Annotated in this window: 188 protein-coding genes, 2 pseudogenes and 1 riboswitch; of the genes and pseudogenes, 81 read left to right on the top strand and 109 right to left on the bottom strand. The window is 72.2% G+C overall.

Features of this window, described 5'->3' with window-relative positions:
- Positions 1-61: 61 nt before the first annotated feature.
- From H488_RS34755 to H488_RS34785, 7 genes are all read right to left on the bottom strand, one after another.
- Positions 62-1,171 (bottom strand): oxidoreductase, encoded by a 1,110-nt coding sequence (locus H488_RS34755; protein ID WP_017834872.1) that lies wholly within the window; start codon positions 1,169-1,171, stop codon positions 62-64.
- 59 nt (positions 1,172-1,230) lie between these two features.
- Positions 1,231-1,551, bottom strand: coding sequence for a hypothetical protein (locus H488_RS34760; RefSeq protein ID WP_017834873.1), 321 nt, complete (start codon positions 1,549-1,551; stop codon positions 1,231-1,233).
- Between the two features lie 62 nt (positions 1,552-1,613).
- The gene (locus H488_RS34765) at positions 1,614-2,366 is read right to left on the bottom strand and encodes an SDR family NAD(P)-dependent oxidoreductase (protein WP_017834874.1); all 753 of its coding nucleotides are present in this window, start codon (positions 2,364-2,366) and stop codon (positions 1,614-1,616) included.
- A 20-nt stretch (positions 2,367-2,386) separates the two neighbouring features.
- Positions 2,387-3,166 (bottom strand): SDR family NAD(P)-dependent oxidoreductase, encoded by a 780-nt coding sequence (locus H488_RS34770; RefSeq protein WP_017834875.1) that lies wholly within the window; start codon positions 3,164-3,166, stop codon positions 2,387-2,389.
- Positions 3,163-4,503, bottom strand: coding sequence for an MFS transporter (locus tag H488_RS34775; protein WP_017834876.1), 1,341 nt, complete (start codon positions 4,501-4,503; stop codon positions 3,163-3,165). Before H488_RS34775 ends, H488_RS34770 begins: the two co-directional genes overlap by 4 nt.
- A gap of 26 nt (positions 4,504-4,529) precedes the next feature.
- Positions 4,530-5,417: a polysaccharide deacetylase family protein gene (locus H488_RS34780; RefSeq protein WP_017834877.1), complete on the bottom strand. Its 888-nt coding sequence runs from the start codon at positions 5,415-5,417 to the stop codon at positions 4,530-4,532.
- Between the two features lie 28 nt (positions 5,418-5,445).
- Positions 5,446-6,414, bottom strand: a complete 969-nt coding sequence (locus tag H488_RS34785) for an asparaginase (protein ID WP_017834878.1) — start codon at positions 6,412-6,414, stop codon at positions 5,446-5,448.
- Positions 6,415-6,599: 185 nt separating this feature from the next.
- Between H488_RS34785 and H488_RS34790 the strand changes: the two genes are divergently transcribed.
- Positions 6,600-7,601, top strand: a complete 1,002-nt coding sequence (locus H488_RS34790; protein WP_017834879.1) for a LacI family DNA-binding transcriptional regulator — start codon at positions 6,600-6,602, stop codon at positions 7,599-7,601.
- Positions 7,602-7,995: 394 nt separating this feature from the next.
- Here the strand turns inward: H488_RS34790 and H488_RS34795 are convergent, their stop codons facing one another.
- Together H488_RS34795 and H488_RS34800 are read right to left on the bottom strand one after the other, a co-directional pair.
- Positions 7,996-9,345, bottom strand: coding sequence for a permease prefix domain 1-containing protein (locus tag H488_RS34795; RefSeq protein ID WP_031283781.1), 1,350 nt, complete (start codon positions 9,343-9,345; stop codon positions 7,996-7,998).
- A 45-nt stretch (positions 9,346-9,390) separates the two neighbouring features.
- Complete coding sequence (locus H488_RS34800; protein ID WP_017834881.1) at positions 9,391-9,735, bottom strand: PadR family transcriptional regulator; 345 nt, start codon at positions 9,733-9,735, stop codon at positions 9,391-9,393.
- A 171-nt stretch (positions 9,736-9,906) separates the two neighbouring features.
- Here H488_RS34800 and H488_RS36280 point away from each other — a divergent pair, with 171 nt between their 5' ends.
- Together H488_RS36280 and H488_RS34810 are read left to right on the top strand one after the other, a co-directional pair.
- Complete coding sequence (locus tag H488_RS36280) at positions 9,907-10,470, top strand: GIY-YIG nuclease family protein (protein ID WP_017834882.1); 564 nt, start codon at positions 9,907-9,909, stop codon at positions 10,468-10,470.
- Positions 10,471-10,541: 71 nt separating this feature from the next.
- Positions 10,542-11,363 (top strand): hypothetical protein, encoded by an 822-nt coding sequence (locus tag H488_RS34810; RefSeq protein WP_017834883.1) that lies wholly within the window; start codon positions 10,542-10,544, stop codon positions 11,361-11,363.
- Between the two features lie 69 nt (positions 11,364-11,432).
- Here H488_RS34810 and H488_RS34815 read toward each other — a convergent pair whose 3' ends face one another.
- The gene (locus H488_RS34815; RefSeq protein ID WP_017834884.1) at positions 11,433-13,241 is read right to left on the bottom strand and encodes a flavin-containing monooxygenase; all 1,809 of its coding nucleotides are present in this window, start codon (positions 13,239-13,241) and stop codon (positions 11,433-11,435) included.
- A 233-nt stretch (positions 13,242-13,474) separates the two neighbouring features.
- Between H488_RS34815 and H488_RS34820 the strand changes: the two genes are divergently transcribed.
- Positions 13,475-14,506, top strand: a complete 1,032-nt coding sequence (locus H488_RS34820; protein ID WP_190274529.1) for a GAF domain-containing protein — start codon at positions 13,475-13,477, stop codon at positions 14,504-14,506.
- Positions 14,507-14,686: 180 nt separating this feature from the next.
- On the opposite strand, the gene H488_RS34825 is transcribed toward H488_RS34820, so the two are convergent.
- The 3 genes from H488_RS34825 to H488_RS34835 all read right to left on the bottom strand — a co-directional run bounded on the left by H488_RS34825 (position 14,687) and on the right by H488_RS34835 (position 16,729).
- Positions 14,687-15,097 carry a VOC family protein gene (locus H488_RS34825; RefSeq protein WP_017834886.1) on the bottom strand — a complete coding sequence of 137 codons (411 nt, stop codon included), beginning with the start codon at positions 15,095-15,097 and terminating at the stop codon, positions 14,687-14,689.
- Positions 15,098-15,230: 133 nt separating this feature from the next.
- Positions 15,231-15,869: an HD domain-containing protein gene (locus H488_RS34830; protein WP_017834887.1), complete on the bottom strand. Its 639-nt coding sequence runs from the start codon at positions 15,867-15,869 to the stop codon at positions 15,231-15,233.
- Between the two features lie 206 nt (positions 15,870-16,075).
- On the bottom strand, positions 16,076-16,729 hold the full coding sequence (locus H488_RS34835) for a maleylpyruvate isomerase family mycothiol-dependent enzyme (RefSeq protein ID WP_017834888.1): 654 nt from the start codon (positions 16,727-16,729) through the stop codon (positions 16,076-16,078).
- Between the two features lie 115 nt (positions 16,730-16,844).
- Between H488_RS34835 and H488_RS34840 the strand changes: the two genes are divergently transcribed.
- Together H488_RS34840 and H488_RS34845 are read left to right on the top strand one after the other, a co-directional pair.
- Positions 16,845-17,984: a metallophosphoesterase family protein gene (locus tag H488_RS34840; protein ID WP_017834889.1), complete on the top strand. Its 1,140-nt coding sequence runs from the start codon at positions 16,845-16,847 to the stop codon at positions 17,982-17,984.
- Positions 17,981-20,617: an AAA family ATPase gene (locus H488_RS34845; RefSeq protein ID WP_017834890.1), complete on the top strand. Its 2,637-nt coding sequence runs from the start codon at positions 17,981-17,983 to the stop codon at positions 20,615-20,617. The genes H488_RS34840 and H488_RS34845 overlap by 4 nt, the downstream gene beginning before the upstream one ends.
- 12 nt (positions 20,618-20,629) lie before the next feature.
- On the opposite strand, the gene H488_RS38440 is transcribed toward H488_RS34845, so the two are convergent.
- Both H488_RS38440 and H488_RS38445 read right to left on the bottom strand, forming a co-directional pair.
- On the bottom strand, positions 20,630-20,980 hold the full coding sequence (locus H488_RS38440; RefSeq protein WP_017834891.1) for a dihydrofolate reductase family protein: 351 nt from the start codon (positions 20,978-20,980) through the stop codon (positions 20,630-20,632).
- Between the two features lie 9 nt (positions 20,981-20,989).
- A complete protein-coding gene (locus tag H488_RS38445) occupies positions 20,990-21,199 on the bottom strand; it encodes a dihydrofolate reductase family protein (RefSeq protein ID WP_017834892.1) in 210 nt (69 codons plus the stop codon).
- Between the two features lie 293 nt (positions 21,200-21,492).
- On the opposite strand from H488_RS38445, the gene H488_RS34855 reads away from it, so the two are divergent.
- Both H488_RS34855 and H488_RS34860 read left to right on the top strand, forming a co-directional pair.
- Entirely contained in the window at positions 21,493-22,398 is a 906-nt protein-coding gene (locus tag H488_RS34855; RefSeq protein WP_017834893.1) for a CPBP family intramembrane glutamic endopeptidase, read from the top strand.
- Between the two features lie 139 nt (positions 22,399-22,537).
- Positions 22,538-23,086, top strand: a complete 549-nt coding sequence (locus H488_RS34860; protein WP_017834894.1) for a hypothetical protein — start codon at positions 22,538-22,540, stop codon at positions 23,084-23,086.
- Here H488_RS34860 and H488_RS38140 read toward each other — a convergent pair.
- The 3 genes and pseudogenes from H488_RS38140 to H488_RS34870 all read right to left on the bottom strand — a co-directional run bounded on the left by H488_RS38140 (position 23,081) and on the right by H488_RS34870 (position 25,145).
- Entirely contained in the window at positions 23,081-23,644 is a 564-nt protein-coding gene (locus H488_RS38140) for a hypothetical protein (RefSeq protein ID WP_237740478.1), read from the bottom strand. The two genes, H488_RS34860 and H488_RS38140, sit on opposite strands and share 6 nt — an antisense overlap.
- 124 nt (positions 23,645-23,768) lie before the next feature.
- Positions 23,769-24,299, bottom strand: a pseudogene (locus H488_RS38630) (MFS transporter); the annotation flags it as partial.
- A gap of 174 nt (positions 24,300-24,473) precedes the next feature.
- On the bottom strand, positions 24,474-25,145 hold the full coding sequence (locus tag H488_RS34870) for a DNA alkylation repair protein (RefSeq protein WP_017834897.1): 672 nt from the start codon (positions 25,143-25,145) through the stop codon (positions 24,474-24,476).
- A gap of 268 nt (positions 25,146-25,413) precedes the next feature.
- On the opposite strand from H488_RS34870, the gene H488_RS34875 reads away from it, so the two are divergent.
- The 5 genes from H488_RS34875 to H488_RS37705 all read left to right on the top strand — a co-directional run bounded on the left by H488_RS34875 (position 25,414) and on the right by H488_RS37705 (position 29,091).
- Entirely contained in the window at positions 25,414-26,763 is a 1,350-nt protein-coding gene (locus tag H488_RS34875) for an alkaline phosphatase PhoX (protein WP_031283787.1), read from the top strand.
- Positions 26,764-27,041: 278 nt separating this feature from the next.
- Complete coding sequence (locus H488_RS37545) at positions 27,042-27,770, top strand: CPBP family glutamic-type intramembrane protease (RefSeq protein WP_017834899.1); 729 nt, start codon at positions 27,042-27,044, stop codon at positions 27,768-27,770.
- A gap of 6 nt (positions 27,771-27,776) precedes the next feature.
- Positions 27,777-27,923, top strand: a complete 147-nt coding sequence (locus H488_RS37550; protein ID WP_017834900.1) for a hypothetical protein — start codon at positions 27,777-27,779, stop codon at positions 27,921-27,923.
- Positions 27,924-27,987: 64 nt separating this feature from the next.
- Complete coding sequence (locus H488_RS37700) at positions 27,988-28,578, top strand: NAD(P)-binding domain-containing protein (protein WP_017834901.1); 591 nt, start codon at positions 27,988-27,990, stop codon at positions 28,576-28,578.
- 6 nt (positions 28,579-28,584) lie between these two features.
- Complete coding sequence (locus H488_RS37705) at positions 28,585-29,091, top strand: hypothetical protein (RefSeq protein WP_150110415.1); 507 nt, start codon at positions 28,585-28,587, stop codon at positions 29,089-29,091.
- Positions 29,092-29,684: 593 nt separating this feature from the next.
- Here the strand turns inward: H488_RS37705 and brxL are convergent.
- The 12 genes from brxL to H488_RS34945 all read right to left on the bottom strand — a co-directional run bounded on the left by brxL (position 29,685) and on the right by H488_RS34945 (position 48,474).
- Positions 29,685-31,886 (bottom strand): BREX system Lon protease-like protein BrxL, encoded by a 2,202-nt coding sequence (brxL, locus tag H488_RS34890; protein ID WP_017834904.1) that lies wholly within the window; start codon positions 31,884-31,886, stop codon positions 29,685-29,687.
- Positions 31,887-31,893: 7 nt separating this feature from the next.
- A complete protein-coding gene (gene pglZ, locus H488_RS34895) occupies positions 31,894-34,386 on the bottom strand; it encodes a BREX-1 system phosphatase PglZ type A (protein WP_017834905.1) in 2,493 nt (830 codons plus the stop codon).
- Positions 34,379-37,795: a BREX-1 system adenine-specific DNA-methyltransferase PglX gene (gene pglX, locus H488_RS34900; RefSeq protein ID WP_017834906.1), complete on the bottom strand. Its 3,417-nt coding sequence runs from the start codon at positions 37,793-37,795 to the stop codon at positions 34,379-34,381. The genes pglZ and pglX overlap by 8 nt, the downstream gene beginning before the upstream one ends.
- Positions 37,795-41,367, bottom strand: coding sequence for a BREX system P-loop protein BrxC (brxC, locus tag H488_RS34905; protein WP_017834907.1), 3,573 nt, complete (start codon positions 41,365-41,367; stop codon positions 37,795-37,797). Before brxC ends, pglX begins: the two co-directional genes overlap by 1 nt.
- 4 nt (positions 41,368-41,371) lie before the next feature.
- Entirely contained in the window at positions 41,372-41,983 is a 612-nt protein-coding gene (locus H488_RS34910; protein WP_031283789.1) for a DUF1788 domain-containing protein, read from the bottom strand.
- The gene (locus H488_RS34915) at positions 41,983-42,591 is read right to left on the bottom strand and encodes a DUF1819 family protein (protein ID WP_017834909.1); all 609 of its coding nucleotides are present in this window, start codon (positions 42,589-42,591) and stop codon (positions 41,983-41,985) included. The genes H488_RS34910 and H488_RS34915 overlap by 1 nt, the downstream gene beginning before the upstream one ends.
- Positions 42,592-42,672: 81 nt before the next feature.
- Positions 42,673-42,882 (bottom strand): helix-turn-helix domain-containing protein, encoded by a 210-nt coding sequence (locus H488_RS34920; protein WP_017834910.1) that lies wholly within the window; start codon positions 42,880-42,882, stop codon positions 42,673-42,675.
- A gap of 268 nt (positions 42,883-43,150) precedes the next feature.
- Positions 43,151-43,336: a hypothetical protein gene (locus H488_RS34925; protein ID WP_017834911.1), complete on the bottom strand. Its 186-nt coding sequence runs from the start codon at positions 43,334-43,336 to the stop codon at positions 43,151-43,153.
- 165 nt (positions 43,337-43,501) lie between these two features.
- Entirely contained in the window at positions 43,502-44,656 is a 1,155-nt protein-coding gene (locus H488_RS34930; RefSeq protein WP_017834912.1) for a 5-methylcytosine restriction system specificity protein McrC, read from the bottom strand.
- A complete protein-coding gene (locus tag H488_RS34935) occupies positions 44,653-46,422 on the bottom strand; it encodes an AAA family ATPase (RefSeq protein ID WP_150110416.1) in 1,770 nt (589 codons plus the stop codon). Before H488_RS34935 ends, H488_RS34930 begins: the two co-directional genes overlap by 4 nt.
- 5 nt (positions 46,423-46,427) lie before the next feature.
- Positions 46,428-47,339, bottom strand: a complete 912-nt coding sequence (locus H488_RS34940) for a restriction endonuclease (RefSeq protein ID WP_017834914.1) — start codon at positions 47,337-47,339, stop codon at positions 46,428-46,430.
- Positions 47,340-47,781: 442 nt separating this feature from the next.
- Positions 47,782-48,474: an EcsC family protein gene (locus H488_RS34945; RefSeq protein WP_017834916.1), complete on the bottom strand. Its 693-nt coding sequence runs from the start codon at positions 48,472-48,474 to the stop codon at positions 47,782-47,784.
- 685 nt (positions 48,475-49,159) lie between these two features.
- Positions 49,160-49,344: riboswitch (cyclic di-AMP (ydaO/yuaA leader) on the top strand.
- Between the two features lie 5 nt (positions 49,345-49,349).
- On the opposite strand from H488_RS34945, the gene H488_RS34950 reads away from it, so the two are divergent.
- On the top strand, positions 49,350-49,850 hold the full coding sequence (locus tag H488_RS34950) for an NlpC/P60 family protein (RefSeq protein ID WP_017834917.1): 501 nt from the start codon (positions 49,350-49,352) through the stop codon (positions 49,848-49,850).
- A gap of 75 nt (positions 49,851-49,925) precedes the next feature.
- On the opposite strand, the gene H488_RS34955 is transcribed toward H488_RS34950, so the two are convergent.
- On the bottom strand, positions 49,926-51,722 hold the full coding sequence (locus tag H488_RS34955; protein ID WP_031283801.1) for an ATP-binding protein: 1,797 nt from the start codon (positions 51,720-51,722) through the stop codon (positions 49,926-49,928).
- Between the two features lie 228 nt (positions 51,723-51,950).
- Here H488_RS34955 and H488_RS34960 point away from each other — a divergent pair, with 228 nt between their 5' ends.
- The gene (locus tag H488_RS34960; protein ID WP_017834919.1) at positions 51,951-53,150 is read left to right on the top strand and encodes a pyridoxal phosphate-dependent aminotransferase; all 1,200 of its coding nucleotides are present in this window, start codon (positions 51,951-51,953) and stop codon (positions 53,148-53,150) included.
- Positions 53,147-54,106 carry a 2-hydroxyacid dehydrogenase gene (locus H488_RS34965; protein WP_017834920.1) on the top strand — a complete coding sequence of 320 codons (960 nt, stop codon included), beginning with the start codon at positions 53,147-53,149 and terminating at the stop codon, positions 54,104-54,106. Before H488_RS34960 ends, H488_RS34965 begins: the two co-directional genes overlap by 4 nt.
- 93 nt (positions 54,107-54,199) lie before the next feature.
- Here the strand turns inward: H488_RS34965 and H488_RS34970 are convergent, their stop codons facing one another.
- Entirely contained in the window at positions 54,200-54,982 is a 783-nt protein-coding gene (locus tag H488_RS34970) for an SDR family oxidoreductase (RefSeq protein ID WP_017834921.1), read from the bottom strand.
- Positions 54,983-55,116: 134 nt separating this feature from the next.
- Here H488_RS34970 and H488_RS34975 point away from each other — a divergent pair, with 134 nt between their 5' ends.
- The 3 genes from H488_RS34975 to H488_RS34985 all read left to right on the top strand — a co-directional run bounded on the left by H488_RS34975 (position 55,117) and on the right by H488_RS34985 (position 57,658).
- Positions 55,117-56,067, top strand: a complete 951-nt coding sequence (locus H488_RS34975) for a helix-turn-helix domain-containing protein (RefSeq protein WP_017834922.1) — start codon at positions 55,117-55,119, stop codon at positions 56,065-56,067.
- A 237-nt stretch (positions 56,068-56,304) separates the two neighbouring features.
- On the top strand, positions 56,305-56,529 hold the full coding sequence (locus tag H488_RS34980; protein ID WP_017834924.1) for a hypothetical protein: 225 nt from the start codon (positions 56,305-56,307) through the stop codon (positions 56,527-56,529).
- Between the two features lie 223 nt (positions 56,530-56,752).
- Positions 56,753-57,658, top strand: a complete 906-nt coding sequence (locus H488_RS34985) for an endonuclease/exonuclease/phosphatase family protein (protein ID WP_017834925.1) — start codon at positions 56,753-56,755, stop codon at positions 57,656-57,658.
- Positions 57,659-57,684: 26 nt separating this feature from the next.
- On the opposite strand, the gene H488_RS34990 is transcribed toward H488_RS34985, so the two are convergent.
- On the bottom strand, positions 57,685-57,954 hold the full coding sequence (locus tag H488_RS34990) for a hypothetical protein (RefSeq protein WP_144835689.1): 270 nt from the start codon (positions 57,952-57,954) through the stop codon (positions 57,685-57,687).
- A 161-nt stretch (positions 57,955-58,115) separates the two neighbouring features.
- On the opposite strand from H488_RS34990, the gene H488_RS34995 reads away from it, so the two are divergent.
- A complete protein-coding gene (locus H488_RS34995) occupies positions 58,116-59,525 on the top strand; it encodes a plasmid pRiA4b ORF-3 family protein (protein WP_017834927.1) in 1,410 nt (469 codons plus the stop codon).
- Between the two features lie 23 nt (positions 59,526-59,548).
- On the opposite strand, the gene H488_RS35000 is transcribed toward H488_RS34995, so the two are convergent.
- Positions 59,549-60,304 carry a nuclease-related domain-containing protein gene (locus H488_RS35000; RefSeq protein ID WP_017834928.1) on the bottom strand — a complete coding sequence of 252 codons (756 nt, stop codon included), beginning with the start codon at positions 60,302-60,304 and terminating at the stop codon, positions 59,549-59,551.
- A gap of 586 nt (positions 60,305-60,890) precedes the next feature.
- Here H488_RS35000 and H488_RS35005 point away from each other — a divergent pair.
- From H488_RS35005 to H488_RS35020, 4 genes are all read left to right on the top strand, one after another.
- On the top strand, positions 60,891-61,373 hold the full coding sequence (locus H488_RS35005; RefSeq protein ID WP_144835686.1) for a hypothetical protein: 483 nt from the start codon (positions 60,891-60,893) through the stop codon (positions 61,371-61,373).
- 288 nt (positions 61,374-61,661) lie between these two features.
- Entirely contained in the window at positions 61,662-62,846 is a 1,185-nt protein-coding gene (locus H488_RS38150; protein ID WP_051063841.1) for a thermonuclease family protein, read from the top strand.
- 313 nt (positions 62,847-63,159) lie between these two features.
- Positions 63,160-63,588 (top strand): DUF1801 domain-containing protein, encoded by a 429-nt coding sequence (locus H488_RS35015; RefSeq protein WP_017834932.1) that lies wholly within the window; start codon positions 63,160-63,162, stop codon positions 63,586-63,588.
- A gap of 155 nt (positions 63,589-63,743) precedes the next feature.
- Complete coding sequence (locus H488_RS35020) at positions 63,744-64,070, top strand: GYD domain-containing protein (protein WP_017834933.1); 327 nt, start codon at positions 63,744-63,746, stop codon at positions 64,068-64,070.
- A 47-nt stretch (positions 64,071-64,117) separates the two neighbouring features.
- Here H488_RS35020 and H488_RS35025 read toward each other — a convergent pair whose 3' ends face one another.
- Positions 64,118-65,068, bottom strand: a complete 951-nt coding sequence (locus H488_RS35025) for an intradiol ring-cleavage dioxygenase (RefSeq protein ID WP_017834934.1) — start codon at positions 65,066-65,068, stop codon at positions 64,118-64,120.
- A gap of 292 nt (positions 65,069-65,360) precedes the next feature.
- On the opposite strand from H488_RS35025, the gene H488_RS35030 reads away from it, so the two are divergent.
- Positions 65,361-65,864 carry an SRPBCC family protein gene (locus tag H488_RS35030; protein ID WP_017834935.1) on the top strand — a complete coding sequence of 168 codons (504 nt, stop codon included), beginning with the start codon at positions 65,361-65,363 and terminating at the stop codon, positions 65,862-65,864.
- A 31-nt stretch (positions 65,865-65,895) separates the two neighbouring features.
- On the opposite strand, the gene H488_RS35035 is transcribed toward H488_RS35030, so the two are convergent.
- Both H488_RS35035 and H488_RS35040 read right to left on the bottom strand, forming a co-directional pair.
- A complete protein-coding gene (locus H488_RS35035) occupies positions 65,896-66,924 on the bottom strand; it encodes an FAD-dependent monooxygenase (protein ID WP_017834936.1) in 1,029 nt (342 codons plus the stop codon).
- A 69-nt stretch (positions 66,925-66,993) separates the two neighbouring features.
- Positions 66,994-67,371 (bottom strand): TIR domain-containing protein, encoded by a 378-nt coding sequence (locus H488_RS35040; RefSeq protein WP_017834937.1) that lies wholly within the window; start codon positions 67,369-67,371, stop codon positions 66,994-66,996.
- Positions 67,372-67,588: 217 nt separating this feature from the next.
- On the opposite strand from H488_RS35040, the gene H488_RS35045 reads away from it, so the two are divergent.
- The 3 genes from H488_RS35045 (at position 67,589) to H488_RS35055 (ending at position 70,706) form a co-directional block, all read left to right on the top strand.
- Entirely contained in the window at positions 67,589-69,073 is a 1,485-nt protein-coding gene (locus tag H488_RS35045; RefSeq protein ID WP_017834938.1) for a selenium-binding protein SBP56-related protein, read from the top strand.
- 77 nt (positions 69,074-69,150) lie between these two features.
- Complete coding sequence (locus H488_RS35050) at positions 69,151-70,011, top strand: phosphotransferase family protein (protein WP_017834939.1); 861 nt, start codon at positions 69,151-69,153, stop codon at positions 70,009-70,011.
- 104 nt (positions 70,012-70,115) lie between these two features.
- Positions 70,116-70,706, top strand: a complete 591-nt coding sequence (locus H488_RS35055) for a dihydrofolate reductase family protein (RefSeq protein ID WP_017834940.1) — start codon at positions 70,116-70,118, stop codon at positions 70,704-70,706.
- Positions 70,707-70,741: 35 nt separating this feature from the next.
- Here the strand turns inward: H488_RS35055 and H488_RS35060 are convergent, their stop codons facing one another.
- Entirely contained in the window at positions 70,742-71,614 is an 873-nt protein-coding gene (locus H488_RS35060) for an NAD(P)H-binding protein (RefSeq protein ID WP_017834941.1), read from the bottom strand.
- A 191-nt stretch (positions 71,615-71,805) separates the two neighbouring features.
- On the opposite strand from H488_RS35060, the gene H488_RS35065 reads away from it, so the two are divergent.
- Positions 71,806-72,396 carry a GNAT family N-acetyltransferase gene (locus H488_RS35065; RefSeq protein WP_017834942.1) on the top strand — a complete coding sequence of 197 codons (591 nt, stop codon included), beginning with the start codon at positions 71,806-71,808 and terminating at the stop codon, positions 72,394-72,396.
- Between the two features lie 35 nt (positions 72,397-72,431).
- Here H488_RS35065 and H488_RS35070 read toward each other — a convergent pair whose 3' ends face one another.
- Positions 72,432-73,418: a GlxA family transcriptional regulator gene (locus H488_RS35070; protein ID WP_035923709.1), complete on the bottom strand. Its 987-nt coding sequence runs from the start codon at positions 73,416-73,418 to the stop codon at positions 72,432-72,434.
- A gap of 102 nt (positions 73,419-73,520) precedes the next feature.
- On the opposite strand from H488_RS35070, the gene H488_RS35075 reads away from it, so the two are divergent.
- On the top strand, positions 73,521-74,135 hold the full coding sequence (locus tag H488_RS35075; RefSeq protein ID WP_017834944.1) for a hypothetical protein: 615 nt from the start codon (positions 73,521-73,523) through the stop codon (positions 74,133-74,135).
- Complete coding sequence (locus H488_RS35080; protein ID WP_081615864.1) at positions 74,132-74,911, top strand: alpha/beta fold hydrolase; 780 nt, start codon at positions 74,132-74,134, stop codon at positions 74,909-74,911. Before H488_RS35075 ends, H488_RS35080 begins: the two co-directional genes overlap by 4 nt.
- Positions 74,912-75,006: 95 nt before the next feature.
- Here the strand turns inward: H488_RS35080 and H488_RS35085 are convergent, their stop codons facing one another.
- The gene (locus H488_RS35085; protein ID WP_017834946.1) at positions 75,007-75,378 is read right to left on the bottom strand and encodes a VOC family protein; all 372 of its coding nucleotides are present in this window, start codon (positions 75,376-75,378) and stop codon (positions 75,007-75,009) included.
- A 76-nt stretch (positions 75,379-75,454) separates the two neighbouring features.
- The gene (locus tag H488_RS35090) at positions 75,455-76,042 is read right to left on the bottom strand and encodes a dihydrofolate reductase family protein (RefSeq protein WP_017834947.1); all 588 of its coding nucleotides are present in this window, start codon (positions 76,040-76,042) and stop codon (positions 75,455-75,457) included.
- A gap of 85 nt (positions 76,043-76,127) precedes the next feature.
- Here H488_RS35090 and H488_RS35095 point away from each other — a divergent pair, with 85 nt between their 5' ends.
- The 7 genes from H488_RS35095 (at position 76,128) to H488_RS35115 (ending at position 82,593) form a co-directional block, all read left to right on the top strand.
- Positions 76,128-76,979, top strand: coding sequence for a helix-turn-helix domain-containing protein (locus H488_RS35095; RefSeq protein WP_158279183.1), 852 nt, complete (start codon positions 76,128-76,130; stop codon positions 76,977-76,979).
- A gap of 78 nt (positions 76,980-77,057) precedes the next feature.
- Positions 77,058-77,678, top strand: a complete 621-nt coding sequence (locus H488_RS35100; protein ID WP_017834949.1) for a TetR/AcrR family transcriptional regulator — start codon at positions 77,058-77,060, stop codon at positions 77,676-77,678.
- A gap of 10 nt (positions 77,679-77,688) precedes the next feature.
- On the top strand, positions 77,689-78,480 hold the full coding sequence (locus H488_RS0119270) for a VC0807 family protein (RefSeq protein WP_150110419.1): 792 nt from the start codon (positions 77,689-77,691) through the stop codon (positions 78,478-78,480).
- Between the two features lie 148 nt (positions 78,481-78,628).
- Positions 78,629-79,465: a hypothetical protein gene (locus H488_RS37560; RefSeq protein WP_017834951.1), complete on the top strand. Its 837-nt coding sequence runs from the start codon at positions 78,629-78,631 to the stop codon at positions 79,463-79,465.
- A 290-nt stretch (positions 79,466-79,755) separates the two neighbouring features.
- A complete protein-coding gene (locus H488_RS37565; RefSeq protein WP_017834952.1) occupies positions 79,756-79,920 on the top strand; it encodes a hypothetical protein in 165 nt (54 codons plus the stop codon).
- Positions 79,921-80,132: 212 nt separating this feature from the next.
- A complete protein-coding gene (locus H488_RS35110; RefSeq protein ID WP_017834953.1) occupies positions 80,133-81,482 on the top strand; it encodes a hypothetical protein in 1,350 nt (449 codons plus the stop codon).
- Positions 81,483-81,567: 85 nt separating this feature from the next.
- Complete coding sequence (locus H488_RS35115) at positions 81,568-82,593, top strand: LacI family DNA-binding transcriptional regulator (protein ID WP_017834954.1); 1,026 nt, start codon at positions 81,568-81,570, stop codon at positions 82,591-82,593.
- Here H488_RS35115 and H488_RS35120 read toward each other — a convergent pair.
- The 13 genes from H488_RS35120 to H488_RS35180 form a co-directional block, all read right to left on the bottom strand.
- The gene (locus H488_RS35120) at positions 82,559-83,917 is read right to left on the bottom strand and encodes a glycoside hydrolase family 32 protein (RefSeq protein WP_017834955.1); all 1,359 of its coding nucleotides are present in this window, start codon (positions 83,915-83,917) and stop codon (positions 82,559-82,561) included. The two genes, H488_RS35115 and H488_RS35120, sit on opposite strands and share 35 nt — an antisense overlap.
- Positions 83,914-84,801: a carbohydrate ABC transporter permease gene (locus H488_RS35125; protein WP_017834956.1), complete on the bottom strand. Its 888-nt coding sequence runs from the start codon at positions 84,799-84,801 to the stop codon at positions 83,914-83,916. The genes H488_RS35120 and H488_RS35125 overlap by 4 nt, the downstream gene beginning before the upstream one ends.
- A gap of 28 nt (positions 84,802-84,829) precedes the next feature.
- Positions 84,830-85,780: a carbohydrate ABC transporter permease gene (locus H488_RS35130; RefSeq protein ID WP_017834957.1), complete on the bottom strand. Its 951-nt coding sequence runs from the start codon at positions 85,778-85,780 to the stop codon at positions 84,830-84,832.
- A complete protein-coding gene (locus tag H488_RS35135) occupies positions 85,777-87,183 on the bottom strand; it encodes an extracellular solute-binding protein (protein ID WP_031283819.1) in 1,407 nt (468 codons plus the stop codon). The genes H488_RS35130 and H488_RS35135 overlap by 4 nt, the downstream gene beginning before the upstream one ends.
- A 145-nt stretch (positions 87,184-87,328) precedes the next feature.
- Positions 87,329-87,946 carry a maleylpyruvate isomerase family mycothiol-dependent enzyme gene (locus H488_RS35140; protein ID WP_017834959.1) on the bottom strand — a complete coding sequence of 206 codons (618 nt, stop codon included), beginning with the start codon at positions 87,944-87,946 and terminating at the stop codon, positions 87,329-87,331.
- Positions 87,947-87,993: 47 nt separating this feature from the next.
- Entirely contained in the window at positions 87,994-88,182 is a 189-nt protein-coding gene (locus tag H488_RS35145) for a hypothetical protein (RefSeq protein ID WP_017834960.1), read from the bottom strand.
- Positions 88,183-88,282: 100 nt separating this feature from the next.
- Positions 88,283-89,521 (bottom strand): sensor histidine kinase, encoded by a 1,239-nt coding sequence (locus tag H488_RS35150; RefSeq protein WP_017834961.1) that lies wholly within the window; start codon positions 89,519-89,521, stop codon positions 88,283-88,285.
- Positions 89,514-90,215 carry a response regulator transcription factor gene (locus H488_RS35155; RefSeq protein WP_017834962.1) on the bottom strand — a complete coding sequence of 234 codons (702 nt, stop codon included), beginning with the start codon at positions 90,213-90,215 and terminating at the stop codon, positions 89,514-89,516. The genes H488_RS35150 and H488_RS35155 overlap by 8 nt, the downstream gene beginning before the upstream one ends.
- 19 nt (positions 90,216-90,234) lie before the next feature.
- The gene (locus H488_RS35160; RefSeq protein WP_017834963.1) at positions 90,235-90,615 is read right to left on the bottom strand and encodes a hypothetical protein; all 381 of its coding nucleotides are present in this window, start codon (positions 90,613-90,615) and stop codon (positions 90,235-90,237) included.
- The gene (locus H488_RS35165) at positions 90,615-92,120 is read right to left on the bottom strand and encodes an Ig-like domain-containing protein (RefSeq protein WP_017834964.1); all 1,506 of its coding nucleotides are present in this window, start codon (positions 92,118-92,120) and stop codon (positions 90,615-90,617) included. Before H488_RS35165 ends, H488_RS35160 begins: the two co-directional genes overlap by 1 nt.
- A gap of 172 nt (positions 92,121-92,292) precedes the next feature.
- On the bottom strand, positions 92,293-92,925 hold the full coding sequence (locus H488_RS35170) for a signal peptidase I (RefSeq protein WP_237740480.1): 633 nt from the start codon (positions 92,923-92,925) through the stop codon (positions 92,293-92,295).
- Between the two features lie 88 nt (positions 92,926-93,013).
- Positions 93,014-93,574, bottom strand: a complete 561-nt coding sequence (locus H488_RS35175; protein ID WP_017834966.1) for a TasA family protein — start codon at positions 93,572-93,574, stop codon at positions 93,014-93,016.
- A gap of 215 nt (positions 93,575-93,789) precedes the next feature.
- Positions 93,790-94,485, bottom strand: coding sequence for a dienelactone hydrolase family protein (locus H488_RS35180; RefSeq protein WP_017834967.1), 696 nt, complete (start codon positions 94,483-94,485; stop codon positions 93,790-93,792).
- A 163-nt stretch (positions 94,486-94,648) separates the two neighbouring features.
- Between H488_RS35180 and H488_RS35185 the strand changes: the two genes are divergently transcribed.
- On the top strand, positions 94,649-95,680 hold the full coding sequence (locus tag H488_RS35185; protein ID WP_081994238.1) for a hypothetical protein: 1,032 nt from the start codon (positions 94,649-94,651) through the stop codon (positions 95,678-95,680).
- Between the two features lie 158 nt (positions 95,681-95,838).
- Positions 95,839-98,100 carry an esterase-like activity of phytase family protein gene (locus H488_RS35190; protein WP_031283824.1) on the top strand — a complete coding sequence of 754 codons (2,262 nt, stop codon included), beginning with the start codon at positions 95,839-95,841 and terminating at the stop codon, positions 98,098-98,100.
- 85 nt (positions 98,101-98,185) lie between these two features.
- Here the strand turns inward: H488_RS35190 and H488_RS35195 are convergent, their stop codons facing one another.
- Entirely contained in the window at positions 98,186-98,887 is a 702-nt protein-coding gene (locus tag H488_RS35195; protein WP_017834968.1) for a Pr6Pr family membrane protein, read from the bottom strand.
- A gap of 92 nt (positions 98,888-98,979) precedes the next feature.
- On the opposite strand from H488_RS35195, the gene H488_RS35200 reads away from it, so the two are divergent.
- On the top strand, positions 98,980-99,825 hold the full coding sequence (locus H488_RS35200) for a GmrSD restriction endonuclease domain-containing protein (protein ID WP_017834969.1): 846 nt from the start codon (positions 98,980-98,982) through the stop codon (positions 99,823-99,825).
- 34 nt (positions 99,826-99,859) lie between these two features.
- Here the strand turns inward: H488_RS35200 and H488_RS35205 are convergent, their stop codons facing one another.
- On the bottom strand, positions 99,860-101,122 hold the full coding sequence (locus H488_RS35205) for an AI-2E family transporter (RefSeq protein WP_441295107.1): 1,263 nt from the start codon (positions 101,120-101,122) through the stop codon (positions 99,860-99,862).
- 238 nt (positions 101,123-101,360) lie between these two features.
- Between H488_RS35205 and H488_RS35210 the strand changes: the two genes are divergently transcribed.
- Positions 101,361-104,135 carry a cation-translocating P-type ATPase gene (locus H488_RS35210; protein WP_031283825.1) on the top strand — a complete coding sequence of 925 codons (2,775 nt, stop codon included), beginning with the start codon at positions 101,361-101,363 and terminating at the stop codon, positions 104,133-104,135.
- 154 nt (positions 104,136-104,289) lie between these two features.
- On the opposite strand, the gene H488_RS35215 is transcribed toward H488_RS35210, so the two are convergent.
- On the bottom strand, positions 104,290-105,495 hold the full coding sequence (locus tag H488_RS35215; RefSeq protein ID WP_017834972.1) for an MFS transporter: 1,206 nt from the start codon (positions 105,493-105,495) through the stop codon (positions 104,290-104,292).
- 413 nt (positions 105,496-105,908) lie between these two features.
- Between H488_RS35215 and H488_RS35220 the strand changes: the two genes are divergently transcribed.
- From H488_RS35220 to H488_RS35240, 5 genes are read left to right on the top strand one after another with little or no spacing between them, the layout of a single operon-like run.
- Positions 105,909-106,868, top strand: a complete 960-nt coding sequence (locus H488_RS35220) for a cyclase family protein (RefSeq protein ID WP_190274533.1) — start codon at positions 105,909-105,911, stop codon at positions 106,866-106,868.
- Positions 106,869-106,920: 52 nt separating this feature from the next.
- Complete coding sequence (locus H488_RS35225) at positions 106,921-108,045, top strand: FAD-dependent monooxygenase (protein WP_017834974.1); 1,125 nt, start codon at positions 106,921-106,923, stop codon at positions 108,043-108,045.
- Positions 108,042-109,088 (top strand): amidohydrolase family protein, encoded by a 1,047-nt coding sequence (locus H488_RS35230; RefSeq protein ID WP_017834975.1) that lies wholly within the window; start codon positions 108,042-108,044, stop codon positions 109,086-109,088. The genes H488_RS35225 and H488_RS35230 overlap by 4 nt, the downstream gene beginning before the upstream one ends.
- 10 nt (positions 109,089-109,098) lie before the next feature.
- Entirely contained in the window at positions 109,099-110,112 is a 1,014-nt protein-coding gene (locus tag H488_RS35235; RefSeq protein WP_017834976.1) for a fumarylacetoacetate hydrolase family protein, read from the top strand.
- A 28-nt stretch (positions 110,113-110,140) separates the two neighbouring features.
- On the top strand, positions 110,141-111,091 hold the full coding sequence (locus H488_RS35240; RefSeq protein WP_017834977.1) for a LysR family transcriptional regulator: 951 nt from the start codon (positions 110,141-110,143) through the stop codon (positions 111,089-111,091).
- Between the two features lie 57 nt (positions 111,092-111,148).
- Here the strand turns inward: H488_RS35240 and H488_RS35245 are convergent, their stop codons facing one another.
- Positions 111,149-111,958: an SDR family NAD(P)-dependent oxidoreductase gene (locus H488_RS35245; protein WP_017834978.1), complete on the bottom strand. Its 810-nt coding sequence runs from the start codon at positions 111,956-111,958 to the stop codon at positions 111,149-111,151.
- 264 nt (positions 111,959-112,222) lie between these two features.
- On the opposite strand from H488_RS35245, the gene H488_RS35250 reads away from it, so the two are divergent.
- Positions 112,223-113,242 carry a VOC family protein gene (locus tag H488_RS35250; RefSeq protein ID WP_031283831.1) on the top strand — a complete coding sequence of 340 codons (1,020 nt, stop codon included), beginning with the start codon at positions 112,223-112,225 and terminating at the stop codon, positions 113,240-113,242.
- A 3-nt stretch (positions 113,243-113,245) separates the two neighbouring features.
- On the top strand, positions 113,246-114,196 hold the full coding sequence (locus H488_RS35255) for a fumarylacetoacetate hydrolase family protein (protein WP_017834980.1): 951 nt from the start codon (positions 113,246-113,248) through the stop codon (positions 114,194-114,196).
- A gap of 19 nt (positions 114,197-114,215) precedes the next feature.
- On the opposite strand, the gene H488_RS35260 is transcribed toward H488_RS35255, so the two are convergent.
- The gene (locus tag H488_RS35260) at positions 114,216-115,103 is read right to left on the bottom strand and encodes a LysR family transcriptional regulator ArgP (RefSeq protein WP_017834981.1); all 888 of its coding nucleotides are present in this window, start codon (positions 115,101-115,103) and stop codon (positions 114,216-114,218) included.
- Positions 115,104-115,173: 70 nt separating this feature from the next.
- On the opposite strand from H488_RS35260, the gene H488_RS35265 reads away from it, so the two are divergent.
- Complete coding sequence (locus H488_RS35265; protein WP_031283834.1) at positions 115,174-115,770, top strand: LysE/ArgO family amino acid transporter; 597 nt, start codon at positions 115,174-115,176, stop codon at positions 115,768-115,770.
- 10 nt (positions 115,771-115,780) lie between these two features.
- On the opposite strand, the gene H488_RS35270 is transcribed toward H488_RS35265, so the two are convergent.
- Entirely contained in the window at positions 115,781-116,161 is a 381-nt protein-coding gene (locus H488_RS35270; protein WP_017834983.1) for a hypothetical protein, read from the bottom strand.
- 190 nt (positions 116,162-116,351) lie between these two features.
- Here H488_RS35270 and H488_RS35275 point away from each other — a divergent pair, with 190 nt between their 5' ends.
- The 3 genes from H488_RS35275 to H488_RS35285 all read left to right on the top strand — a co-directional run bounded on the left by H488_RS35275 (position 116,352) and on the right by H488_RS35285 (position 118,955).
- The gene (locus H488_RS35275; protein WP_017834984.1) at positions 116,352-116,849 is read left to right on the top strand and encodes a DedA family protein; all 498 of its coding nucleotides are present in this window, start codon (positions 116,352-116,354) and stop codon (positions 116,847-116,849) included.
- A gap of 148 nt (positions 116,850-116,997) precedes the next feature.
- Positions 116,998-118,509, top strand: coding sequence for an amidase (locus tag H488_RS35280; RefSeq protein ID WP_017834985.1), 1,512 nt, complete (start codon positions 116,998-117,000; stop codon positions 118,507-118,509).
- Between the two features lie 128 nt (positions 118,510-118,637).
- Positions 118,638-118,955, top strand: a complete 318-nt coding sequence (locus tag H488_RS35285; RefSeq protein WP_146202072.1) for a hypothetical protein — start codon at positions 118,638-118,640, stop codon at positions 118,953-118,955.
- 16 nt (positions 118,956-118,971) lie between these two features.
- Here the strand turns inward: H488_RS35285 and H488_RS37570 are convergent, their stop codons facing one another.
- The 5 genes from H488_RS37570 to H488_RS35305 all read right to left on the bottom strand — a co-directional run bounded on the left by H488_RS37570 (position 118,972) and on the right by H488_RS35305 (position 122,426).
- Positions 118,972-119,112 carry a hypothetical protein gene (locus H488_RS37570; protein WP_017834987.1) on the bottom strand — a complete coding sequence of 47 codons (141 nt, stop codon included), beginning with the start codon at positions 119,110-119,112 and terminating at the stop codon, positions 118,972-118,974.
- Between the two features lie 70 nt (positions 119,113-119,182).
- Positions 119,183-119,758, bottom strand: coding sequence for an NADPH-dependent FMN reductase (locus H488_RS35290; RefSeq protein WP_017834988.1), 576 nt, complete (start codon positions 119,756-119,758; stop codon positions 119,183-119,185).
- A gap of 25 nt (positions 119,759-119,783) precedes the next feature.
- Positions 119,784-120,881 (bottom strand): FAD-dependent oxidoreductase, encoded by a 1,098-nt coding sequence (locus H488_RS35295; protein WP_017834989.1) that lies wholly within the window; start codon positions 120,879-120,881, stop codon positions 119,784-119,786.
- Positions 120,882-120,939: 58 nt separating this feature from the next.
- Entirely contained in the window at positions 120,940-121,851 is a 912-nt protein-coding gene (locus H488_RS35300) for an alpha/beta hydrolase (RefSeq protein WP_017834990.1), read from the bottom strand.
- A gap of 26 nt (positions 121,852-121,877) precedes the next feature.
- Positions 121,878-122,426, bottom strand: a complete 549-nt coding sequence (locus H488_RS35305) for a CueP family metal-binding protein (protein ID WP_017834991.1) — start codon at positions 122,424-122,426, stop codon at positions 121,878-121,880.
- Positions 122,427-122,573: 147 nt separating this feature from the next.
- Here H488_RS35305 and H488_RS35310 point away from each other — a divergent pair, with 147 nt between their 5' ends.
- Entirely contained in the window at positions 122,574-123,458 is an 885-nt protein-coding gene (locus tag H488_RS35310) for a hypothetical protein (protein WP_017834992.1), read from the top strand.
- 22 nt (positions 123,459-123,480) lie between these two features.
- On the opposite strand, the gene H488_RS35315 is transcribed toward H488_RS35310, so the two are convergent.
- From H488_RS35315 to H488_RS35325, 3 genes are all read right to left on the bottom strand, one after another.
- Positions 123,481-123,843 carry a YciI family protein gene (locus H488_RS35315; RefSeq protein ID WP_017834993.1) on the bottom strand — a complete coding sequence of 121 codons (363 nt, stop codon included), beginning with the start codon at positions 123,841-123,843 and terminating at the stop codon, positions 123,481-123,483.
- Positions 123,844-123,878: 35 nt separating this feature from the next.
- Positions 123,879-124,223 (bottom strand): nuclear transport factor 2 family protein, encoded by a 345-nt coding sequence (locus H488_RS35320; RefSeq protein WP_017834994.1) that lies wholly within the window; start codon positions 124,221-124,223, stop codon positions 123,879-123,881.
- Between the two features lie 63 nt (positions 124,224-124,286).
- Positions 124,287-125,423, bottom strand: a complete 1,137-nt coding sequence (locus tag H488_RS35325; RefSeq protein ID WP_017834995.1) for a Gfo/Idh/MocA family protein — start codon at positions 125,421-125,423, stop codon at positions 124,287-124,289.
- A 163-nt stretch (positions 125,424-125,586) separates the two neighbouring features.
- On the opposite strand from H488_RS35325, the gene H488_RS35330 reads away from it, so the two are divergent.
- The gene (locus tag H488_RS35330; protein WP_017834996.1) at positions 125,587-126,225 is read left to right on the top strand and encodes a hypothetical protein; all 639 of its coding nucleotides are present in this window, start codon (positions 125,587-125,589) and stop codon (positions 126,223-126,225) included.
- 79 nt (positions 126,226-126,304) lie between these two features.
- Entirely contained in the window at positions 126,305-126,463 is a 159-nt protein-coding gene (locus H488_RS37575) for a hypothetical protein (protein WP_017834997.1), read from the top strand.
- Positions 126,464-126,513: 50 nt separating this feature from the next.
- On the opposite strand, the gene H488_RS35335 is transcribed toward H488_RS37575, so the two are convergent.
- The 4 genes from H488_RS35335 to sigK all read right to left on the bottom strand — a co-directional run bounded on the left by H488_RS35335 (position 126,514) and on the right by sigK (position 129,879).
- Positions 126,514-127,467: a hypothetical protein gene (locus tag H488_RS35335; protein WP_017834998.1), complete on the bottom strand. Its 954-nt coding sequence runs from the start codon at positions 127,465-127,467 to the stop codon at positions 126,514-126,516.
- Positions 127,468-127,555: 88 nt separating this feature from the next.
- Entirely contained in the window at positions 127,556-128,425 is an 870-nt protein-coding gene (locus H488_RS35340) for a hypothetical protein (RefSeq protein WP_017834999.1), read from the bottom strand.
- A gap of 129 nt (positions 128,426-128,554) precedes the next feature.
- Positions 128,555-129,325 (bottom strand): anti-sigma factor, encoded by a 771-nt coding sequence (locus H488_RS35345; RefSeq protein ID WP_017835000.1) that lies wholly within the window; start codon positions 129,323-129,325, stop codon positions 128,555-128,557.
- A complete protein-coding gene (gene sigK, locus H488_RS35350) occupies positions 129,322-129,879 on the bottom strand; it encodes an ECF RNA polymerase sigma factor SigK (RefSeq protein WP_017835001.1) in 558 nt (185 codons plus the stop codon). Before sigK ends, H488_RS35345 begins: the two co-directional genes overlap by 4 nt.
- A gap of 344 nt (positions 129,880-130,223) precedes the next feature.
- Here sigK and H488_RS35355 point away from each other — a divergent pair, with 344 nt between their 5' ends.
- The 3 genes from H488_RS35355 (at position 130,224) to H488_RS35365 (ending at position 132,701) form a co-directional block, all read left to right on the top strand.
- Positions 130,224-130,994 (top strand): hypothetical protein, encoded by a 771-nt coding sequence (locus tag H488_RS35355; RefSeq protein ID WP_017835002.1) that lies wholly within the window; start codon positions 130,224-130,226, stop codon positions 130,992-130,994.
- A gap of 21 nt (positions 130,995-131,015) precedes the next feature.
- Positions 131,016-131,732: a class F sortase gene (locus H488_RS35360; protein WP_017835003.1), complete on the top strand. Its 717-nt coding sequence runs from the start codon at positions 131,016-131,018 to the stop codon at positions 131,730-131,732.
- A gap of 132 nt (positions 131,733-131,864) precedes the next feature.
- The gene (locus H488_RS35365; protein WP_017835004.1) at positions 131,865-132,701 is read left to right on the top strand and encodes an alpha/beta fold hydrolase; all 837 of its coding nucleotides are present in this window, start codon (positions 131,865-131,867) and stop codon (positions 132,699-132,701) included.
- Positions 132,702-132,814: 113 nt separating this feature from the next.
- On the opposite strand, the gene H488_RS38155 is transcribed toward H488_RS35365, so the two are convergent.
- The 6 genes from H488_RS38155 to H488_RS35395 form a co-directional block, all read right to left on the bottom strand.
- Complete coding sequence (locus H488_RS38155; protein ID WP_017835005.1) at positions 132,815-133,177, bottom strand: antitoxin; 363 nt, start codon at positions 133,175-133,177, stop codon at positions 132,815-132,817.
- Positions 133,178-133,238: 61 nt separating this feature from the next.
- A complete protein-coding gene (locus H488_RS35375; protein WP_051063843.1) occupies positions 133,239-134,654 on the bottom strand; it encodes an FAD-binding oxidoreductase in 1,416 nt (471 codons plus the stop codon).
- A gap of 183 nt (positions 134,655-134,837) precedes the next feature.
- Entirely contained in the window at positions 134,838-136,385 is a 1,548-nt protein-coding gene (locus H488_RS35380) for a gluconokinase (RefSeq protein ID WP_017835007.1), read from the bottom strand.
- Positions 136,385-137,407, bottom strand: a complete 1,023-nt coding sequence (locus H488_RS35385; RefSeq protein ID WP_017835008.1) for a zinc-binding dehydrogenase — start codon at positions 137,405-137,407, stop codon at positions 136,385-136,387. Before H488_RS35385 ends, H488_RS35380 begins: the two co-directional genes overlap by 1 nt.
- Positions 137,408-137,488: 81 nt before the next feature.
- A complete protein-coding gene (locus H488_RS35390; protein ID WP_017835009.1) occupies positions 137,489-138,256 on the bottom strand; it encodes a glucose 1-dehydrogenase in 768 nt (255 codons plus the stop codon).
- An 8-nt stretch (positions 138,257-138,264) separates the two neighbouring features.
- The gene (locus H488_RS35395) at positions 138,265-139,644 is read right to left on the bottom strand and encodes a GntP family permease (protein WP_017835010.1); all 1,380 of its coding nucleotides are present in this window, start codon (positions 139,642-139,644) and stop codon (positions 138,265-138,267) included.
- A 124-nt stretch (positions 139,645-139,768) separates the two neighbouring features.
- Here H488_RS35395 and H488_RS35400 point away from each other — a divergent pair, with 124 nt between their 5' ends.
- The 4 genes from H488_RS35400 (at position 139,769) to H488_RS35415 (ending at position 142,187) form a co-directional block, all read left to right on the top strand.
- Positions 139,769-140,497: a FadR/GntR family transcriptional regulator gene (locus tag H488_RS35400; RefSeq protein WP_051063850.1), complete on the top strand. Its 729-nt coding sequence runs from the start codon at positions 139,769-139,771 to the stop codon at positions 140,495-140,497.
- 51 nt (positions 140,498-140,548) lie between these two features.
- Positions 140,549-141,310 carry a YoaK family protein gene (locus H488_RS35405; RefSeq protein WP_017835012.1) on the top strand — a complete coding sequence of 254 codons (762 nt, stop codon included), beginning with the start codon at positions 140,549-140,551 and terminating at the stop codon, positions 141,308-141,310.
- A gap of 29 nt (positions 141,311-141,339) precedes the next feature.
- Positions 141,340-141,849, top strand: coding sequence for a nucleoside deaminase (locus H488_RS35410; protein ID WP_017835013.1), 510 nt, complete (start codon positions 141,340-141,342; stop codon positions 141,847-141,849).
- A gap of 146 nt (positions 141,850-141,995) precedes the next feature.
- Positions 141,996-142,187 (top strand): antitoxin, encoded by a 192-nt coding sequence (locus H488_RS35415; RefSeq protein WP_306413708.1) that lies wholly within the window; start codon positions 141,996-141,998, stop codon positions 142,185-142,187.
- 56 nt (positions 142,188-142,243) lie between these two features.
- Here the strand turns inward: H488_RS35415 and H488_RS35420 are convergent.
- The 7 genes and pseudogenes from H488_RS35420 to H488_RS37580 all read right to left on the bottom strand — a co-directional run bounded on the left by H488_RS35420 (position 142,244) and on the right by H488_RS37580 (position 148,216).
- Positions 142,244-144,723: pseudogene (locus H488_RS35420) on the bottom strand (ABC transporter).
- A 95-nt stretch (positions 144,724-144,818) separates the two neighbouring features.
- The gene (locus tag H488_RS35425; RefSeq protein WP_017835015.1) at positions 144,819-145,649 is read right to left on the bottom strand and encodes an FAD:protein FMN transferase; all 831 of its coding nucleotides are present in this window, start codon (positions 145,647-145,649) and stop codon (positions 144,819-144,821) included.
- Positions 145,646-145,864, bottom strand: a complete 219-nt coding sequence (locus H488_RS35430) for a hypothetical protein (RefSeq protein ID WP_017835016.1) — start codon at positions 145,862-145,864, stop codon at positions 145,646-145,648. The genes H488_RS35425 and H488_RS35430 overlap by 4 nt, the downstream gene beginning before the upstream one ends.
- A gap of 88 nt (positions 145,865-145,952) precedes the next feature.
- The gene (locus H488_RS35435) at positions 145,953-146,366 is read right to left on the bottom strand and encodes a hypothetical protein (RefSeq protein WP_150110423.1); all 414 of its coding nucleotides are present in this window, start codon (positions 146,364-146,366) and stop codon (positions 145,953-145,955) included.
- 237 nt (positions 146,367-146,603) lie between these two features.
- The gene (locus H488_RS35440) at positions 146,604-146,966 is read right to left on the bottom strand and encodes a hypothetical protein (protein WP_017835018.1); all 363 of its coding nucleotides are present in this window, start codon (positions 146,964-146,966) and stop codon (positions 146,604-146,606) included.
- A 256-nt stretch (positions 146,967-147,222) separates the two neighbouring features.
- Positions 147,223-147,903, bottom strand: a complete 681-nt coding sequence (locus H488_RS35445; RefSeq protein WP_017835019.1) for a YqjF family protein — start codon at positions 147,901-147,903, stop codon at positions 147,223-147,225.
- A 49-nt stretch (positions 147,904-147,952) separates the two neighbouring features.
- Entirely contained in the window at positions 147,953-148,216 is a 264-nt protein-coding gene (locus tag H488_RS37580; RefSeq protein WP_017835020.1) for a hypothetical protein, read from the bottom strand.
- A gap of 196 nt (positions 148,217-148,412) precedes the next feature.
- Between H488_RS37580 and H488_RS37305 the strand changes: the two genes are divergently transcribed.
- Positions 148,413-149,297, top strand: a complete 885-nt coding sequence (locus H488_RS37305; protein ID WP_190274531.1) for a serine hydrolase — start codon at positions 148,413-148,415, stop codon at positions 149,295-149,297.
- Between the two features lie 17 nt (positions 149,298-149,314).
- Here H488_RS37305 and H488_RS35460 read toward each other — a convergent pair whose 3' ends face one another.
- Entirely contained in the window at positions 149,315-151,003 is a 1,689-nt protein-coding gene (locus H488_RS35460) for an ABC-F family ATP-binding cassette domain-containing protein (protein ID WP_017835022.1), read from the bottom strand.
- 231 nt (positions 151,004-151,234) lie between these two features.
- Between H488_RS35460 and H488_RS36305 the strand changes: the two genes are divergently transcribed.
- On the top strand, positions 151,235-152,194 hold the full coding sequence (locus tag H488_RS36305) for an AraC family transcriptional regulator (protein ID WP_017835023.1): 960 nt from the start codon (positions 151,235-151,237) through the stop codon (positions 152,192-152,194).
- Positions 152,195-152,199: 5 nt separating this feature from the next.
- Positions 152,200-153,174 (top strand): helix-turn-helix transcriptional regulator, encoded by a 975-nt coding sequence (locus H488_RS36310; protein WP_017835024.1) that lies wholly within the window; start codon positions 152,200-152,202, stop codon positions 153,172-153,174.
- On the opposite strand, the gene H488_RS35470 is transcribed toward H488_RS36310, so the two are convergent.
- Both H488_RS35470 and H488_RS35475 read right to left on the bottom strand, forming a co-directional pair.
- Entirely contained in the window at positions 153,171-153,866 is a 696-nt protein-coding gene (locus H488_RS35470) for an SCO1664 family protein (RefSeq protein WP_017835025.1), read from the bottom strand. The genes H488_RS36310 and H488_RS35470 overlap by 4 nt on opposite strands.
- A gap of 10 nt (positions 153,867-153,876) precedes the next feature.
- Complete coding sequence (locus tag H488_RS35475) at positions 153,877-154,521, bottom strand: MSMEG_4193 family putative phosphomutase (protein WP_017835026.1); 645 nt, start codon at positions 154,519-154,521, stop codon at positions 153,877-153,879.
- Positions 154,522-154,651: 130 nt separating this feature from the next.
- On the opposite strand from H488_RS35475, the gene H488_RS35480 reads away from it, so the two are divergent.
- Entirely contained in the window at positions 154,652-156,064 is a 1,413-nt protein-coding gene (locus H488_RS35480) for a sigma 54-interacting transcriptional regulator (RefSeq protein WP_017835027.1), read from the top strand.
- A 70-nt stretch (positions 156,065-156,134) separates the two neighbouring features.
- Entirely contained in the window at positions 156,135-158,123 is a 1,989-nt protein-coding gene (locus H488_RS35485) for a vWA domain-containing protein (RefSeq protein WP_031283846.1), read from the top strand.
- A gap of 21 nt (positions 158,124-158,144) precedes the next feature.
- On the opposite strand, the gene H488_RS35490 is transcribed toward H488_RS35485, so the two are convergent.
- Positions 158,145-159,254, bottom strand: a complete 1,110-nt coding sequence (locus H488_RS35490; protein ID WP_017835029.1) for a DUF808 domain-containing protein — start codon at positions 159,252-159,254, stop codon at positions 158,145-158,147.
- A 284-nt stretch (positions 159,255-159,538) separates the two neighbouring features.
- Between H488_RS35490 and H488_RS35495 the strand changes: the two genes are divergently transcribed.
- Complete coding sequence (locus H488_RS35495; RefSeq protein WP_017835030.1) at positions 159,539-160,258, top strand: alpha/beta hydrolase; 720 nt, start codon at positions 159,539-159,541, stop codon at positions 160,256-160,258.
- A 118-nt stretch (positions 160,259-160,376) separates the two neighbouring features.
- On the opposite strand, the gene H488_RS35500 is transcribed toward H488_RS35495, so the two are convergent.
- A complete protein-coding gene (locus H488_RS35500) occupies positions 160,377-161,123 on the bottom strand; it encodes a gamma-glutamyl-gamma-aminobutyrate hydrolase family protein (RefSeq protein ID WP_017835031.1) in 747 nt (248 codons plus the stop codon).
- Positions 161,124-161,616: 493 nt separating this feature from the next.
- The gene (locus tag H488_RS35505; RefSeq protein WP_017835032.1) at positions 161,617-162,654 is read right to left on the bottom strand and encodes a zinc-binding dehydrogenase; all 1,038 of its coding nucleotides are present in this window, start codon (positions 162,652-162,654) and stop codon (positions 161,617-161,619) included.
- Positions 162,655-162,913: 259 nt separating this feature from the next.
- On the opposite strand from H488_RS35505, the gene H488_RS35510 reads away from it, so the two are divergent.
- Positions 162,914-163,366, top strand: coding sequence for a hypothetical protein (locus H488_RS35510; protein WP_017835033.1), 453 nt, complete (start codon positions 162,914-162,916; stop codon positions 163,364-163,366).
- A gap of 149 nt (positions 163,367-163,515) precedes the next feature.
- Here H488_RS35510 and H488_RS35515 read toward each other — a convergent pair whose 3' ends face one another.
- The 3 genes from H488_RS35515 to H488_RS35525 form a co-directional block, all read right to left on the bottom strand.
- Complete coding sequence (locus H488_RS35515) at positions 163,516-164,229, bottom strand: sulfite exporter TauE/SafE family protein (RefSeq protein WP_031283851.1); 714 nt, start codon at positions 164,227-164,229, stop codon at positions 163,516-163,518.
- Positions 164,230-164,421: 192 nt separating this feature from the next.
- Positions 164,422-165,726: an Nramp family divalent metal transporter gene (locus tag H488_RS35520; protein WP_031283852.1), complete on the bottom strand. Its 1,305-nt coding sequence runs from the start codon at positions 165,724-165,726 to the stop codon at positions 164,422-164,424.
- A gap of 38 nt (positions 165,727-165,764) precedes the next feature.
- Positions 165,765-166,733 (bottom strand): dihydrodipicolinate synthase family protein, encoded by a 969-nt coding sequence (locus tag H488_RS35525; protein WP_017835036.1) that lies wholly within the window; start codon positions 166,731-166,733, stop codon positions 165,765-165,767.
- 188 nt (positions 166,734-166,921) lie between these two features.
- On the opposite strand from H488_RS35525, the gene H488_RS35530 reads away from it, so the two are divergent.
- Together H488_RS35530 and H488_RS35535 are read left to right on the top strand one after the other, a co-directional pair.
- A complete protein-coding gene (locus H488_RS35530; protein WP_017835037.1) occupies positions 166,922-167,956 on the top strand; it encodes a LacI family DNA-binding transcriptional regulator in 1,035 nt (344 codons plus the stop codon).
- A 66-nt stretch (positions 167,957-168,022) separates the two neighbouring features.
- The gene (locus tag H488_RS35535) at positions 168,023-168,229 is read left to right on the top strand and encodes a tautomerase family protein (RefSeq protein WP_017835038.1); all 207 of its coding nucleotides are present in this window, start codon (positions 168,023-168,025) and stop codon (positions 168,227-168,229) included.
- A gap of 178 nt (positions 168,230-168,407) precedes the next feature.
- On the opposite strand, the gene H488_RS37720 is transcribed toward H488_RS35535, so the two are convergent.
- From H488_RS37720 to dnaB, 3 genes are all read right to left on the bottom strand, one after another.
- The gene (locus tag H488_RS37720; RefSeq protein WP_017835039.1) at positions 168,408-169,355 is read right to left on the bottom strand and encodes a helix-turn-helix transcriptional regulator; all 948 of its coding nucleotides are present in this window, start codon (positions 169,353-169,355) and stop codon (positions 168,408-168,410) included.
- Between the two features lie 185 nt (positions 169,356-169,540).
- Positions 169,541-170,281, bottom strand: a complete 741-nt coding sequence (locus H488_RS35540) for an alpha/beta fold hydrolase (protein ID WP_017835040.1) — start codon at positions 170,279-170,281, stop codon at positions 169,541-169,543.
- Positions 170,282-170,453: 172 nt separating this feature from the next.
- Positions 170,454-173,054: a replicative DNA helicase gene (gene dnaB / locus H488_RS35545; protein WP_031283857.1), complete on the bottom strand. Its 2,601-nt coding sequence runs from the start codon at positions 173,052-173,054 to the stop codon at positions 170,454-170,456.
- 150 nt (positions 173,055-173,204) lie between these two features.
- Between dnaB and H488_RS35550 the strand changes: the two genes are divergently transcribed.
- Positions 173,205-174,635: an amidase family protein gene (locus tag H488_RS35550; RefSeq protein ID WP_017835042.1), complete on the top strand. Its 1,431-nt coding sequence runs from the start codon at positions 173,205-173,207 to the stop codon at positions 174,633-174,635.
- Between the two features lie 166 nt (positions 174,636-174,801).
- A complete protein-coding gene (locus H488_RS35555; RefSeq protein WP_017835043.1) occupies positions 174,802-175,776 on the top strand; it encodes an ABC transporter substrate-binding protein in 975 nt (324 codons plus the stop codon).
- On the opposite strand, the gene H488_RS35560 is transcribed toward H488_RS35555, so the two are convergent.
- Positions 175,773-176,888: a patatin-like phospholipase family protein gene (locus tag H488_RS35560; RefSeq protein ID WP_017835044.1), complete on the bottom strand. Its 1,116-nt coding sequence runs from the start codon at positions 176,886-176,888 to the stop codon at positions 175,773-175,775. The genes H488_RS35555 and H488_RS35560 overlap by 4 nt on opposite strands.
- Positions 176,889-177,363: 475 nt before the next feature.
- Positions 177,364-177,672, bottom strand: a complete 309-nt coding sequence (locus H488_RS35565; protein WP_017835045.1) for a hypothetical protein — start codon at positions 177,670-177,672, stop codon at positions 177,364-177,366.
- A gap of 98 nt (positions 177,673-177,770) precedes the next feature.
- Here H488_RS35565 and H488_RS35570 point away from each other — a divergent pair, with 98 nt between their 5' ends.
- On the top strand, positions 177,771-178,388 hold the full coding sequence (locus H488_RS35570) for a class I SAM-dependent methyltransferase (RefSeq protein ID WP_017835046.1): 618 nt from the start codon (positions 177,771-177,773) through the stop codon (positions 178,386-178,388).
- A gap of 105 nt (positions 178,389-178,493) precedes the next feature.
- Here H488_RS35570 and rplI read toward each other — a convergent pair whose 3' ends face one another.
- From rplI to H488_RS36320, 5 genes are all read right to left on the bottom strand, one after another.
- Positions 178,494-178,943, bottom strand: a complete 450-nt coding sequence (gene rplI / locus H488_RS35575; protein WP_017835047.1) for a 50S ribosomal protein L9 — start codon at positions 178,941-178,943, stop codon at positions 178,494-178,496.
- A gap of 19 nt (positions 178,944-178,962) precedes the next feature.
- Positions 178,963-179,199, bottom strand: a complete 237-nt coding sequence (rpsR, locus tag H488_RS35580; RefSeq protein WP_017835048.1) for a 30S ribosomal protein S18 — start codon at positions 179,197-179,199, stop codon at positions 178,963-178,965.
- A gap of 78 nt (positions 179,200-179,277) precedes the next feature.
- Complete coding sequence (locus H488_RS35585) at positions 179,278-179,928, bottom strand: single-stranded DNA-binding protein (protein WP_017835049.1); 651 nt, start codon at positions 179,926-179,928, stop codon at positions 179,278-179,280.
- Positions 179,929-180,039: 111 nt separating this feature from the next.
- The gene (rpsF, locus tag H488_RS35590) at positions 180,040-180,345 is read right to left on the bottom strand and encodes a 30S ribosomal protein S6 (RefSeq protein WP_017835050.1); all 306 of its coding nucleotides are present in this window, start codon (positions 180,343-180,345) and stop codon (positions 180,040-180,042) included.
- Positions 180,346-180,531: 186 nt separating this feature from the next.
- Positions 180,532-180,969, bottom strand: coding sequence for a TM2 domain-containing protein (locus H488_RS36320; RefSeq protein WP_017835051.1), 438 nt, complete (start codon positions 180,967-180,969; stop codon positions 180,532-180,534).
- A gap of 250 nt (positions 180,970-181,219) precedes the next feature.
- On the opposite strand from H488_RS36320, the gene H488_RS35595 reads away from it, so the two are divergent.
- Genes H488_RS35595 through H488_RS38380 form a run of 3 tightly spaced genes read left to right on the top strand, consistent with a single transcriptional unit; the run spans position 181,220 to position 184,936 of the window.
- Positions 181,220-182,293 (top strand): iron ABC transporter substrate-binding protein, encoded by a 1,074-nt coding sequence (locus H488_RS35595; RefSeq protein ID WP_017835052.1) that lies wholly within the window; start codon positions 181,220-181,222, stop codon positions 182,291-182,293.
- 50 nt (positions 182,294-182,343) lie between these two features.
- Complete coding sequence (locus H488_RS35600) at positions 182,344-183,882, top strand: ABC transporter permease (RefSeq protein WP_017835053.1); 1,539 nt, start codon at positions 182,344-182,346, stop codon at positions 183,880-183,882.
- Positions 183,875-184,936 carry an ABC transporter ATP-binding protein gene (locus H488_RS38380; protein ID WP_017835054.1) on the top strand — a complete coding sequence of 354 codons (1,062 nt, stop codon included), beginning with the start codon at positions 183,875-183,877 and terminating at the stop codon, positions 184,934-184,936. Before H488_RS35600 ends, H488_RS38380 begins: the two co-directional genes overlap by 8 nt.
- 105 nt (positions 184,937-185,041) lie before the next feature.
- Here the strand turns inward: H488_RS38380 and H488_RS35610 are convergent, their stop codons facing one another.
- The 5 genes from H488_RS35610 to H488_RS35630 all read right to left on the bottom strand — a co-directional run bounded on the left by H488_RS35610 (position 185,042) and on the right by H488_RS35630 (position 191,191).
- A complete protein-coding gene (locus H488_RS35610) occupies positions 185,042-186,163 on the bottom strand; it encodes a hypothetical protein (protein ID WP_017835055.1) in 1,122 nt (373 codons plus the stop codon).
- Positions 186,164-186,278: 115 nt separating this feature from the next.
- Positions 186,279-187,295, bottom strand: a complete 1,017-nt coding sequence (locus H488_RS35615; RefSeq protein ID WP_017835056.1) for an ABC transporter permease subunit — start codon at positions 187,293-187,295, stop codon at positions 186,279-186,281.
- Positions 187,292-188,257 (bottom strand): ABC transporter ATP-binding protein, encoded by a 966-nt coding sequence (locus tag H488_RS35620; protein WP_017835057.1) that lies wholly within the window; start codon positions 188,255-188,257, stop codon positions 187,292-187,294. Before H488_RS35620 ends, H488_RS35615 begins: the two co-directional genes overlap by 4 nt.
- 140 nt (positions 188,258-188,397) lie before the next feature.
- Positions 188,398-189,633: a glycosyltransferase 87 family protein gene (locus H488_RS35625; RefSeq protein ID WP_017835058.1), complete on the bottom strand. Its 1,236-nt coding sequence runs from the start codon at positions 189,631-189,633 to the stop codon at positions 188,398-188,400.
- 145 nt (positions 189,634-189,778) lie between these two features.
- Positions 189,779-191,191 carry a CCA tRNA nucleotidyltransferase gene (locus tag H488_RS35630; RefSeq protein ID WP_043739739.1) on the bottom strand — a complete coding sequence of 471 codons (1,413 nt, stop codon included), beginning with the start codon at positions 191,189-191,191 and terminating at the stop codon, positions 189,779-189,781.
- Between the two features lie 124 nt (positions 191,192-191,315).
- Between H488_RS35630 and H488_RS35635 the strand changes: the two genes are divergently transcribed.
- The 3 genes from H488_RS35635 to H488_RS35645 all read left to right on the top strand — a co-directional run.
- On the top strand, positions 191,316-191,816 hold the full coding sequence (locus tag H488_RS35635; protein WP_017835060.1) for an NUDIX domain-containing protein: 501 nt from the start codon (positions 191,316-191,318) through the stop codon (positions 191,814-191,816).
- Positions 191,817-191,898: 82 nt separating this feature from the next.
- Positions 191,899-193,521 carry a murein biosynthesis integral membrane protein MurJ gene (gene murJ / locus H488_RS35640; RefSeq protein WP_017835061.1) on the top strand — a complete coding sequence of 541 codons (1,623 nt, stop codon included), beginning with the start codon at positions 191,899-191,901 and terminating at the stop codon, positions 193,519-193,521.
- A 216-nt stretch (positions 193,522-193,737) separates the two neighbouring features.
- A partial coding sequence (locus H488_RS35645) for a hypothetical protein (RefSeq protein ID WP_150110427.1) occupies positions 193,738-195,194 on the top strand: 1,457 nt, incomplete at its 3' end.

Genomic DNA, 195,194 nt, shown 5'->3' on the forward strand with positions numbered 1-195,194 from the left:
ACCCGAGACAGGCGATCCGACAGAAAGAGCGCCTGTTGAGCCACCGTTCCGCCCACCCTGTTCAGCCTTGGGACCCCCTCGACCTCCATAAAACCGATTCGAAAACCAGGGGCGCGAGCAGGCTGCCGTCGAGCTCGGCGAGCGGCCGGCCGCTGCGCACCCGCTGCGGCCAGTCCCGGTTGGCCAGCGCCGCCTTGCCCAGGGCGACCACGTCGGCCGTGCCGTCCGCCAGCATGGACACGGCCGTCTCCGGGTCGTCCAGGTGCCCGTTGGCGATCACCGGCAGACCCGAGTGCTGCTTGGCCAGCGCCGCGAGCGAGGGCCCCTCGTCGCCGAACGCCGGGGCGGTCGCCCGGTACTCGGTGGTGTGGACGAAGTCGATCCCGGTGGCGGCCAGGGTCGAGAAGATCACCTCGGCCTCGTCGGGCCCGCCGCTCCACCGGTGGTCGTGGTCGCTGACCTTGGCCTGGGAGATGCGGATCCCCACCGCCAGGTCCGGCCCCACGGCGTCGCGCACGGCCCGGCAGACCTCGGCGGCGAACCGCACCCGGTTCTCCGGCGAACCGCCGTACTCGTCGGTCCGGAGGTTGAGGTAGTCGGTGAGGAACTGGTCGAGCAGGTACCCGTTGGCGCCGTGGATCTCGACGCCGTCGAACCCGGCGTCGCGGGCGCGCAGCGCGGCGTCCACGAACGCCTGCCGGACCTCCGCCATCTGCTCCGCCGTGATCTCCGCGGGCACGGGGTACGGGCCCTCACCGCGGTAGAAGCCCAGCTGCTCGCCCTTGGGGGCCACCGCGGAGGGTCCGATCGTGGAGTCGACGAACCGGTTGCCCTGGGCCTGGGAGCCCGCGTGCATGAGCTGGGCGAAGATCTTCGCGCCGGCGGCGTGGACGGCGCCGACCACCTCGGCCCACGCCCGGGCCTGGTCGTCGGTGGCGATCCCGGGCTGGTACAGGTAGCCCTGCCCGTGGGCGGCGTCGGGGTAGATCCCCTCGGTGATCAGCAGCCCGAAGCCGCCGCGGGCGAAGGCCTCGTAGTAGGAGACCATGCGCTCGGTGGCGTGGCCCTCCTCCGTGGCGCTGATCCGGGTCATCGGAGCCAGCGCCACGCGGTTCTCCAGTGCGGCGGGACCGATCTGCAGGGGGGACCAGAGGGGGTCGAGATCCGGCATGTGCGTCTCCTTCGACAGTCGTACAGGGGTTGTTCGGTCGGCGGGTGCCTCTGACAGCCTCACACGGTGTCGGCGCTGAGGAGAAGCGCCCGCACGAGCCGCCCCGCGTCCAGGGGCGGGGCGCTGTGGGTCCCGGCGGCGAGGATCCGCTCGAACTCCGCGCCGCCGTCGTCCGGCAGCAGGCGCCGGTCGACCAGGTGCTGGTCGACCAGGGCGTCCGCCAGCGTCTCGACGTCGGAGAAGACCTGCTGCGCGCCCGTGCGGGAGCCCAGCACCCACCGGTCGCCGAGCACGGTGATCGTCGCGCGGCGCCTCACGCTGCGCCGCAGCTCCGCGAGGACGGCCTGCTTCATCCCGTTGAGGTTGATGTAGGCGGTCACCTTCGAGACCGCACGCCCTCCGGGGCATCCTGCGCACATCGTGACATCTCCTCCCGGGCCGGCTACGGCATCACGTCGCCGCTGTTGGGGCCCAGCGTCTGGCCGGTGTAGAGGTCGCCGCCGGGCGAGGAGGCCAGCAGCAGCGCGGTGGGCGCCACCTCGTGGGCCTGGCCGAAGCGGCCGATGGGCAGCTCGGCCTGCTTGGCGGCCTTCCACTCCTCGGACAGTCCCTCGATCAGCGGTGTCACGACCGGACCGGGCGCGATCGAGTTGACGAGGATGTGGTGCTCGGCGAGCTCCAGCGCCATGGCCTTCGTCATGCCGATCACCCCGGCCTTGGCCGCCACGTAGTGCGTCAGCCCGGTGCCGCCCTTGATGCCCAGCTGGGAGGCGATGTTGATGATCCGCCCGCCGCCGCGCTCCACCATGTGCGGCGCGGCCCAGCGCGCGGCCAGGAAGACGCCCTTGAGGTCCACGGCCAGGACCTTGTCGAACGTCGCCTCGGTCATCTCCAGCAGCGGCGTCTCGTCGAGGATGCCGGCGGCGCTGACGAGGACGTCGATCCCGCCGAGCTCCTCGACGACCCGTGCCATCGCCTGCTGCACCGCCTCGCCGTCGGTGACGTCCACGGCGATCGCCGTGGTGCGCCCGCCGAAGCTGCCGCTCTCCTCCGCGACGGCCGCCGCGTGCTGCTCGTCGCGGTCCAGCACGGCCACGTCCGCGCCCTCCCGGGCGAAGAGCAGGGCGATCGCCGCGCCGATGCCGCTGCCGCCGCCGGTGACGACGGCGACCTTTCCGGTCAGTTGCTGTTCCATGTCAGCCTTTCTTGGTGGGCTCAGCTCGGCCAGCGGACGGTGAGCCCGCCGTCGACGATCAGCTGCTGGCCCGTGACGTAGGCCGAGTCGTCGCCGGTGAGGAAGCGGATGGTGCGCGCGGCCTCGTCGACGTTGCCCACGCGGCCCCACGGGATGATCGAGCCCGCGGCGTCGAGGCCCTCGCGGCCCAGCGAGTTCACCGGGTCCAGGGACTGGGGGCTCTCGATCAGCCCCGGGATGACGGCGTTGACCCGGATCTTCCGGGGGGCGAGCTCCACGGCCAGCGAGCGGCACAGGCCGATGAGCCCGGACTTCGCTGCCGCGTAGTGGCTGTGCTCCTCCCACCCGTAGACGCCGCCGGCGATCGACGACGTCGCCACCATCGCCCCGCCGCGGGTCATCCGCGTGCTGCAGGAGCGGAAGACGCGCATCACCCCGGAGAGGTCGACGGCCATCATGTCGTCCCACGCCTGGTCGGTCATGTCCGCGAGCGCGGCACGGCGCAGGATGCCGACCGCGGCCACCGAGATGTCCAGCCGGCCGAACTCGTCGAGCGCGGCCTGGGCGAGCTTCTCGGTGTCCTCGAAGCTGCGCACGTCCATGGGGACGGCCGTGCAGCGCCCGCCCGCGGCCTCCACGGCGCGGACGGTGTCCGTCGCGTCGTGGGGGTCCGAGGGGAGGTAGCCGATGACGCTGTGCGCCCCGGCCCGGGCGTAGGCCACCGCCAGCGCCCGGCCGATCCCGCTGCCGCCGCCGGAGATGACGGCGACCTTTCCCTCGAGTCCGTCGTCGCGGTTCATGCGATCACCGTGGTCTTCAGGTGGGCGTCCTTCAGGGTGCGGGTCCCGGCCATGCACAGCGCCGAGAGGATCAGCCCGCCGGAGCCGGTGATGATCGCCGCCGTGGCCGTGTCCACCCCTGCGGTCAGCAGGATGGTGAGCAGCCCGGAACCGGCGATGCCGCCGAGCGGCGCCATCACGTGGGCCACGTTCGCCCCCATGCCGCGCACCTGGGGCGGGAAGGACTCGCCCATGTAGAACAGCAGCGCCGCGTACGGGCCGGTGAGGAAGAACAGCGTCATGGCGTACAGCGGGATGATGTAGCCGGAGGTGCCCGGGCCCAGCAGCATCGCCAGGCTGACGATGCCGCCGGCGATCCAGCCGAGGACCACGGTCGGCTTGCGGCCGATCTTGTCGCCCAGCCAGCCGTGGAACACGTAGCCCACGAAGCCCACCGCGTTGGAGAGCACCAGGATGATGAGGGCGTTGTCGAAGGAGACGCCCTTGGCCTCGACCAGGATGGTGGTGCCCAGGACGGAGAACACCTGGATGCCGAACCAGTTGAAGAACCACGCCAGGGACAGGCAGGTCGTGTGCCGGCGCAGCTCCGGGGTGAAGACGTCCTTCACACCGGTGGCGTGGTGGGCCGCCTCCTCGAGGCCGTGCTCGTCGGCCAGCGCGTGGGCACCGGTGGTGTCGCCGGCGGCCCGGCGCCGCCGGACCTCCTTCATCGCGGCGAAGGTCGGGGACTCCGGCAGGCGCAGGGCCAGGCCGACGACGATCAGGGACAGCACCGCGGCGACCACGAAGCTCCAGCGCCAGCCGATGAGCGGGAGCGTCAGGGCCGACAGCCCCGCGGAGACCAGCGCGCCGACCGGCCAGCCGCCCTGGACGAGCGAGTACATGAGGCCGCGGCTCTTGGCCTCCTTGTAGATCTCGTTGAGGTAGACCGCGTTGACGACCTCCTCGGACATGGAGAAGCCGGAGAAGGAGCGGATGATGACCAGGCTCGCGGCGCCGATGGCGGCGCCGGTGAGACCGGACGCCACCGCGCCGCCGAGCATGAGCACGATGAGCGCCTTCTTGCGGCCCATCTTGTCGATGATCGTGCCCACGGCCAGGGCCACGAGGAACACGCCGATCGTGGCGTAGGTGTTGATCGCGGTGGACTCGGCCACCGACCAGCCGAAGTCCTCGGCGATCACGGGGAGCAGCGTGCCGAAGAGGGTGAAGTCGTAGACGGAGGCCACCCAGGCGATGAAGCAGACGACCGAGACCTGCTTGACCACCTTCGGGGTGATGGGCACGTTCCAGGGCTCGACGCCGGAGGGCGTCGGGTTCGAGCGCAGAGCGGACATGGCGGTGTTCCTTCGTGCCGGTGGGATCAGGCGGAGGTGCGGGGACTGCGGGCGGCGAAGTCGCGGGCGACGTCCTCCATGAACGCGAACTCCACGCCGTCGTGCCCCTGGATGTGGTCGAAGAGGCGCTCGAGCATCAGCAGGTTCTGCGGGCGGCCGCAGACGTCGGGGTGGATCGTGAGGGGGAAGACCGCGTAGTCCATCTCCCGGTAGACCCAGTCGAACTGGTCCTTCCACAGCTGCTCGATGTCCCGCGGGGACACGAAGCCGTGGCTGTTCGGGCTGGACTTGATGAACATCATCGGCGGGAGGTCGTCCAGGTACCACGAGGCGGGGATCTCGATGAGGTCGGTCTCCTCGCCGCGCACCAGGGGCTTCATCCACTCCTTGGCCGAGGCCGCGTCGTAGTCGATCTTGGTCCAGGTGTCCCCGACGCGCACGTAGTACGGGGTGTGGTCGTCGTGCATGAGCGAGTGGTCGTAGAGGAAGCCGCGATCGAGCAGGATCTCGTTGGTCACCCCGGAGAACTCCCACCAGGGCGCCACGTAGCCGACGGGCTTCTTCCCGGAGCGCCGCTCGATGAGGTCGGTGCAGTAGTCGAGGATCTCGGTCTCCTGCTCGCGGGTCATCGCGATGGGGTTCTCGTGGCTGTAGCCGTGGACGCCGATCTCGTGACCGGCGGCGACGACCGCGTCGAACTCCTTCGGGAACGTCTCCACGGAGTGGCCGGGCCAGAACCAGGTGACGGGCATCTCGCGGCGCTGGGCGAGCTGGAGCAGCCGCGGCACGCCGACCTCGCCGGCGAAGAGGCCGCGGGAGATGTCGCCCGGGGAGTCCTCGCCGCCGTAGGAGCCGAGCCAGCCGCCGACGGCGTCGACGTCGATGCCGACGGACACGTAGATCTTCTTGGACATGATGTCTCCTCTGGTGGTGGGTGGTGTTCTAGAGGTGGGCGGTGAAGGCCCCGGGGAACTCGGCGGCCGAGGTCCCCAGGGAGAGCAGGAGGGCGGCGAGGATGCGCGCCTGGAGCGGGTTGAGGTCCCCGGAGGGGACGGCGCCGGCCGCCACGAGGTCGGTGCCCCCGCCGTTGCCGTAGAGCGGGACGACGGGTCCCCACGGGGCACGGGTGCTGAGTACCACGGCGCAGCCGGCCCCGGCCGCACGGGCCACCGACTCCGCGAAGCCGGGACCGGCGTTGCCGACGCCCGATCCGGCGAGGACCACGGCCTGCGCGCCGGAGCGCACGGCGAAGTCGAAGAGGTCCGGGGTGGCGCCGGTGTGGGCCGTGATGATCTCGACCCTGGTGCTGTCGAAGGCCGCCGGCGGCAGCGGCAGCGGATCCCGGCGGACCGGCCTGGCCGTGACGACGAGCCCGGACCCGGCCATGTGCGCCACCTCGGCGCCGCCCTGGAAGGGGCTGCTCGCGGTGGTGTGCGCCTTCCGGGCGCCGCGGGCGGAGCGGACCGTCCCGTCGAAGGAGATCAGCACGCCGCTGCCCCGCAGCTCGGGCGAGGCGGCGGCCAGCACCGCCTCCTCGACGTTGCGGGGCCCGTCCGGGGCCGGGCTGTCGGCCGGCTGCTGGGCGCCGGTGAGCACCACGCTCTTCGGGGAGCCGTGCACCAGGTCCAGCAGGAACGCCGTCTCCTCCAGGGTGTCGGTCCCGTGGGTGACCACCACGCCGTCGTTGGCCGGATCGGCCAGCGCGTCCCGGGCCGCCTCGGCGATCGCCCGCAGCTCTCCCAGGGTGAGCCGGTAGCTGCCCGTGGTGAGGACGTCCCGGGCGGAGACGGTGAGCTCGCCGTACTGGTTGCGGGACAGGTCGGCCGCCGTGTCCGTGGCCACGGAGCCCGTGGACCCGCCGCCCCGGGACGCGATGGTGCCCCCAGTGCCGAGCAGCTGGATGTGTGTCACGTGCCGCCTCCCTTCCGTGGGGTCGTCCCGCTCCGCGGGAGCGTCAACGGTCTATGCAAACGAATGCCGCAATCGATTGCGTACGATGTTGGGATCGACCATAGAGCGCCTCTAGAGTGATGCGCAACACATTCACGAGAATTTAACGTCCGTTACTGTGTGGAAACAGCCGCGAGGAGGTGGACATGGGCGCACGACCGGCGGTCACGCTGAAGGCCCTGGCGGCCGAGCTGGGCCTCAATCCCTCCACGGTCTCCCGGGTGCTCAACGACCCCAAGGGCCTCGGCTCCAAGTGGGCCTCGCCGGACACCACGGAGCGGATCTTCGCGCTCGCGGAGGAGCGCGGCTACCGCAAGAACCCCTACGCCGCGTCGCTGCGCACGGCCAAGTCGCACATGATCGGGGTCGTCGTGCCCCGCCTGCAGGACTACGTCCTGGCCACGATGTACGAGGGCATCGACGAGGCCGCCTCCGAGCACGGCTACTTCACCGTGGTCTCCAACTCCCTGGACGACGCCGCGGCCCACCGCGCCAAGGCGGAGAAGCTGCTGGACCGCCGTGCCGACGGCCTGATCTTCGGCGACGCCCTGTTCGAGGACCCCTTCCTGGACGAGCTCGCCGAGCGCGGCGTGGCCTTCACGCTGGTGAGCCGGCGGTCCCCGGGGCACCGGTCCGTGACCTGCGACGACTACGCCGGGGGACGGATGGTCGCGGAGCACCTCGTCGCGTCCGGCCGGAGGACCTTCGGGCTCATCGCGGGCAATCCGCGGGCCTCGACCTCGATCGACCGCTGCGCCGGCTTCCTGGACGCGCTCGCCGGGCACGGCCTCGGGGTGGACCCGGCACGGGTGGTCCCCGGCGGCTTCGACGCCCCGGCCGGCAGCGCGGCCGCCGCCCGGATCCTGGCCGTCGGGCCGCTGCCCGAGGCGGTGTTCGCGGTCAACGACTTCGCGGCGATCGGTGCGCTCGGCGTGTTCGCCCGGGAGGGGGTCACGGTCCCGGAGGACATGGCCCTCGTCGGGTTCAACGACACGCCGCTGGCTGGCAGCGTGGGGCTCACCACCGTGCGCTCCCCCATGCACAGCATCGGCCGGCAGGGCTTCGAGATGCTGATGGACGTTCTCGACGGCCGGGACGTGGAGAGCGTCCGGCTCCCCCCGGAGCTCGTCGTGCGCACGAGCGCTTGAGCACCGGTCGCTCCCACCGCAGGACCGGAGGACCAGCAGGCCGTCAGCTGCGGGGTTGGGCTCCGGGGCAAGTCGGCGCAACTGTGGACAGAATGCGAATCGATCAGGTAGTAGGCCGGTGTTAGTGTTGATGCATCACGCAGGTGATCAGCCGGGGGGCTGAGCCGCCGCGTGAGGATCGCGTCGGGACGACCGGCCGCAAGGCCGCCGGCACGACGACGATCATGATGCCGCCGTCCTGGTGGCAGCGGGCCTCGGACCATCTGGTCAGTCGTCGGGGGGCGACTCCCCTGCCACCGGGACGCGCAGGCCCCTTTCCGCCCGCAGCAGCCGCCCCGCGGTGCGAACCCGGAGCCCGCTGGTCAGGCAGCCCGCTGGTCAGGCAGCCCGCCGGTCAGGCGAAGGCGAAGACCAGCGGGAAGACCACCACCACGACCGCGGCCCACACGCCGTAGACCGGAAGGTAGCGCGTCTGCCAGCGCTCGAGCTCCACGAACGGCCGGCGTCCCCGCAGGCACCCGGCGCTCAGCCAGGCGGCCCGCACCAGGTGCACCAGCAGCAGCAGGTTCAGCCCGAGCGCGGCGATCTTGTTGGGGCTGGAGCCGAACTCGGCGATCCGGGTCAGCATCGCGGTCAGCATCACCGCGTCCACCGCCAGGGCTGCGACGACGAGCACCAGCTGCAGGCCGTCGAAGAGGCCGGGCGGCTCGAGCGGGTCCCGGGCGGAGATCGAGTAGAGCAGCAGCGCCAGGACCAGCACGAGGATCGCGTCCATCAGGATCAGCAGCCCGCGGTCGACGTCGACGAGCCCGCCGGCCGCCGTGAGCACCACCAGGAGGGACAGCAGCATCAGGATCGTCAGGGGCGTGAACACCCGGGTGAGGACCGGGGCGATGTTCTCGACGACGTTCTGCTTGGCCTCGACCAGCCACGCGGCAACCACGAGGGCACCGGGCACCGCGAACGGCAGGATCCAGTCCTCCAGCACCGGCTCCAGGTCGATCCCGAGGACCTGCAGGGCCCCGAACGTGAGCCCCACCAGCACCGCCCCGCCCAGGGCCAGGAGCGTGTAGTAGATCACGAGCTCGCCGGTGAAGCGGACGAAGTCCATCCGCCGGCTGTCGGAGCGCCACCTCCCGCCCGTGTAGGCGATCCCGGCCAGCAGCCACAGGACCACCGGGGCGTGCAGGGCGGCGAGCAGCTCGGTGGACCCGCCGGGGACGAACGGATAGACGTTGAGCACCACCGCCAGCAGCGCGAACGGGAGGAGCAGCGCCGCCACCACGCGCGCGGTGAGCCGGCGCTTCCACGCGAAGTACCCGGCGAGGAAGGGCAGCACGAGCAGGCCGAGGTTGCGCGCCAGCACTGCCTCGTCGCCGAGCCAGGCGGTGCCGGCCTTGACCGCCAGCCCGGCCCCGACCGCGAGCGCCAGGACGACGCCCAGCTCCCGCCACGGCGGCGCGCCGGCGTCCTCGGCGTCCTCCGGGAGGAGCACGAGCTGCTTCCACAGCCGCTCGGAGTGCTCGCGGGCGAACTCGTGCGAGACGGCGTCGAGGTTGCCCATGCGCTTGATCGCGACGAGGAAGGCCTCGTCGTCGTCGAGCCCGGTGGCCCTCAGGTCCGCGACCTGTTCGCGCAGGTGGTCCTCGAGCTCGTCCACGTCGGCCGGGGAGATCGCCTGGCGGCGCTGGACCCAGCCGCGCCACCGCCCGATCTGGGCCTCCTGCTCCGCGTGCAGCTCCATCACGCCCACCGCTCGGTCGTGGCGGGCGGCTGCTTTTTCGANCCGCTATCCCCGAAAACAGGTTCGAAAATGCCACACCTGCCGCAGCGCGTCGGCGACGACCGTCCACTGCTCCTGCCGGTCGGCGAGCGCGGCCCGGCCCGAGGCCGTGATCGCGTAGTGCTTGCGCCGGCGCCCGGCCTCGGACGTGCCCCACGAGGAGGACACGTGGCCGAGGCGCTCGAGCCGGTGCAGCAGCGGGTAGAGCATGCCGTCGGTCCACTGCATGGAGCCGCCGGAGAGCTCGCTGACGCGCTTGAGGATCGCGTAGCCGTACAGGTCGCCGTCCGCCAGGATCCCCAGCACGAGCGGGGTGGCCGAGGCGGCGACCAGGTCCTTGTCGATGCGCACTGCGCCTCCTGATACCTAGGTGTGCTATGCATTGAACCCTAGCAGCGCTAGGTATGGCAAGCGTGGCGCCGGAAACAACGGCGCGAGTCGGGCGGGGTGGGCACCGCCGCGTCCTGCGCCTACAGTCGAAGCAGAGTTGCAGAAGAGAACGCCCCGAGGAGGTGGTGATCCGTGAGCACGCAGCCCGGCCTCGCCGCGCTCCCACTGAGCACGCCGCTGGAGGCGGAGGTCCGCCCCTCCCGCGGCGTCTACGCCTGGTGGCTGGACACCGACCGCTCCCCCACCCCGGAGGCGGCCGGGCTGCACCTGCCCGCGGTGCCGCGGCTCCGCCACTCGTCGGGGACGGCCGAGCTGCTCTACGTGGGCCGCGCCCGGCGCGACCTCCACCGGCGGATCAGCGGCCAGCACCTGCGGCGCACCCGCTCCTCCGCGCTGCGGCGCACGCTGCTCGCCGTCCTCCTGCCCGGGGACCCGTCCTGGCGGGACGGCGCCGCCGTGGACGGGCGGGGCCGCGTGGGCCTCGACGAGGCGCACGAGCAGCGGCTCACGGCGTGGATGCAGGAGCACCTGCTCCTCGGCTGGGCGGAGTGCGGGACGAAGGACGACGTCGACGCCCTCGAGCAGCACTGGGTCGCCGCGCACCAGCCGGCGCTCAACACCGAGGGCACCGGGCACGGCCCGGAGCTGACCGAGCTCAAGCGGGTCTTCCGCGAGGGCCTGTCCCAGCGGTCCTGAGCCTCCGGGGCCGCTGGGGCCGCGGCGGTAGAATGGGTGCCCAGCACGCACGTGGTCGTTCGGGGGCCGTCATGAACAGCACCGGGAGCAGCAGCGGAGCCGCCGTCTGGGTGGTGGTCGTGGTCGCCGTGGTGGTCGCCGTCGGCCTGTTCCGGTTCGTGCTCCTCGGCGGGGTGGCCCTCCTCGGCGTGGTCCTGGTCGGCCTGCTGATCTGGCTCAGCGCCGGTTTCATCGCGAGCCGGACCCGCGCCGCCGGGCAGGACGCGCGCGAGGACGACGACGCCGGGCCGCCGCTGACCGCCCCGCAGACCGGGCGGACGTCCCTGGAGGAGGCCCGGGCGGCCGGGGCGTCCAACATGCGCACGGCCTGGATCTCGTGGCACCTGCGCTCCCTGCCCCCGCCGGAGGACTCCCGGGATCCGCGGCTCCTCACGGGCACCCTGTCCGTGGTGCCGCAGGCGGACTGGGACGTGGACCGGCTCCGCTCGCACGGCCGCGCGCTGTGGTCCCTGCGCCGCGGCGCCCGGCGGCACGACCTGCTCGACCAGCTGGACGCCCGGCTGGACCGGGTGGTCGCCATGATCTCCGACCTGACGGACGCCGAGTTCGACACCGCCCTCGGCCAGGTCAACGACCAGTACCTGTACCACCCGGACCGGCAGGTCCGCACCGCCTACCTGGAGGGCGGCGCCCTGGGTGTGGACCTGATCATGGACGCCGTGACCGCCGCCCGGGCCCAGGCTCGCGAGGACGCCGCCACGAGGGCCGCCGCGGAGGCCCTGGCCCAGCAGCGCACCGCCGCGCTCCGCGCCCTGCGGGAGACCCACCACCCCACCGCGGGCCGGGACGCCCGCGCCGCCTGGGATGAACAGGCCCGGAAGCTCGAGGAGTGACCCGCCCGCGGACGGGGCGCCGGAACGGTCGATCCGTTCCGGCGCCCCGTCAACGCGCCTGGGCCGGCATCACCGGGGGTGGTGGGACTCCTCGAGCTCGAACACCGGGGTGGGCAGGCCCTCCATCCGGGCCTTGAGCTGCAGGGCGAGGTACTTGGAGTAGTGCCTGCTCTGGTGCAGGTTCCCGCCGTGAATCCAGAGGTTCTCCACGTTGGTGGGCTTCCACATGTTCCGCAGCTCGCCCTCCCAGGGCCCGGGGTCCCGGGTGGTGTCGGAGCCGTAGCCCCAGCACTTGCCCACCCGGTCGGCGACCTCCGGGGAGATCAGGTCCGCGAGCCACTCGTTCATGGACCCGTAGCCGGTGGCGTGGACGACGAGGTCGGCCGGCAGCTCGGTCCCGTCGTCGAGCACCACCGCGTCCTCCGTGAGCCGGTCGACCTGGCCGGTGGCCAGCTGGACCCGCCCGTCGATGATCAGCTGCGAGGCGCCCACGTCGATGTAGTACCCGGAGCCGCGGCGCAGGTACTTCAGGAACAGCCCGGAGCCGTCCTCCCCGAAGTCGAGGTCGAAGCCGGCCGCTTCGAGCGCGTCGTAGAACTCGCGGTCCCGCTCGGCCATCGCCTCGAACGCGGGCCGCTGGACGTCCGGCAGGACCCGGTACGGCCAGGACGCGAACAGCATGTCCGCCTTCTCCGTGGTGATGCCGGCCTCCAGCGCGTCCTCGGAGTAGAGCGGCTTCAGGACGAGGTCCATGAGCGACTCGCTGCGGGAGATGTGGGTGGAGGAGCGCTGGACCATGGTGACCTCGGCCCCGTGCTCCCAGAGGTCCGCGCAGATGTCGTGGGCGGAGTTGTTGGAGCCGATGACCACGGCCCGCTTGCCCGCCCAGTCGTCGCCGCCGGCGTGGGCGGAGGAGTGGTGCTGCGCGCCCCGGAAGACGTCGGCGCCCGGGAAGTCAGGGATTCTCGGGTACCCGGAGACGCCCAGCGCGAAGACCAGCTGGGTGGGGTGCAGCACGACCTCCTCGCCGTCGCGGTCCACGACGACGGTCCAGGTCCCGGTCTGCTCGTCCCACTCGGCCGACCGGCACTCGGTCCTCGCCCAGTAGTTCAGCTCCATGATGTCGGCGTAGTGCATCAGCCAGTCGGCGACCTTGTCCTTGGCAGGGAACACCGGCCAGTCGTCCGGGAACGGCAGGTAGGGCATGTGGTCGTACCAGACCGGGTCGTGCAGGTGCAGGGACTTGTAGCGGTTGCGCCAGGCGTCCCCGGCCTTCTCGTGCTTGTCCACCACGATCGTGGGGATGCCGAGACGCTGCAGCCGCGCGGCCAGGCCGATCCCGCCCTGCCCGCCGCCGACGACGAGGCAGTACGGCTGCTCCGTCCGGCCGAGGGCCTCCTCCCGCGCCCGGCGCCGCTCCAGCCAGGTGGTGCGCTCGCGGGTGATCTCGTGGACCACCCCGCGGTCCCGGCGCGGCCCCTTCTGCTCCTCGAAGCCGCGCAGGTCCTGCAGGGTGGTCAGCAGGGTCCACGCCTTCCCGTCGCGCAGCCGCAGGTAGCCCCACCCGGATCCGGCGGAGGTCTCGAAGCGCACCCAGCACTCCGTCACCCCGTCCGCCTCGGTGGGCTCGCCCTCGACCTCCCATCCGGAGGGCCGGACGTGCGGCAGGGTCTGCGCGAGCATCCGGCAGATCTGCTCGCGGCCCTCCAGCGTCTTCAGGTTCCAGGTGAACGCCAGGAAGTCGCGCCAGAAGCTCTCCTCCGCGAACAGATCCGCAGCCGCGTCCGCGTTGCCGGCCGCGAGGGCGTCCTCCAGGGCGGCCAGCCAGGAGCGGGCGGTGTCCGTGCCGGCTCCCACGCCGGTGTCGATCGTGGTCATGGTTCCTCCTCGGTGTACGCCGGACGCCCAGTGGCATAGGGTCCGGTGTGATGCGTGTCACCACTGTGGGGCCGAGGGGGTTTCCCCGGCGTTGCATCAGGACGGACGCCGTGACGGACCCGGTGACGTCGGGACGGGCGCAGAGGACGGAGGAGCGCGCTGTGGACAGCTGCGGATCGGCGAGGACACCGGAACGGGTGCGTTCGGCGTGGGAGCGGTGCGCCGCCCGGGGCATGTCTCGCGACCTGGACGGCCCGCGGGAGGTGCTCCCGGACCGCGAGGTCGAGCAGCTGCGCGCGCTCTCCCCGCTGGGGGCGCACGTCGACGTCGTCGCCGACCTCCTGGGCGTCGTCCGTGATGCCGCCGAGGCCCGGGTCGCCGTCCTCACGGGCCCCGACGGCACCGTGCTGTGGCGGCGCGGGGGACGCTCGCCGCTGGGACGCGCCGACGGGCTCGGCTTCGTCGAGGGCGCCGGCTGGGACGAGCACGGCGTGGGCACCAACGCGATCGCCCAGGCACTGCGCAGCGGGACCGCGGAGGAGCTGCGGGGCACGGAGCACTTCGCCCGGTCCCACAGCGCCTGGGACTGCACGTCCGCCCCGGTGCGCCACCCGGGCAGCGGGGAGGTGCTCGGCGTCATCGACCTGTCCGGGCCGCGGGGCACCGCCACCCCGGACACCAGGGCCCTGGTCCGCTCGGCCGCGCGCGTCGTCGAGACGCTGCTCGCCGCCCGGACGGACTCACGACACCCCGCCGGCACGACCGGCACGCCGTCCCTGGAGCTGCGCCTGCTCGCCGAGCCGGCTGCGGCCCGGGTGGGCGGCGGGGACTGGTTCCCCCTGCCGACGCGCTCGGCGGAGATCCTCGCGCTGCTGAGCCTGCGCGAGCGCGGGTGGAGCGCCGAGGAGATGGCCTACGAGCTCTACGGCGAGCACGGCACCCCCGGCACGGTCCGCACGGAGATCCACCGGGTCCGCCGCCGGCTCGGGGCGGTGATCACCACCGGCCCCTACCGCTTCGCCGATCCGGCCGCCGTCACCAGCGACGTCTCACAGCTGAGGACCGCTCTCGAACAGGGCGAGGTGACCCGGGCCCTGAACATCTACCGGCAGCCGCTGCTGCGCTCCTCGGACCTGCTCACCATCGAGGAGTGGCGCTCCGAGCTGGACCGGGAGACCGCCGAGGCCGTGCGGCGCAGCGGCGACGCCCGGATCGAGACCCGCTGGTCCCACACCGAGATGGGGCACGCCTACCGGCGCGGATGAGCCGGGGCGGGGGCACGACGGCGCCGGGCGGACCGGCCGGATGCCGGCGCTCCCCCGCACCGTTCACGACCCCGGTGAACGTCGGTGAATCCTGTGAATCTGGTGAATCTTGCTCCGGGCGGTGCTCCGACCTGAGACCTCCGGCCGCGGTGCGTCCGGGCTCGTCGTCCGGATCGGGTCTCACTCCCGGGTCGTCACGATCGGGTCCGCCCACACGATGTTCCACCGGTGGCCGTCCGGGTCCGCGAATACCCGGTGGCTCGTGTAACTGTCGTCCTCGCGGTGCCCCGCGGTGGCGCCGGCGGCGACCGCCCGCTCGACCAGGGCGTCGACCTCCTCGGGGATGTCGACGAGCAGGGCGAAGCTGCCGCTCACCGTCCGGTGGGGATCCGCGAGCTCCTGGTCCTCGCCGACGGCCTGCTGCATGAACCGCCGCTCGACGAGCGTGACCCCGAAGTCCTCCCCGAGGTCCAGGATCAGGCTGTGCCCCTCGGCCATGCCGGGGGCCGTCCGCCAGCCCAGGGCCTGGTAGAAGGACCGCGAGCGCTCCAGGTCGGCGACGGGGATGTGGGGGAAGAACTTGTACGCCACGGGAACTCCTGGAGCTTCGGCGGGCCGGGACTCCATGCTCCTCCCGGCTCGGGGACGGCACAACGGTGTGACCGCCCCGTTGCGGGCTCGCAGCCCTCGGGGTCTCCGCCGGGCTGCGGAGACCCCGCGGTGCTCACTCGGGCCAGGCGTTCTCCTGGATGATGCGCACGAAGTCCTCCCGGTGGAAGTCGGGGTCGAAGTGGGCGAGCACGTCGTCGTTCATGGTGCCGAAGGTGGTCCCGGGCCGGTCGGCCATGCCGTCGTAGAACGCGCGGAGGATCTTGTTCTTGAAGTCCGGCCGGGGGTGCGCGGCGACGACCTCCGCGCGGTGCTCCTCGGAGATCTGGTCCAGGTCCAGGCCCAGCACGTCGGTCTCGACGCCGAGGGTGACCACGGCGACCTCGGGCTCCAGGTGCAGCGGGATCTCCGGGGTGGTGTGCAGGGCGATCGCCAGCCACACGTTGCGCGCCTCCTCGGCGGAGCGGCCGTGGTCGCGCAGGAACGCCTGTGCCGCCGCGGCGCCGTCGATCTCGAAGCGCTGGTCCTGGGTGCGGTACTCGTCGGTGAGCCCGAGGTCGTGGAACATCGCGCCCACGTAGGCGAGCTCCGGGTCCACCTCGAGTCCGCGCGCGGCGGACTTGAGCATGCCGAAGAGGAAGACCCGGCGGGAGTGGTTGAACAGGCTCTCGTCGGCGGCCCGCCGGACCAGCTCGGTGGTCTCGCGGACGAGGGCGGAGTCCGGAACGGTGATGCCGGCGATGGTCTCGGCCAAGGTGTCTCCTCTGCTCGGGTGCGTGGTGTCGTGCGGGACCGGCGCGCGGCCGGTCCTCTCCTCACTCTCTCCCACCGGTGGCGGAATGCCCAGCGTCCGGACGGACGACCGTCCCACAGATCCGGACATTCCGGACGGCTCCACCCCGCGCCCCATGGGCACCGCCGGTGTCCCGCGCTCGGAGAAACGCGCTCGGAGAAACGCGCTCAGGCGAGCGAGCAGCGGGACCGCAGGATCGAGATGCCCTCACCGGTCAGGTCGTCGCAGTACGCCGCGCGGCCGGCCAGCGCCATGACGATCGCCAGGGTGGGCCCGCTGACCAGGGGCCCGGCGCCGGACTCGAACGGACCGTCGGTCGCCACCAGGTGGAGGCCCTGGGCGGCGCTGCGGCTGGGCACCGCGAAGTCCTTGCCCACGTAGAACCGCGCCACCGAGGTCACGGTCCCGACCGGCGGCGTGCGCGGCAGCCCCAGCGGGCGGCGGACGTCCTGGCCGTGGACCACGACCTCCCCCAGCCACGCCGCGGTGTCCTTGGAGGGCGCCTTCGTGCTCGCGCCCACAGCGCGGAACCGCTGGAGCGTCTCGGCCGGGGTGGCGCCCCGGTGCTCCTCGAGGCGGCGCTGGTTGTGCAGGTCGAAGTCGAAGCGGGCGCCCAGCACGCTCCGGAGCCAGCGGAGCCGGCCGATGCTCGCGGCCGCGGTCAGGTGCGCGACGACGTCCTCCACGGTCCACCGCCCGCACAGGGACGGCGCCGCCCACTGCGTCTCGTCCAGGCCGGCCAGGTCCTCGGCCAGGCGCGCGCGCTCGGCGTGGACGGCCGCCCACAGGTCGTTCCGGTTGCTCGGCTCCATGAGCCCCATCGAAGCACACGCCGGCGGTCCGGGGTGCCGGGGCCTTCGGTGTCCGCCGATCCCGATAGCGTGGCACTGGACCCACCCCCTGGGAGAGCACCCCCCGACCGCACGAGGAGCCTCGATGACGAGCATCCGATTCCTCCACACGAGCGACTGGCAGCTCGGCATGACCCGGCACTACCTCGAGGGCGAGGCCCAGTCCCGGTACACGGGCGACCGGGTCGAGACGATCCGCCGCATCGGGGAGCTGGCCCGCGCCCGGGGATGCGCGTTCGTGGTGGTGGCCGGCGACGTCTTCGAGCACGCCAACCTCAGCCGCCGGGACGTCGGGCGCGCCCTGGACGCCATGGGCTCGGTGGGGCTGCCGGTGTACCTGCTGCCCGGCAACCACGACCCGCTCGGGCCGGGGTCGATCTACGCCCAGGACGCGTTCGTCGGCGCGAAACCGGACAACGTCGTCCTCCTGGACGAGGTGGGCCCCTGGCCGGTCGCCCAGGGCGTCGAGCTCGTGGCCGCGCCCTGGCGCAGCAAGCGGCCCGACGCGGACCCGGTCGCCCCGGCCCTGGAAGGGTTGGAACCGGACGGGACGCTGCGCGTCGTCGTCGGCCACGGGATGCTCGACGAGCTGGACCCGGACCGCACCTCCCAGGTGACCGTGCGCCGCGCGCCCCTGGACGAGGCCCTGGCCCGCGGGGCGGTCCACTACGTGGCGCTGGGCGACCGGCACATCCGCTGGCCCGAGGACGACCGCGGCGCCATCCACTACTCCGGCACCCACGAGTCCACGGGCTTCCGCGAGCACGGCCGCGGCCACGTGCTCGAGGTGGCGCTGGACGGGAGCACCGTGGACGTCACCTCCCACGAGGTGGGCCAGTGGGAGCACCGCGTCCTCGCCCGGCAGCTCGACGGCGCCGACGACGTCGGGACGCTGCGGGCCGAGCTCGCCGCCCTCACCCCGAAGGAGCGGATCATCCTCAAGACCGTCTTCACCGGCACCCTGAACCTCTCCGAGTCCGCGGAGCTGGACGGTCTGCTCGAGCAGCAGGCGGAGATCTTCGCGAGCCTCAACGCGTGGGAGCGGCACACCGACCTGGTGGTGATCCCGGACGAGCACGAGTTCGAGGACCTGGACGTCGGCGGGTACGCCGCCGACGCCGTGACCGAGCTGCGCGAACTGGCCGCCTCGGAGTCCGAGGACGCGCCCGCCGCCGGGGACGCGCTCCGGCTCCTGTACCGCCTCGTGGGAGGAGCGACCCGATGAAGCTGCACCGTCTCAAGCTGGAGAACTTCCGCGGCGTGACCGCCCGCGAGGTCGACTTCCCCGACGCCGGGGTCGTCGTGCTGACCGGCCGCAACGAGATCGGCAAGACCTCGATGATCGACGCCCTGGACGCGCTGATCGAACTCCCGGACAGCAGCCGGCACAAGAAGATCGCCGAGGCCAAGCCCGCCGGCCGGGACGTGCCCGTCCTGGTGGAGGCGGAGTTCTCGATCGGGACCACCCGCGTGGTCTACACCAAGCAGTGGCTGAAGCGGCCGTCCACGACCCTGGAGTACATCTCGGGCCCCCGGAGCGGCCACAAGCTCACGAGCCGCGAGGCCCATGACGCCGCCGAGCAGCTGTGGGGCGGGGCCGACACCGCGCTGTGGAAGGCCCTGCGCTTCATGCAGGCCGGCGGGCTGACCCAGAACGCCCTCACCGACAGCGCGGCGCTGCGCCGGGCCCTGGAGTGCCACGCAGGCCAGGCCCAGGGCGACGACCGCGAGGTCGCCTCCCTCCTGGAGCGCGTGAGCGCGGAGTGCGACAGGTACTGGACCTCGACGCGGAAGAAGAACGCCAAGTACCTCCAGGCCGAGACCGACTGCCGTGCGGCCGGGACCGCGGCCGCGGAGGCCGCCGAGGAGCTGCGGGGCATCGCGGTGGTCGAGGAGGAGCTCGCCGAGCTCACGGAGGAGATCGCCGCCACCGGCCGGAAGCTCGGGACGGCCCGGGCGGAGAAGGCGGAGCTGGACCGTGCCGCCGGGGAGATCGAGGCCGTCCAGCGGCAGCGGCAGGAGGCCCAGCGCCGGAAGGACGCCGCCCAGGGCGAGCTCGACCGCGCCCGGGAGCGCTCGGCCCGTCGCGCGGAGTTCGTGGCCGCGCTGACCGCCGACGAGGAGCGCAGCGCGGCGCTGGCCGAGGACCTGCGGTCCTGCGAGCAGGAGCTCGCGCCGGTGCGCGAGCACACCGGGGAGGCCGAGGAGCGCCGGACCGCGGCCCAGGCCGCCGTGCAGGAGGCCCGGGCGGCCCACCGCTCCGCCCGGGAGGACCGGAAGCACTTGGACGACGTCGAGCGCCACCGCCGCGTGCTCGAGATCCTGGACTCGCTCGAGGCGGTCCGGGCGCAGCTGGCCGAGCTGCGGTCCCGTCCCGGCACGGAGATCGACGAGGGCGTCCTGGACGAGCTGGAGCGGGCCGAGCGGGCGGCGGAGAAGGCCGAGGCGGAGCTGGCGGCCGGCAGCGCCCGGGTGGAGCTGACCGCCCTGGGCCGCGCCCGCCCGATCACCCGCGGCGACAGCACCGAGGAGATCGCCCCCGAGGAGCCGTGGTCCGTCCCGGTGACGGACGAGGTCGAGATCGAGATCCCCGGCGAGTGGCGGCTGCGGGTCTTCCCGGAGCAGGGCATCGCGGCCCGCCGGGACGCCGCCCGCACGGCCCGCGAGAGGTTCACCGCGCTGCTGGCGCGGCACGGGGTCGACTCGGTCGCCGAGGCCCGCACCCAGTGGCGCGCCGCCCAGGAGTTGGCGCAGCAGGTGCGCGAGGCCGTGGCCCAGCGCGACCGCCTGCTCGACGGCGAGGACGAGAGCCGCCTGCGCGACGACCGGGACAGTCTCGCCGCCTCGATCGAGCAGTACGGCGACCGGCGGGACGACGACGCCCCGCTGCCGGAGACCGCCGGCGCCGCCCAGGAGACGGTCGAGTCCGCCGAGGCCGCCCTCAACGACGCCGAGGACGCCGCGCTCCATGCCGAGGCCGCCGCCGAGGCGGCCCGGTCCGCCCTCCAGTCCGCCCAGACGACGCTGCACTCCCTCCAGGGCGCCGCGCTCGAGCAGGAGCGCGCCCTCGCCGGCTCCCGGGCCCGGCTCGAGGACGCCCGCCGCGAGGTCCCGGACGAGGACCTCGACCGTGCCGTCACCGCGGCGGCCGAGGCGCTGGCCGCGGTCCAGGCGGAGATCGACGGGCACGAGGCGGCCCTCGCCGGTCTCGACGCGGACCGGGTGCTCGCCGACCAGCAGCACGTCGCGGACGAGATCACGGGGCTCGAGACGCTGCTGGGCGAGCGGCGGGGCCGCCACCAGTCCCTGGCGGGCCGGCTCGAGGGCATGGGCCGGGACCGGGTGCAGCTGGCCCACGACCAGGCCGAGACGCGGCTCGAGGCCGCCCGGCGCCACCTCGCCGGGATCGAGCGGCGGGCCGAGGCCGCCCTGCTCCTGGAGCGGACGCTGCTGGAGCACCGCGAGCGCGCCCACGCCCAGTACGTCCAACCGTTCCGCACCGAGGTGGAGCACCTCGGCAGGTCGGTCTACGGCCCGGACTTCGAGGTGCAGGTGAGCGGGTCCCTGGAGGTGGAGCAGCGCAAGCTCGACGGCGACTGGCTGCCCTTCTCCGCCCTCTCCACCGGGGCCAAGGAGCAGCTGGTGATCCTCATCCGGCTCGCCACCGCGCTGCTCGTGGACCCGGAGGACGGGGTGCCGGTGCTGTTCGACGACGCCCTGGGCCACTCCGACCCCCAGCGGCTCCGCCGGCTGGCCTCGGCCATCACCACCGCCGGGGAGCGGACCCAGGTGATCGTGCTGACCTCGAACCCCGAGCGCTTCGTGAACCTGCGGGAGGCCCACCGCATCGAGATCTGAGCCCCTGCGGGTTCAGGAGGCCGGTCCTCCGCCCGAGGGCGCCATCGGGGCCACCACGCGGTAGGTCGCGCAGACGAACGCGCGGTTGCGGGCCACGTCCGTCAGCTCCAGGTCGAACCGGCGGGGGAACAGGTGGCGGCCCGCCCCGAGCGTGACCGGCGCGATGGAGACCATGAGCTGGTCCAGCAGTCCGGCCTCGGCAAACTGGGCGGCCAGGTCGCCGCCGCCGACGACCCAAATGTCCTTCCCACCGGCGGCCTCCGCGAGGGCGGCGTGGATCGGTGCCACCTCCCCCTGGGCGAAGCGGAGGCCGGCCCCGGCGATCCCCGGCAGCTCGGTGTGGGTGACCACCCAGGTGGGCATGTCGTAGGGCTAGTCCTCGCCGGAGGCCTGCAGGTGCGCGCGGACCCATTCGAAGGTCGTGCGGCCCATCACGACGGCCCCGGTCCCGGCGATGAACTCGTCGTAGCGGAACGGGCCCTCGGGATCGGAGTCCTGCCGGAACAGCCACTCCAGGGAGTCCTGCTCGTCGGCGAGGTAGCCGTCCAGGGTGGTGGCGGTGTAGAAGACGGTGCGGGTCATCCGAGGCCTCCTATGCGTCGTGGCAACCACTCGATCGGATCTCCGGGCTCGGAAGCGATCCCGGTCCGGCTGCGGACGGACCGCGCGTGGCCGTGCCTTCCCCATCATCGTCGGCTGGCGGCGACACACAAGTGCTCCCCGGCCGCTCCCCCTTGCTCCCGTCCTTTCCCGCGCGCACTGTGAGAGTCACGCACCAGGGCGCGCCACGACGACGATCAGCACCGCCCGCGCACGCGGCGGTGGGATCTCCCGTCCCCGGGTGCGGACGGCATGCACCGGTCGGGAGGAACACCATGACCATGTCCGTCCCGGACCCCGAGGACACCGGCCACCGCCCCCGGAGCCCTTCGCCGGCCCGGCGCCGGCCCGTCACGGTGTTCCTCGTCCTGGCCCTGAGCCTGGGCTGGGCGGCCCTGACGGTTCCCGCGCTCACAGGGGTCCCGATGGAGCCGTTCCTGCTGTTCGTGAACTTCGTCGCGCTGCTGGGCTCGGCCCTGCTGGTGACTCGTCTGGCGGACGGGCCGGGCGCGGTCCGCCGGCTGCTGGGGCGGGCCTTCGCCTGGCGCTTCGGCGCAGCCCGCTGGGCCGTGGTCCTGTTGGGCATGCCGGTGCTCACCCTGGCCCTGGCCGCGGCCACCGGTTCCCTGCGCGCCCCGCCGGCCGGCTGGGCGGCCGAAGCGGGGTGGTACCTGTTCGCCACCCTGGTCTACGGGGCGCTGGTGCTGAACCTGTGGGAGGAGACCGCCTGGGGCGGGTTCCTCCAGTCCCGGCTGACCGCCCGGCACGGACTGCTGGTCGCCGCGCTGCTCACCGGCCTGCCGTTCGCCGCGATCCACCTGCCGCTGTACCTGGCCGAGGGGTGGAGCGCGGAGACCGCCGGAAACCTCGCGCTGCTCTTCCTGCTCGTTCCCGTCTACCGGTACCTGCTGGGCATGCACCTGTTGGACACGGGCGGCAGCGTGCTGGCCATCGGCATCCAGCACACCTCCTGGAACGCCGCCGGAAGCCTCGGAGCGGTCGACGGCGAGTGGCAGGTGCTGGTGGCGGTCGCGCTGCTCACGCTCCTGGTGGCGCTGGAGCGCCGCGTCCGAGGCCGGGGCACGAGGCCCCTCGGCCGGGACGCCGAACGCCGCGCGGCCGCCGAGTGGACAGCACCGCGCAGCCGCGGCCAGGGAGCCTCGGTCGACGGCCCGGGGTGACCGGACCGGACGTCCACCCTCGGCACCGGCGGCGACCGACGCGAGATCCGGCGGAGGACCACGCGCACCGCCCCGTCAGAAATACCCGCTGAGTGACGTGGCCCACATAGAATCGAGGCCACTGAGGCAAGGGGCTGGCATGAGCATCGAGGACGAACGGCGCACCCGCGCTGCCGCCCGGGCACTGCATGAGCCGCAGCCGCGCCGCCGCACCCCGCACGGCCGCGGTGCACGCGAGGCCGGCCTGGAGCGGGCCCTGGACGAGGTGCGGAAGGTCGGGGTCGAGGCGAGCGAGCTGCTGCGCAGAGAGGGCCTGAAACCGGCCAAGCTCGTGCACGTCCCCCACGGCGCCCGGAGCTATCGCCTGGTCGGCCACGCGTTCTCCCGGGTCGCGTGCGGCTACGGGTGGCACGTCGTCCGCGGCCTCGTCGTCGGCACGGACGGCCGGCTGTGGACCCGCACGCCGCTGCACGACCCCACGCCGCAGAAGGACCTGGACGCCTGGCGCCTGGACGTGGAGCCTCCCGGCGGGCGGGGCGAGCTGCCCCACCCCGTGCAGTACGACGGGATCTCCCTGCACACCGTGCGCCGGATCTCGGAGCACGAGTACCTGAAGGTGGATCTCATCGACCACCTCACGGACGGCTACGCACGGCTGCTCGTCCTCCACCACCGCCGGAGGTCATGAACGGCGCGGGTGGTTCCGCAGGAGGCCGAGGAGCACGAACACGGCCAGCACCATGACCAGCCCGGCGTAACCGACGGCCGTGGGCACCAGACCGACCTCACCGGCGACGGCACCGGCCGCCACCGCCGGGATGCTGTGGGAGAGATAGCTGACCACGTAGATCGCCGAGAGCAGCCCCGCCCGCTCGTGCGGTGCCGCCTGGGGCAGGAGCGTGCGCAGCACCCCGAGGAAGCCGGTGCCGAAGCCAACGCCGGCCACCACGGTCGCGGCGAAGTACAGCCCCACGGACCCGACGACGAGTGCGGCGATCGTGGCGGCCATGCCCACCACCAGGACGCTCATGCCCACGGCGAGCACCCGCTCCGGCGCCGTCCGGCCAAACAGGAGGATCGCGATCCCGCCGGTGCCCGTCAGCGCCGCGACCACGAGACCGGTGAGGACCACGGAGTCCGCCCCGGTCAGCGAGCGGACCAGGTTGGGCCCCAGGGAGATGATCAGACCGCCCAGGGACCAGCACGCGGCCGTGGCGGGCAGCACCCACACCGCCGAGCGGCGCACCTGGGGCGGGAAAGGAGACGCGCGGACGCAGCGAGGCCAGCGCCCCGGGGGCACGTTCCACGGTCTCGGGGCCGAGCGCCGTGCCCACGAGTTGCAGCACCAGCAGCCCCAGCAGCACGAGGAAGATGAGGTCGATCATTCCCGGGGCGGCCGCGACGATGAGGCTCGAGGCCACCGCGCCACCAGCCAGGCCCAGGACCGGCCCCGCCCCGGTGATCACGGTCCCCAGCCCCCGGCGCTCCTCCGGTTCGAGCTCGATCACATAGGCGCCCAGCGCCCCGGTCGCCGTGCCCGTCGCCACGCCCTGGACCAGCCGCGCCACCACCAGGGTCGCCTCGCTGTCCGCCAGCACGAACACGGCCATCGCGGCGATCTCCAGGACCAGGGCGACCAGCAGCACCGGTCGGCGCCCGAGGTGGTCGGACAGCGCCCCCACCGTGAGCAGCGCGGCGAGCAGGGACACCACGTACGCGGCGAAGATGACGGTCAGCACGACCGGCGGGAAGCCCCACAGGTCCTGGTACAGCGGATACAGCGGACTGGGCGCGCTGGAGGCGGCCATGACCACCACCAGCACGGACGCCTGCACCCAGAACGCCGCCTTCGCGGACAGCACGGGACGACGGCGGGGCGCGGCTCCGGAGCGGAGGAACATGCAGGGCCTTTCACGGCGGGACTGGTGAGCGCAGCATGACCGCGCTCACCTCACGCTAGCCCCACCGCGGGGCCGGTGTTGCGCCTCGTCGTCGTCGGGATGCCGTCCAGGCACCGCCCCGTGCGGCCCCGGACGACCGCCGGAGACCACGGCACGCCCTCGAGCGCGGTACTGCTACGGATTGTCCTGCCGGCGCACCATCTCGGCGATCCAGGCGGGCGCGAACGGCGAGGTGCAGTTCGGTGGCGTCGGGTAGTCCTTGAGCACCTCCAGGCGCTCCCCGATCTCGAGGGCACGGGCCCGGTGCTCGGGGTGTTCAATCCCGATCTGCGCCAGACAGGTGTTCATCGCCCACTGCAGGCGCTCCGGGGCGGCTCTCATCTGCGCCTCGATGACGTCGAGCAGACCGGCGAGGTCGAGGCCCTCGGGCTTCTTCACCACGCGGTCGGAGGTCAGCGCCCAGCCGGCGCTCGCAACCGCGGGATCCGGATCGGCCATCCACGCCAATCGCAGGTCCTCGGCGTGCGGGCTCTTCTTCACCACGTAGTTCACGAACCAGTCGTGCACCTTGGGGACGCGCGTCTCGCGCACCATGGCGGCCAGCTCGTTGCGTTCGAACGCCTTCGGGCGGCAGATCAACAGAGCCAGCAGTCTCGCCGCGGTGTCCTCGGTCTCCCAGAGCTGACGCGCGAGGTCCTGCTGCGTCTTCAGCCGCTTCGCGACCGCCCGCAGCTTGGTCAGGTTCACCCCGTGGTCGTCGCCGTGCCGCTCGTTCACGGCGCACACCCGGGGGTCCTCGAGCGCGGCCAGCTCGGCCAGCACGTCGTCCACCGTTGTCTCGGCCACCTCGGCCTCCTGCCCGTCTCGGATGCGATCCAGCCTACGAGGAGAGCGAGGCCGGCGAGCGGACCCGACGTCGTCAGCCGCCTGCGGCGTGGCTCGGAGTCTGCGGGCAGGGAACCCGGCGGACCCCGACCATCTCCGTTCTCGATCGTGAACAAGGCCGCCATGTGCTCGACGCGGGGCATTCACGGCGTGCTGGTCCGCTGTTCGACTTCCCCTGCTGGAGTCGGTCTCCGGAAGCAGCCGACCGACCCGTGAGGACAGCACCGAGATGACGACAGCACAGACCCAGGCCATGACCCCCGTAGGACGCCGCGGACTCCTCAAGGCCGGCGGGGCGATGAGCGCCGCCGCCGCCCTGTCCGCGCTGATGGGCAACACCGCGCACGCCGCCCAGGGGCGTGCGCGCGGTGACGACACGATGCAGGCGCCGGACAACGGCGGCTACGGGCCGTTGCGGCCGGCACCGGGCGGCGAGCTGCTGCTGCCGGCCGGCTTCTCCTACGTGGCCTTCGGCCACACCGGCACGCCCATGAGCGACGGCACGCCGACGCCCGGCAAGCACGACGGCATGGCCGCCTTCGAGGGCGAGAACGGCACGATCCGCCTGGTGCGCAACCACGAGCAGGCCGAGGGACCGGCCTTCGGCGCCCGCAGCTACAACCCGAACGCCGCCGGCGGCACCACCAACATGGTCTTCGACCCCGCCACCATGGCGCTGGTCAGCACCTACCCGTCCCTGACCGGCACCATCCGCAACTGCGCCGGCGGCCCCACCCCGGCGGGGACGTGGCTGACCTGCGAGGAGACCTTCACCGGCCTGGACGTGGCGCACCCGCACGGCTACGTGTTCGAGGTCCCCGCGGACGCGACCGCGCCGGTTGACCCGGTGCCGCTGAAGGCGATGGGCCGGTTCACCCACGAGGCCGTTGCGATCGACCCCAAGACCGGCATCGTCTACGAGACGGAGGACCGCGGCACCTCGGGGTTCTACCGGTTCCTCCCGAACGACCGCGACCGGCTGGCCGCCGGCGGGCGGCTGCAGTTGCTGGCCGTGAAGGACCAGCCGCAGTACGACACCCGCTACAGCCAGCGCGTCGGCAAGCCGCTGCCGGTCGAGTGGGTCGACATCGCGGACCCGGACCCGGACAGCACCGACACCCTGGCCGTGTTCAAGCAGGGCCACCAGCAGGGCGGCGCGGTCTTCGCCCGGCTCGAGGGCGCCTGGTACGGCGACGGCTCGATCTACATCAACTCCACCAGCGGCGGCGACGCCGGACTCGGCCAGGTGTGGGAGTACCGCCCCCGCGGCAACTCCGGCGGCCAGCTCGTGCTGGTCTACGAGTCGACCGACCCGGAGGTGCTGCAGGCCCCGGACAACCTCTGCGTGTCCCCGAACACCGGCGGCCTGGTGCTGTGCGAGGACGGCGGCGGCAAGGACCTGCTGCGCGGGGTCACCACCGAGGGCCGGATCTTCGACGTGGCGGAGCTGAACTCCCCCAACACCAGTGAACTGGCCGGCGCCACGTTCAGCCCGGACGGCCGGATCCTGTTCTTCAACGTGCAGAGCCCCGGCATCACCTACGCCGTCACCGGCCCGTGGGAGAACGGCGCGCTGTAGCGCAGCCGCCGCGCCGCGGCACCCGAGGCGACCGCGAGGCGCCGCCCGGAGAGCTCCGGGCGGCGCCTCGCTGTTGAGAGCGCCCGGCCGGGCCGTCAGCCGGGCCCGGCGCTCCGGACGGAGGCGGCTCACGAGCCGCGCACGGCCGCCGGTGACACACAACCGCTTCCCTGCGTCCGCCCTTGCCTCCGTCCTCCCTGGCGCGCACTGTGAGAGACACGCGCGAGGGCGCGCCACCACAGGCCAGACCCTGGAAGCAGGCCGGAGGAGAGCACTCCATGGCCCATCGACCCGATCCGTCCCGCCCGTCCCGGGGCGGCTCTCCGGCCCGGCGCCGGCCCGTGACGGTGTTCCTCCTCCTGGCCCTGGGCCTGGGCTGGGCGGCGCTGACGGTCCCTCTGCTCGCCGGCCTCCCGATGGAGCCGTTCCTGCTGGTCATGACCTACGTCGCCCTGCTGGGCTCGGCCTTGCTGGTCACTCGCCTGGCCGACGGGCCGGGCGGCATCCGGCGGCTGCTGGGGCGGGCCTTCGCCTGGCGCTTCGGCGTGGGACGCTGGGCCGTGGTCCTGCTCGGCATGCCGGTGCTCACCCTGGCCCTGGCGGCGGCGACCGGTTCCCTGCGCGCCCCGCCGGCCGGCTGGGCGGCCGAGGCGGGGTGGTACCTGTTCACCACCCTCGTCTACGGGGCACTGGTGCTCAACCTGTGGGAGGAGACCGCCTGGGGCGGCTTCCTCCAGTCCCGGCTCACCGCCCGGCACGGCCTGGCGCTCGCGGCGGTGCTCACCGCGCTGCCCTTCGCAGCGGTCCACCTGCCGCTCTACCTGGCCGAGGGCTGGAGCGGGGAGACCGCCCGGAACTTCGCGCTGCTCGTCCTGCTCCCGCCCGTCTACCGGTACCTGCGGGGCCTGCACCTGCTCGACACCGGCGGCAACGTGCTGGCCATCGGCATCCAGCACGCCGCCTGGAACGCCGCGGGCAACCTCGGGGTGGTGGAGGGCGAGTGGTAGGCCATCGTGGCGGTGGTCCTGCTCACGATCCTGCTGGCGCTGGAGCGGCGCCTCCGGGGCCGGGGCACCCGGCCCCTGGGCCGGGACGCCGAGCGGCGGGCAGCCGCCGCCTGGACGGCCCCGGGCAGGCCCGGCCCGGCGGCGGCCTCGTGACGGCCGACGACGAGCACCATCCGAACCGGTTCTGGGCGCCGCGCGGCGGCGGGGCAACGTCGGGGTGGTCACCGCGTTCACCTTCCGGCTCCATCCCGTCGACACGATCGTGGGCAGGCCCATGCTGTGGCCGGTCGAGCAGGCCGCGGAGCTGCTGCGCTGGTACCGCGCCTTCCTGCCCTCCGCACCGGAGGCCCTCATCGGGTTCTTCGCCTTCCACATCGTCCCGCCCGCCCCGCCGTTCCCCGAGGAGCTGCGCCTGCAGCGGATGTGCGGGGTGGTGTGGTGCTGGACGGGCCCGGCGGGCCTGGCCACCGCCGCCGAGCTGCATGCCCGGGACGTGCTGGCCACCGTGCTCGAGCGCGGCCCGCAACCCGGCGCCGCCCTGACGGGACGCTACGACACCCTGCGGTTCAACACCTTCCGGCGCCACTCCGCGCTGCCCGGGACGCCTTTCCCGCGCAAGTACGGCCGGCTCCCCGCCCGGGACCAGTACATCGCCTATCTGCAGCGCTACGCCGCCGACCGCGACCTGGCAGTGGAGACCGGTGTGGAGGACTCCCGGATCCGCCCCGACAGCGGCTGGTGCGTCAGCACCTCGGCCGGCGAGCGGCACGCCGAGCACGTGGTCGTCGCCACCGGCGCCCTCAAATGACCGAAGCTGCCGGCCTGGGCCACCGAGGAGGCCTTCGACGGCGAGGTCCTGCACTCCTCGGCCTACCGCAATCCCGCGCCCTTCGTGGGGCGCACGGTGCTGGTCGCCGGCGCCGGCACCAGCGGGATGGAGATCGCCCACCAGCTCGCCGCCGGCGGTGCCCGGCGGGTGCTGCTGGCCGTGCGCACCCCGCTCAACATCCTCCTGTGGGAACTCAACGGCCTGCCGGGCGACCTGCCGGTCCCGCTGCTCCTGCACCTCCCGGACGCGCTCGTGGATCGGCTGCTCTTCGCCCTCCAGCGCAGGACGGGCGGGGATCTCAGCGCCTATGGGCTGCCCCGCCCCGTCGAGGGCGCCATGGCCTCGATCAGGAGCCGCGGCGTGACGCCGGCGAGCGTCGACGCGGAGGTCTTCGAGGACATTTCCGGCGGGGCAATCGGGTGCGTCTCCGCGGTGGTCGGGCTCGACGGCGACAGCGTGGTCCTGGCCGGCGCGAGCCCGCCGACGCGGTGATCGCCGCCACGGGGTACCGGACCGGCCTGGAGGACCTGGTCGGCGGCCTCGGGGTGCTGGACGAGCGCGGCCTGCCGCGGGACGGCACCGGCCGTGAGGTGGTCCCGGGCCTGCGGTTCGTGGGCTACGTGTTCCACCGGGTACGTCGGGACGATCGCGAAGCGGGTGGCGCGGGAGATCGCGACGGGACAGCGCTGCGCCCCGAGCGGCCCGTCACGGTCGCATTCGCCCCGCGCCTGATGCATCCCGGTGGGCGAGGGGCCCGGGCCTCGCTAACGGGTGCTGAGGCGGCGATCGGAGCGCGGTCGGCCCGAGGCTGACGGCCCTGCCACACCCCCGCCTGACGTCTGATGGTGCTTCACAGCGCAAGGGGTCACTGAGAGCAGCGTTGGTGTATTGATGTCCCATTTCAGTAATTTACGATCACATACACTGCAACCATGCGCGTCTTTGACAACTCGTTCGACTACAAGACCGACAAACCCGCGAAGACCAGACCCGTCCCGTTTAGGGACAGCCCGAGGCAGGTGGGAGCCGGTTGGGGTGAGCATCGGACACGGGCTGCTGCGCGCCGCCGTTGATGCGCACTTGCGTCACTGTGCTACCTCCAGGTCGGACGCTAGGGGGATCTTCACGAAGTGGACGGTGAACGCCGATCCGATAAGGCGGAATTCCTGGCGGTTGCGGCCGAAGTCGAATGGGTTGTCGCTCGGCTTCTGCCAGATGTCGAGGCCCTTGCCGAGGTCGATGCGCCAGCCATGGTTGGTCTCGATGCGGCGGTCGTGAATCGTGTCATCGAGCCGCACGGCGAGGCGGATGCCGACCGCGTCGGACGCGTCCTTTATCGACTTGAGCATTAGTAGTTGACGCTGCTTGAACTCAACGTTGGGTTCTTCTGTGGTGACGAGCACGACGTCGATCTCCTCGGCGTCGTCCTTGGCAGCGGCTAGAAGGCTGAGCAGGTCCGCGAGATTGCGTCCCTGATGGGGCATCCGGATGTAGGGGTCTGTGATCATGGTCTTGGATGCGCCGCGAAGGTAAGGCAGGAGGAGGGATTCGTAGGAGACTCCCCTCTGGCCGGCGGTGAAGTCCCGATGCCCCTCGGTCAACGGTGAGGGTGCGGGCTCCGCGGGCACGTCCGGAGCAGCCGTCGAGGAAGCGGTCGATGGCGCGGCGGCCGGTGCCGGATGGGGTGCCGTAGGCGCGCCTTCACCTGATTCACCGTCGCCGTCGGGCATTGCGTCCCAGTCTCGCCGGTACAGTTGCGGGTACTGGTTCTCTTCGAGAGTCGCCACTTCGTGCCACACGCCCGCCCGGTCGGAGTACCGGAAATTGACGGGGGTGTCGCGCATCGTGGCATCGATCCGCAGGATCGAGTCCTTGACACGCTTGCGGCCCTCGATCGCGAACACCAGCAGTGCGCGGACCTCTTCCTGGCTGGCCTCGCCCGTCGGGTGCACGAGCTTCATCAGCCCGGAGAAGGTCTTGCGGATGCCGTCCTGGTCGCGCGTCGAGATCGAGTTGTCGACCGTGAAAAAGTTATTGTATTTGTCCGAGAAGTCATCAGACCGCTTCGCACGTAGAATCTCGGCGAGGTAGTCAACAACGAAGCCAAACCCCGTAGAGAACATCTCCGAGCGGATCGGCGCGACTTCCCAGCCAGGGATGTAGTGGTGGATGCGGTCGAGCCAAGCCGGGTCGCGGTAGGCGTCGGGCAGCTCGTCGAACAGGTCGCTGTTCTTGAGCATGTAGGGCACGGTGTGCGTCGTGTTGCCGATGAAGGCCATCGAGGCCTCGGCTCCGTAGATGCTCGTCCCTCGCGAGAACGACTTGTTGGCGAGGTAGTTCTTCATGACGTTGACCAGGTTCTGGTCGGTGCGCCGATTGGCGGCGAACTCGTCGAACGCAACGCAGTCCCAGTAGCCGACCAGGCCGATGCGGCCGCTCGCATTGTTGACGAACAGCTTCGCGACGGTGACCTCGCCGCCGGAGATGAGGATGCCGTTGGGGGAGAACTCACTGAACGTGTGCGACTTGCCAGTGCCCTTGGGACCAAGTTCGACGACGTTGTAGTTGCGCTCGACGAACGGGATCAGGCGGGTCAGGGCGATGAGCTTGCCGCGCTCGTTGAACTGCTCGGGGTTGAGGCCGATCGACTGCATGAGCAGGTCGATCCATTCCTCGGTCGTGAACGCCTCGCGCGCCTCGTAGTAGTGGTCAATATCGACGCCGGCGACCTGGATGGGCTTGAGGCTGCCGAGGATCCAGGGCACGACGCGCTGGTCGTCGGAGTGGAAGTACTCGATGTCGCAGATGCACCAGACACCGCCAACGAGGAGCTTGGGGTTCTGCTTGACCGTGACGTCGTCGATGATGACGCCCTTGACTTGGAGGTTCTCGAACTCCGCCTCGTGGACGTCGTTCTTCTCGTTGAGCGTGACCGTGACCTTGTCGATCACGCGGTGGCGGCCCTTGCGGCGGATCTCCGACTTCACAAGCATGTGTTCGTTGCGGTTGACGTAGTGGGTCGCAAGGATCTGGCGAACGCTGTCGATCCCGGCCTGGATCGTCGCCTCGTCGTCCGACGCGGCGTACTGGCCCAGTAGGTATTCCAGGACGTACGACGGCACCACGGCGTTGCCGCGGACTGCCTTGACAAGGTCCTTACGCACGACGGCACCGGCGAAGTGCTCGTTGATCTTGTCGTCGAGCGCGGATTTCGCCGGGGCGGCGTCGGTCGCCTCAGCAGCGGCGAGGACGTCGATCTCGCCGAGAGCATCCTCGAGGTTCGTCATGGCTCTCCTAGAAGTCGAAGTCCGTCGTGAACGACCGCTTGATCGTGTAGTTCCCCTTCGAGAACGACTTCCACTGTGTCGTGTTCGGAATCGGCTCTTCGAGCCGCAGCTCGACGGGCCGATTGTTGTACTGGTCGGCGTCCTGGGTCAGGTAGAGCACGGCCTTCTGGTACCGATCGCGCTGGTCATCGGATGCACTGTCGAAGGTGAGGACGGGCTGGTCGGAGATCAGCGTGTCGCCGACGTAGAGGCCGAGCCGGACCTGGCGCGGTTGAATCTTGTCCGTGACGGCCTCGCGCTGGAGGAGTTTGACCGCGAGCTGTCCTGTGGTGATCTTGTCGGTCTCGGGCATGAGGTCGACGTTGACCGCACGGACGTCACTCTTGCGCTTTTTGTTGACCGCGATCACCGGGACGACGATCTCCTGGAGTGAGGCACCGCCGTGGACGTAGCGGGTGCCGGCGCCGGGTTGCGGGATGCGGTGGATCGACTTGGGGATCTGGATGTCGAGGTCTCCCGCGAGTCCAGCTTGGGCCGAGGTGAATGTCATGAAGGACGGGGACGGCTTCAGCGACCGGCCGATCACGTAGCGACGATTGGTTTTGGTGACCGCGTCACCCTGGGGAGTCTCCGAGACGTAGTAAGCCTGCTCCAGAGGGATGTCCTGGTAGAGGAACCCGTGGTCGGCGGTGATCAGGATGTTCGTCGCGTTCGCGTTGGTCCATTTCTTCACGAGGAGCAGCAGCTCGCGGAGGGTCTCCTCGGCGGCCTCGAAGACGGTCCGCTCCGTCGGGGCCTTGTCGCCCGCGGCGTCGATGCGGTCGTGGTAGACATAGAAGACCTGGTGCTTCGTATACAGCTCGCGAAGCTCGCTCCCCGGCATGGCCAGGACCTCGGCTGCCGTGATGGCGTGCCCCTTGACCGCTTGCAGGACCTTGTCGCGGTTCGCGGTTCCGTTCGTCGGCTTCCCGTCCGCGAGCACCGGCAGGCCCTCGGGGTCGAGTTCCAGGCTCGACTGCGGGAGCAGCGACGCCATACCGAGCTGGGTGTAACTCGGCAGCGAGCCGAGCACGGCCGAGAGTGAGGCGTCGAACCGGTTCTCGCTGCGGATCATCGACGCGAGTTCCTCGGCGATCTCGTAGCGCATGCCGTCGGAGATGATCACGACCACCTTGGTGCGTCCGTCCTTGACTATGGGAGCGACGTGACGGTTGAAGAACTTCGCCTGCGGCGCGAGCGCAGCGGACTTCCACTCGCTCATGGGCTCAAGAGCCTGCTGCCAGCGCCCGCCGAAGTCGTAGAGGTACTTGTTGGCGTACTGCTTATCGACCTCAGCCTTGAGCACTTCGAGCGGCTTCTGGAAGTCGGCGGTCTGAAGGGCGTAGGTGAACCAGCGGTAGTGCTGGTCGATGCGGAACCAGTCGGTCTGGTACTTCTCCAGCCCGATAGCGGCTGAGGCGATGGCATGCGGCAGCGCGGCGATCGCCGCGAGCAGCTCGGAGGCGCTCTGAATGGCCTCATAAAGCTTGGCGTACTTGGCGCTCCACAAGCTGTGCTGGCGCTGATGAGCGATGTCGGCGACCTCGCGGGGTACTACCGACTGAGTAGCGACGGCAGAGGCGAGGTCGACGATCACCTTGCGATCGATCTCCTCGAAGATCGTGATCGTGGCCAGCTCCCGATAGTCGCGATGCTCGAACTTCGCATTCACGTCAAGCGCGTCGGCTGCGCGAGATGCCAGCGTCGTCATCACATCCTGGGTGCGGACGTCGTAGCGCAGAGCGTTGAAGTCGCTGCGGATGTTGCGGAACTCGTCCGGGGTGGTCGAGGCGAAATCTTCGATGGCGCGGCTGAACATCCAGAGGACGAAGTCGTCAATCGTTGGCGTCGCGCTCGAGTACCTGTAAATACTCGCGAGCCCGTCCCAGAAGAACTGGTCGAGGCCGAAGGTGACGAGATCGTCGAACTTGGCGCTCTTCCCGGCGGCGTTCTCGACCAGGAGTTCGCGCACGATATCGGTCAGCTTGTTGCCCGATGCTTTGACGAGCACCTGACACATCTTGGCGCGGAGGCGGGCCGCGTCGTCTCCGTCGTTCACGAGCTTCTCCAGGGCTTGTTTACGACTGATTGCGGTAAAGAACTTCTGGTGCTGCTCGATCACCGGCAGCAGGGCCGGGTCGTTGAGTCCAAGCTCCTGCTGGAGCATGGAGGTCTTGTCCGCCGTGAATACGCCGCACGCGAGTTCGAGATCGAGCAACCAGTTCGCGGTTCCGCGGGGGATGACGCCGGAGCGGTAGACGAGGTACTTGCTAATGTGGTCAGCAAGGAGGGTGTTCTTCACTCCGAACTCGTTGTCATGGACACAGATGACCTTGACCTTGCCAAAATTCAGCGCATCCAGGTCGGCGGCGTACTCGCCGGCGGGGTCGTGCCAGAACACAACCCGCTGGGAGGCGAGTCGGCTCTGGAGGGCATCCTGGACGGAAGTCAGATCAGTCACTCGCCGCCTCCAGACCGGGGATCTTCTTAAGTGCGGCGCCGAACTTCGGGTAGTTGGCCTTCACACCGTCGTCAAGGTCGATCACGACGTTCTCGGACGCCTTCGGGAAGAGCGTGTCGTGCTCGTATTCGTTCAGCTCCACGATCACCTTGCGGAGCCGATCCGCTTCCTTTGCGTTCCCAGCGCGCACGGCCTGCTGAAGGGCCGACTCCAGCTTGGTCACGTACTCACGCAGGTAGGTCAGCACCGTCGAGACTGTCGAGGGCGTGTAACGGTGCATGTAGATCAAGGCGTTGAAGGAGCCCTTAGGGCTGGAGAAGAGCCAGTAGATCGGACGCTTCTTGTACCGCTGCACGTGGTCCTTGTAGAAAGACTTCACGAAGTAGTCGCGCAGGTTCTTCACGCCGAGCGCCTTGGTGACGAACCGCAGGTTCTCCTCGAAGTGCTGCTCTCCGAACGCGGCACGCAGGAACTGGCGAAACCGCTCGACGATGTCGTCCTCGAACCAATCACCGTGCACGATCGGGATAACGTTGTCGGCATCCGGTGTGAACGTCGGGTTCGGAATCTTCGCGAAGTAGTTCTGCAACGTCGCACCCTGGTCAGCGAGGATCAGCCCCGGCTCATCGAGGCCGTATCTCCCGAACATGCACCCGACAGCGAACGAAATGAGCTGCTCAACTAGCGATTGATCCTGGACCCCCGGCGCCTGCAAGTCGCTCACCGGACGGCCAATGGGCAGGTCCCCTGCCTGGAGATCAAACGCTTTGGCAAAGTGCTGGTTAATCTGGCTCTCTATGGTAATCAACGCCGCCTGTTTGGTATTGCGGGCCGAAACTTCTGCCTGCACAAGATCGCTAATTCTGTGTGAGCCCACATCAAACGGCCAGGTATACCGCCATGACGTCTCCGACAAATCCCACTGGTCACGAGCAATCTCGACGGCACGGTGAGCAAGAGCCTCGGCTCCCTCCGGATCGGGATCGTCAGGCAGCGGCAGAGCTCCCAGCGAGCCAGGTGGAAGGTTGAAGGTCGGGTTGATCGCGTTCAGAATGAACACTGCGCTTGTCGAGTTCATCAGGGCAAGCAGGTACATATCCCTGCGCGAGTGGCAAAGCCCAGCGGACGCATCAAAGAGGTAACCGTCCTCCACGAAACGGAAGGATGAAACGCCTGAAGTGACGACGTTCCAGACGAGACCTGATTGAAAGATCTGATCCAAATTGAAGTTGTGCGCTCGAATGCGGCCCGACTCGTGTTTCGTTGTTTGCAGGCCATAACCGTCATTCGCCCAGTCGACCACCGACGAGACGTTGCCGTACCAGCGAGTTGCCGTGCCGCTGGTCGCGTATGGGAACCATCGACGGCCTGAGCTTGCGGCCTCGCGCCGCGACATTTTACGCCCGATTCGCCCCTGGCTCACCTCCCACCACTGGCGCACCCAACGCGCATTGTCACCAGTCGCCATTCCAACCCGAGGCGATGCAACTTCCTTAACGAGCTGCCCCCGCGAGAACGTTGCCCGGACTGACTCCGGAAGCCAGTAGGCGATTGGCCGTCCTGGAAGTGCGGCGAACTGCGCACCTGACGCTTCGAATCGGTGCCTCCTGGCAAGTAGTGCGTCTCGCTTCTCAGACTCGGAGCGACCGTCAATCAATCGGAAGAAAACTCCAGCCGTACTATTCGATGATGTGTTCATCAGAACGAACGCAGTTGTGGAAACGACGTCTCCACCAACCGAGTCGAAGGCGTTAGCTCCAAGGTGGGCCAACCCGACGATTTGCGTGCGGGACAGTAGCAGGTTGCGGAGCTTCTCGAAGGAGGCAATAAACATCCAGGATTGCATGGTGATCATAGCTACAAATCCATTGCGAACTGCGAGGTTTGCAGATCGCACAATGAAGGCCGAGAAAAGGTCGGCCTTCCCTTCTGCAAATTGACGGTTGACGAATCCCTGAAGCAGGGGCCCCATGTTCCCACTACCCATGTACGGCGGGTTAGCGACGGCGACCGAGTACCTCGGCAGCAGGAACTCCGCCTGGCGGATCGCCCGCTGGGCCCAGTTGAGCGCGTCGGCGCGGAGGATGTCACCTTCGTCGTCGAGCGTCGCGAGGTGGCCGGCGAGCCGGGCTGTCAGGGCGGGGTCGGGCTGAATGAGGGAGCCGAAGGTGTCGGCCTCGGCGAACTGGTTCCAGAACGCCTCTTCCGCGTGACGGTCGCCGTCCTTGGTCACGAGGTAGCTCAGCTCGTCGGCACTGAAGGAGATCGGGTCGAGCACGCAGATGTTCGGCTCGACCGGATTCTTCAGGAAGAGTTTGCGCTTGGCCGCGGCCTTCATCGTCAGGGCAAACGCGGCCAAGGCACCGGCGCGCGGGTCTATCTCGGTGCCATAGAGATTGTTCGTGAGAATCAGTCCGGGGATCTGCGACGGCGTGTAGCCCTCCTCCTCGTAGATCGCGTAGAGGAGGTCAAAGGCGTACGTGAGCATGTGCCCCGAGCCGCACGCCGGGTCGATCACCGTGAGTTCCTCGGGTTTGGTGACCTTGAGGAAGTCGATTTCTTCGTCGACCGGGGCGATGTAGTAATCCATCCGGTCGACGAGGCGAGACTGGGGGTGGTTTAGCATCCACAGGCGGCCCAGGGAGTTCTCGACAAGGTAGCGGACGATCCAGTGTGGGGTGAAGAGCTGTGTGGCGGCGGGGATCTCGTTGGTGCCGGCCTTTTTGTTCTTCTTGAACCCGGCGAAGACCTCGGCCTTCCGCTCGGAGATGTAGAACTGGTAGAGCCAGCCGATGACCTCGACGTCCTGGCACACGTCCTTGGTGAGTACCTTGACGGAGCGGCTCAGGACGGAGTCCTCGGCGAGCAGATTGGCGGGGATGAGCAGCTCGGTGTAGTCGCCTTCGCGCTCGAACATGAAGGGCATAGCCCTGTTCCAGTAGCGGCAGTAGTCCGCGAGGAGGAGCGCGTACGCCTCGGCTTGGGCGTTGACGCCGGGTCGTGGCTGACGTGTGCCGTTGAGGAGCCCGGTGATGGTTGCGGAGTTCGTTCCCTCGACCACCTCCACGTCGACCTGACCGCGCTTGGCTGCGGCGAGCACCTCGGGCTGGCCGACCTGGTCGGCCGCGGGCGAGACCACACCGATGCCGGTGTAGCCGTTGGCGTCCATGAAACGCAGGGCGATGATGCGGTTGAACCACGTGTAGGCCACCTTGTTGGCGACGTGTACCTTGCCTTTGTCGCCGCCGCCAGCCCCGCCGATGGCCCGCTCCAGGGCGGTCACCGTCCTAGGCCGCTCGACACGTTCCGGTGAGCCTTGGGCGAGCACGGCAGTGATCCGCGCGCCGACCTCGCGGATGAGTTCCGTGCGTGCCGACGTGGCGAAGGACTTAAGCGGTGCGGTGTCCATCAGAGCGTGATTCGCTTTCCGTCGTTGAGGGTCGCGACGAGCGCGGTGCGGAGGGCGGTGAGGTAGTTATCGATGTCGGCCTCCGACTCGAGGACGCCGGAGACGCCGGGGACGCTGATCGTCTTGACCGACACGATCGGCTTGGGCGCCGGCACGTCGTCGCCAGCGTCCTGCTGAAATTCGACGAGACGGCTCAGCAGCGCCGGATAGTCATCCTGCTCGAAGGTCGCTCCCACCTGGAGAATGAGGGCGATCTGTGTCTCGCCGACGAGGCGCGCGAGGATCTGGTCGATGTGCCTGATCACGCTCTCCTGCGTTGCTGAGGTGGCGTTGGCGTAGTAGGCGCTGCCGAGGATCTCGGACTTGCGTCCCGTGATCGCTTCGGCCACGTCCGCACGCTTGGCGGAGACGACGTTGTCAATCTGACCGTGCAGAGTGTCGGCGGCCGCCTTGAGCTGGTTCATCTTGTTGCCACGGAAGGCGTTGGCATCGGAGAGCAGCGCATTGACCGAGTCGGCGCTGCCCACCGGGAGGTAGCCGAGGTTCCCGGTGTTGGCGTTCAAGAAGACCTGCGCCTCGTCGAAGATCTTGGCCTGCTGGCCGTTGAGGAAGGACTTGATCGGGTCAATCAGGTCTTCCTTGGCTTCGAGCAGCTCGTCGGCCTTGTCGAAGTCGCTGAGATACCAGTCGACGGACTTGTCGACGACCTGCTCGAGCAGGGCGACAGCGGACGAGAGCTGGCTGACGAACGGGTACCGGCTCGTGCTCACGAGAGTGTTGAGTTCGTCGCGCCTGAACGCGAGCTTGTCCTTGCCGAGCCGGGCCAGTTCGGTGGGGTCGCTCGGCACGGAACCCTCGTCGAAGAAGTCGATGCAGAACTTCTTGAACGCGGCGACCTTCGTCTGGTCGTAGGCCTTCTGCGGTGCCACGACTGTGTGCTGGTGCTTGCCTGTGTTGCGGATGAGGGCTGCTGCCTCCGTCCGAACGACCGGGTTGGAGTCAACGGAGAGCGCGACCTTGCCGTTGCCAACGAGCCAACCCAGCACGACCTCGATAGAGCCGAGGTCCCAGCCGTACGGCTTGGACCCGAAGCGGTCGACGATCTTCTTGATCGTCACCTGCTCGCCCAGGCCGTTCTGGGTGATGATCCAGGACTCCATCTCGGTGCCCGGCGAGGTGAGAGCGCTCAGGTTTCCGATGCTGAACAGCGCCTGGTCGTTCTGGACCGCACCGGCGACCTGCTGCTCGGGGTAGACCTTGCCGCCGAGAAGGCCGAGGTTCGTGTAGGTCCGGCTGACGAGTTCCTGGAATCCGTCCGACACCCGAGTCACGGCATCCTGGGAACTGGAGGGGATCTCCGCGGCGTTGATGATTAGCTGCGCCTTGCCGACGGCTTGACGGAGGCGCTCGATGAGATCCTTCTCGCGGTCGGCGTTGAGTACCTGCTTGGACTGGAGGATCGCCTGCATCGAGGGCGTGGCACCGGAGTTGGTGCGCTGCTTGGTGTACTTCTCGGTTTTCAGCAGCAGACGCAGGTCCGCCAGCAGCCGCTTGTCGCGACCGAGGAACACCCGCAGTTCGTCCCTGCCCATGCTCTGTGCTGCGATCTCGGAGTCGCTGTAGCTCGTCTCCGGTGTGATGAAGTGGATGGTCAACTCGCGCTGGTTGCCCTGGACGATGTCATCGAGCTTGTAGCCGAACGGGAAGTCCTGTCCGTTCTTCGCGTACCCGAGCTTGTTCTTCTTGAGGATGTCGGATGACAGGTACCGGAAGAGCTTGCTGGACACCTCGGAGGAGTCGATGTCGACCGCCTTGATCTCCTTCTCGATCTCCTGTTCCTCGTTGGTGAGGTACTCGTAGACGTTGCCGTTGCGCTGGACGTACGACTGCGTCTCCAGCAAGTTCAGAGCCTCCCGCACCTGCTTGCCCAATCCGGTGAGATCGAGACCGAAGCGGTCGTACACGAGCACGGTCAGGTTGTGGGGTGTGGCCCTGAAAGTGTCGACGTACTTGACCAGGAAAAGCGCCTTCAGAAGCCGGTTGGCGAGGATCGTCACGTCAGAGGTCGGGTCAGGCAGGTGCTTCTCGGCCTGGAGGATCGCGCTCTGGGCGGACGACTTCAGTGCGGCACTGATTCCGGCGAACATCTGATCGAAAGTGGCGAGGTAACCCACCTGCTCGCCGCCGATGCGTTTGGCGACTTCCTGAACCACGCCGAGCATGGAGCGCTCGCCGACCGAGCTGTTCTTGCCCTCGAACATGTTGTGGTCGGACAGGCCCTCGATCGCGGCCTGGAACATCGGGATCTGGTAGGTGACGAGCGGATAGGTGTTGACGAAGCGGGCTTCATCCAGGTAATTGCGGTAGGTCTTCGCGCCGTTGACGAAGTTGAAGATCGTCGGGAAGTTCGCGGCTTCCTTGGAATGGATCGCCTGCAACGCGGTCGCGCCGGCGTCGTTCTTCTCCAGCAGACGCTTGCTGATGACCTCTTCGACGTCCTGGCTGGTGAGCTTCACCTTGGCGCTGAATCGGGCCTGGATCTTGGAGAAGTCGTTGCCCTGCTGCTTGGTGCGGTCGCCGATGACCTTGTCCATGTCCTCCTGCGATGTGACGAACACCCACGAGTGGCCCTTGCACTTGGTGTTGAGGGACTCGGCGATCGTCTGGAGGTTGAGCATGAGCTTGACGTCGTCGGCGATGAACTGCCCGACCTCATCGACGAAGAAGTTTAGTCGGAATCCGGGCTCCTGCTTGTCGATCCATGCCTTGACCGACGTAGCGAAGTCCTCGATCGAGACGGCATAGGACTTCTGGTACTGGGCGATGATCCCGGGGTTAGCCTCGCCGTTGACTTCGGCGAACGCCTTGTCGATGTTGTGGCCTTCCAGAGCGGTCTGCTCGCGCCCCTNGGCGATGATCCCGGGGTTAGCCTCGCCGTTGACTTCGGCGAACGCCTTGTCGATGTTGTGGCCTTCCAGAGCGGTCTGCTCGCGCCCCTGGGACCAGTCGATCCCGGCGCGCTTGGCGAAGGCAGCCTTGAAGGCGTCGTACTGGCCGCGCTTGTCGAGATCCTCCTCAAAGCGGGCGACGGCGCCGTCGTTGCCGAAGTAGCCGCGGCTTTCGTCGAAGACCTTGACGAACACCCTGAGCAGGGCGTCGGTCTGGTCCTTGGCGATGAGGGTCGCCTTCTGGTCGATGTTGAACAGCAGGCTCTTGGCCGGGATGGCGGAGGCCTTCGTGAGCGAGGCGATGAGCATCGCGTCGTCGGTCTTGCCAAGGAAGCCCTCGCTCACCTTCTCCCGCGGGAACGCCTGGCCTTCGACGTCGCCGAGAAGGTGCGCGAGCATCTTGAGCAGGTGGGACTTACCGGAGCCGAAGAAACCGGAGATCCACACGCCGTTGGCGTTCGTGTAGTTGGTGTACTCCTCCAGCAGCGGCGCGACGCCCTTCGCGGCGTCGTTGGTGAAGACGTACTCCTCGACCTCGATGCCCAGGTGGTCGACATCATCGGCCTTGACGACGCCCTCGATCGAGCGGGTGACGTCTTTGAGGAAGATCTCGTTGAGTTTCATCGGGTCATGCTTCCTGGTCGAGGATGCGCTTGGCGCGGTAGAAGGAGTCGTCTTTGAGCTGGCCGAACAGGACCAGTGCTGAGCCCTGCGTGGCCGACACCTCGTACCGTCCGGGGAAGAACATCAGCATCGGCCGCTCGGAGACGACCGCCTGCAGGTTGTTGAGCACCGTGTGCGAGCGCACGAACGGGAACACCTCGCCGATACCGGTCAGGAAGAGAATCTGGAACGACTCGGCTGCAATGCGCTCCTTGATCACCGGAGCCAGGTGCATCTGCGGGTCGAGCATGTTTTGGAGCATCTTGAGGAAGTCGGGCTTGTCCATCGTCGGTTCAGCCACGAGCACGCGCTCCCACACGTTGCGCTTCTTCAGCAGCTCGACGCACAGGTCGTAGAGGTTGATCTCAAAGACCTTGATGCCCAGCTCGGTGTTGAGCTTCGTCTTGATGCGCTTCTTGGCCTGGGTGACGTCTAGCGCCCATGCCGGGTCGTAGTCGTAGATGAAGTGGGCGACCTCGTTGCCGAGGCCCTCCATCTTCAGAAAGCGCTCGCTGCTGAGCACCTTGAACAGGTGCTCTTCTTGCTGAGCCAATGTGGGGTTGGAGTGCAGGGGCATCAGGCCGCCCTCGTCGGGAAGAAACGGATGTCGCTCGGCGTGCGCTGGGTGAGGAACTCGGCGACGCGGGGGGAGAGAAGCACGGGCTCGATGATGCCTTTCGCCGTCAGCACTCCTGCCTCGACCATCATCTTGAAAAGCACCTGCCGGAGCTTCTTGTACGAGAGGTCCGTGACCTCGCTCAGCTCGTCGTGCCACATGGCCTTGGCGCGGTAGAAGGAGTCGTAGTCCCCGTAAGAGACGGTGCCCGCCAAGGTAAGGAAGCGCTCACGGAGCACCTCCTCGGCGAACTCCCCGATGAGGTCGTAGCGGCGGCATGCCGCGGCCCACATGATGTGGCCGCGCTCAGAGGCGGTGACCTCGGCGAGGATCTCAACCTCACGGTCGGAGAGCGCCGACAGGCGCTTGACGGTCTCTCGAACAAGCCGGACCCCTGTGCGGTAGGTCCGCGCCTGCAGGAGGTTCTCTTCGACCGCAAGGTCGCGCACCTTCACCCAATCACGATGCTCGACGTAGACCGGTGCCAAGACTGCGGCCTCGCGCTCCAGGAGGCCGCCGGCTGTGAACGACAACGCATAGCGCCGCACTGCGTCCGAGTTGCTGCTCACGGGACACCCCCTCTGGAAAATGGCAAGTTGATCAGAATACGTCGGTCATCCGACACTTCGGCCGACGAGCGGCGCAGCCGATCACGTGTCGGCCTCGTCGTGGTGCTCGTGCGACTCCGGTGCGGCCCCGCCACTACGGACCCATTCGTCGATCTCGCTGACCTGGAACTTCCAGAGTCGGCCGACGCGGTGGGCGGGCATCTTCTTGTCGGCGATCCAGTCGTAGACGGTGTCTTTCGTGATGCCCAAGTGGGCGGCGATCTCCTCAGCAGACAGCCAGGGTTCAGCCACGTCGATAGACCTCCGGGATCGAGTGCGCAAGACACGCACCAATTCATCCTATCAACGCCAATACCCCTCTGATACCTGCGACACACTGTCTGACCCGGTGAGGATCGGTCACTCTTCCCGCCCCTGCGGAGCACAGGCGGTGGCTAGCAGCACCGAGGCGATCCCCATGCTGGCGAACAGTCTCATCGGCCCGTTCCGAGCATCCGCTCCAGCGGGAACGCCAGCACGGCGAAGCCAGGGTGAGGAAGAAGACGAACGGCTTCCGGTCTCACCGGTCGGCTAGCTGGCCCATAACCGGGATCGCGCCGAGGAACACGCCATGCGCCAGGAGACCGGCCACCAGAAAGTGCTGGGCGTCCATTCCGTGGACGGCCACTGCGTAAGACGGCGCGAAGATGAACCAGGTGTAGAAGACCACCACGCCGCACATCGAGAGGGCCGATGTGTGCAGCACCGCCCGTTTCTCGCTCCACAGGGTGCCCCACCCCGACGGGTAATGACGCACAGGAGAATCGCTGAGACAACAACGTCAACCCGTGCGAAGGCGGGAGAGATCGCGTCGGATTCACGAGCGCCAACAACCGGGCCCTTCGTCGCCGGCCGACCCGGTGACGGGCGCTCAGGCCGTAACAACTGACAAGAGCCCGGCATGGATGGACTCTGGAGCAGCGGCCAGATCAACCGTGACCACTCGGAACTGGTGGCCGTGCATACGCGTCGTCACGTCGAGCTCGGGAGCCTGCTCCGTCGCCGGGTACAGCAATACCCCCTCGGTGCGCATGTCTTCCGCGACCTCGCCCTCCTGGCTCCGGACGTACGTGTACAGCTGGTAGAGGTGCTCCGAGCGGAGCCCTCCGCCGCGGTGCCCGAACTGCTTCGAGAAGGCGGTGGTGAACTTGGTGTCGAGCACAATCCGCCGCCGATGCCGTCGGTGCTCGACGACCACGTCCACCTCCATCACGGGCAGAAGCACGTCCATGGCACCCGCTGACGACGACGGCCAGCGGAGTTGCTGCTTGCCCACGGACCATCCCTGCGGCCGCAGGTGCACGGCGTAGAACCGGCGGACCGCCTCCTCGAACAGTCTGCGGAGGCTGTGTTCCGAGTAGTCCAGCCCGCGGAGCACCGCTCGGCCCGTGGAGTGGCTGGGCAGGGCCAGCTCGAGCAGGAGCTGGGCGGCGGCGACCATCCTGCGGTCGTCGCTGTCGAAGTGGCTGTAGGTCTGCCTCCTCGGCGTCAAGGGATCCGGGCGCTCCGCGGTGACGCCGAGGCGTTGCATGTCGGCCGCCACAGAGCGGCAGTCGTGGGCCAGGGTCGACGTGCGTGACGGGTCGACCGACCGCACAGCTCTCGTGTCACCCAGCCACCGCGCCGCCGTCAGGAGCGCAGCGCAGACATAGCGGTTGCGCGGGGTGTCCACCGTGAGCTCCTCGAAGTCGCAGGCGACCTGCCCGCGCTCCAGCAGCATGCCGCGGGCGGTGGTGATCTGATCGACCCGGTCCCGCACGTGCGCGAGGACCTCGTGCCTGGCCACGTACCCGGGGGTCATCCCGCGTCGCAGGCGGCTGCGGACCTCGGCGAGCAGGATGCGCGCGGCCAGGTCCGCCAGCGCTGTGGGATTGCCCTCCGCCTGGACCCGCTCGGACGCGGAGAGGTGCTGGTAGAGCTCCGAGGCGTACAGGTAGAGCAACCAAAGGTTCCGGATGGGGATCCGGGTAGATCCTTCGCCGACGACGACGCCCACGCTGCCGTCGTCGGGCTCCTGCACCGTCATGCCCGGGCGGCGAACAGCCGGTCCGCCGCGGCCTCCGCGCGGTCCGGAGCGTCGAACCAGTACTCGTGAAGCAGTGGACGGATGGAGGTCTCCACCTGCTCGTGGAACCAGGCGCCGGCGTCGTCGACGACGTCCACCGGGGTCACAAAGCTGTGCCCGATGACGAAGTTCTTGCCCAGCGAGGGATCCGCTCGGATCTCCTCGTTGAGGCAGTCGATGCCAGCCTTAACCGCGCGCACGAAAGCTTCCGCATCTCCACGGGACGTCCTGATCCGGGAGGCCGTCCACCGCATCCACGCCTCGTTGAGCTGGGGTTCCAGGGTGACGAACGAGAACCGGCGGCGCAGTGCCAGATCGACCAGCGCCAGCGACCGGTCGGCGATGTTCATCGTGCCGACCACGTGCAGGTTCGGCGGCAGCCAGACGCCGCCCTCGTCGTCGTCCTTCTGGACGTACGTGAGGTGCATGGCGTGCTCTTCGGACCGCTTGGACGCTTCGACCAGCGTCAGCATCTCGCCGAGGGAGCGCGCCGGGTTGCCACGGTTGATCTCCTCGATCACCATCACGTGGCTGAGCTCCAGGTTCTTCCGCGCTTGGTCGGCCAACTTCAGGAACGGCCCGTCGGTCAGCACCAGGCCGGCCGCCCCGCCGTCGTCGGTCGCCTGCGGGCGGTATCCCCGGATGAAGTCCTCGTAGGAGGTGTTGGGATGGAATTGCACGACCCGGACGGTGTCCGCGCGACGTGCGCCGGCGAGGATCCACCCCAGCCGCTGAGCCAGCCACGTCTTGCCGGTTCCGGGCGCTCCTTGAAGGATGACGTTCTTCTTGTGCCGCAACGTGTGGAGCACAGACTCGATCTCCGCGCGCGGCAGGAAGCACCCGTCGGCGAGGAGATGGTCCACGCCGTAGCCGGCATCGTCCAGCGCGACGCCATTCTCCTCCCCGGCCCCCGCGGGAGCTGCTGCGTAGCGCTCGGGGAAGAGATGTTCACGAGTGGTCACGGTGCCCTTCGTCCCTTCGGCGTCGGCGGACATGTCCGCGATGCTGTGATGCCGCGCGGTGGGGGTGGCCAGGTACTCGTGCACCTGCCGGAGCAAGGTCACGTATGCCACGGCTGCCCCGGCGTCCTCGGGCCGTGGCAACTGGATGCCAAGCATGTCCCGGGCGAGTTTCACGTGGCTCCGCTGCAGCGGGAAGAACGTGCGGGGCCGCGCATAGAACAGGCCCGTGGCGATCCTCCAGCCGAGATCGAACTTCTCGAACAGCGCTTCAAGGGCAGCCGTGAACTCGGCTTCACAGGAGGGGTCGTCGAAGTGGTCCGCCCATGCGCAACCGGTGACGAACACCCGCCAGAGCCGATCGACCTCGTCCGTCCGCGTTTTCGCGTAGTGGAACCACCAGGCCTGCTTCAGGCGGGTCATCGTCGCGCCGGCAAAGTTCGTGGGCACGGGAAGGTCCAGTCCGAGCTGCTCGGCTACGAGCTCCGCGAGCCGGGTACGACGCCCGTCCCTGTCATCCTGGCTGTACAGCCACATGAACGTGAACGGGCACATGTCCTCGACAGGTCCCTCTGTGTCGTTCAGGAACACGTCGGGATAGACCTTCGAGCCGATGTCGGCCCGCACCGCGTCGAACGCCCGGGCAAGTGGCACCCGGTCGTCACGGAAGTCCAGCAGCCGGGTGGCCACGGCTTCGTAGAACGGAACCCAGGGGAAGGGATCGTCTGGCGAGATCTCCGCGTGGTCAGCAGTCTCCGTCGTGGCCACGTCCGTCACCGCCCCTCGGACTCGCGGTCCACGACGTAGACCTCCCGCAGTGGCATCCGGGAACGCCACTTCTGCGGCAGGTCCTTGTAGTGGCGCAGCGTCGTCTCCACGACGTCCTGGCCGGTGAGCAGTCGGAGGTCCTGACGCACGCGCTCCAGGTCCACGGCGTCCTTGCTGTAGCTGCCCATGGTGACGAAGAGTCCCAGTTCCCCGACGGAAAGCGTGCCGATGAGACGCTGGACGTCCGGACGGCTCTGCACGGCAGCCGTGTGCTTGCACTGCACCTTGAGCAGCGGAGGCTCGAGACCCAGCGGGTCCTTGTGCGCGACGACGTCGACGCCACCGTCCGCCACGTAGGGAGTCACCCGCGCCTGATAGCCGAGCGCGCGCAGCAGATCGGCGGTGAAGTACTCGAACTCCTCGTGCGTCAGCTCCTCCAGCAGGGTCTTGCGCACGAAGTCCTCGGTGTACTGGTGGAGCTTCCCGGCGCTGGGTTCGTCGGCGGCCCACTCGTCGAGGTGCTCCGGCTCCTCGTCGACGACGACGGGACGTGAGGCATCCTCGACCGTCCCAGACGGCTGGTCGAGGTAGGCCAGGAAGGCAGCCACGTTGTTCTTTACGCGGAAGAGCGTCAGCGCGGACCCGATCTCGTACAGGGCCTTCTGCGGGAAGATGCCCCGGGGGACGCCCGTGCGGATCCATTCCACCCGGCGGCGGTGGTAGTGCTCCTCCACCTCGGGGTGGAACTCGTACTCACCCACCACGCGGCCGAAGTTCAGGGTGCCGTCCGGCTTGTACGGAGCGATGACCAGGTCGCCGATCTGCATTTCGAAGGTGAAGCGCAGCAGGATGCCGGCCCACACGGGAATGGCCCCCGGCTTGGCCTCCGGATAGGCGCGCTCCACGGCCGCCTTCATCCGAGTTCGATCGTTGCCAATTGCCCTCAGGTCGCGGATCTCATCCCACCCGACACTGACGAATCCCTCGTCAACCAGCTCGTTTCTGAGTGCGTCGTTGTGGATGCCCCATATCGCAGTCGTCGGCATACGTTCCCCCTTCTCCTAGTCACTTGTAGAGACGCTTGGCTGTTGCAGTTGGAAATTGCCCATCCTTAGCGTATGTCCGGACGCGTTGGCGAACTGGAGTCTCAGTTCCTCGGTGCTACTTCAGGACTCGGATGCTCCAGAAACTCGCCGCCGCGCCGGCCAGCGGGTGCATCCCGCGGAGCGGACCACTTCTGGGCGCGGCCATGATGATCAGGACCCGCGTCATGGAGACCTGTGCCCATGGCCGGAACGACCGCGATGTGCCCGGGAATCTCACACTGATCGGGCGACCCATCTGCATGTCCCGAGGTCGCTATCGGCAGCCCGCGCTGTCGTCCGGGAAGTTGAACTTCGCCCAGGTGCCGACTGCCCGAGTGCTGGCAAAATTGACGCCCCCGCCGACTATGCCGCCTGCAACAGGCGCGAGCTTGGTGAGGTTCACGACGCCCTTGGATCCCGCCTTCGTGACCAGGCGAAACCCGACCTTTTTGTTGATTTCGATCAGCACCTGACCAGGCACCTTCTTGATCACACCGATGGCCGTTTTCGTGCCGATCTCGACTCCTGCGGCGGCCAGCACCTCGGTCGCCGAGGAGCCGATCAGCGAGATGAGGACGACGGAACGCACCTCCTCGGACCGAAGGTCGTACCCGCGCAGGTACGCGATCGCTCCCGCCAGACGCGCCTGGGCTAGCCAAAGCGCGGTGAAGTCTGCAGGCAGGGCGACAGGCAAGGTGATCAGTCCGCCCAGGCCCGACAGGAATCCGGAGCTGGAGGTGAGCCGCACGTGGGTTGCGATGAGGCGCTGGATGGCCTTTTCGACGTCACCATGCCTGGCCAGGTGCTGCTCCGCGATTTGGACCGAACTCTTCCACGGACCTTTGCCGTCGACGCCGACGTTGAGCACCGTCTCCGCGACATGCATTGCCCGGGCGCTGAGTTTCTCGGGTGCCGTCGCATCAGCGGGTTCCGTGGCTTCGGGCGCGGCGTCGGCGTCGGCGTCCACATGATTTCGCATAAGTGAAGGCTATCCGCTCGCAGCGGCCACCGAGCGCACATACCTTCTTCGGCGACGCTGAGGCGCCTCCGGCAAGCTCACGTCGGTGGAGTACGAGACCATCCCAAACCAGAGCGTCGACCTGGCGGCCAGATCAAACGAGTCAACGACAACTTCGACCGCCCCAACGGTGCGCTGTTGACCCTCAGGGGTGCAACGCGCCCCCCGCACGTACCTGGAAAGAAAGCCAACTCTCACCGGGCAATCACCACGAACGCAGTCATTTCTTTTTGCTAATTCGTGTCTGGACCCTAAGCCGTACTAGAAAAGCGTCTATACCGCCCCGGAGGGAAAGGGCCGCTCACGTCGACGACCAATGGTTTTGTGGAGCTTTCCCGGCAAACTGTCACGCCATAACGCGGGTGCCGCCACCGGACATGCCGCCTCAGAGCATGGGCGTGCCCACCCACCGGTACGACCTCGGTAGAGCCCCAAGTCAAGTCCACTTATGTCTCGAGTTGAGCCTCCGTAGCGGTCTCCACCGGCGCCCCTCAGCGAGCAACTTCATCTGGACGAGGAGGCGCACTGCTCGGCCGACACAGAAGCCGAGACACGCCCGTGATCAAAGCGAGACTTTTCCGTTATCTTTCGATTAGTGTTCTCTCCGTGCCGGTCGCCTCACCGATCGACATCCCCGTGCACATCGCCGAATTCTGCCGGTGCCCGGGCCCCCATGTATATCGCTCGGCAGAAGCGGGGGAACCATGAACGGTCCCTCCCCCGGGACCTAGGGGTTAAGTCGTCAGGGCCCCCATCCTGACGACCGGGTGTCTCCCACCCGCATCCGACAGCTCACCTCGCAGGCAAGAGGGAGGACATCACTCATGCCCGTTTTCCGCTCCCGCACGCCCCGCCACCGCGCCCAGAGCACGTTCCGTCTCGGACGCACCGCGATCCTGGCGGTCGCCGGCGGCGCCCTGGCGCTCAGCAGCGTGGCCCCGGCCCAGGCCGCCCCCGTCGCAGCCCCCCAGCAGCTCGTCAGCATCCAGTCCCAGTCCGGCAAGGCCGCGACCATCGCCGCGGCGGCCAAGAACCAGCTCGGCGTGGGCCAGGACTGCACCGCCCTGGTCACCAAGTCCCTGCGCGCCGCCGGGATCAACCACCACGGGTGGCCGGCCTCCTACCTGAAGCTCGGCACCCGGGTCTCCGCCGCCCAGGCCCAGCCCGGCGACCTGGTCTACTACGCCAACGGCGGCATGGGCTTCGCCCACATCGCCGTGTACATCGGCGGCGGCAAGGCCGTCCACGGCGGCTGGAACGGCAACCAGACGGTCATCCAGACCGTCAACGTCGGCTCCGGTCCCGTCTACATCCGAGTGCGCTGACACTCCACGCAGGATGCGGGTGTGCGGTTCCCGTCCCGACGGGAACCGCACACCCGAGTCTCGTTACGGGGCGCCTCAGGACACCGAGAGGCGTCGGACTCCTTCAGCCGTGACCCTGTACCGGCGCTTGCGACTGGTGGGAGGAGCCGTAGCCTCGAGCATGCCACGGCCGATGAGCTCGTTGATCCGGCTCAGCGTCCGGCTGTAGGTCCATCCCAGGTGGGCGGCCACCGGTCGCGTGGCATCCAGGCCCTCCGCACCCACAGCACGCAACACGGACTCCAAGTCTTCGTCCAGGACGATCGTCCCGCCGGGTCGAGGCGCCGACCTTTCGGGTGGGCTCGATGGGTCGACATCGGGCCCTGCCACTCGGGAAGACAGCGCGACGTCCGGAAAGAGCTGATACCGGGCATAACGTCTCCCGCCAGAACGCTCGGCCAGCCCCCGGTCCACGAGGTCAGTGAGTGCCGCGGTGGCTTCCCGGCTGTCGAGTCCCCAACTTCGCAATCGCTCGTTGGACACCTCGGTGCCGTGGTGGAGCATCGCCAGGGCCATGTGCTGGGCATCGGTGAGGCCGGTGACGCACAGGGAGGCGATCCATTCCACGGTGTCGGTGTCGAGAAGGGCATGCCGGGGAACGGTGACCTTGACGTGACTCAGCGTGGCCTCGAACTCGGGCGGGGTCATGCCTGCAGCGCGCAGCGTCGCCATGATCCGGGGAATGCCCGACCCCCTGTTCTCGCAGACCACCTCGCGCCGGCCCGGGAGTTCGACGTCGGAGAGCAGACGAGCAAGCAGACCGTTGCGCGAGGACGTGATCTCATCCGCGCCGAGCCCCCCGACCTCGACGCCGCCGTAAAGCGAACCCGGGTTCTTGACGACGAGCCGATCTGCATAGAGCTCGATCTGCACTTGGGTCCCCCTGGCCAAGGGCCCGTAGTCCCGGTGCATCAGGGCGTTGACCACGAGCTCGCGCACGGCTTCGAGCGGGTACTCGTATCGGTCCGACCGTCCAGCCCCCTGGATGACGGCGCCACGCAGCATATTGCGCTCCACCGCGGCCACTGCGTCCTGCACCATGACCGGCAGCGGACCGTCGACGGTCTGGTTGTCGAGAAACCGTCGTCCGTCCTGGGTGCTTTCGCCCATGGTGGTTCCCGGCAGCGCCACGAAGGTGACGTTGAGCTGCGGGAAGAACTGCTGCGGGTAGATGCCCAGGCACAGCAGGCCCGCCAGTGACGGAACGAGGTTCTCACCGTCCCGCACCAGTACGCCCAGGCGGGTGAGAGCGACGTCGTCGGACACTCCGGCGAAGGCCCGAGGGGAGCGCTCCCGCACGCGGGTGAGCAGCGCGGAGACCGCTTGGGGGTCGAGGTCAGCGAGCGCGGCCTCCCTGACCGGCTGCTGATCATCGGTGGGTTGGCCCTGGTTGGCGAGAAGCTGAGTGACCTCGTACTGGGTCAGTTTCCGATCACCGTCGCCCACGCGGAGGTAAGAACCTCCGTAGACACCCCGGGCCGTCACGTAGCACGGCTTCTCGCCGGAGTTCATCTCCGGGACGTCGATCCGGACGATGCGGGCTCCTTCGAACGGCTCGATGGCGATCTCGCACCGCACCGCGGGTGTCATGGAGTCCGCCGCCATGCCTGCCGCAGCATCCCGGATGGCATCGGCGTCGAACGACGCCACCGGCGTGAAGTCCTCGTCCTCACTCAGTCCGAGGAGAACGATGCCTCCCTCCCCGTTACTGAAGGCACTCAGGGTCTCCTTAAGGGATTTCGGCATTCCTCCCGCCGCCGCTTTGACCTCCACTTGCGTGGGCTCGGCTCCGCGACGACGGAGATCGGCGACGACCGCGTGTGTTTCGCTCACGGAACTCCCCCACTCGTTCTCTCATTCACTTGTCACTCACTCATTGTGCCTGAATGAGGAGTGAATGACAGAGTGAGCACTTGAATGAACCTTCAGGTCGCTCGGCGCTCGTTGCCTCCATGTAGGACATCATCCTGAAGCCGCTCTTCCCAGGCTGATATATGAGTCGTATGCTCGACCCGGATCCGCCAGCGGACCGATCGCCAACTCGACGAGGAGTGGGACAGCATGCGCCAACTCGCGCACCGGCTCGAACGGCTGGGCACCGAAACCGCCTTCAGCGTCGCCCAGGCCGCGGCCGCCTGGAAGGCGGGAGGGAACCGCGTGTACCCCTTCCACCTCGGCGACATCAACATCCCGACGGCCCCGCACATCATCGAGGCGATGGACCGGGCCATCGCCGACGGCCACACGGGCTACTGCCCCGGTCCCGGCATCCCGCAGCTGCGCGAGGCCCTCGCCGAGGACATCGGCTCGCGCCGCGGCATCGGCCTCAGCCCCGAGAACATCGTCGTGATGACGGGCGGCAAGCCCGTCATCACGAAGTTCCTGCAGGCGGTCATGAACCCCGGCGACGAGGTGCTCTACCCGAATCCCGGCTTCCCCATCTACGAATCGCAGATCGAGTACCTCGGGGGCACGTCGGTGCCGTACCGCTACCTCCCCACGGAGGACGGCTTCGCGATCGACCTCGACCAGGTGCGCGCCTCGATCACCCCGAGCACGGTCGCCATCATCTACAACGACCTGCAGAACCCCATCTCGGCCGAGTCGACGGCGGCCGAGCGCGAGGCCGTCGCGCAAATCGCCCAGGAGCACGATCTCTGGGTGCTCTCCGACGAGGCCTACTTCGAGACGCGCTACGAAGGGGCCTCGAGCTCGATCGCGTCGCTCCCCGGCATGGCCGAGCGCACCGTCATCCTCTACACGTTCAGCAAGAAGTTCTCCATGACCGGCTCACGCCTCGGCTGCGCCGTCACGCCGCCAGAGATCGCCACGGTGCTCGGCACGCTCAACACCAACGACGAGTCCTGCACCACGCACTACGTGCAGTGGGCCGGCATCGAAGCGCTCCGCGGCCCCCAGGAACCCGTGCAGGAGACACTCGACATTCTGCGCGAGCGCCGGGATGCCGCATGCGAACTCGTGAACGCCATCCCCGGCATGCACGTGGCCGTACCGCAGTCGACGTTCTACCTGTTCCCCGACGTCACCCAGACCATGGAGAGCATGGGCTACACGGCGGTCGGTGACTTCGCCACGGCGGCCCTGCAGCAGACCGGCGTCTCCTTCTGCACGCGGGAGCACTTCGGCCGGCGCCAGCCCGGCGAGGACCGGCAGTACATCCGGCTCGCCTACTCGGGCATCGACGTCCCCGACATCCGCGAGGGCCTTGGCCGCCTGCGCGAGTGGATCGAGACGGCATGAGCCGGGTCGTCGTCACGGGACGGGTGCCCGACGCCGCGGTCGAAAAGCTCCGCGCCGCCCACGAGGTCGAGATGTGGCCGGATCCGGAGCCGATCGGCCGCGAGGAGCTCCTGCGCCGGGTGGCCGGGGCGGATGCCGTCGTGAGTCTGCTCACTGAGCGCATCGACGCCGAGCTGCTCGACGCCGCCGGCCCGCAGCTACAAGTGGTCGCGAACGTCGCCGTCGGCTACGACAACATCGACGTGCCCGCCTGCAGCGAACGCGACGTCGTGGCGACCAACACCCCCGGCGTGCTCACGGACGCCACCGCCGACATCGCCTTCGGTCTGATCCTCATCGCGACCCGTCGGCTCGGCGAGGGGGAACGGCTCATCCGCTCCGGCCAGGACTGGAAGTGGGGCATGTTCTTCCTGCTCGGCAGCAGCCTGCAGGGCAAGACCCTCGGCGTCGTCGGCATGGGCGCCATCGGTCAGGCGACCGCGCGGCGGGCCAAGGCCTTCGGCATGGAGATCGTCTACCAGTCGCGCAGCGAGATCGATCCCGGGATCGCCGCCGAGCTGGGCGCCCGGCGGGTCGATCTCGACGAGCTGCTGAGCGTCTCCGACGTCGTGTCGCTGCACTGTCCTTATGGGCCCGCCACGCACCATCTGATTGGCGCCGAGCAGCTGGCGGCGATGAAGAACTCGGCGTACCTCGTCAACACCGCGCGCGGACCGATCGTCGACGAAGCGGCGCTCGCGGCCGCCCTCCGCGAGGGCCGGATCGCGGGCGCCGGACTGGATGTCTACGAGCACGAGCCCCAGGTGCATCCCGAGCTGCTGGAGCTCGACAACGTGGTGCTGGTACCGCATCTGGGCTCCGCCACGGTGGAGACACGCACCGCCATGGCGGTGCTCGCCGCCGACAACGTGCTCGCCGTGCTCGGCGGGCAACGGCCGCCGACACCGATCGGGTAGCAGCAGGGCGGCCGGTTCCACCTCGAGCGGCGTGGGATTCCGGTGCCACGTCCCCGGCAGGACGGCTACGGCGGTGACGCAGGCGGCCGTCCCTCACAAGGCGTTGCTGAGCCAGTCCTCGAACCGGGTCGGGGCGGTCGTGAAGTCTCCTCGGGGCAACAAGCCGCCGTTGCCGAGGGCGGTCAACGGCACCGGCACCCGGAGCACCTTCCGACGTCCTCCACGGTGCTGCTCGATCGCACGGGCGAGGTCCGCCATGTCGCGGACCTCGGGCCCGGCGATGACGGCGTCGTCGGAGGTTGCGGAGCCGCTGGGCTCCAGGGCACGGTCGGCGACGAACGCGGCGGCATCGTCGGCGGCCAGCGGCTGGGAGCGCATCCCGGGCACCGCGGAGAGCGGGCCGATGCGCATCTGCGACAGCAGGGTCTCGGCCAGTTCGTACCACTGCGCCGAGGCCACGAATGTGACCGGGACGGGCCCGGCACGGTAGGTCTGCTCCTGGGCGGCCTTGCCCGCGTAGTAGCCCATCCACCGGTGCACCTCGGGCTCCCGGGCGTTGAGGATCGTGACGCACACGATCCGGGACACCCCTGCCTGCTGTGCCGCCGCCACCACGTTGCGTGCGGTGGTGGTGAAGAAGTCGACGGCGCGCTTGCGGGACAGTGTCGCCAGGTGGAGGCAGTCCACCACGGTGGAGACCCCCTCGAACGCGGCGTCCAGGCCTTCGCCGGAACAGACGTCGATGCCTTGCCCGCGGGAGACCTCGTCGACGTCGACCCCGCGCTCGCGCAGCTGTGCCACCACCCGTGCGCCCAGCTGCCCGGTCGCTCCCAGGACCGCCACCTTCCTGCGCTCGCCCTCGCCCGTGCTCTCCATGGCCCACCGTCCTCTTCCCGCCGTCCGTGCCTCGGTGCTGCTGGCCTCGATTCTCCTCGCGTGCCCTCCCCGCCGCGACTGTCAGTTTTCGGACTTCCGTCGACTTCCTGCCGCACTGCTGGGAGCATGGACCCATGATCAGCAACGTGGCCGTCATCGTGTTCGACGAGGTCTCCCCCTTCGAGCTCGGGGTGGCCTGCGAGGCCTGGGCGATCGACCGCTCGGGTGACGGCCTGCCCGTCATGGACTTCGCCGTGTGCAGCCCTGATGGGCAGCCGGTCCGCACGATCGCCGGCTTCGACGTGGCGGTCCAGCACGGGCTCGACCGGGTGGCGGCGGCGGATCTCGTGGTCCTCCCCGCCATGTCCCGGGACATCCCGGTCCCGGAGGAGGTGGTCCACGCGCTGCGCGCGGCCCACGACCGTGGCGCCCGGCTCCTGTCCATCTGCTCGGGCGCCTTCGTCCTGGGTGTCACCGGCCTGCTCGACGGCCGCCGCTGCACCACCCACTGGATGCACACCGCGGAGCTGGCCGAACGGTTCCCCGCCGCGCAAGTGGTGCCCGAGGTCCTCTACGTGGAGGACGGCAGCATCCTCACCAGCGCCGGCACCGCGGCGGGCCTCGACGCCTGCCTCCACCTGTGGCGCCAGGAGTTCGGCTCGGCGGCCGCCAACACCGTGGCACGGCGCATGGTGGTGCCGCCGCAGCGCCAGGGCGGGCAGGCCCAGTTCATCAAGGACCCGGTCCCCGAGCGCCGGGCCGAGACGCTGGACCCGCTGCTCACCTGGATCGTGGGACACCTCGACGAGCCGCTCGACGTCGACGCCCTGGCCCGGCGCGCCGCCATGTCACCGCGCACCTTCGCCCGCCGCTTCCGCGACGAGACGGGCACCACCCCGCATGCCTGGATCACCGCGCGGCGTCTGCACCGGGCCGAGCAGCTCCTCGAGGAGACCGATCTGCCCGTCGAGCGCATCGCCGCGGACGTGGGCTTCGGCAACGCGGCCACACTGCGCCACCACTTCACCCGGATCCGCCGGCTCAGCCCGCAGCAGTACCGCCGTCGCTTCGCGACCACCGCCTGAGCACCGCTTTTTTGAGCACCTCGGCCGCGAGATCGCGGCCGACGAGCTCCGTCATGGCCGCGATCGCGAGCAAGCGTTCCGCTCATCCGGGACTCCGCGGCAGAGCGTCGACAGACTTGGCAGAAAACGACCGGAGGTAGTCATTTCTGCCACTCGTGCGAGAGACTCCGGCCGACGAGGCTTGTCAGCGTGAGGGTGAGCCGGATCGGCCGGCACACCGCAGGCAAGGAGCTCATCATGATCTCGTTCGTGTTCCTGGTGCTGGCCGCAGCCGCTGTGCTGTCGGTGTACACAGTGATCGGCCGCCTGGCCGCACCCCCGGAGGAGAGGGTGCCGTGGCGCCACCTCGGCTGGGACGGCTGGATTCACACGCTGCGGCGCAGCCTGGCCTTCCTGGGCGACCCGGTCGCCACGCAGGATGATCCGCACTCGGCGACGCCGTCGGGCATCGGAGCCCGATGAGCGGTCAGCCCGGCCGCGCCGCTCATCAACCCGCCGTGCTTTTGGTCTGAACCAATCCATTGACGGACAAATTGGTCTAGTCCAAGATGAACGAGTGGCATAGATCACTTGTCCGGAGCCCGAAAAGGACCCTCGTGATGCTCACACCGGGAAGCCCCGGCATGCCGCCGCCCTGTCCATCGCCCCCTGAGATGGCGCCGCCCCACCACGAGGAGAACTCACCATGTTGAAGAAACTGCTGACCACGGGTTCCGTTGCAGCCCTGATCACCGGCAGCACCCTGCTCGGCGCCGGACCGGCCCTCGCCGCCCCCTCGAAGGCCGGCGAGAAGAGCACCGAGGTGACCGTGATGTCCTTCAACATCCACTACGGCGCGGACGGTGACAACCAGTTCGACCTCGAGCGCACAGCGTCGGTGATCGAGGATTCCGGCGCCGAGATCATCGGCCTGCAGGAGGTGGACAACCACTGGGGCTCACGCAGTGAGTTCCTGGACGAGGCGGAGTGGCTCGCCGAGCGGCTCGACATGCACGTCGTATACGGCGCCAATCTGGACGAACCACCGCTGCCCGGCGATGTGGACAACCGCCAGTACGGCAACGCCATCCTCAGCGAATACCCGATCATCTCCTCGGAGAACCACCTCCTGACGAACATCGACTACGAGGAGCGGCCCACCGAGCAGCGAGGTCTGCTCGAAGCCGTGGTGAACGTCCGCGGCAATCACGTCGCCTTCTACAGCACGCACCTGGACTTCCAGCGCGAGGAACAGCGCGCACTGCAGGTCGAGGAGATTCTCGACATCACCGGTGCCAGCGAGCGACCGGCGGTCATCGTGGGAGACCTCAATGCCGAACCGGACGCCCCGGAACTGCAGCCCCTGTTCTCGGTGTTCACCGACACCTTCGCCGCCCTCGGACAGGGCGACGACTACACCTTCGGCCCCGACCTCGAAGGCCTCCCCGGCAGCGGCTCCGTGGAGAACCCCAGCCTGCGCATCGACTACATCCTGACCGCGCGGGGAGCCACCGCCACCTCGGCGGAGGTCATCCGGACCACGGCGTCCGACCACCTGCCCATCGTGGCCGAACTGTCGATCACGAAGACTCCCAACGGCAAGGTCAAGTAGCGGCAACGCACCACATCCCCGGAGCCTCAGGGGGTCCAGCCGAGGACCGCTTCCCCGAAGGTCATGACGCCGAACCACGTCGCGACGGCCACCACGGGGACCAGCAGCACCAGGTAGGACCGGCGCTGCACCAGCCGCACCCCGATGTAGGTGAGGAGCAACCACCACACGCCCAGGAGCACGATCGCCCACAGCGGAGCCATCAGCCCGCTGGCCATGTAGAAGAATCCGACCACCAGCTGGGCCAGGGCCGCGATCACCACGGCCACCACGAACAACAGCGTCGTCGTTCTCATATAGGAACTGTGCGCTCACATGGCGGAACCCGCAAGGGTCCACCCGGCTGCCCGCGGCGGTCCAAGGACCGCCGCGCCTGGTCGCCGGTCCTCGCAAGGGTCCCGGACGTCCGGGCCGTGGACACCTGACGTGAGGGCATCCAGGTTGAGAGGATGACCCCATGGCAGCACGCGCGGGAACCGGCCGGCAGACGCGGGATCTGATCCGCCTCAAGATCGTTCTGATGGACACCGACCCCGAGATCTGGCGGCTTCTCGAGCTGGACGCAGATCTCACGCTGGACCGGGTGCACGAGGCCCTGCAGGTCGCCATGGGCTGGCGGGACAGCCACCTGCACCTGTTCGAGGACACGGACCCCGACGAGCGCCTGCACCCGGTGGAGGGCGAGGTCCGGGACCCCCGGCGCTGGATGACCCACGAGGACCTGGAGGAGCTGGACGGCCTGCCCGAGACCGAGTGGACCCTCGGCCAGGTGCTGACCGAAGAGAGCAGTCCGTTGTACTACGAGTACGACTTCGGTGACCGCTGGATCCACCGCCTCGAGCTCGTCGAGCAGCTCACAGTCCCCGCGACGGAACCGGCTGCGCACGTGGATCGCGGCGAACGGCGAGCGCCCCCGGAGGACTGCGGCAGCACTCCCGGCTACGCCGAGCTGCTGGACGCCCTCGCCGATCCCCGCCACGAGCGTCACCGAGAGCTGACGGAGTGGCTCGCCGACACCGTCGGTCCGTGGCAGCCGTTCGATCCTGACCGGTTCGACGTCGACGCCGTCAACCACGAGCTGGCCCTCCGCTTTCCCGCCCCCGACGACGACGGACGCTCCGCCCCGCCCCCGGACACACCTCCCCTCGTCGCCGAGCTGGTGGAGCGGGTTCCGCCCGGTCTGCGCCCGGAATTTCGCACCTATCTGCAGTCGGCTGAGCCGGAGACTTCCGTGCTGGTCGACGCGGCCATAGCGGAGCGGATGGTGGCCCCGTACCGCTGGCTGATCCGCAGGGTCGGTGCCGATGGCTTGGATCTGACTGCTGCCGGGTGGTTGCCGCCGGCCGTGGTGGCCGAAGCCATGGACGAGTTCGGCTGGGATGAGCGCTGGATCGGGAAAGGCAATCGGGAGGAGTGGACCCAGCCGGTCAGGCAGCTGCGGGAGCAGGCCCACAGGCTCGGTCTGGTGCGCAAGCACAAGGGTCGATTGGTCCTGCCCGTGGCAGTCCGGAGGCTCGGGGACGACCCCGTGGGTCTGTGGTTCTTCGTGGCCCGGTCCATGGCCCACCGGCACCGGCACGACGTCAAGCGCGATGCCACGCTTCTGCTGGCCCTCGAGCTCGCGACAGGTCGCGCCGAGTCCCAAGACGAGGTGCTGCGGCGGATCGGCTTCGGCCTGGAGGTCCTCGGGTGGCAGGCCGCCGACGGATGGGGACTGACCCCCGACATGGTGCGCGACCAGGTCCGGGGCGGCTGGGACGTGTTCACCCAGCTGGGTGCGATCGGCAGACTGTCCGCGCTGGACGCACCGGACGCACCCGTACTTCCGGAAGGGCGCTCCTTCGCCCGCGCCGTGCTGCGCTCCTGACTGCGACTCCTCCGCCGCGCGGCTCAGAGTGCGTTGAGCACCGCCCGGAGCGGCTCACCCACGAAGAAAAAGAGCAGTACGGCGGCGGGACCGCCGAACCGCCACAGCTCGCGCCGCCGTCGCGCGCTCCGCACGGTATGCCGGAGCTCCGCGAAGCGCTCCTGCAGCGCAACCGGGTCCTCGGGCGGCGCAGGACTGTTGTGCCAGGTGCTGGGGACCACCGCGGCAGCCGAGATCCGGGCGACCTCCTGGTCCGTCAGCACGGGGCGCCGGCGCCGCAACCAGCGCAGCAGCTGCCGGTTCGTGACGACCTCGACCCCCGCGGGCCGGCGCCTGATCGTCAGGTTTTTCGGCTCGATCAGCACCAGCACCGGGGTGACCGGGACCGGCTCGCCCACCGCGGCGCTCAACCGCCTGCCGGCCCGCGCCGCCTCGTGGCGTGAGTGCGAGAGGTAGTGCTGTTTGTGCCCGTCGATCATGACGGCGCGGTCCGCGACCCACACTGTCCTGCCTGCATGGTTCTTGGTGTTCAGCGTGAACACCCCGGCGGGACCGATCAGCACGTGGTCGATGTCCGAGGCCCCGGCACCGACCGGCACGGCGTGCAGCACCGTCCATTCCGGGCCCAGACGACCCAAGATCTGCCCGACGGCGATCTCTCCCAGCGCCCCCCGGTACCAGGAGCGGCTCTCGGCGCTCAGCGGACTGGCGCCCGCGAGCCGGCCCCACCACGTGCGGGGCGGCTGGCCCTCCTGCAGCCGCAGCGTCGCGGCAATCACCTCCTGACCCGCGCCTCGAACGGCCAGGCTCGGTACCGGTACCGGTGCCGGTACCGGTACCGGTGCACTGTTCCCCGCGGGCGGCCCGAGCAGCCGGAAGGCGGCGAACCCCGTGGAGCGGATGGGTGGCGGGGATGCAGAGTCGGCGGAGGGCGGCATGGTCGTCAGCTTTCGGACAGGGCGTGAAGGTTTTCCTGCATCACACGTCTTTGCATTAGTACACATCAAGTGGCAGCGCCTTCGTTCCGTTGTGTGACGCCATCAGCGCCTGGTCACCCGGCCCTCACACCGGGCCCGTGTCAACGGCCGGCGATGCTTCCTGGTGGAGTTCAGGTGATCTCTCCGTTCAGTGCGAGCTGTGATTCCCGCCGGCACAGACCCCGCCTGGGCAGTGTCCAGGACAGCACCTCGGCGCGGGCCAACATGTTGCGAACGGTCACGGTGATCGCGGGGGTGGATTTTCGCACCAACACCAGTGACGGCCGCCCCTTCGGAGTGACGACGACGTACTGTCAGGGATACGCAGGAGCGTGCCCTGACTTCGTGAAGAACGCTCTGAACATCTGGGGGGTTGATGGACGTGACCGTGACCGGCGGAACCTTCCTGCACGAGCTGTCCATGGTCGAACGCGCCCAACCGCACAGCCTCATCACCGGCGTCACGCTGGCCCAGGAGACCGCCGACGTGCAGTGCGTGACGGGGCCGCCGGTGTCCGTGCCGCTGACAGCCGGGCGGAGGCGCATCGCACAGCTGCTGAGCAAGGTTGCCGGACCCATCACCCCGCCGGCCGCACAGGATCCCGACACCTACCCGGACACCCCGGACCCCCAGCAGCTGTGGAGCGAGCTCCTGGACGACCTGGGTGCTTACCTCCCTGACCTTTCCCACGCCGACCCCGATCTGCGGCTGGTCTCCGTGCACCGGGACGGGGCAACCGCGCGGATCCAGGTCGCCAACAGCACTCGGCAGTTCACCCATGGAGTGCCCCTGGACAGCGGGGAGCCGCCGGCCGCGGTGACGGTCGACATCGCCGCCGCGTTCGCCGCGGCACCGGAACCCCTGCGCTAAGACCGGGCCTCGTTGCCGGTGTCGGCTCTGCTCCCTGCCGGTGACTGCTGGGTCCAGCGGCCTGGCGGCATGGTCTGCCTGGCGCTCCCGGCGCTCACCGGCACCTTGGCAGCCCTCGAAACACTCGCGTCGGAGCACGCCACCGGCCAGGTCGTGCCGGAGACCATCCGAGATGCAGAGAGCCGCGCCTGAGCCCGCGGCCGCAGAACTGGGGACACCAGCTTCCCGGGTGATTGCAGATGCATCCATAGGCTGGAGGGGAACTGACGCTTTCCTGACAGGACTTCCGTGGCCCCCTCCTCTCCCACCTTGCTCCGACTGGGCGCCTCCGCGCTCGTCCTCGCGCTCCTGACCGGCTGCGGCGGGTCGGCGGCCTCCAGCGACACGACGTCGTCGTCGAACGCCGCCTCCCCCGAGACCTCCGCCGCCCCGGAACTGCGCGGCGAGCGCGCCGTGGTGGAGCGGGTGATCGACGGCGACACCGTCGACGTCCGGCGGGACGGTGAGGTGGTGCGCGTGCGGCTGCTCAACATCGACACCCCGGAGACCAAGGACCCGAACGAGGTCGTCGAGTGCCTCGGCCCGGAGGCGACCGCGCTGCTGGAGGAGCTCCTGCCGCCGGGCACCGTGGTGGGCCTGGAGTACGACCAGGAGCGCACCGACCGCTACGACCGCACCCTGGCCGGGGTCTTCCTGGAGGACGGCACGCTGGTCAACGCCGAGATCGCCCGCCAGGGCCTGGGCACGCCGCTCTACATCGCGCCCAACGGCCGGTTCCTGCCGCCGGTCGAGGAGGCCTTCGCCGAGGCGGAGCAGCAGCAGGCCGGCCTGCTCGACCCCACCCACGGCTGCACGATCCCGGCGCAGGTGCAGCAGGCGACGAGCGCGCTCGCCGACGCCGCACCGGCGGATCTGGCCGATGCGGCCGGGGAGATCGCGGCCGCCGTCGCGTTCCTGGCGGCGCTCGACGCGGTCGACGGCGACGCGCACCCGCACGTCCGCCATCTGGCCGGGCTGCCATCGCTCACGAGCGGGATCTCGGGCGTCCGCCAGGACGTCGCGGCCCTCCAGGAGCGCGCCGCCGAGCAGCGCCGCGCGGCGGAGGCCAAGGCTGCGGAGCGCAGAGCGGCCGAGGACCAGCGCCGACAGGCGGAGGCGGACGCGGCCCGTCAGGCGGAGTCCGCCCGGCAGGCCGAGCTCGACCGCCAGGCGGAAGCGGCACGGCAGGCAGCGGCCGACGCCGCACGCCGGGCGGTCGCACCCGCGCCGGCGCCCGCGCCGAATCCGGCCCCCGTTCCCGCCCCCGCGCCGAGGCCCGCGCCGGCTCCCGCCCCTGTGCCGGCGCCGAAGCCCGCCCCGAACCCGGGCGCCAACATCGTCAACCAGGCCCCTCCCGGCTACTACGCGGACATTCCCGGCTACACGGGACCTCGTTGCTACGCGCCCGGCGGGAAGTTCTTCAAGCCCTGCTGATCCCGGCGACAGGATCTGGTCACGGAAGTGGTGCCGGCTCCAAGATGAAAAATCCCCCAGGAACGCCGCATGCGCCAGGAAGTCGCCGCCGGAGAACACCGAACGGTTCAAGAACCCCAAGACGAAGATGAAGACCACGACCCGCAGGATCAGGCTGGTCCAGGACGGACCGGACGCCGCGCCTGAGCCGTCGGTGACCGGCCCGCGTCGTCGTCACCCATGATCCGAGCGGAGTCCGCGCTGCCGTGTCGGACCGGCTGAGGACCCTGGGGCCTGAGACGATCGACGTCCCAGCGACCCCGAGGAGCCCACCGTGGAGAAGACAGGTCAGCCGGTCGAGGAGTACCTCACCGGGGTCACGCCGGCGAAGCGGCGGGCGGACGCCGAGCGCCTCCTCCCCCTGTTCACCCGGGCCACCGGGCAGCCGGCGGAGATGTGGGGCACCATCGTGGGCTTCGGCCAGTACCACTACAAGTACGCGAGCGGGCACGAGGGCGACGCCCCCGCGGCGGGCTTCGCCGCCCGGAAGGCGGCGACGACGGTCTACGTGTACGACGGCGTCGACGCCCACCGGGAGAACCTGGCGCGCCTGGGCCCGCACACCACCGGAGTGGGCTGCATCTACCTCAGGGATCTCGGCGCGGTGGACCTGGACGTCCTCGAGCAGATCGTCGCCGCCTCGTACGCCAAGCTCGGCGACGGCTTGTGGACGGACCGCGCTCGGGACGGCGCCCCGGACTGAGCGGACGCCGCCGCCTCCGACACGGAGGCGACATGAGTCACGGGCCGGCGACGATCCGGGCGATCCCCTGGAGTGCGCCCGTGCGGGGGCCTACGGTCAGCACACGCCTGATCGGAACCGGCCGGACGGACACCACCACACGAGGGGACGAGACGATGCCGCTCTACCTGTCCAAGTTCAGTTACACCCCGGAGACCTGGGCGCGGTTGATCGCCCACCCGGAGGACCGTCGCCAGGCCGCCCAGGACTACATCGAATCCGTCGGCGGCAAGCTGCACGGCTTCTGGTACGCGTTCGGCGAGCACGACGGCTACAACCTGTGGGAGGCGCCCGACAACGTGTCCATGGCCGCGGTCGTCCTGGCCATCAGCGGTGGTGGCGCCCTGAGCTCCCGGGAGACCACGGTGCTCATGAGCGTCGAGGACACGCTGGAGGCCCTGCGCCGGGCCGAGCAGATCACGTACCGGCCTCCCGGGACCTGATCCCGTCTGCCAGGGGAACCCCAGAAGCAGACCGACCGCTGGATCACTCAGCGAGACGGGGGCGGCCCGCCCGGTCCTCCGGCCATGCCGCCGCCGGTGGGCGTGGTGGTCGTGTCCACCCCGGCGGTCAGGGTGACGGTGTAGCCCTGCGCGACGCTGCCGGTGACGGCACCCAACTGGCTGGCCCCGCTGTCGTCGCCGAAGACGTTGTCGCTCGCCAGGGTGAGCTGGGCCAGGTTGCTGACGGAGGACTCGTAGCCGGTGGTGGCGTAGACGGCGTCGCAGGCGTTCTTCGGCAGGGCGACCTGCGAGGTGGCGATCGCGGTGGTGGAGTCGGTGAGGGACGCCTGGTCCGGGTAGACCTCGAAGTGGATGTGCGGCCACCGGCCCGTGTAGCAGGCCGGGAAGATGCTGGTGAAGCGCACCTTCCCGTCGTCGTCGGCGATCTGCACCCCGCGCAGGTAGTTCTCCTCCGTGACGCCCTCGCTGTACATGGAGTAGCGGCCCTCCCGGTCGCAGTGCCAGACGTAGACGGCCACTCCCGCGAACGGCACCCCGCCGTCGGCGAGATCGGCGATGGTCAGCTCCAGCGTCATGGGCACGCCCTCGGCGGTCCCGCCGGCGTCCCCGAAGCTGGAGCGCAGGTCGCTGCGCACGATCCCGCTCTGCTCGAGCACGTCGGGACCGTTGGAGCCGTCCCCAGGGTAGGGCCCGGCGGTCTCGTCCGGGATCTCGTCCACCGCCAGGGCCGTGGCCGAGGGCGAAGGAGACGTGGAGGCCGACGACGACGCGCTCGCGCCGCTGCCGCCCGCTCCGGCCCCGCAGGCCGCGAGTCCGAAGGCCGAGGCGCCGAGACCGAAGACCGTCAGCACCTTCCGCCGGTTCATCAGGGTGCCGATGTCGAAGCCCAGCCCCTGGTCGACCACCTCCTCCTCGGGGCGCGGCAGCCGGCGGCCCTCGTAGCTGAGCGCCGTCTCGTGCGGGGTGCTGCGGTCCATGGATCCTCCATCGGTACGGGTCGTTGTCGGCCTCCACGCTAGGAACGGGTGCTGTGCCGCGGCTGAGCCGGGACACAGCACCGCGTGTGCGAATTCATGGGTTCGCGCGGGCGCCCGGTCGGCGGGACGCCCACCGGCCGCAGTCCGCCGGCGACACGCAGCCGCGGCGAGCAACGATCCGGTCTCACCCGGACGGACCCGGCGCACCGGGGTCCTACCGTGGGAGCACCCGGCCCGCCGCTCCTCCGGGGTGCCTGGGCCCCACCACGCGGACACCGCACGGAGGACCACCATGCAGACTCTGGGCCGCGCCGAGGACTCCATCCACGTGGAGGCACCGCCGCGGACGGTCTACGACCTCGTCGCCGACGTCACCCGCACCCCCGAGTACAGTCCCGAGGTCGACGAGGTCGTCTGGCTCAACGACGGCGGACCCCGCGTCGGCGCACGCTTCCGGGCCCGCAACAGGGTGCCGCCCGACTCCCGGTTCCCGTGGCACAACACGCCGATCGTCATGGCCGCCGAGCCCGGCCGGGAGTTCGCCTTCGCCCGCACCGAGCGCTTCGCCGGCACCCTCGTGTGGCGCTACCGGTTCGAGCCGGAGGGCACCGGCACCCGGGTGACGGAGTCCTACGAGATCGCCCGCCCGGTCGGCCGCATCGGCTGGTTCATCATCGGCACCCTGGGCCGGGACCGGGACCGGATGACCACGATGCGCCAGGGTCTGCGGGAGAGCCTGCAGCGGCTCAAGCGCGTGGCCGAGGCCGACGCCGCGTCGTCGTCCTCCGCACCGTGACGGACGGGGTCGGGACCAGCGCCTGACCCGGTCAGCTCAGGCGGGCCGCCGCGGCGACCACGGCGTTGCGCACGGCCAGCCCGTGCCGCGCCGTGCCCACGCGGTTCGCCAGACGGGCCAGACGCACCGTGCGGACGGTAGGCCGGCGGCGTACGGCGTCGTACCGGTGCAGGGCGCCGGGCACGTCGGAGGCCGCGCTCAGCGCCTCGACGAGCGCCGTGGCGTCGAGGAGGGCCTCGCAGGCGCCCCGGCCGAGATTGGGGGCCATGCCGTGGGCGGCGTCGCCGAGGAGCACGGTGTGCCCCCGGACATAGGACGGCAGCGGGGGCACGTCGAGCAGCGTGCGCCGGTCGATCGGGGTGTTCCCGAGGGCGGCCAGGACGCGCCGCACGTCCGGGTGCCAGTCGCCGTAGAGGCGTTGGAGGGCCTGGGCGTCGTCGCGCTCGGACGCGGCGGCGGCGAGCACGTCGGCGCGGACGCTCGCGAACCAGTTGGTGCGCTCGGCGTCGTGCGGGGTGATCCCGAAGAGCCGCGCCGGCCCCCAGGTCTCCGTGGCGCCGTCCGCCGGCCCCGGGACGGTGCCCCGAAGGGCGACCGTCCCCAGCGGCCGCGGGGCGACGCCGAAGAGCGCGGCGCGGACGGGGCTGTGCACGCCGTCCGCGGCGACGACGACGTCGGCCGCGGGCAGGGCACCGCGATCCGTCACTGGGGCGTTCCACGCGATGACGTCCGGGGGCAGGCCCTGGGCCAGCGCCGCCAGGAGCGCCGGCCGGGGGACCAGCCGGGCCGTGCGCCCGGGGCCGAGATGGGCGATCTCGGTGCCGTCCGGCCGGAGGAGCCGCGCACCCCGCTGCTCCACGGACGCGGCCCGGACCTGCTCGCCCACCCCCAGCCGGTCCAGGGCCCGCATCGCCTCGGGCCACATGCCCAGCGCCGTGCCGGTGCCCGGCAGGCCCGAAGACCGCTCGAGCACCCGGACGGACCAGCCCGCGCCGAGCAGGCCGCGGGCCGTGGCCAGGCCGGCGATGCCCGCACCGATGACGACGGCCGATCCGCGCACGGCTCCTCCTGTGGTCGGCGGTCCCGGCCCCGGGACGCGCCCAGGGCGGTCGGGCTGCAGGCGGCCGGGCTACAGGCGGTCCAGGAAGTTCCCGATGTTCTCCCACGTCCAGGTCTCGCAGCGCGCCGGGCCCATCTCGGCCGGCTTCTTCCGCGCCTCCGGCTCCACCCACAGGCCCAGCAGCGGCTTGTCCTCAGCCACCGCGCACCGGATCTGCCACCGCGCCGCGTCCGAGTCCGGTGTGCCGCCGCCGATCAGCGCGATCACGCCGTCGCTGCGGCGGATCCGGTCCCGCACGTCCTGCTTCCACGCGTCCGCGCTCGCCCCGTTCCCGGGCGGCTCCACGAACCGCGCCTGGTCCCCGGCCCGGTCCCACTGCGCGGTGAAAAGGTTCCGGAACAGCTCGTCCTGCTCCGCGAACGCCAGAAATACAGTCTTCGGCGCCATTGCCGTCAACTCCCTGCCACATCGAAAGTTTGTCCTAGTGCAAGGCACCATATGCGGTCGGCGCCGTCCGGCGGGCGGGGCCGAGCAACATCCCTTCATGAAGACCTCTGATGTCCCGATGTGCAGTGCGCGGCCCGAACGCCCTCCGTGCGCTCTGGTCTGCTCGCGGGCGGGATGGGAAAATGGTGCTGCACAGGTCCAGCACTGGGGAGTTCCGATGAGACACCACGGCCACGACCACCACCACACCGGGCCCGGCGGCGGCCACGACGAGGGGACCGATGCCGCCGCGTCCTCGCCGACCGACCCCACGTTCTACCGCTCCCCGGCCGAGGCCATCGCCGCCCCGCGGGAGAAGCTGGCGTACGTGGTCGCCTTCGACCGCGCCGCAGAGCGCCCCGACGCCCTGACCGTCGTCGACCTCGACCCGGACTCGTCCTCCTACGGCACGGTGGTCGGGTGGGAGGACATGCCCACCACCGGGGACGAGCTGCACCACTTCGGCTGGAACGCCTGCAGCAGCGCCTTCATGCACGAAGGGCACGACATGACCGGTCTGTCCCGCCGGTACCTGCTGATGCCTGGGCTGCGGTCCTCCAACGTGCACGTCGCCGACACCCACCCCGACCCCCGCGCCCCGCAGGTGATCAAGACCATCACGGCGCAGGAGCTGGCCGAGAAGGCCGGATACTCCCGCCCGCACACCCTGCACTGCGGCCCGGACGGGGTCTACCTCTCCTGCCTGGGGGCGGCGTCCGGGGACGGCGGGCCGGGCGGGATCGCCGTGCTCGACCACGACACCTTCGACGTGGTCGGGCGGTGGGAGACCGACCGCGGCCCCCAGCACCTGGCCTACGACGCCTGGTGGCACCTGATGCACAACACGCTGGTCACCAGCGAGTGGGGCACCCCGGCGATGGTGGAGAACGGCGTGGTCGCCGAGCAACTGCTGAACCAGGAGTACGGCCACGCCCTGCACTTCTGGGACCTGGCCGCCGGCAAGCACCTGCAGCGCGTGGAGCTGGGGCCCGAGCACCAGATGGCCCTCGAGCTGCGTCCGGCCCACGATCCGGAGGCGACCTGGGGGCTGGTGGACACGGCCATCTCCACACAGGATCTCTCGGCCTCGATCTTCCACTGGCACCGCACCGGCACCGGGGAGTGGACGGCGGAGAAGGTCGTCTCCATCCCGGCTGAACCCCTCGACGCGGACAGGTTGCCGGAGTTGCTGCGCCCGTTCGGGGCGGTGCCTCCGCTGGTCACCGACATCTCCCTGTCCGTGGACGACCGCTGGCTCTACGTCTCCTGCTGGGGCACCGGGGAGCTCAAGCAGTACGACGTCTCCGATCCGGCCCACCCGCGCGAGACCGGATCGGTCCGTCTGGGCGGGATCGGGGACCGCGCCGCCCACCCCTCCGCCCCGGGCACGTGGCTCGGCGGGGGCCCGCAGATGGTGGAGACCAGTCGCGACGGCAGGCGGGTCTACGTGACCAACTCCCTCTACGGGGCCTGGGACGACCAGTTCTACCCCCACGGGATCGGGGCCTGGATGGCCAAGATCGACGCCGACACCGACACCGGCGGCCTGTCGGTCGACGAGGACTTCTTCCTCTCCCAGGAGGACTTCCGCGGACTGCGCGTCCACCAGATCCGGCTGCAGGGTGGGGACGCGTCCTCCGACTCCTACTGCTACCGCACCTGACCCGCGCGCTCGGCACCGCCACCGCCGCACGCAAGGAGCCCGCGCCGGACGGATCCGGAGCAGGACGGAGGAACGGCATGGACGAGCTGGAGCGGATCGCGGCGGCGTTCCCCGGGCTGACGTGGTCGAGTGCGCGGCGGATCACCGAGGGCTGGGACCACGTCGTCGTCGTCCTGGACGAGGCCCTGGTGCTCCGCTTCCCGCAGGAGGCGCCCTACGCGCAGGCGCTCGGCCGGGAGATCGCGGTGCTGGACCACCTCGCCCCGCGGCTGCCGGTGCGGATCCCGCGCTACGACCGCGTGGCGCCGGACGGCTCGTTCGCCGGGTACCCGCTCCTGCCCGGCCGCACGCTCCAGCCGGAGGTGCTGGCCTCCCTGGACGGGACGGCGCGCGACGCGCTCGTGGACCAGCTGGCCGGCTTCCTCTCGGCCCTGCACACCGCACCCGTCCCCGGCACGCCGCTGGAGCAGGTGCCGGCGTCCTTCCTGGCCGAGGACCAGGACGACGTCCGCAGCGCGGCCGCCGTGCACCTGCCCGCCGTGCTGACCCCGGCAGAGCTGGACGAGGTGGAGCGGATCCTGACCGACGTCGACGCGCTCCTCGCCGCCGACCTCCCCGAGGTGGTCGTCCACAACGACGTCTACAGCCGGCACCTGCTCTGGGACGACGACGACGCCCGGCTCGGCGTGATCGACTTCAGCGACATGTGTGTCGGTGACCCGGCCGTGGACTTCGCGGAGCTGCACGAGTACGGCGAGGACTTCGTCCGCGCGGTGCACGAGCGCTACACCGGGCCGAGGGACCCCGGGCTCCTCGACCGCGCCTGGACGTACCAGCGCTGGATCGGGGTGTACATGCTCACCGACCACTTCGACGTCGGCAAGACCACGTGGGAGGTCGCCCGGGAGACCTTCGACCGCGTCCGGCGCGGGCGGTGAAGCGGACCCCGGAGCGGACCCTCGGCGGCGGCCGCGCGGCACCGCGCCCGTCGTCGTCCGGGAATGCCGTGACGTCGCCCGGTGCACCGGCCGAGAATGGCAGCATGCGACGACTGACCTACTTCATCGGCGTCTCGATCGACGGCCGGATCGCCGGCCCGCACGACGAGACCGACTTCTTCCCGCTCTCCGACGCCTACGGCGCCTGGCTGGGCGAGGAGTACCCCGAGACCCTCCCGACCCACGTCCGCACCCACCTCGGCATTGACCACGCGCCACACCGGCACTTCGACACCGTGGTCATGGGCCGGCGCACCTACGAACCGGCCCTGGCGATCGGTGTGGTCAGTCCCTACGCGCACCTGCGCCAGTACGTCGTGTCGACCACGCAGCAGGAGCTCACCCCGGAGGTGACGGTCGTGCGCGAGGACCCGGCCGGGCTCGTGCGCTCGCTCAAGGCCGAGGACTCGCCGTTCGACGTCTGTCTCGTCGGCGGTGCGTCGCTGGCCGCGGCGGTGCTCCCGGAGATCGACCGGGTGGTCGTCAAGCTCTACCCGGTGCTCGCCGGGGCCGGGCGGCCGGCCTTCGACGCCGGGGAGTTCTCGCCCGCCCGGTTCGACCTGACGGACGTCAGCACGTTCGAGGGCGGCCACGTGGTCCTGACCTGGGACCGCCGCCCGGTCGCCTCGTCCTGACCCGTCGGGCACCGCTCCGGGGTCGGCGGGCCGGCTCAGGCCGCGAGCGCGGGCCGGAGGACGGCGTGGGCCCAGGCGCCCAGTGCAGTGGGCGTCGTGGTGAGCGGCTCCCGCGGGTTCTCCGGGGTGAATCCCCGCTGCCCCCGGGACATCCCCAGCACCCCCTCGACCTGCGCGTCGGTGAGGCCGGCCGAGCGCAGGATCCCGGCGACCTCGGCCTCGGCCACCTGGACGGCGGTCAGCGGGCGCCCGAGCGCCTCCCCCACGATCCGGGCGGCCTCGGCGAAGGAGAGGTCTTCGGGCCCGTGCACGCCCTGCGTGTGCCGGCCGGTCCAGTCGGTGGCCAGCAGCCGGACGGCGGCGACGTCCCCGATGTCCCGCGGGTCCACCCAGGGCATCCGGTGATCGACCGGCAGGGTGGTGCTCAGCACCCCGGACCGCACCGACTCGAGATCCAGCAGCAGGTTGGTGAAGAAGTATCCGCAGCGCAGATGGGTGACGTGCGCGCCCGTGGCGTCGAGCAGCTCCTCGGTGCGGGCCAGCCCGTCGATCTCCCCGAACCCGTGCCGGGCCTCGGCGCCGACGCTGCTCTGGAAGACCACCCGCGGCACGGCGTTCCCGGCCACCGCAGCGGCGGCGACCTCGCCCATCCGGGCGTAGCCGGCGACGGGGTCGTCGTCGTCCGTCGGCGGGTTCACCCAGTACAGGGCGTCGGCCCCGGCGGTGGCCCGGGTCACGGCGGCGAGATCGCCCTGGTCCCCCTCGACCACCTCGCACCGGGCCCGCAGGTCCGGGTCCAGGCGGGACGCGCGGCGCACGAGCACGGTGGGCCGCAGCCCGGCCTGCACGAGCAGCCGCACGACGCGGGAGCCCACGTGCCCCGTGGGCGTGGTGACGACGATCCTCATGACGGGTCCCCTCTGCCTCGAGCAGTCCGGTGCTCCCACCACGCTACGACTCCGGCTGCCCCGGCGCACCGGGTTCCGCCGCCGTCCGCACCCGCCGGAGGGTGGCCCGCCCGTAGGGTGGTCCGGACGGCGGGTTCTCCCTCGGTGAAGAGCACGGCCGGCGCCACTCCGCCCAGCAGCGAGGAACGATCATGACTTCCACCGCGTTCACGATCCGACCGGCGACGAGCGAGCGGTTCGACGACGTCGCCACCGTCCTGGGCCCCCGCAACCCCGACTCCGCGGTCTGCTGGTGCCTCACCTACCGGCTCCCCTCCAAGGAGAACCGCGCGCTGACCGGCCGGGAACGGGCGCAGAGGGTCCAGGAGCTGTGCGCCCGGCCGATCCCGCCGGGCGTCCTCGCCTACGACGGCGGGACGGTGGTCGGCTGGTGCGGCGTGGCCCCGCGGGCCGAGCTGCACTCCTTCGCCCACAGCAGGCGCATCCCGCACGTCGACGACCTCCCGGTCTGGGCCGTGTGGTGCTTCCGGGTGCGCGGCGGCCAGCGGGGCCGGGGTGTGGCCCAGGCCCTGCTCGAGGGCGCCGTGGAGCACGCCCGCGGCCACGGCGCGCCGGCCGTCGAGGGCTACCCGGTGGACAACGGGGACCGGAAGGTCGACACCACGATGGCCTATGTCGGCACCCGCGCCATGTTCGAGCGCGCCGGCTTCACCCAGGCCGCCGACACCACCTCGGTCCTCAACGGCTTCCCGCGCGTGCTCATGCGGCTGCCGCTGCGGTGAGCGGCGCCTGAGCGTGGCCCGCACCGGGCACGCGGTCAGGACGCGGGCGCGGCCCGGGGCGGGCGGCTGAAGCGGGCCCGGTAGTCGGTGGGCGAGATCGCGTACCGGCCTACGAAGCTCTGTCGCAGGGCCTCGGCGGAGCCGAACCCGCACCGCTGGGCGATCGCGGCCGCCGGCAACGAGCTGGACTCCAGCAGCCGGGCGGCGGCGTCGGTCCTGGCCTCCCGCACGAACCGGGCCGGCGGCAGGCCCAGGTGCGCGTCGAAGAGGCGGGTGAGGTGGCGGGGGCTGACCCCGACGTGGTCGGCGACGGCCGCGGTGGACAGGTCCGCGTCCAGGTGGGTGGTGATGAACCCGATCGCCTGCTGCACCACGTCGTTGCCTCCTCCGGAGACGCCGGTGAACAGGCTCATCTGGGCCTGGTTGCCCGGCCGCTGCAGGTAGGTCACGAGGTTGCGGGCCACCTGGCGGGCCAGCGGCACGCCGTGGTCGTCCTCGATGAAGGACAGGGTCAGGTCCAGCGCGCTGGTGACCCCGGCCGCGGTGGCGATCCGCCCGTCACGGATGTAGATCGGGTCCGGGTCGACCTCGACCTGCGGATAGCGGCGCGCGAGGTCGGCGGCGAAGCGCCAGTGCGTGGTGGCGCGCCGCCCGTCGAGCAGCCCCGCGGCGGCCAGGACGCTGGCGCCGGTGCACACGGAGGCCACCCGCCGGCTCGTGGCCGCGAGGCGCCGCACGTGCCGCAGGAGGGGCTCGGCGTCGGCGGCGCGGTGGTGGCCGAGGCCGCCCGTCACGATCATCGTGTCGACCGGTCCGAGCACGTGCTCGAGGGCGCCGTCCGCCTGCAGGGTCAGACCGGTCTCGCAGCGGATCGGGACCCCGCGCAGGCTCAGCACCTGCACCCGGTAGGGGTCGCGCGGCCGGCCGATCATGTTGGCCAGGGCCAGGGGCGTGGTGATGCAGGCGATGTCGAGCAGCTCCGCCCCGTCGTAGGCGATCACCGCCGTGGCACGATCAGCCATCAGGTTCCCCTGTCACCCGGTGTGGGACGAGTATCCCAGGATTCCGGACGCAGCGGAGGACGGGCCCGAAGAGTGACGTCCGGCCGCTCCTACCCTCGTGGCATGAACCACCGGCCTCCGTCCGCAACCCTCTCCGCTCCGGCGCCGACATCGTCGGCGCCCCGACCCGTCCGGGCGATCGCACGGCGGTGGCCCGCGATCCTCGGCCTGGCGTTCGCCGCGTTCAACCTCGCCACCGACGACCCGCGCAGCGTCACAGCCGTGCTCCTGGTGCTGGTGCTGGCGACGACGGGGTACGTGGTGATCGCCGTGCTCGTCCGTCCCCGCTGGTCCTGGCCGGTGCTCGCCGTCCTGGTCGTCCTCGTGGTCACCGCCCGGCTCGCCGGGGCGGGGCCGGTCGTCGAACTGGCCGCCATGACCGCGGTCGTGCTGGGCGCCGTCGTCGTCGGCGCGGTCCGGGGCACCTTCTCGCGGCCCGGGGCCTATCGCTGGCAGCCGTTCGCCGCCGTGGGGTTCATGGCGCTCGGACTCGGTGCGCTCTGGCTCTCCCCGGAGGCCGGGCGCGTGCTGGTCGCTGCCGGCCTGATCGGCCACGCCGCGTGGGACCTGGTGCACTGGCACCGCCACGAGGTGGTCTCGCGGTCGCTGGCCGAGTGGTGCGGTGCCCTCGATCTCGCCCTCGGGGTCGGCGTCCTCGCTCTCGCCCTCGCCGGATGAGCCCGGTGGCTGTCTTCGCCCTGGTCCACGCCGCGGCGGTGGACGCCTGGTACTGGCACCTGCTGAGCGCCGAGCTCCGGGCCCGTGGTCATGACGTGGTCGCGGCCGATCTGCCGGTCGACGACGACGCCGCCGGGCTGTCCGAGTACACGGCGACCGTGGTCGAGGCGCTGGGCACCCGCCGGGACGCCGTGGTGGTCGGGCACTCGTTCGGCGGGTTCACGGCGCCGCTCGTGGCGGAACGGGTCTCGGCCGCTCTGCTGGTCATGCTCCAGGCGCAGATCCCGGCTCCCGGCGAGGCCCCCGGGGACTGGTGGGGGAACACCGGCCACGCCCAGGCCTGGCAGCGGCAGGACGCGCTCGACGGGCGGGACCCCGCCGCGCCGGTGGATCCGCTGGACCTCATGCTCCACGACACACCGGCCGGGCTCGCCCAGGAGCTCCTCCGCCACCAGCGCGAGCAGTCGGCCACCCCGTTCGAGGCGCCCTGGCCGATGGCCTCCTGGCCGGCGGTTCCCACCCGGGTGCTGCTGAGCCGCGGCGACCGGTTCCTGCCGCTGGAGTTCATGCGTCGCGTCACCCGGGACCGTCTGCGCCTCGAACCGGACGTGATGCCCGGCGACCACTGCCCGATGCTCGGGCACCCCGCGGAACTGGCCGACCGGCTGGTCGCCTACCACCGGTCCCTCGGGGCCACGACACCCGGTGCGCGCACGTCACACCGCGGACCGCCGCCTCCCCGCAGGAGTCCCGATGACGACACTCATCACCCCTGACCTCGTCCTGATGGAGCACCGGGACCGTCTCGCCGCGGCCGAGCGCGCCCGGCGGACCCGTCCCGGTCCGGACCGGGACGGGGCGGCAGCGGCCGTCAGCGGCCCCGACGCTCGTGGAACTGCAGCCGGTGCCCGTCCGGCGCGTCGACGGTGGCGTAGGTCCCCCACGGCTCGCTGACCGGATCGGACACCGTGGCACCTCTGGAGCGCAGCTCCGCCACGGTCGCCGCGACGTCGTCGGCGGTGAAGGTCAGGTGGGCGCCCTCGCCGGGGTCCTTGCCGGAGGCCGAGGCCGCCGACAGGACGATCGACGTCTGCGCGCCGTGGGGCCGGACCTCGATCCAGCGAGCGCCCCCGCCCATGTCGGCGTCCGTCACGAGGTCGAACCTCAGGGTGTCCCGGTAGAACGCCAGGGCCTCGTCCTGGTCGCCGACGTACAGCACCGCCGCCGCCACGTTCGTGATCATGAGTTCCTCCTGTGTCAGCTCTTCCTCATGGACAGGTGAGGTCGACCGGCCTCACGGCCCCATCATGGCGGGCCGCTCACGCCCGTGTGCCGTAGACGAGCGCGACGGTCCCGAGGTCCGTCCTGGCGACCGATCTCAGCACGAGCCGGCGCGGGACCGGCAGCTCGCCGAACAGCCGCTTGCCGGATCCAAGCAGCAGTGGGTGGACGAACAGCCGGATCTCGTCGACCAGGTCCTCCGCGAGCAGCTCCCGGCAGAGCACGCCGCTGCCCAGCACTGCGATGTCCCCGTCCTCGCCCGCTCTCAGCCCCCGCACGGCGTCGACGACGTCCGTCGAGAGGATCCGTGTCCCCGGCCACGCGGCCTCGGTCAGGGTCCGGGAGGCCACGTACTTGGGGGTGGCGTTCAGATGCGCGGCCACGGGGTCGTCGGCCGGCTGGTGGGGCCAGAACGCGGCCATCTTCTCGTAGGTCCGGCGCCCGAAAAGGTAGCTCGAGGTCCTCGCGAACCCCGCGGATGCGGTGACCTGGTGGACGCTCCCGGCGTAGGGGGCGCCCCAGCCGCCGTGCACGAACCCGCCCTCCGGGTCCTCCCCGGGTGACCCCAGCCCTTGCATGACTCCGTCGACCGTCAGAAACTCGATCATGACCAGCGCGCCCATCATGGGGTCCTCTCCTCGTCCTCCTCCGACGGTAGGACTCCGGGGCCGAGGGTGTCTTGAAGAAAGCGGCACGGCACAGAGGGCAGACGTGAGCGGGTCCGCGCCGACGGTCCTCCGGCACGCCGTGCCGCCTCGGCTGCGGGGGCTGGTGGCGGGGATCGTGGGCCATGACGAACTCGCTCCGCCGGGAGGGCGGTCCCGGGTGCAGCCGGCCGGCAGCTTCCTGGTGCTGGAGATCTCCTTCACCTCACCGCTGCACGTCCGGGCGCTTCCCGCGGGAGCGGAGACGGCCCACGGTGCTTTCCTCGCCGGGCTGATGCCCGGTCCGGTGCGCACGGTCTTCTTCGACCGGCACGCGTCCGTGCAGATCTATCTGACCCCACCGGGCGCCTGCCGGCTGCTGGGCATGCCGGGCCGGGAGACCGCCGGGCACGTCCTGCCCTTGGCGGACCTGGTGCCGCGGTGGGGCCACGACCTGCCCGACCGGCTCGCCGAGGCGCCGGGCTGGCCCCAGCGCTTCGCGATCGTGGTCGGGGAACTGGTGCGGCTCGCCGGGGCAGGGGCACCGGCCGATGCCCTGGTGGAGTGGACGTGGTCGGAGCTGCAGCGGACGGGCGGACAGGCGCGGATCGCGGAGCTGGCACGGCGCTCGGGCTGGAGCGTGCGGCACGTGCGCGCGCGCTTCGACGAGGTGACCGGCGTCCCGCCCAAGGTCGCAGCACAGGTCATCCGGTTCGAGCGTCTGCACGCGGAGCTGGGGAGCCGGAGTCTCGGGGCGCTCGCCGTCCGGCACGGCCTCTCGGACCAGAGCCACCTCACCCGGGAGGTGCGGCGCTTCGCGGGCGAGTCGCCCCTTGCCCTCGCGCGGGCACGGCGGCCCACCGCGTTCACCCTGCTCGGGACACGCCCTCTTCCCTCCCCGTCCTCGCAGACGGTGTGACGAGTCCTGCCTCGACCGCGGAGCGTCACACTCGGCCCTCCCCTTCCCCGGATTGACCGCGCGGCCTATATTTTGACCATGCGGTCAAACGAGGCGTCGGGTGACTCCCCGACCTTCACGGAGACGGCCCGCCGGGCCCAGATCCTGGCGTGCGCGATCGAGGCCATCGCCGAGTCCGGGTACGGACGGGCCTCCCTGGCCGAGATCGCCCGCCGCGCCGGCGTGAGCAAGGGCGTGGTCTCCTACTACTTCACGTCCAAGGACGAGCTGCTGGCCCAGGTGGTGGTCGACGTCTACCGCCGCGCCGGGGCCGCCATCGCGGCCCGGACCGACGCCGAGACCGACCCCTCGGCGGTGCTGACCGCCTACGTGGAGGCGAACCTCGCCTTCCTGGGCCGGCATCCGACGGACATCCGGGCGGTCACCGAGATCGTGATGAACCTGCGCGCCCCGGACGGCGCCCCCCGGTTCGCCCCGTCCGGGGCCGACCCGGTGCTGGCCCACCTGGAGCGCCTGCTGCGCGACGGGCAGGAGACCGGGGTCTTCCGGGACTTCGACGCCCACGCCCTGGCGATCCTCGTCCGCGGGGCGATCGACACCGCCTCCGGGCGGCTGGTCACCGACCCGGACTTCGACCTGGGCACCTACACCCGCGAGCTCGTCTCCGTGGTCGGGCTCGCGACCCGGAAGAGACCCTGAGGAGAGCGCTGTGAGCGTCCCGGACCCCACCCCGCGGCCGACCGTTCCACCTGCCGGGGCGCCGCCCGACCGGCACCCGGCGCCGGCCGGCGGGGCGCCGGCCGGGACGCCGGCGCGCTGCCGGCGCCATCCGCTGGTGGGACTGCTGGGCGCGGGCCTGGTCCTGCCCTTCGCCCTGTACTACGGACTGCGGCTGGCCGGGGCGGAGCCCTGGGTGGCGCTGGTGCTCGGCGGGCTCGCCCCGCTGCTGCGCGTGCTGGGTGCCGCGGCCCGCACCCGCCGGCTGGACCGGCTCGGGGCCTTCACCCTGTCCGTGCTGGCCCTCAACACCGCCGTGGGGCTGATCACGGCCGACGCCCGGCTGCTGATGGCCCTGGGCGGCTGGCTCACCGCGCTGCTGGGCGCGTGGCTGCTGACGAGCCTCGCCGGCGGCCGGTCCGCGCTCTTCGACGCCACCGTGGCCCTGATGCCCGCCGAGGCCGCCGCCCGCTGGAGGCACGACTGGGAGCACGACCCCGTGTTCCGCCGGATCTTCCGGACGATGACAGCGGGGTGGGGAGCCGCCTTCCTGATCGCGACCGGCGCCCGAGCGGTCATGGCCTACACCCTGCCCGTCGACGCGGTCCCGGCCGCCGCCGCGGCGCTGCTGCTGGTGCTGCTGGTCGCCGTCGTCCAGGGCGGCAAGGCGTACGGGCGGCGGCACCTGGGCCCGCCCACCGCGCCGGCCACGGCGGCCGGGTCGCCCCCGGTGCCCGGCGGCCCGGGCGCCCGGAGCGGACCGGACGGTGACCTGGGCCTTTGACGCCACGTTGCGCTCCCAGGGGACCGCGAGGTGTGAGAGTTCCCACTCGGCCTGTGCTTTCCCGGGTGGGTCCGGATAATGGGGAAGGCTGGCCCGAGCATCGTCGCGGGGATCAGCACCCCCTTCCCCGCAACCGAAGCAGGACAGCATGACTCTGGAAAAACCACGCACCGAGGCTCCCGCGGCCGAGGACCATCCGCAGGCACCGGCCGAGGAGCAGCCCGAGAAGAAGAGCCCGGCCCTGAACATCCCGGGCCTGCTCGCCGGCGCCGCCACCGCGGCGACCATGTCCGTGATCGGCGGCCACCTCAGCGTCGTCGGCACCGTCCTCGGCGCCGCGCTGACCAGCATCGTCTCCGGCATCGCCATCGTGCTCTACTCGGCCTCGCTCGAGAAGAGCCGCCGGGGCCTGAAGAAGGTGAAGAGCACCGTGGCCCAGCGCGTGCTCGCCCGCCCCGGCCTGGACGCCTCCGAGTCGGACGGCAGCACCGCCGTGGCCGCCGGCAGCCGCTGGACCGCCCTGCGCCCGCGCCTGAAGCCCATCCTGGTCTCCACCGGTGCCGTCCTCGGCCTCGCGGTCGCGGCGATCTTCGGCATCCAGGCGCTCACCGGCACCGAGCTCTCCGGGGGCACGGGCACGATCCAGCGCACCGTGACCGGCAGCGAGTCGGTCTCCGTGCGCAGCGACGTCGCCCCCGCCCCGGCCGAGGACCCGGCCGCCGGCACCGGCGAGGTGGCCCCCGCCGAGGGGACCGTCCCCGACGCGGAGGTCACCGTGGCCCCGGGCGGAGTCGTCCCGGGCGAGGTCGCCCCCGCGGACGAGGCGGTGACCGAGGACGACACCACGACCGGCGGCACCCTCCCGGACACGAGCGGCCAGGAGGCGGAGAGCGGGCAGACCGACACCGTCCAGCCGGGTGCCGGTGCGGCCGCCGAGCAGGCCGTGCCGGGCGCCGACGCCGGGGCAGTGCCCGCGGCGCCGTAGCCGGCAGCACACCGGAAGGACCGGGGCGGGGACGTGGACACCACGTCCCCGCCCCTTCCCGTGCCGGCTCCTGTTCCTGGACCCAGGCCGCGCCATCTTTCGTCATGTTCGCCTGTTGCCCCTGACCAGGCCCGATGTTGGCGCGGCCCCCACGAGGTCTGGACTTAAGTCGACTGACATATGTCCCGAAAGGCACCTAACTTGGCCTCATCCCGGCTGCGGTCGCAGGCGGGAGGCGATCGACGAAGGGGATGACAGTGGCAGGGGTTCGAGAGGTTCGCGGAAATCAGGTGGCGCAGTGGCTGACGGTCGCGGCCGTCATGCTGTTCGTCGCCAACGGCGCCGTCCTGGCCCTGGGGTCCCAGGCCTACGGGTGGGCCACGCTGCTGTTCGCGGCGGCCGCGTACTTCGCGGTGTCCACCGGGATCGTGGGACGCCCCCTGCGACAGCACTGACCCGCCGGCACCGAGGTGCCGGTCCTGACCCGCCGACGGAGCGTCGGTCCGGCACACCGGTCGTGCCGGGCCGTCGCTCCGTCGTCGTCCCGGCGGCGGTTCCGGGGCGCGAATGCCGCTGCCCAGGAGTGGCGCAGTCCGAGGCCCGGAGGGACACGGTCCGGCTGGTATCGTCCCTGAGGTCCACCCATGTGCACCCAGCGAGGACCACCATGTCGCGCTCCCCTGCCCCGCGGACGATCTCCGCCGACGCAGAACCTGCTTCCGCCCCGACGACCACGCCGACGACCACGACCCCCGCCCCGGACCGCTCGACCGCGGCACCCGGTGCCCGGAGCCGGCCCTCCGCGGTCGACACCGGCTGGATGCTCGGCCTGTTCGGCACCGCCATCGGCGCGGGCATCCTCTTCCTCCCGATCAACGCGGGGGCCGGCGGCCTGTGGCCGCTGCTCGTGGTGACCGTCCTCATCGGGCCGATGACCTACCTGTCCCACCGGGCCCTCGCACGCTTCGTCTGCGCCTCGCCGCGGAAGGGCGAGGACATCACGGTCGTGGCCCGCGACTACTTCGGGGAGGGCGCCGGGCGGGTGATCACCGTCCTGTACTTCCTCGCGATCTACCCCATCGTCCTGATCTACGGGGTGGGCATCACCAACACGGTCGAGAGCCTGCTGGTCAACCAGCTGGGTGTGCCGCCGGTGCCCCGCGTGCTGCTCTCCGGGGTGCTGATCGCCCTGATGATGCTGGTCATGGTCGCCGGTCAGCGCCTCATGCTCGCCGTGACCCGGTGGCTGGTCTACCCGCTGATCCTCGCCCTGCTGGGGGTGACGGTCTATCTCGTCCCCACCTGGCAGGTGGGCGACCTCGCCGTGGTGCCGTCCGCCGGCGAGCTCACGCTGTCGGTGTGGCTGATCATCCCGGTGCTGGTGTTCGCGTTCAACCACTCCCCCGCGATCTCGCAGTTCTCCCTGGCGATGCAGCGCGAGCACGGGACGGACGCGCCCGCGGCGGCGTCCCGCGTGCTGCGCCGCACCACGGTCCTGCTGGTGCTGTTCACCATGGGCTTCGTCTGGTCCTGCGTCCTGTCCCTGGGCGCCACCGGGCTGCAGGAGGCCCGGGAGGCCAACCTCCCGGTGCTCTCCCACCTGGCCAACGTGCAGGACAACCCCTGGATCGGCTACCTCGGCCCCGCCGTGGCGATCGTGGCGATCGTCTCCTCGTTCTTCGGCCACTACCTGGGCGCCAGCGAGGGCGCTGCGGGGATCGTGCGCAGCATGCTGCCCGCACGGATCCGGCAGCCGCAGGACCGGACGCTGCGCCGGGGGATCGCGGTCTTCATCTTCCTCACCACGTGGGCGGCCGCGGTGCTCAACCCGAGCATCCTGTCCCTCATCGAGTCCCTGGCCGGGCCCGTCATCGCCGTGATCCTGTACCTGATGCCGATGTACGCCGTGCGCCGGATCCCGGCGCTGGCGCCCTACCGGGGGCAGCTCTCCAACGTGTTCGTGACCGTCGCCGGGCTCGTGGCCATCAGCGGCATCCTCTTCACCCTCGTCCGCTGAGCCCCCGGCCCCGGGCGGGACGTCCCCGATAGACTGGGGGCCGCACACCGACCCGGTTCGAGACCGGTGCTACCGCCGGAGGAACATGGCCCGCAACCCCACTGCCGCCGATGTCGCGCGCGAGGCCGGGGTCTCCCGGAGCGCGGTCTCGATGGTCCTCAACAACAACGCCGACGGCAACGTCTCGCCCACCGCCCAGCAGCGGATCCGGGAGGCCGTGCAGCGGCTCGGATACGTGCCGAACGCGGTGGCGGTCGCCCTGCAGAGCCAGCGCACCAACACCATCGGCGTGATCACCGACGAGATCGTGACCAGTCCCTTCGCCGGCCGGATCATCAGCGGCGCAGGTTCCGTCGCCCGCCCGGCGGGCTACGTGCTGACCGTGGCCGACACGGAAGGGGTGCCGGGGCGCGACCTCGAGCTCGCCGAGGCCCTGATCCACCGGCACGTCGACGGGCTGGTCTACGCCACGGGCGGCCTCGTGGAGCTGGACCCGCCCGAGCCGCTGCTGCACCGCCCCGCCGTGCTCGCCAACTGCTACGACCCGCAGGAGCGGCTCGCCGCGGTGATCCCGGACGAGGTGACCGGGATGCGCCGTGCCACCGAGCACGTGCTCGGCCTGGGGCACCGCCGGATCGCCCTGCTGACCGGCACGTCCGACTCGCCGGCCACGCCGCTGCGCCGGCAGGGCTTCGAAGCGGCCTGCGCGGAGTTCGGCCGCGAGGGCCTGCGGCTCACGGTCGAGCCGACCGGCTGGGAGATCCAGGACGGCTACCGGGCGGCGCAGCGGCTGCTCGCCCTGCCCGAGCCGCCGACGGCGGTCCTCGCGTCCAACGACCGCACCGCCACGGGCGTGCTGCTCTGCGCGGCGGCGTCCGGCCTGCGGATCCCGGAGGACCTCTCCCTCGTGGGGGTCGACGACCAGCAGAGCGTGGCCGATCAGCTCGTCCCCGCGCTGACGACCGTCGCCCTGCCGCATTTGCGGATCGGGGCGCGCGCCGTGGAGCTGCTCCTGGAGCAGCTCCACGGCCTCGAGGTCCCGCCCGCGGTGGAGCGCATCGACTGCCCGCTGATCGTCAGGGCGTCGACGGGCCCAGCGCCCACCCGGTGACCGCGCCCGGCTCGACCGCCGCGCACCAGGTCTCGCCGTCCTGCGGATAGGCCCGGAGGGTGTGGGAGGGCCCGTCCTGCGCGTAGACCTCCACCAGGGAGCCGTCGACCACGACCGTCCCCGCGCGCCCCGACCAGACCTCGCGCTCGCCGGCGGGACCGCGCAGCAGCAGGCGCACGGCGGCGTCCGGGCCCGTGGCGCGGAGCTCGGCGGCGTCCGGCAGCTCGACCGTCCCGTCCGCGGACGCCGGCTCGAGGGGCTCGCGCCGGTGCCCCGCGCACTCGGCTGCGGGGGCCGCGACGAGGACGTCGCCGTCCAGGCGGAGCTCGCGCGGCCAGGTGAGCAGACCGGCCCACCCCTCCTCGTCGCTGACCTCCTCCGGCCGCGTCTCCCACGACCAGCCCCACAGGAGGGTGCGGTCCTCCAGGGCCAGCACCTGGGGCGCGTAGAAGGCCGGCCCCGTGTCCACGGCGCCACAGGCCTCGGGGGTGAAGCGGGGGGCGGCTCCCCGGGCCCGGGCCCCGTCGTCGTCGTTGTCGTTGTCGTTATCGGGGTCCGCGTCCATGTGCCCGACGATGTAGCGCACGTCCTGCAGCCGGCCCGACCCGTCCTCCTGGCGCATCCACCGGGAGACGATCAGCACCCAGCGGGACACCTCGCCCTCGACCACCTCGAAGATCTGGGGGCACTCCCAGATCGAGGCGTCGAGGTCAGCGCTGAGCACGGGGTGGTCCGAGGTCAGCCACACGCCCAGGTAGGTCCAGTGCGCCAGGTCGGCGGCGTCGTAGAGCAGGATCGCCGCCCGGCCGTCGGCCAGCCCCGCGCCCTGGAGGGCGTACCGCCGCCCCGCCCAGCGGAAGAGGAACGGGTCGCGCACCGCGACGACGTCGGGGTCCGCGGGCATCTCCGCCGCCGTGACGCCCTCCTGCCGCCAGGACCGCAGGTCCTCCGAGCCGGTGGCCAGCGTCACGCGGGACCGGTCGTCGCCGGCCTCGACACCGCTGTAGACCGCCACCGGGCGCCCCTCGTCGACGGTGAGCACCCCGGACCAGCAGCCGAACGCGTCGGGGCCGTGCTGCTGCGGGCGCAGGGCCACCGGCTCCTCCTGCCACGTCACCAGGTCCGGTGAGGACAGGTGCCCCCACTGGATGGCGTCGTGGCGCGCGGAGCCGGGGTTGTACTGGAAGAACACGTGCCAGGTGCCGTCGACCCGGCACAGCCCGTTGGGGTCGTTGAGCCAGCCCCGGGCCGGCCGGGGGTGGGTGCGGGGGAAGGCCCGGCCGGTGGGCAGGACGGCGGAGGCGGTGCTGGGAGAGAGGGTCATTTGCTGCTTCCTGCGGTGAGGCCCTCGCGCAGATAGCGCTGCCCGAAGACGAAGACGATGAGTGCGGGGATCATGGAGATCACGACGCCGGCCAGGACCACGGAGATGGAGCCCGTGCCCAGGTTCCCCTGCAGGGACACGAGGCCCAGGGGGAGGGTGAAGTTCTGCTCCGAGATGGTCAGGATGAGTGGCCGGAAGAACTCGTTCCAGTGGTAGTTGAACGCCAGGATGCCCACGATGGCCATGCCCGGCAGGGACAGCGGCGCGTAGATGGAGAAGAAGGTCCGCCAGGGGCTCGCCCCGTCCAGGGCGGCGGCCTCCGCGAAGTCGTTGGGCAGCCCCATGAAGTACTGGCGCATCAGGAACGTGCCGAACGCGGTGGGGATGGCCGGGATGATCAGCGCCAGGAGGGTGTCGGCCAGGCCCATGCCGCGGACCAGCATGAACACGGGCACGATCGTCACCTGGACCGGGACCATCATGGTGGCCAGGACCACGCCGAACATCAGCCCGGAGCCCCGGAAGCGCATGCGGGCGAAGACGTACCCGGCCATGGCCGCCGTCAGCATCTGCCCGGCGGCGATGAGGGCGGTGACCAGCGCGCTGTTGAGGACGAGCCGCACCAGGTCGATCTGCCGGGCGACCTCGGCGTAGGCCGTGGTGTCCGGGTCGGTCGGGAAGAACTTGGGCGGGAGGTCGAAGGCCTCGCTGGGGCTTCGCAGCGACGTCGACAGGGTCCACATGACGGGTCCCAGGACCGCGACGGCGGCGACCAGCAGGAAGAGGAAGCCGGCGACGCGTCCCGGGGTGGGCAGCCCCCGGCGCCGACGACGGCGGGGCGCGGAGCCGGCCGTCCGGGACGGGGTGTGAGCGGGTGCAGACATGAGGTGGTCCTTCGTCGGTCGGGAGAGCTCACTGGTAGTGGACGTAGCGCCGGGAGAGGCGGAACTGCGCCAGGGTGACGAGCATGATGAGCACCATGAGCACCAGGCCGATGGCGGACGCCTTGCCGAACTCCAGCTGCTGGAACGCCGTCTGGTAGACGACCATCACGGCGGAGCGGGTCGAGTCCCCGGGGCCGCCGCGGGTGAGCACGTAGGGCTGGTCGAAGACCTGCAGCGCCGTGATGATCGCCGTCACGGACGCGACCAGGAGGGTCGGGCTGACGAGGGGCAGGGTCACGTTGCGGAACTTGGACCAGCCCTTGGCGCCGTCGAGGTCGGCCGCCTCGTAGAGCTCCTTGGGGATGGATGCGATCCCGCCGAGCAGGATCAGGAACGTGAAGCCGAAGTTCTGCCACACGTAAACGAGCACCACCACGAGCGAGGCCCCGGTCGTGGTGGTCAGCCAGGGCACCGCGGGCAGGCCGACATTGGTGAGGAGCCAGTTCACGACGCCGAACTGCTCGTTGAACATGTAGCGCATGAAGATCGAGACGCTGGCCGCGGAGAGGATGAGCGGGAAGAAGAACGTGGAGCGGAAGAACAGCCGCAACCAGCTCGGCATCTTCCCCTGCACCAGCACCGCGAGGGTCATCGCGAGGGACAGCTGCAGAGCCACCGCGACCACCACGAACACGATCGTGTTGAGGAAGGAGACCCGCACGGTCCGATCCGTGACGAGCTCGGTGAAGTTGCGCAGCCCCACGAACTCGGGCGCGGAGATGATGTCCCACTGGAAGAAGGCCAGCACCACGGAGGCCAGGATGGGCAGCACCGTGAAGACGCCCATCCCGATGACGGTGGGGGCCAGGAAGACGACGGTCATCCACCTCTCGGCCCGGGAGCGGGTCCGCCGCGGCTGCGGCGCCGGTGCGGAGACCGTGGTCCGGGCGACGTCCGGTGCCGGTGCGATGGTGGTCATGAGTCCTCCCCGAGGATGAGAGCGAGTTCGGTGTCGAGCCGGTCGAGGGCCGAGGTCATCTGGCCGGCGCCGCCGCCCATGGCGACCGCCACGTTCTTCATGAGCGCGGACTCGACGGCGGCCTGCTGCGGCGGGGCGGGGATGGGACCGGTGCTGGGGAAGCGGTCCAGCGTGTCGTAGAAGACCTGCCAGTGCTCGGGACCGGTCCCGCGGTAGAAGTCCGCGGTGACCATGGAGCGCCGGCTCGGCGTGGTGTTCGGGTGGGGGGTGGCCAGCTGCATCGACTCCTTGCGGGCCGTGAACTTGATCCACTCCCACGCCTGGTCCTTGCGCTCCGAGGTCTTCATCAGCGCGTAGCCGGCGCCGCCGAACTGGTGCCGCTGCGTGCGCCAGCGCGGGAAGAACTGCACGTCGAAGGCCTCCGGCCCCATCCCGGCCTCGTTCAGCCCCTGCGCCCAGTAGCCGCCGGCCGGGGTGGCGCCCACGCGGTTGGAGGCGAACAGGCCGATCAGGGCGTTGCCGCCGCCCTCCTCGGGGCGCACGCCGAGGCCCTCCTGCACGAGCTCCCGCAGGTAGTCGAACGTCTCCGTGACCCGCTCGTCCCGGACGTTGGAGCCCGTCCACAGGTAGCCGCCGCTGCGGTCGGCACCCGCCGGGTGGTCCCCGTAGAAGCCGTTCCACAGCCATCCGCCGCCCGGCGCCTTCTCCTCGGTGAGGAAGCTGGTGCCGTTGGCGTAGAGCCAGGGGACCACGCCGCCGAACAGGCGGTTGGTCCAGTAGTAGGGGCGGAAGGAGCCCTCGTTGGAGCGCTGCATGGCGCGCATGAGCCCCGTGAAGTCGTCCTTGGTCCAGTCGTCGGCGGGCCGCTCCGCCCCGGCCCGGCGCAGCGCCGCCGTGTTGAGGTACATGTTGGCCGCGTTGAACTCCAGCGGCAGCTGGTACAGGTTCCCCTTGTACATGAAGGCCTCCACGAGGCTGGGGTGCACGTCGCGGAAGTACTCCCCCATCGTGGCGGCGTCCCGCTGGACGAAGCTGTCCAGGGGCACCGCGAGCCGGTCGGCGAACAGCTGGGTGCCCTCCGTGGCCACGTACACCAGGTCCGGCGCCTGGCCGGCCGCGACCATGGTGAGGATCTTGGAGAAGAAGTCCCCCCAGTCGGCGCTCTGGACGGCCTGGATCCGCACCGGGATGTCCGGGTGCTCGGCCCGGAACTCGTCCACCAGCTGCTGGCGCTTCGCGGCGTCCTGGGACGTGCCCTGGATCGCCACCGTCAGGACGTCCTCCCCGCGACCGGGGATGTCGGAGGCGGTCAGGCGCGGCCACGCCCCGACGGTGGCCCCGGCCAGGGCGACGCCCCCGACCCCCAGTAGCGCGCGACGGGTCATGCTGCTCGCTGCAGTCATCCGCGTGTCCTCACTCTGCTGAACTAACACGTGTCAGGTTCCTGACACGTGTTAGGAGACTAGAGATATCCGGGGCGAGGTGTCAAGGATCACAGTGCGGGGCCGTCACAAGACCGCATCGGGGCCCGTCCGGAACGGCGAGCACTCAGGAGACGAGTGCCGCCGCTCCGGGGCCGGTGAGCTCCTCCGGGCCGACCGGGCGCCCGGACACCGCCAGCAGCAGCGCGAGGACGCCGCCGCGCACCTCCGGGCCGGTCCCGGCGTCGAGGTCGGCGTCGGTGGCCACGAGCCGCAGGCCCGCCGCCCGCTCCTTCCCGCCGCCGAGCTTCGTGCTGGTCCGCAGCTGGTGGCGCAGGGCCTCGGCGACCGGCCCGGCCGGACGGTCCCGGGTGAGCGAGAGCGGGCGCCGGATGTCCTCCCCGTGCACGAACGCCTCCACCAGCCGGGTGGCCGGCGCCGCCGGCGCGCTCGTGGTGCGGCCGCTCACTGCGCGGAACGCGGCCAGGGTGTCCCGCGGGTCGGCACGACGCTCCCGCGCGACGCCGCAGGCGTTGCAGCGGTCGAAGTCGAAGCGGGCGGCCGCGAGGCGGCGGAGGAAGCCCAGGCGCGTGGTCCGCGCGTCGTCGACGAGGTGGGCCAGGACGTCGTGGACGTCCCAGCCGGGGCACAGCGAGGGGGTCGCCCACCGCTGCGCCGGGAGGTCCTCCAGATCCCGGATCAGCGCCCGGCGCTCGGCGTGGACCACGGGCCAGATCTCGGTCATGGGGACTCCTCGGTGCTCGGGCGCCCGGCGTGCTCGGGGCGGTGGGGTCAGGGGCGGACCCGCACCCGGGCCAGTTCGCGGGTCAGGCGCAGGTCCCACCCGGTGCCGAGGACGACGACGAGCAGTGCCGCGGTGAGGGGCTCCGGCTGCTGCAGCACCACCGCCAGGGCGACCAGTGCCGCGGTGAGCACGGCGGTCGCGGTGCGCGTCATGGTCCGGGTGGTCGTCTGCGTCATCGGTTCTCCCTGGGTGGTCTGGGGCGTGCTCCGGGGCCGAGCCTGGCACGGCAGGCTGTGCCGGAGCTGTCACCGCGACCGGCGGTGCCTGGGCGTCGGCTCAGGTCGACGGTGCCGCCGGCAGCCGCAGCAGGAACGTGGTGGTCGGGGCGGACTCGAGGGTGAGGCTGCCGCCGAGGGACTCGGCGAGCTCGGCGGCGACCGTCAGTCCGATGCCCTCGCCCCCCTCCCCGGTGCTGACGTGGCGGTCGAAGATGCCCTGGTCCGCGGGTCGGTCCCCCTCGTCCTGGACCGTGATCGCCCAGTGCGTGCGGGCATCCCTGGCCCGTACGCGCACGACTCCGCGGCCGTGCCGCAGGGCGTTGTGGATGAGCACGTCCAGGATCTGCTGCAGCAGCCCGGGATGCGTGCGGACGCGGGCGGGACGCGGTGCCATCGCCGTGACGGTGCGGCCCGCCGCACCGGCCTGCCGGTCCCAGCGCTCGGCGGTCTCGGCGGTGAGCAGCGCCAGGTCCACGGGCACCGGTCGCTCCAGACGGCGGCCGCGGGAGTGCTCCAGCAGCTCGGTCACGGTCCCGCTGAGCCGGTCCAGCTCTCCCAGCGCCCGGTCGAGCTGCTCGGACACCGCGGGGGCGGTCTCGGGCCAGTAGGTGAGGTCCTCGAGCTCCAGGCGCAGGGCGGTGAGCGGGGTCCGCAGCTGGTGGGAGGCGTTGGCCGCGAACTGCCGCTCGCGGTGCAGGAGGGCCTCGAGCTGCCGGGAGCTGGTCTGCAGCGCCACCCCGATGGCCCGGGCCTCGGGCAGCGTGGAGTCCATCGGCGGCAGGCTGAAGGTCCCGTCCCCCAGCCGGCGGGCGGCGTCGGCCAGCTGCTGGAAGGGCCGCGCCAGCCCGCGGGCCAGCACCACCGCGGCGAGGACGGCCAGGACCACGACCCCCAGGCCGATGAGCACGATCGGCATCACGGCATCGGTGATCCGCTCGCTCACCGCCGCACCGGAGCGGGTCAGCTCCAGGGCGCTGCCGTCCGGCAGCCGCCGGGTCGCCACCACGTCCGCGGCGTGGCCCTCGGCCTCGCCCGCCGACGCCAGCACCCGGCCGTCCGCAGCCCGGTGGACCAGGACCTCTCCGTCGTGCACGAGGGCGTCAAGGTCCTCGTCGACGGGTCCACCGCCGCGCGAGCGCTCCGTGAGCACGGCTGCGATCAGGTCCGCGGAACGCTCGGTCTGCTGGACCACGGTGGTCTGCGCCTGCTCGGCCACCATGTAGGCCCGCGGGCCGCCGTACAGGACGATCACGGCGATCGCCAGACCGACGAGCGCCGTGACCAGCCGGTCACGCATCCGGCGGGCCGTCCTCGAGCCGGAAGCCGATCCCGCGCACGGTGACGATCTGGGCCGGCGCCCCGGAGTCGGCCAGCTTGTGCCGCAGCCTGGCCACGGTGACGTCGAGGGTCTTGGTGGAGCCGAACCAGTTCTCGTCCCACACCCGGTCCATGAGGTGCTCCCGCGTGACCACGTCCCCGCGGACACCGTCCAGTTCGGCCAGCACGTCGAACTCCTTGGCGGTGACCGGCAGGACCGCGTCCGCCACGAAGGCCTGCCGGGACCGCGGGTCCACCCGCAGCCCCGGGGCGGTCTGCGGCTGCGGCACGGGAGCGGTGGACGGGCCGATCTGCCGGCGCAGCAGCGCCCGGACGCGGGCCAGCAGCTCGGCCAGGCTGAAGGGCTTGGCCATGTAGTCGTCGGCGCCCACGTCGAGGCCGACCACCCGGTCGATCTCCGAGCCGCGCGCGGTGAGGATGAGCACGGCCCCGGTGTAGCCGTCCTCGCGGGCCTGCCGGCACACGTCCAGTCCGTCCCCGTCCGGCAGCCCGAGGTCGAGGACCACCAGCGGGAACCGCCCGGTGGCGGCGCTCGCGAGGGCGGCCTGGCCGGTGCTCACCCGCTCCACGGCGTACTGCTCCCGCTCGAGGGCGCGGGTCAGGGGGAGGGCGATGCCGTCGTCGTCCTCCACCAGGAGGATGCTGGGGACCATTGCAAAAGCATATCCATTCTCATGGGACTGCCCGGTGTCCCGCGTCATGTTTCGGCCGCAGGCCCACCAGGACGACGACGGCGCCCGCCATCGCCGCTGTTCCCGTCACCGTGAGGCCGGTCCGTGCGCCCGCGTGACCGAGCCCGGGCAGGCCGAGCGCCGCCAGCAGGCCCTCCCCGAAGAGCACGAGCGCCGCCACGAGCACCAGGGTGAAGCGGGCCGCGAAGCAGCCGCGGAGCCGGAGGCGCACGGCGCCCACGACGCCCAGTGCGGCGCCGGCGAGGAGCAGCACGCTCAGATAGGCGGCCTCGTCCCGGATGAGCACGGCCTGGACGACGAGGACTGCGGCGAGCAGCACCGCGGCCACGGCGGTGGCCCGGCGGGCGCGCGGACGGCGCATCAGAAGTCCCCGTCCGCGGCGCCGGTCTCGTTGACCGCTGCCGACGACACGGCCTTGCCGGCGAGGTCCTTGACGGCGGTGCTGGGCGTCCAGGCCATCGTCGGCGTGCTGTTCGTGCTCGGCGTGCCGCCGCCCGTCCTCTGGCCCAGTGTCACGGTGATCACCGTGCGCGGACGGCCGTCGACGACGACCGCCCCCGCCGTCATGGTGGCGTCGAACCGGGCGCTCGTCGAGACAGAGAGGTAGTCGGCGCCCAGGTTCACGGAGCCCACGGAATCGGTCCGGGCGGAGCCGGCCACGGTGATGCTGCTGTCGGAGAACCAGCCGCTCTGCATGTTCAGCGCGGTCGCCAGTGCGCTGCCGTCCCACCCGGTGCTGATCGTGTTCAGGTCCACGAGGTGGCTGTAGGTGTAGGTGATCGTGTCCCCGGCGTCCATCGTGCCGGCCCTGCCCCCGTTGGCGGCCTGGACGTCCACGCCGCGGACCACGGTGTTGAGCACGTGCCGTTCGGGAACGGACGCCGAGGCGGTCTCCCGCCCCTTGCTGTCCACCAGGACCGCGCGGAGGTCGTAGGCGCCGTCTGCCACACCGGTCGTGGTCCAGGCGCAGCTGTACGGCGCGGTGGTGTCGGTGCACACCGTGCTCCAGGTGGTCGTGCCGGCGGGGGCGTACTGGAAGCGGACCGCCTGCACCCCCGCGGTGGAGGCAGCGGTCGCGCTCAGCGTGGTGCCGCCGGACAAGTAGGTCTTCGGGGCGGCCAGGGTGACGGTGCTGACCGGGTTCTCGACCTCCCGGTTCGCGACCACCGCGGAGGTGGTGGCGTTGCCGGCGCGGTCGGTCGCGACCGCCCGGAGGTCGTAGCGGCCGTCGGACAGCTGCCGGGTGTCGTAGCGGCAGGAGTAGGGGGCGGCGGTCGCGGTGCACAGGTCCCGGTAGGTGCTCGAGCCGCTCGGGGCGTACTGGAGGACCACCTTCTGCACACCGGTGCCGGGGTCGGCCGCGGTGGCCTCGAAGGTCCGGGTGCCGCCGAGGAGCGTGCCGGGATCGATCATCGTCACGACGGGCCCGGTGTTGTCCACCACGGTGGTCGCCACGGCGGAGACCGCCGAGTACCCGGCCCGGTCGGTCGCCACGGAGCGCAGCGCGTAGGAGCCGTCCACGACACCGGGGGTGCTCCACGTGCAGCGGTAGGGGGCCGAGGCGGTGGTGCACACCGTGCGCCACTCGCCTCCGGAGGCCGAGCGGTACTGGACCGCGACGGTGTCGATCCCCGTCTCGGCGTCTGCGGCGGACGCGGTGAGGACGACCGAGCCCGCCAGGATTGCGCCCGGAGGGGTGAGGGACGTGGTGGGCGGGGTCCAGTCCGCGGCGGCCCGGACGGTGCCCTGCGGGTTGGCCGAGCGGCTCGTGAAGGACGCGGAGGAGAACTCGGCGGTGCTGCTGAGGCCCAGGAGCAGACCGAGCAGGACGACGAGAACGGCGGTCGCGGCGGTTCGTGCGTTCATGGCGATCAGTGGCTCCCGGGGCGTGAGTCGAGGTCGGTGTGGGCGAGGACCGGGTGGTCGGTTCCCACGCTAGAGAGCCGGTGGCAACAGCCGGGGAACAGAGGCCGCTCGCAGTTCCACAGTTCGGCAACACCTCCGCGGCACGGCATACGGCATGCCGTGCCGCCGCGGGTCAGACCGCGGCGGCGGTCCTCCGGCCCGGGACAGGGCGTCTCGGCGGGCCGTCGAGGCGCTTCCGCGCCGTGGCGGCAGACAGCTGGAGGGTCTCGGTTCGGGGCCGGGGCCGGCGCAGGACCTGCACGACCTCGATCGCGCAGCGGAGGGCGATGAGCCCGGCCGGCACGCCGATGACGAGCTGCCGGACCTGCGGGTCGGACAGGGCGATGAACACCCAGCCGAGGTGGGGGACGGCGTGGTCCAGACGGGCCTGGTTGGGCCCGGGCAGCTGGAAGGTCCACGGGTCGGCGTCGGCGTTGGCGTCGCCCTGGGTCCGGAACACTGGCCCGCTCTCGGACTCCTCGACGGTGAGGATGCGGTGGGTGACCAGTTCGGTGAGCCCGGAGTCCGGCGGGGGCAGGTAGGTGATGACGTCGCCGACGGCCAGGTCCGCCACCGGCACCGCGCTCTCGATGGCCAAGGTGCCCTTCTCGAAGGTCCCGGACATCGACGCGCCGGTGATGACGTAGCGCTCGTAGCCCAGCGCACCGGGCACGAGCATGGCCAGGGCCAGGGCCAGCACCACGAGTGCCGCCAGGTTCAGCAGCACCCGGGAGGCGGTCCGGGCCGCGATCCGCACAGCACGCACGGTGTCCTCCTGCTGCGGGCGCACGCCCGCGGTCGTGTCGAACGAAGACGGCGGGGCCCGCCCGTCAGGGCCGGCCCCGCCGGACGGGTCACTGGTCGGTGGTGGTGCCCGCGGCCTGCACCGCATCCCAGCTGTAGGTGGCCGTGGCGGTCTTGCCCTGCTCGGTGTTGTCGGCCTCCGAGTCGAGGGTGACGCTGAAGACGAACGTCTTCGCCTGACCCGGAGCCCAGTCGCCCAGCGCCAGCGGGCCGGCGGCGGTGAGCTCGCCGAAGGTACCGGTCCACACCGGCGCGGTGGAGCCGGACTCGGTGATCGTGAGCCGGAGGTTGGACTTCGTGGTGAAGCCGTTGGTCGCGGTCTCCGTGAGCTTGAAGCCGGCGCCGAGAGAGCCGGAGTTCTTGATGGTGACCGAGCCGTTGAGGGTGTCGCCGGGCTTCATGTTGTCGAGATCGAACACCGCACTGTTGGCCTTGGAGTTCGTCTGGGTCAGCGAGCCGGTGCTGAAGGCGTTGGACGAGTTCACCGAGTTGGAGGTGAAGTCCGCCCCGGAGCCCACGGCGAGCGCGGCGGCGGCGGCGAGGCCGGCGAGGGGGACGAGGACGCGGTAGCGGCGGGGGCGGGAGACGGCGGCGACGGCGGTGGCGGTCATGGGAGGAGCCCTTCGTTCGGTGGTGCGCTGCGGTGGGTTGTTGACTCCAAAACTACGGAGCGCCGTTCCACCGCCCGGCCACGTATTTGCCTCCGCAAAGCCCCAGTTCCACCACGTCCGGCACCTGGCACGTCCATTTTCTACAGCCGGGTAACACACAGGGGCGCAGAACGTCCCCTTGGGCGGGCAGCTCCGGGGACAACCGTCGTCGTCGACTACCGGACGTGCTCGCGCAGGAAGGCGACCGCGCGCTCCCAGGCCGCGGCCGCGGCGTCGGGGCGGTGGTTCGTCCGGTTCCGGTCGTTGTGGAAGGCGTGCGGGGCGTCGTAGTAGTGGAACTCGACCACGGGTGCGGAGGACTCGCGGCGGAGCTGCTCCTCGAGGGCCTGCGCCTTCTCGACCGGGTAGGACGAGTCCTCGCGGCCGTAGTGGCCCTGCACCGCCGCGCGCACCCCGTGGCAGGCGTCCGGCACGCCCTGGCCGACGCCGTAGAACGGCACCGCGGCGCCGATCCGCCCGCCCTGGTCGGCGGCGAGTGCCAGGACGAACCCGCCGCCCATGCAGAAGCCGATCGCCCCCGCCGTGGAGCTGGTGACGGCCTCGTGGCCGAGCAGGAAGTCGACGGAGCCGGCGAGCAGCCGCACGCCCTCCTCCTCGGGCAGTCGGGACATCATCTCGGCGGCCTCCTCGCCGTCGTGGGTGATGGACCCGCCGTAGAGGTCGGGGGCCAGGGCCACGAAGCCCTCGGCGGCGAGCCGGTCCGCGACGTCCCGGATGTGGTCGGTGAGCCCCCACCACTCCTGGATCACGAGCACGCCGGGGCCGCGGCCGGCGGCCGGCAGCGCCAGGTAGCCGTGGGCCCGGCCCCCGGCCGAGGGGAAGGTGACGTTCTGGTGCGGGGTGGTCTCCACTGCGGTGCTCCTTCGGGTCGGGGCTGCGTCGGGCCAGTGTAGGCAGGAGTGTGGACAGGCGATTGCCCGTCACGGGCCGGTGCGGGATCCCCCGCCGTGTTTGCTTTCGTACACTTCAGTGTGGGCCGCGTGACGGCCTGATCCAGCACAGAAGCCAGGAACCATGCACCAGCCCGGTGGCGCCACGCCGCAGCGGGGAGCGTCGCCCCGGACCCGCGACGAGCACGCCGCCGCCGCGCGCCTCCCGCGGTCCCCGAGCGGACGGACGCCGCAGTGGGTGCTCGAGGAGGCGCTGGAGCAGCAGCGCGAGGCCTTGCTGGGCCCGGGCGCGCGCCGGCGCCGGGACCGGCGCGCCGCCCGGGCGGCCAGGGCATCCGCCCGCCGCTGGGCGAGGGCGCCGCGCAGGCGCAGCCCGGCGTGGCGGGGGACCCCGGCCGTGGGCGTCGTGGTGCTGCTGATGCTCTGGTTCACGCCCGGGCTCTTCCAGGACTACGCGCTGCCGGTCATCCGCCCCTACCTGCCGAACGCGTCGGCGCCCCCGCCCGGGGTCGGGGCCGCACCGGCGCCGCTGGGGGCGCCCCCGGCGGTCGAGGACGTCGGCGGCCACCGCTTCATGGACTCCCCGGACCCCGCCCAGCCGATGGTCGCCTACGACCCGTGCCGTCCGGTGCACTACGTCGTGCGCCCGGACGGCGCCCCGCCGGGCGGCCGGCAGCTCGTCGAGGAGGCGGTCGCCGAGATCTCCGCGGCCACCGGTCTGCGGTTCGTCCCCGTGGGGACGACGACGGAGGCGCCCGCCGAGCAGCGCGCGCCCTATCAGCCGGACCGGTACGGCCGGCAGTGGGCGCCCGTGCTCATCGCGTGGTCCGACGAGGCCGAGGTGCCGGGGCTGGCCGGCAACGTGGTGGGCCTCGGCGGCAGCACGGCCCGGCAGGCGCCCGGAGGGCCGTTCGCCTACGTCACCGGTCAGGTCGCCCTCGACGCCCCCGGTCTGGCGCCGGTGCTGGAGCACCCGGACGGGGCGGCCCACGTCCGCGCGACCATCATCCACGAGCTGGCGCACGTGGTGGGGCTCGCCCACGTCGACGACCCCACCCAGATGATGCACCCGGCGGGCGGGGCCACGGTGCTCTCGGCCGGGGACCGGGCCGGCCTGGCGAAGCTGGGCGCCGCGCCGTGCGTGCCGCGGCTCTGACCCGGACCGCGCCGGCATACCGCCCGGATCCGGAGCGGAGCCGCAGGTCGGAGCACGGTGGGCGGACGCCCGGTGGGTGAACGACCGGCGCGGCGTCGTTCGCCGACATGTTCCCCGGACGCCACCGTCCGGCCACGCCCCGGTCCTACGCTCGGCGCATGCGCAGAGTCCCAGCAGCAGCCGCCGCACTGGCCGCGGCCGTCCTCCTCACCTCCACGCCGGGGGCGCTCGCCCACAGCGGCGATCCGGGCCGCGGGCCCGCCGGCGCGCCCGTGCTCGAGCAGCGCGCCACCCTCTCCGCCGACCACCTCGCCGAGGGCCCTCCCTCCGGGGCGGCGGCCACGCCGGCGAACGGCCGCACCGGCCCCTTCGGCGGCCAGGTGATCCCGGGTTTCTCCGCCATGGTCGACAACGGCGACGGCACGTTCTGGGCCATGCCGGACAACGGATTCGGCAACCAGGAGAACTCCGCCGACTTCCTGCTGCGGCTCTACCGCATCGCCCCGCAGTGGGAGACCGCCGAGGGCGGGAGCGGCGAGATCGAGGTCCAGGACCACGTGTCGCTGCGGGACCCGCACCACCGGATCCCCTTCCCCGTGGTGCACGAGGACACCGAGGAGCGGCTGCTGACCGGCAACGACTTCGACGTCGAGTCCGTGGTCCGCCAGCCGGACGGCACCTTCTGGATCGGCGAGGAGTTCGGGCCCTTCCTGCTGCACGTGGACGCCGAGGGCGTGGTGCTCGAGGAGCCCGTGCCGCTGGCCGACGTCCGCGACGGCGGGACGGGCACGCTCGAGTCGCCGCAGAGCCCCTACCTCGAGGACGGGGAGCGGCCCGCCGTCGGCGCCAGCAAGGGCTTCGAGGCCATGGCGGGCTCGCGGAACGGCCGCTACCTCTACCCGATCCTGGAGGGCGCCCTCGCCGACGACGACGATCCGCGCCGCCGGCTGGTCCTGGAGTTCGACACGAGGACGCGGGAGTACACCGGCCGCACGTGGGACTACGAGACGGACACCGACGCCAACCTCGTGGGCGACGCGTTCCTGACGGGTCAGAACCGGCTCCTGGTCCTCGAGCGCGACGACCTCGACGGCCCCGCGGCGGTCACCAAGCGCGTCTACGCCGTCGACCTTCGCCGCACGGACGACTCGGGTCACCTCGAGAAGGAGCTGGTGGCCGACCTGCTCGCCATCGACAACCCGGCCGGCATCGGCACCGGGACCTCCCCCGGCGCCTACGGCGTGGGCGAGCAGTTCTCCTTCCCCCAGCAGTCGGTCGAGGTGGTCCTGCAGCTGCGGGACGGCCGCCTGCTGGTCGGCAACGACAACAACTACCCGGGCAACGACGCCCGCGTCCCGGGCACCCCGGACGACACCGAGCTCTTCGTGCTGGACCGCGAGCGCCTCGAGCCCGCGGCCGGGACGGGCCCCGGGGTGATCGGTCACCGCGGCGCCTCCGGCTACCGCCCCGAGCACACGCTGGCCTCCTACCAGCTCGCCATCACCCAGTGCGCCGACGTCGTCGAACCCGACCTCGTCCCCACGAAGGACGGCGAGCTCGTGGCGCGGCACGAGAACGAGATCGGCGGCACCACGGACGTCGAGGACCGCCCGGAGTTCGCCGAGCGGCGCACCACCAAGGTGGTCGACGGCGCCGAGGTCACCGGCTGGTTCACCGAGGACTTCACGCTGGCCGAGCTGCGCACCCTGCGCGCGGAGGAGCGCATCCCGGAGCTGCGCCCGGGCGGCACCGCCTTCGACGGCCTGTACCCGGTCCCGACCTTCGAGGAGGTCGTGGACCTCGCCCGCCGCTCGCGCACCTGCGACGGCGAGCCGGTGGGGATCGCGCCCGAGCTCAAGCACCCCACGTACTTCGACTCGATCGGCCTGTCCCTGGAGGAGAGGACGGTCGAGGTGCTCGAGGCCAACGGCTACGGCGACGAGGCGGACCCGGTGGTCCTCCAGAGCTTCGAGACCGCCAACCTGCGCGAGCTCGACGGGATGACCGACGTGCGCCTCGCCCAGCTGGTCGACTGCTCGGGCGCGCCGTTCGACCTCGCTACCGCCGGCGATCCGCGCGGCTACGCGGACCTCACGACGGCGGAGGGTCTGGCGGAGATCGCGTCCTACGCCGACATCCTCGGCGCCTGCAAGGACGTCATGATCCCGCGGGAGACTGACGACACCCTCGGCGAGCCGACGGCCGTGATCGCCGACGCCCACGCCGCGGGTCTCGAGGTCCACGGCTGGACCTTCCGGGCGGAGAACTTCTTCCTCCCCGCCGAGCACCGCGCCGGCGCCGATCCGCGGGCGCACGGCGACCTGGCGGGGGAGATCAGGGCCTTCGTGGAGGCCGGCATGGACGGACTCTTCTCCGACCACCCGGACCACGCGGCGGCGGCCCTCGAGGACCTGTCCTGACGACCCGTTCCGGCGCCCTGTCCTGACGCCGGCGTTCCAGGGGCCGCCCGGGCCGCACCGGGCGGCCCCTGCGCGGCCCGGCCCGTCACCGGCGGCGCTCGGCCCCGTCGTCGGCGGGAGCCCTGGTGCGAAGCCGGGAGAACCCGACGAGGACCGAGGCCGTCGCCGTAATCGCCACCGCGAGCACCGCGATCCACACCGCCACGGACCCGTAGCCGCCGGCCGCCTCGTGCGGGTCCAGGAACGGATAGGGGTACCACCACGGGTTGCCGGTGCCCTCGTCCAGCACGAACGGCGCCCGCACCAGGGTGTAGACGGCCCACAGCACCGGATAGACCACGATCCCGCCGACCGTCCGCCACCGGACCGGGCTCCGCCCCGGGGCGAGCAGCCAGTCCAGCAGCGCGTAGACCGGGACGATCGTGTGCAGCACCTCGTTGGCCCACGGCTGCTCCAGGGCCGCCTCCTGCGGCAGAGCGCGCAGCAGCGCGTTGTAGACCACCCCGGTGGTGACGGTGTACGTCGTGGCCGCGGCGCGCAGGGCCCCGAACCACGGCGGGTCGGCGCCCCGCCGGGCGAGCAGCGACCACGCGCCGAACCCGAACACCACGGCGTGGAACAGCGACGTCTGGATGGTGAAGTAGCTGAAGAAGTTGGCGACGTCGACCGCGATGGCCCGGTCCCCGCGCTCGATCCAGAACCGCAGGTACGCCTGCAGCCGCCCGGCCACGGCCACGACCAGGGCCAGGCCCATCAGCACGCGGGCCGCGGCGAAGCACCGTCTCATGTCTGCCTTCCTCCGGTGCCGCAATCTACCCCGAACGGCTGACCTGCGAGAATAGGGGTCCCGACACCACCGGCCGGAGCGGAGGGAACACCGTGCGCAGGTTCGAGCCACCGCAGCCCCGTGCCCGGCAGACGGCGCTCGTCCCGCTCGCGGTCGCCCTGGGCGTCCTGACCGGCTGCACACCGCAGGCCGTGGAGGCCACCTCCCCCGCCGCACGGGCGCTCGCGGCACTGCCCGTCGAGAACGCCGGCGGCGGAGAGGACTACGACCGGCTCGCCCAGTTCGGGGACTGGGCCGATCCCGATGGCAACGGCTGCGACGCCCGCAACGACGTCCTGGCCCGGGACCTGACCGGTGACGTCCTCCACGACGACGGGTGCAGGGTCCTCTCCGGGACCCTCGAGGACCCCTACACCGGGCGGACGATCGAGTTCGTCCGCGGACCGCTGACCTCCGCCGACGTGCAGATCGACCACGTGGTGGCGCTGAAGAACGCGTGGATCTCCGGGGCCGATCGGCTCACCCAGGAGGAGCGCACGGCCCTGGCCAACGACCCGCTCAACCTGCGGGCCGTGGACGGGCCGACCAACGGGGAGAAGTCCGCCTCCGACGCCGCCGAGTGGCTGCCGCCGAACGAGTCGTTCCGGTGCGTGTACGTGGCCACCCAGATCGCGGTCAAGACCCGCTACGAGCTGTTCGTGACGACCCCCGAACGGGACGCCATGGCGGACGTGCTGGCCGGGTGCCCGGACCAGGACCTGCCCACCGACGTCCCGCCCGCCGGGAACGCCGCCGCGGGACCGTCACCGGCGGAGGAGGTTTACTACGCCGACTGCGCCGCGGTCCGCGCCGCGGGTGCGGCGCCCCTGCGCTCGGACCAGCCCGGCTACCGGCCGGAGCTGGACCGGGGCGGGGCCGAGGGCCTGGCCTGCGAGTGACGGCGGGAACCGAGATGCGGCGCGGCGGCGCTCTTCAAGCGCCGGTGGGTGCGGGCGGGTCCGGCGGCACAGCCCCGGGGAGCGAGGCTGGTCGGGCGGGCGCTTCCGGGGCGCGGGGGTCGGGGAACCAGATCTGGATCAGGGCCCAGCCCACCGCGGTCAGCGGCACGGCCAGCACGGCCCCGGCGATGCCGGAGAGGATCCCGCCGGCGGCCAGGGCGAGCAGCACCACCAGCGGGTGCAGGCTCAGGGCCCGGCCCAGCACCATCGGCTGGAGCACCCNGCCGGAGAGGATCCCGCCGGCGGCCAGGGCGAGCAGCACCACCAGCGGGTGCAGGCTCAGGGCCCGGCCCAGCACCATCGGCTGGAGCACCCGGCCGTCGAGCTGGTTGATGGCCACCACCACCGCCACGACGACCAGCGCCACCACGGGGCCGTTGGCGACCAGGGCCACCAGAGCCGCGACACCCCCGATCAGGGCGGCCCCCACGATGGGGATGAAGCCGCCCAGGAAGATCAGCACCGACAGGGGCAGGGCCAGGGGCACCCCCAGCACCAGCAGGGTGGCCCCGATGACCACCGCCTCCAGCAGCGCCACCACCGCGGTGCCGCGCACATAGCCCCCCAGCACGTGCAGGGTCGTGCTGCCCGAGGTGAGGAGCTTCTCCAGGGTCTCGCCGTGGAAACGACGCAGGAAGAACGCCCAGATCCTGGACCCGTCCTGGAGGAAGAAGTAGAGGATGACGGCCACCAGCACCGTCCCGGTGACCACCTGGGTGGCCGCGGAGATGCCCAGCAGCGCCCCGGCGCCGAACTGGGGGCTGGCCATGAAGTCCACGACCGCGGTGATGGCCTCGTCCAGGGCCTGCTGGCCGACAGGCACCGGCCCGGCCACGATGAACTCCCGCAGCCGTTCCAGCCCGCCCACCGCGGAGGCCACCAGTTCGTTCCATTCGTTGCGCACCGCGAAGACCATGCCGGTGACCACCCCGCCCAGGAGCACGATCGCCGCCAGGAACACGATCCAGGTCGCCAGCGCCCCGGGCACGCCCCGCCGGTGCAAGAGGGCCACGACCGGGTGCAGCGCAGCGGCCAGGATCAGTGCGACCAGCAGCGGGATCACCAGCAGCTTGAGCTGGATCAGCCCGTAGACCACCACCGCCCCCGCGCTCAGCAGCACCAGCCCCTGCAGGGCCCGGGTGGTCGCCCTCCCCAGCGGATCCGCCCACAGGTCACGGGTGCGCGAGGCGTTGGAGTGCCGTGGACGCGTCATCGGTATCGGTCTCCCTCCGGTCATGCTGCTGACCTGGGTTCAGAATGCGCCCACCGAGCCGTGGATACCAGGACCACGGACCGTTCGAGACCCGGGTGCCCCGATGCAGCCACCGCCCCCGCACAGGTCACCGCGCCGCCCCGCCGACTCGGTGCCCGCACAGCAACGCCCTGCGCCCGCGCGCCGAGGACCGAGGACCGGCGGAGAAGGGCCGCCGGTCTCGGCGATAGCCTGGGTGCCTCGTCGAGCGAATGAGGTTTCCATGACTTCCTCCTGGTGCACCCGCAGTCCTGCCGCCGTGGCGGAAGCGCTCGAGGTGGACCCGGCCGTGGGGCTCTCGGGCGAGCAGGTCGCAGTGCGGGCGGAGCGGGAGGGCCCCAACGTCCTGGCCGGGGCGAGCCGGGCGCCGGCCTGGCGCAAGGTTCTCGCTCTGCTCTCGGATCGGATGACGATCGTGCTGGTCATCGCGGCGGTCGTCTCCGCGGTGGTCTCCCGGCAGTGGGAGACCCCGGTGGTGATCCTGGTCGTCGTGGTGTTCAACACGGTGCTCAACTATGTGCAGGAGGCCCGGGCCGAGAGCTCGCTGGCGGCGCTGCGGAAGATGTCGGTGAGCACTTCCCGGGTGCGCCGCGACGGGCGCGAGGCCCAGGTGGACCGGGCGGAGCTGGTGCCGGGGGACATCGTGCTGCTGGAGGCCGGGGACTCGGTGCCGGCCGACGGCCGACTCCTGGAGTCCGCCCGGCTGCAGGCCGCCGAGGCGTCCTTGACCGGGGAGGCCCAGCCGGTGGACAAGGACCCGGCCCCGCTCACCGACCCGGACGCGCCCCTGGGCGACCGGTCCAACATGGTCTTCATGAACACGGCGATCACCCGCGGTCGCGGCGTCATGGTGGTCACCGCCACCGGCATGGACACGCAGATGGGCGCGATCGCCGGCCTCCTCGGGACCGCCCAGGAAGGCCTCACTCCGCTGCAGCGCCGGATCGACCGCCTGGCCGGGTTGCTGACGATCATCGCGTTCGTGGTCGTCGGCATCGTCTTCGTGCTCGGGCTGGTGCGCGGACAGTCCTGGACCGAGCTGCTGCTCATCGCGGTGTCCCTGGCCGTGGCCACGATCCCCGAAGGCCTCACCGCCGTCGTGGCGTTCACCCTGGCGATGGGCGCCAACCGCCTGGCGAAGCGGGGCGCGATCATCAAGCAGCTCTCCGCGGTGGAGACCCTCGGCTCGACCACGCACATCGCCACGGACAAGACCGGCACCCTGACCCTCAACGAGATGACCGCGCGGCGGCTGCTCGTCGACGGCCGCACCTTCCGGATCACGGGTGAGGGCTACTCCACCGAGGGGCGGATCCTCAGCCCCGACGACACCACGGCCGGGAGCTATCCGGACGCCTACCTGGCGATGGCCCTGTGCAACGACGCCACCGTCCGCGACGGGACCCTGGTCGGGGACCCCACCGACGGCGCGCTGGTGGTGCTGGCCGAGAAGGGCGGCCTCGACGTCGACGGGGCACGCCAGAATCATCCTCGTCTGGCCGAGGTGCCCTTCGACTCCGAGTACAAGTTCCAGGCCACCTTCCACGAGCAGAGCTTCCGGATCGGCGACGTCCAGGACGCCGACTACCGCATCTTCGCCAAGGGCGCCCCGGGGGTGCTGCTGGAGCGGGCGGGCTCCCTCCTCACCGCTGCAGGCCCCCGCCCCCTGAGCGACCGGGACCGAGCCCGCATTCTGGCTCAGGTCGAGGACCTGGCCGGAGAAGGACTGCGCACCCTGATGATCGCCGGGCGCCGCCTCGACGACGACGCACCCGGCACCAGTTCCCTCCCCGCCGACGGTGTCCGGATGCAGGACCTCGTCACGGACCTGACCCTCTACTGCCTCGTGGGCATCGTGGACCCTCCTCGCAAGGAAGCCGCCGAGGCCATCGCCGTGGCCCACGCCGCCGGCATCGCCGTGCACATGATCACCGGCGACCACCTGCGCACCGCCACAGCCATCGCGGCCTCCCTCCGGATCCCCGGCGAGGCCGCCTCGGGTGCGGCCCTCGACGGGATGGACGAGACCGAGCTGGCGGATCGTGCCCCCGGCTACGGGGTGCTGGCCCGGGTGGCCCCCGAGCACAAGATCCGCTTCGTCCGTGCGCTGCAGTCGCGCGGTCAGGTGGTCGCGATGACCGGTGACGGGGTCAATGACGCCCCAGCCCTGAAGCAGGCCGACATCGGGGTGGCCATGGGCATCACCGGCACCGACGTGTCCAAGGGCGCGGCCCGGATGGTCCTCTCCGACGACAACTTCGCCACCATCGTGGCCGCCGTCCGGGAAGGACGCGGGATCTACGACAACGTCCTCAAGTTCGTGTGCTTCCAGCTCTCCACCTCCTGGGGCTTCGTGCTGCTGTTCCTGATCTGCGGAGTCCTGGGCATCGCCGGCGGCGCCCCGTTCACCGCCCTGCAGATCCTGTGGGTGAACATCATCATGGACGGACCCCCAGCCCTGGCCCTGGGGGTCGAACGCACCGAGCCCGACGTCATGCATCGCGCCCCCCGCCCCGCCCAGGAGCCGCTGCTGACCCGGCCCCGCGTGGTGCGCATCCTGCTCGCCGCCGCGGTGATGACCACCGGCACCCTGACCGTGCTGCTGCTGGCCGGCGAGTGGTTCCCCGGCATCTCGACGACCGGGATCACGAGTCTGGGGTTCACGACGTTCGTGTTCTTCCAGGTCTTCAACCTGTTCAACGTCCGCTCCGAGATCCGCTCGGTGTTCTCCGCGCAGACCTTCACCAACCGCACCATCTGGGTGGCACTGACCGCCGTCGTGGTGCTGCAGGTCGCGGTGGTGCACGCCCCGGTGCTGCAGGGGCTGTTCGACACCACCGGCCTGGACTCCGCCCAGTGGCTCACCGCCGTGGCCGTCGGCTCGCTCGTGCTGTGGGTCGAGGAGGTGCGCAAGCTCACCGGACGGGCACACCGTCGGTTCCGCAGCCCACCGTCCTCCGGCGCGCGCCACGCAACAGGGCGATCCGCCGCAGTGTGACCCCGCCGAGCTGCCGGCCCGGGAGAGTGTGACCGGGACGGACGGTCGATCCGTGGTGCCCGCACCTCGACGGTGGGACCTCCGGCCCGTGGAACGGGCGGGGCCCGTGCTCCCCGGCACCGGCCCCGCCCGCGTCAGCCCTGCGCCGGACGGGTCAGTCCGCCGCCACCGCCCGCTGCGGACGCCCCACGGCGGCGGCCACCGCCGCCACTGCCGCCAGGATCCCGAGCACGCCCAGCGCCACCGGGAGGCCGCCGAGGGCGGCCGCGGCGACGCCCAGGACGATCGGCGAGGCGAACTGGCCGATGTAGAGCGAACCGGTCCAGATCCCGGTGCCGCGCCCCCGCTGCTCGATCCGCAGGCCCGACACCGCCCAGGTCAGCAGGGTGGGCAGGAGCAGGCCGGTGCCGGCGCTGGTGACCACCGCGCCGGCCAGCGCGACCGGCACCGAGGACGCGAACCAGAGCACGCCCAGACCGACCGCGGCCAGCCCGAACGCCACCGGCAGCAGCCGGGCCGGGCCGGCCCCGGAGACGAAGCGGAAGCCGAACGCGCCGGTGGCGGTGGCCAGGGACGCGACGGCGGTGCCGGCGCCGATGACGGCCACGTCCGTGACCCCGAGATCGGTGAGGACGTAGGGCAGCTGCACGATCAGGGCGTAGAAGACGACGCCGCCGAAGAGGGTGACCAGCGAGGGCACCGCGACCTGGCGCCAGGGCACGGGCGTGGACTCCGCCTGTCGCGTGCTCCGGACCGGCTCCCAGAGCACGAGGGCCATGGGGATCGCGATCAGTGCCGCGGAGGCGTAGAGCCAGAACGGCACCCGCCAGCCCTGGGCGCCCAGTGCCCCGCCCAGGGCGAAGAACGCCGTGGCGGCCAGGGAGGCCACGAGCACCTGCATGCCCAGGTACTTGTCGCGCTGCTTGCCGGTGTAGTAGTCGGTGATCAGCGTGGTGCACACGGTCATGATCGCCGCCTCGGCGATGCCCACGCCGACCCGCGAGGCCACGATCGCCGTCAGCGAGTCCAGCCACAGCGGCATGGTGCCGAAGACGGAGTACAGCACCATCGCGATCAGCAGCAGGGTTTTGCGGCCCACCCGGTCGGCCACGGCCCCGGCGATGGGGGCGAACAGGGCGATCATCAGGGCGGGCACCGTGAGGACCACCGGCACGAGGATCTCCACGCCGGGCGTGCCGGCGAACGCCTGGGTCATCGAGGGCAGGACGGGTGCCAGCAGCACCGCGCCGAGAACGGGCATGCAGCTGCCGGCCAGCAGCAGGACCACCGGGAGACGGCCTGCCCGCCCGGCGGTGTCCGGCGCCGGCGGCGCCGTGGGTTCGATCGAGACGCTGTCCATGGAACTTCCCCTTGTGAGATGAGCGGGTGAGATGAGCGGGTGGGAGGAGCGGAGGCCCCGCCGCGGCAGGAGGTGATGCACCTCACTGTCACGGGGGTCGCCGCCGCGGGGAAGCACGCCGTCCGGATACCAGGTATGCCCGCGGCGAATGCCCCCTCGTCAGGGCGCTCCCGTGCACAGGGGTGGAGTCGCCGGGAACGGACGGGCGGCGACTCCACCCCCGCACCGGCCGCTATCCACGCGGCTGATAGGTGGCATCCGGACGTGTGACTTCTGCCCCCCGCTTTTCCTGGGCAGAGTGGGTGACAGGCATCACAGGGGGCTTGCCCGGTGGCACGTCCTCGGACGAGCGACCGAGGAGCGGACCTGCACCGACGGACGAGCGAGGAGACCACGTGGAGCGCAGCGATGCGATGGGCAGCATCGAGGCCATGGCCGCCCGGTGCAGCAACTGGGGGCGGTGGGGCGAGGACGACGTGCTGGGCACCCTGAACTTCGTCGACGACGCCAAGCGCGTCGAGGCCGCCGGTCTGGTGCGCACCGGCCGGACCTTCTCGCTGGCCCAGGCCTTCGACACGAACGGCCCGCAGAACGGGTGGCGGCGCCGCACCAACCCGGTGCACACCATGACCGACACCGGCACGGAGGCGGAGTTCGGGGACCAGGGCTTCCCGCACGGCTTCGGCGGGGCGGACGACGTGATCGCGATGCCGCTGCAGTGCTCCACCCAGTGGGACGGGCTGGGTCACATCTTCGACCGCGGCCGCGCCTGGAACGGCCGCCGCGCCGGCTCCGTGGTGACCTCGGACGGCGACCAGGTCACCGGCATCGAGACCGCGGCCGCGCATGTGGTCAGCCGCGGCGTGCTGCTCGACGTCGGCCGGGCGCTGGCGGAGGAACTGGGCCTGGAGCACCCGGAGCTGCCGGACGGGTTCGCGATCACGCCCGAGCACCTTCAGGCCACGATCGAGTCCCAGGGGGCCTCCGCGGCCGTGGGACGCGGCGACATCCTGCTGATCCGCACCGGCCAGTACGCCCGCACCCGCCGCGACGGCTGGGGCGCCTACGCCGGCGGACCGGCCCCGGGGCTGTCCTTCGATGCCGCGCCCTGGCTGCACGAGCGTGAGGTCGCCGCGGTGGCCACCGACACCTGGGGCTTCGAGGTGCGTCCCAACGAGTTCGACGACGCGTTCCAGCCGCTGCACCAGATCGTGATCCCCCACATGGGCCTGTTCATCGGCGAGATGTGGAACCTCGACGAGCTCGCCGCGGACTGCGCGGCCGAGGGCCGGTACGAGTTCCTGCTGTCCGCGCCGCCGCTGCCGATCACCGGAGCGGTCGGCTCCCCGCTCAATCCCATCGCCCTCAAGTAGCACCGTGCGGTGACCGGCGACGGCCACCGTCCCTCCAGGAAGGACCACCACCATGTCCGCAGTCCAGAAGGTCGGCATCGTCGGCTCCGGGATCGGAGGACTGACCCTCGCGGCCCTGCTCGCCGACGCCGGCCTCGACGTCGAGGTCCTGGAGAAGGCCGCGGGGCCCTCCGTGCTCGGCTCCGGGATCACCCTGCAGGGCAACGCCCTGCGCGTGCTGCGCGGCCTCGGGATCTGGCCGCAGCTGCAGGAGAAGGGCTTCCCCTTCGACACCCTGGGGCTGCGCGCCCCGGATCCCGAGGCCACGGTGATCGCCGTGCTCGACGACGTGCGCGTTGGCGGGGAGGACCTGCCGGCGACCCTCGGGATGCCGCGGGCCGAGCTGGCCGCCGTCGTGCGCGACCGCGCCGCGAAGGCCGGCGCGGAGATCCGCTACGGCACCGTCGTCTCCGGGCTCGAGCAGACCGAGGACGCCGTGCACGTGAGCACCACCTCCGGCGAGGAGCTGCGCTACGACCTGCTGGTGGGCGCCGACGGGCTCAACTCCGCGGTGCGGAGCGCGATCGGCATCCAGGACCGGCCGCGCCGGACCGGCATGGGCATCTGGCGGGCCTTCGTGCCGCGCCCGGCCGAGGTCATCCGTACCGACCTGTACTACGGGGGGCGGGCCTACATCGCCGGCTACTGCCCGACCGGGCCCGACACCATGTACGCGTACCTCGTGGAGGACGCCCAGGAGCGCCACGGCGCCGACGGCCCGGCTGTCATGGGCGAGCTCGCCGCCGGCTACGGCGGGCCGTGGCGGCAGATCCGGCAGAGCCTGGACGGGACCGCCAACGTCAACTACACCCACTTCACCACCCACCTGGTCGAGGGGCCCTGGCACCGGGGACGGGTGGTCCTGCTCGGCGACGCCGCCCACAGCTGCCCGCCCACGATCGCCCAGGGCGCGGCCATGGCCGTGGAGGACGCCGCGGTGCTCGCCGACGAGCTCGTCCGCGCCGAGGCCTTCGAGGATGCCGTGCTGACCCGGTACTGGCAGCGCCGCCTCCCCCGGGCCCGCACCGTGGTGGACGCCTCGGTCCAGCTCGGCCAGTGGATACTCGACGGCAAGCGGGACGGGGACGTCCCCGGGCTCATGCAGCTCGTGTCCGACACCGTGAAGGTGCCGGTGTGAGCGCGGCACCCGTGGTGGACGTGCACGCCCACGTGCTGCTGCCCGAACTCCAGCAGCGGGCCGCCGCCCTGGACCCGGCCGGCTCCACCGCCGCCCAGGAGCTCGAGGTCCGCCGCAACGGGCCGGAGTCGATGGCGGTCTCGGGACCGATGATCCGGGAGCGGTGGCCCCTGCTCACCGACCTGGACGCCCGTCTGACGGCCATGGATCGGGCCGGGGTCGACGTCCAGCTCGTCTCCCCGTCCCCGTCCCACTACTACCCGCACCTCGGGGCGGAGCACGCCCTCGACGTCGCCCGCCGCGCCAACGAGGCGGTCCGCGACCTCGTGGCGCAGGCCCCGGAGCGGCTGAAAGGACTGGGCCTGGCACCCCTGCAGCACCCCGCGCACATGGTCGAGGCCCTGGAGCACGCCGTGACCGGGTGCGGGCTGCGCGGGGTGGAGATCGGCTCCTACGGCGCCGCCCCCGACGGCGGGCAGGCCGGGACCGTGGAGCTCTCGGACCCCGCTCTGGAGCCCTTCTGGGCGGCGGCCGAGCGGCTGGGCGCCCTGGTCTTCCTGCACCCCTTCGGCTGCTCCCTCGACGAGCGGCTGGACCGGTTCTACCTGGCCAACACGGTCTCCCAGCCGGCTGAGAACGCCGTGGCGCTGTCCCACCTCGTCTTCTCCGGTGTCCTGGACCGCCACCCGGACCTGGTCGTGCTCGCCGCCCACGGCGGCGGCTACCTGCCCACGGCCATCGGCCGCTCGGACCGGGCCTGGCGGGTCCGGCCCGAGGCGCGGCGTTGCGCCCGTCCGCCCTCGTCCTACCTGCGGCAGATCTACTTCGACTCCCTCACCCACGACCCCGGCCAGCTGGCCGAGCTCGTCCGGGTCGCCGGCGCGCAGCGGGTCCTGCTGGGCTCGGACTTCCCCTTCGACATGGGCACCGACACCCCGGTCGAGGACCTGCGCACCGCGGGCCTGGACCCGGAGGCCGAACGGCTGATCCTGACCGGCAACGCCGCCGCCCTCGGCCTGCACCCCACCGTCCTGCCCGCCTGAGAGGAACCCCATGGTCACGATCGCCCACTGGGCCCACGCCGGCACCGTCCGCACCGGCTTCGTCCACGAGGACCATTGCTTGGCCCTGCCCGCTGACACCACCCCGCAGGACCTGTTCGACGCAGGGCTGGAGGCCACCCTGGAGCTGGCCGCCCGCACCGTCGCCGACGCACCCGGGGACGCCCCGCCCCTGGGCGAGGTGCGGCTGCTGGCGCCGCTGGCCCCCCGGACGGTGCGTGACTTCGTCAGCTTCGAGGAGCACGTCGAGGGGGTCACCGCCAGCATCGACGGCGCCGGGGGCGTGGTCGACGAGTGGTACGAGGCGCCCACCTTCTACTTCACCAACCCGCACACCGTCCGGGCCGCCGGGGAGACGATCCCCGTGCCGGCCGGCTGCTCCCGGATGGACCTGGAGACCGAGGTCGCTGTCGTCCTCGGTGCCGTGGACGGGCTCACCGGCACGGACCTCGAGCCCGCCGACGCGCACCGGATGATCTTCGGGTACACGGTCCTCAACGACTGGTCGGCCCGCGACGTCCAGGCCCGGGAGATGAAGGTGCGGCTGGGCCCGTGCAAGGGCAAGGACTTCGCCTCCACCCTGGGCCCGTGGATCGTCACCGCCGACGAGCTCGAGCACCGTCACGACGCCGAGGGGTTCCTGGACCTGGCGATGACCGCGTACGTCAACGGTGAGCCGCTGGGCACGGACTCGCTGGCGCACATGGGCTGGCCCTTCGCGGAGCTGGTGGCCTACGCCTCCCAGGACTCCCTCGTGGTGCCCGGGGACGTGCTGGGCTCGGGCACCTCCGGGCGCGGGTGCCTGGCCGAGCTGTGGGGCCGGAACGGCGAGCTGGTGCCTCCGCCGCTGCGCGAGGGCGACCGGGTGCGCCTGGTCGTGGAGGGCATCGGGGAGATCGAGAACACGATCGGGCGCCGCCGCGACGGCGTGCCTGCGGCCCGCGCCCGGCGCCGCGGCCGGTCCCGCGCGGGAGCGCCTCCGGGCCCTGCCCTGGTGGACCGGTGAGACCGGTGGAGCAGGGCAGAATCGGGGCATGAAGGACGTCGACCTCAACCTCCTGCCCTCGCTGCAGGCGCTGCTGGAGCTGCGCAACGTCTCCCGGGCCGCCGAGCGGATGCACCTGAGCCAGCCGGCCATGAGCGCCGCGCTCTCCCGGCTGCGCCGCCACTTCAACGACGAGCTGCTGGTCCGGGCCGGGCGCGGCTACGAGCTCACGCCGTTCGCCCAGGCCCTGGCCCCCCGGGTCGACCAAGCGCTGGCCGACGTCCAGGACGCCCTGCAGCTGCGCTCGGACTTCGACCCGGCCGTCAGCGACCGCACGTTCGTGCTCGCCGCCTCCGACTACGTCACCGGGGTGCTGATCCGGCACCTGCGGGCCCTCATCGCCGCGGAGGCGCCCCGCATCACCGTGGACTTCGTGCCCACCTCCCGCGCCAGGATCAAGCCCGGACTGGAGTCCTTCAGCAACATCGACCTGCTGGTCGGCCCCATGGGCTTCGACCTGGCAGGCACCTCCCGGCAGCTGTTCCGGGACGAGTTCGTCCTGGTGATGGACGCCGAGCACCCGCTGCTCGCCCGGGACGGACTGACGGTGCACGACATCGCCACCGCGCCGCAGGCGGTGGGCGAGTTCGGCGGCAGCATCGTCACGCCCCCGATGCAGTTCTTCCAGCGGATGGGCGCCTCCCCGGTGATCGCGGCCCGCGTGGCCGGTCTGCAGGCCCTGCCCACCGTGGTCGAGGGCACCGACCTGGTGGCCCTGGTGCCGCGCATGCTGGCGGCCCGGGCCGCCCGGTCCCAGCGCATCGCCGTGGTGGAGTTCGCCGAGGAGCTGGAGGTCCCACTGGTCGAGGCCATGTACTGGCACCCCCTGCAGACCTCGGACCCGGCGAACTTGTGGCTGCGCTCGCTGGTGCGCCGCGCCGCACAGGAACTGGAGCCCGGGGCGTTCACCGCCCACCCCGTGCCCGTGACGGCCTCCTGAGCCGAGCGTCCCCGGAGCTGCGTCCCCGGGGCTGCGTGCCCGGGGCGGGGCTCCGGCTCAGCGCAGTGCGTCGGAGATCGACTTGGCCCCGCCGTGGCAGCTCTGGCCACCGTCGACCGGGATCTCCGCCCCGGTGACGAAGGAGGCCGACGGGCTGAGCAGGAAGGCCACCACGGCGGCCACCTCCTCCGGGCTGCCGGTGCGTCCCAGCGGTGTCTCGGCCACCGTGGCCCGCCGGAACGCCGGATGCGCTCCGGCGGTCATGGGAGTGTCGATGAACCCGGGGTGGACCGTGTTGACCCGGATCCCGAGGGGTCCCAGCTCCGTGGCTGCGGTGGCGGACAGCCCGCGCAGGGCCCACTTGCTGGCGGTGTAGGCCACCGGGTAGTGGCCGGTCAGGGCCGCGACGGAGCCGACGTTGACGATCGAGGAGCCCGGGCGCATCAGCGGCACGCAGGCCTGGATGCCCAGCAGGGGTCCGGAGACGTTGACGTCGGCGACCGCGGCGACGTCCCACGGCGTGGCCTCGAGCAGCCGTGGTCTGCGGGTGACGCCGGCGTTGTTGACCAGACCGTCGATCCGCCCGAACTCCCGTTCCGCACCCCGGGCCAGGACCGCCCAGTCCCCGGGCGCGGTGACGTCCAGACGGATGTAGGACAGGGCGGATCCGTGCTCCGCGATCACCTGCTGCAGACCAGGAGAGGGCTCCGGGGTCAGGTCGGCCGCCAGCACAACCGCGCCCGCGGCGACCAGCAGGCGGCTCTCGGCCAGCCCCTGGCCACCGCCGGCACCCGTCACCACGACGACCCGCCCGGTCAGATCGGCGCCCCGGCCGACCGCGCCGCGGGTGGAGGCCCTCCCGTTCATGTGTGCTCCTCAGCTTGTGCGGGCACGTCGTGCCGCTCCTCCCATCCTGGGGCCGCCCCCCGCGGGAGGAGTCTGCACCGCACGGATGCCTGGTATCGACGGCGCAGATCTCTCCGCAGGTCAGAGGCCGCCCGCATCACCCGGGCATTCGCCGCGCTGATACTTCCTATGCGCAGGCGCCGATTCCCCCACCGGGGATCCGCTTCCAGGATGGTGCTCGGGACCGCGTCCGGTCCCGCCCTCTCGAACGAAAGGTTCCCCGTCGTGGAGAAGCTGCTGGCTCACCTGAGCCACCTGGAGATCACCAGCCCCGACGTCGAGGCCTCTGCGGCCTTCTACGTGCAGAAGTTCGGCATGCGCGAGGTGCACCGCGCCGGCGGCAGCGTCCACCTGCGCTGCTGGGGGGACTACGACACCTACAGCCTCGTCGTCGTCCCCGGCGCGGAACCGTCCCTGGCCCGGATGGCCTGGCGCACCACCTCCCCCGAGGCCCTGGAGGCCGCCGCCGCCCGCGTGGAGGCCGCCGGCGTGACCGGCACCTGGTCCGAGGGCGGCTACGGATACGGCCGGGCCTACGAGTTCACCGGCCCCTACGGTCACCCCATGCGCCTGGTCTGGGACGTCGAGAAGTACGCGGCGCCGGCGGAGCTCGCCTCGATCTACCCGGACCGCCCGGAGAAGCGCAGCCTGCACGCGGCCGCCCCCCGGTTCCTGGACCACGTCACCGTGGCGACCTCGGACGTGCGCGGTTTCGCGGCCTGGTACTCCGAGACCCTGGGCTTCCGGACCATGGCGTTCACCGATCTGGACGAGGCCCCGATCACCGTGTTCTCGGTGCTGACCACCAACGAGAAGTCCCACGACCTCGGCGTGGTGCTGGACACCTCCGAGCGGGCCGGGCGGGTCAACCACATCGCGTTCTGGGTGGACACCCACGAGGACCTCCTGCGCACTGCCGACGTCCTGATGGAGCACGGCACCCCGATGGAGTACGGTCCCTCCATCCACGGCATCGGCGAGCAGAACTTCCTGTACTTCCGCGAGCCCTCCGACCTGCGGGTGGAGCTGAACTCCGGGGGCTACCGCAACTACGTCCCGGACTGGTCGCCCAACACCTGGAAGCCCTCGGAGGGCTCCAACAACTTCTACCGCAACGGGGCCATGCCGCACTCGATGACCGAGTCCTTCCCGCACGCCGAGGGCTTCACCGCCACGGAGGAGGGCGCCTCCGAGGAGATGAAGGCCGAGCTGCTCAACCCCTACGCCGTGCAGGGACGAGGCTGACCCGTGAGCTACGGCATCGCACGCTTCCTGCACCCGGACACCGGGCTCCCGGCCACCGCCCTGGTGGACGGGGACCGGGTCCGGTTCCTCCCGGCGGACCTCGCCCCGGACGTCAACGGTCTGATCGAGCACTGGGCCGAGCGGCGGCCGGCCGTCGAGGCGCTGGCCGCCGACGGGAGCGGCCCGTGGTCCGACACCGCGGAACTGACCCTGCTGCCGCCGGTGGAACCGCGCCAGATCGTCCAGGCCGGGGCGAACTACCGCACCCACGTCATCGACCTCGTCCTGGCCCACCGGGAGCCGGACGACCCGCGCAGCGAGGAACAGGCCCGGGCGGAGACGGCCGCGATGATGGACCGCCGCGCCGCCGAGGGGACCCCGTACTTCTTCGTCGGCATGCCCACCGCGTTGGCCTCGGCCACCGAGGACCTGGTGCTGCCCGGCTACAGCGACAAGCACGACTGGGAGCTGGAGCTGGCGGTCGTCATCGGCCGGCGCGCGCAGGCGGTGTCCCCCGAGGAGGCGCTGGAGCACGTCTTCGGCTACACGGTGGTCAACGACATCACCACGAGGGACCTCGTCTTCCGCAAGGACATGCCGGAGATCGGGACGGACTGGTACCGCTCCAAGAACGCTCCCGGCTTCCTGCCCGCCGGTCCGGTCGTCGTGCCGGCGGAGTTCGTCGGGGACCCGCAGGATCTGCGGGTCACCCTGCGGCTCAACGGGCAGGTCATGCAGGACGAGTCGACGGCGGACATGATCTTCGACGTCGCCCGGCTGATCAGCGCGGCCTCGCGGACCATGCCGCTGCTGCCCGGCGATCTTCTGCTCACCGGCAGCCCGGCCGGCAACGGCATGCACTGGGGACGCCTGCTGCGCGCCGGCGACGTCATGGAGGCCACCGTCACGGGGCTGGGCACCCAGACGGTGCACTGCGTCGCCGGGGCCGCGTGACCGCGGCGGCGGCGATCGCTCACCCGTCCTGCGCCGTGGCGCGCAGGTGCTCCCGGGCGACCCGGCGGACGCACTCGGTGATGCGGTGCAGCCGCTCGGAGTCCAGGGCCCAGCTCTGCCAGTAGAGGGCGACGTCGTGGTGCGCGTGGTCCTCGAGCAGCTCCAGGGACCCGTCGGCGAGGTCCGTGCCCAGCTGCAGCTCCGGGAGCATGCCCCAGCCCAGACCCGCCCGGACGGCGGCGAGGAAGCCCTCGGCGGACGGGACGGTATGGGTGGGCGGGGACCGGTCGACGCCGCGGGCGCGCAGTGCGCGCAGCTGCAGGTCGTCCTTGGCGTTGAACCGGAGCACCGGCATGTCCGCCCAGTCGACGCCGGCCTCGGTGGTGAACCGCCGGCGCAGGGCGGGGGTGGCGACCGGGACGTAGCGCATGAAGCCCAGCCGCTCGAGCCGGCACCCGCTCACGGGGGCGGGGTCGCCGGTGACGGCGCCGATGACGTCCCCCTGGCGCAGGAGTCGGCTGCTGTGGTCCTGGTCCTCCACGTGCAGGTCCAGGGTGGTGTCCGACCAGCCGGCGGCCTCCTGCAGGACGGGCACGAACCAGGTGGCCAGGGAGTCGGCGTTGACGGCCACCGGGGTCACCGTCCGGGAGGAGACCCCGTGGCCGAGGGAGTGCAGGGCCTCCGCCTCGAGCACCTGCACCTGGCGGGCGGTGCGCAGCAGCACGGCCCCGGCCTCGGTGGGAGTGCAGGGCGCGCCGCGACGCACCACGACCTGGCCCACGGAGGCCTCCAGGGCCTTGATCCGCTGGCTGACGGCCGACGGGGTGATCCCCAGGGCGTCCGCTGCGGCCTCGAAGGTGCCCTCGTCGACGATCGCGGTCAGGGCGCGCAGATGCTCGAAGTTCATGAAGCAAAGCTAACGCACCCGTCAATTCTTTCGTTTGTCTGCATCGCGAGAGCTGGCTACCGTCGAGGCCATGTGGAGCATCTGGGGTACCGGGCTGATGAGCGGGCTGGCGCTGATCGTCGCCCTCGGCGCGCAGAACGCGTTCGTGCTGCGGCAGGGCATCCGCCGCGAGCACGTGGGGGTGGTGGTGGCACTGTGCGCGGTCAGCGACGCGGTGCTGATCCTCGGCGGCACGGCCGGGATCGGGGCGCTGGTCTCCCGGTTCCCGGAGGCCCTGGACGTGCTGCGGTGGGGCGGGGCCGCCTACCTGACGTGGTGGGCCGTGCGGTCCTTCGCCTCGGCCCTGAAGCCGTCCTCCTTGACCGCCGAGGCCCCGCGCTCCCGCGGATCGGTCATCGCCACCACACTGGCCCTGACCTACCTGAACCCCCACGTCTACCTCGACACCGTGGTGCTGCTGGGCAGCCTCGCCAACCAGCACGGAACCGACGCCCGGTGGATCTTCGCCCTCGGTGCCGTGGTGGGCAGCGTGGTGTGGTTCTCCGCCCTGGGCTACGGCGCCCGGGCGCTGTCCGGGGTGCTCAGCAGCCCGCGCACCTGGCGGGTGGTGGACCTGGTGATCGGCGTGGTGATGCTCGCCCTGGCCGTCAACCTGGTGCGGGGCTGATCCCGCGGTCTCAGCCCGCGGCCGGCTCCTCGGTGACCGACTCCTCGGCGGCAGGCTCCCCGGTAAGCGGCGGCTCCTGGGTCAACGGCTCCTCGGTCGTGGGCTCCTCGGCGGCCGGCTCCTCAGCCACCGGCTCCGCCGACGTCGCCTCGGTCCAGGAGGCACCGGGCTCCCGGGGCGTCCCGGCGGCGAAAGCCTGCCGGACGGCCTCGGCCTGCTCCTCGGGACCGGCGTGCTCGGCGGCGGCGATCACCGTGGCGAACGCCTTCGTGTCCTGGACGAGCTCGGTGATCGTCTCGGGCGAGTCGACGCACCAGGCGTAGGCCGTCGCGTAGTCCACGGGGCGCCCGTCGGCGGTCACGGTCCCGCGCTCGTCGATCTCCACGCTCATGCGTCCTCCTCGGTCGGGGCTCCGGCCTCCGGAGCGGGCCGGCCGTACGGCGAGAGTACCCCCGGGCGGCACGGCAGGACCGGAGGAGACCCTCTGCCGGCCGGATCCGCGCCACCCGGGCGGGCACACCCCGTCGCGGAGTGACACCCTGTCGTCAGCGGTTGTCAGGCCCGCTCCCTAGACTGAACGGGTGCAGGCCTGGCTGGAGTCCCTCCCCCTCGGGGCCGCGATTCTGTTCTTCTGGGCCGGGGCCGTCGTGCGGACCACCACCATCTTCGCCCTGGGCCGTGCCGCCGCCACCGGCGGGAGCCGGCGCTCCGACCGCGTCCGCGAGCTCATGGACACCGCCGTGTACCGGCGGGCCCAGCGCCTCGTGCACCGCTGGGGCGTCCTGGCCGTCCCGGCCTGCTTCCTCACCGTGGGTCTGCAGACCGCCGTCATCCTCACCACCGCCGTCACGGGCATGCCCCTGCGTCGCTGGATCCCCGCGATGCTCGTGGGCACCCTCATCTGGGGTGTCATCTACGGCACCGTGGGCATGGCGGTCGTCTGGGCGTGGCTGGAGCAGCCGTGGGTGGTCGCGCCGGTCGTCGTCGCTGTGCTCCTCCTGCTGCTCGGCCACAGGATCCGCGCGCGACGCCGGGCCCGCCGCGAGCGCCGCGACGAGAAGGCGCCGCTCTCCCGCTGACGACCCCGCAGTGACGATCCCGGTCCGGCGGACGCCGCCCGGTCGTTGTCGTGCGAGGCACGTCACAGTACGGTGGCCCCAGCATCCGGCGTTCCGGACCGTGTCCAGCGGCCGTGCACCCGGCGACCCCTGATCGTGAGGATCTCCCGTGAGCCTGAGCTGGAACATCGAAGAAGCCACCATCGACACCGTCCAGTCGGCCTACCGGGAGGGGAAGTCCACGGTCCGGGAGGTGGTGCAGGCCTACCTCGACCGGATCGCCGCTCTCGACGTCGACGGACCGGCACTGAACTCCGTGGTCACCGTCTCGGCGACGGCCCTCGACGAGGCCGATGCCCTCGACCTGGAGTACGCGGCCCGCGGTGAGCTGTCGGGACCGTTGCACGGTGTGCCGGTCCTGGTCAAGGACCAGGTCGCGACCGCCGGGCTGCGGACCACCTACGGCAACCGGGCCACGGCCGGGCACGTCCCGGAGCGGGATGCCACGGCGGTCGCCAGGCTGAGGGAGGCGGGAGCGGTCATCCTGGGCAAGACCACGATGCCCGACTTCGCGACCTCCTGGTTCTCGACCTCGTCCGTGTCCGGGGTGACGAAGAATCCCTACGACCTCTCCCGGGACCCGGGGGGATCCAGCAGCGGAACGGCCGCGGCGATCGCCGCGAACCTGGCGCTGGTCGGCATCGGCGAGGACACGGGAGGTTCCATCCGCCTCCCGGCGTCCTTCTGCAACCTGGTGGGCGTGCGCGTCACACCGGGCCTGATCAGCCGGGACGGCATGTCCCCGCTGGTGGTCCCCCAGGACACGGCCGGGCCGATGACCCGGACGGTGGAGGACGCCGCGAAGGTCCTCGACGTCCTGGTGGGCTTCGACCCGGCGGACGCCTACACGGTCGCGGTCCGGCAGCGCCGCCGGAGCGCGTCCTTCGCCGAGGCGGCCGCCGGCGGATCGTTGCAGGGCCGGCGCCTCGGCGTCCTGCGCGGGGCGTTCGGCGATCCGGCCGACCCGGAGGCTGCGGCCGTCGTCCGCGTGGTCGAGGACGCGCTGGCACGGCTCGCCGGGGCCGGGGCGGAACTGGTCGATGTGGAGATCCCCGGTCTGATGGACTACGTGGGCTTCACCTCGCTGTACTTCACCCGTTCCCGGCAGGACATGAACGCCTTCTTCGCCGCCCATCCGGAGACGGGCATCGGCGGTGTGGACGAGGTCCGCGCGAACGGCACCTACGACTCGCACCTGGACCTCTTCGAGGGCATCACCGACGGACCCGAGGACCCGCGCACCGACCCCCAGTACCTGGACCGGGTGCTGACCCGCGAGGACTTCGTGCGAGCCGTGCAAACGCAGTTTTTGGAGCTGGGCCTGGACGCCATGGTCTTTCCCGACGTCCAGCTCGCGGCTCCCACCCACGAGGACGTGCTCGGGGGCCGGTGGACGTGCCTCACCTACCCGACCAACACGGTGATCGCCTCGCAGCTGCACTTCCCGGCCGCCACCGTGCCTGCCGGCTTCACCGAGGACCGTCTGCCCGTGGGCCTGGAGATCATGACGTCCAGCTTCGAGGAGACCGACCTGCTCGCGGTGGCCCGGGGTGTGGAGGCCACGCTCGACGCCCGCAGGGCACCGCGGCTGGAGGCCGTGGTCGATCCGCTGACCAGCTGATCCCGCGGGTGCGCGCAGGGGCCGGTACCGAGCCACCTCGTCACGCCGTGCGGTGCGACCAGGGCCGGTGCGACCGGACCCCGACCGGTCTCAGAGAATTCTTATGAACCGGGGGTAGTGTTCCGGCAGTGATGTCACCGATGCAGTCCCCCGTTCCCCACATGTTCGCCGCGCCCGTCTACGCCGCCGAGCGGCTGCTCGTCGAGGCCATCCACGACGAGCACGTCAGCGTCGACGCCGTCGTCGTCCTCGACGCCCTGGCCGAGCACGTCACGGCCGCTGAGGCCCCCGCCCTCGAGGTCGTCGCCGAGGACGCCCAGCTCACCTGCGCGGAGCTCACGGCCGCCCTGGGCGACCTGGACGACCTGGGCTACCTCCAGGAGCTGGCCGAGCACGCCCCGCCCCTGTCCGCTCTTCGCGCCTCGCTCTTCGGAACGGCCGCCTGAGCCCAGCGGAACGGGCTCAGTCCCGCTGCTCGGACTCCTCGTTCTTGGCGTCCCCGTGCTCGTGCGGGATCGGGGTCATCTCGGTGGTCATGTCGGCGTCGTCGTTGGAGGCGGCGTCCTCGATGGGGTCCGGGCTGGAGGTGGGCTGCTCGCTCACGGGGTGCTCCTTCGTCGGGATGGCGTGCGCCGCATCGGCGCGGTGTCCCCAGACTACGACGGCGCCCTGCTCAGCCGGCCTCCTCCGCCGGGGCGCGCAGCGGCGCGAGGGCGGTGGACCAGGCCACGACCTGGTCCAGCATCGTGGCCAGCGAGCGCCGGTGGTGCTCGGCCGGGGCGAAGGTGCGGTAGTGCTCGAAGTCGGTGCGCAGGGACAGCGACACCTGCTGGCGCACGTCGGCCAGCTGCAGCTCCCCGGCCACCTGCCGCAGCTGCTCCACGGCGCGCACACCACCGGCGGTGCCGTAGGAGACGAAGCCCACGGCCTTGTTGTTCCACTCGGCGTAGAGGTAGTCGAAGGCGTTCTTCAGCACCCCGGGCGCGCCGTGGTTGTACTCGGGGGTGACCACCACGAAGCCGTCGAAGCGATCGATCGTGGCCGCCCACCGCCTGGTGTGCTCGTTCTGGTACTTCCCGGCCGAGGGCGGCACCGGCTCGTCGAAGTGCGGCAGGGGGTGCTCGCGCAGGTCGAGGAGCTCGAACTGGGCGTCGCCGCGCCCGGAGGCGTGGGCGAGGACCCAGCGGGCCACGTCCCCGCCGTTGCGGTTCGGCCGGGTGCTGCCGAGGATGATGCCGATGCGGACCATGGCGGTCCCTCCCGAGGGTCTCGGATCAGGTGCTGACAGTGGCAACACGTGCTGCAGGCCGCTGCTTCCCGGCGGGAGCCGCGGACAGCAGCCGCACGGCCTCGCGGGCGGCCGCCCGCCCCGCACGGGTGGCGCCGAGGGTCGAGGCCGAGGCGCCGTAGCCGACCAGCAGCACCTGCGGATCCCGGAGCACGCGCACCCCGTCCATCCGGATGCCGCCGCCCGGTTCGCGCAGCCCCAGGGGTGCCAGGTGGTCCAGGGCGGGCCGGAAGCCGGTGGCCCACAGGATCGCGTCCGCGCGCACCTCCCGGCCGTCGGCGAGCCGGACGCCCTCGGGCGTCACCGCCCCCAGCGGCCCGGCCGAGACGAGGATCCCGGCCTCGATCCCGGCCCGGTACTGCGCGGTCAGGGGCAGCCCGGTGGCCGAGACCACGCTGGCCGTCGGCAGGCCCGCGCGGGTCCGCTCGTCGACCCGGCGCTCGACGTCCCGCCCCCAGTCCGGGTCGAACTCCCGGTCCGTGAAGCGCGGGGGCCGGCGGGTGACCCACGTGGTGGTGGCGCCCGCCGCGGCGAGCTGGAGCAGGAACTGCACGGCCGAGGTGCCGCCGCCCACGACCACCACGTGCCGGCCGCGGAACTCCTCCGCGGAGCGGAAGTCGTGGGTGTGCAGCTGCCGCCCGCGGAAGGACTCCCGCCCGGGGTAGTACGGCCAGTGGGGGCGGTCCCAGGTGCCGGTGCCGTTGATCACCAGCTCCGTCCGCCAGGTGCCGGTGTCCGTGACCACCTCGAGCAGCCCGTCGTCGGACGCCGCCTCGACCCGCCGCACCGCGACGGGACGGTGGACCGGCAGCGCGAAGCGGCGCTCGTACTCGCCGTAGTAGCGCGCGACGACGGCGGAGGCCGGCTCGGCCGGGTCCGGCACCCCGAGGGGCAGCCCGGGCAGGTCGTGGATCCCGTGGGCGCCGCCGAAGGTGAGCGAGGGCCAGCGGTGCCGCCACGCTCCCCCGGGGCCGGGATTGGCGTCGAGGACCACGAAGTCCTCCTCGGGGACCAGTCCCCGGCGCCGCAGGTGGTGGGCCGCCGACAGCCCGGCCTGTCCCGCCCCGATGACCACGACCTTCATGCCCGCTCCCCTTTTTGGTTGATGTATCATCAATCAGGGAACGGCCGGGGGTGCCGAGCTATTCCTGGGCCCGCCCCGCCGCCGGGGCGTGCTCCCCGAGCAGGGAGCGCACGTGCCGGACCGCCCGCCGGGCCTCCGGCGTCCACCAGGCGCCCACGTAGACGTGGAAGGCGCCGGGCTCGTAGATCAGCTTCCCCGGGTTGCCTGCCCGCGCCAGGTCCCGCGCGAAGGCCAGGACGTCGGCGGCCAGGATGTCCTTGCCGCCCTGGACCACGTGCACCGGCGGCAGCCCGGCCACGTCCCCGTAGAGCGGGCTGACCAGCGGGTCGGTGAGCTCGCGGTCCCGCGCCCAGGCCGCGGCCATGGGCACCACCCGGTCGGTGCTCAGCATGGGGTCGTGCGGATCGATCTCCCGCACGGCCGGGTGCGTGGCGGAGACGTCCACCGCCGGGGAGAAGCCCACCACGTGGTCGGGCATCCGCTGCCCGGCGTCCCGCAGGCGCATGGCCAGCCCGATCGCCAGGCACCCACCGGCCGAGTCCCCCGCCACCACGATCCGGTCCGCGGCGGACCGGGCCACGAGGTCCGCCCAGGCCGCGGCGAGGAAGTCGTAGCCCTCGTCCACGTGGCCCTCCGGGGCCAGCCGGTACAGCGGGACTGTGACCGTGGTCCCGGTGTCCTTCACGAGCTCGCGGACGATCCACCAGTGCGCCGGCAGCAGCGGGTTCACGAACGCCCCGCCGTGCAGGTAGATCAGGTGGGACCCGTCCGCCCCGGCGCGCGGGGTCAGGCGCAGCAGCGGGCGCCCGGCCACCTCGGTGCGCTCCACGGCGTGCGAGCGCCGCAGGTCGGCGGGGATCCTGGCCGGCTCCGGGTACCGGCGCCCGTGCAGCTGCTCCACCGGGGTCCACGGCTGCAGGCGCGCCCGCAGCCGGACCGCCTGGGAGGTCAGGGCCATGCTGATGCTCATCCGGTCACCCTTCCTTCGCGCCGGGCTCAGGCCAGCTGGAGGGTGGTGAGGCAGGTCGGGCTGTCCGGGGAGGTCTCGAACTCCTGGACCGCCCGGCCCCGCTCCGAGCTGATCTCGAGCGTGCCGGTGATGTCCTTGGGCAGCCAGAAGCCCACGAACCCGTTCTCGTAGCTGGTCACGCTCTCGTCCACGAGCACGGCCCCGGAGCCGTCGGTGATCCGCACGTCGAAGTCCTCGCCCACGAGCTCGCCCTGGCACCCGGAGAGGCTGTGGAAGAAGCACTCGTGGGTCGTGGTGGCATACGGGGCGACCGCCAGGTAGAAGCGGTCCTCCGGCATGGGCAGGGTCGTCTCGGCGGCGCCGTCGTCGAGGACCACCTCGTCGTAGGTCACGGAGCCGGCGAGCCCGGCGTCGCGGTCCTCGTGCGTGCGGTCCAGCTGCTCGACGACCTCCTGCGTGCTCGCGCCCTCGAGCCCGTGCGCCCGGAGCAGGTCGTCCTGCTCGGAGCCCCCGCCGGCGCAGCCGGAGACGAGGAGGAGGACGGCGGCGGACACGGACAGCACGGCGGATCGCATGGGTCCAGGATATCGGGGCGGCCCCTGTCGCCGGCCCCTCCGCGGCCGCCCCGGAATGCCGGGAGTTTCCTGTGGGACCGGTCACAGATCCCGCCCCGGCGGCTAGAGTGGATGTCCAGTGGTGTGAGGGGTTCGGGAGGATCCGCCGTGCAGAACACCGAGAACAACGACGTCTCCGGGATCGTGCTCCTGATCGCCGGGGCGGTGGTCCTGTCGGTGGTCTCGTTCGTCCTCGTCAACCTGGGCACGATCCTTCTCCTCCTGCTGGCCGGGGCCGTCCTGTGGCTGCTCGGCATGTTCGTGCGGGAGTTCGCCCGCTCCCTGACGGAGCGCGCGCGGGAGCGGCTGCACGGCACGTCGCGAAGCCCTGCCGGGTCCGGTGCGCGGACGGCCTGCAGGGCCACCGCGAGGATTCCGGGCAAGAGCCCCCGGAAGAACAGCGGGAAGTCGATCGTGAGGACCGCCGAGCAGGCCCGGCTGACCGCCGCGGAGGACATGCGCACCGCGTGGATCCGCTGGCAGCTCGGCGTCCTACCGCCGCAGCAGCGGCACGGGGACGCGAGCTTCATCGCCGTCCGGCTGGCCGAGGTCCCGCACGCGGACTGGGACGCGACCCGGCTCCGGCGGCACGGCCAGGCCCTGTGGTCCGTCCGGGACGCCGCCGCCAGGACGCCCCTGCACGGGGAGGTCGAGGCCCGCCTGGACCGGGTGGCCGCCATGCTCTCGGAGCTGACCGACGAGGAGTTCGACACCCACCGCGGCCAGATCGACGACCGCTACCTGTACCACCCGGACCGGGAGGTCCGGGCCGCCTACCTGGCGGGCGGCTCGCAGGGCGTCGAGGCCATCATGGGCACCATTACCGCCGTCCGCGCCCAGGTCCGCGAGGACGCCGCCGCCCGGGCGGCCGCGGACTTCCTGGCGCGCGAGCGCAACGCCGCGCTCCGGGCCCTGCGGGAGACCCGGCGGCCGGCCCGGCCCCGGGACGCCCACGCCGCGTGGGAGGCGCAGGCCGAGCAGATCGGCCGGTGAGCCGCCGGGACCGGGGCGGGCCCTACGCCAGATGCTCCTCCGGCTCGCCCTGGAACTCGCGCACCTCCACCGGGAGCGTGGTCGCCTGCGCCAGCTTGCGGCCCCACTCGATGGCGGCGTCGTAGTCCGGGGCGGCCACGATGCAGATGCCCCCGGCGTGCTCATCTTCGCGCTCGTACGGACCGTCGGTGGTCACCACGTCCTCGCCGTGGAAGCGCACGACGACGGAGGCCTCCGCCCGGTCCAGGCCCCCGGCGAAGACCCACGCCCCGGCCGCCCTGAGCTCCTCGTTGAACGCGGCGACGTCCCGCATCACGGGCTCGAGGATCTCCGGGGCCGCCGGTCCGCCGTCGGGCTGTTCGATGCTGAGCAGGTAGTGCTTCATGGCGAGCCTCCTGGGCGTCGGATGGTCCTCGGAGTCTACGGTCGCGGCGGCCCGCCGAAATAGACCTGGGCGTCCACCACCTGCCCGTCGCGCACGGTGATCGCCTCCATGTTCCGGAAGGTCCCCCCGGTCCGGAGCTCGTACTCGTACCGGACGAGCACCAGGCCGGGCTCCGCCTCGACCACCTGGAGCAGGTCCTGCCGGGAGACCCGCTGCGCCGTGGGGAAGCACCGCTCGAAGTACGCGGCCCGGTCGATGTGGTCGTCCTGCGGGGACGTGAACCGGAATCCGTCCCCGACGAGCCCGCGGGCCGCCGCCTCGTCCTGCGCGAGATAGGCGGCGAAGAGCCGCCGGACGACGTCCGTGCTGCTGCTGGTCATGCCCGCAAGCTACTCCCGGGCGGGGTGCGGGACAAGCACCGGAGCCGGTCCGCCCGCCGGGGCTCAGCCGTTCTGCGGGACCTGGGCCACCAGCTCGTCGTCGCCGGGCTCCGCCACGGGCGGCAGGGCCCGGGCCTGCTCCGCGACGGGGCGCACCGCGCGGTCCGCGGGCTCCAGGCGCACGGTCCGGCCCGTCTCGAGGGAGGCGAGCACCGCCTCGTGCACCCGGATGTCCATCAGCCCCTCCTCCCCGCCGGCCTCGGGATCGGTGCCGGTGAGGATGCAGTCCGAGAAGTACTCGGTCTGGCCCGCGAACTGCTCCACCGGGTCGTGGGTGCGGGTCTCGCTGCGCCCGTCGCGGGTCACGGTCCAGCTGATGCCCACCTCGGGGCCGAAGCCGAAGCACGGCTGCGCCGCGACCACGCCCCCGGTGCCCACCACCGTGAACTGCTCGGTGGCCTCGCCCGCGTAGCTGATGGTGAACTGCGCCACCCGCTGCCCGGGGAAGCGCAGCGTCACCGCCACGGTGTCGTCGAAGTCGAAGCCGCGCCCCGGGGTCCGCACCCCCATCGCGTGGACCTCGAGGGGCTCGGCCGCGAACAGGTGGCGCACCGCGTTGAGGGGGTAGCTGCCCATGTCCGGGATGGGCCCGCCCCAGTACCCGGAGTGCCCGCGGTGGTTGGCCTCGTCGATGTCCTGGGTGAAGACGGCGGTGAACAGCCGGGGGTCGCCCACCAGCCCCTCGTCCCGGACCCGGGTGATCAGCTCGAGCGTGCCGGGCTCGTGGTGCAGCCGGTACGCGACCATCAGCCGGGCCCCGCCGCGCGCGGCGGCGTCGATCATCGCCCGGCAGTCCGCCACGGACGTCTCCATCGGCTTCTCCACCAGCACGTGGACGCCCGCCTCGAGCGCCGGCTCGGCGAACTCGCGGTGCCGGAACACGGGCGTGGCCACGTAGACCGCGTCCACGTCCCCGGAGGCCAGCAGCGCGGGGTAGTCCTCGTAGGAGTACGCGGGCACGCCGTACTCGGCCGCGAGCTCCCGGGCCTTGTCCGGGGTGCCGGTGACCAGCGCCGCCAGCACGGAGCTGCCGGCCCGGGCCATGGCGGGCAGGAACGCCTGCTGGGAGATCTGGCCGAGCCCGACCACCGCGTAGCGCACGGGGCCGTTCGTCGAGGGGGCGGTCCGGGGAGAGGTCATGGGGGCATCCTTCGCGGTCGGGACGGACGGTCCCGGCCAGACTAGCCCCGCGGGGTCCCGGCCGGGCGGAGCGGGCCCGGCGTCCCCGGATCCCGCCGGATGCGCGATCATGGGAGGTCCGAGGGACCGCGCACGCGTCCGTCCCCGCCCGTCAGGAGGATCCGTGCCCAAGAGCAAGCCCCGCAAGAAGGCCGCCGCCAAGAAGAAGCAGCAGCGGCGGGAGTTCCACGCCGCGGCCGGCGCCCGCACCGTCGACATCGAGGGCGCCGCTCAGGGCACCTGGGACGACGACGCCCACGAGCTGCTCGTCGCCCGCGGCTGGGTGGCCTACCGGGACCTGGAGATGGACCAGCTCGGCGACGGCTGGGAGTGGCTGCCGTCCCAGCTGCCCCTCGACGCCGGCGTGGGCGGGGAGCCCGGGCCCACCACCGTGTTCGCCGCGGCCGAGGGCGGCTACGACGTCGAGCTGGCCAACCCGAACGGCTCCGTGGACCCGGACCGCGCGGGCCACTACGACACCCTCGAGGACCTCGCGGCGGACCTGGACAGCCTCGAGGCCTGGCGCGTGCCGGCCGACGAGTACGTCCTGCCGGACGTCCCCGCCTTCTCCGCGGACACCCCGTGGGCGATCTGCCAGCTCTGGGCCGGCGGGATGATCGACCACTGGGAGCTCGCGGCGGACCTCATCCACTTCCCGTACGAGGAGACCGAGGAGGGCTTCGCCGCGGTCGAGCGCGCCCACCGGACCGGGCTGATCCCCGCCCAGCTCTACGCCGCGATCCGCGCCGGCCGCGCCGCGTAGCCGGATCCTCTTGTCGGGGCCCCGGGCCCGGCGTAGCGTGAGCCGGGACCATCACCCTGCTGAGCACACGAGGAGCGGCATGAGCGAGACGACCCCGGACCCGGCCCGGAACAAGCCCTCTCAGGCCGAGGGGGACGTGCCGGAGGACCAGAGCGTGCAGTCGGCCGTCGACCCGGACGGCAACAAGCCCTCCCAGGCCGAGGGGGACGCCCCCGAGGACGCGCCGGGCGACGACTGATCCCCGGCACTGGTCCCGGGCGCCCCGCCGAGAGCGGCACGCGCCCGGGATCAGTGCCGGGTCAGCCCCCGGTCGTCCCTGGCGGAGGCGTTCTTCGGCGCCCACGCGGACAGGCCGAGGAGGTCGGCCACCTCGCGGTAGTGGCTGGTGGAGAGGATCCCGAAGCCGGCCTCGACCGCGCGGCGGTAGTAGTGCACGTCCAGGGCGTCGGCCGACAGGTTCTCGTCGTAGCGGTGCAGCTCCAGGCGCATGGGCACGTTCCAGCTCCGCATCCGCAGGCTCTCCTCCATGTCCGGGACGTAGTGGCCGGCGAAGCCGATCACCCGGCGGAGGTCGGGCACCTCCCGTCGGACGTCGTCGACCGTGGGCAGGCCGTCCGGGTGGGTCGGGACGAAGTAGACGAGGTCGGGGGCGATCCTGCGGTAGACGGCCAGCTCCGTCAGCCCGTGCACGCTCACCACCACCTGGCCCTCGGCCCGGTGCGTGCGGACGAGCTCGACGACGGCCTCCGGGGTCACGTTCTTGACGTCGAGCCACAGCACCGCCCCGGCCAGCACCGCCCAGGTGAGGAACTCGCCGGCCTCCCGGATGGGGAACCGGGTGACCTCGCCGTAGTTGTCCACCAGGTGCTGGCTGAGCACGTAGTCGGCCGACTGCTCGCTCACCGGGCCGGCGCCGGTGCTCCCGTGCCCCATGACGGCCTCGTGCAGGACCACGCACCGGCCGTCGACCGTGGTGCGCAGCTCGATCTCGATCATGGTGCGCGCCCGGGTGGCCAGGACGTTCTGGGCGGACTCGAGCGCCGAGCAGGGCCAGGACCCGTCGGGGTGGAACCCGGCGCGGCGGGCGAGCAGGAGGGGCCCGTCGGCGGACAGGCGGTCGTGGCGGGTGTAGGCGGCCAGTTCGGCCGGCGAGTCGAAGACGATCGAGTGCCCTGCTGCGCGCGCCGGCACGTCGGCTGCGACGTGGTCCGGCGAGTCCGGGCGGCGGTAGTTCTTCGGCATGGGAACTCCTGGGGGGATGGGAGCGCGGACAGCGGCCGTGGGGGGACGGCCGGCGGACGGGAAGCGGGGGAACTGCCCGTCCACGTGCTCAGGGGCCCTCGGCCACCCGTGCACGCTCCAACTCTTCCACGTCCGAGGCCGAATACGTGGCTGCGATCTGCATGTCGTTGCCTCCGCGCAGGACATTGCGGGTGCTGAGATCCCGGAAGAGCGTTCTGGGGATGGGCCGGTAGGCGGTGCGGCCGTCCCGGACGGGCCGGACGCCGGTCCCGTGGCGCAGGGCGACGGCGTGCAGCCACACGTCGTCGGCCATCGGCGCGCACGCGGTGAACGCGGTGCCGAGCTCGTGCAGGGCGTCGAGCAGGTGCGGCGGGTAGAGCACGCCGGAGGTGCCCGTGGCGAAGGTGCGGACGGACGCTCCCGCCGGGGCGCCGGGGCTCCACGTCGCGTAGGGCAGGATCCGTCCTCCGCCGAGGCGGATCCGGTGGGTGCGGTGGGCGACCACGTCGTGCGGGTGCCGCGCGTGGACCGCGAGCAGCTCCTCGAGCCACGCCGGGCCGTAGAGCACGTCGTCGTCCGCGATGACCAGCGGCAGCTCGTGCCGCGCCCGGGACCGGACGCAGGGGTAGTACTTCTGGTGGGGGCCCCAGTCCTCGGTGCACCTCAGCTCGAGGCCCCGGCGCACCAGCCGCGCCAGCGGCGCGGGCGGGTCCGCCACGACGTCGGCCTCGCGCAGCCACAGGATCAGCCGCTGCGGGCGCACGGTGCCGTGCACCATCGACTCGACGGCCAGGTGCACCGCCCGGATCCGGCTCCCGTAGGACGTGAGGCTCACGACCACGGGCGCGTCCCCCCGCACGGGCGCGTCCGAGAAGCGGTTCCGGAGCCGGAAGTGCAGGGCGCTGCGGCTGGTGCGGAACGAGCGCAACCAGTCGAGGACCAGCTCCCGGGACAGCACCCACCGCAGGGGGTGCAGGCGCCTCCCGCCCGGCCGGGGCCTCACGACGGGCGTGCCGGGGCCGCCCGGGCCGCGCCGCCGCCGGAAGGTTCTGCCTCGGTCATGAACTCATTCTGGCAGGAGCCGCGCTCAGATCTCCGCGGCGGCCAGCACCGGCAGGGTGGGCGTCTCGGAGCCGCCGGCAGGCTCCACGGTCATGGCCACCGCCCCGGCCCGGTCGATGTCGCCGTCCAGCCAGACCTGCACCTGTCCGCCGCCGAAGCGCACGTCCGGCACCGGGGTCTCGTCCTGCACGAGCCACAGCTGGTACTCCCGGCCCTCCCCCGGTCCGGCGAGGTCGGAGGCGACGAACAGCGCCGCGTCCGCCTGCGCCGAGACCACCAGGGTGGCCGGCCGGCCGTCCACGTCGAGCTGGCGGGTGGTGACGTCCGGGGCGCTCAGCAGCCGGTTCTGCCGGTCCTGCTCCTGGGCCACGAGCTGCTGCTCCCGCTGCTCGGTCTGCGTGCCGACGGCCCAGCCGCCCAGGGCCGCACCGGGCAGGAGCACGGCGGCCGCGGCGGCGGCCAGCCAGCGGCGCCGGGGACGGCGCCGCTGCGCCAGGGACACGGGCGCGTCCCCGGCCCGGTCCTCGGCCCGTTCCTCCGGCCGCCGCTCCTGGGGCGTCCCGCGCACGGCCGCGAGGACGTCCCCGCGCAGCGCCGCCGGCGGCGGCTCGGCCACGGCGGCGGCGAGGTGCGCCCCGACCTCCCCGAACGCGGCCACCTCCTCCCGGCAGGCGGCGCAGCCGCGCAGGTGGAGCTCGAACGCGGCGCGCTCGCCGGGCTCGAGGGCGTCCACGGCGTAGAGCGCCGCGTCGGCGTGGACGTCGCCGGCCCGGTCGTCCCCCTGGATGTCCTTCACTGCCGCACCCCCAGTGCCGATCTCAGATTGGTGAGTCCGTCGCGGATCCTGGCCTTCGCCGTGCCCAGCGGGACGTCCAGGTGCTCCGCGACCTGCCGGTGACTGTACCCCCGGTAGTAGACCAGGCAGACGGCCTCCCGCTGGAGCGGGCTGAGCCCGCCGAGCTCGGCCCGCACCTCCTCGGAGTCCAGGGACTGCTCCACCTCGCTCCAGGTGGAGTCGGAGGGCGTCTCGGCCCGCCGGACCTCGTACTGCTGGTCCCGGTCCCGCTCCCGCTGGCTCTGCCGGATCCGGTCCACCGCGCGGCGGTGGGCCATGGTGCACAACCACGCCAGGACCGTGCCGCGGCCGGCGTCGAAGCGCTCCGCCTGCTGCCATGCCATCAGGTAGACCTCCTGGACCACCTCGGCGGCGAGCTCCGGGGAGCGGAGCAGCCGCAGCACGAGTCCGTGGACCGTGGACGACGTCGCGTCGTACAGCTGGGCGAAGGCGTCCTCGTCACCGCCCGCCACGCGGCGCAGCAGCTCGACCTGTTGTTCGGTCCGCCCGGGCACGGGGACCGGGGCCCCGGCTCTCCCGCTCCGGCCGGTCGGTCCTGGGCTCACGCGGTCTCGCTGTTCACTCGGAGAGCGGCGCCCCGCCCGGGGTCCGGGCGGGAGCAGTGTCGCACTGCACCTTGCCACACCGGGTCGATGTGATGCCATCGACACACTCGTCGTCTCCATGACCGTTGTTCGTCGCGGGGCCGGCACCGGACGGGTCGGCGGTCCGTTCCGGCGCGCCGGAAACTTTTCTGCCCCCGCACCCGTCCGGGCCCGTTCCGGCGCCGAACTCACCGTGCGCACACCGAAAGTGCGCACCCGGCACGACCCCCCGGTACGACACAGGAGAGAATCTGATGCGCAAGTCCATGCTCCTCACAGTCCCCACCCTGGCCCTCGGCGCGCTCACCATGGCCGCCGCGCCCGCCGCCGCCCACGACTCCGACATGTGGTCCGCCCAGGCGGCGCTGAGCACCCTGAACAACTCCGGCACCACCGGCGACGTCATGGTCGACGTCCACGGCACCGAGGCCACCGTCACGATGAACGTGAGCGGCGCGGCCGAGACGTTCATGGACGGCCCGTTCCCGCACGCCCAGCACATCCACATCCACGGCCAGGGCACCTGCCCGGGCCCGGAGGCGGACGCGGACGGCGACGGCGTGGTCAACACCACCGAGGGTCACCCCTTCTACGGCATGATCGGCACCTCGCTGACCACCGAGGGCGACACCAGCCCCGACTCCGGCCTGGCCGTGGAGCGCTTCCCGGGCGGCTCCGCGTACACCTACGAGCGGACCCTGCAGCTGGACGAGGCCACCGCCGAGTCCCTGCAGAACGGCACCGCGGTCGTCGTGGTCCACGGCGTGGACCCGGCGAAGATGCCCGCCGCGGCCGCCGAGAAGATGAGCGACCTCGACCCGGCGCTGCCCGCGGCCGCGACCCTCCCGGCCGCGTGCGGCACGCTGACCGCCTCGCAGATGGGCGCGATGCCGGAGGGCGGCGCCGACACCGGCGTGGCCCAGGAGACGGGGTCCACCGCCCAGGCCGCGGCCCTCGGCGGCGGCGTCCTGGCCGCCGCGGCCGGCGCCGCGTGGGCCCTGCGCCGTCGCGCCGCGCGCGGCTGATCCGACGGGACGGTTCCTGCTGTGACGGGATCGACCACCGGTCGTCGCGGAGGCCTGCTGGCCTCCGCGGCGACCGCCGTCCTGCTCGCCACCGGCTGCGCCGCGTCCGACGACGGCGCCGCACCGGCGGTCGGCAGCACCCCGCCGGCGGCCTCGAGCACCGCCTCGCCGTCGAGCACCTCGGCGCCCCCGGGCGCGGTGTCGGCCCCGTCCGCGACGGGGAGGCCGACCGCCGCCGCAACGGACAGTCCAGCGGACGGCCCCGCGGACGGCCCGGCGGTCCTGGGCGCGTCGGAGCCGGTCGCCCTGTCCGTCCCGGCCACCGGCACGGAGTCCGAGCTGCTGCACCTGGGCCTGCGCGAGGACGGCTCGCTCGAGGTCCCGCCCGAGGGGCCCGGCTCCCCGGCGAGCTGGTACACCGGGTCCCCCACCCCCGGCGAGCGCGGCCCGGCCGTGCTGCTGGGCCACGTCAACGCCACCGGCGGCGGCCCCGGGGTCTTCGCCGGGCTGCGGGCCCTGGAACCCGGCGACGCGATCGAGGTGGCCCGGGAGGACGGGTCCACGGCGGTCTTCGCCGTCGACCGCGGGGAGCAGTACGGCAAGGACGACTTCCCCACCCTCGAGGTCTACGGCAACACGGAGGGGTCCGAGCTGCGGCTGATCACCTGCGACGGCTTCGACCTGGCCACCGGGGAGTTCGACGACAACTACGTGGTCTACGCGTCCCTGGTGCCCTGAGCGGCGCAGCCCTGGGAACGAGCGCTGGTGCCCACCGCCCCGGCCTCGCGCGGAGAACGACCCTTCCCTAGGCTTCTGCGCAGGGAACGGCCGTTCTCTGCATCTGTCGCACCAGCGAGAGGAAGAGCCTCCATGGGTCACATCACCGTCGGCACCGAGAACAGCACCGACATCGAGCTGTACTACGAGGACCACGGCAGCGGTCAGCCCGTCGTCCTCATCCACGGGTACCCCCTGGACGGCTCGTCCTGGGAGAAGCAGACCGCCGCCCTGCTCGGGGCCGGCTACCGCGTGATCACCTACGACCGCCGCGGCTTCGGCCGCTCGAGCCGGCCGACGACGGGCTACGACTACGACACCTTCGCCGCCGACCTCGACACCGTCCTGAGCACCCTCGACCTGAACGACGTGGTCCTGGTGGGCTTCTCCATGGGGACCGGGGAGGTGGGGCGCTACCTCGGGACCTACGGATCCTCGCGGGTGGCGAAGGCGGCCTTCCTGGGCTCGCTCGAGCCGTACCTGCTGCAGACCGAGGACAACCCCACGGGCGTGCCCCAGGACGTCTTCGACGGCCTGGCCGCCGCCGTGACCGCCGACCGCTACGCGTTCTTCGCCGAGTTCTTCGGCAACTTCTTCAACACGGACACGTTCCTGGGCACGGACCGGCTGAGCCAGGAGGTCGTGGACGCCTGCCGGAACATCGCCGCCCGCTCCGGGGCCGTGGCGTCGGTGGCCGCCCAGCCCGCGTGGCTGACCGACTTCCGGGCCGACATCCCCAAGATCGACGTGCCGGCCCTGATCGTGCACGGCACCGCGGACAACATCCTGCCCATCGACGCCACCGGCCGGCAGTTCCACCAGGCCCTCCCGCAGGCGGAGTACGTCGAGATCGAGGGCGCCCCGCACGGGCTGCTCTGGACCCACGGCGCGGAGGTCAACGAGGCGCTGCTGGACTTCCTCGCCCGGTAGCCGCCCCCCACCCCCGGCGGGACGGCCCTCCGCCGGACGACGACGGACCCCGCCTGCCGTGCGCTCGAGGCGCGGCGGGCGGGGTCCGCTCCGTTCCCGGGGCCCGGGAACCGTCAGTGGCGGGGGCCCTCATGGCCGGGCACGTCACCGGGGCGATCGGTCCCGGCCGGTCCTCCCGGCTGCCCGTCCGGGCGCTCGCCGGCGGCGGGGCCGCCCGTGGTCGGGCCGCCGGTCGCCGGGCCGCCCGTGCTGGGGCCGCCGGTCGCCGGGCCGCCGGAGGTCCGGTCGCCGGGGGCGCGGCCCCCGCCGAGGAACTGGCGGGCCTTCTGCTGGACCGTGTCCACGTGGCGCTCGTACTTGCGCCCGGTGCGCTTGTCCACGAAGCTGCCGGCCTGGTCGAGGACCTTGTCGACCTTGTCCGGGTTGCGCTGGGCGAGCTGCTTGGCCTTGGCCGTGAGCCCCTTGAAGTTCACCATCACGTCTCCTTCCGAGAGTGGTCACCGCGCGCGGGAGCGCCGCGGTGCTGCCGCCAGTCCATCACGCGGAGCTGTCCGCCGGCTGGCCGAGGCCGGGAGGCCGGCGCTCCTGGCCGACCACGTGCTGGAAGCGCAGCAGGTTGTCCGGGTCGTAGAGCGCCTTGGCCCGGACCAGACGGGCGTAGACCTCCTCGGACCACGCCCGGGCGTGCTCGCTCTCCCCGCCCGGGACCCCGTGCATGTTCACGAAGGCCCGCCCCGTGGACCATGGGGCCATGGCCTTCAGGATCTCGGCCAGTGCCCGGGGCGTCGCCGCGGCCACGTGGGGCGCGAGCCAGCCGATGAGCTCCAGGAAGAACGCCGCGTCCCGCCCCGAGACCGCGTCCTCGACGCCGTCGGTCCGGGCGAAGGCTCCGCCCATCAGCCGGATCCCCACCTCCGGCAGCGGGCACCGGCTGCCGGGCCCGGCGCTCTGCAGCAGCGTCATGACCGCGGCGGCGTCGAACTCCCGCAGGAACTCCCCGGTGAGCACGTAGAGACCCGGCTCGGTGGCGTCCATGTGCACCTGGTCGATGTCCCGGTAGTCCATGGGCCCCACCAGGTCCAGGACCGGCCGGGAGACCGCCCGCATCGGCGCGAGGACCCGGGCGCCCTCCTCCTCCGAGCCGACCCAGCAGAAGCGCAGGTGCACGAGCATCCGCTTGTGCAGCTGCTCGGGGACGGTCGGGTCGTGCGGCATCCAGCGCAGGGCCACGGACGTCGAGGCGCGCTCCGGCAGGGTGGGCGCCCACCGGCTGAACGCGCTCAGCACCTCCTGGGCGTCGCTGCCGGGGTAGAAGATCCCGCCGCCGTAGAGCTCCTCCAGGGGGACCAGGTCCATGGTCATCGCGGTGACGAGGCCCAGGTTGCCCTTGCCCCCGCGCAGCAGGGCGAACAGCTCCGGCTCGTGCCGGGCGTCCACGTGGCGCAGCCGCCCGTCGGGGGTCACCACCTCGAGACCCAGCAGGTGGTCGGCGGCGAAGCCGAAGATCCGCCCGAGCACCGGCAGCCCGCCGCCCAGGGTGTAGCCGACCGCCCCGGCGTCGCTGGCCGAACCGTTGAGCACCGCGAGGCCGTGGGGCGCGACCGCGTCGATCACGCGGCGCCACCGCACGCCGGCGCCGATCCGCGCGGTCCGGCGGCGGGGGTCGACCTCGATCTCCTGCATCCGGTGGGTCGTGACGAGCACTCCGCCCTCCATGGGCTGGTCCGCGCCGTGGCCCGTGGACTGCACCCCCACGGGCTCGTGGTGGGCGGCGGCCCACCGCATCACGGCCACCACGTCGGCGGCGTCGGTCACGCCCGCCACCGCGTCCGGGTGGTGGACGGCGGCCAGGTTGAAGCCGGCGACCTCCTGCGCGAAGCCGGCCTCGTCCGGCAGCAGGACCGGGCCACGGACCTGCCGGTGGAGTTCTTCCACGTCCGTTCTCGAGATCATCGCGGGCCCCCTCGGCACCGGCGATCCGCGGTGCGGGGCCGCTCGGGCCCGCAGGCGCCGCAGAACAGGTCCATTCTCCCACGCGGGCCCGCCGGTGCGCCCTCCGGAGCGTGCACGGAATCGTCACGGGGCGCCGGCGGGCACGGCCCGGTCGACACGGCCGGGTCGGAGCCGCCGGGAGGGTCAGTCGCGCTCGAGCGGCAGGGCGGGCGCCAGCCGGCGCAGGGACGTGAACGTGGGCACGAGGGCCTCGTAGAGCTGCTCGAACACCGGCTGCAGGGACGCGTGGACCGCGGCGTCGGCGGGGTCCGGGCGCACCACGGACTCGACCTCCACCAGGTCCGCGGCCACGTCGACGGACTCGATCAGCCCGAGCGCCTGCATCCCGAGCAGCGCGGCGCCGAACCCGGAGCCCTCGTGGCCCGAGGCGAAGGAGATGTCCGTGCCGAGGACGTCGGCGAGCAGCTGCCGCCACAGCGGGCTGCGGGCGAAGCCGCCGGTGGCGCGGATCTGCTCCACGGCCAGACCGGCCGAGCGCATCGACTGCAGGACCAGGCCGAGCTGCTGGCACACCCCCTCCAGGGCCGCGCGCACCAGGTGCGCGCGGCGGTGGGCGCGGGTCAGCCCCACGTAGGCGCCCTTGGGCAGGGAGCTCCAGTGTGGGGCGCGCTCGCTCAGCAGGTAGGGCAGCATGAGCAGCCCCCCGGACCCGGCCGGGACGCTCCCCGCGAGCGCGAGCAGCTCCTCCTCCGGCTCCTCCCCCAGGTCGGGGGCGAGGGCGTCCCCGGCCCAGCCCAGGACCACGCCGCCGTTGTTGATCGCCCCGCCGACCACCCAGCGCCCCGGGGTCAGGGCGTAGCAGAAGACCCGTCCCAGCGGGTCCACCACGGGACGGTCGACGACGACGCGCAGCGCGCCGCTCGTGCCGATCGAGCAGGCCGCCACCCCGGGCCGGACCGCGCCCAGGCCGAGGTTGGCCAGCGGGCCGTCGCTGGCCCCCACCACTACGGGCACGGTGGCGGGCAGCCCCGTGGCCCGGGCGCCCTCGTCCGTGAGCCCGGGCAGGACGTGGGTGGTGGGCACGAGCTCGGGCAGCTGCTCGGGCAGGATCCCGGCGTGGGCGAGGGCCTCGCCGTCCCAGGCCAGCTCGTGGATGTTCATCAGACCGGTGGCCGAGGCCACCGAGTGGTCCACCACGAGCGCGTCGCACAGCCGCAGCAGCACGAACTCCTTGATGCCGGCCCAGAAGGCGACGCGCTCGCACAGCTTGGGCTCCTGATCGTGGAACCACACGAGCTTGGGCAGCGGCGACATGGGGTGCACCGGGGTGCCCGTGCGCCGGTGCAGGGCGAGGCCGCCCGCGCTCGCGCGCAGCCGTTCCGCCTGGACGCTGGCCCGGGTGTCCGCCCAGGTGACGAGCGGGGTGAGGGGCTCTCCCTCGGGCGAGAGCCCGAGCAGGCTGTGCATCGCGGCGCTGAAGGACAGCCCCGCCACGCGCTCCGCCCCGACCTCCCCGACCACCGCGCGGACGGTGTCCAGCACCGCCTGCAGGATCAGCTCGGGGTCCTGCACTGCGTGGCCGGGGTGCGGCTCCTCCAGGGGGTAGCCGGCCGAGGCGGCGGCGAGCTGCTCACCGCCCACGGCGAAGGCCACGGCCTTGGTGCTCGTGGTGCCGATGTCGACGCCCACCACCACGGGATCCGGGTGCCCGGCGCCGGCCGGCCCCGGCATCAGCGCGGCTCCCCGGGGGCCAGGGACACCAGGACCTTGCCGGAGACCGCGGAGTCGCGGGCCGTGGCGAAGGCCTCCACGGCGCGGTCGGCGGGGAACTCGTGCGTGACCACGTCCTCGATCCCGGGACGGTCGGCGAGCAGCCCGATCGCCTCGTCGATCTCGTCGTCGAACCGGAAGGACCCGCGCAGCTGGAGCTCCTTGGAGACCAGCGGGGCCAGGTTCACGGGCCGCGCCTCGTCCGGCACCATCCCCACCTGGACGACGACGCCGCCGCGGCGGGCGCCCACCAGCGCGGGGCTCACGGCCGCGGGCACGCCGGAGCACTCGAGCACCACGTCGAACGCCCCGGACGGGATCTGCTCGGCCCCCACCCGGACGGTGCCGTGCACGCCGAGCGCCCGGGCCCGCTCGAGCGGGCCCTCGAGGACGTCGGTGGCCACGACCTCGGCCGCGCCCCGGGCCAGGGCCGCCGCGGCCGTGAGCAGGCCGATCGGCCCGGACCCGGAGACGAGCACGCGCCGGCCGGTCACGTCCCCGGCCACGGTGAGCCCGTGCAGGGCCACGGCCAGCGGCTCGGCGAGCGCGGCCCGGCGCAGCGGCAGGCCGGCCGGGAGCACCCGGACCATGTCCCGGCGGACCAGCAGGTACTCGCTCATCCCGCCCTGGGTGTGCGGCCGGGTGGAGGCGCTGCCCAGGTAGGCCCCGCCGGGCCACAGGTGGCGCCGGTCCTCGATCCCGGGCTGGGGCGTGCCGAACGTGGCCGGGTGGACCGTCACCGGGGTGCCGGGGGCGAGCTCGCCGGCGGGGTCCAGGTCCACCGTCCCGGAGACCTCGTGCCCGGGCACGAGGGGCTCCCGGACCACGTACTCGCCGTTGGCGCCCTCGGCCCAGTAGTGCAGGTCCGACCCGCACACCCCGCCGTAGGCGATCCGGAGCCGGACCTGCCCCTCGGCGGGCTCCGGGGTGGGCACCTCCTCGACGCGCAGGTCGTCCTTGCCGTGGATCACGATGGCCTTCATGAGCTCTCTTCCTGGTGCGTCCCCGGGCGCCGCGGTGCGGCGCGTGCCGGGTGGGACTGCGGGTGGTGCGGCGGACCCGGGTCAGAGGACGGAGGTCATGCCGCCGTCGACCAGGACGTTGTGCCCCGAGACGAAGCTGGAGGCGTCCGAGCACAGGTAGACCAGCGTGCCCACGAGCTCCTCGACCTGCCCCCAGCGCCGGGCCGGGGTGCGCTCGACCACCCAGTGGTTGAACGCCTCGTCCTCGATCAGCGCCTGGTTCATCTCGGTGGCGAAGTACCCGGGCGAGATCGCGTTGACCTGGATGTTGTGCCGGGCGAGGTCCGCGGCCATGCCCTTGGTGAGCATGACCACCCCGCCCTTGGTGGCCGAGTACGGGGCGATGGTCTGCCGGGCGAGCACCGACTGCACGGAGCCGATGTTGACGATCTTGCCCGAGCCGCGCTCCTGCATGCCGGGGACCACGGCCCGGGACACGTGGAACACGCTCGAGAGGTTCGCCGCGACGATGTCCTCCCAGTCCTGGGCCGCGAACTCGGCGAAGGGGGCGCGGCGCTGGATCCCGGCGTTGTTCACCAGGATGTCCGGGACGCCGTGCTCGGCGAGGACCGCGTCGATCCCCGTCCGGACGGCCTCGGCGTCGGTGAGGTCGAAGGCCGCCGTGACCGGGGCGGTGCCCGTGCCGGCGGCGATCTCGTCGCGCACCCGCGCGAGGGCGTCGGCGTCCCGCCCGTGCAGGACCACGCGGGCCCCCGCCTCGGCGAGGCCCGTGGCCAGGGCCCGCCCCAGCCCCCGGGAGGAGCCGGTGACGAGGGCGAGCCGGCCGGTGATGTCGAAGACGTTTCGCATCCGGGGCCTCAGGCGATGTAGAAGATGACGAGGACGACGGCGAAGCCGAGGACGGACTCGAGGGCCTGCTGGACCGTCCAGGTCTTCAGCGTGGTCTTGACGTCCATGCCCATGAGCCGGCCCACGAGCCAGAAGCCGGAGTCGTTGACGTGCCCGGCGAAGACCGAGCCGGCGGCGGTGGCCAGTACCACGGCCGCGACCTCCACGGAGTTGAAGTTGCCCGCGGCCACGGCCGGTGCCATGAGCCCGGCGGCGGTGACGAGGGCCACGGTGGCCGAGCCCTGGGCCAGGCGCAGGACCACGGCGATGATGTAGGCCGCGAAGATGACGGGCAGCCCGATGCCGTCCAGCGAGGACGCCAGCGCGTCGCCGATGCCGGAGGCGCGCAGGATGCCGCCGAACATGCCGCCGGCGCCGGTGATGAGGATGACGGAGGCGACCGGGCCCAGGGAGGAGTCGATGACCTTCTCCAGGGCGGTGCCGTGCTCGCCGCGGCGGGTGCCGAGGACGAACAGGGCCACGAGGACCGAGATCAGCAGGGCGACCGGGGACTCGCCGAGGGCGGAGAGCACCTGGAACCACTCGGCGTCCTCGGAGACGGCGCCGGCGGCGCGCAGGAAGTCCAGGCCGGTGTTCATGAAGATGAGCACCAGGGGCAGCAGCAGCAGGGCGATGATGGTGCCGACCCGCGGCGGGTTGGCGGGCTGGTCGTCGTCGACGTCGCCGAAGAAGCCCGGGACGGGGAGGACGTACTTGGTGCCCACGCGCTTGCCCCAGAGGTACGCGGAGACGTACCAGAGCGGGAACGCCAGCAGCAGGCCGATGAGCAGGACCATGCCGAGGTCGGCGCCGTAGAGCTCCGTGGCGGCCACGGGACCGGGGTGCGGCGGCACGAAGACGTGCATGACCGAGAACGCACCGGCGGCGGGGATGCCGTACAGGAGCACGTTGTTGCCGCTCACCCGGCGGGCGACGGCGAAGATGATCGGCAGCATGACCACGAGGCCGGCGTCGAAGAAGATCGGGAAGCCCATGATCAGGGAGGCGATGCCGAGACCGAAGGGCGCGCGCTTCTCGCCGAAGATGTCCACGAGCTTGTCCGCGAGCACCCGGGCGCCGCCGCTGTGCTCCACGAGCTTGCCGAGCATGGCGCCGAGGCCGATGAGCAGGGCCACCGAGCCGAGCGTGCCGCCGAAGGCGGTGACCGCGGTGTCCACGATCATCCCCGTGGGGATGCCCGTGGCGAATGCCGTCAGCAGCGCCACCAGGATCAAGGTGAGGAAGGCGTGCAGCTTGAACTTGATCACCAGGACCAGGATCAGTGCGATGGCGGCTGCCGCGATCGTCAGCAGCGGCGCGGTGCCGAGGGTCTGTGTCCAGTCTTCCACTGAGTTTCTCCGTTGATCTCGTGCCTGCGGGCAGGCCCTGGGGTCTCGTCGTGAGCCACGACACACGCTAGGCTGACAGAAAGATCATACTTTTGGCAACAGGGTGGGCGCGACCGCGCCGCACATGACGGACGGAGCGTCCATGCACGGGGTGGAGCAGCACAGCGGGGTGCTGGACCGGCTCGGCGAGAGCATCGCCTCCGGGGCGCGGGCGCCGGGAACGGTCCTGACGCTCGCGGCCCTCGAGGAGGAGTTCGGGGTCTCCCGCACGCTCGTGCGGGAGGTGGTGCGCGTGCTCGAGTCCATGGGGATGGTGGAGTCCCGGCGGCGGGTGGGCGTCACCGTCCGCCCGCCGCGGGACTGGAACCCGTTCGACCCCCGGCTGATCCGGTGGCGGCTCGGCGGCCCGGGGCGCGACGAGCAGCTGCGGAGCCTGACCGAGCTGCGGACCGCCATCGAGCCCGTGGCCGCCCGGCTGGCCGCGGTCCGGGCCGACGGGCCCACCCGGCGGCGCCTGGTGGAGCTCGCCGCCCGGCTGCGGGAACTCGGCGAGGCACGCCGCGGCACCGACCCCGAGTACCTGGAGGTGGACACCGCCTACCACGCGCTGCTGCTGGAGGCGAGCGGCAACCCGATGCTCGCCGCCCTGCAGGACGTGGTGGCCGAGGTGCTCTCCGGCCGCACGGCGCTCGGGCTCATGCCCCGCTCCCCGGACCCCGGCGCGCTCGAGGACCACGAGGCCACGGCCGCCGCCGTCGCCTCCGGAAACGCGGCCGAGGCCGAGGCGCGGGCGCGCGCCGTGGTGGTGGAGGTGCTCGAGGGGGTCGTCGACGTGACGGAGAACACCGCCTGATCCGGCCGATGGTCTGCTGGGCCCGGGCCGCGCCGTTCCTAGGCTGAGCGCATGGCCACACCCGTCACCGGCTACCTGTCCCGGGTCTCGGGGCCCCGCCGGAGCCCCCGTTACGACCTCCACCTGGCCTGCCTGCTGATCCTCGTGGCCGGCATGCTCAACTCTGCGGGCTTCGTGGCCGTGGCGCTCTACACCTCCCACATGACCGGCCTGACCGCGACCATGGCCGACCACCTCGTGGACGGGGACGTGGAGCTGCTGTCCCTCGGCGCGGTGGGACTGGGCGCGTTCGTGCTCGGCGGCATCTGGTGCTCGCTGCTCTTCACCTGGGGCCGGCGGCGCGGGCTCGGGTGCCGGTTCGCGAACGTGCTCGCCTTCGAGGGCGCGCTGATCCTGGTGTTCAGCCTGACCGCCGAGGCCGTCGAGGACGACCACCGCGGCCTCGTGCCCGTCGCCGTCCTGTGCTTCACCATGGGGATGCAGAACGCGCTCCTCAGCAAGGTCGCCGACATCCCCGTGCGCACCACCCACGTCACCGGGATGGTCACCGACATCGCGATCGAGCTCGGCAGGATGCTCTACCCCCACCGCACACCGGGTCCGGAACCGGTCCGGGCGGACCGCAGGAAGCTGCGGGTCCTGACCACCCTCGTGGGCCTGTTCTTCCTGGGCGGCGTGACCGGGACGGTCGGCTACCTGGCCGCGGGGTTCTCCTTCCTGGTGCCGGTCGCCCTGCTGCTGCTGGTCCTGGCCTACCGTCCGGTGGCCCGGGACCTCTCCCGCAGGCGCCCGCCCGCCCGCGCGTTCCTGTGAGCCGGCGCCCCCGCCCGTAGGCTGGGCCCATGGGCATCTCGGAGACCGACCGCGGACACCTGCGACGCTGCGTGGAGCTGGCCCGCGAGGCCCTCGACGCCGGGGACGAGCCGTTCGGCTCGGTGCTGGTCTCGGCGCGGGGGGAGGTCCTGTTCGAGGACCGCAACCGGGTGGCCGGCGGTGACGCGACCCGCCACCCCGAGTTCGAGATCGCCCGGTGGGCGGCCGCCCACCTGACCCCGGAGCAGCGCTCCGCGGCCACGGTCTACACCTCGGGCGAGCACTGCCCCATGTGCTCGGCGGCCCACGCCTGGGTGGGGCTGGGCCGCATCGTCCACGCCTCCTCCTCGGCGCAGCTCGGCCGGTGGCTGGACGAGCTCGGCGCCCCGCCGGCCCCCGTCGCGGCGCTGCCGATCACCCAGGTGGCCCCGGGGGTGCCCGTGGACGGCCCCTGCCACGAGCTGGCGCCGGCGGTGCGCGACCTGCACCGCCGGCTGCACCGGACCCGGACCGGGACCGACCCGCGAGGCCGCAGCTGACGGGCACCGCGCCCGGCCGCGTCGCCGTCAGCCGCAACCTCGGCGCGGGGTGGCCAGGGGCCCCGTCCAGGGACCAGGATGGAGGGGTACCCCCGGTGGGCCGCGCCCGCCGGAACCGTTCGACGAGAGGAACGATCATGGTGGACATGGGAGGATTCGCGGACAAGGCGAAGGACCTTGCGGACCAGCACCCGGACAAGGTGCAGCAGGGCATCGACCGGGGCGGCGACGCCGTCGACGAGCGCACCGGCAACAAGTACGAGGGCCAGGTGGACCAGGCCCAGGAGAAGGCCGGCGGCTTCCTCGGCGCCGACGAGAAGGACCAGCAGCAGAACTGATCCGCGCCCGCTGACCTCGGCCCCGCCCGCCTCCCGGCGCGCGGGGCCGCGGCCTGTCAGGCCAGCGCTGCGGCCAGGTAGGGCGCCGTGCGACTGGCCGGGCACGCGGCGACCTCGGCCGGGGTGCCGGCGCACACGATCCGCCCGCCGGCCTCGCCGCCGGACGGGCCCATGTCGATCACCCAGTCCGACGACGCCACCACGTCCATGGCGTGCTCCACCACCACCACGGTGTTGCCGGCGTCCACCAGGCGGTTCAGCTGGCGCAGCAGCAGCTGCACGTCCTGCGGGTGCAAGCCGGTGGTGGGCTCGTCCAGGAGGTACAGGGTGTGGCCGCGGCGGGCCCGCTGCAGCTCGGTGGCCAGCTTGATCCGCTGCGCCTCACCCCCGGAGAGCTCGGTGGCCGGCTGGCCGAGCCGCAGGTAGCCGAGCCCCACGTCGAGCAGGGTGCGCAGGCTGCGCGCGGCGGCCGGGACGTCCGCGAGGAACTCCGCGGCGGTCTCCACGCGCATGCCCAGGACGTCGGCGATGCTCCGCCCCCGGTGGGTCACCTCCAGGGTCTCCGGGTTGTAGCGGGCGCCCTGGCAGTCGGGGCAGGGCCCGTAGGTGCCGGGCAGGAACAGCAGCTCGACGGCCAGGAAGCCCTCGCCCTGGCACGTCTCGCACCGGCCGCCGGTCACGTTGAAGGAGAACCGTCCGGCCCCGTAGCCGCGGGCCCGCGCCTCGTCGGTGGCGGCGTAGAGCTTGCGGACCGCGTCGAACAGTCCCGTGTAGGTCGCCAGGTTGGAGCGCGGGGTGCGGCCGATGGGCCGCTGGTCCACCCGGATCAGCCGGTCCAGGTGCTCCAGGCCCTCGACGGCAGCCACCCGTGCCCCGGCGGCGGGCGCGGCGTCGTCCTCTTTTCGAACGCCTTTTGCGCCGAAGATGNGACCTGGCTGACCAGCGTGGACTTGCCCGAGCCGGAGACCCCGGTGACGGCGGTGAGCACGCCCAGGGGGATCTCCGCGTCGAGGTCCACCAGGTTGTGGCGCGTGACGCCGCGCAGCCGCAGCCGCCGCTCGACCGGGCGCGGCGTGCGCTCCGCCGTCGTGCCGCCCGGAGGGTCGTCGGGCGAGCCGTCGGAAGAGCCGTGCGGGGGGCCGTCCGGGAACAGGAAGGGGCGCGTGGCGGACTCCGCCACGTCGGCCAGGCCGGGCACGGGGCCGCTGTACAGCACCGCGCCGCCGCGGTCCCCGGCCTGGGGCCCCACGTCCACGACCCAGTCGGAGCGCCGCACCACGGCCATGTCGTGCTCCACCACGAACACCGAGTTCCCGGAGGCCTTCAGCTCCTCGAGCACGGCCAGCAGCGGCTCGGCGTCGGCCGGGTGCAGGCCCGCCGAGGGCTCGTCGAGCACGTAGACCACGCCGAAGAGCCCGGAGCGCAGCTGGGTGGCGATCCGCAGCCGCTGCATCTCCCCCGGGGAGAGCGTGGGCGTGGACCGGTCCAGGCTCAGGTAGCCCAGCCCCAGGTCCAGGAGCACCTGCAGCCGGGCGAGCAGGTCCTTGGCAATGGTCACCGCGGCTTCGCTGCGCTCCCCCGAGGACACCGCCCGGGAGGCGGTCCCGGCGTGCTCCAGGGCGGCGGTGGGCCGGACCACCTCGGCCAGCTCGCCGAGGGACGCCCCGTTGAGCTCGGCGATGCTCCGCCCCGCGAAGGTCACGGCGAGCGCCTCGGGGCGCAGGCCGCTGCCGGCGCACGCGGGGCAGGGTCCCGTGACCACGTACTGCAGGACGCGCTCGCGCATCTGCTGGCTCGCGGAGTCCGCCAGGGTGTGCAGGACGTAGCTTCTCGCGCTCCAGAACCGGCCCTTGTACGGCTTCGCCACCCGGTCCCGCTGCGGGGTGATCTCCACGACGGGCTGCTCCTCGGTGAACAGGATCCAGTCGCGCTCCTCACGCGGCAGCTCGCGCCAGGGGACGTCGACGTCGTGGCCCAGGTGGCTCAGGATGTCGCGCAGGTTCTTGCCCTGCCACGCGCCGGGCCACGCCGCGACGGCCCCGTCCCGGATGCTGAGCCCCGGGTCCGGGACCAGGGAGGGCTCGGTGACGTCGTGCACGGTGCCCAGGCCCGAGCACCGGGGGCACGCGCCGGCGGCGGTGTTGGGCGAGAAGGCGTCCGAGTCCAGGCTGCCCGCGGCGGAGTCCGGGTAGGTGCCCGCCCGGGAGAAGAGCATGCGCATCGAGTTGGACAGCGTGGTGAGGGTGCCCACGGTGGAGCGCGAGCTGGGCGCGCCGCGCCGCTGCTGCAGGGCCACGGCGGGCGGCAGCCCGGTGATCCCCTCGACCGCGGGGTTGTGCCCCTGCTGGATCAGGCGCCGCGCGTACGGTGCCACGGACTCGAGGTAGCGCCGCTGCGCCTCGGCGTAGATGGTGCCGAAGGCCAGGGAGGACTTCCCGGACCCGGAGACGCCGGTGAAGGCGACGATCGCGTCGCGGGGGACGTCCACGTCCACGTGGCGCAGGTTGTTCTCGGAGGCTCCCCGGACCCGGACCATGCCGGTGCGGGTGGTGTCGGAGGCGGCGGTCGGGGCGGTGTCGGGGTGGGTGCTCACCGCCTCCACCCTAGCCACCGGCGAGGCCGCGGGCGGACTCAGCGGGCCAGGTGGTGCTCCCGGCCGACCGACCAGGCCGTGTCCGCGGGGGCGGGGTCCACGCCCCAGGCGGACCACTCGTCCAGGCCGGTGAACCAGCGGGCCCCGTCCCGGCCGGCGACCACGAGGGCCGTGGCCAGCACGCCGGCGAGCCGTGCGTCCGGGCCGACGACCGTCGCGGACCGGGCGCCCGCGGCGGGCCGTCCCGTGCGCGGGTCCACGACGTGCGCCGGGCGCTCGGCGGTGCTCGAGGTCGACACCGCGCCGTTGCCGGGCAGCACGGACCAGGTCACCGCACCGGCGTCGTCGGGGTGGCGGATGCCCACGGTCCAGGGCCTCCCGGGTCCGGCGGACCCGCGGGTCACGACGTCCCCGCCGGCCTCCACGCAGACGTTCGCGCACCCGGCGCGGACGAGGTCGTCGGCGATCCGCTCCGCGGCCCACGCCGTGACGTAGCCGGAGGGGTCGAAGCCGCCGCGCACGGCCCACGGGTCGAAGCAGCCGTCGGTCAGCTCCCGGGCCTCTCGGCAGCGCCGGAGCACGTCCAGGAGAGCGCCCTGGGCGGCGTCCCACCGGCTGAGCCGGCGCTCGTCGAGCAGACCGGAGCGGAGCGCCGTCACGAGCGAGTCGGGGCGGTAGGTGGAGAAGACCGCGTCGACCCACCGCATGTTGGCCACGGCCGTGTCCAGGGCGTGCTGCACGGCGGGCTCGGGGGGCAGCCCCTCCTCGCCGGCGCGGACGTCGACGGTCACGGTGGTGCCCCAGACGGGCTCGCGGTGGCGGTGCCACCGGCCCTCGGGGCGGCGCAGCTCGACGGCGGGGGCGCTCACAGCCCGGCCCGCTCGAGGAGCTCCCGGCAGACCGTGCGGTAGCCCTTCACGGCGGGGGCGGCGCCGCTCACGACGTCGACGCGCGCCGGCCGCCTCGTGAGGACCTCCTCCTGGAGGACGGGGACGGCGCGGTCGTGGAGCCGCTGCGGGGGGCGTGGGGGGAGAGATGTGCGGTCGATGACTTCGACTATAGGACCGGGGGTGGTGCCGGTCACTGGACTTTCGGACAGAGTTCCGCAGCCGGGGATGCGGGACGGGCCCGCTCCTGCGCCGGCGCAGGAACGGGCCCGTCCACCGGTCCCGCTAGTCGGCGATCTCGATGACCTGCAGCGGCAGGTTCGTGCCGGTCCCGCAGAACTCCGTGGCGCACTCCTGGATGAACCCGGAGAGCACGGCCGGCCCCTCGTCGAAGGCCATGTTGAAGGCCACGACCTGGTAGTCCAGCTCGACCTCGCCGCCCTCGCAGACCCACTGCTCGAAGTAGCTGCTGTTGGCGATCCGCCCCTCGGAGACCCGCTGGGTCACGTTGAGCCCGACGACGATGTTGGTCCCCGCCGTGCACGACACCGTGTAGGTGCCCTGCAGGGCCGCCCCCTCGGCGATCCGCGTGGCGTCGCTGATCTCGTAGATCTCCATCGCCTGCGCCGGTGCGGCGGCGACGAGACCGATTCCTGCCGCGAAGGCGGCGGCCGTGACTGCCCTGGTGGTTCTTCTCATGGTTCTGTCCCATCCGGTGGAGAAGCGAGAAGCGCTTCGCGACTGGTGCCGGCCCGCGGCGCATTCCCCCGAACGCCCCCGGGCCCCGTGTCTGGTACGACGTCACCAACGTAGGCGCAGGTCAGGGTGCATCGGCCACCGTGCGTGAAGATGACGGACACGATTCGGACACGGTGCCGGTGCCACCGCGGCCGCCGGGCACCGGCCCGGACCGGGAGGCGCCGGACGGGGCGCCGCTCAGAACGCGTCGTCGATGGCCACCGGCCGGCCGTGCCGGTCGTAGTAGTAGACCCCCTGCGTCTCCGGTGTCCCGTCGGCGGGGTCCTCCGGCGGCTCCGCCGGGAGGGCGCCGCCGCCCCGGGCGCCGAGCGCGAGCGCACCGACGGACACGAGCAGCAGGAGCACCACCGTGAGCAGCGGCCCCAGGGGCACGGCGCGCACGAGGACGGCCAGGACCACGGTCAGCGCGAGGAGCAGGAGCAGGGCGCCCGTGGCCGCGGACTCGAACGCGCGGCCGGGGCGGGCGGCCCCGGGCTCGGCCGAGGACCGGCCGGAGAAGTCGGGCAGCTGGGGCAGCTCGGGAACGAGGGGAGTGGTCACGGCGGGCCTTTCGCGTGCGGCTCCCCCGGTGGAACGGTCCCGGCGGTGAGCGGCTCCGGGAGCGACCTCGACCGGAGTCCCCCCGGTCGCTCCTGCGGGAGTTGGTTCCATCCTGGACCTCCCGCGCGCTCCGGGCCTGCCCACTCTTGTGGGGCTGTCGGGTACCGGGCGGCGCGATCCGGGGGACGGAGCACCCGGACGGCCGCGGACGGTGCGCGGGCAGGCGCGGTCCGGCGGACGGTGCGGGATCCGCGGATCAGGGGCCGGGCACCGTCCGGGGCCGCCCGATCCGGGTCCGGACGCCCGGCGAGAACAGCACGGACTCGGGCGGGCCGTCGACGTCGAGACCAGCCGCGGCCAGCAGGCCGTCCTCGAGGTGCGCGACCGCCGCGGGGTGCAGCGGCCACGGCTCGTGCGAGACGGGGACGTGCACCGTGCGGCCGGCGAACCGGCTGTGCAGACCGAACCGCGCGGTGAGCTCCAGCGACAGCTCGTCGGCGGCGCGGGCAGCGCGGTCCGGGTGCACGGCGAAGGAGGACGTCGTCCGTCCGCGGCGCCGGACGACGTCGTACCCGTAAGCGGGATCCGGCCCGTCGGGGGCGACGGCCCGGCACTGCGACCACACGTAGGGCAGGCCGGCGGCGCGGGCGCCGAGGACCACCGCAAGCCGTGGGGCGTCGAGGGACAGGAACACCACTGCGCGCGTGCCGTCCGGCTCGCGGGAGTAGAGGCGGACGTTGATCTCGGGGAAGCTTCCCCAGTAGGGCAGGGGCACCGCGGCGCCGAGCCGGATCCGCTGCATCCGGAAGCCGACGAGGCCCGCCCAGGCGGAGCCGTCGACCACGTCCGCCCGGACGCCCGGCGGCATCCGCGCCGCCGCGGCGGACACGGGGATCCGCCAGTGCAGGAAGACGGCGTCCTCCCAGCGCTGGTCCATCAGGTGGGGGCGCGGCAGCCCCGGCGCCGCCGGCCAGGGAGCCGCCGGATCAGCCGTCCTCCTGCTCGTCATCCTGTTCCATGGGCCCCTCGCCCTCCGTGGGGCTGATGGGCCCGGTCGTGTTCTCCTCCTCGGTGGCGTCCGTGGCCTCGTCCTCGGCGGTCTCCTCGCCTCCGGCGGGGGCCTCCTGCTCCGTGCCCTCCTCGCCGCCGGACCCGGGGTCGTCGCACCCGGCGAGTCCCAGGGCGGCGAAGGACAGGAACCCGATCGCCAGCGTCCTGCGCCACCAGCTCTCACCCGCAGCTGCTGTCATGACCCCTCCTCCGTGCTTCTGCATGAGCATCAAAGGTAAGCACGCTTCACAAACCGGTGCAACAGTGGGGACAGGATTGACGGAAGATGCTCAGCAGAAATCCAGGACGGCGCCGGTACGGTCGGGAACGGGACCGGCGCCTGCCGCCGGGGCGAACCGCCCGCGTCCCCGTCCGTCCGGGAACGAAAGGCGCACCGTGCGCACGAGAAGTCGAGGGGCCCGATCCGGCCGCGCCGCGGCGCTGGGCCTCGTCCTCGCCCTCCTTCTCGGCGCCTGCGGCGGGGACGGGGACGGCGCCGTGCCGGCCGCCGCCCCGACGGCCGAGGCCGCCGCCGCGGGCCTGGCGGCGGACCTGGAGGAGCTCGCCGCCGAGGTGCCCGGGGAGCTGGGGGTCGTGCTGCTCGACCCCGAGGGCGGGGAGGTCGTGGCCCGCAACGCGGACCGCCCGTTCACGAGCGCGAGCCTCTACAAGCTCTTCCTGGCCCACGCGGTCCTCGACCGGGCCGACCGGGGAGCCCTCGCCCTCTCGGACGTCGTGCCGGGACTGGGCCTCACGGTCGAGCAGGCCCTCGACGTGATGATCAGCTGGTCGGACAACGCCTCCGGTGCGGCACTGGGCCAGTGGCTCGGGTGGGAGCAGGTCGAGGCCTTCGCGCACGAGCAGGGCTTCACCGACACGACCTTCGACCCCGACACCGGTTCGCAGGACGTCGTCGCGATGACCACCACTCCCGCGGACGTCGCCGCCCTCCTGGAGCGCCTGCGCCGCGGCGAGCTGCTCTCCGGCCCCTCCACCGCCCTGCTCCTCGGGTTCCTCGAGGAGCAGCACCTCGACTACGCCCTCTCCTCGGGCTTCTCCCCGGACGTCGGCTTCGCGCACAAGACCGGCCTGCTGGTGGACGTCTCGCACGACGCCGGGATCGTCGAGCTCGGCGGGCACGACTACGTCGTCGCCGTCCTGACCGACGGGTGGTCCGACTACGAGGAGTCGGCGCCCTGGTTCGGGGACGCCGGGCGGGAGATCGAGGCGTACGTGCGGGAGGACACCGGCACCTCCCCCCGCCCGGCCGCGGCACCGTAGGCGGCGGGTCCGGGCGATCAGTCCGTCCCGGACCGCACCCGGAGCACCCGGCCCCGCCAGCGCCGCCGGACCCACCGGTCGTGCGTGGCCAGCACCACCGTGCCCGGGAAGTCCTCCAGGGCCCGCTCGAGCTCCTCGGCCAGGGCGAGCGACAGGTGGTTGGTGGGCTCGTCCAGGAGCAGCAGCGGGGCCGGCTCCGCGACCAGGACCGCGAGCGCCACCCTCCGGCGCTGCCCGGGGGAGAGCTCCCCGAGGGGGCGGCAGGCGTCGCCGGCGCGCAGGAGACCGAGCTCCTCCAGCGTCGGGGCGCCGCTGCCGTCCCGCAGCCGGGAGCGGAAGGCCGCCTCGGCCGGGCACGCCAGGTCCGGCCAGGAGTCGTCCTGGGCCAGGCGGCCGACGACGACGGGACCCTGCCGCTCCACGGTCCCGCCGTCGGCGGGCAGCTCCCCCGCCAGCACGGCGAGCAGCGTCGACTTCCCGGTGCCGTTCGGGCCCTCGACCAGCAGCCGGTCCCCGGCGCGCAGCTCGAGGTCGGTGGGCGCCAGTCGTCCGTCCACATGTGCCCCGGTGAGCCGGACCAGCGGGACGTCGGCGTCGGCCCCGGTGTCCGCGCCCCGGCGGAAGCCCGCGAAGCGCAGGGGTGTCGGCGGGGCGCCGACCGCGGTGCGCTCGAGCTCGGCCAGCCGGTGGCGGGCCGAGCGCACCCGGCCGCCGATGGTCTTGGCGGCGCGGTCGCTGTAGAACTTCCGGGTGATCCGGCCCTCGGACTTCGGGGCCGTGGTGTGGAAGATCTCCCGGCCGGAGACCTCGGCGATCTCCCGCAGCCGCTCCCGCTCCTGCCCCTGGGCGGCGAAGCGCTCGGCCCAGCGGCGGCGGGCGAGCTCCCGCTGCCGGAGGTAGGAGCTGTAGCCGCCCGTGGACGCCGTGCCCTGCCGGGGCGGGCCGCCCGCGGACTCGTCGGGCCCCAGGGCGGGGTCGAGGTCGACCACCCCGGTGGCCACCTCGTCCAGGAACCACCGGTCGTGGCTGGCCAGAAGCACCGGGCCACGCCAGCCGGCCAGCTCGGCCGCGAGGAAGTCGACGGCGTCGTCGTCGAGGTGGTTCGTCGGCTCGTCGAGCAGCAGCGCCGTGGGCCGGGCGAGCAGCAGCGCCGCGAGCGCGAGGCGGCGCCGCTGCCCGCCGGACAGCTCCCCGACCGCCCGGCTCCTCGGCAGCCGGGCCAGTCCGAGTCCGCTCAGGACCGTCTCGATGCGGGCGTCGAGGGCCCACAGCCCGTGGCGCTCGGCGTCCCGGAGCACGGTGTCGTAGGCGTCCGCCGTCGCGGGGTCGTCGGGCGCCGCGGCGATGCCGACGGCGAGCGCTGCCAGCCGGCGCTCCAGGGCGCGGACCTCTCGGACGGCTCGCTCGACGACCTGCTCCAGGGTGGTGGCGGCGGGGAGGTCGAGCTCCTGGTGCAGCAGTCCGGTGCGCTCCGGCCGGTGCACGGTGCCCGTGCCCGGCACCAGGAGCCCGGCCGCCACGTGCAGCAGGGTGGTCTTGCCGGCGCCGTTCTCCCCGATCAGGCCGGTGCGCTCACCGGCGGCGACGGTCAGGGACACGTCGGTGAGGACCCGGCGGCCGGGGTGGCTGACACCGATGCCGTCCAGGCGCAGGTGGGCGGGACGGTGCGGGGCGGCGGTCGCCGCCGAGGGGGCGGTGGTGGTCACGGTGCGGTCCTGTCGATGCTGGGGGTCGGGCCCGCCGGGCGAGTGCGGCACCGGATGCGCGGAGCCCTCTGGGCTCGGATCGACGGTGCCGGCCGCGGACGCGGGCCGGGGCATCAGGACAGGAACATGCCCACCAAGGTACGCCCGGGCGGGCGCCGCGGGCAAGGGTCCCGGCGGACCGCCGGCGGTCCGCGGTCGACTCCCTCGGCGGTCGGGCGTAGCCTGCGGACCATGGACTCCCAGGTGCAGCGGGCCGTGTTCAGCACCCGCGACCCGGCCGAGGGCATCGCGGTGCACGACGAGGTCTTCGCCATCCGGGGCGTGCGCCGCTCCCCGGACGGCAGTTTCGACATGACCCTGGCCTCGACCGGGATCGACTTCGTCGCCTACGAGCGCGTCCGGCTGAAGGGCTCCTCGTGCACCGGCCGCACGGACGGCGCCGGCGTGCTGCGGGTGTGCCACGTGACGGCGGGCGTGCTGAGCGCCACCAGCGCCGGCGACCGCTTCCCCCGCACCGGGCCCTTCCTGTTCCCGCAGCGCACCTTCACCAGCTGGTGGGACGACCTCGAGGCGACCACCGTGTCCCTGGACCCTGCCGCGGTGGAGGACCACGCCCGGCGGCTGCTGGGGAACGAGGGCTTCCGGCTGGAGTTCACGGGGACCCGCCCGGTGTCGCCGGCCATGACCCAGTACTGGCGCGGGACGGTCTCCCACTTCGCCCGCGACCTCCTGCCCGACTCCCGGGCGATGAGCAGCCCCCTGATCCGCTCCGAGGCCGCCCGCTCCCTCGCCACCGTCCTGCTGCACACCTTTCCCGGGAGCTTCCTGGACCGCAGCGGGACGGCCACCGGGCAGACCCGCCCGGCTCCGGCCGGAGTGCGGCGGGCGGTGGCCTTCATCGAGGAGCACGTGGCCGCGGACGTCGGACCGGCCGACATCGCCGCCGCCGCCCGGATGAGCGTGCGCGGTCTCCAGGCGGCCTTCCGCCGGGAGCTGGACACCACCCCGATGGCCTACCTGCGCGACGCCCGGCTCGACGCCGTCCACCGGGAGCTGCTCGCCGCCGACCCCACGACCGGCTCGACCGTGGAGGCGGTGGCCGCGCGCTGGGGCTTCGGCCACCGCGGCCGCTTCGCCGCCGCCTACCGGGACCGGCACGGCCAGGCCCCCGCCACCACCCTGCGGAGCTGACCGGGATGCCCCAGGAGACGGAGCGGGCGCCGGGGACGCCGATCCGCTTGCACACGGCGACCACCGACCCGGAGGTGGCGAACGAGGCGCTGCAGCAGATCTACACCAGTGCGCGCATGGGCACGATCACCGACGAGTCGTCCTTCCTGTACCGCCAGGACGTGCTGGGCGACGCCGACCTCCAACTGGGCCGGCTCACCTTCCGCGGCAGCATCGCCGGCCGGATGGTGCTCGACGACATGTTCTCGGTCGTCGTGCCCCGCGCCGGGGGCGTCAACTGGAGCATCGACGGCCGGAGGGGCAGCGGGCTCGGGGTGTTCCTGCTGCAGCCGGGCCAGGAGTACTGCGGCGAGGTGGACCAGCTGCTGGTCGACTCGGTCACCATCGACCGGTCCACGCTGCGGGAGACCGCCCGGACGGTCCACGGGGACGAGACCCTCGAGGTCGCCTTCCACGGACCGCGCCCGCACTCCCCCGCCCGGGAGAGGCACTGGAGGAGCACCTTCGCGTTCGCGCAGCAGGTCCTGGCCGACCCCGAGGTCGCTTCCCTCCCCCTGCTGCGCGCGGATCTGCGGCGGCGGATGTCGGTGGCGACCCTGGAGGCGTTCGCCCTCGCCGGGGAGCCCGTGGCCCGGCGCGCGTCGGCCGCCGGGCAGCAGGCGGCCTACCGGGACGCGGTCGAGTTCCTGCACGCCGCCGCGTCCTCGCCGATCACGGTCGAGGACGTCGCCCGCCACGCGGGGGTGAGCACCGTGGAGCTCGTCCGGGCCTTCCGCTCCCACGCCGGGACCACGCCGGGGGCCTATCTGCGCGAGCTGCGGCTGGTGGCCGCCCACGACGACCTGGTGCAGGGCGACCCGGCCCGGGGTGACACCGTGCGCGGCATCGCCCGGCGCTGGGGCATGAACCACCCCGGCGACTTCGCGCGCCGCCACCGGCAGGCCTACGGCGAGAACCCGGCCGCCACCCTGCGCCGTTAGAGCAGCGGCCAGGGGATCCGGCGGCCGGTGACGTCGACCGGCAGGACCGCCTCGTCGAGGAGCCGGCGCACCCGCCGCCGCAGCGCGGCCACCTCCTCGGCGTCGAGGAGCTCGGCGAGCTCGGCGGGGACGTCGTCGGCCAGCGGGGCGATGTCCCGCAGCAGGTCCTCGGGCACGGGCTCGCCGGAGAAGTCCCAGACGACCGTCCGCAGCTTGAACGCCGCCGCGAAGCACAGACCGTGGTCGATCCCCCAGATCCGGCCGTCGGCGCCCCGCAGCACGTGGCCGCCCTTGCGGTCGGCGTTGTTGGCCACGAGGTCGAACAGCGCGATCCGGCGCAGGGCGTCGTGGGTGTCGGGGGCGGTGTCGTAGAGGGTGAAGTAGTGCTGCCGGGGGTCGTGCTCCACGAACCGCTGCAGGGACCCCGTGCCGAACGGGCCGTCCTGGCGCAGGACGGTGGGCGGGACGATGCCCCAGCCCAGGAACTCGCTCAGCACGTACGCGGCGCGCTCCCGCCGGTGCAGGCCGGGGCGGAAGTCGAGCAGCGGCCGCTCGCCCTCGAGCGGCTTGTAGATCCCCCAGGCCGTCTCCTCCTCGAGCGTGACCTCGACGAGCAGCGCCGAGTTGCTGCTCTCCCGGATCAGTCCGAGGAGCTCCAACCGGCCCTCCGTCAGGAGCACGAGCTCGCCCATCAGCGTCCGCTCACGACACCCTCAGGCCGGCCAGCGGCTGGTCCGTGGAGTTCACGGTGAGCACGGCCGGCGCCTGCCCCGGCGCGTACGAGATCGCCGAGACGGAGCACGGGCTGACCACGATCCGCTGGAACAGGTCCAGGTGCGTGCCCAGGGCGTGGGCGAGGGCCGCCTTGATGGGGTCGGCGTGCGAGAAGCAGACCACCACCCCGCCCTCGTGGGCGGCGCGCACCCGGTCCACGGCGCCCACGGTGCGCGCCTGCATCTCGGGGAAGCTCTCGCCGCCGGGGAAGCGGAAGGTCGAGGGCGCCCGCTGGACGGTCGACCACGCCTTGAGCCGGGAGAGGCGGGAGAGCTCCTCGCCCGTCCACTCCCCGAAGTCGCACTCGAGCAGTCCCGGCTCCACGACGGCCTCCCGGCCGGTCCGGGCCGCGGTCGGCGCCGCGGTCTCGCGCGTGCGCTCGAGCGGTGAGGTGTACACGGCGTCGACGCGCACGCCCGCGAGCCGCTCCGCCACCCGGTCCGCCTGGGCCCGGCCGCGCTCGGAGAGGTGCAGGCCGGGGGCCCGCCCCGGCAGGACCTTGCCCGTGGTGGGGGTCTCCCCGTGCCGCACGAGCAGGACGAGGGTGCTCCGTGGTGCCTTGCGAGTGACCATGATGCACCAGCGTACTGGCGGGGGCCCCGGGGCCACAGGGGCCCCGCGCCCGTCGTCGTCGGGCGCCGCCTGCGACGACGCCGGCCCCGGCCCGCGGGCCCCCTCTTGACGCCGGGGTTAGGTTGGCGCTGTGACTGATCGCACCGATCACCCTGACATCCGCACGCTCGGCGAGCTCCGCGCCGCCGGCGTGACCCACCGGACGCTGCGCGAGGAGATCCGCGAGAACCTCCTGCGCACGCTGGCCGAGGGCGGTGACCCCTGGCCGGGCCTGCACGGGCTCGGGCGCACGGTCCTGCCGCAGCTCGAGCGGGCCCTGCTCGCCGGCCACGACGTGGTGCTGCTGGGCGAGCGCGGCCAGGGCAAGACCCGCCTGCTGCGCACCCTCGCCGGCCTGCTCGACGAGTGGTCCCCCGCCATCGAGGGGTCGGAGCTCAACGAGCACCCCCTGGAGCCGCTGACCGAGGCGTCGCGGCGCCGGATCCTGCTCGAGGGCGACGAGCTGCCCGTGGTCTGGCGGCACCGGTCGGAGCGCTACGTCGAGAAGCTCGCCACCCCGGACACGTCCGTGGCGGACCTCATCGGGGACGTGGACCCGATGCGCGTGGCCGAGGGCCGGCGGCTCGGGGACCCGGAGACCATCCACTACGGGCTCGTGCCCCGCTCGCACCGCGGGATCGTGGCGATCAACGAGCTGCCCGACCTCGCCGAGCGCATCCAGGTGGCCATGCTCAACGTGATGGAGGAGCGGGACATCCAGATCCGCGGCTACGTCCTGCGGCTGCCGCTGGACGTCCTCGTGGTGGCCACGGCCAACCCCGAGGACTACACGAACCGAGGCCGGATCATCACGCCGCTCAAGGACCGGTTCGGCGCCGAGATCCGCACCCACTACCCGCTCGAGCTGGAGGACGAGATCGCCGTGATCCGCCAGGAGGCCGAGCTGATCGCCGAGGTCCCGGACACGATCCTGGAGACCCTGGCCCGGTTCACCCGCCTCCTGCGGGAGTCCTCCGCGGTGGACCAGCGCTCGGGGGTGTCGGCGCGCTTCGCCATCGCCGGCGCGGAGACGGTCGCGGCCGCGGCGCTGCGCCGCGCCACGATCCGCGGCGAGGCGGAGGCGGTCGCGCGGATGGTGGACATGGAGACGGCCACCGACGTCCTGGCCGGCAAGATCGAGTTCGAGTCCGGCGAGGAGGGCCGCGAGCGCGCGATCCTCGACCACCTGCTCCGCCGGGCCACCGCCGAGACCGTCCGCGGCCGCTTCCGCGGTCTCGACCTCGGCCCGGTCGTGGAGGCCTTCGACGGCCGCACGACCGTGTCCACCGGCGACGACGTCTCCGCCCAGGACTTCCTCGCCGGGCTGCCCGAGCTGACGGCCTCCGACGACGGGGCCGCGACCGCCTACGACGAGATCGCCGCACGCCTCGGCGCGAGCACGCCGGGCCAGCGCGCCAGCGCGATCGAGCTGGCGCTGGAGGGGCTCTACCTCGCCCAGAAGATCTCCAAGGACGCCGACGAGGCCGGCACCGTCTACGGCTGACCGCACGGCCGGCACCAGGACCCGCACCCGGTTCCGCACCGGGACACAGAGAAGACACAGAGGGGGCGTCATGCCCGCACACCACCGGTCCTCGAGGTACGGCCGGTACACCGGAGGACCCGATCCGCTGGCCCCGCCGGTGGACCTCTCCGAGGCGCTCGAGGCCGTCTCCGAGGACGTCATGGCCGGGTACTCGCCGGAGCACGCGCTGCGCGAGTTCCTCCGGCGGGGCGGCCGCGGCCGCGACGGCCTGGACGACCTGTCCCGGCGCCTGCAGCAGCGCCGGCGCGAGCTGCTGAAGCGCCACGGCCTGGGCGGCACGCTCGAGGAGGCGAAGAAGCTGCTGGACAAGGCGCTGCGTCTGGAGCGCGAGCAGTTCCTGCGGGACGCTCGGATGGACCCGATGGACCGCTCCTTCCGGGAGATGCAGCTCGACGGCCTGCCGAGCTCCACGGCCGCCGCCGTCAGCGAGCTCGCGTCCTACGACTGGCAGTCCGAGTCCGCCCGGGAGGCCTACGAGCAGATCAAGGACCTCCTCGGCCGCGAGCTGCTGGACCAGCGCTTCGCCGGGATGAAGCAGGCCCTGGAGAACGCCACGGACGCCGACCGGGAGGCCGTGGCCGAGATGCTCCGGGACCTCAACGAGCTGCTCGAGAAGCACGGGCGGGGCGAGGACACCGAGGAGGACTTCCAGGACTTCATGGCGAAGCACGGGGAGCACTTCCCCGAGAACCCGCAGTCGGTCGACGAGCTGATCGACGCCCTGGCCCAGCGCGCGGCGGCGGCCCAGCGGATGCTCAACTCCATGTCCCCCGAGCAGCGCCAGGAGCTGATGCAGCTCTCCGCCCAGGCGTTCGGCTCCCCCGAGCTGATGGACCAGCTCGGCCGGCTCGACGCCAACCTGCAGGGACTGCGCCCCGGCGAGGACTGGGGCGGGTCGGAGGGCTTCGAGGGCCAGGACGGCCTGGGCCTCGGCGACGGGACGGGCGTGCTCCAGGACATCGCCGAGCTCGACTCCCTCGCCGAGCAGCTGGCGCAGCACCACCGGGGCGCCAACCTGGACGACATGGACCTCGACGCGCTCGCACGGCAGCTGGGCGAGGACGCCGCGGTCTCGGCCCGGACCCTCGCCGAGCTGGAGCGGGCGATGCGGGACAGCGGCTACCTGCAGCGCGGCGCCGACGGGGACCTGCGGCTCTCGCCCCGCGCCGTGCGCCGGATCGGGAAGGCGCTGATGCGGGACGCCGCGCAGAACCTGTCCTCCCGGACCGGTCAGCGCGACACCCGCCTCGCCGGTGCGGCCGGCGAGCCCTCCGGCGCCACCCGGGAGTGGCAGTTCGGGGACGCCGAGCCGTGGGACACCACCCGCACCATCACCAACGCGATCCGGCGCACCGCCGCCGAGGGCGGCGACGTCCGGCGCGGGCTGCGCCTCGACGTCCGCGACATCGAGGTCGCCCAGACCGAGGCGCGCACGCAGGCCGCCGTCGTCCTCCTCGTGGACACCTCGTTCTCCATGGCCGCCGAGGGGCGCTGGGTGCCCATGAAGCGCACGGCGCTCGCGCTCCACCACCTCGTCTCCACCCGGTTCCGGGGGGACCAGCTGCAGATCGTCGCGTTCGGCCGCTACGCCCGCGCCCTGCCGGTCGACGAGCTCACGGGGCTGCCGCCGGTGCGGGAGCAGGGCACCAACCTGCACCACGCGCTGCTGCTCGCCACGCGGTTCTTCCGCAAGCACCCCTCGATGCAGCCCGTCCTGCTCGTGGTCACCGACGGGGAGCCCACGGCGCACCTGCTGCCCGACGGCGAGAGCTGGTTCTCCTGGCCCACGGAGCCGGAGACCCTGCGCGCCACGGTCGAGGAGCTCGACCGGCTGGGACGCATGGGGGCCCAGGCGACGTTCTTCCGGCTCGGCGACGACCCGGGGCTGGAGCGGTTCCTGCGGCGGATGGCCGAGCGGATCGACGGGCGCGTGGTGGCGCCGGACCCGGGGGATCTGGGCTCCGCCGTCCTGGACGAGTACCTCAACGCCCGCGCCGGGGACCCCGACGATCTCTGAGCGGACTCCCGGCGAGCCCGGTCAGCGGGCCGCGGTGGAGCCCCCGTCGGCCGGCGGGGTGGGGTCGGACGGGCCGGACGGTCCCGCGCCCTCCTCCCCCGAGGACGCCGCCGCGGAGGACGCCGCTGAGGAGTGCTTCCCGTGGTGCTCGTCCTGCGCCTCGTGGGCGCCGTGGGCGGCGTGCTCGGCCTCGTGCTCGCCCTTGCCGAAGGGCAGCAGCTCCCAGACCAGCACCAGGACGGCGCCCCAGGCCAGGCCCAGGACGGCGGAGAAGAAGGTGTTCGTGAGCCAGGCGAGCGCCGCGCCGAGACCGCCGGGGACGGCGTCGTGCACGAGCACCTCCACGTGGTGGACGGCCGCGTACGGGGCGTGCCAGCCCAGGTCGTCGAGGCCGACGAGGACGATGTGCCCGCCCACCCAGATCATGGCGGCGGTGCCCACGACCGAGATGACCGTGAGCAGCCCGGGCATGCCCTTCACCAGGCCGTGGCCGATCTTCTGCGTGGTCGGGGAGGACCGTCCGGCCAGGTGCAGGCCGAAGTCGTCCATCCGGATGATCAGCGCCACCACCCCGTAGACCAGGACGGTGATGCCGATGGCCACGACCACCAGGATGGCCGCCCGCGAGAGCAGCGGCTCGCCGGCCACCTCGTTGAGGGAGATGACCATGATCTCGGCCGAGAGGATCAGGTCGGTGCGCACCGCGCCCCCGACCATCGTGTCCTCCGCGTCCTTGCCCTTCTCGACCACGGGGGTCTTGGTCTTGGCCCCGTGGCCCGAGATCTTCGACCAGATCTTCTCGGCCCCCTCGAAGCACAGGTAGCTGCCGCCGAGCATGAGGATCGGGGTGAGCAGCCACGGCGCGAACTGGCTCAGCAGCAGGATGACCGGGAGGATGAAGATGAGCTTGTTGCGCAGCGAGCCCTTGGTGATGCGCCAGATGATGGGCAGCTCGCGGGCCGGGGAGACGTCCTGGACGTACTGCGGGGTCACGGCGGTGTCGTCGACGACGACGCCGGCGGCCTTCATGCTCGCCCGGCCCGCCGCCGCGCCGATGTCGTCCACGGAGGCGGCGGTGACGCGGGCCAGGGCGGCGACGTCGTCCAGCAGGGCCATCAGACCGCCGCTCATCGGAGGGCCTCCGGCGCGGTCTCAACAGGGGCGGGCGGAGCCGCGGTGGTGATCAGCATGATGACAGAGTAGGGCCTCGGACGCCCGGATGCTCCCGCGCGGGACGAACGGGCACCGATGTCCTGCCGTTCCGCGGAGCCGGTGCTGTTGCGCCCGGCGCCGGGGCCGCTCCGGCGCCGGACCGTCCACCACCGGACCGTCCACCACCGGACCGTCCACCACCGCTCAGGAAGCACCCGGCCAGGAAACACTGACCCGGAAGCACCGACCAGGAGGCACCCCGCATGGACCCCGTTCACCCTGCCGCCGGACCGGCGGGGGCGCGACTGCCCGCGCCGTCGCCCGCTCCGCACGTCGTCGTCCTCCCCGGCGGCGGGTACGCCCGGCACGCGGACCACGAGGGCGAGCCCGTGGCCGAGTGGCTCCGCGGCCTCGGCCTCTCCGCCGGCGTCCTCCGCTATCCCGTGCACGCCAGGCACCCCGCCCCCGTGGACGCGGTGCGCGCCGAGGTGCGCCGGGTCAGGGCGGCCGGGGCCGGGCGGGTCGTCCTGCTGGGGTTCTCCGCCGGCGGGCACCTGGCCGGGCACGCCGCGCTCACCGCACCGGCCTCGGGGCCCGAGCGGGTCGACGCCGTGGTCCTGGGCTACCCGGTGGTGTCCATGCAGCTCGACACGCACCGGGGGTCGCAGGAGGAGCTCCTGGGCCCGGGGCCCGCCGCCGAGGTGCGGGCGGCCACGTCCCTCGACCGGCTGGTGACCCGGGCCGCGCCCCCCTTCTTCGTGTGGCACACCGCCGACGACGCGTCCGTGCCGGTGCAGCACTCCTACCTGCTGGTCCAGGCGCTGGCGCGCCGGGGCGTGCCCCACGCCCTCCACGTCTTTCCCCGCGGACCGCACGGTCTCGGACTGGCCGGCGGCACCGGTGCGCCCGCGGCCTGGCCGGCGCTGTGCGCCGCGTGGCTGGCCGGCCTGGCGGAGGACGTCACGCCGCCCGCCGCCCGGTGAGGCCTGTCGGCCGCCGACGCGCCCTCGAGCAGGCCCACCCGCCCGGGGTCCGGCCGCCGCCCCTCCGGTCCGCGCCGCGGCGTGGCGCTCCGCGGCGCGGACCGGAAGACGGACCGGCTCACGCGGCCAGCACGCGCGACCTGGGGGCGCGGCGCCGCCCGGACCCGGCCTGCTCCACGAACGCGGAGAACAGCCGCCCCCGGTCCGCGGCCGAGCCGTGGGAGTCCTCCGGGTGCCACTGCACTCCGACGGCCCAGGTGCGGTCCAGGTGCTCCGTCGCCTCGACCACGCCGTCCTCGGCCACGGCGGTGACGCGCAGCTCGGGGGCCACGACCCCCAGGGCCTGGTGGTGGTCCGACCGGACGGTGAGCCGCCGGGCGCCGAAGACGGCGGCCAGCCTGCTCCCGGGCTCCAGGGCGACCTCCTCCTCGGGGCACACCGGGTCCCCCGGCGCACCGCGGTGTCCGTGGCCGGTGCCGAGATCGGGGACGAGAGTTCCCCCGCAGGCCAGGTTGAGCAGCTGGGCCCCCCGTCCGATCGCCAGCAGCGGGGCGTCGCGGTCGAGGCTCTGCTCGAGGAGGTCCACGGTGTAGAGATCGGCGCGCCGGTCGACCCCGTACCCGTTCGGCACGGGCCCGCCCGCCCCGTAGAGGGCAGGGTCGACGTCCCCTCCTCCGAGCACCAGCACCGCGTCCGCGGAGGCGGTGACGGCGGGGTCGGGCAGCTCCCGGGCACTGGAGTCGACCAGGATCGGCCGGGCACCGGTGTTGACCAGGCACTGCAGCGCGGTGCGGGTGCGGCGGCGCATCAGGTCCCGGGTCTGCGGGGTGAGGCCCGGGAAGTTCAGCGACACCACGGTCGCCACGGTGGGCGCTTTGGCACGGAGGCTCCACAGTCCTACGGGAGTCACCTCGTGCGCATTCAGATGAACGGCCTGTCGGTTCATGCTGTCATCTCCTGTTCGATCATGAGGTCCTCGCTCCGTGCCGGGTGGCGGGCGCACGCGGCGCCGCCGGGGCGATCGGAGGGAGGAGTTCAGGCCCGAAGCGTTTTCGGGGGCACCTGGTGAGTTGTTGGGGAGCTGGACGGTGGCGGTGGAGCCGACCGGGATGGGAGCGGCGGACACCGGGGTGAACGGCGGTCGCCCTTCACGCGATGCACCGGGGAAGTTCGCGTCCCCCGAGTGGTGCAGATCACTCTGCCCGAGCCGGAAGGGGGTGCGCCCCTCTTTTCCGGAAGAACATTGCCGATTCTTCTCGATCGACGAAAATCGGCTGTCGGAATGCGGGGACGGGGCCCGGGCAGCGGCGGGCGGTCCCCGGCGCCGGGGTCGGTCCGCTCGCCGCCTCCGAGCGGGTCTACAGCCCGGGATCGATCATCGTCATGCCGGCGACCGTCGCGGTGTCGAACACCGGCAGCAGCGCCGCCGCCTCGTCGAGCCCGATGGTGCGCTCGATGAGCTTCTGGGGCTGCAGTGCGCCCTGCTCGATGAGCGCCATCATGGCCGGATAGTCGGCCGCGGCCATGCCGTGGCTGCCGAGCAGGTCCAGCTCCCAGCCGATGACCCGCGCCATCGGCACGCGCGGATGGCCCTCGACCGGCGGCAGCAGGCCGATCTGGACGTGCCGGCCCCGCCGGCGCAGGCTGAGGACCGCGTCGGCGCAGGTCTGCTCGCTGCCCACGGCGTCGACGGCGACGTGGCCGCCCCCGCCGGTGAGGGCGGCGACCGCCGCGGGGACGTCGCGCCCGTCCGCGCGCAGCGTGTGCTCCGCGCCGAGCTCACGGGCGAGGGCGAGCGCCTCCGGGTTGCGGTCGACCGCGATCACGCGTCCGCCCAGTGCCCGGGCGATCATCACCGCGCTGAGCCCCACCCCGCCGGCTCCGACCACGGTGACCCACTCCCCCTCGGCGAGGCGCGCCCGGTCGGCCAGGGCCCGGTACGCCGTGGCGAACCGGCACCCCAGCGCGGCCGCGGTGGCGAGGTCGACGTGCTCGGGGACGGCCACGAGGTTCGTGTCGGCCCCGTGCAGGGCGACGTACTCGGCGAAGGATCCCCAGTGGGTGAACCCCGGCTGCTGCTGATCGGGGCAGACCTGCGCGTTGCCGGAACGGCACCACTCGCACCGGCCGCAGCCGCAGACGAAGGGGACGGTCACCCGGTCCCCGGTGCTCCAGCGGCGCACGCCCGCCCCCACCGCGACGACCACCCCGGCCAGCTCGTGCCCGGGGACGTGGGGCAGCGCGATCTCGTCGTGCCCGGCCCAGGCGTGCCAGTCGCTGCGGCACAGGCCCGTGGCCTCCACCCGGACGACCACCCCGTCGGGCGGTGCCGTGGGCTCGGCGACGTCACGGACCTCCGGCCGGCCCCGGACAGCATCGATCACCACTGCGCGCATGCCCCCACTCTCCCACGCCCGTGCGGCACCGGCAGGGGTGTGAGCAAGGAGACAGCGCTCGTCGATGCGTCACTCGGCGCCGTGGTGGTAGACCGGTCGTTGGAGACACCGTGTGCTGACCGTGCGGCGCGACCTGCTGGGGCATTCTGCCCCCGTCGGGCCCGTGACAGCGATCCCGGCTCCGCCCGGGGAGCGCGCCGCCGCTCTCCTCGCTGTTCGCCTTCCCCATCAGCCCGTGCCCGGAGGAGCCCCGTTGAGTGTGAAGCAGTTCTTGGACGCCTACGGCCGGAGCCGGACCGCCTCCCCCTCGGTACGGGTCTTCGCCGGCGTGGCGGACACCCCGCGCACCCCGGCCCCGACGTGGTGGAACCACCCGGTGACGATCATGTTCGTCGCGGTGATCGGCGCGGCCCTCTCCTTCACCACCCCCGCCCTGCCGGCGCTGTCGGGACTCCTGGTCGCGATCTCCGGCGTGGCCCTGGCGTCCCTGGCCGAGATCGACCGTGGACGGTGGTCGGCCAGTCGCGCGCGCGCCGTCGAGGAGTCGGTGTGGATCGCCGATCAGTGCGGGTACCGCGTGGACACCGCCGGTGGAGCCCTGCGGTGGAGGAACGACGACCGGAGCATGGTCGCCCGGCTCGGTCACCGCGGTGGCGGGTGGGACCTGCTCCTGCTCGACATCGAAGCCCCGGCTCTCGGGAGCGACCGCTGACGAAGGCCTTCTCCCGCCCCGTCCTCTGATCGTCACCTCGCGCCGGGCGGCATTGGCGCCCGTCCGCGGCCCGGCGGCCCGTTGCGCGCAGCACGGGCACGATGTCGGTCACCGAGGTCCCCGGGGCGGAGCAGTGGGCGTTCCAGGCGCTACAGGGAGTTCCACAGCACGAGAGCCGCGCCCAGCGTGGAGACCGACAGCGCCACGCGGCGCACTCGTTGCCGGTCCAGGCGCTTGTTGACCAGCCCTGACAGGGCGAACCCCAGCATCATCGCCGGGGTGAGGATCGCGGCGAACTGCAGGATGTGCTGATCCAGGGCTCCGACCGCGGCGAGGCCGACCAGGGACATGAGGGCTCCCACGAGGAAGAAGGCGCTCATGGTGCCGCGCAGCTGTGCGGTGGAGGAGCCCTGCCACACCAGGGCCATGGGCGGGCCCCCGATGGCCGTGGCGGTCCCGAGCACCCCGGAGGCCGCCCCGGCGACGGCGACGGTGACGGGACGGGGCGCGGGGCGCCAACCCCAGATGCTCAGCAGGGCACCCAGCAGCACCGTGCCGGCCAGCGTCAACGCCAGCCCGCGGGCGGGCAGGAAGGCCACCAGGGCAGCACCGATCACCGTGCCGGGGACACGTCCGAGCAGGGCCCACCCGGTCCCGGACAGGTCGATGGCCGTGCGGTCCCGGAGCACCCCGAGCACGGTGACGCCGGCTGCGAGCAGCACGATGGACCCCGGCAGCAGCGAGGGATCGACCAGAGCGATCGCCGGGGCCGCCAGCATCCCCAGTCCGAATCCGATCGCCCCCTGCAGGCAGGCCGCCAGGACGATCACCACGCCGATGATGACGAGCTCCACACCACTCATGTCTGCACCTTCATACGGTTCGGGGCTGGTCGGTCGGATTTTCCCGGGTGGAACGAGGCCATCACGGCCAACCGTGCATCCACCGGGGCCTTGCACGGCGATCATCCCCCGCTGGGTAGGGCCGATGGCAGAGGGCGGGAACCACTGGTGTGGTTCCCGCCCTGTGCGTTCCGTGTGGGCTGGAGGTGCAGGTCAGCCGATCAGCGTGGTGAGGAGCCGGTAGCAGGTGGCCAGGATCGCGGCCAGGCCGAGCAGGCCCAGGGCGGTCTGCCACCAGCGGTTGGCGTAGCGGCCCATCACGTCGCGGCGGGTGGCCATGATCAGCAGCAGGACGCCCAGCAGCGGGGCGACGATCACGGTCAGCGCCTGGGCGGTGATGATCAGCTGGATCGGGGAGCCCTGGGCGAGCAGGGTCACGGCCAGGCCGAAGGCCAGGACCACGCAGATCATGGCCTTCACCCGGTGGCGGTCCAGTTTGTTGCCCCAGCCCAGCGTGTCCGAGATGAGGGTGCCTCCGGCGGTGGCGTTGGCGATCATCGAGGAGAACGCCGCCCCCGTGAACCCGAGGCCGAAGACGGTCGTGCCGATCGGCCCGGCCAACGGCTCCAGGACCTTGGACAGGTCCCCCAGCGTGGCGGCGGTGCCGCCGGTGGCCTGCAGAGCGGTGGCCGCGACCACGATGACCAGGATGGTCATGATGCCCGGGGCGACGATGCCGGGGATGGTGTCGGCCAGGGTGGTGGCCTTGTACTGCTCGGGGCGCAGGCCCCGTTCCCTCGAGGCGTAGCCGGTGTAGAAGGCGGCGTTGATCGAGAAGTTGGTGCCGACCAGGGCCACCAGCAGCATCCCGGCTCCGGGGGGCAGGGACGGGATGAATCCGTCGGACACCTCGACCCAGTCGGGCTGGGTGAGCAGCGCCGAGGCGAGGAACCCGGCGGCCATCAGGGCGATGATCGCCAGCAGTCCCCGTTCGAAGAGCTTGTAGTAGTTCGGTGCCCAGGCCACCACGCCCACGAGCACGGTGCAGGCCAGGGTCCACAGGGTCGGGGAGCCGCCGAAGACCATGGACATCCCCAGCCCGGAGCCCACCGCGTTGCCCACGGAGAACATCAGGGTGATCAGGAAGACCCCGATGCCGGCGGCCACCCCGGTGATCTTGCCGAGGTGCATCTTGATCATCTGGATCAGGGAGCGGTCGGAGGCCAGGGCGATCCGCACGCTCATGTCGGTGAAGCCGAGCATCAGGAGGGTGGAGACGGCGATGACCCAGATCAGGTCGTAGCCGTGGAGGCTGCCGGCCTGGACTGCCGAGGTCAGGTTGCCCGGGCCGAACTGCCAGGCCCCGACGATGAACCCCGGGCCCATGAGGGCCAGCGCGCCCAGCAGCCGGGATCGGCGGTTGGGTCGGGCGGGGGGTTCAGTACCGAGTGCGGGGGTCTCGGAGTCGGTCACCTCGTGAGTGACCGAGTGCGCGGACTTCTTGGATCGAGCAGTCATGCTGGTCATCGTCGTTCTCCACCGTCCTGGTTGGGAAATCACACCACGCTGGTGGCCTGGAAGCCGCGGGTCGTCGTGTAGTGGGCGTTGTCACCGATGAGCCCGGCGGAGGTCAGGGCGGCGGAGATCTCCTCGCGCGCCCCCTCGGCCAGGGGCAGCAGCGGCGGACGGACCACGGCGTTGGGCAGCACCCCGCGCTCGACCAGGCCCATCTTCAGCGCCACGGTGCCCTCCATGTGGGAGCCGCGGTGGTAGACGGCCTTGGTGACCGGCAGCAGCTTGTCGTGCAGCGCCCGGGCGGCGGCGTAGTCCTTGGCCTTGCCCGCGGCGATCAGCTCGATCAGCGGCTCGGGGGCGAGTCCGCCGTAGCCGACCAGGGCGCCGTCGACGTCGAACATGGTGTGCAGCAGGTACTCGTCGTGGCAGGTGAGGATCTGCAGCTCCGGGTTCTCCTTGCGCAGCACGGGGATCTCGGTGTCCCAGCGGCGCATGTTGCGCACCCCGTTCTTGGTGGCGAAGACCCCGGGCTGGGCGGCGATCTCGAGCTGGGTCCTGAGGTTGTAGGTGGCCTTGGTGGCGTCGGGGTACTGGAAGAGGATCAGCGGCAGGTCGGACTCCTCGTGGATGATCCGGTAGCGCTGCTGCGGGGCGCCGTCCTGGTAGCCGAAGCGCAGCCAGCCGTGGGAGGGGTAGACCAGTCCGGCCTTGGCCCCGGCCTCGGCGGCCCGGGCGGCCTCGAGGCCGGCGACCTTGTCACCCTCGCCGGTGATGCCGGCGATGATCGGCACCTCGCCGGCGGCGTCGACCATGGTGCGGATGACGTCGACCTGCTCCTCGGCGGTGAGGTAGGTGCCCTCCCCGGCGTGGCCGAGGCAGACCAGGCCCTTCACGCCCGGCACGGAGGCGAGCCAGCGGGTCAGGTTCGCCACGGCGTCGTGGTCGACCTCCATGTCGGCGGTGAACGGGGTGACGGGGGCGGGAACGAGACCGCGGAGATCGAGAGACATTTGAGGTTCCTTCTGGGTTGAGAACGTTTGCGGGAACGTTTTCAACTATGATGTGACTCATGACACCTGTCAACACCTCCGCCGAAACTTTCTGTGACTCAGCTCATGGGACCCCACCGCTCGGGCCCGCCTCAGGGCCTGTCCTGCCAAGGGCTTTGGTATCGTCCGAGCCATGGACCAGGACGGGCATGACTGAGCAGGCGGGCTCACGCACCGTGACGATCCGTGACGTCGCCCGGGTCGCCGGGGTGAGCATCTCCACGGTCTCGAGGGTGCTCGACGACCGCCACCCGCCCTCGAAGTCCCCCTCGGCCGAACGCGTCCGGGCTGCCGCGGCCGAGCTGGGCTACCGCCCCGATGCCTACGCCTCCGGGTTGCGCCGCCAGCACACCGGCACCGTCGGGGTCCTGGTCCCGCGGCTGTCGGACACGGTGATGGCGGTGTTCTTCGAGGAGGTCGCCCGGGCGTGTGCGCGCCAGGCCGGTTTCGCCATGGTGGCCACCACCGAGGACCGGCCCGAGGCCGAGAGGGCCACCGTGGAGACCCTGCTGCGCCAGCGCGTGGACGGGCTGATCCTGACCACCGCCCGCCTGGAGGACCCCGTCGCCGCCCAGCTGCGGGCGCAGGGGGTGCCGCACGTCCTGGCGCTGCGCACCGATCACATCAGTCCCTCGGCCACCGGCGACGACGAGCTCGGCGGGTATCTGGCCACCCGCCATCTGCTGGATCTGGGCCACCGGGACATCGCCCTGGTCGCCGGGCCCTCCTACGCCTCCACCGCCGTGGCCCGGCAGGCCGGCTACCGCCGCGCCATGTCCGAGGCCGGCCTGACCGAGGTCGATTACCTCGTCCACGAGTCGACCTTCGGCATGGACTCCGGGGAGACCGTCGCCCGGGCCGTCCTGGCCGGCGCGCACCGGCCCACCGCGATCTTCGCCGTCAACGACAACACCGCCATCGGCGTGCTGGCCGCCGCCCAGGCCGCCGGGCTGTCCGTGCCCGGCGATCTGTCGGTGGTCGGCTACAACGACATCCCCGTCTCGGCCCGCCTGCCCGTGGCCCTGACCACCGTGCGGGTGCCCTTCGACCAGATCGCCGCCAACGCCGTGGAGCTGCTCACCCAGCAGCGCACCGGCGCCCTCGGCGAACCGCGCCGAGTGGTCACCCCCACTCTCATTCCGCGCCAGTCCACCGCCCGGCCCCCTGCCGCACGCACTGCCTGAGGCCGCACCGGCCGGCAGCACAACCCACCACCGCCGGCTCTCGGGAGCCTGCAGAACGGAGACAGCATGCCCATCGTCACCATCAACATGGTTGCGGGTCGAGACCGCGCCGTGGTCCAGGACTGCCTGCGCGAGGTCGCCAGGACGGTCTCGCGCACCCTCGACGCCCCGCTGTCATCCGTCCGGGTGCTGGTCAACGAGGTCGACCCGGAGCTGTGGACGGTCGGGACCACCCTCAAGAGCGACGAGCGCCCCTCCGCCCCTGCGTCCTGAGCAGCCCATGAGGTCGTTCGGCGTGGTCGGCTCCCGCCAGGCCGAGGTGCTCCACGAGTGCCCCGGCGGCCGCTGAGGGCGATAGAGCCGCAGCCGCCGTCCCTCGTGCAGTGCTCGCACTGGCGAATCACCTCGCCAATAGTGGCCGGGCGCGGGCCCACCGTTCCGACGGCGGCCCTCAGCGGTCCAGGGTGCGGCTCGGTGTCGTCCCGTAGAGCTGCCGGTAGTACTGCGCGAAGCGTCCCGCATGGGTGAAGCCCCATCGGGCCGCAATCCCCTTCACGGTGTCCCCGCGAGCCGGGTCGCCGTCCTGCAGGTCCCGGTGGGCGGCGTCCATCCGCGTCCGGCGCAGATACTGGGCCGGGGTCAGTCCCAGGGGATGGTTGGCCCGGAACGCCCGCACCAGGACCTTCGTGGTCGTCCGGGCGGCGCGGGCGGCATCCTCCACGGTGATGGGGTCCGAGGCGTGGTCGTCGAAGAACTGCGCCGCGATCCGGTAGCGGCGGGACTGGGCCTCCATGGACAGGTACCGCGCCTCCCGGTCCCCGAGCAGCGGGAAGCACTCCAGCAGACCCACGGCCAGGTGGCGGGTCAGGTCGGCGCGCACCATGGGCTCCTCGAAGACCGTCGACCCCAGCATGTCGGCACCACGGCGCACCAGGCCCGCCCAGTACTCGCCGAGCCGGGCGCTGACCGGGGCGGACGAGCTGAAGTCCACCGGGGTCTCGTGGCCGTAGACGGTGTCGGCCGTGGCCTGCACCAGGTCCACCGGCAGGTGCGCCATGGTCACGTCGACGTCCTGCGCCACCACCAGGGACGGGTGCTCGGGGCGGAACAGCACCGATGAGCCCGCAGCCGCGGCGCCGATCTCCGCACGGATCTGCCAGTCGTACCGGACCCCTCGCACGTGGGCCACCGTGAAGACCTCGGTGTCCCCCCACAGGGACATCGTTCCGCCCACGTGCACCGTCGACAGGGCGACCTGGCCGTCCCCGGCCCTCGACAACCGGTAGGAAAACCCCGGATCGGTGGAGCTGTAGCCGAAGCGCATGCCGGTCCGCTCGCCGAGCGCGGGCAGCACCTCGGGATCCAGGATCGTGAGCTCGTGGCGGAACATCTCACCCATGAGTCAGCACCGCCTCCCGCCCAGGGCCCACCCCACGGGGGCTCTGCTCCGAAGGACCATTCTCCAGATCTGCCGGAGGGCCCGCACCATTGTGACCCGACACTTCGACGACCCGCTCGCCCATGCCGCCCAGTTCGCCCCGGACGGCGACGAGGAGCCGGCCTCCGGGATGCCTGCTTCTCGCGTCAGCGCGCTGCGGCCAGGAAGCGGTGGAGCACCTCGTTGTAGGGCGCCCCGGTGCGCTGAACGCTGTGGCCGGCACCGGGCACAACGGCCCGCTGGGCCTCGAGCTCGCGCTCGAGGACGTCGCAGACGGCGTCGAAGACCGGGCTGTGACCGCCGGAGACGACCAGCTTCGGAAAGGGCGCCTCCCGCAGGGCGCCCAGCGGGATCCGGGCCTCGTCGGTGAGGCGTTCGTGCCGGAGGATCTGCGCGTTCTGCAGCAGCGCGGGCGGCAGCGGGTTCGGCGGGGTGACGGCGCTGCCGACGTAGCCGATGAACGCGTGCAGGAACGCGGTGGGGTCGGCCGGGCCCTGGTCCCACAGCTCCCGCAGCCCCCGGGCGTAGTCGCGCACGATCGGGTCGTCGGGCAGCAGGCCAAAGGCCGGCGGTTCGTTGACGGTCAGGGACCGGACCATCCCGGGGCGCTGAGCCGCCGCCAGCAGGGCCACGACGCCGCCGTAGGAGTGCCCGACCAGGTGCATGGGCTCGGTGAGCAGCTCGGCGACGTCCCCGGCGTCGACCTCGAAGTCCTCGACCTCGGCCGGCGGGTTGGGGAAGTAGCCGCGCCGGTCCACCACGATCAGATGCCAGTGCTGGGCCAGGGGGCGCTGGGCGTCCCAGGTCATCGCCCCGCCGGTGACACTGCCGTGGACCAGCAGCACGGGCGGACCGGCGCCCCAGTGCTCGACGTGGATGCTCGGCATGGCAGGCTCCTCGTCTCCGAGATCCGACACCACCATGGTCCCCCCGGCCGGCAGCCCCGACAACGTCCGTTGGGCGATCGTTGGGGACCGATCCCGCGGAGCAGCACGGCCGCGCCGCTCCGCGGGCACCCCGAGGCGAGCAGCCGGGAGCACTCCTCGGCCTGTGTGCGGGTCAGAGCCCCTCGTGCGCCATGTTCGCGAACCGGGAGTAGTGGCCCTGGAACGCCACCACGATCGTCTTGGTGGGACCGTTGCGGTGCTTGGCCACGATCACGTCGGCCTCACCGGCACGCGGCGACTCCTTGTCGTAGACGTCGTCGCGGTGCAGCAGGATCACCATGTCCGCGTCCTGCTCGATGGATCCACTTTCACGAAGATCGGACACCATCGGCTTCTTGTCCTGGCGCTGCTCGGAGCCACGGTTCAGCTGCGACAGCGCGATGACCGGGACCTCGAGCTCCTTGGCCAGCAGCTTCAGGGCACGGGAGAACTCCGAGACCTCCTGCTGGCGGGACTCGACCTTCTTGCCGGAGCTCATGAGCTGGAGGTAGTCGAGCACCACGAGCTTGAGATCGTGCTTCTGCTTGAGCCGGCGGCACTTCGCCCGGATCTCCATGAGGGACATGTTCGGGGAGTCGTCGATGAACAGCGGAGCGGAGTCCATCTTGCCCATCGTGGTGGCGATCTTGGCCCACTGCTCGTCCTGCAGCCGGCCCTTGCGCAGGTCCTGCATGTTCAGCGTGGCCTCGGCGGAGAGCAGGCGCATGGCGATCTCGTTGCGGCTCATCTCGAGGGAGAAGATCACCGTGGTCTGGTTGTGCTTGATCGCCGCGGACCGCGCGACGTCGAGGGCCAGCGTCGAGTTGTGCGTGGGGATGAACGTCCGGCCGGCCAGATACAGGTGCGAGGGATGGTCGATCTCGATGCACCGCACCGGCACGGAGTCGATCGGCTCGACCGAGGGGATGAAGCGCTGAGAGCGTTTCGGCGTAGCCCGCGCGTCTCGCTCCTTGTGCATGATTTGTTTACGACTCAGGCCGAACACCTGATCGGACGTCGAGAACGTCAGAAGATAGGCGGTGGATGAGGCCTCGCTTCGCCCATTGACTCTCTTCTCGGCCCAACCTGATCGGTACCCCAGTGAATGGACCAGTTCACGCACGTCCTGTGCCAGCCGTCGGTTTGTCACCGCGAACTGTACGCATCCTGCATTGGTCACGGTCCCGTCGGTGTCCAACAATCCAGCAAGCAGTTCTCGGCGCTGAGTTTCACTGGCTCGCAGGTACGACATGGGGATGTGCTTGTCGCCGAGCACGCCCAGAGCACGCAGGCGGCCTTGGAAAGATGCCTTTTCCTGGTGACAGACCATGCACCGCAGACCTCCGGTACAGGTACCACCGCAGTCAATGCACGTGGCTCGCACCTTGGTCGCCAGCTCGCCCTTGAGCTTGCCGCCGCAAGTCTTGGAGCACGTTCGGACGTTCCTGTCCGTGTGAGTGAAGGGCTGATCGCAGATTTCGCACCGACCATGCAGAACCCGCTCTTCCGGAGGAAGGCCGATGGCATGAGTTATCCCTGCAACAGGATGAAGCTCGTACCCCTCCGCAGAGACACGCATGAGGATCTCCTCATCGGCGCTGGTGATACGTGCCGCCCTCGAGTGACCGTCACCGAGCCACGCGCCGAGCGTGTACGGCCCAACAGCCAACTCCTGTGGAGCCAACTGCAATGCCGTGACGTTCCTTACGCTGTGGTTGAGCCTGGCTTCCTTGGTGGTGCATCGCAATGTCGAACGAATGTCAGCCGTCGTCCGGATCGCGGCAAAGGTCTGCTGGTTCTTCGCCCGGCCGTAATTGGCGATTGCGGCCTGGGCCGATCTCCGGGACGAGCGTGTATCGGTCAGCCACTGGTGCTGCTCGTCGGCGACGATCTCGGAGCCGTCGTCGAAGCTCACGCGGTAGCAGGGACGTTCGGTCATGACCTCGGTGGCCGCGACCACACGGGACGGCGTGCCGTCCGCGGCGATAACTTCGTCCCCCACCTGGACCTCGCCCATGGTGGTCCACCCCGTGGGAGTGGGAATCGCAGTGTCCAGCGCGAGCGCCTTGCCCATGGCCGGCCTCGCCGCGATGACGATCATCTGGCCGCCCTGGAAGCCCTGGGTCAGCTCGTCGAGCTCGATGAAGCCGGTGGGCACGCCGCGCATGCCCTCGCCCCGGGAGCCGGCGGCCTCGATCTCGTCGACCGTGGACTCGATGACCTCCTTGAGCACCGTGTAGTCCTCGGAGGAGCGGCGCTCGGCCACCTGGTAGATCTCGGCCTGGGCGGCGTTGACGATGTCGTCGACCTCGCCGTCGGAGCTGTAGCCGAGCTGCACGATCTTGGTGCCGGCCTCCACGAGCCGGCGCAGCACGCCGCGCTCGCGCACGATCTCGGCGTAGAAGCCCGCGTTGGCCGCGGTGGGCACGGAGGAGATGAGGGTGTGCAGGTACGCGGGACCGCCGACGCGCTCGATCTCGCCGCGCTTGGTCAGCTCGTCCGCCACGGTGATGGCGTCCGCGGGCTCGCCGCGCCCGTACAGGGAGATCACGGCCTCGTAGATGGACTCGTGGGCGGGCTTGTAGAAGTCGACGCCGCGCAGGACCTCCACCACGTCCGCGATCGCGTCCTTGGACAGCATCATCCCGCCGAGCACGGACTGCTCCGCGACGTTGTCCTGCGGCGGGGTCCGGCCGTACTCCCGGTCGCTCCCGGACGAGCGCTCCGACACCATCGACACCTGGTCCACCTCTCCCCGCGCACCCCGCGGACAGCGGAGCGCGCACACGACGACGCCGCCCCGATCTTCCGGGCAGCCCCTCCATTCTCGCACCGACCGCGGACACCGCTTGCCGCCCGGGCCCGTCCGTGGACACCATGGATCATGACGCTCACCACAGACCTCAGCGGCCCCTGTTCGTGGGACATCAGGACCACCCGGGCGGAGCTGGCCGCGGGACGGATCAGCCACGTGGAGCACCTCGACGCCCTGCTGGAGCGCCTGCCCACGGCGCAGCGGCTGGGCGCGGTGATCAGCGCGGACCCGGAGCTGGCCCGGGCCTTCGCCCACGCGCTGGACCGCCGGGAGACGCGGGGCCCGCTGACGGGGATCCCGCTGGCGGTCAAGGACATCGTGGACGTCGCGGGGTTCCCCACCACCGGCGGGACCCGGTCGCTCGAGCACGACGTGGTGGCGCGGGACGCCCCCGCGGTGGCCCGCCTGCGCGAGGCCGGGGCCCTGTTCGCCCTGAAGACCAACCTGCACGAGCTGTCCTTCGGCATCACCTCCAACAACGGCGCGTACGGGCCGGTGCGCCACCCGGCCGACCCGGCGCTGAGCCCCGGCGGCAGCAGCGGGGGCTCGGCGGTGGCCGTGGCGGTGGGCCTGGTCCCGGCCGCTGTCGCCGCGGACACCGGGGGCTCGGCGCGCATCCCCGCCGCCCTGTGCGGGATCGTGGGCTTCCGGCCCACACTGGGCCGCTACCCGTCGTCGGGCGTCCTGCCGATCGCCCACTCGCGGGACACGATCGGCCCCATGGCCCGGACCGTGGACGACATCGTGCTGCTGGACGCCCTGCTCGCGGGCGAGCACCCGCTGGGCGCACCCGGCGCGCGGCACCTGGAGTTCGACGACGAGGGCCCCGGCCCGCTCCACGGCGTCCGGCTCGGCGTGCCCGAGCTGTTCCTCGAGGACCTGGAGCCGGGCGTGGACACGGTCTTCGGCGCGGGCCTGCGAGCGCTGGAGGCGGCCGGCGCGGAGCTCGTGCCGGTCGACGTCCGCCCCGCCCGCGAGCTGGCCGCCACGGCCGGCATGACGATCGCCCTCCACGAGTTCCTGCCCGACCTCCAGGCCTATCTGGAGGCGCGCGGCACGGGGCGCTCCCTCGACGAGGTGCGGGACGGGATCGGCAGCCCGGACGTGCGGCGGATCTGGGAGCTGGCGCAGGTGTTCCGCGCCGCCGACGACGACTACCGCGCGGCCCAGGAGGACCGCCGGCTCGCAATGCGGCTGTACACGGGGGCGATGCAGGCCCAGGGGGTGACGGCCCTGGTGCAGCCGACGTGCCCGCTGACGGCCCGGCCGATCGGCGACGACGAGACCGTGGAGCTCAACGGCCGGCGCGTGCCCACCTTCGACACCTTCACCCGCCACTCCGACCTCGCCGGCATCATCGGCACCCCCGGGATCAGCCTCCCCGCCGGGCGCACCGCGGAGGGCCTGCCGGTGGGCCTGGAGCTCGCGGCGGGGCCGGGGGCGGACGCCGTGCTGCTGGACCTCGCCCGCACCGTGGAGGCGCTGCTGCGCGACCAGTGAGCCGCCGAGGTGCTTTTCGGGGGACACCGCAACGATTCAGAGCTACAACCGTTGACGAGTCCAACGGTCGCCCTCTACGGTGAGGTCACCGATGTGCGTGATGCATCTCACAGCGGATTCGCCGGTGCCGGGCGCCGGCAGGACCGACCCGAGGAAGAGGACCCCCATGAAGCACCCGTTCGCCAGAGCAGCCGCCGTCGGAACCGTCCTGACGTTCGCCCTGACCGCCTGCGGCGGCGGGGGGACCACCGGCGGCGGCGGGGGCGGCGAGGAGCTGCAGCCGCTCACCATCGGCGTCATCCCCATCGCACCCTCCGCGCCCGTGCAGCTCGCCCTCGACGAGGGCATCTTCGAGAAGCACGGCCTGGACGTCACGATCGAGACCGCCCAGGGCGGCGCCGCCATGCTCCCGGCAGTCTCGGGCGGCTCCATGGACATCGGCGTGGGCAACCCGCTCTCGGTCATCCTCGCCAAGGACCAGGGCCTCGACATGAAGATCCTCAGCGGCTACAGCAGCTCCATGGCCGAGGGCGAGGACATCACCGGCGTGGCCGCCAACCAGGACGCCGGCATCGCGTCCTGGGCCGACCTGGCCGGCAAGCGGGTCGCGGTGAACACGATCAACGGCCAGGGGGACCTCACCATCAAGGAGGCCGTGAGCAAGGCCGGCGGCGATCCCGACGCCGTGAACTTCGTGGAGATGCCCTTCCAGGACATGCCGGCTCAGCTGGAGCGCGGGGAGATCGACGCCGCCTGGGTCCCGGAGCCGTTCCTGACCCAGCTGATCAACGGCGAGCAGACCGCCCTGGTCGGCTACAACTACCAGGACACCGTCCCGGGCCTGGACACCATGGTCACCTTCAGCAGCACGGCGTTCACCGAGGAGAACCCGGAGGTCCTCGAGGACTACAACGCCGCGATCGACGAGGCGCTCCAGTTCGCCCAGGAGAACCCCGACCGGGTGCGCGAGACCATCGTGAGCTTCCTCAACATGCCGGAGGAGGTCGCCACCGACCTGCGGCTGGAGGAGTTCGACGCGGAGGTGGACCGCGACGAGCTCGAGACGCTCGCCGAGCTGATGCTCAAGTACGACGTGATCGAGACCGAGGCGAACCTGGACGAGATCGTCCAGGCCGACTAGGACCGCGGCCGCGCCGGCGGGAACTCGTCGGCGCGGTCGATGGCCTCCTCGGTCATCCGCCGGCCGAGCTCGATGAGCTCCCCGGCGCGGTGGAAGTCCAGCAGCCGCCCGGCGCTCTTCGGCACGGTGATGAGCAGGTCGGGCGGGTAGCCGGCCAGCCGGTAGCGCAGCACCATGGACTGCAGCACCTCGAGGGAGAGCTGCATGACGTCGAGCGTGCGCAGCCCCGCCGGCAGGGCGCCGAAGCCGTCCTGGGCGAGTTCCTCCGCGGTCTCCTCGGCGGCGTCCACGAGCGCGTCCTGGCCGACGTCCTGGACGGCGTCCCGGACGGCGTCCTGGACGAGGGCCTCGGCGGCGTCCACCGGGGCCGACCCGGCGGGGCGCAGGAACCGGGACGGGGTGCTGCGGCCGCGCGTCTCCGCGAAGCGCTCCAGGACGCTGCGCGTCAGCTCGCGGTCCAGGACGTGGGAGGCGCTGCGCCGGAACCGCTCCGCCCACTCCTCGGACGGCCGCACGGCGGACGTCTCGTGGGCCGGGACCCTGCCCTCCCCGGACTGCTGCCCCCCGGACAGGGAGACCGCCACCGTCACGTCCGCGCGGGTGGCGACGGTCGCGGCGATGGGCACGGGGTTCATGATCCCCCCGTCGGCGAGCAGCCGGCCGTTGAGCATGACGGGAGTGATGATGCTCGGCAGAGCGATCGACGCGCGGACGGCCACGTCCACCGGGCCCTCCTGGAACCAGACCTCCTTGCGGGCGAGCAGGTCCGTGGCCACCGCCGTGAAGGGGATGGGCAGGTCCTCGATGAGCCGGCCGGCGAGCAGCTCGCGCACCTTCGCCATGATCTTCTCCGCGCGGATCACCCCGGGCGCCGAGGGGGACGGGTCCAGCAGCCGCAGCACGTCCCGCTGGCTCAGACCCAGCACCCACTGCGCGTACGCCTCCAGCTGCCCGGCGGCGTGGAGGCCGCCCACGAGCGCCCCCATCGAGCTCCCTGCCACGGTCACGATGTCGTAGCCGCGCTCCTCGAGCACGTCGATCACGCCGATGTGGGCGTAGCCGCGGGCACCGCCGCTGCCCAGCGCCAGGGCCACGCGCGTGCGTGGGGACATCCGCCGCTCCTCTCCCGCCGGGGACCGGCCACTGCACTGGACCGGCCGGGTGCCCCGAGCCTAGCCCGCCGGCCGCGGAGGGCGACTCCCCGACCGGGTGCCGGACCCGTGGCCGGACCAGCTCGGGAAGGATGGAAGACCCTATCAGCCGACGGGGTTTTCCACCCTGTGGACAACCGGTGGAAAACGCCGTGGACGGCTGTGCACAGGTTGGGGAGAACCCTGTGGAAAGTTATGCACAGGGTTCCACAAATCCCGCTCTGACCAGGAGCGACGGTGATGCACACCCTGTGCAGGGCGGACCCGGACAGCACCGGTGCCGTCCACAGCACCGTGTTCTCCGACTCGTGTTCCGGCCCACGTCGGAGGCCGGTCCGTCACGAGCACCGCGCACCCCGGACCGCCCCGAGCACCACGTGGGCGCAACGGCCCGGCACGCCCTGTTCCTGGAGCCGGAGAAGGCCTCCGCCCGCCCTCAGGACACCGAGGCGAGCAGCGCCAGCCACAGCAGCGGGTGGCAGAGCACCGACAGCCCCAGCAGCACCAGGAACCGGACCCGGTCGGACGCGAACCCGATGGCCCCCGCGAGAGCCACCACCGCCGTCACAGTGGCCCCCACCGCCGCCGCGACGAAGCCGATCACGAAGAACGCCATGGAGGTCTCGGGCCCTGCGGAGTTCCCGCCCAGGAACGCCACGACAAAAGCCAGTACGGTGAAGAGCAGGCATCCCACGCCGAACCAGTACAGGGCGGACGGCGAGACACGGGAGATCAGGGACGGCATGCACCCATTGTCTCCCGGGGAACCCGACGGCACCGCCGCACCGGCCCGCGGGTGCCCGAACGCCCGACCGACGCACCCGACCCCTCCAGGAGATCCCCGTGGACGACAACCAGCGCATGTGGGAGGACCGGTACGCCTCCGGGGGGTCCTCCCCCGACGGCGCCCAGCCGCACCCCGAGGTGGCCGCCCTCCTGGACCGGCCGGCCCGGGAGCGCACGGGCGGCCCGCCGACCGCCCTCGACCTGGGCGCGGGCACCGGCCGCCACACCCTGGCCCTGGCCGCGGCCGGCTACGACCCCACCGCCGTGGACTTCTCCCCCAGTGCCGTGCGGACGATCACCGGGGCGCTGGCGGAGCGCGGCCTGCCGGGCCGCGCCCTGGTCGCCGACCTGCGGACCTGGACGCCCGAGCAGGAGCAGCGCTCCGGGCCCGACGCCGTGCCCCCGCAGTTCGATCTGATCGTCGCCGCGTACTTCCAGCACGACCTGGCGCTGCTGCGCCGCGCCGCCGAGTGGCTCGTCCCCGGCGGCCGGCTGCTGTGGATCACCCACGCCCCCGGCAGCGTCGAGGGCCCGCCCCCGACCGTGCCCCGGCCGACCCTCCAGGAGACCGTCGCCGTGCTCGAGGGCAAGGGACTGGACCTGCTGCGCGCCGAGCAGGTGCGCACCACCGACACCGCGCTCGACGTCGTCGTCGAGGCCCTCCGGCCCCGCTGAGCGATCCCGCCGGCCGATTCCGCTGGAGACGCCGGACATGCGGAAAGGGCCCCCGCGGCGCACCGCGGGGGCCCTTTCCGTGCTTGCACGGACCGGAGGAACCGATCAGGCGGGGACGACCTCGAACTCGACGTTCGCGTTGACGTCCTCGTGCAGACGCACGGAGGCCTGGTACACACCGGTGGTCTTGATGTGCTGGTTGAGCTCGACCTTGCGCTTGTCCACGGAGCCGAGGCCGGCGGCCTCGACGGCCTTGGCCACGTCCTCGGCCTTGACGGTGCCAAAGAGGCGACCCTCGGAGCCGGCCTTGACCGGGATGGTCACGGTGGCCGAGGTCAGCTTCTGCGCCAGGACCTGGGCGTCCTCGAGCGAGGCGACCTCGCGCGCGGCGCGGGCGGCCTTGATGCTCTCGATCTGCTTCTCGCCGCCGCGCGACCACGGGGTCGCGAAGCCGCGCGGGAAGAGGTAGTTGCGGGCGTACCCGTTCTTGACCTCGACCACGTCACCGGCAGCGCCGAGACCCGTGACCTCGGTCGTCAGGATGATCTTTGCCATGAGTGTCTGTCCTCTCTGATCAGCGGCCGGCGCCGGAGTAGGGCAGCAGCGCGACCTCGCGGGCGTTCTTGATCGCCAGGGCGATCTTGCGCTGCTCCTGCACGGTCACACCGGTGACGCGGCGGGCGCGGATCTTGCCGCGATCGGAGATGAACTTGCGCAGCAGCGCAACGTCCTTGTAGTCGATCTCAGTGACTTTGGCAGCCTTGAGCGGGTTCTGCTTTGGTTTGGGCTTACGGAGTTCAGCCTTGGCCATCGTGGTGCTCCTTGTTCTTCGAGTGGAGCCCGCGGCTTGTCACCGCGGGATGGGGTGGATGGGAAAAGTGCGGAAGGTCTAGAACGGCGGTTCGTCGTCCTGGCCGCTGCCCCAGTCGTAGTTCCCGCCGGAGGACTGGCTCCAGGGGTCGCTCTGGGGTGCGGCCTGCGGAGCGGGCTGGCGTCCGCCGCCGGAGCGGCCGCCCTGGCCGAAGCCGGAGCCGCCGCCCTGCTGGCCGCCGCCACCGCCGCCGAACCCGGAGTCGCCCCCGAATCCGCCGCCGGCCGGGGCGCCGGCGCCGAAGCCGCCGCCCTGCTGACCGCCGCCCTGCTGGCCGCCGAAGCCGCCGCCCTGCCCGCCGGAGCGGGCGTTGCGGTTGACCTTCGCGGAGGCGTAGCGCAGGGAAGGACCGACCTCGTCGACGTCGAGCTCGGTGACGGTGCGCCGCTCGCCTTCCTTGGTGTCGTAGGACCGCGACTTGAGCCGACCCTGGACGATGACGCGCATGCCCTTCTGCAGCGACTCCGCCACGTTCTCGGCCGCCTCGCGCCACACGGAGCAGCGGAGGAACAGGGTCTCCCCGTCCTTCCACTCGTTGGACTGGCGGTCGAAGGTGCGGGGCGTGGACGCAACGGTGAAGTTGGCCACCGCCGCACCCGACGGGGTGAAGCGCAGCTCGGGGTCAGCGGTCAGGTTGCCGATTACGGTGATGACGGTGTCACCAGCCATGTGGACCTCCCGGGTCGAGGATGTTCGCGGTCGTGCGGGACGTGCTGGGATCTCTCAAGCATCTCACCGGGCGCCCGGTCGGGGCGCCCTCGGTGATCAGTTGTGAAGTCCTTACTCGGCGGAGATCTTCTGCTCTTCCGGGCGGATGATCTTGGTGCGCATGATGGCCTCGTTGAGGTTCAGGACGCGGTCGAGCTCCTGGGTGGTCTGCGGGGTCGCGGTGAAGCGGACGACCGCGTAGATGCCCTCGGTCTTCTTCTGGATCTCGTAGGCGAGGCGACGACGGCCCCAGATGTCGACGGTGTCGACGGTCCCGTTGTCCTTGGTGACGACCTCGAGGAACTTCTTGAGAGTCGGCTCCACGGCACGATCCTCGACCTCGGGGTTGATGATCACCATCAGTTCGTACTCACGCATGTTCGAACCCACCTCCTTCGGGCTGAGCGGCTGCGGTCCTTCCGCAGCAGGAGGTTCTGTAGCGTCGTCCGCGCGCCGGCACCGCACGTCGGGCGGCGGGCACACAGACCTCACAACACTACTACACCCGCGGCTCCGCGCCCAACGGGGCGGGCGCGGTCACCGCGGTGGTCAGGGAACGGGGGCTCAGTACCGGTAGGCGCTGCGGGCGATCGAGGCGTTCACGAGGGCCGTGCGGAACGGCATGGTGAAGACGTCCACGAACATCAGCAGCATCCACGGGATCAGGAACAGGATTCCGACGCCGACCCCCGCGAGGGTCCAGCCCAGGCCGCCGAGGAACAGGTAGATCAGGCCCCAGATCGGCTGGCGCAGATAGAACTTGTGGATGCCCAGCCAGCCCAGGAAGAGCCACAGGACGTAGGCGAGGACCACGGACTTCCCGCCCACCACGTTGACCACGGGCGGCCCGGGGTACGGGGCGCCGCGCCCGCCCCCGCCGAAGGGCTGCCCGCCGAACGGCTGCCCGCCGAACGGCTGCCCGTGGGGCGCCCGGGAGTACCCGGCGCGGCCGGGGTCGTTGTTCAGCGGGACGGGGCGGTAGTACTCGGGCTCGGGAGCCACGCGGATCCTTTCGGGGCGCCCGGGATCGGGCTGCGGGAAGGGCGGACAGGAACTGCTGCGGAGCGTCCTCGGCGGACGTCCTGACCCGTTCAACCGTTCGCCGGCGGCCGGTATTCCGGAGCTGTGACCCGATAAATCATACTTCTGTGCCCGAATTGCACCCAGGGGCGCATCCGTGCTGGACTGAGGATGTCCTAAGTCACAGGGACCACCGGGACCCACGACTTCCGCGCCACTCCAGGAGCCGACCTTGCGCACTGCCCGACCCCTCGCCCGCACCGCGGGCCTGCTGACCACTTCTGCCCTGGCGCTCGGACTCGCCGCGTGCGGCTCCGGGGAGACCGGCGGCACCACCGGCGCCGAGGAGACCGCGGGCACCGGCGGCGGCGACAACAGCCTCACGGTCTACAGCGGGCGCGACGAGGCGCTCGTGCAGCCGCTGATCGACCGGTTCAGCGAGGAGACGGGCATCGAGGTGGAGGTCCGCTACGGCGGCACGGCCGAGATGGCGGCGCAGCTGCTCGAGGAGGGCGAGAACTCCCCGGCGGACGTGTTCCTCGCCCAGGACGCCGGCGCCCTGGCCGCCGTCTCCGGGGAGGGTCTGCTCACGGAGCTGCCCGCGGAGACCACGGAGCAGGTCCCCGAGACCTACCGCGCGGAGGACGGCACCTGGGTGGGCGTCACCGGTCGCTCCCGCGTGCTCGTCTACAACGAGGAGGCGGTCCCCGAGGCGGAGCTGCCCGCCTCCGTCTTCGACCTCACGGAGCCCGAGTGGGAGGGCCGTGTGGGCATCGCCCCGACCAACGCGTCCTTCCAGGCGTTCGTCACGGCCATGCGCGTGGAGCACGGTGACGAGCGGACCCGCCAGTGGCTCGACGACCTCGCCGCGAACGACCCGCAGATCCGCGAGAAGAACGGGATGATCGTCTCCGACGTCAACGAGGGCGTCATCGACACCGGTCTCGTCAACCACTACTACCTCTACGAGCTGGCCCAGGAGGAGGGCACGCCCGCCGAGGACCTCGCCGCCTCCCTGCACTTCTTCCCCGACGGCGACACCGGCGCGCTGGTCAACGTCTCCGGCGTGGGCCTCGTCAACGAGCAGGAGGACGCTGACGGCCAGGCCTTCGTCGACCACCTGCTGAGCCAGCAGGGCCAGGAGTACTTCCGGGACGAGACCCACGAGTACCCGATGGTCGAGTCGGTCGACCCGCCCGAGGGCCTGCCGGCCCTCGACACCCTCGAGGTGCCCGAGGTCGACCTCAACGATCTCGAGGACCTGCAGACCACCGTGACGATGATCTCGGAGGCTGGTCTCAGCTGAGCGCACGGCGCCCCCGTTCCGTCCTGACCACCGCGGCCGTCCTGGCCGCGGTGGTCGCGCTCGTGCCCCTGTTCTACATCCTGGTGCGGACCGGGCAGGGCGGCGTGGGCGCCTGGTGGGAGCTGGTCACCACGGAGCGCACGGCCCGGCTGGCGGCGACGAGCCTGGCCCTGGCCCTCGTCGTCACGGCGGGCTCCCTCGTGCTGGGGGTGGGCAGCGCCTACCTGGTGACCCGGACGAACGTGCCGTTCCGCCGTGGCTTCGCGGTGCTGGCCGCCCTGCCCCTGGCCGTGCCCAGCTACGTCGCCGCCTACACCTGGGTGTCGGTCGCGGACCTGTGGTCCTCCGCGGCCCGCTTCGAGGGCTTCGGCGCGGCGGTGGTGGTGCTGACGCTCTACACCTACCCGTACGTCTACCTGCCCGTGGCCGCCGCGTTCGCGGGCGCGGACGTGGCCCAGGAGGAGGTGGCCCGCTCCCTGGGCCGGGGGCCGTGGCGCACGCTCACCACCGTGACCCTCCCCCAGGTCCGCCCGGCCATCGCCGGCGGCGGGCTGCTGGCGATCCTCTACATCCTCTCGGACTTCGGCGCCGTCTCGATCCTGCGCGTGGACACCTTCACCCGGGCCATCTTCACGGCCTTCAGCGCCGGCTTCGACCGGGCCACCGCCCTGAGCCTGTCCACGATCCTCGTCCTGCTGACGGTGCTCGTGCTGACCCTCGAGGGCCGCACCCGGCGGCGGGACGCCCGCTACGAGTCCGCCGGCGCGGGCCGGGCCACGAGCACCCTGGACCTGGGCCGCAGCCGGTGGGCGGCCGCGGCGGTGCTGACCGCCACGGCCCTGCTGGCGCTGGGGGTGCCCGCCGTCTCGATGCTGCGGTGGATGACCGCGGGCACGTCCCGCGCCGACTCCTGGGGGCAGGTCCTCACGGCCGCGGCGGGCTCCCTCACGGTGTCCCTGGCCGGCGCCCTGCTGACCATGGTCCTGGCCCTGCCCATCGGCATCCTCGCCGCCCGGCACCCCGGCCGGCTCAGCGCCCTGACCGAACGGGCCGCCTACCTCGCGCACAGCCTCCCCGGGGTGGTGGTGGGACTGTCCCTGGTCTTCCTCGGCGTGACCGTCCTGATGCCGCTCTACCAGACCACGTGGCTGCTGGCGTTCGCCTACGCCACCCTGTTCCTGCCGCTGGGCGTGGCGGCGGTGACCGGCGCCGCGGCGCAGGCACCGCCGGCGCTCGAGGAGGTGGGCACGTCGCTGGGCCGCTCCCCCGCCCAGGTCTTCCGCTCGGTGACCCTGCCGCTGACCCTGCCCGGCATCGGCGCCGGCGCGGCCCTGGTGTTCCTCACCTGCATGAAGGAGCTGCCCGCCACGCTCATGCTGCGGCCCACGGGGCTGGACACGCTGGCCACCGAGCTGTGGCAGGCCACCAGCTACCAGCGCTACGCCGAGGCCGCCCCCTATGCCTTCCTCCTGGTGCTGCTCGCGACGATCCCCACGTGGGCCCTCGTCCGCCGCAGCGGCGTGGTCACGACCACCCGGACCCGGACACCGGCCCGCATCCTGGACGAGGAGCTGATCATCCATGACTGACGTCGCGATCAACCGGGTCGGGAAGTCCTTCGGCCCCGTCCGGGCGCTGCAGGGCGTGGACCTGAGCATGCGCTCGGGCGAGTTCGTGGCCGTGCTGGGCCCCTCGGGCTGCGGCAAGACCACGCTGTTGCGCTGCGTGGCGGGCTTCGAGCAGATCGACGAGGGGCGGATCGCGCTGGGCGGCCGCCTCGTGGCGCTGCCGGGCGTCCACGTGCCCCCGCACCGGCGGCACGTCGCGGTGGTCCCGCAGGAGGGGGCGCTGTTCCCGCACCTGGACGTGGCCGGCAACGTGGCCTACGGGCTGCGCCGCGGCCGCAAGGACCGGGCCGCCCGGGTGGAGCAGTGCCTCCAGCTGGTGGGCCTCGGCGGGTACGGTGCCCGGATGCCCCACGAGCTCTCGGGCGGACAGCGCCAGCGCGTGGCCGTGGCTCGGGCGCTGGCCCCTCGGCCGCCCCTCGTGCTGCTCGACGAGCCCTTCAGCGCCCTCGACGCCTCCCTGCGCTCGGAGCTGCGCCGGGACGTCCGCCGGGCGCTGCGGGAGGACGGCGCCACGGCGATCCTCGTGACCCACGACCAGGGGGAGGCCCTGTCCATGGCGGACCGGGTGGCCGTGATGAACGGCGGCCGGATCCGCCAGGTCGGCACCCCGGCGGAGATCTACCGGCAGCCGGCGGACGCGTGGGTGGCGGGCTTCGTGGGCGAGGCCGTCCTCGTGCCGCTGGACGGCGCCACGGCCGGCACCCGGCGCGACTCCCCCCTCGGGCCGCTGGTCCTGCGCCAGGACGACCGCCCCTGGACCGGGCCGATGGCCGCGGTGGTCCGGCCCGAGCAGGTGCTCCTGGCGCACAAGCGGACCCCGCAGGCCGGGCGCGGCGAGCCGGCCGTGGTGACCCGCGTGGACTACCACGGCCACGACACGCTCGTGGCCTTCCGGCTCTCGGACGGGACCGAGGCCATGTCCCGGATGGTCGACGGCCCGCTCGTGGACTACCGTCCCGGTGACCGGGTGTTCGCCCTGGTCGACGGCGAGGTCACGGCCGTCCCGGCGAGCTGAGCCGGTCCCCCGGACGCAGACGCTCAGAGACGCCGGGACACCCCCGAGGGGCAGTACCCCGGGGCGCCGAGCCGCCAGGGCCACCACAGCCACGGGAGCACCGGTCTAGTCCAGGCCCACCTCGATGTCGGCGCTCTGGCCCGTGGAGCGCACGGCGGCGCGGACCGGGAACTCGATCCGCTCCGTGACGGTCTCCCCGTCCTCCTCGTAGCTCAGCCGCGCCTCCGCGGGCCGGTGAGCGTCCGCCGTCCAGCGCAGCGGGTCCGCCGGGTCCGGGACCAGGACCAGGGCGGGCCGGGAGACCAGCCGCCACCGGACGCCGGTGATCTCCGGGTCCGGCGCCCCGGTCGCCGCCGCGGACGGCTCGAGCGGCTCCTGCGGGGCCGCCCAGCGCCGGGACGAGGGGCAGTCCTCGGGGGACAGCTCGTCCGAGGCGGTGCAGCTCTCCAGCCACTCCTCGATCCGGTCGTCGACCTCCTGCCACATCCTCGGGGAGGGCTCGATCCGCAGCGCCACCGAGGCCGGTGCCGGATCCCGGAACGCCACGGTGTGCGGCTCCAGGGGCGGGTCCGCCGTGTAGTAGGAGTTCCCGGGCAGCCCGATCGCGTAGTTCCCGGGCAGGGCCTCGAAGCGCCAGGTGCCGCCGGGGCCCTCGGGGTCGGGCACCCGGTCGTCCGGGTCCGGGCGGACGGTCTCCCCGTTGACGGAGAGCTCGTCGAGGGGGGCGGGCAGGTGGATCGAGAAGGGGGCCGCGTCCGGGGAGTCGAGCTGCCACTGGTCGTTGAAGGGACCGCTGCGCCGCACCTGGTGCACCCCGTAGACGTGGACCTCCTCCCGGTCCCGGGCGCCGTCGGGTCCGTCCCACCACACGCGCGCCCGGATCTCGGCGCGGCTCCCGCGGCGGTCCACGCCCAGGATCTCGTAGCCGCCGATCCGCCCCGCGGCGTTGCGGTACACGCGGTTCGAGAAGATGTTCAGGGTGGGGTCCGCCACGACGGCCTCGGTGCGGGACAGCAGCTGCCGCGAGCGCCCGTTCTCGAGCCCGCCGAGCCACGTGGCCACCGGGTCCTGCGGCTCCCGGTCCACGAAGACCCAGTTGACCACGGAGCTGAACACGGTCACGAGGACCACCACGACCGTCAGCCAGTGCAGCAGGGTCCGCCGCAGGCCCCGGGCGTCGACCGCGGAGAGGGCCTCGCCGGCCTCCCGCTCCCGTGACACCGACACCGCAGCTCCCGTTCCCCAGGGGTCCATCCGGCACTCGGCCCGGACGGTGCGGGCCGCGTCCCGGCCCACCAGCTCACATCGTAGGGCCGGCGTCGCCGCCGGGACGGAAGAACCGCTAGAGCGCGCGCCTCCGGGTGGCCAGGATCCCGGCCGCGACGAGCACCAGGCCCCAGGCGCCGTAGACGAGGCCGGACTCCACGTGGGTGAGCACCGGGTCGGCGGACTGGTACATCGTGGTCAGCTGGGTGCCGGCCGCCCCCGGGGAGTACGGCTTGACGTCCTCGAGCCACTCGAAGGACAGCGCGAACAGCACGATCTCCAGGACCATTACCAGCACCACGAGCACCACGATCCCCCACGTCGTGGACTTCAGCAGGGCCCCGAGCCCGAAGCCCAGCCACGCGGTGACCATGTAGAAGACGCCCACCGCCAGAACGTTGAGCAGGACGGGCTCCTGCCACACGTCGTAGCCGAGGTCCCCGCCCGCCAGGACCGGCTGGACGACGAGGTGGCACAGGAGCCCGCTGAGCACCCCGAAGAGGAACGCGACCACGGAGAGCACCACGGTCTTGGCGAGCATCACCGGGGTGCGCCGCGGCACCGCCGTCATGGTGGTGCGGATGGCGCCGGTGGCGTACTCGGAGCCGATGAACAGCACGGCCAGCGCTCCCAGGAGCAGCATGACGAGCTGCAGACCGCTGTTGGCGCTGGTCATGGCCAGGTACTCGCTGAAGCCCATCCCGTCCGGCAGGGCAATGTCGGACTGCGCGGCGATCTGCTGGTCCGACTCGGCGGCGAACGCGTCCTGCTGCTGCTGGACCTCCTCCTCGGTGAGCCCGAGCTCCTCCGGGGACCGTCCGTCCAGCGACTCGTCGACCTGCTCCTGCGCGGCCTGCTCGTTGAAGCTCTGCAGCGACGTGGTGCTCCAGGCGCCCAGCGCTGCGAAGCCGAGGGAGAGGAGCAGGGCGACGCCGAGCAGGATCCAGTGCGAGCGCAGGGAGCGGAACTTGATCCACTCGGAGTGCAGGACCCGGCCGAAGCCCAGCCGCACCCGGGACGCGGGGTCGGACGGCCCGGTGCGCTCCGGGGTACCGGTCTGCGGGTGGGGGGCGGTCGAGGTGCTGGTGCTCATGCTCGGTCTCCGGTTCGTGCGTCGGCGCCCGCCCAGGGCGCCGGGTCGGTCGGTGCGGGAGCGCCGCCGGAGCGGTACTCGACCTCGTTCTGGGTCATGGCCATGTACACGTCCTCGAGGGTTTCCGTGAGGGGGGTGAGCTCGTGGACCAGCACCCCGTGGGAGAGGGCGGCCTCGGCGATGCGCCGCGGCTCCGGCCCCGTAACCAGGAGCCCGTCGTCGTCGAACTCCGTGATGCCGGCGTCCGTGCCCTGCAGGGCGCGGCGCATCGCCTCCCGGTCGGTGGCGCGCAGCCGGGTGCGCGTGCGGCCCCCGGCGAGGATCTGCTGGATCGGCGCGTCCGCGAGGATCCGGCCCCGGCCGATCACCACGAGGTGGTCGGCGGTCTGCGCCATCTCGGACATGAGGTGGGAGGACAGGAAGACCGTGCGGCCCTCCGAGGCGAGGAACTTGGCGAGGTGGCGCACCCACACCACGCCCTCGGGGTCCAGTCCGTTGACGGGCTCGTCGAGGATCACGGTGTGCGGGTCGCCGATCAGCGCCGCGGCGATCCCGAGGCGCTGGCCCATGCCGAGGGAGAAGCCTCCCACCCGCTTGTCGGCCGCGGCCCCGAGCCCCGTGAGGTCCACGACCTCCTGGACGCGGGACTTCGCGATGCCGTGGGTCGCGGCGAGCGCCGAGAGGTGCGCGCGCGCGGTGCGCCGGGGGTGGACCGCCTTCGCGTCCAGCAGCACCCCGACCTCCGCGAGCGGCGCCCGGTGCTGGGCGTACGGCCTGCCGTTGACGCGGGTGTGGCCCCGGGTCGCGGACTCCAGCCCGACGACGAGGCGCATCGTGGTCGACTTGCCGGCCCCGTTGGGCCCCAGGAACCCGGTCACCTTGCCGGGGCGGACGGTGAAGCTGACGTCGTCCACCGCCGTCTTGCCGCCGTAGGTCTTCGTCAGGTTCTCGATCTCGATCACCGGCGCTCCTCCCGAGCACTCGTCTGTTCTTCTCCGCCACCAACCTACGGGAGAGCCGGCGCGGGACGGCACCGCCGTCAGGATGAACCCGTGCGGGCGTGGCGGCCGCCGGTCTCCCCCTCCCGGCGGAGCCGGGACGCTCAACCGGCCTCGGAGAGCCCGATCCGCCGCGCCTGACCACCCCGCAGGACGTCGACCGCGACCGCGACCACCAGGAGGACGAGGAGCAGCACGCGCACTGCCGCGAGCAGGTCCTGCGCGTCCCAGCCGATCAGGCCGAGCCCGGGCAGCACCGGCCAGGTCGGCTCGGGCAGGACCAGGGTGGTCCACCACAGGACCTCGACGAGCTGCCAGGCGGCGAACTCGAGCCAGTTGCGCCGGCTGAGCACCACGAGGGGCGCCAGCCAGAGCACGTGGACGAGGGAGTAGGCGGGGCCGGAGAGCACGAGCACGGCCAGCAGGAGGAACGCGATCTGGACGACGCTGGGCTCCTGCCGGGTGAGCAGGGTCAGCACGAGCACCGCCACGAGACCCAGCACGAGGGCCAGGAGCACCCACTGCCCCGCCCCCGCCGGGTCCGGGGCCGCACCCGTGCGCGCCTGCTCCACCCGGGCCCAGACGCCCCAGGAGGAGGAGCCCTCCACGGGCCCGTCCCAGGGCAGGCGGAGCTGCCGGAGCCACCGGTCCGGGGCGGAGAGCAGGAACGGCCCGTTGACCAGCGCCCAGGTGAGCAGCGTCCCGGCCAGGACCACCGCGAAGTCCCGGAACTGCCGGTACCGCACGGCCAGGAGCAGCACGGCCAGGAGGACCACCAGGGGGAACAGCGCCACGGACGCCGCGAGACCCAGCAGGATCCCCGCCGGCACGGGGCTTCCCCGGACGTGGAAGAGCAGCGCCAGCATCATCAGCAGCACGGCCCACAGGTCCCACGTGCCGAAGCCCACCAGGACCGCCACCGGTGCGAGCGCCAGCACGAACGCGTCCGCGCCGCGCCTGCCGGAGAGCGCGGAGACCGCGGCCACCGTGCCGATCCACACCAGGGCCAGCAGCAGCACGGAGAGGTCGGCGAACACGCCCCGGTCCACGTCCGTCCCGAACAGCGCGGAGAGGCGGGCCGCGAACCAGCCGACCACCGTGGTGATCATCCCGACCAGGGCGGGCTGGTCCCCCGCGGGCCCGCCCGTGAAGAACCCGCCCGCCCCGGACGCCTCGCCGGGCGCGATCTCGGTGGCGCACAGCGCGGGCAGGCTCTCCGCGGCGCCCCAGCCGGGCACCCGGCAGGGCAGCCGCAGCAGCCAGGCCGTCATGACCGCGTAGAGGCTCAGGCCGACGAGCAGCGCCCGGTGGCCGCCCCGGGACCCGCCCAGGGGGCTCACGGCCCCTCCCGCCGTCCGCGCAGCACGCCCGCCCCGATCCCGGCCCGAAGGACCGCGGTGAGGTCGGAAGATATGCCTTCACCGATATATGCACTCCGGGGGCAACAGAGGGCGTTCCCGGCGGCGCCGGCGCCGGACCGGGGGCTCACAGGGTGTCCGCGGCCCAGGCCCGCAGCCGCCGCTCGGCCTCCTCCGGCCCCAGCTCCCCCTCGTCCAGGCGCAGGTCCAGCAGGAACTTGTAGGCCCGGCCCACCGCCGGCCCCGGCGGGATGCCGAGCACCGCCATGATCCGCTCGCCGTCCAGCTCCGGCCGCACGGCGTCGAGCTCCTCGCGCGCGGAGAGCTCCTCGATCCGCGCCTCGAGGTCGTCGTAGGCGGCGGCGAGCCGTGCCACCTTCCGCCGGTTCCGGGAGGTCACGTCCGCCCGCGTGAGCCGATGCAGCCGCTCCAGGCACTCCCCGGCGTCCCGGACGTAGCGGCGCACGGCGGAGTCGGTCCACTCGGCGTCCCCGTAGCCGTAGAAGCGCATGTGCAGCTCGACCAGCCGGCCCACCGTCCTGATCGTGTCGTTGTCGAAGCGCAGGGCCCGCATCCGCTTGGCCGTGAGCTTCGCGCCCACCACCTCGTGGTGGCGGAAGCTCACGGCACCGGACTCCTCGAAGCGCCGGGTCGCGGGCTTGCCGACGTCGTGCATGAGCGCGGCGAAGCGCAGCGCGAAGTCGGGCCCGGGCACGGGGCCGTCCGGACCGGACTCCAGGGCCGCGGCCTGCTCCATGACGGTCAGGGAGTGCTGGTAGACGTCCTTGTGCCGGTGGTGCTCGTCCGTCTCGAGCTGGAGCGCGGGCACCTCGGGCAGCACGACCTCGGCGAGCCCCGTGCTCACCAGGAGGTCGATGCCGCGGCGGGGCCGGCGCCCGCAGACCAGCTTGACGAGCTCCTCCCGCACGCGCTCGGCCGAGACGATCGCGATGCGCTCCGCCATGCCGGTCATGGCCGCGCGCACCTCGGGCGCCACCTCGACGTCGAGCTGGGACGCGAAGCGGGCGGCGCGCATCATGCGCAGGGGATCGTCCGAGAAGGAGTCCTCCGGGGCGCCCGGGGTGCGCAGCGCCCGAGCGTGCAGGTCCTTGATCCCGCCGTGCGGGTCCACGAGCTCCAGGCCGGGCAGCCGCAGCGCCATGGCGTTGATGGTGAAGTCGCGGCGGAACAGGTCGTCCTCGAGGGAGTCGCCGAAGGCCACCTGCGGCTTGCGGGAGTCCGCGTCGTAGGCCTCGGCCCGGTAGGTGGTCACCTCCAGCTGGACGTCGCCGCGGCGCATCCCGATGGTCCCGAAGGCGCGGCCGATCTCCCACACCGCGTCCGCCCACCCCGTGACCACGGCGAGCGTCTCCTCGGGCGTCGCGTCGGTGGTGAAGTCCAGGTCCAGGGAGGGCCGGCCGAGGAAGAGGTCCCGCACGGGCCCGCCCACGAGGGAGAGCTCGTGGCCGGCGGCGGAGAACCGCCGCCCCAGGTCGAGGGCGGCGGGGTGGATCGCGTGGGCGTCGGGGAGCTGCGTCATGGTGCCGCCCATTGTTCCAGACCCCGGGGCGCGGACCCGGCCGCCGCGGCCCCGCCGGAACCGACCGCCGGAGTCCCTCCCCCGCTCCGGCGGGAGCCCGGGCGATTGTGGCAAGGTAGGAGACATGGCTTTCCCCGTACCCAGCGCACCGAAGAAGCGGCCGACCGCGCCGGCCGCTGCGCTGCCCACGGTCGAGGAAGTCTCCGCCGGCGGGATCGTCGTCGACCTCGGCGCGCCCTCCCACCCGGTGGCCATCATCGCCCGGATCAACCGCGGCGGGCGCCTCGAGTGGTGCCTGCCCAAGGGCCACCCCGAGGGCGAGGAGTCCAACGAGGAAGCCGCGATCCGCGAGATCGAGGAGGAGACCGGCATCGCCGGTGAGGTGCTGAGCCCGCTGGGCAGCATCGACTACTGGTTCACGGTCTCCGGGCACCGCGTGCACAAGACGGTGCACCACTTCCTGCTGCGCGCCACGGGCGGTCACCTCACCACGGACAACGACCCCGACCACGAGGCCGTGGACGTCGCCTGGGTGAACATCGACGACCTCGGCCGGAAGCTGTCCTTCCCCAACGAACGGCGCATCGCCGACATCGCCCGTGAATACATCATCCACCAGCTCTGAGACCGCGGAGCCCTCCGGGCCGGCCGGGAAGGGCACCCCGGCGGCCCCGGCCCGCCGCTCGGGCGCGGCCTCCAGCGCCATCATGGCCTCGGGCACGCTCGTCTCCCGCGCGCTGGGGTTCGTCAAGACGGTCCTCATCACGGTGGCGATCGGCTCCATCACGACCGTCTCCGACGTCTTCGAGCTCGCGAACACGCTGCCGAACCTGATCTACGTCCTCGTGGCGGGCGGCATCTTCAACGCCGTCCTGGTGCCGCAGATCATCAAGGCCTCCAGGACCGCCGACGACGGCGGGGCCGACTACATCGCCCGCCTGCTCACCCTCGCCGTGCTCGCCCTGCTGGGGGTCACGGCGGTCGTGGTGCTGCTGGCGGGACCCATCATCCGGACCATGGGCACCGACTGGACCGAGGAGCAGCTCTCGCTCGGGCTGACGTTCGCGCTGTTCACGTTCCCGCAGATCTTCTTCTACGGCCTCTACACCGTGGTGGGGCAGGTCCTGAACGCCCGCGGCGCCTTCGGCTGGTACATGTGGGCGCCGGTGGTCAACAACGTGGTGGCCATCGCAGCGCTGCTCGTGTTCGTCCAGCAGTTCGGGGCGTACGCCGAGACGGTACACACCCTCGAGAACTGGTCCCCGGCCAAGACCTTCTGGCTGGCGGCCATGGCCACGGTGGGCGTCGCGGCCCAGGCCCTCGTGCTGTTCTGGCCGCTGCGCCGGCTCGGGCTGGGACTGCGCCCGAAGTTCGGCTGGCGCGGCATCGGCCTCTCCACCGCGGCGCGGCTCGCGGGCTGGACCCTCGCCACCGGGGTCCTCGCCAACCTGGCGTTCCTGACCCTGACCAAGGTCGCGGCGATCCCCACCGGCTACCGCCCGGAGTACCTCGCGATGGACCCGCCGCAGCAGATCGCGGGCGTGGCGGCCCTCAACCAGGCCTCGATGCTGTACTCCCTCCCGCACGGGGTGATCGGGCTGTCCATCGCCACGGTGCTGTTCAACCGGATGGCCGCCGCCTCGACGGACGGGGACCGGGCCGGGATGGTCGCGTCCCTGTCCTCGAGCCTGCGCATCACCGGGGTGGCGACCGTCTTCGCCACCGTCGCCCTGGTGGTCTTCGCCGGCCCCCTCGGCATGCTCTTCAGCGGCGGCGTCCCCTCCGCGGGGGCCGTGGTCGGCCAGGTGATCACGGTGATCGCGATCGGCGCGCCCTTCATGTCGGTGTCCTTCATGCTCGGCCGGGCGTTCTACGCGCAGGAGGACGCCCGCACCCCGTTCCTCGTGCAGGTCGGCGTCGCCCTCTTCACCGTGGTCTCGGCGCTGCTGATCTGGTCGTTCGTCCCGCCGGACCTCATCGTCTTCGCGGTCGCCGCGTGCTACGCGGCCCAGAACGTCCTGAGCGCGCTGATCTACCACGTGGTCCTGGTCCGCCGGATCGGGGACTACGACGTGGCCCGGATCGTGGACTCCCACGCCCGGATCCTCGTGGCGTCCCTGCTCGCCGGCGCGGTGGGTGCCGTGGCCCTGTTCCTGCTCGGCGGATACGACCCCGCCGGCTTCCCCTGGACCAACCAGCTGACGGCGATCGCGACCGTCGCCGCGGGCGGGACCGTCATGGGGATCGCCTACCTGGGCGCCCTCAAGCTCTGCCGCGTCCGGGAGCTCGACAGCCTCGTGCGCCCGCTCCTCGCGCGCCTCGGCCGCTGACCGCCCCGACCGCCCCGACCGGGCGGACCGGGCGGAGCGAGCGGAGCGAGCGCCCGGACCGGCCGTGTGACGAGGCTCTCGGCCGCGGGAGGCCGGGACCGGTAAAGTGCTGAGTGGTCGGTGACGTGGGTCAGGAACACCCCTTCTGCCCCGCCGGCCACCCCCGCCCGCGAATTCCGGCCCCCGCCGCGGATTCCCGACCCCCAGGGAGCCAACGTGCCCGCACCGATGAAGCTCGGTTCCGTCCTCGGCGGCCGCTACAAGGTCGTCACCGACGTGCTGGCCACCGCCGAGGGCGACCGCGTGCTCGAGGGACAGGACCAGATCCTCGGCCGCCGCGTGTCGATCCTGCTGCCCGCGGAGCGGCACACGTCCCTGCTCGTGGAGAACGCCCGCTCCATGGCCAACGGCAGCATCGGCGCCCCCTTCCAGATCCTGGACCTGGGCCAGGCGGAGGCGCACACCTACCTCGTGACCTCGCACACCCCGGCCGCGGACATGCTGGACTCCCTGCTCGTGGAGCCGGACGACGTCGAGGACGAGTCCCTCAGCGACGACATCTTCGGCGCCCCGCGCGGCAGCGGCCCCGGGTCCTACGTGTACGACGAGCCGGACCCCACCAGCCCGACCCCCGTGGTCGCGACCGAGGCCTCCGACGACCTCGGCGGCGCGGCCCCCCAGCCCAAGGTCACCCGGTGGCGGGACGACGACTCGTACGACGACGCCGCGCCCGCCCCCTCGGTGCGCACCCGTCTCGGCCGGCCGGTGCGGGTCAGCGCCACCTCGACCCGCTCGACCCTCTTCGACCGCGCGGCGGCGAGCGGCACGGCGGCCTCGGCCGTCCGCACGGCCGGGACGGACATCGACCCGGGCTACGACGGCGACAACCGCTACGACAGCTACGACGACTACGACGACGGGCACCCGGACACGCCCCACGGGCCGGAGGAGGCGGCCGCGGCCGCGCCGCCGCGCCGGGAGGCGACCGCGGACCGGCCGCAGAAGGGCGGCCGGGGCCTGCTGCTGCTCCTGCTCCTGCTCCTGGCCCTGCTGATCGGTGCCGTGGTGTTCAGCTTCGACCGGCTGGGCGGACTCTTCGCCGGGTCGGAGAGCCCTGAGCCCGCCGTGAGCGCGCCGGCCGAGGAGCAGGCCGGGGCGGAGCAGGTGCAGCCCAGCCCCGAGCCGGAGGCCCCGGCCGCCGAGCCGGAGCCCCGCGCCGTCACCCGGGTGGTGCCGACCGACCCGGGCTTCATGGCCGACCAGGACGCGCAGCTGGGCCAGATCGTCGACGGCAACCCGTCCACCTACTGGATCAGCTACGGGTTCTCCGACCCGAACTTCGGCAACCGGACGCCGAGCGTCGGCCTCGCCGTGCAGCTCGAGGAGCCCGCGCCCGTGGAGACGCTCAGGCTCAGCCAGTCGGCCGGCTCGGGCGGGATGTTCGACGTGTACGTCAACGACACCCCGAGCCTGGACGGCGCCGACCAGGTGGCCTCCGGCTCCTTCACGGGCCCGGAGATCACGGTTCCGCTCGCCGCGGCCGCCCAGGACGAGGACCAGCAGTACGTGATCGTGAACTGGACGCAGCTGCCGCAGCTGACGAACCCCATCGCCGGGTTCAACCACGGCCTGCGGATCGGCGAGATCCTTTTCGACGCGGTTTTGAAGCCCCG

The sequence above is a fragment of the Kocuria sp. UCD-OTCP genome (genome assembly GCF_000349605.1).
GTDB classification, from domain to species: Bacteria; Actinomycetota; Actinomycetes; order Actinomycetales; family Micrococcaceae; genus Kocuria; species Kocuria rosea.

Bases quoted from the DNA above. Each gene is read 5' to 3' on its own strand.
- H488_RS35020 (WP_017834933.1), top strand. From the start codon at position 63,744: ATGCCGCTCTACCTGTCCAAGTTCAGTTACACCCCGGAGACCTGGGCG.
- H488_RS35075 (WP_017834944.1), top strand. From the start codon at position 73,521: ATGAACCACCGGCCTCCGTCCGCAACCCTCTCCGCTCCGGCGCCGACA.
- H488_RS35475 (WP_017835026.1), bottom strand. From the start codon at position 154,521: ATGGTCACTCGCAAGGCACCACGGAGCACCCTCGTCCTGCTCGTGCGG.
- H488_RS35210 (WP_031283825.1), top strand. From the start codon at position 101,361: ATGACTTCCTCCTGGTGCACCCGCAGTCCTGCCGCCGTGGCGGAAGCG.
- H488_RS35290 (WP_017834988.1), bottom strand. From the start codon at position 119,758: ATGGTCCGCATCGGCATCATCCTCGGCAGCACCCGGCCGAACCGCAAC.
- H488_RS35315 (WP_017834993.1), bottom strand. From the start codon at position 123,843: ATGAAGCACTACCTGCTCAGCATCGAACAGCCCGACGGCGGACCGGCG.
- H488_RS34815 (WP_017834884.1), bottom strand. From the start codon at position 13,241: ATGACCACGATCGACACCGGCGTGGGAGCCGGCACGGACACCGCCCGC.
- H488_RS35535 (WP_017835038.1), top strand. From the start codon at position 168,023: ATGCCCATCGTCACCATCAACATGGTTGCGGGTCGAGACCGCGCCGTG.
- H488_RS37560 (WP_017834951.1), top strand. From the start codon at position 78,629: ATGACTCTGGAAAAACCACGCACCGAGGCTCCCGCGGCCGAGGACCAT.
- H488_RS34765 (WP_017834874.1), bottom strand. From the start codon at position 2,366: ATGGAACAGCAACTGACCGGAAAGGTCGCCGTCGTCACCGGCGGCGGC.
- H488_RS35550 (WP_017835042.1), top strand. From the start codon at position 173,205: ATGACGCTCACCACAGACCTCAGCGGCCCCTGTTCGTGGGACATCAGG.
- H488_RS34985 (WP_017834925.1), top strand. From the start codon at position 56,753: ATGTTGAAGAAACTGCTGACCACGGGTTCCGTTGCAGCCCTGATCACC.
- H488_RS34790 (WP_017834879.1), top strand. From the start codon at position 6,600: ATGGGCGCACGACCGGCGGTCACGCTGAAGGCCCTGGCGGCCGAGCTG.
- H488_RS34780 (WP_017834877.1), bottom strand. From the start codon at position 5,417: ATGTCCAAGAAGATCTACGTGTCCGTCGGCATCGACGTCGACGCCGTC.
- H488_RS35135 (WP_031283819.1), bottom strand. From the start codon at position 87,183: ATGACTGCAGCGAGCAGCATGACCCGTCGCGCGCTACTGGGGGTCGGG.
- H488_RS35530 (WP_017835037.1), top strand. From the start codon at position 166,922: ATGACTGAGCAGGCGGGCTCACGCACCGTGACGATCCGTGACGTCGCC.
- H488_RS35195 (WP_017834968.1), bottom strand. From the start codon at position 98,887: ATGAGACGGTGCTTCGCCGCGGCCCGCGTGCTGATGGGCCTGGCCCTG.
- H488_RS35560 (WP_017835044.1), bottom strand. From the start codon at position 176,888: ATGTCCCCACGCACGCGCGTGGCCCTGGCGCTGGGCAGCGGCGGTGCC.
- H488_RS35090 (WP_017834947.1), bottom strand. From the start codon at position 76,042: ATGATGGGCGCGCTGGTCATGATCGAGTTTCTGACGGTCGACGGAGTC.
- H488_RS34930 (WP_017834912.1), bottom strand. From the start codon at position 44,656: ATGACGGTGCAGGAGCCCGACGACGGCAGCGTGGGCGTCGTCGTCGGC.
- H488_RS34795 (WP_031283781.1), bottom strand. From the start codon at position 9,345: ATGGAGCTGCACGCGGAGCAGGAGGCCCAGATCGGGCGGTGGCGCGGC.
- H488_RS36305 (WP_017835023.1), top strand. From the start codon at position 151,235: ATGGACTCCCAGGTGCAGCGGGCCGTGTTCAGCACCCGCGACCCGGCC.
- H488_RS35225 (WP_017834974.1), top strand. From the start codon at position 106,921: ATGTCCGCAGTCCAGAAGGTCGGCATCGTCGGCTCCGGGATCGGAGGA.
- H488_RS35470 (WP_017835025.1), bottom strand. From the start codon at position 153,866: ATGGGCGAGCTCGTGCTCCTGACGGAGGGCCGGTTGGAGCTCCTCGGA.
- H488_RS35220 (WP_190274533.1), top strand. From the start codon at position 105,909: ATGGGCAGCATCGAGGCCATGGCCGCCCGGTGCAGCAACTGGGGGCGG.
- H488_RS35040 (WP_017834937.1), bottom strand. From the start codon at position 67,371: ATGGCGCCGAAGACTGTATTTCTGGCGTTCGCGGAGCAGGACGAGCTG.
- H488_RS35615 (WP_017835056.1), bottom strand. From the start codon at position 187,295: ATGAGCACCAGCACCTCGACCGCCCCCCACCCGCAGACCGGTACCCCG.
- H488_RS35295 (WP_017834989.1), bottom strand. From the start codon at position 120,881: ATGAAGGTCGTGGTCATCGGGGCGGGACAGGCCGGGCTGTCGGCGGCC.
- H488_RS35325 (WP_017834995.1), bottom strand. From the start codon at position 125,423: ATGACCTCTCCCCGGACCGCCCCCTCGACGAACGGCCCCGTGCGCTAC.
- murJ (WP_017835061.1), top strand. From the start codon at position 191,899: ATGGCCTCGGGCACGCTCGTCTCCCGCGCGCTGGGGTTCGTCAAGACG.
- H488_RS35065 (WP_017834942.1), top strand. From the start codon at position 71,806: ATGACTTCCACCGCGTTCACGATCCGACCGGCGACGAGCGAGCGGTTC.
- H488_RS34855 (WP_017834893.1), top strand. From the start codon at position 21,493: ATGACCATGTCCGTCCCGGACCCCGAGGACACCGGCCACCGCCCCCGG.
- H488_RS35320 (WP_017834994.1), bottom strand. From the start codon at position 124,223: ATGACCAGCAGCAGCACGGACGTCGTCCGGCGGCTCTTCGCCGCCTAT.
- H488_RS38440 (WP_017834891.1), bottom strand. From the start codon at position 20,980: ATGCCCACCTGGGTGGTCACCCACACCGAGCTGCCGGGGATCGCCGGG.
- H488_RS34970 (WP_017834921.1), bottom strand. From the start codon at position 54,982: ATGGAGAGCACGGGCGAGGGCGAGCGCAGGAAGGTGGCGGTCCTGGGA.
- H488_RS34950 (WP_017834917.1), top strand. From the start codon at position 49,350: ATGCCCGTTTTCCGCTCCCGCACGCCCCGCCACCGCGCCCAGAGCACG.
- H488_RS35390 (WP_017835009.1), bottom strand. From the start codon at position 138,256: ATGCGAAACGTCTTCGACATCACCGGCCGGCTCGCCCTCGTCACCGGC.
- H488_RS35060 (WP_017834941.1), bottom strand. From the start codon at position 71,614: ATGAGGATCGTCGTCACCACGCCCACGGGGCACGTGGGCTCCCGCGTC.
- H488_RS35055 (WP_017834940.1), top strand. From the start codon at position 70,116: ATGCGACGACTGACCTACTTCATCGGCGTCTCGATCGACGGCCGGATC.
- H488_RS35145 (WP_017834960.1), bottom strand. From the start codon at position 88,182: ATGACGCAGACGACCACCCGGACCATGACGCGCACCGCGACCGCCGTG.
- H488_RS35080 (WP_081615864.1), top strand. From the start codon at position 74,132: ATGAGCCCGGTGGCTGTCTTCGCCCTGGTCCACGCCGCGGCGGTGGAC.
- H488_RS35505 (WP_017835032.1), bottom strand. From the start codon at position 162,654: ATGCGCGCAGTGGTGATCGATGCTGTCCGGGGCCGGCCGGAGGTCCGT.
- H488_RS38380 (WP_017835054.1), top strand. From the start codon at position 183,875: ATGACTGACGTCGCGATCAACCGGGTCGGGAAGTCCTTCGGCCCCGTC.
- H488_RS37575 (WP_017834997.1), top strand. From the start codon at position 126,305: ATGAGCGAGACGACCCCGGACCCGGCCCGGAACAAGCCCTCTCAGGCC.
- H488_RS35565 (WP_017835045.1), bottom strand. From the start codon at position 177,672: ATGCCGTCCCTGATCTCCCGTGTCTCGCCGTCCGCCCTGTACTGGTTC.
- H488_RS35355 (WP_017835002.1), top strand. From the start codon at position 130,224: ATGCGCAAGTCCATGCTCCTCACAGTCCCCACCCTGGCCCTCGGCGCG.
- H488_RS34820 (WP_190274529.1), top strand. From the start codon at position 13,475: ATGTCTCGCGACCTGGACGGCCCGCGGGAGGTGCTCCCGGACCGCGAG.
- H488_RS37580 (WP_017835020.1), bottom strand. From the start codon at position 148,216: ATGACAGCAGCTGCGGGTGAGAGCTGGTGGCGCAGGACGCTGGCGATC.
- H488_RS34990 (WP_144835689.1), bottom strand. From the start codon at position 57,954: ATGAGAACGACGACGCTGTTGTTCGTGGTGGCCGTGGTGATCGCGGCC.
- H488_RS35270 (WP_017834983.1), bottom strand. From the start codon at position 116,161: ATGAGCGTGGAGATCGACGAGCGCGGGACCGTGACCGCCGACGGGCGC.
- H488_RS35245 (WP_017834978.1), bottom strand. From the start codon at position 111,958: ATGAACGGGAGGGCCTCCACCCGCGGCGCGGTCGGCCGGGGCGCCGAT.
- H488_RS34980 (WP_017834924.1), top strand. From the start codon at position 56,305: ATGATCTCGTTCGTGTTCCTGGTGCTGGCCGCAGCCGCTGTGCTGTCG.
- H488_RS35635 (WP_017835060.1), top strand. From the start codon at position 191,316: ATGGCTTTCCCCGTACCCAGCGCACCGAAGAAGCGGCCGACCGCGCCG.
- H488_RS34910 (WP_031283789.1), bottom strand. From the start codon at position 41,983: ATGCCCCTGCACTCCAACCCCACATTGGCTCAGCAAGAAGAGCACCTG.
- H488_RS34860 (WP_017834894.1), top strand. From the start codon at position 22,538: ATGAGCATCGAGGACGAACGGCGCACCCGCGCTGCCGCCCGGGCACTG.
- H488_RS35520 (WP_031283852.1), bottom strand. From the start codon at position 165,726: ATGACTGCTCGATCCAAGAAGTCCGCGCACTCGGTCACTCACGAGGTG.
- H488_RS37720 (WP_017835039.1), bottom strand. From the start codon at position 169,355: ATGGGTGAGATGTTCCGCCACGAGCTCACGATCCTGGATCCCGAGGTG.
- H488_RS35070 (WP_035923709.1), bottom strand. From the start codon at position 73,418: ATGGCTGATCGTGCCACGGCGGTGATCGCCTACGACGGGGCGGAGCTG.
- H488_RS34965 (WP_017834920.1), top strand. From the start codon at position 53,147: ATGAGCCGGGTCGTCGTCACGGGACGGGTGCCCGACGCCGCGGTCGAA.
- H488_RS34755 (WP_017834872.1), bottom strand. From the start codon at position 1,171: ATGCCGGATCTCGACCCCCTCTGGTCCCCCCTGCAGATCGGTCCCGCC.
- H488_RS35190 (WP_031283824.1), top strand. From the start codon at position 95,839: ATGCGCAGAGTCCCAGCAGCAGCCGCCGCACTGGCCGCGGCCGTCCTC.
- H488_RS35215 (WP_017834972.1), bottom strand. From the start codon at position 105,495: ATGGACAGCGTCTCGATCGAACCCACGGCGCCGCCGGCGCCGGACACC.
- H488_RS34975 (WP_017834922.1), top strand. From the start codon at position 55,117: ATGATCAGCAACGTGGCCGTCATCGTGTTCGACGAGGTCTCCCCCTTC.
- brxL (WP_017834904.1), bottom strand. From the start codon at position 31,886: ATGACGAACCTCGAGGATGCTCTCGGCGAGATCGACGTCCTCGCCGCT.
- H488_RS35585 (WP_017835049.1), bottom strand. From the start codon at position 179,928: ATGGCTGGTGACACCGTCATCACCGTAATCGGCAACCTGACCGCTGAC.
- H488_RS35630 (WP_043739739.1), bottom strand. From the start codon at position 191,191: ATGACGCAGCTCCCCGACGCCCACGCGATCCACCCCGCCGCCCTCGAC.
- H488_RS35085 (WP_017834946.1), bottom strand. From the start codon at position 75,378: ATGATCACGAACGTGGCGGCGGCGGTGCTGTACGTCGGCGACCAGGAC.
- H488_RS35165 (WP_017834964.1), bottom strand. From the start codon at position 92,120: ATGAACGCACGAACCGCCGCGACCGCCGTTCTCGTCGTCCTGCTCGGT.
- H488_RS38155 (WP_017835005.1), bottom strand. From the start codon at position 133,177: ATGGTGAACTTCAAGGGGCTCACGGCCAAGGCCAAGCAGCTCGCCCAG.
- H488_RS35265 (WP_031283834.1), top strand. From the start codon at position 115,174: ATGTGGAGCATCTGGGGTACCGGGCTGATGAGCGGGCTGGCGCTGATC.
- H488_RS35485 (WP_031283846.1), top strand. From the start codon at position 156,135: ATGCCCGCACACCACCGGTCCTCGAGGTACGGCCGGTACACCGGAGGA.
- H488_RS34770 (WP_017834875.1), bottom strand. From the start codon at position 3,166: ATGAACCGCGACGACGGACTCGAGGGAAAGGTCGCCGTCATCTCCGGC.
- H488_RS35525 (WP_017835036.1), bottom strand. From the start codon at position 166,733: ATGTCTCTCGATCTCCGCGGTCTCGTTCCCGCCCCCGTCACCCCGTTC.
- H488_RS35115 (WP_017834954.1), top strand. From the start codon at position 81,568: ATGGCCCGCAACCCCACTGCCGCCGATGTCGCGCGCGAGGCCGGGGTC.
- H488_RS35185 (WP_081994238.1), top strand. From the start codon at position 94,649: ATGCACCAGCCCGGTGGCGCCACGCCGCAGCGGGGAGCGTCGCCCCGG.
- H488_RS35415 (WP_306413708.1), top strand. From the start codon at position 141,996: ATGGGAGGATTCGCGGACAAGGCGAAGGACCTTGCGGACCAGCACCCG.
- H488_RS34840 (WP_017834889.1), top strand. From the start codon at position 16,845: ATGACGAGCATCCGATTCCTCCACACGAGCGACTGGCAGCTCGGCATG.
- H488_RS35305 (WP_017834991.1), bottom strand. From the start codon at position 122,426: ATGCGATCCGCCGTGCTGTCCGTGTCCGCCGCCGTCCTCCTCCTCGTC.
- H488_RS35410 (WP_017835013.1), top strand. From the start codon at position 141,340: ATGGGCATCTCGGAGACCGACCGCGGACACCTGCGACGCTGCGTGGAG.
- H488_RS35385 (WP_017835008.1), bottom strand. From the start codon at position 137,407: ATGAAGGCCATCGTGATCCACGGCAAGGACGACCTGCGCGTCGAGGAG.
- H488_RS37545 (WP_017834899.1), top strand. From the start codon at position 27,042: ATGGCCCATCGACCCGATCCGTCCCGCCCGTCCCGGGGCGGCTCTCCG.
- H488_RS35435 (WP_150110423.1), bottom strand. From the start codon at position 146,366: ATGAGAAGAACCACCAGGGCAGTCACGGCCGCCGCCTTCGCGGCAGGA.
- H488_RS35130 (WP_017834957.1), bottom strand. From the start codon at position 85,780: ATGACCACCATCGCACCGGCACCGGACGTCGCCCGGACCACGGTCTCC.
- H488_RS34940 (WP_017834914.1), bottom strand. From the start codon at position 47,339: ATGAAGGCGGCCGTGGAGCGCGCCTATCCGGAGGCCAAGCCGGGGGCC.
- H488_RS35300 (WP_017834990.1), bottom strand. From the start codon at position 121,851: ATGAGCATCAGCATGGCCCTGACCTCCCAGGCGGTCCGGCTGCGGGCG.
- H488_RS35125 (WP_017834956.1), bottom strand. From the start codon at position 84,801: ATGTCTGCACCCGCTCACACCCCGTCCCGGACGGCCGGCTCCGCGCCC.
- H488_RS35140 (WP_017834959.1), bottom strand. From the start codon at position 87,946: ATGACCGAGATCTGGCCCGTGGTCCACGCCGAGCGCCGGGCGCTGATC.
- H488_RS34775 (WP_017834876.1), bottom strand. From the start codon at position 4,503: ATGTCCGCTCTGCGCTCGAACCCGACGCCCTCCGGCGTCGAGCCCTGG.
- H488_RS35120 (WP_017834955.1), bottom strand. From the start codon at position 83,917: ATGACCCTCTCTCCCAGCACCGCCTCCGCCGTCCTGCCCACCGGCCGG.
- H488_RS35490 (WP_017835029.1), bottom strand. From the start codon at position 159,254: ATGAGCGGCGGTCTGATGGCCCTGCTGGACGACGTCGCCGCCCTGGCC.
- H488_RS35045 (WP_017834938.1), top strand. From the start codon at position 67,589: ATGAGACACCACGGCCACGACCACCACCACACCGGGCCCGGCGGCGGC.
- H488_RS35405 (WP_017835012.1), top strand. From the start codon at position 140,549: ATGGCCACACCCGTCACCGGCTACCTGTCCCGGGTCTCGGGGCCCCGC.
- H488_RS35540 (WP_017835040.1), bottom strand. From the start codon at position 170,281: ATGCCGAGCATCCACGTCGAGCACTGGGGCGCCGGTCCGCCCGTGCTG.
- H488_RS35240 (WP_017834977.1), top strand. From the start codon at position 110,141: ATGAAGGACGTCGACCTCAACCTCCTGCCCTCGCTGCAGGCGCTGCTG.
- H488_RS35175 (WP_017834966.1), bottom strand. From the start codon at position 93,574: ATGACCGCCACCGCCGTCGCCGCCGTCTCCCGCCCCCGCCGCTACCGC.
- H488_RS35400 (WP_051063850.1), top strand. From the start codon at position 139,769: ATGACGGACGGAGCGTCCATGCACGGGGTGGAGCAGCACAGCGGGGTG.
- H488_RS35380 (WP_017835007.1), bottom strand. From the start codon at position 136,385: ATGCCGGGGCCGGCCGGCGCCGGGCACCCGGATCCCGTGGTGGTGGGC.
- H488_RS35495 (WP_017835030.1), top strand. From the start codon at position 159,539: ATGGACCCCGTTCACCCTGCCGCCGGACCGGCGGGGGCGCGACTGCCC.
- H488_RS35335 (WP_017834998.1), bottom strand. From the start codon at position 127,467: ATGCCGAAGAACTACCGCCGCCCGGACTCGCCGGACCACGTCGCAGCC.
- H488_RS35100 (WP_017834949.1), top strand. From the start codon at position 77,058: ATGCGGTCAAACGAGGCGTCGGGTGACTCCCCGACCTTCACGGAGACG.
- H488_RS35445 (WP_017835019.1), bottom strand. From the start codon at position 147,903: ATGGACCAGCGCTGGGAGGACGCCGTCTTCCTGCACTGGCGGATCCCC.
- H488_RS35155 (WP_017834962.1), bottom strand. From the start codon at position 90,215: ATGGTCCCCAGCATCCTCCTGGTGGAGGACGACGACGGCATCGCCCTC.
- H488_RS35365 (WP_017835004.1), top strand. From the start codon at position 131,865: ATGGGTCACATCACCGTCGGCACCGAGAACAGCACCGACATCGAGCTG.
- H488_RS34845 (WP_017834890.1), top strand. From the start codon at position 17,981: ATGAAGCTGCACCGTCTCAAGCTGGAGAACTTCCGCGGCGTGACCGCC.
- H488_RS35150 (WP_017834961.1), bottom strand. From the start codon at position 89,521: ATGCGTGACCGGCTGGTCACGGCGCTCGTCGGTCTGGCGATCGCCGTG.
- H488_RS35050 (WP_017834939.1), top strand. From the start codon at position 69,151: ATGGACGAGCTGGAGCGGATCGCGGCGGCGTTCCCCGGGCTGACGTGG.
- H488_RS35260 (WP_017834981.1), bottom strand. From the start codon at position 115,103: ATGAACTTCGAGCATCTGCGCGCCCTGACCGCGATCGTCGACGAGGGC.
- H488_RS35555 (WP_017835043.1), top strand. From the start codon at position 174,802: ATGAAGCACCCGTTCGCCAGAGCAGCCGCCGTCGGAACCGTCCTGACG.
- H488_RS35515 (WP_031283851.1), bottom strand. From the start codon at position 164,229: ATGAGTGGTGTGGAGCTCGTCATCATCGGCGTGGTGATCGTCCTGGCG.
- H488_RS34995 (WP_017834927.1), top strand. From the start codon at position 58,116: ATGGCAGCACGCGCGGGAACCGGCCGGCAGACGCGGGATCTGATCCGC.
- H488_RS34875 (WP_031283787.1), top strand. From the start codon at position 25,414: ATGACGACAGCACAGACCCAGGCCATGACCCCCGTAGGACGCCGCGGA.
- H488_RS35030 (WP_017834935.1), top strand. From the start codon at position 65,361: ATGCAGACTCTGGGCCGCGCCGAGGACTCCATCCACGTGGAGGCACCG.
- H488_RS38445 (WP_017834892.1), bottom strand. From the start codon at position 21,199: ATGACCCGCACCGTCTTCTACACCGCCACCACCCTGGACGGCTACCTC.
- H488_RS35025 (WP_017834934.1), bottom strand. From the start codon at position 65,068: ATGGACCGCAGCACCCCGCACGAGACGGCGCTCAGCTACGAGGGCCGC.
- pglX (WP_017834906.1), bottom strand. From the start codon at position 37,795: ATGGACACCGCACCGCTTAAGTCCTTCGCCACGTCGGCACGCACGGAA.
- rpsF (WP_017835050.1), bottom strand. From the start codon at position 180,345: ATGCGTGAGTACGAACTGATGGTGATCATCAACCCCGAGGTCGAGGAT.
- H488_RS34810 (WP_017834883.1), top strand. From the start codon at position 10,542: ATGAACAGCACCGGGAGCAGCAGCGGAGCCGCCGTCTGGGTGGTGGTC.
- H488_RS34960 (WP_017834919.1), top strand. From the start codon at position 51,951: ATGCGCCAACTCGCGCACCGGCTCGAACGGCTGGGCACCGAAACCGCC.
- rpsR (WP_017835048.1), bottom strand. From the start codon at position 179,199: ATGGCCAAGGCTGAACTCCGTAAGCCCAAACCAAAGCAGAACCCGCTC.
- H488_RS34835 (WP_017834888.1), bottom strand. From the start codon at position 16,729: ATGGGGCTCATGGAGCCGAGCAACCGGAACGACCTGTGGGCGGCCGTC.
- rplI (WP_017835047.1), bottom strand. From the start codon at position 178,943: ATGGCAAAGATCATCCTGACGACCGAGGTCACGGGTCTCGGCGCTGCC.
- H488_RS35375 (WP_051063843.1), bottom strand. From the start codon at position 134,654: ATGATCTCGAGAACGGACGTGGAAGAACTCCACCGGCAGGTCCGTGGC.
- H488_RS35160 (WP_017834963.1), bottom strand. From the start codon at position 90,615: ATGCGCCGTCCGCGCGCCCGCCGGGCCACCGCCGTGGCCGCGGTGCTG.
- H488_RS35110 (WP_017834953.1), top strand. From the start codon at position 80,133: ATGTCGCGCTCCCCTGCCCCGCGGACGATCTCCGCCGACGCAGAACCT.
- dnaB (WP_031283857.1), bottom strand. From the start codon at position 173,054: ATGGTGTCGGAGCGCTCGTCCGGGAGCGACCGGGAGTACGGCCGGACC.
- H488_RS36310 (WP_017835024.1), top strand. From the start codon at position 152,200: ATGCCCCAGGAGACGGAGCGGGCGCCGGGGACGCCGATCCGCTTGCAC.
- H488_RS35235 (WP_017834976.1), top strand. From the start codon at position 109,099: ATGGTCACGATCGCCCACTGGGCCCACGCCGGCACCGTCCGCACCGGC.